General features: G+C 69.2%; 218 protein-coding genes, 4 tRNA genes and 1 pseudogene (2 of these 223 cut by a window edge). 158 read left to right on the forward strand and 65 right to left on the reverse strand.

Going from position 1 to position 229,378, the window contains the following annotated elements; all coding sequences use genetic code 11:
• The 17 genes from KBO27_RS02465 to KBO27_RS02545 all read left to right on the forward strand — a co-directional run.
• Positions 1–463, forward strand: partial view of a geranylgeranyl reductase family protein gene (locus KBO27_RS02465; protein WP_210968336.1) — the end only. 836 nt of this gene lie to the left of the window's left edge; only the last 463 of its 1,299 coding nucleotides appear in the window; its start codon lies beyond the left edge, outside the window; it ends in the stop codon at positions 461–463.
• Positions 464–656: 193 nt separating this feature from the next.
• Entirely contained in the window at positions 657–1,022 is a 366-nt protein-coding gene (locus KBO27_RS02470) for an NADH-quinone oxidoreductase subunit A (protein ID WP_210968337.1), read from the forward strand.
• Positions 1,023–1,107: 85 nt separating this feature from the next.
• A complete protein-coding gene (locus tag KBO27_RS02475) occupies positions 1,108–1,779 on the forward strand; it encodes a NuoB/complex I 20 kDa subunit family protein (protein ID WP_132671790.1) in 672 nt (223 codons plus the stop codon).
• Between the two features lie 5 nt (positions 1,780–1,784).
• Positions 1,785–2,546, forward strand: coding sequence for an NADH-quinone oxidoreductase subunit C (locus KBO27_RS02480; protein ID WP_210968338.1), 762 nt, complete (start codon positions 1,785–1,787; stop codon positions 2,544–2,546).
• 19 nt (positions 2,547–2,565) lie between these two features.
• Entirely contained in the window at positions 2,566–3,894 is a 1,329-nt protein-coding gene (locus KBO27_RS02485) for an NADH-quinone oxidoreductase subunit D (RefSeq protein ID WP_210968339.1), read from the forward strand.
• On the forward strand, positions 3,891–4,646 hold the full coding sequence (gene nuoE / locus KBO27_RS02490; protein ID WP_210968340.1) for an NADH-quinone oxidoreductase subunit NuoE: 756 nt from the start codon (positions 3,891–3,893) through the stop codon (positions 4,644–4,646). The genes KBO27_RS02485 and nuoE overlap by 4 nt, the downstream gene beginning before the upstream one ends.
• An 8-nt stretch (positions 4,647–4,654) precedes the next feature.
• The gene (gene nuoF / locus KBO27_RS02495) at positions 4,655–5,968 is read left to right on the forward strand and encodes an NADH-quinone oxidoreductase subunit NuoF (protein ID WP_210968341.1); all 1,314 of its coding nucleotides are present in this window, start codon (positions 4,655–4,657) and stop codon (positions 5,966–5,968) included.
• Entirely contained in the window at positions 5,965–8,493 is a 2,529-nt protein-coding gene (locus KBO27_RS02500; RefSeq protein ID WP_210968342.1) for an NADH-quinone oxidoreductase subunit G, read from the forward strand. Before nuoF ends, KBO27_RS02500 begins: the two co-directional genes overlap by 4 nt.
• On the forward strand, positions 8,490–9,797 hold the full coding sequence (gene nuoH, locus KBO27_RS02505) for an NADH-quinone oxidoreductase subunit NuoH (RefSeq protein ID WP_210968343.1): 1,308 nt from the start codon (positions 8,490–8,492) through the stop codon (positions 9,795–9,797). Before KBO27_RS02500 ends, nuoH begins: the two co-directional genes overlap by 4 nt.
• Positions 9,784–10,350, forward strand: a complete 567-nt coding sequence (nuoI, locus tag KBO27_RS02510; protein ID WP_210968344.1) for an NADH-quinone oxidoreductase subunit NuoI — start codon at positions 9,784–9,786, stop codon at positions 10,348–10,350. Before nuoH ends, nuoI begins: the two co-directional genes overlap by 14 nt.
• Positions 10,347–11,300, forward strand: a complete 954-nt coding sequence (locus KBO27_RS02515) for an NADH-quinone oxidoreductase subunit J (RefSeq protein ID WP_210968345.1) — start codon at positions 10,347–10,349, stop codon at positions 11,298–11,300. The genes nuoI and KBO27_RS02515 overlap by 4 nt, the downstream gene beginning before the upstream one ends.
• Positions 11,297–11,596 (forward strand): NADH-quinone oxidoreductase subunit NuoK, encoded by a 300-nt coding sequence (nuoK, locus tag KBO27_RS02520; protein WP_093414272.1) that lies wholly within the window; start codon positions 11,297–11,299, stop codon positions 11,594–11,596. The genes KBO27_RS02515 and nuoK overlap by 4 nt, the downstream gene beginning before the upstream one ends.
• Positions 11,597–11,619: 23 nt before the next feature.
• Positions 11,620–13,602: an NADH-quinone oxidoreductase subunit L gene (nuoL, locus tag KBO27_RS02525; RefSeq protein WP_210968346.1), complete on the forward strand. Its 1,983-nt coding sequence runs from the start codon at positions 11,620–11,622 to the stop codon at positions 13,600–13,602.
• 64 nt (positions 13,603–13,666) lie between these two features.
• Positions 13,667–15,244: an NADH-quinone oxidoreductase subunit M gene (locus KBO27_RS02530; RefSeq protein ID WP_210968347.1), complete on the forward strand. Its 1,578-nt coding sequence runs from the start codon at positions 13,667–13,669 to the stop codon at positions 15,242–15,244.
• Positions 15,245–15,270: 26 nt separating this feature from the next.
• On the forward strand, positions 15,271–16,812 hold the full coding sequence (gene nuoN, locus KBO27_RS02535; RefSeq protein WP_210968625.1) for an NADH-quinone oxidoreductase subunit NuoN: 1,542 nt from the start codon (positions 15,271–15,273) through the stop codon (positions 16,810–16,812).
• A gap of 47 nt (positions 16,813–16,859) precedes the next feature.
• Entirely contained in the window at positions 16,860–17,888 is a 1,029-nt protein-coding gene (locus KBO27_RS02540; RefSeq protein ID WP_307870204.1) for a polyprenyl synthetase family protein, read from the forward strand.
• 135 nt (positions 17,889–18,023) lie between these two features.
• Positions 18,024–19,166 (forward strand): sunset domain-containing protein, encoded by a 1,143-nt coding sequence (locus KBO27_RS02545; RefSeq protein WP_210968348.1) that lies wholly within the window; start codon positions 18,024–18,026, stop codon positions 19,164–19,166.
• Positions 19,167–19,182: 16 nt separating this feature from the next.
• Here KBO27_RS02545 and KBO27_RS02550 read toward each other — a convergent pair whose 3' ends face one another.
• On the reverse strand, positions 19,183–19,626 hold the full coding sequence (locus KBO27_RS02550) for an Lrp/AsnC family transcriptional regulator (RefSeq protein WP_210968349.1): 444 nt from the start codon (positions 19,624–19,626) through the stop codon (positions 19,183–19,185).
• 74 nt (positions 19,627–19,700) lie between these two features.
• Between KBO27_RS02550 and ddaH the strand changes: the two genes are divergently transcribed.
• Positions 19,701–20,555 (forward strand): dimethylargininase, encoded by an 855-nt coding sequence (ddaH, locus tag KBO27_RS02555; RefSeq protein WP_210968350.1) that lies wholly within the window; start codon positions 19,701–19,703, stop codon positions 20,553–20,555.
• Positions 20,556–20,604: 49 nt separating this feature from the next.
• On the opposite strand, the gene KBO27_RS02560 is transcribed toward ddaH, so the two are convergent.
• Positions 20,605–21,513, reverse strand: a complete 909-nt coding sequence (locus KBO27_RS02560; RefSeq protein ID WP_210968351.1) for a YceI family protein — start codon at positions 21,511–21,513, stop codon at positions 20,605–20,607.
• 199 nt (positions 21,514–21,712) lie between these two features.
• On the opposite strand from KBO27_RS02560, the gene htpX reads away from it, so the two are divergent.
• Positions 21,713–22,588 (forward strand): zinc metalloprotease HtpX, encoded by an 876-nt coding sequence (gene htpX / locus KBO27_RS02565; RefSeq protein ID WP_210968352.1) that lies wholly within the window; start codon positions 21,713–21,715, stop codon positions 22,586–22,588.
• On the opposite strand, the gene rfbA is transcribed toward htpX, so the two are convergent.
• The 3 genes from rfbA to KBO27_RS33375 form a co-directional block, all read right to left on the reverse strand.
• Positions 22,585–23,460, reverse strand: a complete 876-nt coding sequence (gene rfbA, locus KBO27_RS02570) for a glucose-1-phosphate thymidylyltransferase RfbA (RefSeq protein ID WP_210968353.1) — start codon at positions 23,458–23,460, stop codon at positions 22,585–22,587. The genes htpX and rfbA overlap by 4 nt on opposite strands.
• 240 nt (positions 23,461–23,700) lie before the next feature.
• Positions 23,701–24,192 carry a YajQ family cyclic di-GMP-binding protein gene (locus tag KBO27_RS02575; RefSeq protein WP_210968354.1) on the reverse strand — a complete coding sequence of 164 codons (492 nt, stop codon included), beginning with the start codon at positions 24,190–24,192 and terminating at the stop codon, positions 23,701–23,703.
• A 47-nt stretch (positions 24,193–24,239) separates the two neighbouring features.
• Positions 24,240–24,632, reverse strand: a complete 393-nt coding sequence (locus KBO27_RS33375) for a VOC family protein (RefSeq protein ID WP_372448813.1) — start codon at positions 24,630–24,632, stop codon at positions 24,240–24,242.
• 166 nt (positions 24,633–24,798) lie between these two features.
• Here KBO27_RS33375 and KBO27_RS33380 point away from each other — a divergent pair, with 166 nt between their 5' ends.
• Positions 24,799–24,981 (forward strand): hypothetical protein, encoded by a 183-nt coding sequence (locus tag KBO27_RS33380; RefSeq protein WP_246536103.1) that lies wholly within the window; start codon positions 24,799–24,801, stop codon positions 24,979–24,981.
• Positions 24,982–25,518: 537 nt separating this feature from the next.
• Here KBO27_RS33380 and KBO27_RS02585 read toward each other — a convergent pair.
• From KBO27_RS02585 to KBO27_RS02600, 4 genes are all read right to left on the reverse strand, one after another.
• Positions 25,519–26,145, reverse strand: a complete 627-nt coding sequence (locus KBO27_RS02585; protein WP_210968355.1) for a maleylpyruvate isomerase family mycothiol-dependent enzyme — start codon at positions 26,143–26,145, stop codon at positions 25,519–25,521.
• Positions 26,146–26,537: 392 nt separating this feature from the next.
• Positions 26,538–27,053 carry a hypothetical protein gene (locus KBO27_RS02590; protein ID WP_210968356.1) on the reverse strand — a complete coding sequence of 172 codons (516 nt, stop codon included), beginning with the start codon at positions 27,051–27,053 and terminating at the stop codon, positions 26,538–26,540.
• Between the two features lie 234 nt (positions 27,054–27,287).
• Positions 27,288–27,369 (reverse strand) — tRNA-Tyr (locus KBO27_RS02595).
• 73 nt (positions 27,370–27,442) lie between these two features.
• Positions 27,443–27,751, reverse strand: coding sequence for a hypothetical protein (locus KBO27_RS02600; protein ID WP_307870205.1), 309 nt, complete (start codon positions 27,749–27,751; stop codon positions 27,443–27,445).
• A gap of 73 nt (positions 27,752–27,824) precedes the next feature.
• Between KBO27_RS02600 and KBO27_RS02605 the strand changes: the two genes are divergently transcribed.
• The 13 genes from KBO27_RS02605 (at position 27,825) to rplA (ending at position 36,682) form a co-directional block, all read left to right on the forward strand.
• A complete protein-coding gene (locus KBO27_RS02605; RefSeq protein ID WP_210968358.1) occupies positions 27,825–28,079 on the forward strand; it encodes a hypothetical protein in 255 nt (84 codons plus the stop codon).
• Positions 28,080–28,130: 51 nt separating this feature from the next.
• Positions 28,131–29,108: an alpha/beta fold hydrolase gene (locus KBO27_RS02610; RefSeq protein WP_307870206.1), complete on the forward strand. Its 978-nt coding sequence runs from the start codon at positions 28,131–28,133 to the stop codon at positions 29,106–29,108.
• 312 nt (positions 29,109–29,420) lie between these two features.
• Positions 29,421–32,048 carry a putative bifunctional diguanylate cyclase/phosphodiesterase gene (locus KBO27_RS02615; protein ID WP_210968360.1) on the forward strand — a complete coding sequence of 876 codons (2,628 nt, stop codon included), beginning with the start codon at positions 29,421–29,423 and terminating at the stop codon, positions 32,046–32,048.
• A gap of 132 nt (positions 32,049–32,180) precedes the next feature.
• A tRNA-Thr gene (locus KBO27_RS02620) sits at positions 32,181–32,253 on the forward strand.
• A 102-nt stretch (positions 32,254–32,355) separates the two neighbouring features.
• Positions 32,356–32,431, forward strand: a tRNA-Met gene (locus KBO27_RS02625).
• Positions 32,432–32,495: 64 nt separating this feature from the next.
• Entirely contained in the window at positions 32,496–32,660 is a 165-nt protein-coding gene (gene rpmG, locus KBO27_RS02630; RefSeq protein ID WP_132621563.1) for a 50S ribosomal protein L33, read from the forward strand.
• 142 nt (positions 32,661–32,802) lie between these two features.
• The gene (locus tag KBO27_RS02635; protein WP_210968361.1) at positions 32,803–33,252 is read left to right on the forward strand and encodes a MaoC family dehydratase N-terminal domain-containing protein; all 450 of its coding nucleotides are present in this window, start codon (positions 32,803–32,805) and stop codon (positions 33,250–33,252) included.
• Positions 33,249–33,668 (forward strand): MaoC family dehydratase, encoded by a 420-nt coding sequence (locus KBO27_RS02640; protein WP_210968362.1) that lies wholly within the window; start codon positions 33,249–33,251, stop codon positions 33,666–33,668. Before KBO27_RS02635 ends, KBO27_RS02640 begins: the two co-directional genes overlap by 4 nt.
• A gap of 177 nt (positions 33,669–33,845) precedes the next feature.
• Positions 33,846–33,918, forward strand: a tRNA-Trp gene (locus KBO27_RS02645).
• Between the two features lie 30 nt (positions 33,919–33,948).
• Positions 33,949–34,323 carry a preprotein translocase subunit SecE gene (secE, locus tag KBO27_RS02650; protein WP_210968363.1) on the forward strand — a complete coding sequence of 125 codons (375 nt, stop codon included), beginning with the start codon at positions 33,949–33,951 and terminating at the stop codon, positions 34,321–34,323.
• Between the two features lie 79 nt (positions 34,324–34,402).
• A complete protein-coding gene (gene nusG, locus KBO27_RS02655; protein WP_210968364.1) occupies positions 34,403–35,290 on the forward strand; it encodes a transcription termination/antitermination protein NusG in 888 nt (295 codons plus the stop codon).
• 154 nt (positions 35,291–35,444) lie between these two features.
• Complete coding sequence (gene rplK / locus KBO27_RS02660) at positions 35,445–35,879, forward strand: 50S ribosomal protein L11 (protein ID WP_132621571.1); 435 nt, start codon at positions 35,445–35,447, stop codon at positions 35,877–35,879.
• Between the two features lie 95 nt (positions 35,880–35,974).
• On the forward strand, positions 35,975–36,682 hold the full coding sequence (rplA, locus tag KBO27_RS02665) for a 50S ribosomal protein L1 (protein WP_210968365.1): 708 nt from the start codon (positions 35,975–35,977) through the stop codon (positions 36,680–36,682).
• A 208-nt stretch (positions 36,683–36,890) separates the two neighbouring features.
• On the opposite strand, the gene KBO27_RS02670 is transcribed toward rplA, so the two are convergent.
• Positions 36,891–37,649, reverse strand: coding sequence for a hypothetical protein (locus KBO27_RS02670; protein WP_210968366.1), 759 nt, complete (start codon positions 37,647–37,649; stop codon positions 36,891–36,893).
• Between the two features lie 294 nt (positions 37,650–37,943).
• Between KBO27_RS02670 and rplJ the strand changes: the two genes are divergently transcribed.
• From rplJ to KBO27_RS02735, 13 genes are all read left to right on the forward strand, one after another.
• Positions 37,944–38,459 (forward strand): 50S ribosomal protein L10, encoded by a 516-nt coding sequence (gene rplJ / locus KBO27_RS02675; protein ID WP_210968367.1) that lies wholly within the window; start codon positions 37,944–37,946, stop codon positions 38,457–38,459.
• A gap of 133 nt (positions 38,460–38,592) precedes the next feature.
• The gene (gene rplL / locus KBO27_RS02680; RefSeq protein ID WP_132673914.1) at positions 38,593–38,979 is read left to right on the forward strand and encodes a 50S ribosomal protein L7/L12; all 387 of its coding nucleotides are present in this window, start codon (positions 38,593–38,595) and stop codon (positions 38,977–38,979) included.
• A gap of 383 nt (positions 38,980–39,362) precedes the next feature.
• Complete coding sequence (locus KBO27_RS02685) at positions 39,363–40,619, forward strand: ABC transporter ATP-binding protein (RefSeq protein ID WP_210968368.1); 1,257 nt, start codon at positions 39,363–39,365, stop codon at positions 40,617–40,619.
• Positions 40,616–41,404 (forward strand): MlaE family ABC transporter permease, encoded by a 789-nt coding sequence (locus KBO27_RS02690; RefSeq protein WP_132673916.1) that lies wholly within the window; start codon positions 40,616–40,618, stop codon positions 41,402–41,404. Before KBO27_RS02685 ends, KBO27_RS02690 begins: the two co-directional genes overlap by 4 nt.
• A 22-nt stretch (positions 41,405–41,426) precedes the next feature.
• Positions 41,427–42,266: an MlaE family ABC transporter permease gene (locus KBO27_RS02695; protein ID WP_132673917.1), complete on the forward strand. Its 840-nt coding sequence runs from the start codon at positions 41,427–41,429 to the stop codon at positions 42,264–42,266.
• On the forward strand, positions 42,263–43,606 hold the full coding sequence (locus tag KBO27_RS02700; RefSeq protein WP_210968369.1) for an MCE family protein: 1,344 nt from the start codon (positions 42,263–42,265) through the stop codon (positions 43,604–43,606). The genes KBO27_RS02695 and KBO27_RS02700 overlap by 4 nt, the downstream gene beginning before the upstream one ends.
• The gene (locus tag KBO27_RS02705; RefSeq protein ID WP_210968370.1) at positions 43,603–44,664 is read left to right on the forward strand and encodes an MCE family protein; all 1,062 of its coding nucleotides are present in this window, start codon (positions 43,603–43,605) and stop codon (positions 44,662–44,664) included. Before KBO27_RS02700 ends, KBO27_RS02705 begins: the two co-directional genes overlap by 4 nt.
• On the forward strand, positions 44,661–45,641 hold the full coding sequence (locus KBO27_RS02710; RefSeq protein WP_210968371.1) for an MCE family protein: 981 nt from the start codon (positions 44,661–44,663) through the stop codon (positions 45,639–45,641). The genes KBO27_RS02705 and KBO27_RS02710 overlap by 4 nt, the downstream gene beginning before the upstream one ends.
• On the forward strand, positions 45,638–46,831 hold the full coding sequence (locus KBO27_RS02715; RefSeq protein WP_210968372.1) for an MCE family protein: 1,194 nt from the start codon (positions 45,638–45,640) through the stop codon (positions 46,829–46,831). Before KBO27_RS02710 ends, KBO27_RS02715 begins: the two co-directional genes overlap by 4 nt.
• A 23-nt stretch (positions 46,832–46,854) precedes the next feature.
• Positions 46,855–48,027 carry an MCE family protein gene (locus tag KBO27_RS02720; protein WP_307870207.1) on the forward strand — a complete coding sequence of 391 codons (1,173 nt, stop codon included), beginning with the start codon at positions 46,855–46,857 and terminating at the stop codon, positions 48,025–48,027.
• Positions 48,027–49,130 carry an MlaD family protein gene (locus KBO27_RS02725; protein WP_210968374.1) on the forward strand — a complete coding sequence of 368 codons (1,104 nt, stop codon included), beginning with the start codon at positions 48,027–48,029 and terminating at the stop codon, positions 49,128–49,130. Before KBO27_RS02720 ends, KBO27_RS02725 begins: the two co-directional genes overlap by 1 nt.
• Positions 49,131–49,142: 12 nt before the next feature.
• Positions 49,143–49,661 carry an Rv1363c family protein gene (locus KBO27_RS02730; protein ID WP_307870208.1) on the forward strand — a complete coding sequence of 173 codons (519 nt, stop codon included), beginning with the start codon at positions 49,143–49,145 and terminating at the stop codon, positions 49,659–49,661.
• Between the two features lie 37 nt (positions 49,662–49,698).
• Positions 49,699–50,547 carry a hypothetical protein gene (locus tag KBO27_RS02735; protein WP_210968375.1) on the forward strand — a complete coding sequence of 283 codons (849 nt, stop codon included), beginning with the start codon at positions 49,699–49,701 and terminating at the stop codon, positions 50,545–50,547.
• A gap of 70 nt (positions 50,548–50,617) precedes the next feature.
• Here the strand turns inward: KBO27_RS02735 and KBO27_RS02740 are convergent, their stop codons facing one another.
• Complete coding sequence (locus tag KBO27_RS02740) at positions 50,618–53,881, reverse strand: CHAT domain-containing protein (RefSeq protein ID WP_210968376.1); 3,264 nt, start codon at positions 53,879–53,881, stop codon at positions 50,618–50,620.
• A gap of 1,102 nt (positions 53,882–54,983) precedes the next feature.
• On the opposite strand from KBO27_RS02740, the gene rpoB reads away from it, so the two are divergent.
• On the forward strand, positions 54,984–58,478 hold the full coding sequence (gene rpoB, locus KBO27_RS02745) for a DNA-directed RNA polymerase subunit beta (protein WP_210968377.1): 3,495 nt from the start codon (positions 54,984–54,986) through the stop codon (positions 58,476–58,478).
• A 116-nt stretch (positions 58,479–58,594) separates the two neighbouring features.
• Positions 58,595–62,506, forward strand: coding sequence for a DNA-directed RNA polymerase subunit beta' (locus KBO27_RS02750; protein ID WP_210968378.1), 3,912 nt, complete (start codon positions 58,595–58,597; stop codon positions 62,504–62,506).
• Positions 62,507–62,606: 100 nt separating this feature from the next.
• On the opposite strand, the gene KBO27_RS34095 is transcribed toward KBO27_RS02750, so the two are convergent.
• The 3 genes from KBO27_RS34095 to pdxR all read right to left on the reverse strand — a co-directional run bounded on the left by KBO27_RS34095 (position 62,607) and on the right by pdxR (position 64,794).
• Complete coding sequence (locus KBO27_RS34095) at positions 62,607–62,729, reverse strand: hypothetical protein (protein ID WP_281420601.1); 123 nt, start codon at positions 62,727–62,729, stop codon at positions 62,607–62,609.
• A 155-nt stretch (positions 62,730–62,884) separates the two neighbouring features.
• Positions 62,885–63,325: a DUF6319 family protein gene (locus KBO27_RS02755; RefSeq protein WP_210968379.1), complete on the reverse strand. Its 441-nt coding sequence runs from the start codon at positions 63,323–63,325 to the stop codon at positions 62,885–62,887.
• Between the two features lie 104 nt (positions 63,326–63,429).
• Positions 63,430–64,794: a MocR-like pyridoxine biosynthesis transcription factor PdxR gene (gene pdxR / locus KBO27_RS02760; RefSeq protein WP_307870209.1), complete on the reverse strand. Its 1,365-nt coding sequence runs from the start codon at positions 64,792–64,794 to the stop codon at positions 63,430–63,432.
• A gap of 167 nt (positions 64,795–64,961) precedes the next feature.
• Between pdxR and KBO27_RS02765 the strand changes: the two genes are divergently transcribed.
• From KBO27_RS02765 to map, 39 genes are all read left to right on the forward strand, one after another.
• Positions 64,962–65,495, forward strand: coding sequence for a YbaB/EbfC family nucleoid-associated protein (locus KBO27_RS02765; protein ID WP_210968381.1), 534 nt, complete (start codon positions 64,962–64,964; stop codon positions 65,493–65,495).
• Positions 65,496–65,509: 14 nt separating this feature from the next.
• Positions 65,510–65,818: an ESX-1 secretion-associated protein gene (locus KBO27_RS02770; RefSeq protein WP_210968382.1), complete on the forward strand. Its 309-nt coding sequence runs from the start codon at positions 65,510–65,512 to the stop codon at positions 65,816–65,818.
• Between the two features lie 173 nt (positions 65,819–65,991).
• Positions 65,992–70,680: a DUF8616 domain-containing protein gene (locus tag KBO27_RS34940; protein ID WP_503454121.1), complete on the forward strand. Its 4,689-nt coding sequence runs from the start codon at positions 65,992–65,994 to the stop codon at positions 70,678–70,680.
• A gap of 3 nt (positions 70,681–70,683) precedes the next feature.
• Positions 70,684–71,922, forward strand: a complete 1,239-nt coding sequence (locus tag KBO27_RS02785; protein WP_210968385.1) for an ADP-ribosylglycohydrolase family protein — start codon at positions 70,684–70,686, stop codon at positions 71,920–71,922.
• A gap of 114 nt (positions 71,923–72,036) precedes the next feature.
• The gene (locus tag KBO27_RS02790; protein ID WP_210968386.1) at positions 72,037–74,097 is read left to right on the forward strand and encodes an ADP-ribosylglycohydrolase family protein; all 2,061 of its coding nucleotides are present in this window, start codon (positions 72,037–72,039) and stop codon (positions 74,095–74,097) included.
• A gap of 36 nt (positions 74,098–74,133) precedes the next feature.
• Positions 74,134–76,761 carry an ADP-ribosylglycohydrolase family protein gene (locus tag KBO27_RS02795; protein WP_210968387.1) on the forward strand — a complete coding sequence of 876 codons (2,628 nt, stop codon included), beginning with the start codon at positions 74,134–74,136 and terminating at the stop codon, positions 76,759–76,761.
• A gap of 17 nt (positions 76,762–76,778) precedes the next feature.
• The gene (locus KBO27_RS02800; RefSeq protein WP_210968388.1) at positions 76,779–80,672 is read left to right on the forward strand and encodes an ADP-ribosylglycohydrolase family protein; all 3,894 of its coding nucleotides are present in this window, start codon (positions 76,779–76,781) and stop codon (positions 80,670–80,672) included.
• Positions 80,669–82,105 (forward strand): TNT domain-containing protein, encoded by a 1,437-nt coding sequence (locus KBO27_RS02805; protein ID WP_210968389.1) that lies wholly within the window; start codon positions 80,669–80,671, stop codon positions 82,103–82,105. Before KBO27_RS02800 ends, KBO27_RS02805 begins: the two co-directional genes overlap by 4 nt.
• A gap of 505 nt (positions 82,106–82,610) precedes the next feature.
• The gene (rpsL, locus tag KBO27_RS02810; protein WP_009948619.1) at positions 82,611–82,985 is read left to right on the forward strand and encodes a 30S ribosomal protein S12; all 375 of its coding nucleotides are present in this window, start codon (positions 82,611–82,613) and stop codon (positions 82,983–82,985) included.
• Entirely contained in the window at positions 82,985–83,455 is a 471-nt protein-coding gene (rpsG, locus tag KBO27_RS02815; protein WP_132673935.1) for a 30S ribosomal protein S7, read from the forward strand. Before rpsL ends, rpsG begins: the two co-directional genes overlap by 1 nt.
• Before the next feature lie 96 nt (positions 83,456–83,551).
• Positions 83,552–85,654: an elongation factor G gene (gene fusA / locus KBO27_RS02820; protein WP_210968390.1), complete on the forward strand. Its 2,103-nt coding sequence runs from the start codon at positions 83,552–83,554 to the stop codon at positions 85,652–85,654.
• Positions 85,655–85,854: 200 nt separating this feature from the next.
• Positions 85,855–87,048, forward strand: coding sequence for an elongation factor Tu (tuf, locus tag KBO27_RS02825; protein ID WP_210968391.1), 1,194 nt, complete (start codon positions 85,855–85,857; stop codon positions 87,046–87,048).
• 545 nt (positions 87,049–87,593) lie between these two features.
• Entirely contained in the window at positions 87,594–87,899 is a 306-nt protein-coding gene (rpsJ, locus tag KBO27_RS02830; RefSeq protein ID WP_009948626.1) for a 30S ribosomal protein S10, read from the forward strand.
• A 35-nt stretch (positions 87,900–87,934) separates the two neighbouring features.
• Positions 87,935–88,585, forward strand: a complete 651-nt coding sequence (gene rplC, locus KBO27_RS02835) for a 50S ribosomal protein L3 (protein ID WP_210968392.1) — start codon at positions 87,935–87,937, stop codon at positions 88,583–88,585.
• Positions 88,585–89,268 (forward strand): 50S ribosomal protein L4, encoded by a 684-nt coding sequence (gene rplD, locus KBO27_RS02840; RefSeq protein WP_132624358.1) that lies wholly within the window; start codon positions 88,585–88,587, stop codon positions 89,266–89,268. The genes rplC and rplD overlap by 1 nt, the downstream gene beginning before the upstream one ends.
• The gene (gene rplW, locus KBO27_RS02845) at positions 89,265–89,564 is read left to right on the forward strand and encodes a 50S ribosomal protein L23 (protein ID WP_132682567.1); all 300 of its coding nucleotides are present in this window, start codon (positions 89,265–89,267) and stop codon (positions 89,562–89,564) included. Before rplD ends, rplW begins: the two co-directional genes overlap by 4 nt.
• A gap of 31 nt (positions 89,565–89,595) precedes the next feature.
• A complete protein-coding gene (gene rplB / locus KBO27_RS02850; protein WP_132673939.1) occupies positions 89,596–90,429 on the forward strand; it encodes a 50S ribosomal protein L2 in 834 nt (277 codons plus the stop codon).
• A gap of 18 nt (positions 90,430–90,447) precedes the next feature.
• A complete protein-coding gene (gene rpsS, locus KBO27_RS02855; protein WP_093414191.1) occupies positions 90,448–90,729 on the forward strand; it encodes a 30S ribosomal protein S19 in 282 nt (93 codons plus the stop codon).
• Between the two features lie 42 nt (positions 90,730–90,771).
• On the forward strand, positions 90,772–91,185 hold the full coding sequence (gene rplV / locus KBO27_RS02860; protein ID WP_132624362.1) for a 50S ribosomal protein L22: 414 nt from the start codon (positions 90,772–90,774) through the stop codon (positions 91,183–91,185).
• On the forward strand, positions 91,185–92,033 hold the full coding sequence (gene rpsC / locus KBO27_RS02865; RefSeq protein WP_132624364.1) for a 30S ribosomal protein S3: 849 nt from the start codon (positions 91,185–91,187) through the stop codon (positions 92,031–92,033). The genes rplV and rpsC overlap by 1 nt, the downstream gene beginning before the upstream one ends.
• 3 nt (positions 92,034–92,036) lie before the next feature.
• Positions 92,037–92,456, forward strand: coding sequence for a 50S ribosomal protein L16 (rplP, locus tag KBO27_RS02870; protein ID WP_132624366.1), 420 nt, complete (start codon positions 92,037–92,039; stop codon positions 92,454–92,456).
• The gene (rpmC, locus tag KBO27_RS02875) at positions 92,456–92,698 is read left to right on the forward strand and encodes a 50S ribosomal protein L29 (protein ID WP_132624368.1); all 243 of its coding nucleotides are present in this window, start codon (positions 92,456–92,458) and stop codon (positions 92,696–92,698) included. The genes rplP and rpmC overlap by 1 nt, the downstream gene beginning before the upstream one ends.
• Positions 92,695–92,970: a 30S ribosomal protein S17 gene (gene rpsQ / locus KBO27_RS02880; RefSeq protein ID WP_132624370.1), complete on the forward strand. Its 276-nt coding sequence runs from the start codon at positions 92,695–92,697 to the stop codon at positions 92,968–92,970. The genes rpmC and rpsQ overlap by 4 nt, the downstream gene beginning before the upstream one ends.
• 148 nt (positions 92,971–93,118) lie before the next feature.
• Positions 93,119–93,487, forward strand: coding sequence for a 50S ribosomal protein L14 (rplN, locus tag KBO27_RS02885; protein WP_010315405.1), 369 nt, complete (start codon positions 93,119–93,121; stop codon positions 93,485–93,487).
• 2 nt (positions 93,488–93,489) lie between these two features.
• On the forward strand, positions 93,490–93,804 hold the full coding sequence (gene rplX, locus KBO27_RS02890) for a 50S ribosomal protein L24 (RefSeq protein WP_132673941.1): 315 nt from the start codon (positions 93,490–93,492) through the stop codon (positions 93,802–93,804).
• 2 nt (positions 93,805–93,806) lie between these two features.
• Positions 93,807–94,370 carry a 50S ribosomal protein L5 gene (rplE, locus tag KBO27_RS02895; protein WP_132673942.1) on the forward strand — a complete coding sequence of 188 codons (564 nt, stop codon included), beginning with the start codon at positions 93,807–93,809 and terminating at the stop codon, positions 94,368–94,370.
• A gap of 3 nt (positions 94,371–94,373) precedes the next feature.
• Positions 94,374–94,559 (forward strand): type Z 30S ribosomal protein S14, encoded by a 186-nt coding sequence (locus KBO27_RS02900; RefSeq protein WP_132624378.1) that lies wholly within the window; start codon positions 94,374–94,376, stop codon positions 94,557–94,559.
• A gap of 243 nt (positions 94,560–94,802) precedes the next feature.
• Entirely contained in the window at positions 94,803–95,201 is a 399-nt protein-coding gene (gene rpsH, locus KBO27_RS02905) for a 30S ribosomal protein S8 (RefSeq protein WP_132682570.1), read from the forward strand.
• 16 nt (positions 95,202–95,217) lie between these two features.
• On the forward strand, positions 95,218–95,757 hold the full coding sequence (rplF, locus tag KBO27_RS02910; RefSeq protein ID WP_132673943.1) for a 50S ribosomal protein L6: 540 nt from the start codon (positions 95,218–95,220) through the stop codon (positions 95,755–95,757).
• 2 nt (positions 95,758–95,759) lie between these two features.
• Positions 95,760–96,158 carry a 50S ribosomal protein L18 gene (gene rplR, locus KBO27_RS02915; protein WP_210968393.1) on the forward strand — a complete coding sequence of 133 codons (399 nt, stop codon included), beginning with the start codon at positions 95,760–95,762 and terminating at the stop codon, positions 96,156–96,158.
• A gap of 35 nt (positions 96,159–96,193) precedes the next feature.
• The gene (rpsE, locus tag KBO27_RS02920; protein WP_210968394.1) at positions 96,194–96,808 is read left to right on the forward strand and encodes a 30S ribosomal protein S5; all 615 of its coding nucleotides are present in this window, start codon (positions 96,194–96,196) and stop codon (positions 96,806–96,808) included.
• A gap of 5 nt (positions 96,809–96,813) precedes the next feature.
• A complete protein-coding gene (gene rpmD / locus KBO27_RS02925; protein WP_132624388.1) occupies positions 96,814–96,996 on the forward strand; it encodes a 50S ribosomal protein L30 in 183 nt (60 codons plus the stop codon).
• A 1-nt stretch (position 96,997) separates the two neighbouring features.
• Complete coding sequence (rplO, locus tag KBO27_RS02930) at positions 96,998–97,447, forward strand: 50S ribosomal protein L15 (protein WP_132624390.1); 450 nt, start codon at positions 96,998–97,000, stop codon at positions 97,445–97,447.
• 327 nt (positions 97,448–97,774) lie between these two features.
• Complete coding sequence (locus KBO27_RS02935) at positions 97,775–98,266, forward strand: hypothetical protein (RefSeq protein ID WP_210968395.1); 492 nt, start codon at positions 97,775–97,777, stop codon at positions 98,264–98,266.
• A gap of 12 nt (positions 98,267–98,278) precedes the next feature.
• Positions 98,279–98,932, forward strand: a complete 654-nt coding sequence (locus KBO27_RS02940; RefSeq protein WP_210968396.1) for a hypothetical protein — start codon at positions 98,279–98,281, stop codon at positions 98,930–98,932.
• A gap of 272 nt (positions 98,933–99,204) precedes the next feature.
• Positions 99,205–99,804, forward strand: a complete 600-nt coding sequence (locus KBO27_RS02945; RefSeq protein WP_210968397.1) for a hypothetical protein — start codon at positions 99,205–99,207, stop codon at positions 99,802–99,804.
• Positions 99,805–100,090: 286 nt separating this feature from the next.
• The gene (gene secY, locus KBO27_RS02950; protein WP_210968398.1) at positions 100,091–101,404 is read left to right on the forward strand and encodes a preprotein translocase subunit SecY; all 1,314 of its coding nucleotides are present in this window, start codon (positions 100,091–100,093) and stop codon (positions 101,402–101,404) included.
• Positions 101,405–101,598: 194 nt separating this feature from the next.
• Positions 101,599–102,153, forward strand: a complete 555-nt coding sequence (locus tag KBO27_RS02955) for an adenylate kinase (protein WP_210968399.1) — start codon at positions 101,599–101,601, stop codon at positions 102,151–102,153.
• 97 nt (positions 102,154–102,250) lie between these two features.
• The gene (gene map, locus KBO27_RS02960; protein WP_210968400.1) at positions 102,251–103,045 is read left to right on the forward strand and encodes a type I methionyl aminopeptidase; all 795 of its coding nucleotides are present in this window, start codon (positions 102,251–102,253) and stop codon (positions 103,043–103,045) included.
• Between the two features lie 4 nt (positions 103,046–103,049).
• Here the strand turns inward: map and KBO27_RS02965 are convergent, their stop codons facing one another.
• On the reverse strand, positions 103,050–103,646 hold the full coding sequence (locus KBO27_RS02965) for a class I SAM-dependent methyltransferase (protein WP_307870210.1): 597 nt from the start codon (positions 103,644–103,646) through the stop codon (positions 103,050–103,052).
• A 116-nt stretch (positions 103,647–103,762) separates the two neighbouring features.
• Positions 103,763–104,401 (reverse strand): class I SAM-dependent methyltransferase, encoded by a 639-nt coding sequence (locus KBO27_RS02970; RefSeq protein WP_307870211.1) that lies wholly within the window; start codon positions 104,399–104,401, stop codon positions 103,763–103,765.
• Positions 104,402–104,771: 370 nt separating this feature from the next.
• Between KBO27_RS02970 and infA the strand changes: the two genes are divergently transcribed.
• From infA to truA, 8 genes are all read left to right on the forward strand, one after another.
• Positions 104,772–104,993, forward strand: coding sequence for a translation initiation factor IF-1 (infA, locus tag KBO27_RS02975; protein WP_009948665.1), 222 nt, complete (start codon positions 104,772–104,774; stop codon positions 104,991–104,993).
• A 53-nt stretch (positions 104,994–105,046) separates the two neighbouring features.
• On the forward strand, positions 105,047–105,160 hold the full coding sequence (rpmJ, locus tag KBO27_RS02980; RefSeq protein ID WP_010315372.1) for a 50S ribosomal protein L36: 114 nt from the start codon (positions 105,047–105,049) through the stop codon (positions 105,158–105,160).
• Between the two features lie 165 nt (positions 105,161–105,325).
• Complete coding sequence (gene rpsM, locus KBO27_RS02985) at positions 105,326–105,706, forward strand: 30S ribosomal protein S13 (protein ID WP_093414155.1); 381 nt, start codon at positions 105,326–105,328, stop codon at positions 105,704–105,706.
• A 25-nt stretch (positions 105,707–105,731) separates the two neighbouring features.
• Positions 105,732–106,136, forward strand: coding sequence for a 30S ribosomal protein S11 (gene rpsK / locus KBO27_RS02990; RefSeq protein WP_093414154.1), 405 nt, complete (start codon positions 105,732–105,734; stop codon positions 106,134–106,136).
• Between the two features lie 27 nt (positions 106,137–106,163).
• Positions 106,164–106,769, forward strand: coding sequence for a 30S ribosomal protein S4 (gene rpsD, locus KBO27_RS02995; protein WP_132624414.1), 606 nt, complete (start codon positions 106,164–106,166; stop codon positions 106,767–106,769).
• A gap of 151 nt (positions 106,770–106,920) precedes the next feature.
• Entirely contained in the window at positions 106,921–108,003 is a 1,083-nt protein-coding gene (locus tag KBO27_RS03000) for a DNA-directed RNA polymerase subunit alpha (protein ID WP_132624416.1), read from the forward strand.
• Between the two features lie 50 nt (positions 108,004–108,053).
• The gene (gene rplQ, locus KBO27_RS03005) at positions 108,054–108,575 is read left to right on the forward strand and encodes a 50S ribosomal protein L17 (protein ID WP_210968401.1); all 522 of its coding nucleotides are present in this window, start codon (positions 108,054–108,056) and stop codon (positions 108,573–108,575) included.
• A gap of 17 nt (positions 108,576–108,592) precedes the next feature.
• Entirely contained in the window at positions 108,593–109,474 is an 882-nt protein-coding gene (gene truA / locus KBO27_RS03010) for a tRNA pseudouridine(38-40) synthase TruA (protein WP_132673952.1), read from the forward strand.
• 96 nt (positions 109,475–109,570) lie between these two features.
• Here the strand turns inward: truA and KBO27_RS03015 are convergent, their stop codons facing one another.
• The 3 genes from KBO27_RS03015 to eccE form a co-directional block, all read right to left on the reverse strand.
• Entirely contained in the window at positions 109,571–110,461 is an 891-nt protein-coding gene (locus KBO27_RS03015) for an endonuclease domain-containing protein (protein WP_210968402.1), read from the reverse strand.
• Positions 110,462–110,712: 251 nt separating this feature from the next.
• Complete coding sequence (locus tag KBO27_RS03020; protein ID WP_132673954.1) at positions 110,713–111,444, reverse strand: hypothetical protein; 732 nt, start codon at positions 111,442–111,444, stop codon at positions 110,713–110,715.
• Positions 111,441–112,754 (reverse strand): type VII secretion protein EccE, encoded by a 1,314-nt coding sequence (gene eccE / locus KBO27_RS03025; RefSeq protein ID WP_210968403.1) that lies wholly within the window; start codon positions 112,752–112,754, stop codon positions 111,441–111,443. Before eccE ends, KBO27_RS03020 begins: the two co-directional genes overlap by 4 nt.
• A gap of 164 nt (positions 112,755–112,918) precedes the next feature.
• Here eccE and eccB point away from each other — a divergent pair, with 164 nt between their 5' ends.
• The 3 genes from eccB (at position 112,919) to KBO27_RS03040 (ending at position 116,094) form a co-directional block, all read left to right on the forward strand.
• Positions 112,919–114,490, forward strand: a complete 1,572-nt coding sequence (eccB, locus tag KBO27_RS03030) for a type VII secretion protein EccB (protein WP_210968404.1) — start codon at positions 112,919–112,921, stop codon at positions 114,488–114,490.
• A gap of 162 nt (positions 114,491–114,652) precedes the next feature.
• On the forward strand, positions 114,653–114,964 hold the full coding sequence (locus KBO27_RS03035; protein WP_210968405.1) for a DUF2563 family protein: 312 nt from the start codon (positions 114,653–114,655) through the stop codon (positions 114,962–114,964).
• 2 nt (positions 114,965–114,966) lie between these two features.
• Positions 114,967–116,094 carry a WXG100 family type VII secretion target gene (locus KBO27_RS03040; protein ID WP_210968406.1) on the forward strand — a complete coding sequence of 376 codons (1,128 nt, stop codon included), beginning with the start codon at positions 114,967–114,969 and terminating at the stop codon, positions 116,092–116,094.
• A 242-nt stretch (positions 116,095–116,336) separates the two neighbouring features.
• Here KBO27_RS03040 and mycP read toward each other — a convergent pair whose 3' ends face one another.
• Both mycP and eccD read right to left on the reverse strand, forming a co-directional pair.
• Positions 116,337–117,725, reverse strand: coding sequence for a type VII secretion-associated serine protease mycosin (mycP, locus tag KBO27_RS03045; protein WP_210968407.1), 1,389 nt, complete (start codon positions 117,723–117,725; stop codon positions 116,337–116,339).
• A gap of 14 nt (positions 117,726–117,739) precedes the next feature.
• Positions 117,740–119,182, reverse strand: coding sequence for a type VII secretion integral membrane protein EccD (eccD, locus tag KBO27_RS03050; protein WP_210968408.1), 1,443 nt, complete (start codon positions 119,180–119,182; stop codon positions 117,740–117,742).
• 311 nt (positions 119,183–119,493) lie between these two features.
• Here eccD and eccCa point away from each other — a divergent pair, with 311 nt between their 5' ends.
• Both eccCa and KBO27_RS03060 read left to right on the forward strand, forming a co-directional pair.
• Positions 119,494–123,579, forward strand: a complete 4,086-nt coding sequence (eccCa, locus tag KBO27_RS03055) for a type VII secretion protein EccCa (RefSeq protein ID WP_210968409.1) — start codon at positions 119,494–119,496, stop codon at positions 123,577–123,579.
• A gap of 148 nt (positions 123,580–123,727) precedes the next feature.
• A complete protein-coding gene (locus tag KBO27_RS03060; RefSeq protein ID WP_210968410.1) occupies positions 123,728–123,868 on the forward strand; it encodes a hypothetical protein in 141 nt (46 codons plus the stop codon).
• 22 nt (positions 123,869–123,890) lie between these two features.
• Here the strand turns inward: KBO27_RS03060 and KBO27_RS03065 are convergent, their stop codons facing one another.
• Positions 123,891–124,109 carry an HC3 family zinc finger protein gene (locus tag KBO27_RS03065; protein ID WP_210968411.1) on the reverse strand — a complete coding sequence of 73 codons (219 nt, stop codon included), beginning with the start codon at positions 124,107–124,109 and terminating at the stop codon, positions 123,891–123,893.
• Positions 124,110–124,222: 113 nt separating this feature from the next.
• On the opposite strand from KBO27_RS03065, the gene KBO27_RS03070 reads away from it, so the two are divergent.
• The 20 genes from KBO27_RS03070 to KBO27_RS03160 all read left to right on the forward strand — a co-directional run bounded on the left by KBO27_RS03070 (position 124,223) and on the right by KBO27_RS03160 (position 139,548).
• Positions 124,223–125,065 carry a helix-turn-helix domain-containing protein gene (locus KBO27_RS03070; protein WP_210968412.1) on the forward strand — a complete coding sequence of 281 codons (843 nt, stop codon included), beginning with the start codon at positions 124,223–124,225 and terminating at the stop codon, positions 125,063–125,065.
• Entirely contained in the window at positions 125,062–125,247 is a 186-nt protein-coding gene (locus KBO27_RS03075) for a DUF397 domain-containing protein (protein WP_210968413.1), read from the forward strand. The genes KBO27_RS03070 and KBO27_RS03075 overlap by 4 nt, the downstream gene beginning before the upstream one ends.
• A 138-nt stretch (positions 125,248–125,385) precedes the next feature.
• A complete protein-coding gene (locus KBO27_RS03080) occupies positions 125,386–125,781 on the forward strand; it encodes a hypothetical protein (RefSeq protein WP_246536108.1) in 396 nt (131 codons plus the stop codon).
• A 13-nt stretch (positions 125,782–125,794) separates the two neighbouring features.
• Positions 125,795–126,325 (forward strand): DUF3558 family protein, encoded by a 531-nt coding sequence (locus tag KBO27_RS03085; protein ID WP_210968414.1) that lies wholly within the window; start codon positions 125,795–125,797, stop codon positions 126,323–126,325.
• Between the two features lie 21 nt (positions 126,326–126,346).
• Positions 126,347–127,696: a hypothetical protein gene (locus tag KBO27_RS03090; RefSeq protein WP_246536109.1), complete on the forward strand. Its 1,350-nt coding sequence runs from the start codon at positions 126,347–126,349 to the stop codon at positions 127,694–127,696.
• A gap of 33 nt (positions 127,697–127,729) precedes the next feature.
• Complete coding sequence (locus KBO27_RS03095) at positions 127,730–128,545, forward strand: ESX secretion-associated protein EspG (protein ID WP_210968415.1); 816 nt, start codon at positions 127,730–127,732, stop codon at positions 128,543–128,545.
• Positions 128,546–129,042: 497 nt separating this feature from the next.
• Positions 129,043–130,845 (forward strand): type VII secretion-associated protein, encoded by a 1,803-nt coding sequence (locus KBO27_RS03100; RefSeq protein WP_210968416.1) that lies wholly within the window; start codon positions 129,043–129,045, stop codon positions 130,843–130,845.
• 208 nt (positions 130,846–131,053) lie between these two features.
• Positions 131,054–131,365, forward strand: a complete 312-nt coding sequence (locus tag KBO27_RS03105; protein WP_132624448.1) for a WXG100 family type VII secretion target — start codon at positions 131,054–131,056, stop codon at positions 131,363–131,365.
• A 64-nt stretch (positions 131,366–131,429) separates the two neighbouring features.
• Complete coding sequence (locus tag KBO27_RS03110; RefSeq protein ID WP_210968417.1) at positions 131,430–131,720, forward strand: WXG100 family type VII secretion target; 291 nt, start codon at positions 131,430–131,432, stop codon at positions 131,718–131,720.
• Between the two features lie 415 nt (positions 131,721–132,135).
• Positions 132,136–132,582: a 50S ribosomal protein L13 gene (rplM, locus tag KBO27_RS03115; protein ID WP_132624452.1), complete on the forward strand. Its 447-nt coding sequence runs from the start codon at positions 132,136–132,138 to the stop codon at positions 132,580–132,582.
• Between the two features lie 8 nt (positions 132,583–132,590).
• Positions 132,591–133,088, forward strand: coding sequence for a 30S ribosomal protein S9 (gene rpsI, locus KBO27_RS03120; protein WP_210968633.1), 498 nt, complete (start codon positions 132,591–132,593; stop codon positions 133,086–133,088).
• A gap of 238 nt (positions 133,089–133,326) precedes the next feature.
• On the forward strand, positions 133,327–134,661 hold the full coding sequence (gene glmM / locus KBO27_RS03125; protein ID WP_210968418.1) for a phosphoglucosamine mutase: 1,335 nt from the start codon (positions 133,327–133,329) through the stop codon (positions 134,659–134,661).
• A 51-nt stretch (positions 134,662–134,712) separates the two neighbouring features.
• Positions 134,713–134,874, forward strand: a complete 162-nt coding sequence (locus KBO27_RS03130; RefSeq protein ID WP_210968419.1) for a hypothetical protein — start codon at positions 134,713–134,715, stop codon at positions 134,872–134,874.
• 7 nt (positions 134,875–134,881) lie between these two features.
• Positions 134,882–135,004 carry a hypothetical protein gene (locus tag KBO27_RS34100; RefSeq protein WP_281420603.1) on the forward strand — a complete coding sequence of 41 codons (123 nt, stop codon included), beginning with the start codon at positions 134,882–134,884 and terminating at the stop codon, positions 135,002–135,004.
• A gap of 71 nt (positions 135,005–135,075) precedes the next feature.
• Complete coding sequence (locus KBO27_RS03135) at positions 135,076–135,291, forward strand: hypothetical protein (RefSeq protein WP_210968420.1); 216 nt, start codon at positions 135,076–135,078, stop codon at positions 135,289–135,291.
• A gap of 40 nt (positions 135,292–135,331) precedes the next feature.
• Entirely contained in the window at positions 135,332–135,544 is a 213-nt protein-coding gene (locus KBO27_RS03140) for a hypothetical protein (RefSeq protein WP_210968421.1), read from the forward strand.
• A 65-nt stretch (positions 135,545–135,609) separates the two neighbouring features.
• Entirely contained in the window at positions 135,610–135,879 is a 270-nt protein-coding gene (locus KBO27_RS03145; protein ID WP_210968422.1) for a hypothetical protein, read from the forward strand.
• A 255-nt stretch (positions 135,880–136,134) separates the two neighbouring features.
• Entirely contained in the window at positions 136,135–136,341 is a 207-nt protein-coding gene (locus KBO27_RS03150; RefSeq protein WP_210968423.1) for a hypothetical protein, read from the forward strand.
• Entirely contained in the window at positions 136,341–138,914 is a 2,574-nt protein-coding gene (locus KBO27_RS03155) for a hypothetical protein (protein ID WP_210968424.1), read from the forward strand. Before KBO27_RS03150 ends, KBO27_RS03155 begins: the two co-directional genes overlap by 1 nt.
• A 31-nt stretch (positions 138,915–138,945) precedes the next feature.
• On the forward strand, positions 138,946–139,548 hold the full coding sequence (locus tag KBO27_RS03160) for a hypothetical protein (RefSeq protein ID WP_210968425.1): 603 nt from the start codon (positions 138,946–138,948) through the stop codon (positions 139,546–139,548).
• Positions 139,549–139,591: 43 nt separating this feature from the next.
• On the opposite strand, the gene KBO27_RS03165 is transcribed toward KBO27_RS03160, so the two are convergent.
• A complete protein-coding gene (locus KBO27_RS03165) occupies positions 139,592–140,353 on the reverse strand; it encodes a hypothetical protein (RefSeq protein ID WP_210968426.1) in 762 nt (253 codons plus the stop codon).
• Between the two features lie 85 nt (positions 140,354–140,438).
• Complete coding sequence (locus tag KBO27_RS03170; protein ID WP_210968427.1) at positions 140,439–141,272, reverse strand: dienelactone hydrolase family protein; 834 nt, start codon at positions 141,270–141,272, stop codon at positions 140,439–140,441.
• A gap of 177 nt (positions 141,273–141,449) precedes the next feature.
• Between KBO27_RS03170 and glmS the strand changes: the two genes are divergently transcribed.
• The 6 genes from glmS (at position 141,450) to KBO27_RS03200 (ending at position 148,540) form a co-directional block, all read left to right on the forward strand.
• Positions 141,450–143,312 (forward strand): glutamine--fructose-6-phosphate transaminase (isomerizing), encoded by a 1,863-nt coding sequence (gene glmS / locus KBO27_RS03175; RefSeq protein WP_210968634.1) that lies wholly within the window; start codon positions 141,450–141,452, stop codon positions 143,310–143,312.
• A gap of 42 nt (positions 143,313–143,354) precedes the next feature.
• Positions 143,355–144,878, forward strand: a complete 1,524-nt coding sequence (locus tag KBO27_RS03180) for an NAD(P)H-hydrate dehydratase (protein WP_210968635.1) — start codon at positions 143,355–143,357, stop codon at positions 144,876–144,878.
• A gap of 204 nt (positions 144,879–145,082) precedes the next feature.
• The gene (gene alr, locus KBO27_RS03185) at positions 145,083–146,234 is read left to right on the forward strand and encodes an alanine racemase (protein ID WP_210968428.1); all 1,152 of its coding nucleotides are present in this window, start codon (positions 145,083–145,085) and stop codon (positions 146,232–146,234) included.
• A gap of 127 nt (positions 146,235–146,361) precedes the next feature.
• Positions 146,362–147,456, forward strand: coding sequence for an alpha/beta fold hydrolase (locus KBO27_RS03190; RefSeq protein ID WP_210968429.1), 1,095 nt, complete (start codon positions 146,362–146,364; stop codon positions 147,454–147,456).
• A complete protein-coding gene (gene tsaE, locus KBO27_RS03195; protein WP_246536111.1) occupies positions 147,453–147,926 on the forward strand; it encodes a tRNA (adenosine(37)-N6)-threonylcarbamoyltransferase complex ATPase subunit type 1 TsaE in 474 nt (157 codons plus the stop codon). Before KBO27_RS03190 ends, tsaE begins: the two co-directional genes overlap by 4 nt.
• Positions 147,923–148,540, forward strand: a complete 618-nt coding sequence (locus KBO27_RS03200; protein ID WP_210968430.1) for a DedA family protein — start codon at positions 147,923–147,925, stop codon at positions 148,538–148,540. The genes tsaE and KBO27_RS03200 overlap by 4 nt, the downstream gene beginning before the upstream one ends.
• A 60-nt stretch (positions 148,541–148,600) precedes the next feature.
• On the opposite strand, the gene KBO27_RS03205 is transcribed toward KBO27_RS03200, so the two are convergent.
• Positions 148,601–149,374 carry an IclR family transcriptional regulator gene (locus KBO27_RS03205; protein WP_132682618.1) on the reverse strand — a complete coding sequence of 258 codons (774 nt, stop codon included), beginning with the start codon at positions 149,372–149,374 and terminating at the stop codon, positions 148,601–148,603.
• A gap of 227 nt (positions 149,375–149,601) precedes the next feature.
• On the opposite strand from KBO27_RS03205, the gene aceB reads away from it, so the two are divergent.
• From aceB to KBO27_RS03230, 5 genes are all read left to right on the forward strand, one after another.
• A complete protein-coding gene (gene aceB / locus KBO27_RS03210) occupies positions 149,602–151,188 on the forward strand; it encodes a malate synthase A (RefSeq protein WP_210968431.1) in 1,587 nt (528 codons plus the stop codon).
• A gap of 124 nt (positions 151,189–151,312) precedes the next feature.
• Positions 151,313–152,497: a DUF6986 family protein gene (locus KBO27_RS03215; protein WP_443705977.1), complete on the forward strand. Its 1,185-nt coding sequence runs from the start codon at positions 151,313–151,315 to the stop codon at positions 152,495–152,497.
• A 332-nt stretch (positions 152,498–152,829) separates the two neighbouring features.
• On the forward strand, positions 152,830–153,531 hold the full coding sequence (locus KBO27_RS03220) for a PP2C family protein-serine/threonine phosphatase (protein WP_210968433.1): 702 nt from the start codon (positions 152,830–152,832) through the stop codon (positions 153,529–153,531).
• Positions 153,532–153,770: 239 nt separating this feature from the next.
• On the forward strand, positions 153,771–154,874 hold the full coding sequence (locus tag KBO27_RS03225; protein WP_210968434.1) for an alcohol dehydrogenase catalytic domain-containing protein: 1,104 nt from the start codon (positions 153,771–153,773) through the stop codon (positions 154,872–154,874).
• A gap of 83 nt (positions 154,875–154,957) precedes the next feature.
• On the forward strand, positions 154,958–155,275 hold the full coding sequence (locus tag KBO27_RS03230) for a hypothetical protein (RefSeq protein WP_132676981.1): 318 nt from the start codon (positions 154,958–154,960) through the stop codon (positions 155,273–155,275).
• Between the two features lie 86 nt (positions 155,276–155,361).
• On the opposite strand, the gene KBO27_RS03235 is transcribed toward KBO27_RS03230, so the two are convergent.
• From KBO27_RS03235 to KBO27_RS03275, 9 genes are all read right to left on the reverse strand, one after another.
• Positions 155,362–156,276, reverse strand: coding sequence for a serine/threonine-protein kinase (locus KBO27_RS03235; protein ID WP_210968435.1), 915 nt, complete (start codon positions 156,274–156,276; stop codon positions 155,362–155,364).
• An 8-nt stretch (positions 156,277–156,284) separates the two neighbouring features.
• Positions 156,285–156,503 (reverse strand): hypothetical protein, encoded by a 219-nt coding sequence (locus KBO27_RS03240; RefSeq protein ID WP_210968436.1) that lies wholly within the window; start codon positions 156,501–156,503, stop codon positions 156,285–156,287.
• 263 nt (positions 156,504–156,766) lie between these two features.
• Positions 156,767–157,822: a S8 family serine peptidase gene (locus KBO27_RS03245; RefSeq protein ID WP_210968437.1), complete on the reverse strand. Its 1,056-nt coding sequence runs from the start codon at positions 157,820–157,822 to the stop codon at positions 156,767–156,769.
• Between the two features lie 173 nt (positions 157,823–157,995).
• A complete protein-coding gene (locus KBO27_RS03250) occupies positions 157,996–159,327 on the reverse strand; it encodes a nucleobase:cation symporter-2 family protein (protein WP_210968438.1) in 1,332 nt (443 codons plus the stop codon).
• A 250-nt stretch (positions 159,328–159,577) separates the two neighbouring features.
• On the reverse strand, positions 159,578–160,468 hold the full coding sequence (gene pucL / locus KBO27_RS03255; protein WP_210968439.1) for a factor-independent urate hydroxylase: 891 nt from the start codon (positions 160,466–160,468) through the stop codon (positions 159,578–159,580).
• A gap of 3 nt (positions 160,469–160,471) precedes the next feature.
• Positions 160,472–160,816 carry a hydroxyisourate hydrolase gene (uraH, locus tag KBO27_RS03260; RefSeq protein WP_210968440.1) on the reverse strand — a complete coding sequence of 115 codons (345 nt, stop codon included), beginning with the start codon at positions 160,814–160,816 and terminating at the stop codon, positions 160,472–160,474.
• Positions 160,813–161,313: a 2-oxo-4-hydroxy-4-carboxy-5-ureidoimidazoline decarboxylase gene (uraD, locus tag KBO27_RS03265; RefSeq protein ID WP_210968441.1), complete on the reverse strand. Its 501-nt coding sequence runs from the start codon at positions 161,311–161,313 to the stop codon at positions 160,813–160,815. Before uraD ends, uraH begins: the two co-directional genes overlap by 4 nt.
• A 171-nt stretch (positions 161,314–161,484) precedes the next feature.
• On the reverse strand, positions 161,485–161,847 hold the full coding sequence (locus tag KBO27_RS03270; protein WP_210968442.1) for a helix-turn-helix domain-containing protein: 363 nt from the start codon (positions 161,845–161,847) through the stop codon (positions 161,485–161,487).
• A gap of 10 nt (positions 161,848–161,857) precedes the next feature.
• Positions 161,858–162,106, reverse strand: a complete 249-nt coding sequence (locus KBO27_RS03275; protein WP_210968443.1) for a thiamine-binding protein — start codon at positions 162,104–162,106, stop codon at positions 161,858–161,860.
• Between the two features lie 64 nt (positions 162,107–162,170).
• Here KBO27_RS03275 and KBO27_RS03280 point away from each other — a divergent pair, with 64 nt between their 5' ends.
• Together KBO27_RS03280 and KBO27_RS03285 are read left to right on the forward strand one after the other, a co-directional pair.
• Complete coding sequence (locus KBO27_RS03280) at positions 162,171–162,971, forward strand: hydroxypyruvate isomerase family protein (protein WP_210968444.1); 801 nt, start codon at positions 162,171–162,173, stop codon at positions 162,969–162,971.
• A 17-nt stretch (positions 162,972–162,988) separates the two neighbouring features.
• Positions 162,989–164,110, forward strand: a complete 1,122-nt coding sequence (locus KBO27_RS03285; RefSeq protein WP_210968445.1) for a glycerate kinase — start codon at positions 162,989–162,991, stop codon at positions 164,108–164,110.
• 136 nt (positions 164,111–164,246) lie between these two features.
• Here KBO27_RS03285 and KBO27_RS03290 read toward each other — a convergent pair whose 3' ends face one another.
• From KBO27_RS03290 to KBO27_RS03305, 4 genes are all read right to left on the reverse strand, one after another.
• The gene (locus KBO27_RS03290; protein ID WP_210968446.1) at positions 164,247–164,741 is read right to left on the reverse strand and encodes a copper resistance CopC family protein; all 495 of its coding nucleotides are present in this window, start codon (positions 164,739–164,741) and stop codon (positions 164,247–164,249) included.
• Entirely contained in the window at positions 164,726–165,298 is a 573-nt protein-coding gene (locus KBO27_RS03295; protein ID WP_210968447.1) for a superoxide dismutase family protein, read from the reverse strand. Before KBO27_RS03295 ends, KBO27_RS03290 begins: the two co-directional genes overlap by 16 nt.
• Positions 165,299–165,376: 78 nt before the next feature.
• A complete protein-coding gene (locus KBO27_RS03300) occupies positions 165,377–165,832 on the reverse strand; it encodes a (2Fe-2S)-binding protein (protein ID WP_132676955.1) in 456 nt (151 codons plus the stop codon).
• Positions 165,833–165,875: 43 nt separating this feature from the next.
• Positions 165,876–168,098: a xanthine dehydrogenase family protein molybdopterin-binding subunit gene (locus KBO27_RS03305; RefSeq protein ID WP_210968448.1), complete on the reverse strand. Its 2,223-nt coding sequence runs from the start codon at positions 168,096–168,098 to the stop codon at positions 165,876–165,878.
• A 792-nt stretch (positions 168,099–168,890) separates the two neighbouring features.
• Between KBO27_RS03305 and KBO27_RS03310 the strand changes: the two genes are divergently transcribed.
• From KBO27_RS03310 to tsaD, 7 genes are all read left to right on the forward strand, one after another.
• On the forward strand, positions 168,891–171,602 hold the full coding sequence (locus KBO27_RS03310; protein WP_210968449.1) for a nitrate- and nitrite sensing domain-containing protein: 2,712 nt from the start codon (positions 168,891–168,893) through the stop codon (positions 171,600–171,602).
• Entirely contained in the window at positions 171,599–172,015 is a 417-nt protein-coding gene (locus KBO27_RS03315) for a roadblock/LC7 domain-containing protein (RefSeq protein WP_132682647.1), read from the forward strand. Before KBO27_RS03310 ends, KBO27_RS03315 begins: the two co-directional genes overlap by 4 nt.
• 5 nt (positions 172,016–172,020) lie before the next feature.
• Positions 172,021–172,392, forward strand: coding sequence for a DUF742 domain-containing protein (locus KBO27_RS03320; protein WP_132677025.1), 372 nt, complete (start codon positions 172,021–172,023; stop codon positions 172,390–172,392).
• The gene (locus KBO27_RS03325) at positions 172,373–172,972 is read left to right on the forward strand and encodes a GTP-binding protein (RefSeq protein ID WP_132676949.1); all 600 of its coding nucleotides are present in this window, start codon (positions 172,373–172,375) and stop codon (positions 172,970–172,972) included. The genes KBO27_RS03320 and KBO27_RS03325 overlap by 20 nt, the downstream gene beginning before the upstream one ends.
• Before the next feature lie 137 nt (positions 172,973–173,109).
• A complete protein-coding gene (tsaB, locus tag KBO27_RS03330; RefSeq protein WP_210968450.1) occupies positions 173,110–173,748 on the forward strand; it encodes a tRNA (adenosine(37)-N6)-threonylcarbamoyltransferase complex dimerization subunit type 1 TsaB in 639 nt (212 codons plus the stop codon).
• On the forward strand, positions 173,745–174,224 hold the full coding sequence (gene rimI, locus KBO27_RS03335; RefSeq protein WP_210968451.1) for a ribosomal protein S18-alanine N-acetyltransferase: 480 nt from the start codon (positions 173,745–173,747) through the stop codon (positions 174,222–174,224). Before tsaB ends, rimI begins: the two co-directional genes overlap by 4 nt.
• A 20-nt stretch (positions 174,225–174,244) precedes the next feature.
• Complete coding sequence (gene tsaD, locus KBO27_RS03340) at positions 174,245–175,297, forward strand: tRNA (adenosine(37)-N6)-threonylcarbamoyltransferase complex transferase subunit TsaD (RefSeq protein ID WP_210968452.1); 1,053 nt, start codon at positions 174,245–174,247, stop codon at positions 175,295–175,297.
• A gap of 3 nt (positions 175,298–175,300) precedes the next feature.
• Here the strand turns inward: tsaD and KBO27_RS03345 are convergent, their stop codons facing one another.
• Both KBO27_RS03345 and KBO27_RS03350 read right to left on the reverse strand, forming a co-directional pair.
• Positions 175,301–175,864, reverse strand: coding sequence for a SanA/YdcF family protein (locus tag KBO27_RS03345; protein ID WP_210968453.1), 564 nt, complete (start codon positions 175,862–175,864; stop codon positions 175,301–175,303).
• 236 nt (positions 175,865–176,100) lie between these two features.
• Positions 176,101–177,675 carry an alkaline phosphatase D family protein gene (locus tag KBO27_RS03350; RefSeq protein WP_210968454.1) on the reverse strand — a complete coding sequence of 525 codons (1,575 nt, stop codon included), beginning with the start codon at positions 177,673–177,675 and terminating at the stop codon, positions 176,101–176,103.
• Between the two features lie 722 nt (positions 177,676–178,397).
• On the opposite strand from KBO27_RS03350, the gene groES reads away from it, so the two are divergent.
• Positions 178,398–178,688: a co-chaperone GroES gene (gene groES, locus KBO27_RS03355; protein ID WP_093414065.1), complete on the forward strand. Its 291-nt coding sequence runs from the start codon at positions 178,398–178,400 to the stop codon at positions 178,686–178,688.
• Positions 178,689–178,808: 120 nt separating this feature from the next.
• The gene (groL, locus tag KBO27_RS03360; RefSeq protein WP_210968455.1) at positions 178,809–180,431 is read left to right on the forward strand and encodes a chaperonin GroEL; all 1,623 of its coding nucleotides are present in this window, start codon (positions 178,809–178,811) and stop codon (positions 180,429–180,431) included.
• A 192-nt stretch (positions 180,432–180,623) separates the two neighbouring features.
• Here the strand turns inward: groL and KBO27_RS03365 are convergent, their stop codons facing one another.
• On the reverse strand, positions 180,624–180,929 hold the full coding sequence (locus KBO27_RS03365) for a WhiB family transcriptional regulator (protein ID WP_132622826.1): 306 nt from the start codon (positions 180,927–180,929) through the stop codon (positions 180,624–180,626).
• 283 nt (positions 180,930–181,212) lie between these two features.
• Between KBO27_RS03365 and KBO27_RS03370 the strand changes: the two genes are divergently transcribed.
• Positions 181,213–182,256, forward strand: coding sequence for a MerR family transcriptional regulator (locus KBO27_RS03370; protein ID WP_307870212.1), 1,044 nt, complete (start codon positions 181,213–181,215; stop codon positions 182,254–182,256).
• A 296-nt stretch (positions 182,257–182,552) separates the two neighbouring features.
• Positions 182,553–183,150: pseudogene (locus KBO27_RS03375) on the forward strand (response regulator transcription factor).
• Positions 183,151–183,335: 185 nt separating this feature from the next.
• Here the strand turns inward: KBO27_RS03375 and KBO27_RS34105 are convergent.
• Positions 183,336–183,467: a hypothetical protein gene (locus KBO27_RS34105; RefSeq protein ID WP_281420605.1), complete on the reverse strand. Its 132-nt coding sequence runs from the start codon at positions 183,465–183,467 to the stop codon at positions 183,336–183,338.
• Positions 183,468–183,647: 180 nt separating this feature from the next.
• Between KBO27_RS34105 and KBO27_RS03380 the strand changes: the two genes are divergently transcribed.
• The gene (locus KBO27_RS03380) at positions 183,648–184,220 is read left to right on the forward strand and encodes a sigma-70 family RNA polymerase sigma factor (protein ID WP_093414059.1); all 573 of its coding nucleotides are present in this window, start codon (positions 183,648–183,650) and stop codon (positions 184,218–184,220) included.
• Positions 184,221–185,288, forward strand: a complete 1,068-nt coding sequence (locus KBO27_RS03385; RefSeq protein WP_210968457.1) for an anti-sigma-D factor RsdA — start codon at positions 184,221–184,223, stop codon at positions 185,286–185,288.
• A 246-nt stretch (positions 185,289–185,534) separates the two neighbouring features.
• Here the strand turns inward: KBO27_RS03385 and KBO27_RS03390 are convergent, their stop codons facing one another.
• Positions 185,535–185,906, reverse strand: coding sequence for a DUF5319 domain-containing protein (locus tag KBO27_RS03390; RefSeq protein ID WP_132682682.1), 372 nt, complete (start codon positions 185,904–185,906; stop codon positions 185,535–185,537).
• 287 nt (positions 185,907–186,193) lie between these two features.
• On the opposite strand from KBO27_RS03390, the gene guaB reads away from it, so the two are divergent.
• The 4 genes from guaB to guaA all read left to right on the forward strand — a co-directional run bounded on the left by guaB (position 186,194) and on the right by guaA (position 192,770).
• Positions 186,194–187,705, forward strand: coding sequence for an IMP dehydrogenase (guaB, locus tag KBO27_RS03395; RefSeq protein ID WP_132676931.1), 1,512 nt, complete (start codon positions 186,194–186,196; stop codon positions 187,703–187,705).
• 314 nt (positions 187,706–188,019) lie between these two features.
• Positions 188,020–189,150 (forward strand): GuaB3 family IMP dehydrogenase-related protein, encoded by a 1,131-nt coding sequence (locus tag KBO27_RS03400; RefSeq protein ID WP_210968458.1) that lies wholly within the window; start codon positions 188,020–188,022, stop codon positions 189,148–189,150.
• A gap of 82 nt (positions 189,151–189,232) precedes the next feature.
• On the forward strand, positions 189,233–190,933 hold the full coding sequence (locus tag KBO27_RS03405) for a GMC family oxidoreductase N-terminal domain-containing protein (RefSeq protein ID WP_210968459.1): 1,701 nt from the start codon (positions 189,233–189,235) through the stop codon (positions 190,931–190,933).
• A 250-nt stretch (positions 190,934–191,183) separates the two neighbouring features.
• Entirely contained in the window at positions 191,184–192,770 is a 1,587-nt protein-coding gene (gene guaA / locus KBO27_RS03410) for a glutamine-hydrolyzing GMP synthase (RefSeq protein ID WP_372448815.1), read from the forward strand.
• A 264-nt stretch (positions 192,771–193,034) separates the two neighbouring features.
• Here guaA and KBO27_RS03415 read toward each other — a convergent pair whose 3' ends face one another.
• The 3 genes from KBO27_RS03415 to KBO27_RS03425 all read right to left on the reverse strand — a co-directional run bounded on the left by KBO27_RS03415 (position 193,035) and on the right by KBO27_RS03425 (position 195,528).
• The gene (locus KBO27_RS03415; protein ID WP_210968461.1) at positions 193,035–193,949 is read right to left on the reverse strand and encodes a glycoside hydrolase family 16 protein; all 915 of its coding nucleotides are present in this window, start codon (positions 193,947–193,949) and stop codon (positions 193,035–193,037) included.
• Between the two features lie 195 nt (positions 193,950–194,144).
• Positions 194,145–194,333: a hypothetical protein gene (locus tag KBO27_RS03420; RefSeq protein ID WP_132679761.1), complete on the reverse strand. Its 189-nt coding sequence runs from the start codon at positions 194,331–194,333 to the stop codon at positions 194,145–194,147.
• Complete coding sequence (locus KBO27_RS03425) at positions 194,326–195,528, reverse strand: PspC domain-containing protein (RefSeq protein WP_210968462.1); 1,203 nt, start codon at positions 195,526–195,528, stop codon at positions 194,326–194,328. The genes KBO27_RS03420 and KBO27_RS03425 overlap by 8 nt, the downstream gene beginning before the upstream one ends.
• 122 nt (positions 195,529–195,650) lie before the next feature.
• On the opposite strand from KBO27_RS03425, the gene KBO27_RS03430 reads away from it, so the two are divergent.
• Both KBO27_RS03430 and KBO27_RS03435 read left to right on the forward strand, forming a co-directional pair.
• Positions 195,651–196,976 (forward strand): ATP-binding protein, encoded by a 1,326-nt coding sequence (locus tag KBO27_RS03430; RefSeq protein ID WP_307870213.1) that lies wholly within the window; start codon positions 195,651–195,653, stop codon positions 196,974–196,976.
• 40 nt (positions 196,977–197,016) lie between these two features.
• The gene (locus tag KBO27_RS03435) at positions 197,017–197,703 is read left to right on the forward strand and encodes a response regulator (RefSeq protein ID WP_210968463.1); all 687 of its coding nucleotides are present in this window, start codon (positions 197,017–197,019) and stop codon (positions 197,701–197,703) included.
• A 232-nt stretch (positions 197,704–197,935) separates the two neighbouring features.
• Here the strand turns inward: KBO27_RS03435 and KBO27_RS03440 are convergent, their stop codons facing one another.
• Entirely contained in the window at positions 197,936–198,892 is a 957-nt protein-coding gene (locus KBO27_RS03440; protein ID WP_210968464.1) for a DMT family transporter, read from the reverse strand.
• 111 nt (positions 198,893–199,003) lie between these two features.
• Between KBO27_RS03440 and KBO27_RS03445 the strand changes: the two genes are divergently transcribed.
• On the forward strand, positions 199,004–199,897 hold the full coding sequence (locus tag KBO27_RS03445) for a LysR family transcriptional regulator (protein WP_210968465.1): 894 nt from the start codon (positions 199,004–199,006) through the stop codon (positions 199,895–199,897).
• Here the strand turns inward: KBO27_RS03445 and KBO27_RS03450 are convergent, their stop codons facing one another.
• From KBO27_RS03450 to KBO27_RS03470, 5 genes are all read right to left on the reverse strand, one after another.
• Entirely contained in the window at positions 199,898–201,445 is a 1,548-nt protein-coding gene (locus tag KBO27_RS03450) for a serine/threonine-protein kinase (RefSeq protein WP_210968466.1), read from the reverse strand.
• 246 nt (positions 201,446–201,691) lie between these two features.
• Complete coding sequence (locus KBO27_RS03455; RefSeq protein ID WP_210968467.1) at positions 201,692–203,092, reverse strand: serine/threonine-protein kinase; 1,401 nt, start codon at positions 203,090–203,092, stop codon at positions 201,692–201,694.
• Positions 203,093–203,517: 425 nt separating this feature from the next.
• Positions 203,518–204,249, reverse strand: a complete 732-nt coding sequence (locus KBO27_RS03460; protein ID WP_210968468.1) for a hypothetical protein — start codon at positions 204,247–204,249, stop codon at positions 203,518–203,520.
• Positions 204,250–204,358: 109 nt separating this feature from the next.
• Positions 204,359–205,348, reverse strand: a complete 990-nt coding sequence (locus KBO27_RS03465; RefSeq protein WP_210968469.1) for a hypothetical protein — start codon at positions 205,346–205,348, stop codon at positions 204,359–204,361.
• A gap of 366 nt (positions 205,349–205,714) precedes the next feature.
• The gene (locus KBO27_RS03470) at positions 205,715–206,035 is read right to left on the reverse strand and encodes a hypothetical protein (protein ID WP_372448816.1); all 321 of its coding nucleotides are present in this window, start codon (positions 206,033–206,035) and stop codon (positions 205,715–205,717) included.
• A 125-nt stretch (positions 206,036–206,160) separates the two neighbouring features.
• Here KBO27_RS03470 and KBO27_RS03475 point away from each other — a divergent pair, with 125 nt between their 5' ends.
• The gene (locus tag KBO27_RS03475) at positions 206,161–206,922 is read left to right on the forward strand and encodes a 3-hydroxybutyrate dehydrogenase (RefSeq protein ID WP_210968470.1); all 762 of its coding nucleotides are present in this window, start codon (positions 206,161–206,163) and stop codon (positions 206,920–206,922) included.
• 48 nt (positions 206,923–206,970) lie between these two features.
• Positions 206,971–208,287, forward strand: a complete 1,317-nt coding sequence (locus KBO27_RS03480) for an MFS transporter (protein ID WP_210968471.1) — start codon at positions 206,971–206,973, stop codon at positions 208,285–208,287.
• A gap of 49 nt (positions 208,288–208,336) precedes the next feature.
• On the opposite strand, the gene KBO27_RS03485 is transcribed toward KBO27_RS03480, so the two are convergent.
• Positions 208,337–208,642 carry a chorismate mutase gene (locus tag KBO27_RS03485; RefSeq protein WP_210968472.1) on the reverse strand — a complete coding sequence of 102 codons (306 nt, stop codon included), beginning with the start codon at positions 208,640–208,642 and terminating at the stop codon, positions 208,337–208,339.
• Positions 208,643–208,958: 316 nt separating this feature from the next.
• On the opposite strand from KBO27_RS03485, the gene KBO27_RS03490 reads away from it, so the two are divergent.
• On the forward strand, positions 208,959–211,424 hold the full coding sequence (locus KBO27_RS03490; RefSeq protein ID WP_210968473.1) for a UvrD-helicase domain-containing protein: 2,466 nt from the start codon (positions 208,959–208,961) through the stop codon (positions 211,422–211,424).
• Positions 211,425–211,580: 156 nt separating this feature from the next.
• Here KBO27_RS03490 and KBO27_RS03495 read toward each other — a convergent pair whose 3' ends face one another.
• From KBO27_RS03495 to paaA, 10 genes are all read right to left on the reverse strand, one after another.
• Complete coding sequence (locus tag KBO27_RS03495) at positions 211,581–212,015, reverse strand: nucleotide triphosphate diphosphatase NUDT15 (RefSeq protein ID WP_210968474.1); 435 nt, start codon at positions 212,013–212,015, stop codon at positions 211,581–211,583.
• A gap of 63 nt (positions 212,016–212,078) precedes the next feature.
• A complete protein-coding gene (gene kynU, locus KBO27_RS03500; RefSeq protein WP_210968475.1) occupies positions 212,079–213,320 on the reverse strand; it encodes a kynureninase in 1,242 nt (413 codons plus the stop codon).
• Positions 213,320–214,135, reverse strand: a complete 816-nt coding sequence (locus KBO27_RS03505; protein ID WP_210968476.1) for an alpha/beta fold hydrolase — start codon at positions 214,133–214,135, stop codon at positions 213,320–213,322. Before KBO27_RS03505 ends, kynU begins: the two co-directional genes overlap by 1 nt.
• A complete protein-coding gene (locus tag KBO27_RS03510; protein WP_210968477.1) occupies positions 214,125–214,973 on the reverse strand; it encodes a tryptophan 2,3-dioxygenase in 849 nt (282 codons plus the stop codon). The genes KBO27_RS03505 and KBO27_RS03510 overlap by 11 nt, the downstream gene beginning before the upstream one ends.
• Positions 214,974–215,050: 77 nt before the next feature.
• Positions 215,051–215,821 (reverse strand): SDR family oxidoreductase, encoded by a 771-nt coding sequence (locus KBO27_RS03515; protein WP_210968478.1) that lies wholly within the window; start codon positions 215,819–215,821, stop codon positions 215,051–215,053.
• Between the two features lie 10 nt (positions 215,822–215,831).
• A complete protein-coding gene (locus KBO27_RS03520) occupies positions 215,832–216,875 on the reverse strand; it encodes a 2Fe-2S iron-sulfur cluster-binding protein (protein ID WP_210968479.1) in 1,044 nt (347 codons plus the stop codon).
• Between the two features lie 10 nt (positions 216,876–216,885).
• Positions 216,886–217,569 (reverse strand): PaaD-like zinc ribbon domain-containing protein, encoded by a 684-nt coding sequence (locus KBO27_RS03525; protein ID WP_210968480.1) that lies wholly within the window; start codon positions 217,567–217,569, stop codon positions 216,886–216,888.
• Positions 217,566–218,351: a 1,2-phenylacetyl-CoA epoxidase subunit PaaC gene (paaC, locus tag KBO27_RS03530; RefSeq protein WP_210968481.1), complete on the reverse strand. Its 786-nt coding sequence runs from the start codon at positions 218,349–218,351 to the stop codon at positions 217,566–217,568. The genes KBO27_RS03525 and paaC overlap by 4 nt, the downstream gene beginning before the upstream one ends.
• Positions 218,344–218,631, reverse strand: a complete 288-nt coding sequence (gene paaB, locus KBO27_RS03535) for a 1,2-phenylacetyl-CoA epoxidase subunit PaaB (protein WP_210968482.1) — start codon at positions 218,629–218,631, stop codon at positions 218,344–218,346. The genes paaC and paaB overlap by 8 nt, the downstream gene beginning before the upstream one ends.
• Positions 218,628–219,647, reverse strand: a complete 1,020-nt coding sequence (paaA, locus tag KBO27_RS03540) for a 1,2-phenylacetyl-CoA epoxidase subunit PaaA (RefSeq protein WP_246536112.1) — start codon at positions 219,645–219,647, stop codon at positions 218,628–218,630. Before paaA ends, paaB begins: the two co-directional genes overlap by 4 nt.
• A 205-nt stretch (positions 219,648–219,852) precedes the next feature.
• On the opposite strand from paaA, the gene KBO27_RS03545 reads away from it, so the two are divergent.
• Together KBO27_RS03545 and KBO27_RS03550 are read left to right on the forward strand one after the other, a co-directional pair.
• Complete coding sequence (locus tag KBO27_RS03545; protein WP_210968483.1) at positions 219,853–220,095, forward strand: acyl carrier protein; 243 nt, start codon at positions 219,853–219,855, stop codon at positions 220,093–220,095.
• The gene (locus KBO27_RS03550; RefSeq protein WP_210968484.1) at positions 220,095–221,567 is read left to right on the forward strand and encodes a class I adenylate-forming enzyme family protein; all 1,473 of its coding nucleotides are present in this window, start codon (positions 220,095–220,097) and stop codon (positions 221,565–221,567) included. Before KBO27_RS03545 ends, KBO27_RS03550 begins: the two co-directional genes overlap by 1 nt.
• A gap of 54 nt (positions 221,568–221,621) precedes the next feature.
• Here KBO27_RS03550 and KBO27_RS03555 read toward each other — a convergent pair whose 3' ends face one another.
• Together KBO27_RS03555 and KBO27_RS03560 are read right to left on the reverse strand one after the other, a co-directional pair.
• Complete coding sequence (locus KBO27_RS03555) at positions 221,622–225,359, reverse strand: type I polyketide synthase (RefSeq protein WP_210968485.1); 3,738 nt, start codon at positions 225,357–225,359, stop codon at positions 221,622–221,624.
• A protein-coding gene (locus KBO27_RS03560; RefSeq protein WP_210968486.1) for a non-ribosomal peptide synthetase crosses the window boundary here: on the reverse strand, positions 225,352–229,378 show its 3' end. The gene runs 4,547 nt beyond the window's last position; 4,027 of the gene's 8,574 nt are visible here — the last part of the coding sequence; the start codon falls outside the window, past its right edge — the gene reads right to left on this strand; it ends in the stop codon at positions 225,352–225,354. The genes KBO27_RS03555 and KBO27_RS03560 overlap by 8 nt, the downstream gene beginning before the upstream one ends.

Genomic DNA, 229,378 nt, shown 5'->3' on the forward strand with positions numbered 1-229,378 from the left:
GGAGGACAACGCCACCGGCAAGATCGGCGGCGCCGCGCTGCCCATGGGCTTCAACCGCACCCCGCACTACCGCGACGGCCTGCTGCTGGTCGGCGACGCGGGCGGCATGGTCAACCCGTTCAACGGCGAGGGCATCGCCTACGCGATGCAGTCGGCCCGGCTGGCGGCCGAGTGCGCGGTGCACGCGATGGCGCGACCGACCGCGTTCTCCCGGGAGCAGGCCCTGAGCCGGTACCCGACGGCGGTGCAGCAGGAGCTGGGCGGCTACTTCCGGCTCGGCAATATCTTCAGCAAGTTGATTGGCAATCCCACGGTCATGCGGATGGCCACCAAGCACGGCCTGCCGCGACAGACGTTGATGCGTTTCGTGTTGAAGCTGCTGGCAAATCTCTACGACGAGAAGGGTGGGGACGCCATGGATCGTGTGATCAGCACCACTACTCGCGTCACCCCTAGCGCGTGACCCTGAGTGTCTGGTCAGATGTCCCGGTAACCGTGAGAGAAGTCATAAAGTTAGGTGCGCCTCACTACGGAGCCGAATCGGGCGACCGCATAGAGTGCGCACCGGAGGCCTGAGGCGTGACCTGCGTCTCGGCGGGGACTGACGATGTGTGTCCCGGGCCACGAAACCCGGAACCGGTTGGAGGGGAGCAAAGGTGCTCGACCCGTACATCCCGTTGGTGCTGTTGTTCGCGCTGGCGCTGGGATTCGCGGTCTTCTCGGTCGCGATCGCGCCACTCGTCGGTCCCCGCCGCTACAACAAGGCGAAGCTCGACGCCTACGAGTGCGGGATCGAGCCCTCGCCGCAGCCCGTCATCGGCGGCGGCCGGATGCCCATCGCCTACTACCTGACCGCGATGTTGTTCATCCTCTTCGACATCGAGATGGTCTTCCTCTACCCGTTCGCGGTCTCGGCCGACGCCCTGGGGATGTTCGGCGTCGTCGAGATCGTGCTGTTCATAGCGACCGTCGGCTTCGCCTACATCTACGTCTGGCGGAGAGGCGGACTGGACTGGAACTAACCGGAGCGCTTTGCCCGGTCACCCGCCGGGCGCCTGAGACGAACTGCAGGGACTAGCCGCAAGGACGCGGGAAGGAGTGCCGGCGATGGGGCTCGAAGAGCAGCTGCCCAACGGCATCCTGTTGGCCAACGTGGAGAAGCTCGTCAACTGGACCCGGAAGACGTCGATGTGGCCGGCGACGTTCGGGCTGGCTTGCTGCGCCATCGAGATGATGACCGTTGGCGGTTCCCGCTACGACATCTCGCGGTTCGGCATGGAGCGCTTCTCCGCCACCCCGAGACAGGCCGATCTGATGATCGTGGCCGGTCGGGTGACCAACAAGATGGCCCCGGTGTTGCGCCAGATCTACGACCAGATGCCCGAGCCGCGCTGGGTGCTGGCGATGGGCGTGTGCGCCTCCACCGGCGGCATGTTCAACAACTACGCGGTCGTGCAGGGCGTCGACCACGTGGTGCCGGTGGACATGTACCTGCCGGGATGCCCGCCGCGCCCGGAGATGCTGCTCGACGCGATCCTCAAGCTGCACGCCAAGATCATGGACGAGCCGATCAACGCCAAGCGCGCGCAGGAGAAGCTCGAACGCGGCGACCGCACCCCGATGATCCCGTCCTCGGTCCGGTACGCGCCGAAGAACGCCTCGCAGCGCAAGCGCGCCGAGCGGCAGCAGGCCGCGCAGCGACGCGAGATGGGCGGAACGGACGAGCTCGGCGCCTTCGAGAGCGCGCCCGAGCGCCCGGAACTCAAGTCGGGTAGGTGAATTCGATGGCGGACAAGGAAACCACCCCGGCCCCGGGCGAACCCGGTTCGAGCGCCGAGCGCGCCGCGGGCCTGGCGCCCACGGGGGCCGAACCGGCCCGCGCCGGAGCACCGACGGCCGGCCGCGAGCGGCAGGGCATGTTCGGCGTGCGCGGCACCGGTGACACCTCGGGCTTCGGCGGGCTGCGCCTGCCGGCCTACGTGCCACCGGCCGGCGAGCGCCCCTACGGCGGCTGGTTCGACGAGGTCGCCGACGCGCTCTTCGAGGCGCTGCGCGCCAAGGGGCTTCCGGAGGACACCGTGCAGCAGGTGACCGTCGACCGCGGCGAGATCACCTTCTACCTGCGCCGCGACAACCTCCTCGAGGTCTGCCGCATCCTGCGCGACGACCCGGCGCTGCGCTTCGAGCTGTGCAGCTCGGTGTCCGGTGTGGACTACGGGCCGGACGCGCCGCAGCGGCTGCACTCGGTCTACCACCTGACGTCGATGACCTACCGGCGCCGCATCCGGCTGGAGGTCGCCGTGGACGTGGAGGACCCGCACCTCCCGTCCGTCGTGTCGGTCTACCCCACCGCCGACTTCCAGGAGCGCGAAGCCTGGGACATGTTCGGCCTGGTCTACGACGGACACCCGGCGCTGACCCGGATCCTGATGCCCGACGACTGGGACGGTCACCCGCAGCGCAAGGACTACCCGCTCGGCGGAATCCCGGTGGAGTACAAGGGCGCCGAGATCCCGCCGCCGGACCAGCGCAGGGCCTACTCGTGATCGCGGAGAGGTGTGGGCAATGACCACCGAATCACTCACCGGCGCGTACCCCGCCGAGTCGAGAGACACCACCGAGGGCCGCATCTTCACCGTCACCGGCGGCGACTGGGACGAGTTCCTGGACGAAACCGGCGGCGAGGAGCGGGTTGTCATCAACCTGGGCCCGCAACACCCGTCCACGCACGGCGTTCTGCGGCTGGTGCTGGAGCTCGAGGGCGAGACGGTCACCAAGGCCCGCTCGGTCATCGGGTACCTGCACACCGGCATCGAGAAGAACACCGAGTACCGGACGTGGACCCAGGGCGTCACCTTCGTGACGCGCATGGACTACCTGGCGCCGCTGTTCACCGAGACCGCCTACTGCCTGGGCATCGAGAAGCTGCTGGGTATCGAGGCGCCGCAGCGCGCCCAGACGATCCGCGTGATGCTGATGGAGCTCAACCGGATCTCCTCGCACCTGGTCTTCCTGGCCACCGGTGCGATGGAGCTGGGCGCGACCACCGGCATGACCTACGGCTTCCGCGAGCGCGAAGAGGTCCTGCACCTGCTGGAGTTCCTGACCGGTCTGCGGATGAACCACGCGTTCATCCGGCCCGGCGGCGTCGCGCAGGACATGCCGGAGGGCTGGCAGGACAAGGTGCGCGAGTTCATCAAGGTCATGGACACCCGCCTGCCGGACTACGACAAGCTGTTCAGCGGTCAGCCGATCTGGAAGCAGCGGTTGAAGGACGTCGGCTACCTGCCGCTGGACGGCGCGCTGCAGCTGGGCGTGACCGGACCGCTGCTGCGGGCCGCGGGACTGCCCTGGGACCTGCGCAAGGTCGAACCGTACTGCGGTTACGAGGAATACGACTTCGAAGTGCCCACCAGCAACGACGGTGACTGCTACGCGCGGTACCTGCTGCGGGTGCAGGAGATGCACGAGTCGTTGAAGATCATCAGGCAGTGCGTGGACAAGATGGAGTCCGGCCCGCACATGGTGGAGGACGCCAAGATCGCCTGGCCGTCGAAGCTGAGCATCGGCGCCGACGGCATGGGCAACTCCCTGGAGCACGTCCGCAAGATCATGGGCCAGTCCATGGAGTCGCTGATCCACCACTTCAAGCTGGTGACCGAGGGCTTCGACGTCCCGCCGGGCCAGGCGTACGCGCCGGTCGAGTCGCCGCGCGGCGAGCTGGGCGTCCACCTGGTCTCCGACGGAGGCACCCGGCCGATGCGGGTGCACGTGCGCGAGCCCAGTTTCGTGAATCTGCAGGCGATGCCGGCGATGGCCGAGGGCGGGCTGGTGGCCGACGTGATCGCGGCCGTCGCCTCCATCGACCCGGTGATGGGCGGGGTGGATCGATGACCGAGCAGTTCGAGTTCACCACCACCGAGGAGCAGACCGGCGCGGTCGACACCTCGGTGTTCGGCGAGGACACCAGTGCCGAGGCGAAGCAGATCATCGCCCGGTACCCGGAGTCGCGATCGGCACTGCTGCCGATGCTGCACCTCGTGCAGTCGGTGCAGGGGCACGTCAGCCCGGCGGGGATCAAGTTCTGCGCCGAGGAGCTGGCGCTGTCGGTCGCCGAGGTCAGCGCCGTGGCGACCTTCTACACCATGTACAAGCGCAAGCCGTGCGGTCAGCACCTGGTCAGCGTGTGCACCAACACGATGTGCGCGGTGCTGGGCGGCGACGCGATCTACAAGGCGCTGGGCGAGCACCTGGACGTCGGGCACGAGGGCACGGCCGGGGAACCCGGTACCGAGGGCTCGATCACCTTGGAGCACGCCGAATGCCTCGCGGCCTGTGACCTCGGGCCGGTGCTGCAGGTCAACTACGAGTACTACGACAACCAGACGCCCGAGCAGGCGCTGGAGCTGGTCAAGGCGCTGCAGCGCGGCGAGAAGCCCGCGCCGACGCGCGGACCGGCGCTGTCGGACTTCCGGGGCGCCGAGCGCCAGCTGGCCGGGTTCTTCGACGACCTCGACGAGACCGTGACCGGACCCTCGCAGGCGACCGAGACCAACCGCGGCGCCGCGCTGGCCCAGGAACGCGGCTGGACGGCGCCGAGCATGCCCGATGACGCGGAACTCCCGCCGCTGCCGGAGAAGAAGTGAGGGTGGCCATGACCGAAGCGAGCACCAGCCCGGTGACCCCGGTGCTGACCAAGCGGTGGCTGTCGCCGAACTCCTGGACGCTGCACACCTACGAGCAGCTGGAGGGCTACACCGCCCTGCGCAAGGCGCTGCGCGCCCACCCGGACCAGCTGATCGAGCTGGTCAAGGCCTCAGGGCTGCGCGGTCGCGGCGGCGCGGGCTTCCCGGCGGGCGTGAAGTGGAGCTTCATGCCCAAGGACCCGGTCAAGCCGCACTACCTGGTCATCAACGCCGACGAGGGCGAACCGGGGACCTGCAAGGACATCCCGCTGATGATGGCCGATCCGCACTCGCTGATCGAGGGCTGCATCATCGCCAGCTACGCGATGCGGGCCAACCACTGCATGATCTACGTGCGCGGTGAGGCCCTGCACCCGATGCGGCGGCTCCACCACGCGGTCCGCGAGGCCTACGCCGCCGGGTACCTGGGCAAGAACATCCTCGACTCCGGCTTCGACCTGGACATCGTCGTGCACGCCGGGGCGGGCGCCTACATCTGCGGTGAGGAGACCGCGCTGCTGGACTCCCTGGAGGGCAAGCGCGGTCAGCCGCGGCTCAAGCCCCCGTTCCCCGCGGCGGCAGGGCTCTACGCCTGCCCGACGACGGTGAACAACGTGGAGACCATCGCGTCGGTGCCGTTCATCGTCAACGGCGGTTCGGACTGGTTCCGGACCATGGGCAGCGAGAAGTCGCCGGGGCCGAAGATCTACTCGATCTCCGGGCACGTCGAGAACCCGGGCCAGTACGAGGCGCCGATGGGCACCACGCTGCGGCAGCTGCTGGAGCTCGCGGGCGGCATGAAGGACGGCGTCCCGCTGAAGTTCTGGACCCCGGGCGGGTCCTCGACGCCGCTGTTCACCGCCGATCACCTCGACGTCCCGCTGGACTTCGAGGGCGCGGCCGAGGCCGGATCGATGCTGGGCACCACGGCCGTCCAGGTGTTCAACGAGACGGTGTCGGTGCCGTGGGCCGTGATGAAGTGGACGCAGTTCTACGAGCACGAGTCCTGCGGCAAGTGCACCCCCTGCCGGGAGGGCACCTACTGGCTCGCGCAGGTGCTGGAGCGGATGGTCGACGGGCACGGCACCGAGGAGGACATCGACACCCTCCTGGACGTCTGCGACAACATCTTCGGCCGCTCGTTCTGCGCCCTCGGCGACGGCGCGGTCAGCCCGATCACCAGCGGTATCAAGTACTTCCGCGAGGAGTTCCTCGCGCTCTGCTCGAAGAATTCGGGCGGAAACGACAAGTCCGCCGCGGAACTGGTAGGAGCGGCCCGATGACCCTGGCACCCGAATCCGAAGCGCGCCCGGTCCCGGAGGGCTACGTCCGGCTCACCATCGACGGCATCGAGGTCGAGGCGCCCAAGGGCGAGCTGCTGATCCGGACCGCCGAGCGGATGGGCATCACCATCCCGCGGTTCTGCGACCACCCGCTGCTGGACCCCGCGGGTGCCTGCCGGCAGTGCCTGGTCGAGGTCGAGATGAACGGCCGGGCGATGCCGAAACCGCAGGCGTCCTGCACCATGACGGTCGCCGACGGGATGGTCGTCAAGACGCAGAACTCCTCGCCGGTGGCCGACAAGGCGCAGCAGGGCGTGATGGAGCTCCTGCTCATCAACCACCCGCTGGACTGCCCGGTCTGCGACAAGGGCGGCGAGTGCCCGCTGCAGAACCAGGCGCTCAAGCACGGCCGCGCGGAGTCCCGCTTCCACGACACCAAGCGGACCTTCGCCAAGCCGGTGCCGATCTCCTCGCAGGTCCTGCTGGACCGCGAGCGCTGCGTGCTCTGCCAGCGCTGCACCCGGTTCTCCAAGCAGATCGCCGGTGACCCGTTCATCGAGCTGCTGGAACGCGGTGCGCTGCAGCAGATCGGCATCGGCGAGCAGCAGCCGTTCCAGTCCTACTTCTCCGGCAACACCATCCAGATCTGTCCGGTCGGCGCGCTGACCAGCGCCGCCTACCGGTTCCGGTCGCGGCCGTTCGACCTGGTCTCCACCCCCGGGCAGTGCGAGCACTGCGCGTCGGGCTGCGCGACCCGGAACGACTGGCGGCGCGGCAAGGTGATGCGTCGGCTGGCCGGGGACGACCCGGAGGTCAACGAGGAGTGGATCTGCGACAAGGGCCGCTTCGCGTTCCGCTACGCCAACGCCGCTGACCGCATCACCCGGCCGCAGATCCGGGAGAACGGGCAGCTGCGCGAGGCGTCCTGGACCGAGGCGCTGCAGGCCGCCGCCGAGGGCCTGACCGCCGCGCGCGACGCGGGCGGGGTCGGGGTGCTGCCCGGCGGCCGGTTGACCGTCGAGGACGCCTACGCCTACTCGAAGTTCGCGCGGGTCGCGCTGCGCACCAACGACATCGACCACCGCGCCCGGCCGCACTCCACCGAGGAGCTGCGGTTCCTGGAGTCCACCGTGGTCGGGGTGACGCCGGAGAACGGTGTCACCTACGCCGATCTGGAGTCGGCTCCGGCGGTGCTGTGCGTGGCGTTCGAGCCGGAGGAGGAGTCGCCGATCGTCTTCCTGCGGCTGCGCAAGGCCGCGCGGGCGGGCAAGACGCAGGTCTTCCACGTCGCCCCGCGCACCTCGCCGGGCGTGGAGAAGACCACGGTCATCACCCACGCCGGAGGCCCGGTGCGAACCGGTTCGCTCGTGCAGTGCGTGCCCGGTGGCGAGGCCGCCGCGCTGGAGTCGCTGCCGTCCGATGTGGACGAAGCGATCCGGCAGCAGGGCGCGGTGCTCATCGTCGGCGAACGCGCCGCCGAGGTGCCCGGCCTGCTGTCCGAGGTGCTGCGCACCGCCCAGCGCACGGGAGCCAGGGTCGCCTGGATCCCCCGCCGCGCGGGCGAACGCGGCGCCATCGAGGCCGGTGCGCTGCCGACACTGCTGCCCGGCGCGCGTCCCGTCGTCGACGACCACGCCCGCTCCGACGTGGAGCGGACCTGGGGCATGGCACCCGGTTCGCTGCCCGCCGCCGCGGGGCGCGACGCCACCGAGATCCTCACCGCAGCCGCCTCCGGGGAGCTCTCCGGCCTGGTGGTCGGCGGCGTCGACCCGGATGACCTGCCCGACCCGGAGCTGGCCCGCAAGGCCCTGACCGGTGCCGGTTTCGTGGTCAGCCTGGAACTCCGCCCCAGCGCGGTGACCGAGCAGGCCGACGTGGTGCTGCCGATCGCGCCCAGCGCGGAGAAGAGCGGCAGCTACCTCAACTGGGAGGGCCGCCGCCGCGAGTTCACCACCACCATCGACGGCACCGGCGCGCTGCCGGACTGCCGGGTGCTGGACACCCTCGCGGTCGAGATGGACGCCGACCTGTTCACCCAGAGCCCGGCCGCCGCGAGCGCCGAGCTCGACCGCCTCGGCACCCACACCGGCGGACGCACCGCAGGACCTGACGAGGCCGTCGCGCACGCACCACGCCCCGGCCCCGGCCAGGCCGTGCTGGCGACCTGGCGGCAGCTGCTGGACAACGGTTCGCTGCAGGACGAGGAGCCGAGCCTGGCGGGCACCGCCCGCAACCGGGTCGCGATCGTCTCGCCGGAGACCGCCAAGCGCGTCGAGATCAGTTCCGGACAACGGCTGGAGGTCCGCACCGAGCAGGGCAAGATCGTGCTGCCGGTCGAGATCGCCGACATGCCCGACGACGTCGTGTGGGTGCCCACCGACTCCGGGAAGGCCCGCGTGCACAAGGTCCTCGGCGTCGGGCACGGAGCGCTCGTCGACATCGCGCCGAGCAGCGCGAGCCCGGAGAGCAACGGGCACTCGCTGAACGGCACTTCCCCGGCCCACCACAACGGGGGGAACGCATGACCAGAACAGCCGAACTCCTCGCGGACGACCCGATCTGGCTGATCCTGCTCAAGGTCGTGGCGATCTTCGTCTTCCTGGTGCTGATGACGCTGCTGACGATCTGGGCGGAACGCCGGGTCATCGGCCGCATGCAGCACCGGCCCGGCCCGAACCGAGCGGGACCGTTCGGCATCCTCCAGTCGCTGGCCGACGGCTTGAAGCTGGCCTTCAAGGAGGACATCCGCCCGGTCATGGCCGACAAGTGGGTGTACTTCCTGGCCCCGGTCATCTCCGCGACACCCGCGCTGGTGTCGTTCGCGGTGATGCCGATCGGCCCCGAGGTCACCATCTTCGGCGAGCGCACCGCGCTCCAGCTGGTGGACCTGCCGGTGGGCCTGCTGGTCGTCCTGGCCTGCGCCTCGATCGGCGTCTACGGCATCGTGCTCGCCGGCTGGGCCTCCGGTTCCCCGTACCCGCTGCTGGGTTCGCTGCGGTCGGCGGCGCAGGTGATCTCCTACGAGATCGCGATGGGCCTGTCGTTCGTCGCGGTCATCATGTACGCGGGCACGCTGTCGACCTCCGGCATCGTCGCAGCGCAGGAGAACGGCTGGTTCTTCGCGCTGCTGCCGGTGAGCTTCCTGGTCTACGTGGTGTCGATGGTCGGTGAGACCAACCGCGCCCCGTTCGACCTCCCCGAGGCCGAGTCCGAGCTGGTCGGTGGTTTCCACACCGAGTACTCGTCGCTGAAGTTCGCGCTGTTCTTCCTCGCCGAGTACATCAACATGGTCACCGTCTCCGCGCTGGCGACGACGCTGTTCCTCGGCGGCTGGCACGCGCCGTGGCCGCTGTCGCTGATCGGCGACGGGGTCCTCAACACCGGTTGGTGGCCGGTGCTGTGGTTCCTCGGCAAGACGATCGCGTTCCTGTTCTTCTTCGTGTGGCTGCGCGGCACGCTTCCCCGCCTGCGCTACGACCAGTTCATGGACCTCGGCTGGAAGCTGCTGGTCCCGGTCAGCCTGGTGTGGATCATGGCGGTGACCGTCATCCGGGCGCTGCGCAACTCCGAGACCGTCAGCACCCAGCAGTTCATGATCGGCGGCGCGGTCGTGGTGGTGATCCTGGTCGCGGCCACGTTCCTCATCCCGGACCGCAAGCCCGAGAAGGACTCCGACGAGGTTCCGCTCGCGGGTAGCGGGTTCCCTGTGCCGCCGATCGACCTGGAAGTCCCCAAGACCCCGCCGCGACGCACCTCGGTGCGCTCCGGCACCGGTGCCGGCGAGCTCGCGGGTCCGGAAGGCGAGGAGGCACCCCATGGGAATGTTTGATCCGATCAAGGGATTCGGCGTCACCTTCTCGACGATGTTCAAGAAGGTCGTGACCGAGGAGTACCCCGAGGTCAAGAAGGTCGCCGCGCCCCGGTTCCACGGCCGCCACCAGCTCAACCGGCATCCGGACGGGCTGGAGAAGTGCGTGGGCTGCGAGCTGTGCGCCTGGGCGTGCCCGGCCGACGCGATCTTCGTCGAGGGCGGCGACAACACCGACGAGGCCCGCTTCTCGCCCGGTGAGCGCTACGGCATGGACTACCAGATCAACTACCTGCGCTGCATCGGCTGCGGGTTGTGCATCGAGGCGTGCCCGACGCGGGCGCTGACGATGACCAACGAGTACGAGACCGCGGACGACAACCGCCAGGACCTGATCTACACCAAGGCCGACATGCTGGCGCCGCTGCTGCCCGGCATGGAGCAGCCGCCGCACCCGATGCGCCTCGGCGAGAACGAGCAGGACTACTACGTCAACGGTCCCGAGCTCGCCAAGCAGCGAGGGGTTCCGGAGGGATCGACGGTGGAATCCGGTCCGGAGGTTGATGCGCGATGAGCACCGGAATCGTGCTGGCACAGGCCGGCGAGGTGGTCGGCACCGGGGAGACGGTGCTGTTCTGGGTCCTCGGTCCGCTGTCGCTGCTGGGCGCGCTCGGCATGGTCTTCGCCCGCAACGCGGTGCACTCCGCGCTGTGGCTGGTGCTGACGATGCTGAGCCTGGGCGTGCTCTACATGGGTCAGAGCGCGCAGTTCCTGGGCTTCACCCAGATCATCGTCTACACCGGCGCGATCATGATGCTGTTCCTGTTCGTGCTGATGATGGTCGGCCGCGACTCCTCGGACTCGGTGGTGGAAGTCCTGCGCGGGCAACGCCTCTGGGCCGGTCTCGGCGGCGTCGGTCTGGCAGCGCTGCTGGTCTCGGGCCTCGCCCGGTCGCTGGCCTCGGTGCAGGCGGCACCGCCGCTGGACCCCTGGCAGCCCGCCGGTGGTGGAGCGGGCGGCCTCGGCCGGCTGATCTTCACCGACTACCTCTTCCCGTTCGAGCTGACCTCCGCGCTGCTGATCACCGCAGCGGTCGGGGCCATGGTGCTGGCCTACGGCGGCAAGGGCCGCGGCCCGCGCCTGAGCCAGCGGGAGCGCGCCAACGCGCGGTTCCGCGGCGAGCGCCCGTCGCCGCTACCCGGTCCCGGCGTGTACGCCACGGCCAACTCGGTCGCGGTGCCCGCGCTGCTGCCGGACGGTTCGGTCGCGCCGGAGTCGCTGTCGGAGCTGCTGGAGAACCTGCCCGCCGAACGGCTCGACGACGAGCGCCGCGCGGTCGCCGGTGACGAGCCCGAACCCGACGCGCACGCGCTGACCGAAGAGCCGGAGCCGCCCGAGCAGACCGGTTCCGGCAAGTCCGGTGAACCGGTCATCGACGCGGGTCCCGAGATCCCGGCGCCGGACAACGGCAACGGTCGTCCGGACCAGCGGGCCGGTCACGCCACCGAGGAGGTTCACCAGTGACCCCCACGTACTACCTGCTGCTGTCCGCGCTGCTGTTCTCGATCGGCGCGGTCGGAGTCCTGGTGCGGCGCAACGCCATCGTGGTCTTCATGTGCGTCGAGCTGATGCTCAACGCGGTCAACCTGACGCTGGTCACCTTCGCCCGCATCGAGGGGACGGTGCACGGGCAGGTCATGGCGTTCTTCGTGATGGTCGTCGCGGCCGCCGAAGTGGTGGTCGGCCTGGCCATCATCATGTCGATCTTCCGGACGCGTCGCTCGGCCTCGGTCGATGACGCCAACCTGCTCAAGTACTGAGAGGGCGCGTGGTGACGGCAAAGATGCTTGAAACCGCAGCGGGGGTCGCCGAGGCGACCGGGCCCGCGCAGTCCTACGCCTGGCTGCTGGTCGCGTTCCCGCTGGTGGGTGCCGCGATCCTGCTGATCGCGGGACGCCGTGCCAACGGCTGGGGACACCTGCTGGGGTCGGCCACGGTGATCGCCTCGTTCGCCTACGGGCTGTGGCTGTTCACCTCCGTCGCCGGCAGTCCGGAAGGCGAGCAGGTCCGCGATCTGCACCTGTTCTCCTGGATCCCGGTCAACGCGCTGCAGGTCGACTTCGGACTCCGGCTGGACCCGCTGTCGATGGTGTTCCTGCTGCTGATCACGGGCGTGGGATCGCTGATCCACCTGTACTCGATCGGCTACATGAGCCACGACCAGCAGGGGCGCACCGGTTCGGCCAACACCGAGCGCCGCCGGTTCTTCGCCTACCTGAACCTGTTCGTCGCCTCGATGCTGATCCTGGTGCTGGGCAACAGCTTCGTGACCCTCTACCTCGGCTGGGAGGGCGTCGGCCTGGCGTCGTACCTGCTGATCGGGTTCTGGCAGGGCCGTCCTTCGGCCGCCGCGGCGGCGACCAAGGCGTTCGTGATGAACCGGGTCGGCGACGTCGGCCTGGCGCTGGCGATCTTCCTGCTGTTCGCCAACCTCGGCACCACGCAGTACGCGGAGGTCTTCGCCCGCGCCGGTGAGCTCTCGCCGGGCGTGCTGCTGGCCATCACGCTCCTGCTGCTGCTCGGCGCCTGCGGCAAGTCCGGCCAGGTCCCGCTGCAGGCGTGGTTGCCGGACGCCATGGAGGGCCCGACCCCGGTGTCGGCGCTGATCCACGCCGCGACGATGGTCACCGCGGGCGTCTACCTGGTGGCCCGCTCCAACCCGCTGTTCTCGCTCTCGCCGGGCGGGCAGCTGGCCGTCACCATCGTCGGCGCCGTGACGCTGCTGGTCGGATGCGTCATCGGCTGCGCCTACGACGACATCAAGAAGGTGCTGGCGTACTCCACGGTCAGCCAGATCGGCTACATGATGCTGGCGGTCGGGCTCGGCCCGGCCGGGTACGCGCTGGGCATCATGCACCTGCTCACGCACGGCTTCTTCAAGGCCGGGCTGTTCCTCGGTGCCGGTTCGGTCATGCACGGCATGAACGACGAGGTCGACATGCGCAAGTTCGGCGGCCTCGCGCGGTACATGCCGATCACCTTCGGCACGTTCGGACTCGGCTACCTCGCGCTGATCGGGTTCCCGTTCCTGTCCGGCTTCTACTCCAAGGACGCCATCATCGAGGCGGCGTTCGGCCAGGAGGGCTGGCGCGGCTGGATCTTCGGCGGTGCCGCGATGCTGGGCGCGGGCATCACCGCGTTCTACATGACGCGGCTGGTGCTGATGACGTTCTTCGGCGAGAAGCGCTGGAAGGACCTGAAGGCGAGCAACGGCCAGGACTTCCACCCGCACGAGTCGCCGGCGATCATGACCGCGCCGATGATCGTGCTGGCCATCGGTTCGATCGGGGCCGGCATGTTCCTGGCGGGCGGCGACCGGCTGGTGACGTTCCTGTCGCCGTCGCTGGGCGAGCTGCAGGAAGCCCACCACACCGCGATCCCGCACGCGATGATCCCCGTGCTGACGGTGGCCATCTCCGCGCTGGGAGCGGTGATCGCGTGGTTTGTCGTCGGCCGCAAGCCGGTTCCGGTCGAGCGCCCGGCGAAGGTCTCGCCGGTGGTGCGCGCGGCTCGCGCCGACCTCGGCGGCAACGCGTTCAACGACCTCCTCGCGGTGCGCCCGACCTTCGGCCTGACCAAGGGATTGCTCGCGGTCGACCGCAAGGGCGTCGACGGCACGGTTTCCGGCATCGCCGCGCTGCTGACCTTCAGCTCGGGCCGGATGCGCCGCTGGCAGACCGGTTTCGTCCGGTCCTACGCGCTGTCCATGCTCTTCGGCGGTGTCGTGGTGATCGCCGCCCTGATGGCAGTGGGGATCCCGACATGACGACCTCGCACGGACCCGTTCTGCCCAGTCCTGTTCGGCACAGTGAGCTCCGGGAGGAGATCCGATGACCCTGCTGCTCGCCCTGGTGCTGCTGCCGATCGTCGGGTCGGTGGTGGTGGCGCTGCTGCGCGGCAACGCCGGCGCGGCGAAGTGGACCGCGCTGGGGTTCTCCCTCGCCGAGCTCGTGATCGCCGTGGCCGCGTGGTTCGCCTACGACCCGGCCGGCCCGCGGATGCAGCTGACCAGCTCGATCCCGTGGATCCCGTCGTTCGACATCAACTTCTCGCTCGGCGTGGACGGCATCGCGCTGGTGATGGTCCTGGTCATCGCCGTGCTGATGCCGCTGGTGCTGGGCTACAGCTGGGGCGAGAAGCTGCCCGAGGGCCGCACGCACGGCGGGTTCTTCTCGCTGCTGCTGCTCGAGCAGGCGCTGACCGTGGCGGTCTTCGCCGCCACCGACGTGTTCCTGTTCTACGTGCTCTTCGAGATCATGCTGATCCCGATGTACTTCCTCATCGGCGGCTACGGCGGTGAGAACCGCAGCTACGCGGCGGTGAAGTTCTTCCTCTACTCGTTCCTCGGCGGCCTGATCATGCTGGCCTCGGCCATCGGCGCGTACAGCTACAGCGCGCAGGTCACCGGCGAGGGCACCTTCGACTGGGCCAAGCTCGTCCCGATCCTGTCGGACGCCCCGCTGAACGTGCAGATCTGGCTGTTCCTGGGCTTCTTCGCGGCGTTCGCGATCAAGGCCCCGCTGATCCCGTTCCACACCTGGCTGCCGGACGCCGCGCAGCAGGCGCCGATCGGCGTCGCGGTGATCGTGGTCGGCGTGCTGGACAAGGTCGGCACCTTCGGCTTCCTGCGCTACAGCCTGCCGCTGACGCCGCAGGCGTCGCAGCAGCTGGCTCCGCTGGTGCTGGTGCTCGCGGTGATCGGGGTGCTCTACGGCTCGCTGCAGGCGTTCGGGCAGACCGATCTCAAGCGGTTCATCGCCTACGTCTCGATCGCGCACTTCGGGTTCATCGCGCTGGGCATCTTCGCGTTCACCTCGCAGGCGCACGTCGGCGCGGTGTCGTACATGATCAACCACAGCATCGCCACGGGCATGCTGATCCTGGTGATCGGCATGATCATCGTGCGCGGCGGGTCGACCCGCATCGCCGACTACGGCGGCATGGCGAAGGTGACCCCGCTGCTGGCGGGCACGCTGCTGATCGCGGGTCTGAGCACCCTGTCGCTGCCGGGGACCAACTCCTTCGTCAGCGAATTCCTCGTGCTGGTCGGGTCTTTCCCGACCCGCCCGGTGTACACGACGCTGGCCACGATCGGCATGGTGCTGGCCGCGGTCTACGTGCTGTGGCTGTACCAGCGCACGATGCAGGGCCCGGTGCGCGGCGACGCGCTGCTGGGCACCGCGACCGGGCCGGGGGCGGTGACCGACCCGAACCGCGAAGGCGCGCACCGGCTCCGGCTGGCCGACCTGGGCGCCCGGGAGATCGCCGTGCTGGCCCCGCTGGTCGTGCTGATCATCGGGCTCGGCGTGTACCCGAAGCCGGTGCTGGACGTGATCAACCCGTCGGTCGCGGCAACCATGAGCGAGGTCGGCGTCACCGACCCCGTGACCTCGCAGGGAGGTAACTGACAGTGGTCAAGGGATTCCCGAGCCAGCTGGGTTCCGTCGAGATTCCGCCGATCGACTACGCGGCGATCGCGCCGGTGCTGGTGATCCTCGGTGCCGCCTGCCTGGCGATCCTGGTCGAGGCGTTCCTGCCCCGCCACCAGCGCTGGTCGGTGCAGGTCGGGCTCAGCCTGGCGTCGATCGTCATCGCCGGTGTCGCGCTGGCCGCGTTCGCGCGGTCCGCCGGGACCGGTGTGACCACGCTGTCCGACTCGCTGGCCATCGACCCGCCGACGCTGTTCCTGTGGGGCACGCTGCTGGCGCTCGGACTCGGTTCGGTGCTGCTGATCGCGGACCGCTCGGTCGAGCCGGGCGGCGCGTTCGTGGCGGAGGCGATCCCGGCCGAGGGCCCGGGGACGATGAGCCGCGCCGCCGCATCGGCGTCCGGGATGCGCACCGAGGTCTTCCCGCTGGCCCTGTTCTCGCTGGGCGGGATGATGGTGTTCTGCGCAGCCAACGACCTGCTGACGATGTTCATCGCGCTGGAAGTGCTGAGCCTGCCGCTGTACCTGATGTGCGGGCTGGCCAAGCGCCGCCGGTTGCTGTCGCAGGAAGCGGCCGTGAAGTACTTCCTGCTGGGCGCGTTCGCCTCGGCGTTCTTCCTCTACGGCCTCGCGCTGCTCTACGGCTACGCGGGCTCGGTGAAGCTGCAGGCGATCGCCGACGCCACCGCCGGCTCGGAGCGCTCCGACACCCTGCTGTTCGCCGGTCTCGGCCTGCTGCTGGTGGGTCTGCTGTTCAAGGCGTCGGTGGGTCCGTTCCACACCTGGACCCCGGACGTCTACCAGGGCGCCCCGACCGCGGTCACCGGTTTCATGGCCGCCTGCACGAAGGTCGCGGCCTTCGGCGGCATCCTGCGCGTGCTGCAGGTCGCCTTCGAGGCGTCCAGCTGGGAGTGGCGCGGCGTGGTCTGGACGATCGCCGTGGTCTCGATGGTCATCGGCGTGGTGCTGGGCCTGACCCAGCGCGACATCAAGCGGATGATCGCCTACTCCTCGGTGGCCCACGCCGGGTTCATGCTGCTGGGCGCGCTCGCGCTGTCCGACCGCGGTTTGGCGGCGACGCTGTTCTACCTGCTCGCCTACGGGTTCACCACGATCGCCGTGTTCGGTGTGATCAGCCTCGTACGCCGGTCCGACGGTGAGGCAACTCACCTTTCGGACTGGGCGGGTCTGGCGAAGCGTTCACCCCTGGTCGCCTGGGTGTTCACCTTCCTGCTGCTCGCCCTCGCCGGCATCCCGATGACCAGCGGTTTCGTCGGAAAGTTCGTGGTCTTCGAGGCCGCCCTGACCGACGGCATGGCACCGTTGGTGGTGGTGGCCCTGGTGGCGAGTGCGGTTGCGGCCTTCTTCTACCTTCGTGTCATCGTGCTGATGCACTTCCAAGAACCGGCTGCTGACGGCCCCACCGTGAGCGTGCCGGGTGCGTTCACGACGGCGGCGATCACGCTGGGCGTGGTCGTGACGTTGTTGCTGGGCGTGCTGCCGACGTTGGCTCTGGACTGGGCGAACGTCGGGGGATTCGTGTCGTAGAGTGCTCGCCCGTAGGGCGATCGTGGGGGAGCGAAGGCGACGGTGACGTGAGCAGGCCAGCGGATGACCCGATCAGTGAACTGAGCGCAGCCGGGTTGGGTGGTTTCCAGATCACCGACGTGGAGCTGGCCGACTCGGTCAAGCAGGGCATGGCACGCGTCGAGCAGCTGCTGCACGACGAGGTGCGAAGCGACCTCGACTTCGCCACGCGCACCTCGCTGCACCTGGTGGACGCGGGCGGGAAGCGCTTCCGCCCGCTGTTCGTCCTGCTCGCCGCTCAGTTCGGCGACCCCACGACCGACGAGGTGGTCAAGTCCGGCGCGGTGGTGGAGATGATCCACCTCGCGACGCTCTACCACGACGACGTGATGGACGAGGCCACCATGCGGCGGGGCGCGACCAGCGCCAACGCCCGCTGGGACAACTCCGTCGCGATCCTGACCGGCGACTTCTTGTTCGCCAAGGCCTCCCAGCTGATCGCCGACCTCGGCGCCGAGGCGGTCCGCCGGATGGCGGCCACCTTCGAGGCGCTGGTCACCGGGCAGATGCGGGAGACCGAAGGGGTCGGCGAGGGCGATGACGCCGTCGACTTCTACCTCAAGGTGATCTACGAGAAGACCGGTTCGCTGATCGCGACCGCCGGCCGGTTCGGCGCCTGGTTCTCCGGTGCCGACGAAGCGACCATCGAGTCGCTGGAGCGCATCGGCAAGCTGATCGGCACCGGGTTCCAGATCTCCGACGACATCATCGACATCGCCTCGCCGTCGAAGGAGTCCGGCAAAACCCCGGGCACCGACCTGCGCGAGGGCGTCAAGACGCTGCCGATGCTCTACGCGCTGGCCGACGAGAACTGCCCGGCCCGGCTGCGCGAGCTGCTGGACCGTCCGCTGTCCTCCGACGCCGAGGTCGCCGAGGCCCTGGAGCTGCTGCGCGAGTCGCGGGGTCTGGAGCGGACTCGCGGCACGCTGCAGGAGTTCGCCGACGACGCCCGCAAGGAACTCGCCTCGCTGCCCGACGTGCCGGCCAGGGAGGCGCTGTCCTCCCTAGTCGACTACGTGGTCGCCCGCACCTGGTGATGTGCCGCGGTCTGTCTTGAACTCGCCGTCTGAGTCACGAGCGCGTCAAAGAGGTTCCGGGCGGCGTCGCACGCGTGGTAGGAACCCGGGTGTGACCGGCGGAGCTGCTGGAGCCCCGGAGGAGGGACATCTCTCGTGATCACCTGGCTGTTCACCCAGGTGTGGCTGTGGAGCCTCGCCGCTTTCCTGTTGGGCGCGCTCATCACCTGGGCGTTGTTCGTCCGGCCGTTGCGGCGCAGGCTCAAGGCCGAGCTGGCCAGGCCGCGCTACGCCGAACCCGTCTACGACGAGCCGGTCTACGACGAGCCCGTTGACGAGACCTACGAGGACGAGCCGGTCACCGAGCACCGGTCGCTGGACCTGCTCGAGCAGCGCCCGCCTCAGTGGGAGTCCCCCGAGGAGCAGCAGCTCGAGGAATGGGACCGCCGGCCGCGCCCGTGGGTCGCGGCGGAGGCGACGCTCCGCTCCGCTCCGGCGGAGACGCAGCGGCTGCCGGAGCCGGAACCCGAGCCGGAGGCGCCGTCCGGGGACAACACCTGGTTCCGCAACCCCGAGGTGGAGGAGCCCAGGGCCGAGTCGCGCCCGTCGCAGTTCCCGCCGGGAGCCGACGACGAGGAGTCCGATCAGCTCTCGGGTCAGCTCCGCTCGCTGTTCGAGCCGGAATCCAGCGGTGACGCCGCCGAGCCGTACACGCCGCCGGTCGGTGCCGACGCCACGCAGGTCATCCCGGCCGTCCCGCCCGAGCAGCCGCAGGTCGGCAGCGCGAACGGCGATGCTGCCGAGGCCACGCCGCTGCCGAAGCGCACTCCGCAGCCTCGCTCCGACGCGCCCGCGCCGTCCGATCCGCCGAACATCCCGGACTCGTTGCGGCAGCGCGTCGAGAACGGCGAACCGCTCGCGCGCGGTGACGAGGGCGCGGAAGCCCCGGAGATCAAGCTGGTCGACAACCCCGACGACTCCGCTCCGCTTCCCCGCCGGACCCCGGGCGCAGGCCCTCACCCGGGTCGCGACGCCAAGTGGGAGAAGCCCTCGGAGCCCCCTCAGGCCCAGGAACCCGTCCCGGACCGCCCGGAACCCCGCCGCGCAGGGGCCGAGGTCCCTCGTCCCAAGCCCGCCCAGGCCCCGGCCTCGGCGGGCCCGATGATCAAGGGTCATTCGGCGTCCCGGAAGTACCACACCCCGGACTCCCCGCAGTACGACCAGATCAGCGCGGACGTCTGGTTCCGCACGCCCTCCGACGCCGAGATCGCCGGCTTCGAGGCCTGGAACCGCGCCTGATCGCACGCCGCTGAGGTCAGTCGGCCTGCGGCTGGCGTTCGAGCAGGCGCGAGAGGACGACGGTGGAGACCGTGCGGGAGACGAAGTCGACCTCGCGGAGCCGCTCCATCGCCTCCTCCAGGTGGTGGATGTCGGCAGCGCGCAGGTGCACGATGGCGTCCGCCTGCCCGGAGACCGTGTAGGCGGCGATGACCTCCGGCAGCGGTTCCAGCCCGGTCCTGATCCGGTGCGCGGGGACGTTGCCGTGGCAGTGGACCTCCACGAACGCCTCCGTCCCCCAGCCCAGCGCCTCGGGGTCGACCACCGCGGTGAACCCCTGCAGAACGCCCTGGTCGAGCAGCTTGTCGACCCGTCGCTTCACCGCTGGTGCGGACAGTCCCACGTCTGAACCGATCTCCGCGTAGCTCGCGCGAGCGTCGGCGACCAGGTGCGAAATGATTCGTTGGTCCAAGGCGTCCATGCGCAATATTCTGCCGCAAACGACGAACGGAGCGGCGTTGATGGTAGGTATCCGTAGCGCTTAGATTTCGATTCATGACGGCAACAGCGGCGCGACCCGCCGAAACGCTCGCGGCCAAGCAGGCCACCACCCGCCACTTCCTCATGTGCCCGCCCGCGTACTTCACCGTCGAGTACGTGATCAACCCGTGGATGAACCCGGACGAACCGGTGGACGCGGCGCTGGCGATGGCGCAGTGGGAAGAGCTGAAGAACACCTACGTGCGGCTCGGGCACACCGTGGACACCATCGAGCCGCAGCCCGGCCTGCCCGACATGGTCTTCGCCGCGAACTCCGGCACGGTGATCGAGGGCCGCGTGCTCGGCTCGAAGTTCCGGGCGCCGGAGCGAGCCGCGGAGGCCGAGCACTTCCGCCGCTGGTTCGTCACCCGCGGCCACCGCGACCTGGTGATGCCGACGCGGATCAACGAGGCGGAGGGCGACTTCGCCTGGACCGGTGAGGTGCTGCTGGCCGGAACCGGGTTCCGCACCGACCCCGCGGCGCACGCCGAGGCGCAGGAGGCCCTGGGCGTTCCGGTCGTCTCGCTCAACCTGGTCGACGAGCGCTACTACCACCTGGACACGGCCCTGTTCGTGCTGGACAAGGGCCCGAACGCGCAGATCGCCTACTACCCGGGCGCCTTCTCGGAGGGCTCGCGCCGGGTGTTGGCGCGGATGTTCCCGGACGCGGTGATCGCCGACGAGGCCGACGCCTCCTGCCTGGGTCTCAACGGCGTCTCCGACGGACACCACGTGGTGCTGCCGTTCGAGGCGACGGGCCTGGCCGCGCAGCTGGAGGAGCGCGGCTACGAGGTGATCGGGCTGGACATGTCCGAGCTCCGCAAGTCCGGCGGCGGCCCCAAGTGCTGCACCATGGAACTGCACGCCTGACCTGGGAGAACGGCTGCGCGAGGCGATCGCGCAGCCGTTCTCCGCTTCGTCACACCATGACGGCCTGAACGCCCAGCTCGATGCTGACCGTCGGGCCGACCACCGCGATGCCCTTGGCGAGCGTGGCCTGCCAGTTCACCGAGTAGTCCTCGCGGCGCAGGGTCGCGGTGGCGTCGCAGGCGACCCGCAGGTCGCCGTCGAACCCGGGACCCTGGAACTTGCGCTGCCCCAGGTAGACCGTGGCCAGTTCCACCGGGCTGGTGGTGCCGCGCAGGGTGAGAGCGCCGCTGACCTTCCAGCGGTCCGCGCGCACGTGGGTGAGCCGGTTGCTGCGGAAGTGCAGCTGCGGGTGCGACTCGACGTCGAGGAAGTCCGCCGACCTGAGGTGGTCGTCGCGCATCTTCACGCCGGTGTCGATGGAGGCGGCCTCCATGACGACCTCGATCCGGGAGTCCTCGAACCGGGGCGCCACGTCGATCACGCCGTCGAACCGCCGGAACTCCCCGTGGATCTTGGACATCCCGATGTGCTGGGCCACGAACCGGATCTCGGTGTGGTACGGGTCGAACCGGTAGCGGCCGGGCTGCGGCAGCTGCAGCGAGTCGTCCGGCTCCACTCCGATGCTGCCCAGCGGGGAGTGCTGGTTGACCTGCACCTGGATCCGGGCGCTGTAGCGGCGGTAGCCGCCTGCGGTGAGGGAGAGCTTGTGGGTGCCGGGGGCGACGGCGAGGGCGAAGCCGCCGTAGGAGTCGGTCTTGGTCTCACCGATGACCTGGTTGAGCCGGTCGACGATGGTGACGGTCACTTCGGGGAGGAGCGAGCCGCGCTCGTCGTGCACCTGCCCGCTCACCAGACCGCTGTCCAGCGGCGTGGGGTGCAGGGAGAATCCGGCGCGGGGGGAGCGCGCCGGAGTGCCGGGGCTGGCCGACAACCGTCGGCGCAGCTTGGCGAGGACCATTGAGAATCCCTTCTGAGCATCCTCCGCACGAGGGGGGAACCGGAGGATTAATTTCTGCTTTCAACGACTGTGGGTTTCACCCTAGATCGACTAACGAGTTCACCCGATCGGAGGGTGAAGTTGTATTCCGCACATTCGTTCAGCGGAACCACTCGTCGACGCCAAGCGTTTTCCAGTTGAATCACGGGCGGAGGCAGAGGTGCGCAGTCATTTCAACGGTCTGAAAACCGCGGTGCTGCTCGGCGGGATGAGCGCGCTGGTGCTGCTGGTCGGTGCGATCTTCGGACGGGCCGGACTGGTCATCGCGCTGGTCGTGGCGCTGGGCATGAACGGGTTCGCCTACTTCAACTCGGCGAAGCTGTCCTTGCGGTCGATGCACGCCAGGCCGGTCTCGGAGGCCGAGCAGCCGGCGATGTACCGGATCGTGCGCGAGCTGGCGACTTCGGCGCGGCAGCCGATGCCCTCGCTGTACATCAGCCCGACCCGCGCCCCGAACGCGTTCGCGACCGGCCGCAACCCGCGCAACGCCGCGGTGTGCTGCACGACCGGCATCCTGGAGCTGCTCGACGAGCGCGAGCTGCGCGCGGTGCTCGGCCACGAGCTCTCGCACGTCTACAACCGCGACATCCTGATCTCCAGCGTCGCCGGAGCGCTGGCCAGCGTCGTGACGTTCCTGGCGAACTTCGGGATGTTCTTCGGCATGTTCGGCGGCAGCGACGAGGACCGCCCGAACCCGTTCGCGATGCTGCTGGTGGCCCTGCTGGGGCCGATCGCGGCGGCCGTGGTGCAGATGGCGGTCAGCCGCTCCCGCGAGTACCAGGCCGACGCCTCGGGCGCTCAGCTCACCGGTGACCCGCTGGCCCTGGCCTCGGCCCTGCGCAAGCTGCAGCTGGGCACGCAGGCGGCGCCGCTGGCCCCGGAACCGCAGCTGGTATCGCAGTCGCACCTCATGATCGCCAACCCGTTCCGCCCGGGCGAGCGCTTGACCAGGTTCTTCTCGACGCATCCGCCGATGGACGAGCGCATCGCGCGGCTGGAGGGCATGGCGGGCAGGCAGCTGCCCCCGATCCACTAGGCACCCGCCTTGCGGGCGACCTCCATCACGTACTCGCCGTACCCGGACTTGGCCTGCTTGGCGCCGAGCTCGTAGCAGGCCTCGGCCGAGATGAAGCCCATCTTGAGCGCGATCTCCTCCAGGCAGGCGATCCGCACCCCGGTGCGGTGCTCGAGCACCTGCACGAACTGCCCGGCCTCCAGCAGCGAGTCGTGCGTCCCGGTGTCCAGCCACGCGAAGCCGCGGCCGAGCTCGGTCAGGTGCGCGCGGCCTTCTCGCAGGTAGGCGAGGTTGACGTCGGTGATCTCCAGCTCGCCTCGCGCCGACGGGGAGAGCCCCTTGGCGATGTCGACGACGGCGTTGTCGTAGAAGTACAGCCCGGTGATCGCCATGTTCGACCTGGGTTCGGTGGGCTTCTCCACGATCGACAGCAGCTTGCCGTCCGCGTCGACCTCGCCGACGCCGTACCGCTGCGGATCCCGCACGGGATACCCGAACAGGGTGCATCCGCGCAGGTCACGAGCGCAGTTGCGGAGGATGCCGGAGAAGCCCTGGCCGTAGAAGATGTTGTCGCCGAGCACCAGCGCGACGGGCTCGTCGGAGACGAAGTCGGCCCCGATGACGAAGGCTTCCGCGAGCCCGTTGGGCTCCGGCTGCTCGGCGTAGGAGATGTCCAGCCCGAACTGCGATCCGTCACCCAGTAAGCGCTTGAAGAGCGGCAGGTCGGACGGGGTGGAGATCAGCAGGACCTCCCGGATGCCCGCGAGCATCAGCACCGAGATCGGGTAGTAGATCATCGGCTTGTCGTAGACCGGGAGAAGCTGCTTCGACACGGCTTGGGTGAGCGGGTGCAACCGAGTCCCGCTGCCTCCGGCCAGCACGATCCCCTTCACACAGCACCTTCCCGATCAGCCGGCGCGGCGTACCCGCCCCGAACTCGACGACGAGCGTATCCGGGACAGGCCCGAAACCGACATCCGCGCAGCTCCGAGGCGGGTTCTCGCCAGGGCGGGGCTGTCGTGGTCCGAACCGGCCCGGCACGGGGGCATCGATCGTGGACGGTTCGGACCAGAACCGCCTGAGACCGGCCCCGACCCCGCGCTGGGCCGGGCCCAGCGCGGACGAGGTGGGGATTACCGGTAGTTCTCGAACTGCAGCGCCACGTCGAAGTCGGAGGACTTCAGCAGCGAGATGACGGCCTGCAGGTCGTCCTTCTTCTTGCCGGACACGCGCAGCGCGTCGCCCTGGATCTGCGCCTGGACGCCCTTGGGCGCCTCGTCGCGGACCTTCTTGGAGATCTTCTTCGCGATCTCCTGCGAGATGCCCTGCACGATCTTGCCGGTGACCTTGTAGATCTGGCCGGAGCTCGCCGGTTCGCCCATGTCCAGGGCCTTCAGCGAAATGTTCCGCTTGATCAGCTTCTCCTTGAAGACCTCGATCGCGGCCTTGCAACGCTCCTCGGTCTCCGACTCCAGGACGACGGCGTCCTCACCGGACCAGGAGATCTTGGTCCCGGTGCCGCGGAAGTCGAACCGGTTGGCGAGCTCCTTGGCCGCCTGGTTCAGCGCGTTGTCCACCTCCTGGTGATCCACCTTGCTGACCACGTCGAAGGACGGGTTTGCCACCTTGACTACCTCCCGGTTGAGCCGCTGTTCAGGTCTGCCAAGACACGCTACCGGGGTCCGAGGAGATCCCACCTGTTACCCGCGACGTCGCGGAACACGACCACCCGGCCGTAGGGCTCGCTGCGGGGTTCGCCCAGGAACTCCACCCCGGCCTCGACCATCTGCCGGTACTGCGCGTCGAAGTCGTCGACCTGCAGGAAGAAACCCACCCGACCCCCGGTCTGGTTCCCCACGGCCGCCACCTGCTGCTCCCCGTCCGCCTCGGCCAGCAGGAGGCCCGTCCCCGCCTCCGGCGGCCGCACCACCACCCACCGCTTCTCCCGCCCGTCGTTGGTCAACGAGGGCGAGTCCTCCACCAGTTCGAACCCCAGCACCCCCACGAAGAACGCGATAGCCCGGTCGTACTCCTCCACCACAAGAGAAACCAAAGAGATCCGCACCAACCCATCCTCCCCAACAACAGGCCCCGTGGGACTGGCAGACCTGCCAACCGCCCGCCCAGCCCTCGGGGAATGCCGGAATACCGCAGTAATCAGACCCCCGAATACGGCCGTATTCCGGTACCTGATTACTGCGGTGTTCCGGGCGCTGGCCTCTCCTGCAGTGGTGGCGGGACCCGACGAACCGGTGGACGGCCGGTCCCCAGCCGAAGCGGAGGTCGAGCACTTGGCCCACCTGGAATCGGCAGCCCTCCGCCAGGGCGCTTCCGTGAGCGCATCCGAGCTGGAACACCTGCCGCACGACATCGAGTTCGGCAACCGCCTCCTGCTGCACCTCAACACCGGCTGAAGATCGCCCCGAGCTACGGCCCGTACGGATTCACGCGCGTCAGCAACCAGAACGCGCCGAGCTCACGGGTGGTGAGGGCGCGGGTCGCGGTGGCCGTCCGACTCGGGCGCGGCAGCCGGGCTCTGCGTCTCCCGGGCCGACCGCGCGGTCTGCGCACACGTACTTCGCGGCGATGCGCCGGACCGTTCGATCAGCGTCTGAAGACGCTCTCATCGCCAATTCAGCCTTGAATCATGCCCGCTCGCGAGTCTGTTCCTGCCGCTAAGTGGAGTAGCTCAATGTTGGGAGAACCTGTGAATCGAATGCCAGGCCAGGCATTGACCCTAGCCCTGCTGTCGGCAGGGGCGAGCCTGATCGTCGGTGATCTACTGTGCACCCCCCGCAGCTGGTCAGGCTGGTATCAGCTTGGGATCGGACTGCTGTTGTGGAGCCTGATGTCCGTGAACCATCGTCTCGACCAGACGACGCTCGCTACCTCACGAGACATGTCGTAGCGCGCGCAGTGCCCGTTCCGGACGGTGTGGCCGGCGCGGATTGTCAGATCGCGGCGGCTAGCGCGTCGACTCCCGGTCCGTCGAGGTGGTCCAATGCCACCCGCCGCCCGGAAATGGCCAGGAGAAGTGGCAGCACGGGACCTCTCACCTCCGGACCATCACCGCACGACACGTCGGCGTCCGTTGCCGTCAACCGTGCGCGGGCCACGAGTTCCTTGGCGCCGCCGAAGAAGGCCGGGGTGCGAGCCTGCAGGCGCAGCGATCTGACGACGGCCTCCTTCGGGTAGGAACGGGTGAGCCCCAGAGGTCGGCGAATGTCCTCGCCGTGCACGACCTGTTCGACAAGCCGGCTGTCGACGGGCCCGGGCGGGGTCGACCTCCGCGATGCCACCTGACGAAGCCGCTCCAGCGTCTCCTGCGGTGAGGCACCGCGCTCACGTTCGACACCGCGGGCGTTCTGGCGGTGGAAGTCGAATCGCGCCCGAGCGAGGTTGACCACGAAACCGAGCCGCGTCGTCCGGGCTGAGCTGACCAGATGGGCGGCTACGTCGTGCACGCTCCAGTCCTCGCACAGCGACGCCTCGTCCCACCGTTCGTCGTCGAGGTTCTCGAGGTCGTCGATCAGCGCCGCACGCTCCGCGTGCACGATCGACCAGGAATCATCGCCCACGATGTCCTCCTTCGGTGGCAGGCGTCTCCGCTGGATGCAGACTCGCGGTAACGGCGGAACTCATCGCACGAGCTGCTTCCTCGGCTTCTGGTACGTACCAGAAGCCAAGTTCGAGCGGCGCAGTCCAGACGGACACAGCCCGGACGCCGTGCGCCGATGAAGGAAGGGCAAGCTGCGCCGCACCCGAAGACCGGTTCTACGAAGGAATCCTGCCGACCACGCCCGCCGCCCCGCTGCACCCCAACGCAGCAGGAATGGCCGCCTTCGGCAACGCCGTCGCCCAGGAGTCCAGCCAGTCATGAGTCGGACCGCATGAAATGTCCCCCTGACCAGCTGGTCAGGGGGACTCTTCAGAGCTGCGGCACGCGCGTCAGCAACGAGAAGCGTCGAGATCACGGTTCGCGAGGGTTGTCCGTTCGAGGCGCGGCAGCAGGGCTCTGCGCCTCCCGGGCGGATCGCGCGGCCTGGGCGAAGTCGTACCCGCAGCCCTTGCACTCCATCTGCCCCCGTTTGACCGAGCGACCGCATGCCGGGCAATCGCGAGTCCTGGGCTTGGTGATCAGCCACAGGATGCCGAGGATGACATCGGCAGCGACCCACAATCCGATGATGAGCCCGACGCCGATGGCCGTGCCGACGTTTGCCGCGGTGTCGGTCGGATCCGGTCGGTTGGCGATTCCCGTGATGATCCAGATGAGGAAGATCGCGTTGATGACGAGGATGAACCACGTGAAGAAGCGGAATCGGGGGAATCGCATGGCAAACCCCTCCTGGAGGAGCTCTTCGATCGGCGTGTGTGAAGTGCTTTCGGCTACCTGCGATCGCAACCCCTGACCTGCGCGCGCAGCGCTGACAAAGGTCAGGAACCAGCCGTTTAAGCCCGTGCTCCGAGAGATGCCGGGACCCAACCCCAGGGAATTCCCATCGATGGGGCCACTCCCAACGCTATTCGAACGCCCGATGGCTACTAGAGGCGAACTACCCGTCCACAAAGGGATTCCAAGAATGATCGCGGTCCCGAACCCGCACGATGCGGCGGCGACTTACGTCCAGACAGCGTCCAGAAACCGCCGCGCGGAGCCGATGATCCCCACAAGCGAGAACGGCCCCTGACCTGCTGGTCAGGGGCCGTTCTCGGTGGGTGCCGGGTGGAGGATTCGAACCTCCGAAGGCAATGCCGGCTGATTTACAGTCAGCTCCCTTTGGCCGCTCGGGCAACCCGGCGTGCTCGCCAGCGTGCTGGCTTGCGAGAAAAGCATACAGACCAGCCGTCGCGGTTCCTCAGCGGGGGTGCGCGTCAGGCTTCTTCTGGGCGGAAGACCAGGTCGTCGGCCTTGGTCTCGCCCGCGCGCAGGATGTCGCGGGACTCGTCGTCGAGGGTGGCGGGGAAGTCCGGGCCCGCTGCCTTGATCAGGACCATGAGGCGTTTCGCCAGGCCGCGGGCCTGGGTGAGGCGGATCTGGTCGGCCGTCAGCAGCTGGCGGGACTCGTCTAGCATCTTGCGGTAGCGGTGGTTGAGGTCCGCGCGGGAGTCGAGGAGTTCCAGGGCTCGCGTGAGATCCGCGAGTTCCGACGTTGCGACCTGGACGAAGTACGGATCGAGCACGCGCACGACCCTACTGGTGGCGGATCGACGTCGGCGGTGCTGCTCAGCGGCTTCGCCGGGTTAGCGTGGTGGCATGGCCATCGACCGCGCGGCACGCGCGAAGCGGCGCGAGGAGTTGCGGGCCGCCGCGCCCGCACCCGTACCGCAGCGCTCCAGCGCGGGGAGCGCGGCGATGGAGGTCGAAGGGCTGTTCAACGTGGGGGTCAAGCACCAGCTCGACCACCTCGCCTGGGTCGAGGTGGCGAAGGAGGACGAGCGGGAATCCGGTGCCGGTCCGCTCGACCTGGACTCCAACGTGGTGCGGCTCAAGCCCGCGGATTCCGCCTAGGCCGGCCCACGGCTGATGCGCGCGGTCGGCCCGACTCCGTATGTTCGAAGTGTGCCCTCGAGCGCTCCATCCACCCCAGGGTCCGCCGCCGACGTCGGCCCCGGCTACCGCGACCACCTGCACTGGCAGCGTTACCAGGCGTTCTTCCCCGGCGCGCTGCGCCTGAGCGCCGACAACGCACCCGACGAGCAGTGGTGGCAGTGGCGCGGGCTGAAGGTGCACGTGGACCGCGTCGAGCGCGCCGGCGCTCCCGCCAAGGTCATCGCGCTGCACGGCGTCGGCACCTACGGGCGGATGCTCGCCCCCTACGGCAGGTTGCCCGCGCTGGCCGACCTCGACTACATCGCCCCCGACCTGCCCGGATTCGGCCTGACCGGGACACCGCTGCTCGGCGCGACCTACTCGGACTGGCTGAACTGCGCGCGCGACCTGGTGGAGCGCGAGAAGGCGCGCGATTCGCGTCCCGTCGTGCTGCTGGGCGTGAGCACCGGGGGCCGGCTCGCCTACGACGTCGCGGCGAGCACCGAGGTCGACGGCGTCATCGCCACGTGCCTGGCCGACCCGTGCCGCGACGAGGTCCGACGGGTGCTGGCCGCGCGACCCGAGATGGCGCGCTGGGCCGGTCTGCTCTCGCTCGTGCGCGAACCGCTGTCGGCGGTGCGGGTGCCCGTGCACTGGCTGGTCAACATCGCCGCGGTGTCCAACCAGACCCAGTACGCCAACCTCGCCTGGGCCGACGAGCTGGCCGGTGGTGGTTGGATCTCGCTGCGCTTCGCCCGCAGCTGCCTGGCCACCGCACCGGTCTCACCGCCCGAGCGCTTCAGCGGAACTCCGCTGCTGCTCGCGCACCCCGATGAGGACCGCTGGACGCCGCCCCTGCTGTCGGAGGAGTTCTTCGGCCGCATCGCCGGGCCGACCCGCACGACCGCGCTGCGCGGGTCCGGTCACCTGCCCGTCGAGGAGTCCGGGCTGGCCGACCTGGACCGTGCTGTGCGTGACTTCCTGGACGAGTTCGATCTACAAGGATGACTTCTTGTGGTCAGACCGAATACGTACCGTTACCTCTCTCTGGTGTTGTTGCGGTGATCCTCACAAAGTTGTGAGTAAGCCGCGAGAAGCCCAAGGGCTTCTTGCGCTCCACCGTGCTCGGCGAAATACCCGCAGGTCAGAGTGGCCTTGAAAGAAAGCGCTGCCGCGCCACCCGCCGGTTGAACTCATCTGATGCGTGCATCCGGAGTGTGCCGGGAGGGCCATTCGACCCTGGCCATCCGTGCTCTCGTGCGTCACGATCGGCGGACGGACATATGTGGTACGGCCGTATCGCCAGCGGGAGGAGCGTGGATGATCGAGCGTCACCGCTCCCTCGGTCCGCATTCCGGTCTGGAACCATCCAGACCACCGGTCAGAGCCGAAGTCGATCCGGTGCGCCGCCGGATGTTCGGGACCTTCTCCTTCGTGGTGCTCGCCGCGGGCGTGGGGGTCTCCCTGCTCACCGCGGGCGGCCTCGAGTCGCGCTACACCCCTGAACTGCTGTTCATCGGTCCGCTGCTGGCCGTCGGGTTCCTGCTCGCCGAGCAGCTGACCATCGACGTCGACGTCAAGCGCGTCGGCTGGACCATCTCCTTCACCGAGATCCCGCTGCTGCTCGGCCTGCTCACCGCGCCGTTCGAAGTGGTGCTCGCGGCGAACCTGCTGGCCGGGCTCGGCGCCCAGGTGGGCAGGCGCGCGGCCACCCACGTCGTCTACAACGCCGGTGTGCTGTGCCTGGAGATCGCGGTGCCGTTCGCGGTCGCCAACCTGGTCAACCAGGCCCTCATCGGCGTCGCACCCGACTGGTTCGGTCCCGTCGTCGGCACGCTGACCTCGCCGCTGATCAGCTGCGGGTTCGCGCTGGCCGCGCTGACCGTGCTGGGCGGTGCGATGAAGGTCGCCGCGGGTGCGCGGCTGGCCGCGCGCACGCTGGCGGTCGGCCTGCTCAACACCTCCGTGGGCCTCATCGGGTACGAGGTCGCCATCGGCACGCCGTGGGGCTGGCTGCTGGTCGGGCTCGTCGCCGTCGCCGTGATCGGTCTCTACCGCGCCTACTCCGACCTGCTGCGCGAGCAGCGCGACCTGGAAGCGCTCAGCGACGTCAGCCTCAGCGTGGCCCGCTCCGGGCAGGGCGCGCAGACCTCGCCCGACCCCGTCGGCGAGCAGGCCGTGCCGGTCGGCGAGTGGGAACCCGTCGCCGAGCGGATCCGCGAGCAGCTCAACGCCACCAGGGTCGTGCTGCGGCTGCGACTGGACCCGCGCGGCGAGGTCACCACGCTGGTCGCCGGTGAGGTCATGCCGGACGCCGCGGTCCAGGCGGCGCCGGACGCGCTGCGCGACGATCCGCTGCTGCAACTCCCCGGCAGCCACGTGCGGTCCTTCCGGACCCTCGAAGCGCCGGAGGAGGTCCGCCGCGCGCTGCGGCAGCGCGGCGCCTACGAGGCGCTCGTGGTCCCGCTCCGGGGCGCCAGCCAGCTGCTCGGCGCCGTGGAGGTCCACGACCGGGTCAGCCGCTGGCGCGGGTTCGGCCGCGCCGACGTGCGACTCCTGCACACCCTGGCCAGCCACCTGGCCACCGCGATGGACAACCGCAGGCTGCTGGCCAGGCTGCGGCACGACGCCTACCACGATCCGCTGACCGGGCTGCTCAACCGCACCGGCTTCCGCGAGATCTCCGGGGACGAGCTCCGCGCCGGCCGCGCCGCCGTCGTGCTGCGGGTCGACCTGGACCTGCTCACCACGGTCAGCGAAGCCCTCGGCTACACCTGGGGCGACCGGATGGTGGTCGCCGCCGGGCAGCGGATGCGCGAAGCCCTCGGTGACGCACCGCTGGCGCGCCTGGAGGCCAACTCCTTCGCCGTGCTGCTGCTCGACCACACCGAGGAGCAGGCGCACCAGGTGGCGCTGCGGCTGTGCGACGTGATCGCCATGTCCTACCCGCTGGACCGGATAGTGGTGGAGGCCGCCGGCGTCGCCGGTTACGCCTCCTCGGCGCCCGCCGACGGCGAAGCCGAGACCGACGTCGACACGCTGCTCCAGCACGCCGATGTGGCGGTACGGGCCGCGCGCAACGGCGAGGACGGTGTGCGCTGCTACGCCCCTGCCATGGGCCAGGTGTTCCTGCGCCGCTTCCAGCTGGTCACGCAGTTCCGGCAGGCGCTGGACACCGGTCAGGTCGAGGTGCACTACCAGCCGAAGGTGGCGCTGCCGGAACGTCAGGTCGTCGGCGCCGAGGCCCTGGTGCGCTGGTCGCACCCCGAGTACGGGCGGCTGGATCCGGACGAGTTCGTGCCGCTGGTGGAGGCCACCGGGCTGGTCGACGCTCTCACCGCGTTCGTCCTGGAGTGCGCGCTGGTCAAGATCCGGCAGTGGCTGGACCGCGGGTTGCGGATGTCGGTGGCGGTGAACCTGTCGGTGCGCAACCTCGCCGACGAGACCTTCCCGGAGAGGGTCGCCGAGGCGCTCGAACGCCACGACATCCCGCCCGAGCTGCTCACCCTGGAGCTGACCGAGTCCAGCGTGATGGCCGACAAGGAGCGGTCGTTGCCGGTCCTGCGGAGGCTGCACGCGATGGGCGTGGTGCTCGCGGTGGACGACTTCGGCACCGGCTACTCGTCGCTGGCCTACCTGCGGCAGCTGCCGGTGGACGAGGTCAAGATCGACAAGAGCTTCGTGCTGGGCATGGGAACCGATCTCAGCGACCTCGCGGTGGTCCGCACGATCGTCGAGCTCGGCCACTCCCTGGACCTCGCCGTGGTCGCCGAGGGCGTCGAGGACGACGCCGCGCGCGATCAGCTGGTGGGCATGGGCTGCGACGTGGCCCAGGGCTACCTGATCTCCCGCCCGCTGTCCGAGGAGCGCTTCGAGGCGTGGCTGCAGGCCCGCACCAAGCGCGATCGGGGCAGCCGCGAGGAGACCGTGCTCACACTCCTGCACTGATGTCCGAATTCGCCCGATCCGGTGGGGTGTGCCGCGAAAAGACGGCCATGACCTGCGTTTTCGCAAAAAGGCACCCCCCTGTTCCGGGGGGTCCCGCAGGTGTGTAAAGTTCTAATCGCTCCGCAAGGGCACGCCCCAATAGCTCAGTCGGCAGAGCGTCGCCATGGTAAGGCGAAGGTCTACGGTTCGATTCCGTATTGGGGCTCGAAAGGCAGCCGCGGTGCTCGGTAAACTGGGTGCTGTGGCTGTTTTGCGTGGGATATCCTGCGTCGCTTGAGGCAACCGGTGCACACCGCGGCCTCGGCATGGCGGTGTAGCTCAGTCGGTAGAGCAAGCGGCTCATAATCGCTGTGTCGCCGGTTCAAGTCCGGCCACCGCTACCAGTCACGGGTTCGCAAGGATCTCTCCAGCGAACCGATCCGTTACGACCGAGAGAAAGGCACCCCCGTGGCCGCCACCGACGTTCGACCCAAGATCACGCTGGCGTGCGAGGAGTGCAAGAACCGCAACTACATCACCAACAAGAACCGGCGCAACAACCCGGACCGCTTGGAGATGAAGAAGTTCTGCATGAACTGCGGCACGCACAAGCTCCACAAGGAGACCCGCTGACCCCAGCGGTTCCTTCGGAACGCCTTCGAGAGCCCGTCCCCGGTTGATCCGGGGGCGGGCTCTTCTCGTCTCCCGGGGTGCGGGCCGCGCGGAAGGTCAAAGCGGGTCCGCCGGTGCGGATCAGACCTAGTAGCCTTCCCGCGTGCCGCTCGACCAGTCATTCATCGGACGTGAATACCCGCCCACCGAGCCCTACGAGGTGGGCCGGGAGAAGATCCGCGAGTTCGCCCGCGCGATCAAGGACGACTCCCCGCTGCACCACGACGTCGAGGCCGCCAAGTCCGCCGGCTACCCGGACGTGATCGCGCCGCCGACCTTCGCGGTGATCCTCTCGATGGCCGCGCAGGACCAGATCGTCGAGGACGACCAGCTCGGCCTGGACTACAGCCGGGTGGTGCACGGCCAGCAGGACTTCGTCCACCACCGGCCGATCCGCGCCGGTGACCGCCTGCTGACGGTCGCGCACGTCGACGACATCAAGACCCGCGCGGGCAACGACTTCCTGACCGTCCGCGCGGAGATCACCACCACCGACGGGGAGCAGGTCTGCACCGCCACGTCGATGTTGGTCGTGAGGGGGCCTGAGGCGTGAAGCTGTCGGAGATCAACGTCGGGGACGAGCTGCCGCCGCTGAGCGTGCCGCTGGAGCGGTCCGATCTGGTCCGCTACGCGGGCGCCTCGGGCGACTTCAACCCCATCCACTGGAACGAGCGGTTCGCCAAGGAGGTCGGCCTCCCGGACGTGATCGCCCACGGGATGCTGACCATGGCGCTGGCCGGACGGGTGGTGAGCAGCTGGACGGGCGACCCGGGCGCGATCGTGCGCTACAGCGTGCGCTTCACCCGGCCGGTGGTCGTCCCGGACGACGGCAGCGGCGCCGTGGTGGAGCTCGGCGGCAAGGTCGCGAAGATCAACGACGATGGCACGATCAAGGTCAACATCACCGCGAAGTCCGCCGATCAGGGCGTGCTGGGCGGCGCTTCGGCCACGGTCCGCATCCCCGCGTGACGCACTGCGCTCACCAGCGGCGAAGTCGTCTTCTCGCCAACACGGGGGGTGCCGTTGGAGAAGCGTTCTCCACGTGCCGTACACTTTCGAACCTGGGATGCCTGAGCACCTTGAAACCGCAGTTTCAGGGCTGGTGAAGGGCGTCCCGACTTTGCGGTCGGGCTTCACAGGCCGCAGAGGGGTGTAGCTCAATTGGCAGAGCAGCGGTCTCCAAAACCGCAGGTTGCAGGTTCAAGTCCTGTCACCCCTGCGTCGATGCGACGGTGAGCGGAGGATGGTCGTGAGCGAGGACCGCGAGCAGGGCCAGGACGGAGCGCGCGAGGGCGCACGTCCGTCCAGCGCCGCGGCGCGGCGCGAACGTCGTGCCTCCGCCCGTTCCCAGTCGGGCTCCGGTCCGGCGGGCACAACTGAGTCGAAGGGTCGGCCCACTCCCTCGCGGGATGGCCGGCAGGGTCGGGTTTCGCTGTTCCGGAAGATCGGACGCTTCCTGCGCGAGGTCGTCGCCGAGCTGCGCAAGGTCATCTGGCCGACACGCAAGGCGCTGATGACCTACACGCTTGTGGTGCTGGTGTTCGTCAGCATCATGGTGGCGTTCGTCGCGGGCGTGGACGTGCTCTTCGCGAAGGGCGTGGGCTGGCTGTTCGGCACTGGCTGAACCTCCGGGCCCGCCTAAGTGGTGCCGGCGGCGAAACAACGACCCGGCACGCAACGCACGAGAGGAAGCGAGACCGACTGTGACCTCGCACGAGGAGACCTCCAAGGAAGCCACCGGCCTCACCGACGAGCAGGTGCAGCCCGAGGCTGCCGAAGCCGGGGCCGTGTCCGTCGAGGCTGAAGCGGCCGGCGCAGTCGATTCCTCGGAAACCGACTCCGCCGAAGAGGCCGACGACACCGCGACCGACGACACCGAGGCCGCTGACGGTGAGGAGACCGCGTCCGAGGACGCGGAAGCCGACGAGACCGACGCCGACGAAGCCGACGCTGAAGAGGCGGAAGCCGAAGAGGTGGACCCGGTCGAGGAGCTGCGCGCCGCGCTGCGCCGCGCGCCCGGCGACTGGTACGTGATCCACTCCTACGCCGGTTACGAGAACAAGGTCAAGACCAACCTCGAGACCCGTGCTCAGACGCTCGACGTCGAGGACTACATCTTCCAGGTCGAGGTGCCGACCGAAGAGGTCACCGAGATCAAGAACGGCCAGCGTAAGATGGTGCAGCGCAAGGTGCTGCCCGGCTACATCCTGGTTCGGATGGATCTCAACGACCAGTCGTGGAGCGCCGTGCGCAACACGCCGGGTGTGACCGGATTCGTCGGTGCGACCTCCAAGCCTTCGCCGCTGACCATTGACGACGTGCTGAAGTTCCTCGCGCCGCAGGTCGAGGAGAAGAAGCCGGAAGCGGGCAAGAAGGCCGGTGCGGGTCAGACCGCCGCCGCGACCAAGACCGCGGTCGAGGTCGACTTCGAGGTCGGCGAGTCCGTCACCGTGATGGACGGCCCGTTCGCGACGCTGCCGGCCACCATCAACGAGGTCAACGCCGACGCCCAGAAGCTCAAGGTGCTGGTGTCGATCTTCGGCCGCGAGACCCCGGTCGAGCTCTCGTTCGACCAGGTCTCCAAGCTCTGACCGCTCTCCCGTCTGCGGGAGCGCGGCGGGCTGCGCGTGGATCTGGCAGGACCCGCGCAGCAGGGGCGATTCCACCGTCTCGTGGTCTCGCCAGATTCGGTGCCGCCTTCCGGCGGGATCGAGCAACCGGATAGCGAAGACACAGGAAGCAAACATGCCGCCCAAGAAGAAGAAGCTGGCAGGGATCATCAAGCTGCAGATCCAGGCCGGCCAAGCCAACCCGGCTCCGCCGGTCGGTCCGGCGCTGGGTCAGCACGGCGTCAACATCATGGAGTTCTGCAAGGCGTACAACGCGGCCACCGAGGCTCAGCGTGGCAACGTCGTGCCGGTTGAGATTTCCGTGTACGAAGACCGGTCCTTCGACTTCAAGCTGAAGACCCCGCCGGCCGCGAAGCTGCTGCTCAAGGCCGCTGGTGTGCAGAAGGGCTCCGGCGAGCCGCACAAGTCCAAGGTCGGCAAGGTCTCCATGGAGCAGGTCAAGGAGATCGCGCAGACCAAGATGGAAGACCTCAACGCCAACGACATCGACCAGGCCGCGAAGATCATCGCCGGTACTGCTCGCTCGATGGGCCTGACGGTCGAAGCCTGAGCCGCTGCCGGTTCCACCGGCGCGCACGGGTAGTGGGAGGGCTCATGCGCAGCCCGACCAACCACAACTGATCCAACCTGACTTTTAGGACAGAAATGGCACAGCGCAGCAAGGCATACCAGCAGGCGGCCGAGCTCGTCGACCGGGAGCGTCTCTACACCCCGTCGGAAGCCGCCGAGCTGGCGAAGAAGACCACCAAGGTCAAGTACGACGCCACCGTCGAGGTCGCTCTGCGGCTGGGCGTCGACCCCCGCAAGGCAGACCAGATGGTCCGCGGCACCGTGAACCTGCCGCACGGCACTGGTAAGACTGCCCGCGTCATCGTGTTCGCCACCGGCGACAAGGCCGCTGAGGCCGAGGCCGCCGGCGCGGACGCGGTTGGTTCCGAGGACCTGATCGAGCGCATTCAGGGCGGCTGGCTCGATTTCGACGCGGCGATCGCCACCCCGGACCAGATGGCCAAGGTCGGAAAGATCGCTCGGGTTCTCGGCCCGCGCGGCCTGATGCCGAACCCGAAGACCGGCACCGTCACCCCGAACGTCACCAAGGCGGTCGCGGACATCAAGGGCGGTAAGATCAACTTCCGCGTCGACAAGCAGGCCAACCTGCACTTCATCATCGGCAAGGCGTCGTTCGACACCGAGAAGCTGGTGGAGAACTACGCGGCGGCGCTGGACGAGATCCTGCGCGCCAAGCCGTCGGCGTCGAAGGGCCGGTACCTGAAGAAGGTCACCTTCACGACCACGATGGGCCCGGGCATCCCGGTGGACCCGACCGTCACGCGCGCGTCGGCTTCCGCCTGACCCGATATCCCTTCGAAAGAGGGCGAGCGCTCCACGAGCGCTCGCCCTCTTTCGCATTCCACGACGATTCTTGTCACACCTTCATGATCGATATCCCATTTGCCCGGACGGTTCTGAGCAAAACCGATCCGCTTCGGCGAAATGGTGACGGGGAGTGCCGAGGCCATCACTCCGGAACGGCGATGGTGGCCGTTCCGGAATTGCGCGGTCAGGGGCAGGCGGAACTGGTCAGGGCGTAAGCGGAGATGGTCCAACCGCCTTGTGGGGTGCGCGTGAGTTTGAAAGTCCCGAGGCCCGGACCGCCGCTGACTCGGATCCGGCAACCCGGTACTTGGGCTTCCGGTCCTGCTTCCACGATGGCGTCGTGGGCGAATTTCGGATTCGCGTAGGCGTTGAGGTCGGTGATCCGGCCGTGCACCGCGCGGGCCGCGCCCGCGCAGTCGGGGGCGCCGTAGGCGGCGGCGAAGTCGGCCTTGCCCTGGTCGTCGAACAGCGCGCACGCCTGCTCCGGCGGTTCGGCCCGCAGGTAGTTGAAGACGCTGCGAATGGCCTGCTGCGGGTTCTGCGCGGTCATCGGCACCGTGTCGACCGGTGCGCTGCCTCCTGAGCCGTTGCCGCCCGAGCCGTCGCTGCCGCCGAAGTAGTGGTTGTAGGCCAGGTTCAGCAGGAGCAGCGCGACGAGGACGTAGAGGATCCGCCGCACCCACTTGTGGCGGAGCAGGCCGAGAGCCTTCTTCCACCAGGGCTTCTCGGGCGCAGGGGTGGCCGTGCCGCCGCCCTGGGAAGCCTGCCACTCCTTGAACCGCTTGAACTCCAGGAACTCCTGGTATTCCGGGTCGTCGGCCGCCTTCGCGGCGTCGCCGCGCGGAGCCGGTTCCGGGGGCCGTTCGTACTCGGCGACGTCGACGACTTCGGCGTCGACGATCTCGGGCAGGTTGTCGGAGCGCGGTTCCCGCTGATCAGCCACGCACACATGATGCCGGGCGTCGGGGGGCCGGTGGAAGCGCCCGTCCCGGGTCGAGTACTCTTGTTGAGGTTCCACCCAAGACCGCTGGTCTTCCTCCCGGCTCGGCAACGAGCGGGACGGAACGAAGGTCCCGTGAGATGCGGGCGGCCCGCGCAGGAGGGACGAGGCTGGTCACGCGTGCCTTGTCGCGCGCGCACCGATTTTCACGCCCCGTGCTGCCCTGCGCCGGGGCGTTTTGTCGTCTCAGGACCGACTGGATGGGTCAGCCACAGTCGGAAACAGAGAGGAGGCGACATGGCGAAGTCCGACAAGGTCGATGCGGTCAGCGAGATCTCGGAGAAGTTCAACAACTCCACCGCTGCCGTTGTGACCGAGTACCGCGGGCTCTCGATGGCTCAGCTGTCTGAGCTGCGCCGCGCGCTCGGTTCGAACGTGAGCTACCGTGTCGCGAAGAACACGCTGGTCAAGCGTGCCGCCGAGCAGTCGGGCGTCGAGGGTCTCGACGACCTGTTCGTCGGCCCGACCGCGATCGCCTTCGTCGAGGGCGAGCCGGTCGACGCAGCCAAGGCGATCAAGGAATTCGCCAAGGGCAACCAGAACCTGGTGGTCAAGGGCGGGTACATGGACGGCCGCGCGCTGTCCGTGTCCGAGGTCGACAGCATCGCCGACCTCGACTCGCGCGAAGTCACGCTGGGCAAGCTGGCCGGTGCCATGAAGGCCAAGATGAGCCAGACCGCAGCGCTGTTCGTCGCACCTGCTTCGCAGGTCGCTCGCATGGCCGCCGCCCTTCAGGAGAAGAAGGGCGAGTAAGACTCTCCGCAGTCCGCAGTGGACGGTGCGTGAGAGCGCGCCGCCGATGCGGGCCCGCGGACCGTCTTTCGCGCGACAACCCCCCACCGGGATGCCGACGGCATCCGGGCTTTGAGCAGAAAGGAACGCCGACATGGCGAAGCTGAGCAACGACGAGCTGCTGGACGTCTTCAAGGAGATGACCCTCCTGGAGCTGTCGGAGTTCGTGAAGCAGTTCGAGGAGACCTTCGACGTCACCGCCGCCGCCCCGGCCGCGGTCGCCGTTGCCCCGGCCGCCGGTGGCGAAGCCGCCGCCGCTGAGGAGCAGGACGAGTTCGACGTCGTCCTCGAGGGCGCCGGCGACAAGAAGATCCAGGTCATTAAGGTCGTCCGCGAGATCGTCTCCGGCCTGGGCCTGAAGGAGGCCAAGGAGCTCGTCGAGGGCACCCCGAAGGCCATCCTGGAGAAGGTCGACAAGGAGAAGGCCGAAGAGGCCAAGGGCAAGCTGGAAGAAGCCGGCGCCTCCGTCTCCGTCAAGTGACTCTTCGCCTGTCTTGGGTCCCCGGCTCGTCGGTGCGGGCTGTTCAGGTGGCCCCACGGCTCGCGGCTCCGCCGCATGCGGCCGGGTTCCCAAACAGGTTCTAGAGCCCTTGCTGGGTCTCTGACTCACGGTAAGAGAACGGGCACTCGCTGTTGCGGGTGCCCGTTCTCTTTTCCTTTGCGCGGAAACAAGGGCCTTTTTTCGGACGAATCCGAGATGGCTCCTTGATTTGTAGTGAACTCATGAGTAACCCTGCTGCGTCGAGCTCGTTGCATAGGTGTGACGCCAACTACCTTCGTTAGGCGCGTCACGTGTGCAAGGGTGCTTCTTCGGGGATGGATTGCCTCCCCGAAATCGGTGTAATCGAGGACGCGGAGGTTCCGATGGGCGTCGAGGTGGTTGTCGACGGGCTCTCGAAGTCCTTCGGCCCGCAGACCATCTGGCGGGACGTCTCGCTGAATCTGCCCCAGGGCGAGATCAGCGTGCTGCTCGGGCCTTCCGGCACCGGTAAGTCGGTGTTCCTGAAGTCGCTGGTGGGTCTGCTCAAGCCGGACGAGGGCAAGGTCGTCATCAACGGGACGGACATCTGCACTTGCTCGGAAAAGGATCTCTACGAGGTCCGGAAGCTTTTCGGCGTGCTGTTCCAGGACGGCGCGCTGTTCGGTTCGATGAACCTCTACGACAACATCGCGTTCCCGCTCCGCGAGCACACGCGCAAGAGCGAGTCCGAGATCCGCAACGTCGTGCTCGAGAAGATGGAGATGGTCGGTCTCATCGGCGCGGAGGACAAGCTCCCCGGTGAGATCTCGGGCGGCATGAAGAAGCGCGCCGGCCTGGCCCGCGCCCTCGTGCTCGACCCGGAGATCCTCCTGTTCGACGAGCCCGACTCCGGTCTGGACCCCGTCCGGACCGCGGTGCAGAACCAGCTGATCGTCGACCTCAACGCGCAGATCGACGCGACGTTCCTGATCGTCACCCACGACATCAACACCGCGCGGACCGTGCCGGACAACATCGGCATGCTCTACCGCCGCAACCTGGTGATGTTCGGCCCGCGCGAGGTGCTGCTGACCTCCGACGAGCCCGTGGTGGTGCAGTTCCTCAACGGCCGCCCCGACGGTCCTATCGGCATGAGCGAGGAGAAGGACACCGCGCTGGTGGAGGCGGAGCTGGCCAAGCACGGCCGGCCCCAGGTGCCGCCGATGATGCCGCAGCTGGAGGTCAGCCCCGGACTGCCGGACCGCACCGCGGTGCACCGCCGCAAGGACCGCGTGCTGCGCCAGCTGCGCTCGCTGAACCCCTCCGCGCAGGAGGAGATCCTCAAGAGCCTGACGCCGGACGAGCTGGCCCTGTACGGGTTCTCCTCGCCGGCGACCGGTTCCTGGCCGCAGCAGCAGGCCGCCTCGCAGGCTCCCGCTCCGCAGGCGCCGCCGCAGCAGTTCCCGCCGCAGCAACCCGCTCAGGCCGCCCCCGCGCAGCCGCAGCAGCCCGCTCCTTCCCAGCCCCAGCAGCAGATGCGGCCCTCGCCGCACCCGCGCCGGCCGGAGGAGGAGCCGGCCTGGCCCGGTGGACTGCAGGCCGAGGAGGAGACGGCGGGTTCTCGTCGTCGTTGGTTCGGCCGCAAGCGAGGTGAGCAGTGAGCGCGTCCCGGGCGCAGTTCCCCGGTGCCGGTGGGCTGCGCCAGACGGGGCGGCTGTTCGCGCTGGGGATGGACATCGTGCGGGCAATGCCCTCGCGACCGTTCCAGATCCGCGAGTTCATCCAGCAGTGCTGGTTCATCGCCAGCGTCACGATCCTGCCGACGGCGCTGGTCTCGATTCCCTTCGGCGCGGTCATCGCGCTCCAGCTGGGTTCGCTGACCAGGCAGATCGGTGCGCAGTCGTTCACCGGTGCCGCCAGCGTGCTGGCGATCATCCAGCAGGCCAGCCCGATCGTGACGGCGCTGCTGATCGCCGGTGCCGGCGGTTCGGCGATCTGCGCCGACCTGGGATCGCGCAAGATCCGCGACGAGATCGACGCGATGGAGGTGCTGGGCGTCTCGCCGATCCAGCGCCTCGTGGTGCCCCGGGTACTGGCCGCGATGCTGGTCGCCGTGCTGCTCAACGGCATGGTCAGCGTCGTCGGCGTGGTCGGCGGCTACACCTTCAACGTGATCATGCAGGACGGTACGCCGGGCGCGTACATGGCCAGCTTCAACGCGCTGGCGCAGCTGCCGGACCTGTGGATCAGCGAGCTCAAGGCCCTGATCTTCGGCTTCTTGGCAGGCGTGGTGGCCGCCTTCCGGGGTTTGAACCCGCCACCAGGCCCGAAGGGCGTCGGGGACGCCGTGAACCAGTCGGTGGTGATCACCTTCCTGCTGCTGTTCGCGGTGAACTTCATCCTCACGACGCTGTACATGCAGCTGGTCCCGCCGAAGGGAATGTGATGGCCGCCAGGGGAATGGGAACATGGTGACGATCTCGCAGCGCGCCAAGCGCGCGGCCCGACGGCCGGTGGAGATGCTGGACGACCTGGGCGACCAGATGTCGTTCTACATCCGATCGCTGGCATGGATCCCGCGGGCGATCCCGCGCTACGCCAAGGAAACGCTGCGCCTGCTGGCCGAGGTCAGCTTCGGCAGCGGCGCTCTGGCGGTCATCGGCGGCACGGTCGGCGTGATGATCGGTCTGACGCTGTTCACCGGAACGGTCGTCGGCCTGCAGGGCTTCGCGGCCCTCGACCAGCTGGGCACCTCCGCTTTCGCCGGCTTCATCTCGGCCTACTTCAACACGCGCGAGATCGCGCCGCTGGTGGCCGGCCTGGCCCTGTCGGCGACGGTCGGTTCCGGGTTCACCGCCCAACTCGGCGCGATGCGGATCTCCGACGAGATCGACGCGCTCGAGGTCATGGGCGTGCCGAGCCTGCCCTACCTGGTGACCACCCGCGTGATGGCCGGCTTCGTCGCCGTCATCCCGCTGTACGTGCTGGGCCTGCTGACGTCCTACGTCGCGGCCCGGGGCGTCACGGTCTACCTCTACGGCCAGTCGGCGGGCACCTACGACCACTACTTCAACCTGTTCCTGCCTCCCGAGGACGTGCTGTGGTCCTTCGGGAAGGTCCTGATCTTCAGCGTGGTGGTGATCATGACGCACTGCTACTACGGATACCGCGCCAGCGGCGGCCCCGCCGGGGTCGGCGTCGCGGTGGGACGCGCGGTGCGGACCGCGATCGTGACCACCGCCCTGCTGGACTTCTTCCTCAGCCTCGCGATCTGGGGCACCACGACGACCGTTCGGATCACCGGATGAGCGCGGGCGGAGCGGTCACCAAGGTCAAGCGCAGGATCATGGGTCTGGCGCTGCTGATGAGCATGGTCATGTTCGTCGTGCTGTGCCTGGCGTTCTACAACAAGGCGTTCACGGCGTCCTCGGACGTCATCCTCAAGGCGGCCTCGACGGGCAACCAGCTGCTGCCGGACTCCGACGTCAAGGTGCGCGGCATGATCGTGGGCCGGGTCGTCGAGGTCAAGTCCGACGGCAAGGGCGCCGAGCTGCACCTGGCGCTGCAACCGGACATGGCCGAGAAGATCCCGGCCAACGTCTCCGCGCAGCTGCTGCCGCGCACCCTGTTCGGCGAGCGCTACGTGTCGCTGGACCTGCCGGACAAGCCCTCGTCGAAGACGTTGGCCTCCGGCGGCGTGATCGAGCAGGACCGCACCCGCGCGGGCCTGGAGCTGGAAACCGTGCTGGCGGACACCATGCCGGTGCTGCAGGCGGTCAACCCCGACGACCTGTCGGCCACGCTCAACGCGCTGGACCAGGCGCTGTCGGGCCGCGGTGAGCAGGTCGGCGAAACGCTGTCCCAGCTCAACACCTACCTGGACGGGCTCAACCCGTCGGTTCCGGACCTGCGGGACAACCTGCGGGAGCTGGTGGGCGTCGCCCAGACCTACGAGCAGGCCGCGCCGGACATCATCTCCGCGCTGGACAACTTCTCCACCACGGCGCGAACCCTGGTGGACCAGAAGCAGAACCTGCAGAAGATGACCGGGCAGCTCACCACCACCTCCGGTGACCTGACGACGTTCCTCGACGCCAACGGCCAGAACATCATCCAGCTCGCGGACGCCCAGCGCCCGACGCTCGACGTGCTGGCGAAGTACTCGCCGTCCTACCCGTGCTTCCTCGGCGAGATGGAGGAGTACGTCCCGCGCATCCGCAAGGCGTTCGGCGAGGGCACCAACGAACCCGGCCTGCACGTGACGCTGGAAGTCGCCCCGCACCGCGGCAAGTACCGCCCGAACCAGGACGAACCGGAGTTCGCCGACAAGCGCGGACCGCGTTGCTACAACTTCATGGAGCACCTGGACCCGATGCCGGAGTACCCGCCGGACGGCCCGTTCAAGGACGGTTCGGTTCCCCCGCCCGCATCGCGCCCGGCCAACGGCGGCCTGAACCCGCCGGCGGGCAGCACTCCCCAGTCGGCGCCGGCGGGCACCGCGGCCCAGTGGGTCAACTCGCCGGCTGAGCGCGACATGGTCGCCACCGTGCTGGCTCCTGCTCTGGGCCGTCCCTCCTCGGAGGTTCCCGGCTGGGGCAGCCTGCTGGTCGGGCCGGTCCTGCGAGGTGCGGAGGTGAGCTACCGATGAACGGGATCAGCATTCGCGGACCACTGGTCAAGTTCCTGGTCTTCGTGGTGATCACCTCGTTGGCGACCGGCCTGCTGATCATGACGATCGCCAACCAGGACCTGCGCTCGGCGAGCTCCTACACCGCGCGGTTCACCGACGTCACCGCCCTCAACGAGGGCGACGAGGTGCGCATCTCCGGTGTGAAGGTCGGTGAGGTCGAGAACATCGAGCTCGTCGACAACAAGGTCGCCGAGGTCAAGTTCAACGTCGCCGACCGGCGGCTGCCGTCCTCGGTGACCGCGACGATCAAGTACCGGAACCTGGTGGGGCAGCGCTACATCGCGCTGGAGCAGGGCGCCACGCCCACCTCCGGCTCGGGCGGCGCCTCCGGTCGCACCGTCCAAGGTGGATACCTGCCGGTGGGCGGCACGATCCCGCTGGAGCGCACCAAGCCGGCGCTGGACCTGACCGTGCTGCTGGGCGGCTTCAAGCCGCTGTTCCAGGCGCTGTCGCCGGAGGACGTCAACAAGCTGTCGTACCAGATCATCCAGGTGCTGCAGGGCGAGGGCGGCACGGTGGAGAGCCTGCTGTCGCACACGGCTTCGCTGACGACCACCATCGCCTCGCGCGACCAGGTGATCGGCGAGGTCATCAACAACCTCAACGGCGTGCTGGACACCGTGAACACGCGTGACCAGCGGCTCTCCGAGCTGGTCGGCCAGCTGCGGCAGGTGGTGTCCGGACTCGCCGAGGACCGCGACTCCATCGGCAGCGCGATCACCGCGATGGACGGGCTGACCAACACCACCGCCGGGCTCCTGCAGGACGCCAGGCCCGGGTTGCAGCAGGACATCGCCGGCCTCGGCGAGGTGTCGAAGAACCTCAACGAGCACGAGCAGCTGGTGGACCGGGTGCTGCGCAACATGCCGAACAAGCTGGAGAGCTTGAGCCGGACCGCCTCGCACGGGTCGTGGTTCAACTTCTTCCTGTGCAAGACCTCCGGCAACGTCGGCGTCGGCGACATCAACCTGCCGCTGCCGCTGATGCCGGTGACCCAGCCGAGGTGCCAGCCATGACTTCCTTCTCCCAGCGCGACCCCCTCAAGATCGGTGTCGCCGGCATCCTGGTGCTGGTGCTCGCGTTCCTGCTGGTGGCCAACTACGAGCGGCTGCCGCTGATCAGCGGCACCACCTACACGGCGCAGTTCACCGAGGCCGCGGGACTGCGCGAGGACAACGAGGTCCGGGTCGCCGGGGTCAAGGTCGGCACCGTCTCCGACGTCGAGCTCGAAGGCGACCACGTGCTGGTCAGCTTCCGGGTCTCCGGCACCGAGCTCGGTGACCGCACCACCGCGGCGATCAAGGTCAAGACCCTGCTCGGCCAGAAGTACCTGGCGCTGGACCCGCAGGGGTCCAAGGAGCTCGACAACGACCAGCCGATCCCGCTGAACCGGACCATGTCGCCCTACGACGTCATCGAGGCGTTCAGCGACCTGTCCAAGAACGTCGACCAGATCGACACGGGGCAGCTGGCGAAGAGCTTCGAGACGCTGTCGAGCACGTTCAAGGACACCCCGGGCGAGGTCAGCGGGGCCCTCAACGGGCTCTCGCAGCTCTCCAAGACCATCTCCTCGCGCGACGAGCAGATCGAGCACCTGCTGAACAACACCACGCAGGTCTCCCAGCAGCTCGCCGACCGCAACGAGGACTTCGAGAAGCTGCTCTCCGACGGCAACCTGCTGCTGCAGGAGCTGCGGGCCCGCCGCGACTCGATCTCGTCGCTGCTGACCGGGACCCAGGAGCTGTCGCAGCAGCTGACCGGGCTGGTCGACGACAACCAGGCGCAGCTCGGGCCGACGCTGCAACAGCTGGACAAGGTGACCAAGATGCTGCAGCGCAACCAGCAGAACCTGGACCGGAGCCTGAACACGTTCGCGCCGTTCACCAGGTTGTTCTCCAACGTCCTCGGCAACGGGCGCTGGTTCGACACCTACATCTGCGGCATGCTGCCGCCCGCCGTGGGGCCGATCAACCAGGAGGGTTGCAAGCAATGACGAACGCACCCTCGAAGAGCTCGAACCTGGCCAAGGTCCTCACCATCGGGATCGTCGTCGTGCTGCTCGGCGCGGTCGGCGGCTGGTGGCTGTTCTACGGCGCGGCGGAGCGCAAGGTCACCGCCTACTTCGACGCCGCGGTCGGCCTGTACCCGGGCGGTGACGTGCGCGTCCTCGGCGTCCCGATCGGCACCATCGACGAGGTGACGCCGCAGGGCAAGCAGGTCAAGGTCACGCTGAGCGTGGACCGCGACACCGCGATCCCGGCCAACGCGAGCCTGGTCGCGGTCTCTCCCAGCATCGTCTCCGACCGGTACGTGCAGTTCGCCCCGGTCTACAAGGGAGGCCCGAAGCTGGGCGACGACGCGGTGATCCCCGCCGAGCGCACCGCGACGCCCGTCGAGCTGGACAACATCTACCGCAGCCTCAACGACCTGACCAAGGCGCTGGGGCCCGACGGGGCCAACAAGAACGGCGCGCTGACCGACCTGCTCAACACCGGTGCCGCCAACCTGGAGGGCAACGGCAAGGCACTGTCGGAAACGCTGCGCAACCTCGGCGAGGCCGGGACGACGCTGTCGGGCAACAGCGAAGAGCTGTTCAAGACGGTCGACAACCTGCAGCGCTTCACCGGGATGCTGGCCGAGAACGACGGCCAGATGCGCCGGTTCAACACGCAGATGCAAGAGGTCAGCAGCAACCTCGCCGGAGAGCGCAACGACATGAGCGCGGCCCTGGCCGAGCTCTCCGTCGCGCTGGGCAAGGTGGAGTCCTTCGTGCGGGACAACCGCTCCCAAGTGCAGTCCAACGTCAGCCAGCTCCACGACGTGGCCGCCGTGCTGGTCAAGCAGAAGGCAGCGCTCAACGAGTCGCTGACCACCGCGCCGCTGGCGATGAGCAACTTGAACAACTCCTACAACGGCGCTTCCGGAACGCTGGACCAGCGCGCGATGTTCAACGAGCTCAACCAGCCGCCGCTGGTGGCGGTGTGCAAGCTGCTCGACCAGTCCACGCCGCAGCAGGTTCCGCTCGAGGTCAGCAGCGCCTGCGACGCCCTGCGCCCGGTGCTGGCCGGCGGCGAGAAGCTGCCGACGCTGGCCGAAACGGTCAACTCGGTGCAGAACGGCAAGCTGCCGCCGTTGCCGCTGCCGCTGACCAACGGACTTCAGCCCGCTGGAGGTGGCCGGTGATGCGGTCCGGTTTGACTCGTCTGGTGCGATCCGTCTTCACCCGCTCCTCGGCCGTCAAGGTCGGCGCGGTCGCGACGGTCGGCCTGCTGGCGCTGTCGGGTTGTTCCTCCCGCGGCGTCTACGACATGCCGCTGCCGGGCGGCGCCGACGTCGGCAGCCGCCCCTACGACGTGAAGGTCCGCTTCGCCGACGTGCTGGACCTGGTGCCCAACGCGGGCGTCCGGGTCAACGACGTCGCGGTCGGCCGGGTCTCCAACATCGCCCTCGCACCGGGGACGTGGGAGGCCGAGGTGACCGTCACCGTCAACGGCGACGTGAAGCTGCCGGCCAACGCCATCGCCCGGCTGCGCCAGTCCAGCCTGCTCGGTGAGAAGTACGTCGAGCTGGCCGCTCCGCCGCAGGCGGCCTCCGGGCGGCTGACCGACGGCGCGACCATCGGGCTCAACCGCTCCAACCGCAACCCCGAGGTGGAAGAGGTCCTCGGCGCGCTGTCGCTGCTGCTCAACGGTGGTGGTGTCGCGCAGCTGCAGGACATCACCAAGGAGCTCAACAAGGCGATGAGCGGCCGCGAGTCCGACATCCGCGGCCTGCTGAACAACCTCGACGAGCTCGTCTCCGGGCTCGACGCGCAGCGCAACGACATCGTGCGCGCGCTCGACAGCATCAACCGGCTCTCGGCCAAGCTCAACGAGCAGCGCGGCAGCATCGACACCGCGCTGCGCGACCTCGGCCCCGGGCTGCAGGTGCTCAACGAGCAGCGCGGGCAGCTGGTGACCATGCTGCAGTCGCTGGACCGGCTCTCGGGCGTGGCCACCAACGTCGTCGACAAGTCGCACGACGACCTGGTGCACGACCTCAACCAGCTCGCACCGACGCTGCACCAGCTCGCCGCAGCCGGTGACTCGCTGCCGAAGTCGCTGGAAACCCTGGTCACCTTCCCGTTCCCGGACAACGCGGTGGACGGCATCGGGGGCAGCGACTACAACAACCTGTACCTCAAGGTCGACCTGAACCTGAGCACGATCGTGGAGAACCTCGGGCGCTCCCGCCAGCCGCTGCTGCCGGCGCCCGACGGACTCCCGCTGCCGCTGAACGGACAGACGCAGCAGCCCCAGCAACCCGCACCGCCCCAGCCGAAGCCGGAAGAGGAATCCGGTGGCGGACTGCTGGGCAGGCTGTTCGGAGGTGGCAACTGATGCTCACCCGTCGAGCCCGATTCCAGATCATCGGCTTCGTGCTGATCGCGCTGATCGGTTGCAGCTACGCAGGTTTCAAGTACGCGGGCCTGGACCGGCTGTTCGGCAACCGCGGCTACGAGGTCGCGCTCAACCTGGCCAGCACCGGTGGTGTCTTCAAGAACGCGGAGGTCACCTACCGGGGCGTGCCGATCGGCCGGGTCGGCGAGCTCAAGCTCACCGACGACGGCGTCCAGGTCCCGCTGGACATCGAGGAGAACGCCCCGGCGATCCCGTCCGACGTGGAGGCCGTGGTCACCAACCGGTCCGCGGTCGGTGAGCAGTACGTGGACCTGCGTCCCAAGAAGAACGGTGGCCCGTACCTCGAGGAGGGTTCGGTCATCGCCGAATCCCGCACCACGACGCCGCTCCCGGTGCAGGACCTGATGATGAACCTGGACTCGTTCGCCAACTCGGTGCCGCAGGACTCGCTGCGCACCGTCGTCAGCGAGCTGGGAACCGCGTTCCGCGACAACGGCGGTCACCTGCAGACGATCCTGGACACCTCGCGGGAGTTCACCACGCAGGCGCAGAACCACCTGCCGCAGACGGTGCAGCTGCTGGAGGACGGCAAGACCGTCCTGGCGACGCAGAACGACCAGGGCTCGGCGATCAAGTCCTTCAGCAAGGACCTGAACCTGCTGTCGCAGTCGCTGGAACGCTCCGACGGCGACCTGCGCGGCGTCATCCAGAAGGCGCCGCCCGCCGCGGTGCAGCTGTCCGGCCTGATCAAGGACAACCCCCGGCTCGGGCCGCTGCTGGCGAACCTGACCACGACCTCGAGGCTGCTGTCGGCGCACACCGACGGCATGGAGCAGCTGTTCATCAGCTACCCGGCTCAGGTCGCGGTCTCCAACACCGTCGTCCCCGGGGATGGCACCGCTCACTTCGGACTGGTCCTCAACCTGTTCGATCCGATGCCGTGTACCAAGGGGTACGAGGGAACACCGGAGCGGACCGGTACCGACATGTCGCCGGCACCGCTCAACAAGGACGCGCACTGCGCGGAGCCTCCGGGCAGTCCGACCTCAGTGCGCGGCGCGCAGAACGCACCCGGGCAGTAAGAGAGGCAACACGTGACCGTTCAAGCCGACACCGCTCGCCGGCGGCCCAAGCTGTCGCTGGTGCTGTTCGTGGTGAGCCTGGTGTGCGCCCTGGTCCTCGGGGTGCTGTGGGTGCTGGCCATCAACAACTCCTCGGTGGCCTACGCCGGGACGCGTGACGAGGCGCTGCAGCAGGGTCAAGAAGCGATCGTCAACTTCAACACCCTGGACCACAAGGACATCGACCGCGGTCTGCAGCGGTGGGAGGACAACTCCACCGGTGCGCTGCGGGACGAGGTCCGCAAGGGGCGCAAGGACTACGCCACCCGGATCCAGCAGGCCAAGAGCAGCACCACCGCTCGCGTGCTGGACGCGGGCATCGTCGAGCTCGACGAGAACGCGGGCAAGGCCCGGATGATCGCGGTCGTGCAGATCACGGTCACCGTGGAGGGCCAGGCCCCGGCCAACAAGCAGGATCGCTACCAGGCAGAACTCACGCGTGAGGGCGACGTCTGGAAGATCAGCGGACTGGGCACCGTCCCGGTCGGCTGAACGGCGAGACCCGACAGCGATTCGAGGAGTACAGCCAGTGCCTACCAACCGCCGTTCCGGCACGAACCGGCAGCCAGCGGCCCGCCGGCCGAAGGTGGCCGGCCTGCGCAAGCGCCCCACTTCGCCCGCCTCCTCCGAGGCGACGGCGAAGACTGAGGAAGAGGACCAGGTCAACGGCACTGCGGTGACCGAGCAGCCGGAGGCCGCCGAGCCCGAGGCTGCTGAAGCTGCGACCGCTGAGCCGGAGACCCCTGAGTCTGCGACCGCCGACTCTCCGGCCGCCGAGCCGTCGTCCGCGCAGGAGTCGCCCGCCGCCGAGCCGGAGAAGACCGAGACCGAGGACGCCGAGCCCGAGAGCGCGAAGTCCGACGTCGCGGAGTCCGGCGACGCCGGCAAGCCCTGGGTGCTGTGGGGCGTGACGGCGCTGCTGTTCGCGCTGGCGATCTTCTTCGGCGTCTCGACCTACACGACCTACAACACCGGACCCGCCGCGAACGAGGCGTTGACCTCGGCGGGGGCGACCAGCGAGGTCAACGGCCAGGTCAGCGACGGCATCGAGAAGCTCTTCTCCTACGACTTCAACGACACGGCCAAGACCGAGAACGCCGCCAAGGACCTCCTGGTCGGCCCTGCCGTGCAGAAGTACGACGAGCTGTTCGCCCTGGTCAAGCAGCAGGCGCCGCAGCAGCAGCTGATCGTCACCACCACGGTGAAGAACAGCGCGGTGACCCGCCTGGAAGGCGACCGGGCCGAGGTCCTCGTCTTCGTCGACCAGCACGCGATGCGCGCCAACACCGGCGAGTCCAACATCGGCCCCGCTCAGCTCTCGGTCAGCGCCGAGAAGCAGGGCGACAAGTGGAAGATCACCCAGCTCACGCTGCGCTGATCCCGGCCATCACACGACGAGGGCGGTTCTGGACTGACCAGAACCGCCCTCGTCGTTCGTCACCGCTTCCTCAGGGCCCGACGTGGATGTGGGCGCTCCAGGTCGCGTGGTCGTTCGGACGCGCGTTGCGGAGCTCCCGGGCCGCGTTGTGCAGCGCGTAGGCGGCCCCGTCGGTGCCGTACCCGTTCTGCCCGAACACCTCCGAGTAGAAGTCCGCGTGCGCCTCGATCGCGCTGTTCACGTCGACCTCCCACAGGGTGCCGATGACGTGCGTGAACCCGGCGAACCCCAGCGCCGAGGCCAGCGACAGCGCAGCCGCGCACGGCTGGTCGGCGGCGGTCGCGACCTGACCCAGGTAGCAGAACTCCGCCTTGTCCAGTGCGACCTGACCCAGCTCGACCAGGCCCAGCGGCCGCTGACCGTCGCGGTCCAGCAGCATCCCGGCGGCGGGCTGGGCGGGGAACTGCGAGCTCGGCTCGCAGATGTGCACCCACGGGTAGTTCGGCAGCATCCGCAGCACGTCGGTGGCGCTGGCGCTCTCGGTGGAGATGATCTCCGCGCTCGGCCAGTGCTGGGCCAGCACCTGGTTCTGCGGCGGCAGCTCGCGCGAGACCTGCTCGGCGGAACCGGCCGCCACCAGCGCCTCGCCCTCCGGCACGGGCCGGGTGCGGGCGCGCAGCAGGCAGCCGAGCGTCGGCGTGTGCGACGAGACGACGCGGTCCAGCGCCGAGGCGCCGGCGTGCGCCGTCGCGGAGTGCAGCGGCAGGTAGGCCGACGCGCCGAAAGCGCTCCACCAGACCCGGGGCCAGCGCGCACCCGCGCCCGGGGTGTTGAGGTATCCCATCCGGTCCAGCACCGGGCGCACCAGCCGCACCCACGTCCAGTCCAGCACCTCGGCCATCGACGCGTGATCGTCCTGCTGCGCGGCGGTCAGCAGCGCGAGGGCCTGCTCGCCCGCCTTCTCCGGGGTGGCGTGCGGGATCGGCACGGTCAGCACGCGGCCGCCGAAGATCACCAGCACGTCCGAGCGGTACCGGCTGAGGTTGACGATCGCCACCGACCCGTCACCGCCGACCCCGCTGAGCTCGGAGAACGGCTGGACCCGCAGGTGCGTCGGCTGGACCTCGCGGACCTCGTCGATCAGCACCGCCCAGGCCTCGGCCAGCCGCATCCGGTCGTCGGCGTCGCCCAGGTCGGGGTCCTCGGCCGGGCGGTCCAGCAACCGCCGCAGCCGCACGATCTCGTCGGCGAGGTCCGGGTGCTCGCGGTGCAGCGAACCGAGCTCGCCGCCGCTGGGCAGGAAGTCCGCCAGGATCGCCGACCTGCCGTGCTCGATGAGCTCCACGGCCTTGTCCGGCTCACCGGCCTCGATGGCGCTGGCCGCCGCATCGGCCACGATCGAGGCCCAGCGCTGCTGCGCGCTCGGCGAGGCCACGACCCGCTTGCCGCGGGTCATCAGCGGCAGCAGCTCGACGGCGGTGGTGAACGACTCCAGCGCCTCCGACCAGCGCTGCTCCTGAGCGCTGATGCGTCCGGCGAGCGCGGCCGCCCGAAGCCGCTGCTCGGCGGGCGCGTTGGTCTGGGTGGCGGCCTCGGTGAGCACCTTGCGCGCCCAGCGGTGGTACCGGCGGCGACCGGTGCGCTGGTGCAGCGCCTGCAGCGCCCGGCCGAGCTGGATGGACACCGCAGCCCGCCCGGGAGTGGTGTCCGGCATGCCGATGAGCGCCTGGTCGAACAGCTCGATCGCGGTCTCGACGTCCTGCGCGCGCCCGGCCCGCTGGAACCGGTGCGCAAGCACCGCGCCCAGCTGCACCCACGCGATGTGCTGGGTCTGGATGTCCGAGGACTTCGCCGCCTCGCGGGCCAGTTCGCCCGCGCGGTCCAGGTCGTCGCGGTTCTCGACGTGCTCGTAGCGCACCAGCAGGCTCGTGTTGAGCGCGGTGATCATCCGCGCGCGCTGGGAGGGAGCGGCGGCTTCGACCGACGCTTCGCCCGCGGTGACCGCGGTGTCCAGCGCCTTGGCCTCGCCACCGTGCATGAAGTGCCTGCGCAGCAGGATCGCGTAGCCGCCCAGCGCGAGCGCGCGGTGGGTGTCCTCGGTGGCCAGCGCCCGCACGGCGGGTGTGATCGGTCGCAGCACCCGGCGCAGCTGGCCGGCCTCGCCGGTGGCGTCGACGTGCTCGGCGGTGGCGGCGGACAGCTGCCAGACGACCATGCCCAGCTGCGGGTTCCCGCCTTCGAGGACGCCGAGGACGCCGATCAGCTCGTTGATCGCGGAGTTGAGGTCGGTGAGGTCGCCGTTGCGCTGGAAGCGCAGCCGCAACGCCTCGGCGTACCGGCACAGGCCGCCGCGGCGGGCGTCGCCGTCGGGCAGCGCACCCGATCCGGCGGACAGGTGCTTGATCGCCTCGTCGAGGTCGTCCTGGTCGCCGTTGCGCTGGTAGCGGCGCATCAGCGCGGCGCCGAGGTTGATCAGCAACTCGGAGGTGGTGGCGTCGCTGGCCGGGGAGATCCGCGCGGCTTCCCGGAACACCGAGATGGACTCCTCGTCGGACTCGGCCGAGTCCGCGAGCTGGGCGTGCAGCTTGAGCGCGTTGGCCAGCCGCAGCAGCACCATCGGGCGCCGCTGGTCGCGCTTGGGCGTCTTCTCGACGGCTTCGCGCGCGACCTGCGCGCTGTCGGCCGCGAACTGGGCCTGACCCGTCTTGCCCGCGAGGTCGGTCAGGGCCAGCGCGAGGTTGCAGTAGTAGAGGATGCGGTCGCGGTCGCCGGAGTGCGCTGAGTTCGTCGCCGCGCGGTAGTAGCCGATGGCGTCTTCGAGGTCGGCGAGCTCGCGGCTGCGCACGTAGGTCAGCTGGGCGGCGCTGCCGAGGTTGTTGAGCACGCCGGCTCGGGCGGGGTCGTCCTCGCGCAGCACGCCCGCGGTGGTGCGGAAGACCTCGGTGACCCACTGGAGGTTGCTGAAGTCGAGCGTGGTGACGATCTGGTTCATCGCCGCGACGGCGTCGGCGTAGCGCTGCTCGGCGCTGCGGCGCTCGGTCCCCCCTGGTTTGGCGCCGACCGCGCTGTGCCCGCCCGTGGCGGGTCCGCCGCTGCCGGGTCCGCCGCCGAAGCCGGGGTTGGTCCCGAATCCGGGGTTGGTCCCGGTGCCCGGGTTGGTGCCGGTGTGCGGGCCGCCGGGTCGTGCGTCGGGGCCGTCCGCGGTGGGTTCACCGTCGTCCTCCGGCGCGAACCAACTGGATTGAGGGGGTTGAGGGCCGCTCTGGTCCTTGCCTCCGGTCCAACGCTGCAGCCCGCGGAACCGCTCGCTCGCGCGGCTTGCATCGTCTGTCATCGGTCGTTTCTCCTGTGGCCTGCCGGGCACCGGTCGGGGAAGCCGGTGGTCGTCTCACGTTACCGGCGGAGGTATTTGTCGAGTAGCCCATGTGTTACTAGGTGGGATCGCCACAGAGGTGACGCGTCCCCCCGTTGGATGTAATTGCTGAGCTTCGGTTGGTGAAACTACTAGCTCTGCGCGACGGCATCAGCCCCATAGGGGAAGGTTTGCGGCATCTTGGGGTCTCGATGTGGTCAAGCCGTGTCGATGGTCGCCCGGAGTCGATGTGGAGCCTCGGAGCGTTACGACGTTCGGGTGGCAGCCGTCCAGGTCACGCCGCATGCCGCCACTCACAGTAGTTGTTCATGAACGGGCGTTTCCAGATTTCCCGATCCCGCGAGTGGTCTCGGGTGGTCCCGCTAAATGGTCTGGGCCAATCTTTCCAAGATCGCGAAAGCGGGTCCTTCGAAATTCGCGCTCGAGTTCTGGGGTGATTCCGCTCGGGGTGCGTGCGAAATGGGGCTCATGGGGCCCGTGGGAATTGTGTGGCGTGCGTCGCGGAAGGGGTAGACGGACTGAGGATGACCACTTTCAGGTGGAGATAACCCGTGTCGAGGTGGTCCCGGGCGGTCTCGCGGTGACGGCGGGCGGGCCGGAGGTGTGTTCCGGGCCCCTCCTCTGTGGCCCCAAGGGGGTTTCTGAAGGCTTGTCAAGAGCCGATCGGAGGGGGTTCGCCGAGGGCGTGAAGGAACTGCCTCATGTGCTGATCAAAAGGCCCTGACCAGGTTAAAAGCACCCCTCGGCGGTCACGCGAGGTGATCGTGTTTTCCGCCACGAGAGTGATCGATCGGTGATCTCTTGACTGAAAGGGCGCGCGGGTTCACTCTGGTCCTCAACGCGGGGCTGGGCCGCCATCGGTGGGCCCCCTCGACAGCTGGCGTCCTTCCGGCTAGACTGCTACTTTGCGCTGCCCTCCTATTGGTCTGCCCGCACTGGACCGTAGGATGGTCGGCGCCATTGCACCCTTGACAGCTGTGCTAGTGATCTGCGCGCTTGCCTGACGCGCGCTTTTCGCCGTGAGCATGGCTGTAGCCAGTTCAGAGTCCCGGAAGGACGCATCTTGGCAGTCTCCCGCGCGACCAAGGTCTCTGCAGCTTCCAACTACACGTCGGGGATCCCTGGGGCACCCAAGCGGGTCTCGTTCGCGAACATCCGCGAACCGCTGAACGTGCCGAACCTGCTAGACCTGCAGATCCAGTCCTTCGAATGGCTTGTCGGTAACGAGGCCTGGTTCCAGCGCCGGGTCGACGCCGGCGAGGACAATCCGGTTGGTGGTCTTGAGGAGGTCCTCAGCGAGATCTCCCCGATCGAGGACTTCTCCGGATCGATGTCGCTGTCTTTCTCCGATCCGCGCTTCGACGAGGTCAAGGCCTCCGTCGGGGAGTGCACGGACAAGGACATGACCTACGCGGCGCCCCTGTTCGTCACCGCTGAATTCACCAACCACTCGACTGGCGAGATCAAGAGCCAGACGGTGTTCATGGGTGACTTCCCGATGATGACCGACAAGGGCACCTTCATCATCAACGGAACCGAGCGGGTCGTGGTCTCCCAGCTCGTGCGTTCCCCCGGTGTCTACTTCGACCAGTCGGTCGACAAGACCACTGACAAGGACGTCTTCAGCGTCAAGATCATCCCGAGCCGCGGTGCGTGGCTCGAGTTCGACGTCGACAAGCGCGACACCGTCGGTGTCCGCATCGACCGCAAGCGCCGTCAGCCGGTCACCGTGCTGCTCAAGGCGCTGGGCTGGTCCACCGAGGCCATCCGCGAGCGCTTCGGTCACTCCGAGACGCTGATGGCGACCCTGGAGAAGGACCACACCGGCGGCACCGACGAGGCGCTGCTGGACATCTACCGCAAGCTGCGCCCGGGCGAGCCGCCGACCAAGGAGAGCGCGCAGACCCTCCTGGAGAACCTGTTCTTCAAGGAGAAGCGCTACGACCTGGCTCGCGTCGGCCGCTACAAGGTCAACAAGAAGATCGGTCTCTCGCAGTCCTACGAGACCGGCGTGCTGACCGAAGAGGACATCGTCACCACGATCGAGTACCTCGTCCGCCTGCACGCAGGCGAGGTCGAGATGCCCGCTCGTGGTGAGGACGCCGGCGACAACATCCCGGTCGAGGTCGACGACATCGACCACTTCGGCAACCGCCGCCTGCGCACCGTCGGCGAACTGATCCAGAACCAGGTCCGCGTCGGCCTGTCGCGCATGGAGCGGGTCGTCCGCGAGCGGATGACCACCCAGGACGTCGAGGCGATCACGCCGCAGACCCTGATCAACATCCGCCCGATCACGGCGGCGATCCGGGAGTTCTTCGGCACCTCGCAGCTCTCGCAGTTCATGGACCAGACCAACCCGATCGCGGGTCTGACGCACAAGCGTCGTCTCTCCGCGCTCGGCCCGGGCGGTCTGTCCCGTGAGCGCGCGGGCATGGAAGTCCGAGACGTGCACCCCTCGCACTACGGCCGCATGTGTCCGATCGAGACGCCGGAAGGCCCGAACATCGGTCTGATCGGCTCGCTGGCCACGTTCGCGCGGGTCAACCCGTTCGGCTTCATCGAGACGCCGTACCGCAAGGTCGTCGACGGCCGGGTCACCGACCAGATCGACTACCTGACGGCCGACGAAGAGGACCGCTACGTCAAGGCCCAGGCCAACGCGGTGATCGACGACGACGGCAACTTCGTCGACGAGCGCGTCCTGGGTCGACGCAAGGGCGGTGAGGTCGAGCTGCTCGCCCCCACCGAGATCGACTACATGGACGTCTCGCCGCGGCAGATGGTCTCCGCCGCGACCGCGATGATCCCGTTCCTGGAGCACGACGACGCCAACCGCGCCCTGATGGGTGCGAACATGCAGCGTCAGGCGGTGCCGCTGCTGCGCAGCGAGTCCCCGCTGGTCGGCACCGGCATGGAGCTGCGCGCCGCGGTCGACGCCGGTGACGTGATCACCGCTGACAAGGCCGGTGTGGTCGAGGAGCTGACCGCCGACTTCGTCACGATCATGGCCGACGACGGCACCCGCCGCTCGTACCGGATGGAGAAGTTCTCCCGGTCCAACCACGGCACCTGCATCAACCAGAAGCCGATCGTCAACGAGGGCGACCGGATCGAGGCCGGGCAGGTCATCGCGGACGGACCGTGCACCGAGAACGGCGAGATGGCCCTGGGCAAGAACTTGCTCGTGGCGATCATGCCGTGGGAGGGGCACAACTACGAGGACGCGATCATCCTGAGCCAGCGCCTGGTGCAGGACGACGTGCTCACCTCGATCCACATCGAGGAGCACGAGGTCGACGCCCGCGACACCAAGCTCGGTGCCGAGGAGATCACCCGGGACATCCCGAACGTCTCCGACGACGTGCTGGCCGACCTCGACGAGCGCGGCATCATCCGCATCGGTGCCGAGGTCCAGGGCGGCGACATCCTGGTCGGCAAGGTCACGCCGAAGGGCGAGACCGAGCTGACCCCGGAGGAGCGGCTGCTGCGCGCCATCTTCGGCGAGAAGGCCCGCGAGGTCCGCGACACCTCCCTGAAGGTGCCGCACGGCGAGACCGGCAAGGTCATCGGCGTCCGCGTGTTCAACCGCGAGGACGACGACGAGCTGCCCCCGGGCGTCAACCAGCTGGTGCGGGTCTACGTCGCGCAGAAGCGCAAGATCCAGGACGGCGACAAGCTCGCCGGCCGCCACGGCAACAAGGGCGTCATCGGCAAGATCCTGCCCGCCGAGGACATGCCGTTCCTGTCCGACGGCACCCCGGTCGACATCATCCTGAACACCCACGGTGTTCCGCGACGGATGAACATCGGCCAGGTGCTGGAGACGCACCTCGGCTGGATCGCCTCGCGCGGTTGGACGATCGACCCCGATGCCGAGTGGGCCAAGCGCCTGCCGGAGGAGCTGCTCGACGTCGAGCCCGGTACCAACACCGCCAGCCCCGTCTTCGACGGTGTGCGGGAGGAGGAGATCACCGGTCTGCTCGGCTCGACCAAGCCGAACCGCGACGGCGACCGGATGGTCGGCGGAGACGGCAAGGCCCAGCTGTTCGACGGCCGCAGCGGTGAGCCGTACCCGTACCCGACCGCGGTCGGCTACATGTACATCCTCAAGCTGTCGCACCTGGTGGACGACAAGATCCACGCCCGTTCCACCGGCCCGTACTCGATGATCACCCAGCAGCCGCTGGGTGGTAAGGCGCAGTTCGGTGGTCAGCGCTTCGGTGAGATGGAGTGCTGGGCCATGCAGGCCTACGGTGCCGCGTACACGCTGCAGGAACTGCTGACGATCAAGTCCGACGACGTGGTGGGCCGCGTCAAGGTCTACGAAGCGATCGTCAAGGGCGAGAACATCCCCGAGCCGGGTATTCCGGAGTCGTTCAAGGTGCTGCTGAAGGAGCTTCAGTCGCTGTGCCTGAACGTCGAGGTGCTCTCCAGCGACGGTGCCGCGATCGAGATGCGCGACACCGAGGACGAGGACTTGGAGCGTGCCGCTGCCAACCTCGGCATCAACCTGTCCCGCAACGAGAACCCGTCGGTCGACGACATCGCGCACTGACCCTCGCCGCCGGCCCGCGGGCCTAGTCCCGCGGGCCGGCGACCGACCCAACCTGGCACTTGCTTCAACCGGTGGCACCGGGAGAGGCACCATTCGACCAAGGGAGAAGACCCGACGTGCTTGACGTCAACTTCTTCGATGAACTCCGCATCGGCCTCGCCACGGCCGACGACATCCGCCAGTGGTCGTACGGCGAGGTCAAGAAGCCCGAGACCATCAACTACCGAACCCTGAAGCCGGAGAAGGACGGGCTCTTCTGCGAGAAGATCTTCGGTCCGACCCGGGACTGGGAGTGCTACTGCGGTAAGTACAAGCGGGTCCGCTTCAAGGGCATCATCTGCGAGCGCTGCGGCGTCGAGGTCACCCGCGCCAAGGTGCGTCGTGAGCGGATGGGCCACATCGAGCTGGCCGCCGCGGTCACCCACATCTGGTACTTCAAGGGCGTTCCGTCGCGGCTGGGCTACCTGCTCGACCTGGCCCCGAAGGATCTCGAGAAGATCATCTACTTCGCGGCCTACGTGATCACCGGTGTGAACACCGAGCTGCGTCACAACGACCTGTCGACGCTCGAGAGCGAGATCAGCGTCGAGCGCAAGCGGACCGCTGACCAGCGCGACGCCGACCTGGAGGCCCGGGCCCAGAAGCTCGAGACCGACCTGGCCGCGCTCGAGGCCGAGGGTGCCAAGAGCGACCAGCGCCGCAAGGTCAAGGAAGGCGCCGAGCGCGAGATGAAGCAGCTGCGCGACCGCGCGCAGCGCGAGCTCGACAAGCTCGACGAGATCTGGGACACCTTCACCAAGCTGGAGCCCCGTCAGCTCATCGCCGACGAGGTCCTCTACCGCGAGCTCTACGACCGGTACGGCGAGTACTTCACCGGTGGCATGGGCGCGGAGGCGATCCAGAGCCTGCTGTCGAACTTCGACATCGGTGCCGAGGCCGAGTCGCTGCGCGAGACCATCCGCAGCGGCAAGGGCCAGAAGAAGCTGCGCGCCCTCAAGCGGCTCAAGGTCGTGGCGGCCTTCCAGGCCACCGGCAACGACCCGAGCGGCATGGTGCTCAACTGCGTGCCGGTCATCCCGCCGGACCTGCGTCCGATGGTGCAGCTCGACGGTGGTCGCTTCGCGACCTCCGACCTCAACGACCTGTACCGCCGCGTGATCAACCGCAACAACCGCCTCAAGCGACTGATCGACCTCGGCGCCCCCGAGATCATCGTCAACAACGAGAAGCGGATGCTGCAGGAGTCCGTGGACGCGCTGTTCGACAACGGCCGTCGCGGACGTCCGGTCACCGGCCCGGGCAACCGGCCGCTGAAGTCGCTGTCCGACCTGCTCAAGGGCAAGCAGGGTCGTTTCCGCCAGAACCTGCTGGGCAAGCGAGTCGACTACTCGGGCCGTTCGGTCATCGTCGTCGGCCCGCAGCTGAAGCTGCACCAGTGCGGTCTGCCGAAGGAAATGGCCGTCGAGCTGTTCAAGCCCTTCGTCATGAAGCGGCTGGTCGACCTCAACCACGCGCAGAACATCAAGTCCGCCAAGCGGATGGTGGAGCGCCAGCGCCCGCAGGTGTGGGACGTGCTGGAAGAGGTCATCGCCGAGCACCCCGTGCTGCTCAACCGTGCTCCCACGCTGCACCGCCTCGGCATCCAGGCCTTCGAGCCGCAGCTGGTGGAGGGCAAGGCCATCCAGCTGCACCCGCTGGTCTGCGAGGCGTTCAACGCGGACTTCGACGGTGACCAGATGGCGGTCCACCTGCCGCTGTCGGCCGAGGCCCAGGCCGAGGCCCGGGTCCTGATGCTGTCCAGCAACAACATCCTGTCGCCGGCCTCCGGTCGGCCGCTGGCGATGCCGCGTCTGGACATGGTCACGGGCCTGTACCACCTGACCCGCCTGGTCGAGGGCGCCAAGGGTGAAGGTCTGGCGTTCTCGTCGGTCGGCGAGGCGATCATGTCCTTCGACCGCGGTGTGCTGGACCTGCAGGCCAAGGTCAAGATCCGCCTGCGGGACCTGGTCCCGAACGCGCAGCAGATGCCGGAGGGCTGGGAGCCGGGTCAGGCGTGGATCGCCGAGACCACGCTGGGCCGCGTTTGGTTCAACGAGCTGCTGCCGGAGGACTACCCGTTCGTCGACGACCTGCTGCCGAAGAAGAAGCAGGCCGCGATCGTCAACGACCTCGCCGAGCGGTACCCGATGGTCACCGTCGCCCAGACGCTGGACAAGCTGAAGGACGCCGGTTTCCACTGGGCCACCCGTTCCGGTGTGACCGTGTCGATCACCGACGTGGTCGTGCCGCCGAACAAGACCGAGATCCTCGACGGCTACGAGGCCAAGGCCGACCAGGTCGAGAAGCGGTACCGCCGTGGTGCGCTGTCCTACCAGGAGCGCAACGCGGAGCTGGTCAAGGTCTGGACCGCGGCCAAGGACGAGGTCGCCGAGGCCATGGAGACCAACTTCCCCGAGGACAACTCGATCAGCACGATCGTGAAGTCCGGGGCGGCCGGTAACATGACCCAGGTCGTTCAGCTGGCCGGTATGCGTGGTCTGGTGTCGAACCCCAAGGGTGAGTACATCCCGCGCCCGATCAAGGCGAACTTCCGCGAGGGCCTGTCCGTGCTGGAGTACTTCATCTCCAACCACGGTGCTCGCAAGGGTCTGGCCGACACGGCGCTGCGTACGGCCGACTCGGGTTACCTGACCCGTCGTCTGGTCGACGTCTCGCAGGACGTCATCGTCCGCGAGACCGACTGCAGCACCGAGCGCGGCGTCAAGATGCCGATCGCGGAGCTGCTGCCGGACGGCAAGCTGCTGCGCGACCAGCACGTCGAGACCAGCGTCTACGCCCGCACGACCGCCGAGGACGTCACCGACGCCGACGGCAACATCGTGCTGGCTCGCGGGTCCGACCTGGGCGACCCGGCGATCGAGAAGCTGCTCGCCGCGAAGATCACGAAGGTCAAGGTCCGCAGCGTCCTGACCTGTGAGTCCGCGGTCGGCGTCTGCTCGGTCTGCTACGGCCGTTCGATGGCCACCGGCAAGCTGGTCGACGTCGGCGAGGCCGTCGGCATCGTCGCCGCCCAGTCCATCGGTGAGCCCGGCACGCAGCTGACGATGCGCACCTTCCACCAGGGCGGTGTCGCAGGTGACGACATCACCACCGGTCTGCCGCGTGTGCAGGAGCTGTTCGAGGCCCGGGTCCCGAAGGGCAAGGCCCCGATCGCCGACACCTCCGGCCGCATCCGGCTGGAGGACAACGACCGCTACTGGAAGATCACGATCATTCCGGACGACGGCGGCGAGGAGATCGTCTACGACAAGCTGTCCAAGCGTCAGCGGCTCGCGGCGATCTCGGTGGACGGCACCGAGCGGCAGGTCTCCGACGGCGACCACGTCGAGGTCGGTCAGCAGCTGCTCGAAGGTGCGGTCGACCCGCACGAGGTGCTGCGCGTGATGGGCCCGCGCGAGGCCCAGCTGCACCTGGTGAACGAGGTGCAGGAGGTGTACCGGTCGCAGGGTGTGGGCATCCACGACAAGCACGTCGAGGTCATCGTCCGCCAGATGCTGCGCCGGGTCATCATCATCGACTCGGGTGCCACCGAGTTCCTGCCCGGTTCGCCGGTCGAGCGCTCGCAGTTCGAGGCGGAGAACCGCCGCGTCGTCGCCGAAGGCGGGGACCCGGCTTCCGGCCGTCCGGTGCTGATGGGCATCACCAAGGCGTCGCTGGCCACCGAGTCGTGGCTGTCGGCGGCTTCCTTCCAGGAGACGACCCGCATCCTCACCAACGCCGCTATCGAGGGCGCGAGTGACAAGCTGGTCGGCCTGAAGGAGAACGTGATCATCGGTAAGTTGATCCCGGCCGGTACGGGCATCAACCGGTACCGCAACATCCAGGTGCAGCCGACCGAGGAGGCACGGGCCGCGGCCTACGCGATCCCGTCCTACGACGACAGCTACTACACCCCGGATGTGTTCGGCGCCGGCACCGGTGCGGCCGTCCCGCTGGACGACTACGACTTCGGCCGCGACTACCGCTGAAGTCCGAAGTAACCAGGCGCCCCCTGCCCGACTCCTCCGGGCAGGGGGCGCTTTCTTCGCTTCAACCGATGTTCGTCGTGGGTGTTGTTGCGCGCTATTACTAGCGCTGAGTGTCGTCCGCGGCGGTGTCCGCGGGCGAGGACTGCGCGTCGTAGTGGTCGGCGAGGGCTTCCGCCTCGATCTTGGGCATGGGGAGCGTCTGTTCAGCGGGGGCTGGACTCATGCGACGGAAGTTAGTGCAGATCCATGGTCAAGCGGAACCGCTGTTGATCATTTCGTTGACTTTCGAGCATGAAAAAGCCCCTGCTGGGCAGGGGCTTTTTCATGTCCAGGGGGCCATGCCTGGGAGGGGACCACGGCGCCCCGGGAGTCCTCGGGTCAGCCTTCGAGCTCGGCGAGGGCCTTGCGGACTCGCTCGACCTCGGCTTCGAGCTCGGCGAGCTTGGCCTCGTGCTGCTGGCGGGCTTCGTTGATGACGCCCTCGATTGTCTCGGAGATCTCCGGGTTGAGCTCGGCGGCGGCCTTGGACACGGCGGCGGCCGCGACCGGCAGGGCCTGCACGACGCGCTTGCCCTGGTGCAGCAGGTCGGCCTGCCACTCGCCGTCGGCGGTGCCGGTGACGGTGAGCGTGAGCTCGACGGTGCGGGTCTTCTTCGCGGTGCTCTTGCGGGTCTGGCGCTTCTTGGGCGCCTCAGCCTCGGAGGTCTCGGTGGCCGCCGGAGCCGGGGTTTCGGACGAGGGGGCCTCGGTCGCGACAGCGGAGGGCGCCGTGCTGTCCGCGCCGGTGGTCTCGGCCGGAGTGGTCTGCTCTTCGGTCAACTCTGTGCTCCTGTTTATCGCGGGAGGGGACACCCAGAATAGAACAGGTGTTCCCCTGCTGTTGCAGTGGACACGCCGACGACGCGCAGTGTCGCCTGATCGGGTCACCGTTCGAGGACGGTGACCAGGGCTTGCAGTGCGGGACGGAACGCGCGGTCGGAGGGCGCCGCGTACCCGACGATCACGCCGGGTGGGTGCGATCCGGGGCTGAGCCAGTGCGGCCCCAGCACCTGGAGCTCCACCGACCGCCGCCGCGCCCTGTCGAGGACTTCGAGTTCCGTGGGTCCTTCCGGATCCAGCTGCAAGGTCACGTGCAGTCCCGCCGAGATCCCGGCCGGGTGGGGCCGGTGGTTCGCACGCATCCCGCGCAGCGCTTCACCGAGCTGCTCGCGGCGCTGACGGTAGGTGGCGCGCGATCGGCGGACGTGCTGATCGTAGGCCCCCGACAAGATCAACTCCGCCATGGCCAGCTGTTCGAACAGCGGCGCGTGCAATCCGCTGTGCCGCTTGAGCTCCCGGACCGGTCCCACCAGCCGCGACGGCAGCGCCAACCAGGCCAAACGCAGCGCGGGCGCCAGGGTCTTGCTCGCCGTCCCGGCGTAGACGACGTTGTCCGGCGCCATCCCCTGCAGCGATCCCATCGGCTGCCGGTCGAAGCGGAACTCGCCGTCGTAGTCGTCGTCGATGACCAGCAGGTCCTCGTCCTTGGCGCGCCGCGCCAGCTCCGCCCGCCGCGCGGAGCTCATGCTCACGCCGAGCGGGAACTGGTGCGCCGGGGTGACCACCACCGCTCGGCTGCGCAGCAGCGACACGTCGAGGCCCTCGCCGTCGACCGGGATGCCGTGCACCGACATCCCGAACCCGGCGGGGATGTCCCACAGGTGCGGCGCCGACGGGTCCTCGAAGTCGACCGAGGACTCGCCTTGATCGGCAAGGGCATTGCTGAGCAGCGACAACGCCTGCGTGTAGCCGTTGCAGACGATGATGTTGGCCGGTGTGGTGGCCACCGCCCGCTCGCGCGCGAGGTAGCCGGCGAGCGCCTCGCGCAGCCGCGGATGCCCCTGCGGATCGCCGTAGTCGAGGTCGTCGGTGGGCACGTCGCGCAGCGCGCGGCGGCTGGCCGCCAGCCAGTCCCGGCGCGGGAACGAGCTCAGGTTCGGGCGTCCCGAGCGGAAGTCCCAGCGCGCGACGTCCGGTTGCGCGGGCTCGGGTGCGTCGGGCTGAGCGGGGGTCGCGAGCAGTTCGGCGACGACGGTGGGAGCGCCCTGCCGGGCCACCAGGAACCCCTCGGCGACGAGCTGGTCGTAGGCGCGGGTGACGGTGCCGCGCGCGATCCCGAGCTCCTGGGCGAGCGACCGCGTCGAGGGCACCCGGCTGCCGGCCGCCAGCGACCCGTCCCGGACGGCGGACCTGAGGGCCTCGGTCAGCTGCCTGCTGTCCGGGTGAACCAGCCCAGCGAACCATCCCACCGTCACGGTCCAGACCTTAGTACCCGGAGCAGCGCTCGGTCCGCGCAGCGGTGCCCGCCGGCCCGTCGTGATTATCGCCTCGGTGGGAAAAATCCGATCGGCCCTGCCGGTGCGCGATCGGTTGATAACGTGCTCAGCCGCTGGACAGTTGATCGACGGGGAGTGTCGTGGCGGAGGATTTCGGCAGGGACATCGGTGCCGCCGAACGGATGGTTCGCGAGTGGCAGGACCGGGCGGCGGAGAAGGCCGAGAAGTTCAACCGCCTGCAGCAGCAGGTCGAGCAGATCTCGGTGACCGAATCCTCCCGCGATGGCGCGATTCGGGTGACCGTGGCGTCCACCGGGATGCTGCAGGACCTGCAGCTCGCCGACAACGCCAACAACCGGCCGATGCCCAGGCTCGGCGCGGAGATCATGCGGCTGGTGCAGCAGGCGCAGGCCAAGATCCCCGGCCAGATGCAGGAGGCCGTCGAAGGCACGGTCGGCCTCGCCGACTCGGCCGCGCAGCACGTGCTCGACCAGGCCCGCAAGCACTTCCCGGAGCCCCCGCCCGAGGAGGAGCCGCCGCGCGGCACCCGCTCGAACGAGATCCGCCCGGCCGTCGAGGACGACTACCAGCCGCCGCAGCGACGGCAGTCGCCCGGCCGCCGCAGGCCCGACGACTTCGACGACGACTTCGGCAACGGCTCCTTCCTGCGCTGACCTGGGGACTTCACATGCCTGACGAGATGAACGTCGCCATCGAGAACCTGCGCACCCACGCGTCCAAAGTGGATGGTGTGGTGGATCAGCTGAGCACGGCCGTCGACGCCTCGCAGCAGGTTTCGCTGAACAACGACGCTTACGGCATCCTGTGCCGCCCCTTCGCGTGGATGATCGACCCGGTCGAGCAGAACGGCGTCGACGCGCTGCGCGAGGCCGTGACGTCGATGCAGAAGATCGCCGACGACGTCCGCGCCACCGCCGAGGACTACCAGCAGGTCGACGACTCCAACAGCGCGCTGATCCGCGGAGTGCAGCCGTGACGAACCCGCTCGTCGAGAAGCAGCCGGAGAGCAACGACGGCTTCATCACCCAGGGCAGCGGTGACGCGGGCTGGGCGAGCGGCATCGGCATCGCCGAGTCCGTCAACGACGTCTCCAGCCTCAACGAGGGTTCGAGCTGGGTCGAGTCCGGCCTCGCTTACGGCGGCCTCGCGATGGAGGGCATCAGCCTCGCCGTCGACCCCATCGGCACCCTGCTCTCCTACGGGTTGTCCTGGCTGATCGAGCACGTCCAGCCGCTCAAGGAAGCCCTCGACTGGTTCGCCGGGGACCCCGACGGCGTCGCCGCCTACGGCAAGACCTGGGAGAACGTCTCCAAGGCCGTCGAGCAGGCCGCGAGTCAGTACAAGGACGCCGTCAAGGCCGACACCGAGAGCTGGACCGGTGCCGCCGGCGACGCCTACCGCAAGACCGCCGCCGAGAAGGGCGAAGCCCTCGACGGAGCGGCGAAGCTCGCGGGCACCATCAGCTCGGTCGTGACGATCATGGGCGAGGTCGTCTCGTTCGTCCGCGAGTTCGTCCGCGACCTGGTCGCCGACTGCATCTCGCGCCTGATCACCTACGCGCTGGAAGCCCTGCTGCCGCCGATCGCCTCGCTGGCCTGGGTGATCCCGCAGGCGATCGCGTTCATCTCCAAGACGGTCACCAAGATCGCCGACATCGTCGGCAAGCTGACCAGGACGATCAGCAACGTCTCCCCGAAGCTCGCCAAGCTCGCCGAGGTCTTCGGCGACATCATGAAAACCCTCGGCGACAAGGGAAAGGCCGGTGCTGGGGCGATCGGCAAGGTCGCCGAGAAGCTCGACGTCGCCGAACGGCTGGCGGAGAAGACCTGGAAGAAGGTCGACGACACCTTCGGCACCGACGTCGTCGGCCGCCACAACGCCCGCTCCGGCGGCCCCGACGCGCCAGGCGGCTCAGACTCCGGAGACGGTGACGGCGGCGGTTCGTCGTCGGATTCGCGCTCGTCACAAGGGTCTTCGTCGGACGCCGGCTCGCCGCGTGGATCTTCGTCCGAGCCGAATGGTTCGAGCTCCGACGGTTCCGATTCGGATTCCGGCGGGACCGCCTCGTCGAGCAACTCCTCCGGTTCCCCGGATGCGTCCACGCCGAATGTCCGCGAGTCGAGCGCTGCGGATTCCCGTTCCAACGGGAGTGATTCGGGCTCGGACACGTCCGCGCGTCAGAGCTCCTCCGAATCGGGAACGGGCGGTCGTGACTCGGGACCGCACGATTCGGCTCAGGATTCGAGTCCGAACTCCGCCCGCGAATCCGGTTCTCCGGATTCGGCCCCGCGCTCCGACGAGCCGAACGCGCGAAGCTCGGAAGCCCCAAGCGGGGCCAGAACAGACGTTGGTACACCGTCCACCCCGCACTCCGAGCCCCAGGTCGGGACGAGGGCCGATGCCGATACGCCATCCGCTCCGCGTTCCGACAACCCGACCAGTTCCTCCCCATCCGGGACGCAGGACTCGTCGAGAACCCACTCGCCCGAGACCCCGAGTCGCCCGGCCAGCACTTCCTCGGCATATGCGGACGCCCCGGTCCGCACCCCGGAAGCCCCGGCAGCGTCCCCGAACACTCCGACACCCCGACCGGATCACCCGAACAGCGCTGGCTCGGCGGGCGCACCTACGCCGCACGCCGCGAGCTCGAATGCCCCTTCGGCCTCCCGCCCGGGCAGTTCGCGTGCGGGAGGCCCTGGCTGGACCGGAACCCGGGGTGCGCCAGGTGCCGCACGCTCGTTCAACGGAGGGGGACCCGATCCTGTCCGGAGGCCGGCGACACCGGCCTCCCACGCCGATAAGCCACGCTCGTGGGATGCGGGGCCGCGCCAGGCAGCACCACCGAACTCGACACCACATCAGAAGCCGGATGATGGCCACTCGACAACGGAGTCGATGGCTCGTGAACGCGAGCCGCAGGACCCGTACCAGCACCGCTGGAACGGCCCCACGACGAAGCGCCCGGAGATCTCCGACGAGCTGCGTGAGAAGCTCGGTGCCCACTACGGGTCGATCAAACCCAGTCCCGCAGGCCTGAACATGATCCCGCGCGGTGGGCCTTTCGGGACACCGGCGAATCGCGTTCCTCGGGCGCACATCGACCCGAACCGGTTCACGGTGGAGGTTCACGGAAGCCCGAACGGCGTTCGCGTGGGCAACAAGGATCTCGACGCCAAGGAACTTGCCGAGATCATCAGGGGCTCTGCCGGATACCGCGAGGGTGCACCGGTCCGCCTGGTTTCCTGCCAAACAGGCGCGGATATGCCGGACGGTTCCAAGAACTTCGCCCAGCGGCTCTCCGAAGAGCTGGGTGTGGAGGTCCTTGCCCCGAACACCGACTCGTGGGTCGACAACTACGGCAACGTCTACGCCTCCGAGTCCCGAGCGGAGTTCGGCCCGAACGAGTCCGGGGCACCCGAGCCCAAGTTCGACTCGCCGGGACAGTGGAACAGTTTCCGTCCCGATGGCAGCAAGGCGACTCACGATCTCCCGACACCACCCGGCCATTACCCCAATTGGACTCGGGACGGTGTTCTCGCAGACGCCGCCCATCGCCGAGGCATCGAACAACCCGGTCACGGCAACGGTCCGCCGCCACAACATCCCCAACAACCCTGGCAAGGCCACCACCAACCTGGCCAGCAATACCCGCACCAGGGGGCACCGCAGCAGGACTATCAGCAGCCCCCGACTCAGCCTGCCCAGCACCAGGGCAACCCGCAGCAGGGGTACAACCAGCCTGCGCCCCAGCAGAACTTCGGTCATCCCGCGCCGCAGCACGGCTATCCGCAGCCTGCACCCCAGCAGAACTCCGCTCCTCAGGGCTATCAGCAGCCTCCGTGGCAGCAGAGCCCCCAGCAGCACGGCTATGGCCCGTCGGCACCGCAGCAGAGCCACCACCCGCAGCCCGCACCGCAGCAATGGCAGCCGAACCAACAGCCGGTGATGCCGCAGGGACCCCACCAGCCTCCGCAGGCAGGCCACCAACGACCACCGCAGCATCCGGCGCCGAATCCGCAGTGGGGATGGCACCAGCCAGCACCACCGGCGGCCTCGCACCCGCAGCAGGGTTTCCCCCAGAACCCGCACACTTCCCCGCAGCAAGGCGTTCAGCGTCCTGCCCAGCAACCTCAGCAACCGCCGATGTCCCAGCGCCCGGTTCAGCCTGGACCTGCGCAGGGCATGCCTCACCAGGGGCAACGTCCACAGCAGCCTCCGCAGCAGGGCGCTCCGGCTCATCGGTCCCAGCCAGACACCGGTCGTCCGGTGTCGCAGCCCGCGCAGCCACCGCGGAGTGCTCCGCCGCAGCAAAGCCACGCTGGTCAGCCGGGTCCCCATCAGCCGCAGGGGACGCAGCCGCATTCCGGTCAGGGTGCCTACCGGCCGAGTGCGCCCGCACAGCCACCGGCGGCGCCACCGCGAACGCACGCCGCTCCGGATCCGCAACCAGGGCCGCGGCCGGAGACGTCTCAGCCACGTGTCCAGAAACCTGAGCCTGCGCCGCAGCCGAAGCCTGAGCCTGCGCCTGTTCAGTCGCAGGGCCCGGACATGTCGCATGACGCGCGATCCGCGCACGCTGCCGAGACTCCGCGTGCACCACGGAGTCTGGCCGACTTCGATCCGGTCAGTCCTGACACGCGGACGGCGCGCGAAACTCCTTCGGCGGACGGGGGACACAGGGAGGCGGTCTTCAACGACTTTGCCCCCTCCCGCCCCGACCCCGGCCCCACCCCGGACACGCCGACGGACACCTCGTGGCGGTCGGACTTCGACCCCGAGCCCCCGAAGGAGAATTCTCCCGAGCCGGTGGACTCGAGCAACGGTCCGGACTCGTCTGTCTCACGGGATTCCGACCAGTCGCAGTCGAGCCCGCAGCTCAGCTCTCGCGAGGGTTGGGAGAGCCTCGGCATCACCGCGACGCACACCGAGCGCCATCACTCAGGCGACGGAACTCCGGACACCGCACCGGACAGTCGGCCCAAGAGTCTCGCGGACTTCGACGACCCGGGCGATCTGGACGGGCCTGAGAAGCCCTCCAAGATCCAGGACATGCTGGCCGGCTCCGGCCACCAGGCCGATGGCGCTGAAACCGGCACCCCGGGCCTGGACACGCATGCCCCGGATCCGCTGGTTCGGGACCCGCACCCGAACGACCTCCCGGACCAGTACGAGGCGAGCCCCGAGAAGCCCAACCCACTCGATGAGGTCGGCGAGCAGAGCACTTCGTTCCGGGCCACGGATGAGGATCGCGAGGTCTACCGGGAACGCATCGAGAAGAGCCGGTTGCGCGACATGACGTTCGCGGAGGCCGTTGCCGATGTACGGGCCAAGTATCCGGAGATGGATCATCTTCCTGACGTCGAAGCGGTGGGTCTTCGACGTTATGTGGGCGAGGACGCGGTCACTATGAACCGGGCCTTGCGCACCGTTGACGATGAGGATCTTCCTTACCTGGCGGAAGAGATCAAGGTCCTGCGCAGTGCTCTCAACCAGATGCCGGACTATTCTGGACCGACCGCATACCGCAACATCGGCGTCGAACCGGGCGAGCTGGACGCATTGCTGGAGCGGTACAAGCCGGGTGAAACGGTTGTTGAGAACGGATTCACCAGTGCGAGCAAGGACGCGCCTCTCGACGAATTCGGCAAGGCAGACGGCAAGCAGAGAGTCCAGTTCATCATCGACGAGCCTCGTTCAGCCAAGGACCTCGAATTCATGAACCCCGGTGAGAGGGAAATCCTCTGGCCGGACGGCAACCGGTTCGAGGTGTCGAAGCAGTACTTCGACCCTGAGTCGGGCGAGTGGAAGATTCACCTGATCGACCGTGGACGGGAGTGAGCGATGGGCCAGCACAAGCGGCCGAGCGCAGCGCTGACTGCGAAGTACGCCGAACTTCTCACTCTTGATGAGCGAGCGGTCGTGGAAACGCGCGGCCGGTTGGGCGCGAGGCAGGACAACGAGTGGCGCGACGGCAAGCGCGCCGCCCGGTACTGGGACGCGCAACGCGTGCGGAGGGTCTTCGGGCGCAGCAGTGATGAATTCTGCGGAGAACAGCGCTACGACAAGACCATCAAGGACGTCTCCGCGTTCCACGGGTTCGGAACGCACTTTCCGACTGCTGCCTTGGAATCCGTGCTCGCGGACATGGTTGTGCACGGACGACTGAGCTCGTCGGCTCAGATGATGCTGTTCAGCTTCGACGCGGTGGTGCGTACGGAGACGGCCTTGCGCCAGACCAAGAGGCTGACCCCGCGCGTGATCAGCCTCCTGGGACTCGTGCGATGGCTGCACACGCAAGGCGTCCCGTGGGAGAAGGCCGTACCGGCGGAGCTTCGCGGAGAGATCCCCGAACCGACCGGGTGGTTGATCAAGGTCCCCGAGCTGTTCGATCGTCGCGATCCCGACCCGGTGTGCATCGAGGCACTATCCGCGTTCGGAGAGAAGAACGTGTCCGGGTGGTTCTCGAAGCCGATCAACAGCGCGAGGACGCCGTCGGTCCTGCCCAGGGCGATCGCTCTGTCCGCGTGGTCGGAGATCCCGGAGCGTGTCTTCGAGCAGGCGGTTGCGAACGCCCTGCTCACGCATGGTCACCCGGACGCTTTTCTCAGTGCCGGTGCCTATGCGGTTCTGGTCAACACGCTGCTGGTCGGGGGCACCTTGGGCGACGGCATCGAGGTCGTCGCCGGTGAACTCGCCAAGTGGCCGGGCTCGAACGTCGAACGTCTGCTTCGTTCCTGCGAGCTGACCGGACCACCGCCCACGCGCAATGAGCTGTCCGCCTTGGTGGAGGACGGGGCGGCTCCGAATGCCCTCGCCCTCGCCCTGGTGGTCGCAGCGCGCGACGGCGATTTCGAGTCCTCGGTGCGGCGCGTTTCTGAGGTCATGCCCGTAGCAGCGCCCTTGGTCGGCGGATTTCATGGTGCTCGGAACGGGGAGCGAGGATTGCCGAGCGAGTGGGTCAACCGGTTGGAGCTTCGCGACGTGGTCGATCGACTGGTGCACGACGTCGCCGCCGTCCAGGTCGGCTTGCCTGAACGGGTCTGGACACCGGAATGGGTGGGACCCTACCCAGGGTTCTGAGTGGGGGATTGGGACATGAACGAGGACCTTGCTGACCAGGGTGAGTTGACCCCGAACGAGTTGCGAACCCTTCAGGCGTGGAGGGACATCAAGGCTCTGCCGAGCCTGCTTCCGATGTCGTGGTTCGAGGAAGTCGACATCCAGATCGGGCTGGTCTACGGCGGAGACCGGAACGAGCCGCTGGCCTGGCCGCGGCAGCAGTACCAGGTTCTCGGAAGAGTCTTGGGGATGCTCGTGGGTGGTGCTCTGGGGGATTCGCTCGGAGCCACCGCTGAATCGGAAGGAATCGCGAACCCCGGTGGCCTGCTGGAGGCGATGAGGGAACGCTCGTGGCAGGCGCCGAACTCGGCGACGCTGGTGGCCGGCGTTCAGATCGCCATCGCCGCCTATTCCGATCACCGTTCGGGAACCGACCTCGACGCCGCGCTGGTGCAACGCGCTCGCGAAGTTGATTTCGGCGGTGTGCTCGGAAGTCTCGCTGCATCGGTTCCCGCGGCTCTGGTGAGCATCAACTCCCCTGATGAGGACGCCTACCGGCGAGCTGCGGGCCTGGCCGAGCTGCTCACCGATGAGCCGGAGGAACTGGCCAGCGCTGGTGTTTTCGCAGTTGCGCTCGTGCGTGCTCTCAACGGGCACAAGCTCGGGTTGGAACAACTCTCGAGGGTGTTGCTGGAGCAGACCGACAGCCCGGAGCTGGGGCGCAGGCTGAACCGGCTCGCGGCAGCGGGAGAGGGCTTCCACGAGTCGGCGGTGCTCACCGAACTCGGCAACGGGATCTCAGGGCCGGAGGTGCTTTCCCGCGCGCTCTGCCTCGCGGCCCGCAAGACTGGTGGGTGGGCCGAGGTGATCCATGCTTTCGCAGGAGAGAGCCGATCCCGGAACGCGCAGGTTTCCGGCCTGCTCAGCGGCGCCCGGAGCGGTGCTGAGGCTTTCCCGTTGCTGTGGCGACGAAAGCTCGAACCCGCACGCCGTTTGGAGTCCATGGCTGAGGCGTTCATGTCAGCCTTCGGTCCCGACGACGTGCGCCTCACGACGGAAACGCACGGCGAACCACCCCGGACGCAACAAGCTGCGGAAATCCGGAAGCTGGACGCTCATGAGCGGTTCCTCGGTTCGATGCTCGGCGGCGCGATGGGCGATGCGCTCGGGTTCGCGATCGAGTTCAACGACATCGACATGATCCGGCGGCATCACGGGCCGGATGGGGTCACTGGGCCTGTGCTTCGGGATGGTGAGGCTCAGGTCTCCGATGACACGCAGATGATGCTGTTCACGCTCGAAGGTCTGGTTCGGGCGCACGTCGCTCGGCGGATGGAGCCTCGGGACAACGATCCGGTTCCTGAGGTGCAGCACGCGTATCAGCGCTGGTACCACACGCAGGGCCCGGCCTGGATGAACGCGGGCGGCCCGTACGCGCAGCATCTTCAGCGGCCTGACGGGTGGCTGATCACGAACTGGGCGCTGTTCGCGAGCCGGGCTCCGGGCAGCACCTGCATGTCGGCGTTGGCGAACTTCGCGCAGACCGGGACCTTCGCCACTCCGCAGCACCGGATCAATGACTCCAAGGGCTGTGGAGGGGTCATGCGGGCCGCGCCGGTGGCGGTGTGGTCGAACGATCCGAGCGAGGTTTTTCTCGTGGCGGTCCGGACCGCGGCTTTGACTCACAGCCATCCGAGCGGGTTCTTGTCGGCCGGCGTGCTGGCGGTGATCGTGCACCAAATCATCCGCGAGGTTCCGCTGCGTGAGGCTGTGCGGATGGCGCGGGACCTGCTGACCCGCTGGCCGCAGCACGAAGAGCAGTTGCACGTCCTCGACCGCGCCGTGGCGCTCGCCGAGCGCGGCGCCGTCACTCCTGAGGAGTTGAAGGCGGAGCTGGGCCAGGGCTGGGTCGGTGAGGAAGCGCTCGCCATCGGTCTTTACGCGGTGCTGGCCACCGACAACCTGCGGGATGCCCTGCTGCTGTCGGTGAACCACTCCGGCGACTCGGACTCCACGGGAATCGTCTGCGGCAACATCGGCGGCGCCCTCTACGGCACCCGAGCCATCCCGGCCGAGTGGCTGCAACACCTGGAGCTGCGAGAGATCATCGAGACGATCTCCAACGACGCCCTCGCGGAGTTCAGTCCCGGCCCGCCGACGGACCAGTCCTGGACACAGCGCTATCCCGCTTGGTGAGCAGTGTGCGTACTGGGGACGGCAAAGGGGAACGCGATGGCTGACGCAGTTGATAGGGGCGGCGAATCCGCCCGGAAAGTCCTGGTCAGCCCGCAGGAGGAGCGTTTCCTCCGGTATTGGCGGGACTTCTGGTGGAATGGGCGCCAGCTGGACTACCGCGGCAGGGGGACCTTCTATCGGATCACCGAAAGTGCCCTCGGTGAGGAATCGATGGTGCGGTGGCGGGGACGGCAAGTTGCCGCGCCGGAGGAGCTGGTCGGAGATGTGGCGGGGCCTGCTGCGGCGGAACAGCTCGTTCTAGGTGAACTGCGAGCTTTTCTGCAGGATCGGCACCGGCACCAGGTTGAGGACGCCGAATTCTTCGAGACTCGGTACGAGACCACCGAGTACGAGGTGCATCGGAAGCTCGTCGCTGACCCGCAGAAGCCGTTCCCGAACTGGTGGTACAGGTCCTCCATCGCTCTCACCAGGATGTTCTTCGGCGGTGCGGTTGGTGATGCTTACGGGCAGGCGGTTGAAGATCTCCCGGTGGCTGAGGTCGTTCGCGATCTGGCAGATGGCTCGGTGAGGTCCCGGGCTCTGGGAGAGACGACCGGGTGCACGCGGCGAGCACTTCTCTTCGCGGAGGCCATGGTGTGCGGACACGTTGCGTTGAGGCGGTCCGAGCCCGTTGATGTGGATCGTCTGATCGACGACACCTATCGGCGGTGCTTGCAGGTCGAGAAGATGGGTTCTGGAGCGACCGGTGGCTGGTTGCTCGCCGATCCGCGGATGCGGGGAAGCTCTGGCTGGGACCGGCAAACGCTGAACGCACTTGTCGTCCGAGAGAATGGCGGGTCGGCTGCGGACCGCGCTTCGGCGTCGAGAATGCTCGTTCATGCCGCGCCACTGGCGCTGTTCTGGGATCGCCACTACAACCCGCGCAACGAGAGCGCTTACGAGAAACTGCTTGCCTTCGGCTTCGGAGTGGCTGGGCAAGTGGTCACCTCGTCTGAAGACCAGTGGGCCATGGCTGCTGTTCCGTTGTTGGTACGTCGTTTGCCGAACGAGCAGACGGTTCTGCGCGCGTTTTCCGTCGTGGAGTTCGAGATGCGACGCCTTCCCGGCGGCGAACGCGGCGTCGAGATGATCAAGGCGTTGCGACAGCTGGCCGAGGACAAGGTCCGGCCCGAATCCGCTGTGCAGCAGTTGGCCGCCGAGTTCGGTGCGGAAAGCGCTCTGGGTGTGCTCGCGATCGCCGGTTACGCCGCTGAGCACGGTCGACGCACGAGTTTCGATGAAGGTATCGCGGTTTCCGTCCTTCACGGAGGTGACCGCCTCGCGTCAGCGAATTTGTGCGGTCAGCTCCTGGGAACGAACCTGGGGCCGGCTGCCATCCCTCGCCAGTGGATCGAGCAGCTGGACATTCGTGACCTTGTTGCAGAGCTGGCAGCGGATGTTCTCCAGGAAGTCGGACCGGACTCGCCGGAGACCGAAAAGTGGTCCGAGCGCTATTCACTCGCTGGCGTCCAGAGAACTGAGGATTCGGAGCGCAATGTGGCCATACCGAACCAGTCGCACGTGACGCACCCGCCGCTCGACCCGCATGAGCGGTTCCGGGGGGCGATGTTGGCTGGCGCGGTTGGGGATGGGCTTGGGTATGCGATTGAGTTCAAGGACATTGGGGTGCTTCGGGAGGAGTTCGGGCCGGGTGGGGTTTCCGGGCCTGTGCTTCGTGGCGGGGTGGCTCGGGGTTCTGATGACACGCAGATGATGCTGTTCACGCTCGAGGGGCTGATCCGGGCGCATGTGGCGGGGCGGATGGAGCCTCGGGACAACGATCCCGTTCCTGAGGTGCAGCACGCGTATCAGCGCTGGTATCACACGCAGGGGCGGGATTGGTTGAGTGCCGGTGGGCCTTATGCGCAGCGGATTCGGCGGCCTGACGGGTGGTTGATCACCAATCCGGGGTTGTTCGACTCGCGGGCTCCCGGGAACACCTGCCTGACGGCGTTGTCGAACTTCGCGCAGACCGGGGTTTCGGCGACTCCGCAGCATCGGATCAACGATTCCAAGGGCTGCGGTGGGGTGATGCGGGCCGCGCCGGTGGCGGTGTGGTCGAACGATCCCGCCGAGGTGTTCTACGCCGCCGTGGGGACCGCCGCTCTCACGCACAGCCATCCCAGCGGATTCCTGTCCGCCGGGGTGCTGGCCGTGATCGTGCACCAGCTGATCCGCGAGGTGTCGCTGCCGGATTCCGTGCGGCTGGCGCGGGAGTTGCTGACCCGGTGGCCGGAGCACGAGGAGCAGCTGCGGGTGCTGGACAAGGCCGTCGCGCTGGCCGGGGAGGGACCCGTGTCTCCCGAGGACATCGCGCGGGAACTCGGCGGCGGTTGGGTCGGTGAAGAGGCGCTGGCGATCGGCCTCTACGCCGTGCTGGCCACCGACGACCTGCGCGAGGCACTGCTTATTTCGGTGAACCACTCGGGGGACTCCGACTCCACCGGGATGGTGTGCGGCAACATTGGCGGGGCGCTCTACGGGACTCGGGCCATTCCGCCGGAGTGGCTGGAGACCCTCGAACTGCGCGGACTGGTCGAAACCGTGGCCGAGGACGCGCTGGCGGAGTTCAGCCCGGGACCACCGACGGACCCGGGGTGGGCACAGCGCTACCCCGCCTGGTGAGCAACGAGGAGAAGGCGATGACCGACCCGCAACGACAGCTGAGCTGGGCCGATCGTTTCCGAGGTGCGCTGCTCGGCGGCGCCGTGGGCGATGCCCTCGGCGCCGGGGTCCGGCACACCTCGACCGCCGAGATACAGCAGTGGTTCGGTCCGCGCGGCGTCGTCGACTACCTCCCCGTCTACGGGAGGCGCGGCGCCGTCACCGACCTGACGCAGCTCACCGTGTTCACCCTCGAAGGCCTGCTGCGCGCCAAGGCCGAGGGCTGCACCGGCTTACCCACCGAGTTCGTCTTCGCGAACCACCTGCGCTGGCTGCACACCCAGGGCGTGCCGTGGGAGTACGCGATGTCGGCGTTCGCGGCGACCGAACCCGCGCCCACCAGCTGGCTGCTGGAACGCCGCGAGCTGTACTCCACCCGCAACCCGGCCGGCAACGCGCTCGGACTGCTCGGGCGGATGGCGGCGCGGTCGCCGCTGGGACCCGACGGTCGTCTGCACCCGCCGGTCGACGTCGACGGTTCCGCCGACTACCCGGTGCTGGCAGCCCCGGCGATGGTGTGGTCCAACGTGCCCGAAGGCGTGTACGCGGCGGGCGCGGGCATCGCGAACCTCTTCACCTCCGGCGCCAACTCCGTCGCCGCGGCCGGTGTGCACGCCGACGTGCTGGCGCAGCTCATCCGCGGCATCTCGCTGTGGGACGCCGTCACCAGCTCCGATCAGCGCAGGCTCAACGCCGCCTACCGGGTGGCCGGGGTTCCCGCCGACGTGCGGCGGACCGTGCACGCGGCCATGTTCACCGGTCAGCGCGGCGGAACCCCCGGCCCGCTGGACATCGACATCGAGTTCGACGTCGTCGACAAGCCCGGTGAGCTCGGCATCGCGCTCGCCGCGGTCGGCAGCACCCGCACCTTCGCCGACGCCGTGCAGGTCGCGGTGAACAACTCCGCTGACAGCGCCGTCACGGGTGCGCTCGCCGGGCAGCTCGCCGGTGCGCTGCACGGTCCCGCCGCGATTCCCGCGCAGTGGCTGGACGACCTCGAACTCCGGCAGGTCATCGAGACCCTGTGCGGCGATGCGACCGAGGCTTTCGCGCCGCCGCCACCGCCGCAGTGGGCGCAGCGCTACACGCGCGGACCTCAGCAGACGGGACCCCGCCAGATCCCCGCCGGGCCGGCGAAGACCGTCGAGGGCTCCGCCGAGCAGACGATGGTGATGCCGGCGATCACGGCAGACACACCGCCGCCGTCCGCCCAGCCCGCCTCGCCGCCGGTCGCGCCGGAGCCGCCGGTCGCTCAGCGGCCCGTCGCGCCGCAGCCCCCGGAACCGCAGGCCCCCGCGCCCGAACCGGTCGTCCAGCCGGAACCGCCTGCGCGGGAGGAGATTCCGCGGTTCGAGGCGCGGAGCACCGGCCAGATCGGCGCCCCGACGTTCCCGGCCTCCGCGCCCGCTCCCGAACCCGAGCGGGAAACCGAGACCACCGCGGTCTTCGCGGCCATCGGCGCCGAGCCGGAACCGGATCGGACCCCCGTCGACCTCGAACCGCGTCCCCGCACGCCCATCGACCTCGACCCCGGCGAAGCCGACGAGCCCGAACCGGAGATCGCCGAACCCGCGCCGATCCCCGAAACGCCCGTGGTCGACCTCGAACCCGAGCCCGAGTCGGAGACCGAAACGACGCAGGTCGTCGAGGCCGTGTCGGACTCCGGTGAGCCCACCGGCTCCACCGTCGTGGACGTGAGCGGCATCGGTTCGCCCTTCGACCTGATCGCCGTGCCCACGCGCGACGACAACGAGCCCGAGCCGGACGCCCGCTTCACCCGCGACTCCGATCCCGAACTCCGCTTCGCCGACGCCGAGCCGGAACCGTCGCCGATCGACCTGAGACCGGACCCCGACGTGATCCCCGATGTGGTCCCGGCTCTCGCGAAGATCTCGTCGATCCAGCCGGAACCCGAACCGGTCGAGGAAGAAGCCGACGAGGTCGCCGAGGAAACGGACGAGGTGACCGCCGAGCCGGAGGACTCCGAAGCCGAGGCCGACGAGCCGGAAGTTTTCGAAGCCGAGGTCATCGAGCCGGAAGGAACCGAATCCGAGTTCGCAGAGTCGGACGACACCGATGCCGCGCTCGCCGAGCCGGAGGACACCGAGGCTGACGACAGCGCGCCGGAGGACCTCGAGACCGAAGTCGCCGACGTTGAGGACGAGGCGGCGGAAGAACCGCAGGAAGTCGAACCGCGCGAAACCGAGCGGGACGAAGCCGAGCTGCACGAACTCGCGCAGGACGAAACCGAGTCGGACGAGGCCGAGCGGGACGAGGTCGCCTTCACCGAGGAGCCGGAGGAAGTCGAGCCGACCGCCCTCGTCGAGGAGCGGGAGGAGGACGCCGCTCGCACCCTCGTCGAGGAACCGGCAGAGGATGTTGCCTTTGACCTCGACGAACCCGAAGAGGCCGTCGCTCCCGCCGCTGAGGACACCGCCGCAAGCGCGGAGAACACCGCCGAAGACACCACCCCAGACGCCGAGGACACCGACGACGACCCCGAGGACACCGCGGTCGATGCCGCCGAGGACGTCCCCGCCGAGCCGGAACCGCAGGTCGTCGAGGCCCTTCCGATCTCGGTCGGCCGTCGCGTGCACGGCAAGACCGAGGGACCGGGCGATGCCGCCCCGTCGCTGACCGAGCGGGTCCTGGGCTGCTTCCTCGGAGGCGCTCTCGGCGACGCGCTGGGCGCGGACCTGGAGTTCATCACCGCCGCGCAGATCACCGAGCGCTTCGGCGCCAGCGGTCCCAGCGGCCTGCGCGAGGCGTACGGCGTGCACGGAGCGATCACCGACGACACGCAGATGACGCTGTTCACCGCGGAGGGCCTGATCCGGGGCAGCGTCGCCGCGCGCACCCTCGGCGCCGCGGACCCGCTGCCCGAGGTGCAGCTGGCCTACCAGCGCTGGCTGCACACCCAGGGCGTCGAGTGGGACGCGGCGGCCGGCGAGTTCTTCGCCGACCACCCGGTGCCGGACGGCTGGTTGGTCGAGGTCCCGGGGCTGTTCCACACCCGCGCCCCGGGCAAGACCATCTTCCGGGCGCTGACCGCCTTCGGCGACGGCCACCGGGCCGGGTCGCTGACCGAGACGATCAACGACTCCAAGGGTTGCGGTGGCGCGATGCGCGCGGCGCCGGTCGCGCTGACCTCGACCGATCCGGCCGAGGTGTTCGAGCTCGCGACGCGCACCGCCGCGCTCACCCACAGCCACCCGGCCGGGTACCACTCCGCGGGGGCGCTGGCGGTGATCGTGCAGCAGGCGCTGCTGGGCCGCAGCCTCGACGACGGCGTGTGGCTGGCCCTGCAGGTGCTGGAGACCTGGGACGACCACGAGGAGACCACCGCCGCGATCAAGGCCGCCGTGGACCTGGCGGCCGAGGGCGTGCCGACGCCGGAGCGCGTCGCCGAGGTCCTCGGCGGTGGCTGGGTCGGCGAGCAGGCCGTGGCGATCGCGGTGTGCGCGGCGCTGGTGGCCGGTGAGGACGTGGAGCTGGCGCTGAAGATCGCCGTGCACCACGACGGGGACAGCGACTCCACCGGCGCGATCTGCGGCAACATCGTCGGCGCGCTGCAGGGCGTGGGTGCGCTGCCGCTGGACTGGCTGGCCGAGCTGGAGCTGCGCGACGTCATCGAGCAGATGGCGCTGGACTGCGTCGCCGAGTTCGGCCGCGGCGGCTTCCAGCCCGGCCGCGCCGCCATCGACCCGCCGTCCGATCAGGACTGGAACGAGCGCTACCCGGTTCGGCCGCAGTGGTCGGCCGAACCGGCGACAGTCGGTGCCGACGCCGGGGGTTTCCCGTCGCCGAAGCCCGCACCTCGCCGCCGCCTCGACGGGGTGGCGAGCACCGAAACCGTTGAGGGGGACAGTTGATCAACGTCAGGCAGGGTGACCCGTTCCCGGTGCACCCGCCGTTCCCGGCGCCGGCCGCGTTCGGCGCGTTCCCGGACCGCACCGCGCAGGTGGCGGAACTGCTGCAGGCGCTGCGGGCGGCGGTGGGGTCCGCCGAGGTCCGCTGCACCGCGCTGGGGACCCGGTTCGAGACCGACGCGAGCGATGAGGTCTTCGAGCTGCTGCGCCGCATCCGCGACGTCGGCTACCGCCCGGAGACCGGTGCCTGGACCTCCGCGGTGTTCTCCGGAGGGGAGCTGCACACCTCCCACACCGAGCCGCAGTGGCAGAACCCGCCCGAGGACGGCCGCGCTCACCTGGACGAACTGCGGTTCTACCCGCGCCGCAACCCCGAGCAGTGGCTGCTGGCCCCGGCCTGGGACCACTTCGTCGACGCCGTCACCTACCCGGACGGGGCGACCGGCCCGCTGCGGATGCTGCCGGTGTTCGACGGCCGGGACGCGCAGGGCAGGCCGCAGGTGTTCCGGCCGGCGGTGCCGTGGATCGAGAAGCGCGAGGTGTTCAGCTACCTCAACGGCGGCGAGATCGTGCTGTCGGCGATGTCCACCGACGCCGACGAGCTCGACCCGGCGCGCGGCTCCGAGGTGCCCAAGCAGTTCCACACCGACGGCGTGTGGGTGTGGCCGCAGGCGATGGCCTACTACCTCGAAGAGCACGACATCGCCCCGCCGCCGGAGTTCCTCGACCACATCCGCCGCGCTCGCTACCAGGCGCCGACGACGGTCGCCGACGTGAAGTCGGCCGAGGCCAAGTCGCTGATCCTGGCCACCGACCCGGCCTCGATGCTGGCCCACCGCCCGGAGGACGCGTTCGTGGCGGTCGGCGCGCACCTGGCGGCGCAGGGCGTGAGCAGCCGGTTCTACAGCTTCGACGAGCCGGTCGGCGGCGGCTGGAGCATGCGGCCCGAGCCGGACGGCTGGTGGGCGGTGGAGGCCCACGACGACCGGCCGAACCCCAAGCACCGCTTCCCCGACCCGTGGACGGCGGGGTTCTTCCTGATCGGCGCGATGACGGTCGAGCGCGACCGCTACCTCCGGGAGCCGGACGAGGCGCTGCTGGACTTCGAGTGCCCGTGGCCGGAGATGGCCGACGAGCCGCCGCTGTCGTCCTACGACCAGAAGTTCGTGGTCCAGCTGCAGCCCGGTGACGAGATCGACCGCTTCGGCGAACCGGTCGGCAACACCGCGTTCGTCGCGGGCACCACGATCCCGCAGCGCAGCATGCCGCCGGGCCGCCAGCCGGGGCAGTACCGCCGCTACCGGGTGGTGAAGGCGTTCGACGCCATCACCGGCGTCGCCAAGCCCGAGCACGGACAGGTCGGCGGCGGGACCGCCTACGTCCTGCCCAACTCGCTGAAGGTCCTGACCGAAGAGGGCTGGCTGGCCGAGGCCTGAGCCGTCTCCGAGAACGGGGTGTCCGCGCGGACACCCCGTTCTCGGTTGGCGGGAGGGGCTTGTCACACGGGGTAGAATCCTGTGAGAAGTCGATGAGAGCTCGCACCTCATCTGTGGCGCGGAGCCCGCGCCGGGTGATCGAGCAGGTCAAGGGGACCCCCGTTTTGACCCTCTGAGAACGGGGCGGGTATCTTTGTTTATCGGACCCGACGCCAATCGGGTCGATCCGCATGCCCGTGCATGACGTGGCCGCCCGAGTGGAGGGCCGCGGCAGCGCCGAGGATGTGTGGAACTCTTCCGAAAACCCTCTGGGGTCTACCTCGGTTTCGGCCGGAACGGGCGCTGTGAGGGCCGAGGAGCGGGCGACACGCCCGACCTCGTGTGCGGGGGAGTCCCGAAACACAGTGCCTGACAGGTGCTCGACGCCCAGGGCACGCCGAAGCTCGAACGAGCGGCTGCTTGGTCGAGTACCTAAAAGACGCGAACGCTGACAGAAAGCCGGTCCATGCCCACCATCCAGCAGCTGGTCCGTAAGGGCCGCCAGGACAAGGTCGCCAAGACCAAGACCGCGGCGCTCAAGGGGAGCCCGCAGCGGCGTGGCGTGTGCACCCGCGTGTACACGACCACCCCGAAGAAGCCCAACTCGGCCCTGCGCAAGGTCGCTCGTGTCAAGCTGACCAGCGGCATCGAGGTCACGGCCTACATCCCGGGTGAGGGCCACAACCTGCAGGAGCACTCGATCGTGCTCGTTCGTGGCGGCCGTGTGAAGGACCTGCCCGGCGTGCGCTACAAGATCATCCGTGGTTCCGCTGACACCCAGGGTGTGAAGAACCGCAAGCAGGCTCGCAGCCGCTACGGCGCGAAGAAGGAGAAGAGCTGATGCCCCGCAAGGGTCCGGCCCCGAAGCGGCCGCTGCACGCTGATCCCGTGTACGGCTCGCCGCTGGTCACGCAGCTGGTGAACAAGATCCTCGTGGACGGCAAGCGTTCGCTGGCCGAGAAGATCGTGTACGCGGCCCTGGAAGGCTGCCGGGAGAAGACCGGCACCGACCCGGTCGTCACGCTCAAGCGTGCCCTGGACAACGTCAAGCCGACCCTGGAGGTCCGCAGCCGCCGCGTCGGTGGCGCGACCTACCAGGTGCCGATCGAGGTGCGGGCCGGCCGGTCCACCACCCTCGCTCTGCGCTGGCTGACCACCTACTCGCGGCAGCGTCGCGAGAAGACCATGGTCGAGCGCCTCATGAACGAGCTGCTGGACGCGAGCAACGGCCTCGGCGCGAGCGTCAAGAAGCGCGAAGACACTCACAAGATGGCGGAGTCCAACAAGGCCTTCGCGCACTACCGCTGGTGACATCTGGTGGGTCTTGCCCGCCAGCCGAACCGATTCGACAGCTTTGCACCTGTCACCGCGACTTGCACCTGCTGTTAGGGAACGGGGAAGAATCTCGTGGCACGCGACGTGCTGACTGACCTGACCAAGGTCCGCAACATCGGCATCATGGCCCACATCGATGCGGGCAAGACCACCACCACCGAGCGGGTCCTGTACTACACCGGGATCACGCACAAGCTCGGCGAGACGCACGACGGTGCTTCTCAGATGGACTGGATGGAGGAGGAGCAGAAGCGGGGTATCACCATTACCTCGGCTGCTACCACCACGTTCTGGGGCGACACCCAGATCAACATCATCGACACCCCCGGCCACGTCGACTTCACCGTCGAGGTCGAGCGCTCGCTGCGCGTCCTCGACGGCGCGGTCGCGGTGTTCGACGGCAAGGAAGGTGTCGAGCCCCAGTCCGAGCAGGTCTGGCGCCAGGCGGACAAGTACGACGTCCCCCGCATCTGCTTCGTCAACAAGATGGACAAGCTGGGCGCGGACTTCTACTACACCGTGAGCACGATCGAGGACCGGCTGCACGCCAAGCCGCTGGTCCTGCAGCTGCCGATCGGTGTGGAGTCCGAGTTCGAGGGCGTCGTCGACCTGGTTCAGATGAAGGCCCTGACCTGGCGTGGTGAGGTGTCCAAGGGCACCGACTACGAGATCGAGGACATCCCGGCGGATCTGGCCGACAAGGCCGCCGAGTACCGGGAGAAGCTCGTCGAGGCCGTCGCCGAGACCGATGAGGCCCTCATGGAGGCCTACTTCAGCGGCGAAGAGCTGACCCAGGAGCAGATCAAGGACGGCATCCGCAAGATCACCGTCGAGCGCACCGCGTTCCCGGTCATCTGCGGCACCGCGTTCAAGAACAAGGGCGTTCAGCCCATGCTCGACGCGGTCGTCGACTACCTGCCCTCGCCGCTGGACGTCCCCGCCGTGCAGGGCACCCTGCCGGACGGTGAGACCCCCGCGGAGCGCAAGCCGAGCACCCAGGAGCCGTTCGCCGCGCTGGTCTCCAAGATCGCGGTGCACCCCTTCTTCGGCAAGCTGACCTACATCCGGGTCTACTCCGGCAAGGTCGCCTCCGGTGCCCAGGTCATCAACTCGACCAAGGGCCGCAAGGAGCGCATCGGGAAGATGTTCCAGATGCACTCCAACAAGGAGAACCCGGTCGATGAGATCCAGGCGGGTCACATCTACGCGGTGATCGGTCTCAAGGAGACCACCACCGGTGACACCCTGTGCGACTCCGCGAACCCCATCGTCCTCGAGTCGATGACGTTCCCGGCGCCGGTCATCGAGGTGGCCATCGAGCCCAAGACGAAGGCTGACCAGGAGAAGCTCTCCACGGCGATCCAGAAGCTCGCCGAGGAGGACCCGACGTTCCAGGTCAAGCTGGACGACGAGACCGGTCAGACGATCATCAAGGGCATGGGTGAGCTGCACCTCGAGGTGCTGGTCAACCGCATGAAGAGCGACTTCAAGGTCGAGGCGAACATCGGTAAGCCGCAGGTGGCCTACCGCGAGACGATTCGCAAGTCGATCGAGAAGTACGAGTACACGCACAAGAAGCAGACCGGTGGTTCCGGTCAGTTCGCGCGCGTGATCATCAAGCTCGACCCGATCGAGCAGACGTCCGACAGCGCGACCTACGAGTTCGACAACAAGGTCACCGGCGGTCGGATCCCGCGGGAGTACATCCCGTCGGTTGACCAGGGTGCGCAGGACGCCATGCAGTACGGCGTGCTGGCCGGCTACCCGCTGGTCGGCGTGAAGGTGACCTTGCTCGATGGCCAGTACCACGAGGTCGACTCGTCGGAAATGGCCTTCAAGGTCGCCGGTTCGATGGCACTCAAGGAGGCGGCCGCCAAGGCTTCTCCGGCGCTGCTCGAACCGATGATGGCGGTCGAGGTGACCACGCCCGAGGACTACATGGGCGATGTCATCGGAGACCTGAACTCCCGCCGTGGCCACATCCAGGCCATGGAGGAGCGCAGCGGTACCCGCGTCGTCAAGGCTCTCGTGCCGCTGTCCGAGATGTTCGGGTACGTCGGCGACCTGCGGTCCAAGACCCAGGGTCGTGCCAACTACTCGATGGTGTTCGACTCCTACGCCGAGGTTCCGGCCGGTGTGGCTAAGGAGATCATCGCCAAGGCAACGGGCGAGTGACCCGCTGGTCGGCCTCGGGTGACCGGGGCCGGCCAAGAGGCGACGCCTCGCGAAGGCGACCGGGGAGCAATCCCCTCCAGACGGCGGCGAGCGGTCAGCGACCACTTCGGAAGCGATCCGCTCGTCACCTACCCGACAGGACTCCGCCTGGCACAACAAGTCGTACGGCGGAAAGTTAACAAGTCCAGGAGGACAATCCAGTGGCGAAGGCGAAGTTCGAGAGGGACAAGCCGCACGTCAACATCGGGACCATCGGTCACGTTGACCACGGCAAGACCACGCTCACCGCAGCCATCACCAAGGTTCTGCACGACAAGTACCCGGAGCTGAACCCCTTCACGCCGTTCGACGAGATCGACAAGGCGCCGGAGGAAAAAGAGCGCGGTATCACGATTCAGATCGCGCACGTGGAGTACCAGACGGAGAAGCGTCACTACGCTCACGTCGACGCTCCGGGTCACGCTGACTACGTGAAGAACATGATCACCGGTGCCGCCCAGATGGACGGCGCGATCCTGGTGGTCGCCGCGACCGACGGCCCGATGCCGCAGACCCGCGAGCACGTGCTGCTGGCTCGCCAGGTCGGCGTGCCCTACATCCTGGTCGCGCTGAACAAGTCCGACATGGTCGACGACGAGGAGATCCTCGAGCTCGTCGAGATGGAGGTCCGCGAGCTGCTGTCGTCCCAGGAGTTCCCGGGCGACGACGTGCCGGTGGTCCGCGTTTCCGCGCTGAAGGCGCTGGAAGGCGACGCCGAGTGGGCCGACAAGATCGTCGAGCTGATGACCGCCGTCGACGAGAACGTTCCGGACCCGGTGCGTGACACCGACAAGGCGTTCCTGATGCCGGTCGAGGACGTCTTCTCGATCACCGGCCGCGGCACCGTCATCACCGGCCGCATCGAGCGCGGCATCATCAAGGTGAACGAGGAGGTGGAACTGGTCGGCATCAAGGAGAAGCCGCTCAAGACCACCGTCACCGGTGTCGAGATGTTCCGCAAGCTCCTCGACGAGGGCCAGGCGGGCGACAACGTCGGTCTGCTGATTCGCGGCATCAAGCGCGAAGAGGTCGAGCGCGGCATGGTCGTCGTGAAGCCGGGCACCACCACCCCGCACACCGAGTTCGAGGCGCAGGTCTACATCCTGTCCAAGGACGAGGGTGGCCGTCACACGCCGTTCTTCAACAACTACCGTCCGCAGTTCTACTTCCGGACGACGGACGTCACCGGCGTTGTGACCCTGCCCGAGGGCACCGAGATGGTCATGCCGGGCGACAACACCGAGATGTCGGTCCAGCTGATCCAGCCCATCGCGATGGACGAGGGTCTGCGCTTCGCGATCCGCGAGGGTGGCCGCACCGTCGGCGCCGGTCGCGTCACCAAGATCACCAAGTGACGTGACGAGGGCCCGCTTCCCTCGCGGGAGGCGGGTCCTCTCTTGTTTTGCGGTGACCTCGGTCCCGTAAAACGACCCCCGATTTTGGGTGGTGCAGAGGATGTGCCATCCTGTATGGGTTGCTCGTTCAGGGCGGCCGGAATTTCAGACTCGCGGATCGACGTGATCGGTCCTGGTAGTCGCGACGAAGCTCCGGCCGCCCTGGCGCGAGGGCCTCGCGCCCTTGTTCGGTGTTCGGCTCCGTTCTCTTTCGGAATCCGATCCCCCGGCCGCTTTCGGTCGGCCGAGCAGGGCACAAGAAGGTGTACGGGCTTTCGGGCCCACCCCATCGGCGACGTTCGAGGGGACCGGTATGCGACAGCTGGGCGACACGCCCGACCGCGTGTACCGGGCACCAACACACTTGAACAGGGGCGGACTGAGAGCTGTGACGGCTCCCGGTATCGGGGACGACACCACGCTGAGGGCCGTGAGGGGCACCGATGGGTGCGCCCTGCACCCATGTACCTGACCGCGGCACGAGACTAGAGGAACGGCAAGCCACCATGGCGGGACAGAAGATCCGCATCCGGCTCAAGGCCTACGACCACGAGGCGATCGACGCGTCCGCACGCAAGATCGTCGAGACCGTGACGCGCACCGGCGCTCGGGTCGTGGGGCCAGTGCCGCTGCCCACTGAGAAGAACGTCTACTGCGTCATCCGCTCCCCGCACAAGTACAAGGACTCGCGGGAGCACTTCGAGATGCGTACGCACAAGCGGCTCATCGACATCCTCGAACCGACGCCGAAGACGGTCGACGCGTTGATGCGCATCGACCTGCCGGCCAGCGTCGACGTGAACATCCAGTAAGGCACGGCGACGAGGTAGCGGAGAGAACGAGACCAATGTCTGACAGGCAGATCAAGGGGATTCTGGGCACGAAGCTCGGCATGACCCAGGTCTTCGACGACCAGAACCGGGTCATCCCGGTGACCGTCGTGCAGGCCGGGCCGAACGTGATCACCCAGATCCGGACCCCCGAGAAGGACGGCTACTCGGCCGTGCAGCTGGCGTTCGGCGCCATCGACCCCCGCCGGGTGAACAAGCCGCGTGGCGGCCACTTCACCAAGGCCGGTGTCACCCCGCGCCGCCACGTCGTGGAGCTGCGCACCGCGGATGCCGGTGAGTACGAGCTCGGCCAGGAGATCAGCGCGGACCTCTTCGAGGCCGGCGCGGTGGTCGACGTGGTCGGCACCAGCAAGGGCAAGGGCTTCGCGGGCACCATCAAGCGGCACGGTTTCCACCGTCAGCCGATGAGCCACGGTGCTCAGGCGGTGCACCGCAAGCCGGGTTCCATCGGCGGCTGCGCGACCCCCGGTCGCGTCTTCAAGGGCATGCGCATGGCGGGGCGGATGGGTACCAACCGCGTCACCACGCAGAACCTGAAGGTGCACAAGGTCGAGGGCGACAACGGCCTGCTGCTGATCAAGGGCGCCGTGCCCGGTCCCAAGGGCGGCCTGGTGCTGGTTAAGAGCCCCGCGAAGGGTGGTGCGTGATGAGCTTGACGCTCGACGTCCGTACCCCGGACGGCAAGACCGACGGCACCGTCGAGCTGCCGGCCGAGATTTTCGACGCGCAGGCCAACGTGGCGCTGATGCACCAGGTCGTCGTGGCCCAGCTGGCCGCGGCTCGCCAGGGCACGCACGCCACGAAGACCCGCGGTCAGGTCTCCGGCGGCGGCAAGAAGCCGTACCGGCAGAAGGGCACCGGTAACGCCCGTCAGGGCTCCATCCGCGCCCCTCAGTTCGCCGGCGGTGGCACCGTCCACGGCCCGCAGCCGCGGGATTACACCCAGCGGACCCCGAAGAAGATGGTGAAGGCCGCCCTGCGCGGTGCCCTCTCCGACCGGGTTCGCGCCGGCCAGCTGCACGTGGTCACCGGCGTTGTCGGCGGCGAGCAGCCGTCCACCAAGTCGGCCAAGACCGCGCTGCGGAACTGGACCGAAGCCAAGAAGGTTCTGGTCGTGCTCGACCGCCACGAGGAGCAGAACTCGTGGCTGAGCCTGCGGAACCTGCAGAACGTGCACCTGATCGACCCGGGTCAGCTGAACACCTACGACGTGCTCAACAGCGACGACGTTGTGTTCACCAAGGCCGCCTACGACCGTTTCGTCGCAGGCCCGGCCAAGGGCCGGTCGGTCAAGGCCGCCGCTTCTTCCGCTGAGGAGGCAGAGCAGTGAGCGCCGACCCCCGGGACATCATCCTGAAGCCGGTGATCTCCGAGAAGAGCTACGGACTGCTGGAGCAGTCGCAGTACACCTTCTTGGTGGACCCGCGCTCGAACAAGACCGAAATCAAGATCGCCATTGAGCAGATCTTCGACGTCAAGGTCGCCAGCGTCAACACGATCAACCGCGACGGCAAGCGCAAGCGCACCCGCACCGGGTTCGGCAAGCGCAAGGACACCAAGCGGGCCATCGTCACCCTGACGCCGGAGAGCAAGGCGATCGAGATCTTCGGCGGTCCGGCCGCCTGACGGTGCTGATTAGGACGAGGTTGCTTTAGAAATGGGCATTCGCAAGTACAAGCCGACGACGCCTGGCCGTCGTGGCTCGAGCGTGTCCGACTTCGCCGAGATCACCCGGACGGAGCCGGAGAAGTCGTTGATCGTCCCGCTGAATCGCAAGGCGGGTCGCAACGCTCAGGGCAAGATCACCACGCGGCACAAGGGTGGCGGTCACAAGCGGGCCTACCGCCTGATCGACTTCCGCCGCAACGACAAGGACGGTGTGCCGGCCAAGGTCGCGCACATCGAGTACGACCCGAACCGCAGCGCTCGGATCGCGCTCCTGCACTACGCCGACGGCGAGAAGCGGTACATCATCGCGCCGAACGGTGTGAAGCAGGGCGACCCGATCGAGAGCGGCGCTCGGGCCGACATCAAGCCGGGTAACAACCTGCCGCTGCGCAACATCCCCACCGGTACCGTGATCCACGCGATCGAGCTCCGCCCCGGTCAGGGCGCGAAGATCGCTCGCTCGGCCGGTGCCCGGGTGCAGCTGGTGGCCAAGGACGGTCCGTACGCCCAGCTGCGGATGCCTTCGGGCGAGATCCGCAACGTGGACGCGCGCTGCCGTGCCACCGTCGGCGAGGTCGGCAACTCGGAGCACGCCAACATCAACTGGGGCAAGGCCGGCCGCATGCGGTGGAAGGGCAAGCGCCCGACCGTCCGCGGTGTCGTCATGAACCCGGTGGACCACCCGCACGGTGGTGGTGAGGGCAAGACCTCCGGTGGTCGCCACCCGGTCAACCCGAACGGTAAGCCGGAGGGTCGTACCCGTCTCCGCAAGCCGAGTGACAAGCTCATCGTCCGCCGCCGGCGTACCGGCAAGAAGCGCTGAGCAGGGAGGTAAGCAAACATGCCACGCAGCCTGAAGAAGGGCCCGTTCGTGGACGACCACCTGCTCAAGAAGGTGGACGCGCTTAACGAGTCGGGCAAGAAGACCGTGATCAAGACCTGGTCCCGTCGGTCGACGATCATCCCGGACATGCTGGGCCACACCTTCGCGGTGCACGACGGTCGCAAGCACGTCCCGGTGTTCGTCACCGAGGCGATGGTGGGGCACAAGCTGGGCGAATTCGCCCCGACCCGCACTTTCAAGGGCCACGTCAAGGATGACCGGAAGTCGCGCCGCCGCTGAGCGGGTCTGTGACACGAACGAGTAAGAGCAAGGGGTAGCAGGATGACAGCCCGTTCCGACTCCACTGCCGCGGAAGCCCCGCGGGCAGTGGCGCGGGCCCGGTTCGTCCGCGTGTCGCCGATGAAGGCGCGGCGCGTGGTCGAGCTCATCAAGGGCCGGAGCGCCAGCGATGCCCTGGCTGTGCTTCAGTTCGCGCCGCAGACCGCCAGCGGTCCGGTGTCGAAGGTGCTCGCCAGTGCGATCGCCAACGCGGAGAACAACCTTTCCCTCGATCCCGAGACGCTGGTCGTGAACCACGCGTACGTGGACGAGGGTCCGACGTTGAAGCGGTTCCGGCCGCGCGCGCAGGGTCGTGCGTACCGGATCCGGAAGCGGACCAGCCACATCACGGTCGAGGTCGAATCTCGGCCCGCGGTGACCAAGTCCCGAAAGAGCCAGAAGGGGAGTGCCCGGTAGTGGGTCAGAAGATCAACCCGCACGGCTTCCGACTCGGCATCACCACGGACTGGAAGTCTCGCTGGTACGCCGACAAGCAGTACTCGGAGTACGTCGCGGAAGACGTCAAGATCCGCCGGCAGCTGTCTCGCGGGATGGAGCGCGCTGGGATCTCGAAGGTGGAGATCGAGCGCACCCGTGAGCGCGTCCGCGTGGACATTCACACCGCCCGGCCGGGCATCGTCATCGGCCGTCGCGGTGCCGAGGCGGACCGCATCCGCGGTGCGCTGGAGAAGCTGACCGGCAAGCAGGTTCAGCTCAACATCCTCGAGGTCAAGAACCCCGAGGCGGACGCCCAGCTGGTCGCACAGGGTGTGGCCGAGCAGCTGTCCAACCGCGTGTCCTTCCGTCGCGCGATGCGCAAGGCCATTCAGTCGGCCATGCGCTCGTCGCAGGTCAAGGGCATCCGGGTGCAGTGCGGCGGACGTCTGGGTGGCGCGGAGATGTCGCGCTCGGAGTTCTACCGCGAGGGTCGCGTCCCGCTGCACACGCTGCGCGCGGACATCGACTACGGCTTCTTCGAGGCCCGCACCACCTTCGGGCGCATCGGCGTCAAGGTGTGGATCTACAAGGGCGAGCTGGTCGGTGGCCTGAAGCAGAAGCAGCAGGAGTCCGAGGTCCGTCCGCCGCGCGGCGGTGGCAACGACCGCAACGAGCGTGGTGGCCGCGGTGACCGCGGTGGCCGTCGTCGTGGCGGTGCGGACCGCGGTGAGCGCGGTGCAGCTGACAAGTCCGCCAAGGCCGAGACCAAGGCCGCGGAGGGCGAGCAGCCGCAGGCTGCGCCGGCTGAAGAGAAGACGGAGGGCTGAGACGTGCTCGTCCCACGCAGGGTGAAGTGGCGCAAGAGCCACGCGCCGAAGCGTAAGGGCTTCGCCAAGGGTGGCACCCGGATCAGTTTCGGCGAGTACGGCATTCAGGCGATCGAGCACGGCTACGTGACCAACCGGCAGATCGAGTCGGCGCGTATCGCGATCACCCGGCACGTCAAGCGTGGCGGCAAGGTGTGGATCAACATCTTCCCGGACCGCCCGCTGACCAAGAAGCCGGCCGAAACCCGTCAGGGTTCCGGTAAGGGTTCGCCGGAGTCCTGGGTCGCCAACGTCAAGCCCGGACGCATCATGTTCGAGCTGACCTTCCCGAACGAGAAGACGGCGGTCGAGGCGTTGACTCGTGCGGCGCACAAGCTCCCGATGAAGTGCAAGATCGTGTCCCGCGAGGGTGGTGACTTCTGATGGCAGCGGGTGTCACCGCATCCGAGCTCCGCGAGCTGGACAACGAGGAGCTCGTGCAGCGGCTGAAGGAATCGAAGGAAGAGCTGTTCAACCTCCGGTTCCAGATGGCCACTGGTCAGCTGCAGAACAACCGGCGGCTGCGCGTCGTCCGACAGGACATCGCCCGGATCTACACCATCATGCGCGAGCGCGAACTGGGCCTGACGGTTAACCCCGAAGGCGCTGAGGAGGGCGCGGCATGAGTGAGAAAGGACAGGGCGTGGAGCGCAACAGCCGCAAGGTGCGCGAGGGCTACGTCGTCTCGGACAAGATGGACAAGACGATCGTGGTCTCCCTGGAAGACCGCAAGAAGCACGCCCTCTACGGCAAGGTCATGCGTCAGACCACCAAGGTCAAGGCGCACGACGAGGCCAACTCGGCCGGCGTCGGTGACCGGGTGCTGCTGATGGAGACCCGGCCGCTCAGCGCCAGCAAGCGCTGGCGCTTGGTCGAGGTCGTCGAGAAGGCCAAGTAACGAACACCAGTGAACCGGCCGGTCGCCGGCAAGATCAGCGGCCGGCCGTTTCGCTTGTGGTAGTTGACCGCGCGTGTCAGGTCGGCAATTTGGCACGCCAGAGTGTGTCCGGGCACAAGGTTCGGGCACTTAGGGTCAGGAGTCATACGTGATCCAGCAGGAGTCGCGACTTCGCGTCGCCGACAACACCGGGGCCAAGGAGATCCTTACGATCCGTGTCCTCGGTGGGTCGGGCCGACGCTACGCGGGCCTCGGGGACATCATCGTGGCGACCGTCAAGGAAGCCATCCCCGGTGCCGGAGTCAAGAAGGGCGATGTGGTCAAGGCCGTCATCGTCCGCCAGAAGAAGGAAAAGCGTCGCGCGGATGGTTCCTACATCCGGTTCGACGAGAACGCCGCCGTCCTGGTGAAGCCGGGCGGCGAGCCGCGAGGCACCCGCATCTTCGGGCCGGTGGCCCGAGAACTGCGCGACAAGAAGTTCATGAAGATCATCTCGCTCGCGCCGGAGGTGTTGTGATCATGAAGATCAAGAAGGGCGACACGGTCGTCGTCATCTCCGGTAAGGACAAGGGCGCCAAGGGCAAGGTCATCCAGGCCATGCCGGCGGAGCAGCGGGTCCTGGTCGAGGGTGTCAACCGGATCAAGAAGCACACCAAGGTCTCCCGGACCGAGCGTGGCGCGCAGTCCGGCGGCATCGTCACCCAGGAAGCCCCGATCCACGTGAGCAACGTGATGGTCGTGGACTCGGACGGCAAGCCGACCCGCGTCGGTCACCGCATCGACGAGGACGGCAAGAAGGTTCGCGTCTCGCGCCGCAACGGTAAGGACATCTGATCATGACTACTGCTGAGAAGATCGTCCCCCGGCTCAAGACCCGGTACCGCGAGGAGATCCGCCAGGCCCTGAACGAGGAGTTCAACTACTCCAACGTGATGCAGGTGCCGGGCGCGGTCAAGGTCGTGGTCAACATGGGTGTTGGCGACGCCGCGCGGGACAGCAAGCTGATCGAGGGCGCGGTTCGCGACCTCACCTCCATCACCGGCCAGAAGCCCGAGATCCGTCGGGCCCGCAAGTCCATCGCGCAGTTCAAGCTGCGCGAGGGCCAGCCGATCGGCGCGCGGGTGACCCTGCGCGGCGACCGCATGTGGGAGTTCCTGGACCGCCTGGTCACCATCGCGCTGCCGCGCATCCGTGACTTCCGCGGTCTCTCGCCGAAGCAGTTCGACGGCAGGGGCAACTACACGTTCGGCCTCAACGAGCAGTCGATGTTCCACGAGATCAACCCGGACAACATCGACCGCCCGCGGGGTATGGACATCACCGTCGTTACCACTGCCACCAACGATGACGAGGGCCGGGCGCTGCTGAAGCACCTGGGCTTCCCGTTCAAGGAGAACTGAGCGATGGCGAAGAAGGCGCTGGTTATCAAGGCGGCCCAGAAGCCGAAGTTCAAGGTTCGCGGCTACACCCGCTGCCAGAAGTGCGGGCGTCCGCGCTCCGTGTTCCGCAAGTTCGGTCTGTGCCGCGTTTGCTTCCGCGAGATGGCGCACGCGGGCGAGCTGCCCGGCGTGAGCAAGTCTTCCTGGTGAGCACCCGCCTGCTTCGGGGTCCCGGTTGCCCGGTCTGATCCGGCGACCCTTACCCTGAAGCAGGCGCTACCAGGGCTGATGCCCACGCTCCGCACGCGAGCCGTGCTTGCGCACGACTGAACAGGGCCCCGTCACCGTGGCGGGAGACCCCGAACTTCGTCCAGGCCAGAGTCCAGACGCCCGCCCTCCGGGTGGGTCGCGGTCCGGGCTCATCGGAACCAGACGAGAAAGGTTGAGCAGGTCATGACGATGACCGATCCGATCGCAGACATGCTGACGCGTCTGCGCAACGGAAACTCGGCATACCACGACGAGGTCGTGATGCCGCACTCCAAGCTGAAGGCGAACATCGCCGAGATCCTCAAGCGGGAGGGCTACGTCGCCGGCTCCCGCGTCGAGGACGGGGAGACTCACCAGAACCTCGTCGTCGAGCTGAAGTACGGCCCGAACCGCGAGCGGAGCATCGCGGGCCTGCGCCGGGTCTCCAAGCCCGGTCTGCGGGTCTACGCCAAGTCCACGAACCTGCCCAAGGTTCTCGGTGGTCTGGGCGTCGCCATCATCTCGACCTCCGGCGGTCTCGTGACCGACCGGCAGGCCATGAAGAAGGGCGTGGGCGGGGAAGTCCTCGCCTACGTCTGGTAAGGGAGGAGGAGCGGCTATGTCGCGCATCGGAAAGCTGCCGATCACCGTCCCCTCCGGCGTCGAGGTGAACATCGACGGCCAGGCGGTGACCGTGAAGGGCCCCAAGGGCGAGCTTGCTCACCAGGTCCGCGAGCCGATCGTCGTCGAGAAGGACGAGGACGGCGCGGTGCTGGTCAAGCGCCCCAACGACGAGCGGGAGAGCCGGTCGCTGCACGGGCTGACCCGGACTCTCGTCAACAACATGGTGATCGGCGTCAGCCAGGGATACCAGAAGGACCTGGAGATCATGGGCGTCGGTTACCGAGTGCTGCAGAAGGGATCGAACCTCGAGTTCTCCCTCGGCTACAGCCACCCCATCGTGATCGAGCCGCCGGACGGCATTCAGTTCGCGGTCGACGGCCCGACCAAGCTTTCGGTCAAGGGCATCGACAAGCAGCTGGTCGGCGAGATCGCGGCTCGTATCCGCAAGCTGCGCAAGCCCGACCCGTACAAGGGCAAGGGTGTCCGGTACGCGGGTGAGACCATCCGCCGCAAGGTCGGAAAGACGGGTAAGTGACCATGAGCGAGACAGCTACCAAGCGCAAGCCGGTTGGCAAGGACATCTCGACCAAGCGTCGGCTCTCCCGCGCCAAGCGTCACACGCGCCTCCGGAAGAAGATCCTGGGCACCGCCGAGCGCCCGCGTCTGGTCGTCACTCGGTCGCTGCGCAACATCACCGCGCAGGTCATCGACGACACCAAGGGCCACACCGTTGCGTCGGCCACGAGCCTGGAGTCCGAGCTCCGCGGCTTCGAGGGTGACAAGAAGGCCGTGGCCACCAAGGTCGGCGAGCTCGTCGCCGCCCGTGCCAAGGACGCCGGTGTCGAGAAGGTCGTGTTCGACCGCGGCGGCAACGCCTACCACGGTCGCGTGGCCGCTCTGGCCGACGCCGCCCGTGACGGCGGACTGGAGTTCTGACAAGTGCGTAAGAACGAGACTGGAAGGGACGCCTGATGCCTGGACGCACTCGGCGTGAAGGCGGCGGGGAGTCCGGCGGCAAGGACCGCCGGGACCGCCGCGACGGCGGCCGTGGCGGGGCGGCCCAAGAGAAGACCCCGCAGTTCGAACGTGTCGTGACCATCAACCGCGTCGCGAAGGTCGTCAAGGGTGGTCGGCGCTTCAGCTTCACCGCGCTGGTCGTCGTCGGCGACGGCGACGGCATGGTCGGTGTCGGCTACGGCAAGGCCAAGGAAGTTCCCGCGGCCATCGCCAAGGGCGTCGAGGAGGCGAAGAAGAACTTCTTCCGCGTCCCGCGCCTGGGCGGCACCATCACGCACCCGGTGCAGGGCGAGGACGCCGCGGGCGTCGTGCTGCTGCGTCCGGCCAGCGCCGGTACCGGTGTCATCGCCGGCGGCCCGGTGCGCGCGGTGCTGGAGTGCGCCGGTATCCACGACGTGCTGAGCAAGTCGCTGGGCTCGGACAACCCGATCAACATCGTGCACGCCACGGTGGACGCCCTCAAGCAGCTGCAGCGTCCGGAGGAGGTCGCGGCTCGCCGTGGCCTGCCGCTGGAAGATGTCGCTCCGGCGTTCATGATGCGTGCTCGTGCCGCCGGGACGGGGGTCTGATCGTCATGGCACAGCTCAAGATCACTCAGGTGCGCGGGCTGGTCGGCTCGAAGCAGAACCAGCGCGACACCATGCGCAGCCTCGGCCTGCGCAAGATCCGTCAGTCCGTGGTTCGCCCGGACGACTCGAACGTGCGCGGCATGGTCAATGCCGTCCGTCACCTGGTGACGGTCGAGGAGGTCGACTGACATGGTCATCAAACTGCACGACCTGCGTCCGGCCCCTGGCGCCAAGCGCGACAAGATCCGCGTCGGCCGCGGTGAGGGCTCCAAGGGCAAGACCGCCGGCCGCGGTACCAAGGGCACCAAGGCCCGCAAGACCGTCTCCCCTCGTTTCGAGGGTGGGCAGATGCCGATCCACATGCGGCTCCCGAAGCTCAAGGGCTTCAAGAACCGCTTCCGCACCGAGTACCAGGGTGTGAACCTCGGCAAGCTGGCCCAGGCGTTCCCCGAGGGTGGCACCGTCGGTTTCGACGAGCTCGTCGCCAAGGGCCTGGTCAAGAAGAACGAGCTGGTGAAGATCCTCGGCGACGGGGACCTGGAGGGCGTCAAGCTGGACGTCACCGCTCACGCCTTCACCGGCAGCGCTCAGGAGAAGATCACCGCCGCCGGCGGCTCGGTCACCAAGCTCGAGCGCTGATCTAGTTCTGTAGAAGACCCGCCATCCAACCGGGATGGCGGGTCTTTTATTTTCTGGTGATTCCCACGTATTCACGGACGCGATACCGTGTGCATCTGGGGAATCACCCTTGGCAGTTCACTTAGCCAGATCGCGATTCCCGCACGGCGACACGTCGGAATCCCCGCGCAGCTCTTCAGCCGAACAAGATCCACCGAAGAGTTTCAAGCGAAGGTGGGTTCGCGCAGCTGCTCTTCGACGGTGTTGGCCCCGTCACAGGACTCCCTAGCTTTATCGACGCCGTTTCACCCGGACGGCGCTGATGAATCGAGGGAGGAGCGACGGCATATGCGACCACGACAGGTGGGACGGCGTGCCGTCCTGGTGATCGTCGCGGTGTTGGCCGCGGTTGTCCCGGGAGCAGCGGTGGCCCAGGCCGGTGGGCCGGTGGCCCCGAAACCGGATTCGCACTGCAGCTATCACTTCAGCACCGGCGAGACCCTGTGCTTCGCGACGTTGGCCGAGGCCACCGCGCAGTCGAGGGACGCGCGTGGGGACGTCATCCAGGCGACGTTGTTCGCCGACCCCAACTACGGCGGCGGGAGCTTCACCGTCTACGGCTCCGGCATGTGCGAGAAGGACGGTGTCGTCAACTTCCAGATCAACCTGCCCGACGACTGGAAGAACGTCGTCTCCTCGGTTCAGCCGTGGGGCGGTTGCTGGATCTGGCTTTACCCGGAGCCCGATCTGGGCGGCGAGCGCGACGGGCCGTTCAAGGAGAACACGCCCGACGTCGGTTCGATGCTGAACGACCGCACCCAGTCCGTCGGTCTGAGCTGAGGGGAATTCGCCATGCGAGCACGAACGATTCGCACCCTGGTGGCGTCGGCGAGCGCGTTCGGCGCGCTGATCGTGCCCGTCACCGCGAGCGCGACCGCTGAGGACGCGGGTGTCATCAACGCCCGGGGCGTCAACGCCGCCGAGGACCCGACCGTCCGCGAGCTGCTGGAGAAGTGCGACAACGGCACCGACAGCTGCGTGTTCCACCCGGCCGGCGAGCCGGAGTACTTCACCGCGGACTCCAAGCAGGTCGGCGACCCGGTCTACAACTGCACCCCGGACGACCAGCGCCACAGCGTCACCTGGTCGGACACCACGTCGCAGAGCAACAGCGTCGGTTTGTCGATGACCACCGAGGCCGGCTTCGGCAAGGTCTTCGCCGTCACCTACGAGCAGACCTTCCAGCACACCTGGGAGGAGTCGCACACCGAGTCGCAGTCGACGTTCGTCGACACCGGTTCGCACCAGGTGGGCTGGGTCGAGCGGGCCGCCCAGATGCAGAAGGTGCGCGGCACCTACGAGCTGCACTTCGAGGACAAGTTCCACGACCACTACATCTGGTACGTCAACGACTTCGAGGCGACCGGTCCCGCTCAGGACTCGTCGACCGCGGTCAGCCAGCACTCCCGGGACATGACCCAGGAAGAAGTCGACGCCTGCCCGTGACCGCCCACCAGGCCTGACAGGAACCCCCCGGTGTTCAGGCCCCCGATCACGGCGGTAACCCGTCCCCCGAAAACGGCTGAAGTCCGGTCCCGGACCACGGCCGAAGCCCGGTCCCACCGAATACGGCCGTAATCGGGTTCCTGAATACGGCCGTATTCAGGAACCCGATTACGGCGGTAATCCGGGTTCAGGCCGGGGTCGGGACGGGACGGGTGCGGGTCTCGGGGGTGGGGGTTGTTCGGTTGGTCTTCAAGTTGATCGAGAGGAACTCGATGATGAAGCGCATCGCGATGAGCTGCGCAGCGGCGATCGGGGCGGCTCTGCTGCTGGCCCCGCCCGCCACGGCGGCCGATGAGCCCACGGTTCGCGAGCTGCTGGAGAAGTGCGACAACGGCACCGACAGCTGCGTGTTCCACCCCCAAGGCGAGGTGGAGTACTACCAGAACAGTTCGGAGGCGGTCGGCGCGCCGGTGTTCAACTGCACCGACAAGGAGCAGATGATGAACGTCGCCTGGTCCGACAGCACCGCGGAGAGCAACAGCGTGGGGCTGTCGATGAGCACCAGCTTCGGCGAGGTGTTCAAGGTGACCTTCAAGGCCACCTACGGTCACGAGTGGCGGTCCGAGCACACCGAGTCGCAGACGACTTTCATCACCGTGCGTCCCGGTGAGGTCGGGCAGGTCTACCACGGCCCGAAGATGCAGAAGGCCAAGGGAACCTACGAGCTGCACTTCGAGGACAAGTTCTACGACCACTACATCTGGTACGTCAACGACTTCGAGGCCAGCGGCCCGGCCGACGACCAGGGCGGAACGGTCACCCAGTCCACCCGGGCGATGACCGAGGAAGAAAAGCAGGCGAACTGCGGTTGACCCCGACGTGATCGTCGATCTTCGACAACACCGCAGGTCAAGCTGGGAATAACGGCAACCGCGCCTGGGAGGGCGCGGTTGCCGCTGCTTGGCGGCGATGTTGCGAAACGTTGATCGTCGTGAGGGTTCGGTCGCTGTCCGTATCCACCTCGCGGCCTGCTAAAGTCGCGCGGTAGTGCCGTGGGTTACCACGGCCTTGTCCATGGAGTTTCCCGCCGTGCCGGCTGGCGAAGCCGGCCGCTTGTTTTCCGGCCGGTTCCGACCGGTTCGCGTACAGGAGGTTCGCGTGCTCGGCGCCTTCCGCTCGGCTCTGGCAACGCCGGACCTGCGCCGCAAGATCCTGTTCACGCTGGGAATGGTGGTGCTGTACCGCCTCGGTGCGACGATTCCGTCGCCCGGTGTGTCGTACCCCAACATCCAGCAGTGCATCGAGCAGATTCAGGGCAGCGGCGCTCAGAGTGTCTACTCTCTTCTCACCCTCTTCAGCGGCGGTGCGCTGCTGCAGCTGTCGGTGCTGTCGCTGGGCATCATGCCCTACATCACGGCGAGCATCATCATCCAGCTGCTGCAGGTGGTCATCCCTCGCTTCGAGCAGCTGAAGAAGGAAGGCCAGTCCGGCCAGGCCAAGCTCACCCAGTACACCCGGTACCTCACGATCGCCCTGGCGGTCCTGCAGGGCACCGGCATCGTCGCGCTCGCGGTGCGCGGGCAGCTGTTCCAGGGCTGCTCGGTCTCGCCGATCCCGGACGACTCGGTCCTGAACCTGATCACCATCGTGGTCGTCATGACCGCCGGTGCGGCCGTCCTGATGTGGATGGGCGAGCTGATCACCGAGCGCGGCATCGGCAACGGCATGTCGCTGCTGATCTTCGTCTCGATCGCCTCGCGGATCCCCGCCGAGGGCGGCAACATCCTGAACTCGCACGGCGGCCTGGTCTTCGCCATGGTCTGCCTGTTCGCGGTCGCGATCATCGCCACCGTGGTGTTCATCGAGCAGGCGCAGCGCCGGATCCCGGTGCAGTACGCCAAGCGCATGATCGGCCGCAGGATGTACGGCGGCACGTCCACGTACCTGCCGCTGAAGGTGAACCAGGCGGGTGTCATCCCGGTCATCTTCGGTTCGTCGCTGCTGTACCTGCCGCAGCTGATCGGTCAGCTGGCGGGCAACCAGGACAGCTGGTGGGCGCGCTTCCTGCAGACCTACATCGTCGATCCGGCCAGCTGGGTGCACATCCTGCTGTACATGCTGCTGATCATCTTCTTCGCCTACTTCTACGTGTCGATCACGTTCAACCCGGAAGAGCGGGCGGACGACATGAAGAAGTTCGGCGGGTTCATCCCCGGTATCCGCCCCGGTCGCCCGACCGCGGAGTACCTGAGCTTCGTGCTCTCCCGCATCACGCTGCCCGGCTCGCTGTACCTGGGCATCGTGGCGATCCTGCCGATGTTCTTCCTGGGCCTGACCGGTGGTCAGGGCCAGAACCAGAACTTCCCGTTCGGCGGCACCGCGGTGCTGATCATGGTCAACGTGGGTCTGGACACCGTGAAGCAGATCGAGAGCCAGCTCACGCAGCGCAAGTACGAGGGTTTCCTCAGGTAAGGTGGAGCGTCCGGGCGTGTGCTGCACACGCCCGGACCAGCGTGCTTGCCCTTGCGCGGACTTCCGCATGGGCGTGTTCGCCCGCCCCTCGTCAATGCGTAGGGTGGTTGGGATCGCAGCGCCGTCGGTACGGGGCGGTGCCGCGTAGCTCGTCAGCAGTTGGCGCGCGATGGTGAGGATTCGGAGGCAGACCCTTGGTGCGATTGGTTCTCGTCGGCCCGCCTGGTGCCGGTAAGGGTACCCAGGCGGCTGTGCTCAGCGAGAAGCTCGGTGTGCCGCACATCTCCACCGGAGATCTGTTCCGCGCGAACATCGGCAACTCCACGCCGCTCGGCCAGAAGGCCAAGAGCTACATGGACGCCGGTGAACTGGTGCCGGACGAGGTCACCAACGAGATGGTGCGCGACCGCCTCGGCGACGAGGACGCGGCCCAGGGCTTCCTGCTCGACGGCTACCCGCGCAACACCGCTCAGGCCGAGGTGCTCAGCGGCATCCTCGGCGAGAAGGACCTCGCGCTGACCGCGGTCGTGCAGTTCGACGTCCCGGAGGAGGAGCTGGTCAAGCGCATGCTGGCGCGTGGCCGCTCGGACGACACCGAGGACGTCATCCGCCGCCGGCTCGCGGTGTACCACGAGGAGACCGAACCGATCCTGGGCTACTACCGGGACAAGGTCATCAAGATCGACGCCATGGGCTCGATCGAGGAGATCACCGGCCGCGCGCTGGAAGCGCTGCGCAGCCACCAGTGAGCGTTCGCGCGGCCGGTCACCGATGGTGGCCGGCCGTCGCATTTCCCTCGCCGGGCGCGAACCGGCGTCGTCCAGCAATACTTCGAAGGTGAGTGCCTTGTTGCGTCGGGGTAAGGGCATCGAGCTCAAGTCGCGCGGTGAGATCGAGGCGATGCGGGCCGCTGGCCTGGTCGTAGCGCGTGCGCTGGCGGCCGTCCGGGAGAAGGCCGTGCCGGGTGCGAGCACCGGCGAGCTGGACGCCGTCGCCGAGCAGGTCATCCGCGACGCCGGTGCGGTGCCCTCGTTCAAGGGCTACCACGGCTTCCCCGGTTCGATCTGCGCTTCGCTGAACGAGAAGGTCGTGCACGGCATCCCGTCGGTGCGCGAGGTGCTCTCCGAGGGAGATCTGCTGTCGGTCGACTGCGGCGCGATCCTCGACGGCTGGCACGGCGACTCCGCCGTCACGCTGGCCATCGGTGAGATCAGCGACGCCGACCGCGCGCTGTCGGCCGCGACCGAGGCGTCCATGTGGGCGGGCATCGAGAAGGTGCGCGCCGGCAACCGCCTCACCGACATCTCGCACGCCGTGGAGACCGCTGCGCTGTCGGCGGCTGCGGCCGACGGCCACGACTACGGCATCATCGCCGAGTACGGCGGCCACGGCATCGGCACCCAGATGCACATGGAGCCGTTCCTGCCGAACCTCGGCAAGCCGGGCCGCGGCCCGAAGCTGCGGGTGGGCATGGCGCTGGCGGTCGAGCCGATGCTGACCGGCGGCACCGCCGAGACCGAGGAGCTCGACGACGCCTGGACCGTCGTCACCGCTGACGGCTCCCGTGCGGCCCACTGGGAGCACACGGTCGCCATCACCGAAGACGGTCCCTGGGTCCTCACGGCCCCGGAAGAGGCCTGAGCCCTCAGCCCTTGGGGCGGCGGCAGGCGTAGACGCGCGCCGGCGGCACGTTGCGCCAGACGGCGCTGCGGGGGAACACCTCGTCAAAGGTGTCGTCGAGCGCGCCGATGAACTCCTTGGTCTGCGCCCGCCACAGCGTCGTCAGGTAGGTGACGGTGGTGAACACCCCGCCCGGGGTCATCACCGCGGCGGCCTCGTGCAGCAGCTCGCGCTGCTTGTCGCCGGGCAGCAGCGTCCACGGGATCGAGCTGATCACCGCGTCCACCCTGTCCACGCCCGCGTCGGCGAGGAGTTTGCGCAGGTCGGAGGCGTCCCCGTGGATCACCTCCAGCCACGGCTTGGTGCGGTTGAGGTAGCGGACCAGCTGCGGATCGATCTCCACCGCCAGATGTCGCGACCCGGGTGCGACGCGCTCCCGGATGGGGTCGCTGAGCGCCCCGGTGCCGGGGCCGAGCTCCAGCACCGTGCTGGGGCCGTGGCTGGGCACGACGTCGGCGACCGCGCGGGCCACGTGCTCCGAGGTCGGCAGCACCGCGCCGACCTTCGACGGGTTCTGGACGGCGCGGCCCAAGAACATCAGGTACTCGCGTGACTTGCTCACGGCTCTCCTGCCCTCCCCGGGTTTGATGCCGCCCGACCGTAACCGGTCCGCAATCGGACCTCCACGTCGACCGAAACTCGGCCTTTCGCCTGGGAAGTACCCGGTTGTCGGAATCCTCAGACCAGGGGACGGCGGCAGATGTAGTGCAGGATGGGCGGGAAGTTGCGCCACGTGGTGTGGGTGAGGACCTCGTCGAAGGTCTCGTGCAGCCGCTCGCGGAACCGGCGCGCGTTGCGGGTGCGCTCGGCGGGGACGTAGGTCAGGGCCGTGAACGCGCCGTTGGGCGTGAGGACCTTGGCAGCCTGCTCGAGTATGTGGCCCTGGGCCTCGTCGTCCAGCAGCGACCACGGGATGCTGCTGACGACCGCGTCGACCCGGTCGATCCGGTGTTCGGCGAGCACCGACACCAGGTCGCCGGCGTCGCCGTGCACGACCTCCAGCCACGGCTTGTGCTCGCGCAGGTGCGCGACCATGTCGGCGCCGAGCTCGATGCCCAGGTGGCGGGCTCCCGCGGGCAGGCGGGCGTGGATGCCGTCGGACAGCGATCCGGTCCCGGGGCCGAGCTCGACCACGACGGGGCTGCCGGTGCTGGGCACGACCTGCGCGACGGTGGCCGCCACGGCGGCCGAGGTGGGTGTGGCGGCGCCGACCATGTGCGGGTTGCGGACCGCGGTGCTGAAGAAGGTCCGGTATTCGGCGAGCTTGCCGGTCAACGCCTGCACCGGGCTGCCGGTGGGCTGCTGCTGCGCTGTCACGCTGCTCCTCGGGTGTTTCCGGGGTGGGCGCGCCTCGACACCGGTGTCGAGGGTTCGAGTATGTGGTCGAAAGTAGTGAGGGCCCGAAGATCGGCGCAAGCCGCCGGTGGCGGCGGATGCGGTGTGAGCAGCCCCGATGTGTGGTGCTCATCGGGCTGCGCGTACGATGGACTATCGGCGCACGAGTGGCGCCGGTTCGTTGTGCCCGGAGTGTCCGTCCGCGCGACTCTGCTCAAGAGTATCCGGATCGGGTGGTCATCGGTATTTCGAATCGGATCCCGCGTGTGTCGGTCATGCGTGCCGGGGCCTCCGGCTCGTGTGGCAGGGGCTTTCGCCCCGCAAACCGTCACCGTCACGAAACGCGGAGGACATGGGCAAGAAGGACGGGGCCATTGAGGTCGAGGGTCGGGTGATCGAGCCGCTTCCCAACGCGATGTTCCGTGTCGAGTTGGAGAACGGCCACAAGGTCCTCGCACACATCAGTGGCAAGATGCGCCAGCACTACATTCGAATCCTCCCCGAGGATCGGGTTGTGGTGGAGCTCTCGCCTTACGACCTCTCCCGTGGGCGCATCGTCTACCGCTACAAGTGACCTCCACGGTGTCCGGGGAGACCTGGACACGCGTCCAACAGGAGAGCACGACCGTGAAGGTCCAGCCGAGTGTGAAGCGCATCTGCGACAAGTGCCAGGTCATTCGTCGTCACGGACGAGTCCTGGTGATCTGCGACAACGCCCGACACAAGCAGCGTCAGGGCTGACCGCAGACCACTGAGGTCGCAGCAAGCGAAACAGAGAAGAACTCCCACGACCTGTCGGCTCGCGAGTTGAGCCGGCTGACCCCCGGACCAGGCCGGGGCTCCGCACATCCCGTGCGGGGGCGGCGTGGGAGCAGACCTGGACTGACATAAGGAGAAGGAGCCGACATGGCACGGCTCGTTGGCGTCGACCTCCCGCGCGAAAAGCGCATGGAGATCGCGCTTACCTACATCTTCGGGATCGGCAAGACCCGGGCCAAGGAGATCCTCTCCGGCACCGGCGTCTCGGCCGACGCGAAGCCGCGTGACCTCGACGACGAGCAGCTGACCAAGCTGCGCGACTTCATCGAGGAGAACTACCGGGTCGAGGGTGACCTCCGCCGCGAGGTCCAGGCCGACATCCGCCGGAAGATCGAGATCGGCTGCTACGAGGGTGTGCGCCACCGTCGTCACCTGCCCCTCAACGGGCAGCGGACGAAGACCAACGCGCGTACCCGCAAGGGGCCGAAGAAGACGGTCGCCGGCAAGAAGAAGGCCGGGAAGAAGTAAGCCTCGCTAGGAGAAAGCTAAAGCTATGCCACCCAAGGCTCGCGCTGGCGCCGTCAAGAAGGTGCGGCGCAAGGAAAAGAAGAACGTTGCCCACGGGCAGGCTCACATCAAGAGCACGTTCAACAACACGATCGTTTCGATCACCGACCCCACCGGTGCGGTGATCAGCTGGGCCTCGGCCGGCCACGTCGGGTTCAAGGGCTCTCGCAAGTCCACCCCGTTCGCCGCGCAGATGGCCGCCGAGAACGCGGCCCGCAAGGCCGCCGAGCACGGCATGAAGAAGGTCGACGTCTTCGTCAAGGGTCCGGGTTCGGGCCGGGAGACGGCGATCCGCTCGCTGCAGGCCGCAGGCCTCGAGGTGGGCACCATCCAGGACGTGACCCCGCAGCCGCACAACGGCTGCCGCCCGCCGAAGCGTCGTCGGGTCTGAGCCGCGGGAAAGGAGTAAGGATCACCAATGGCTCGTTACACCGGTCCCGCGACCCGCAAGTCCCGTCGTCTCAAGGTTGACCTTGTCGGCGGAGACCAGGCATTCGAGCGTCGCCCGTACCCGCCGGGGCAGCACGGTCGCGCGCGCATCAAGGAAACCGAGTACCTGCTGCAGCTCCAGGAGAAGCAGAAGGCCCGGTTCACCTACGGCGTGCTCGAGCGTCAGTTCCGCGCGTACTACGAGGAAGCCAACCGCCGCCCGGGCAAGACGGGTGAGAACCTCCTGCAGCTGCTGGAGAGCCGGCTGGACAACGTCGTGTACCGCGCCGGTCTGGCTCGCACCCGCCGCATGGCGCGTCAGCTCGTCAGCCACGGTCACTTCCTGGTCAACGGCAAGAAGGTGAACGTCCCCAGCTTCCAGGTTTCGAAGTGGGACATCATCGACGTCAAGCCGAAGGCCCTGGGCACCACGCCGTTCCTGATCGCCAAGGAAACCCTCGGCGAGCGCCCGGTTCCGGCCTGGCTCCAGGTCGTGCCCTCGAACCTGCGCATCCTGGTGCACCAGCGCCCGGAGCGCGCGCAGATCGACACCCCGGTCACCGAGCAGCTCATCGTCGAGCTCTACTCGAAGTGACGCGTCCCGCCGGCGGCCTTCCACGAGGCGGCCGCCGGCGGTCCGCAACCAGCGGTGGCGGTGCAGGAATCCGTCGCCGGCCCGCGATCTTTCGCGGGCATGCCGTTCCATCGGCGTCAAATAGCGGGCGCCGTGAGGAAAGGAATACGAAGTGCTCATCTCCCAGCGACCCACACTGTCCGAAGAGGCCGTGTCGGAGACCCGTTCCCGGTTCGTCATCGAGCCGCTGGAGCCGGGCTTCGGTTACACCCTGGGCAACTCGCTGCGTCGTACGCTGCTCTCCTCCATCCCGGGGGCGGCGGTCACCAGCCTGCGCATCGACGGTGTGCTGCACGAGTTCACCACGATTCCGGGTGTGAAGGAGGACGTCACCGACGTCATCCTGAACATCAAGGAGCTCGTCGTCTCCTCCGAGGAGGACGAGCCCGTCACCATGTACCTGCGCAAGCAGGGCCCGGGTGAGGTCACCGCCGCGGACATCGTCCCGCCGGCCGGTGTCACCGTGCACAACCCCGAGCTGCACATCGCCACGCTGAACGCGAAGGGCAAGCTGGAGATCGAGCTCGTCGTCGAGCGTGGTCGTGGCTACGTCCCCGCGATGCAGAACAAGCAGACCGGCGCTGAGATCGGCCGCATCCCGGTCGACTCGATCTACTCGCCGGTTCTGAAGGTGACCTACAAGGTCGAGGCCACTCGTGTCGAGCAGCGCACCGACTTCGACAAGCTGATCCTCGACGTCGAGAGCAAGCCGTCCATCACGCCCCGCGATGCGGTGGCGTCGGCCGGACGCACTCTCGTCGAGCTGTTCGGGCTCGCCCGCGAGCTCAACGTCGATGCCGAGGGCATCGAGATCGGCCCGTCGCCGGCGGAGGCCGACACCATCGCGGCCTACGCGATGCCGATCGAGGACCTGGACCTGACGGTTCGCTCTTACAACTGCCTCAAGCGGGAGGGCATCCACACCGTCGGCGAGCTGGTTTCGCGCAGCGAGGCCGACCTGCTGGACATTCGCAACTTCGGTGCGAAGTCCATCGACGAGGTCAAGATGAAGCTGGCCGGTCTGGGCTTGGCCCTCAAGGACAGCCCGCCCGGGTTCGACCCGTCCGCAGCTGCGGCCGAGTACCCCGCGGAGAGCTGGACCGCCGAGGACGAGGTCATCGTCGGCTCGGCGGGTCCCGTCGAGGACAACGGCTACGACGACGGTCAGGACTACGCGGAGACAGAGCAGCTGTAGCTGTGTTGCGCGTCCGGGGTTCACCGGCGCGCCCTCGAGAGGAGCAACCGATGCCCACCCCGACCAAGGGTCCGCGTCTCGGCGGGTCCCCGTCGCACGAGCGGCTCATCCTGGCCAACCTGGCCACCTCGCTGTTCGAGCACGGTCGGATCACCACCACCGAGGCGAAGGCGAAGCGGCTGCGGCCGATCGCCGAGCGGCTCATCACCAAGGCCAAGAAGGGCGACCTGCACAACCGTCGCGAGGTCATGAAGACCATCCGCGACAAGGACGTCGTGCACAAGCTCTTCGCCGAGATCGGCCCGTTCTTCGCCGACCGCAACGGCGGTTACACCCGCATCATCAAGACGATGCCGCGCAAGGGTGACAACGCGAAGATGGCCGTGATCGCGCTGGTTGCGGAGAAGACCGCGACCGCCGAGGCCGAGGCCGCCCGCGGCACCAAGTTCGCCGCTGACGAGCCGAAGGCCGAGGAGCCCAAGGCCGAAGAGACCGTGGAAACCACCGAGTCCGCTGAGGCCCAGGTGGAGACCACTGAGGACACCGCCGCCGAGAAGAAGGACGAGTCCTGATTCTGGCCGGTGATGCTGTGAGCGAGCCCGCTGTTCCCGCTGGGGATGGCGGGCTCGTTCGCGTGCGCCTCGACCTGTCCTACGACGGCACGGACTTCAAGGGCTGGGCCAAGCAGCCGGGCCTGCGCACCGTGCAGGGGCTGGTGGAGGACGCGCTCGCCAAGCAGCCCCCGGGGCGCGAGGTGCCCAAGTCCGTCGTGGTCGCCGGTCGCACCGACACCGGTGTGCACGCGACGGGTCAGGTGCTGCACTTCGACGTCGTCCCGCTGGATCCCGAGGCGCCCGGTCGCCTGGCGGTCGATTCGAGCGGGATCCCGGACCTGACGCGCATGGTCCACCGGTGGAACCGGATCCTCCCGCCGGACGTGCGGGTTCTCGGCGCCCAGGTGGTCCCTCCGGAGTTCGACGCCCGCTTCTCGGCGCTGCGGCGCCACTACCGCTACCAGGTCTCAGACGCCCCGTGGGGCGCCGATCCGCTGCGGCGCAAGGACACCCTGGCCTGGAACCGCCCGCTGGACGTGGACGCGCTGAACGAGGCGTCCCGAGAACTCCTGGGCCTCAACGACTTCGCGGCCTACTGCAAGCCCCGGGAAGGGGCGACGACGATCCGCGAGCTCCAGCGCTTCACCTGGAACCGCGTGGAGGACAACCTCATCGTCGCCGACGTCTCGGCCGACGCCTTCTGCCACTCCATGGTCCGCAGCCTCGTCGGCACCCTCCTGATGACCGGCGACGGCCGCCGCGCGGAGTCCCACCCGGCGGACCTCCTGGCGGCCCAGACCCGCACCACGGCGGTCGCCCCACCCCACGGCCTCACCCTCCGCGCGATCGACTACCCCGCGAACTCAGAACTCGCGGCGCGGAAGCACCAAACCCGAGCGACCAGAACCCTCCCCTGAGCCGGTGCTCCCAGCTCCCCGCCGAATTTCGCGAGAATTTCGACCCCAAACTTTCAAGGTCGAATTTCGCGCGAAATTCGACCTCGCACCTCACTTCTACAGCCCGAGAGCGTTCTTGACCGCGCTGGCGACGGCTTTGGGGGTCCCGTAGAGGTCGTCCCGGGTGACGACGATGACGGTCCAGCCGCACTCGCGGAGTCGTTGCCGCCGTGCCTCGTCCTTCGCGCGCTGCTCTGCTCGGGCATGCCAGTTCCCGTCGTACTCGACGGCGACCTTCTCCCTCTCGAAGGCGAGGTCGAGGCGCGCGACGAAGTTCCCCTCCAGGTCGAAGACCTCGAACTGCGGGATCGGGTTCAGCCCGGCGTGCACGAGATCCACGCGGAGCATGGATTCTGGGATCGACTCGGCGCGCGCGTCCACCAGCGCCAACGACCGCAGCGCCTTGCGGTAACCGTAGTAGTGCCGTTGGGCGATGAAGTTCTGCAGCGATGTCTCATCGACGAGGCCGGCGCGCAGCATGGCATCGCAGTTGGCCACGCCGAAGCGAACCGAGTTCCTCGCGAGCACGTCGAATCCCGCGCGGGTCATCCGAGCCAGGTTGATGCCGTGCCAGGGCACGTATTCGTCGTCCTTGCTCTTGCGGGCCCACGCGCGGATGCCGAACCGCCGATTCATGTACTTGTGATCGCTGACGAGCACTTCGACATCGTCGTTGGGGCCCGCGAGGTCGACTCCGAGCAGGGTTGCTGCGGAACGTCCTGTGATCACGGCGTCCTCGGGCAGCGCCATCGCCGCAGCGAGGCATCGAAGTTCATGGGTGATCAACGCTTCGCGGAGGGTGTAGATCCCTTGCGACACCCGGGTGTAGCACTGGGCCAGCTTGTCATCGGAGATGCCGCGAGCCTGTGCTTCAGCACGGGTGAAAAGCGGCGGACGCCGGGGATCGAAGTCAGCAGAGGCGAAGTCCATGAGAAACAGAGTGTGCATGATAAGCACGGTCTGTCATGCAAAATCCGACATCTGTGGACAAAACAGCTGCCTGTGGACTACTCAAGGTGACCGGGAGGGTGAGGTTCTCGAATTTCGCGAGAATTTCGACCCCGAACTTTGGAGGTCGAATTTCGCGCGAAATTCGGATCGGGCACTGGGGGTTCGGCTCGGAACCTGGGAGTGGAGAGCGCGGAGCCCCCGGGAGCGAGGTGCTTCCGGGGGCTCCTTGGTGGTTCAGGGGGAGGAGGTCAGTCGCCTCGGCGGATGGGGCCGAGGATCTCCTTCTCCTTCTGGTTGGTCACCAGGCGGATCATCGTCCAGGTCATGTTGCCCAGCGCGATGAGCTGGTCGTCCTGCAGCTGCGTGAGCGGCTGCACCTGGTGGTTGCGCAGGCTCCAGATGCGCTGGGCGAGCTGGGCCTGGTTGAGCGGCAGGCGCTGCAGCAGGACCAGGTCCGCGGTGTTGGCCGCGGTGCCGCTGCTGACCTGCGGGTGCAGGTACGGCAGCACGTACATGGTCGTCTGCCACGGCGCGCGCGGCGGGAACAGCTCCTGCGGAACGGCGCCGCCGTCGTGGATGACCAGCAGCGGGGTGTCCTCGGAGGACCGCGGCAGGTCGAACGGGGCGAGCCGGCGGATCTGCACCAGCGGAACGGGCTTGCCGTCCGGGGTTTCACCGGCGGCGCGCTCCAGCATCTTCCACGCGGCGGGACGTCCGGTCGCGACGATCACCCACGCGCCGGTCGCCATGGCCCGCAGCGCGAGCTGGCGGGCCAGGTAGAGACCGCCGACGGTGACCATGCGGGTCGGCATCGAGCGCAGGATCGACGCCGCCTGGGCCTCGCCCTGCGGGTCGGATCCGATGATCACGCCGCCGCGGTCGCCGGACGGGCTGATGGCGTCCAGCGTCTCCGGTGTGACGAGGAACTCCGGTGCGACGCCCTGGCTTCCGGGAACGTCGATCGTCCTGCTTCGGCTCATGCCGCACCTCCGAGCGGCAGCGTCGCTGCGTAACCGGCCAGCTGCGAACCGCGCAGCGGCGTGAGGGTCAACCCGAGTCGGTTGCTGATCGCCTTCAGCCGCGCGTCGGCGGTGTCCAGCTCGGCGGGGGTGCGGGCCGAGACCCGCACCAGACCGCGCAGCCCGACCTCGTTCTCCTCACCGACCGGCGAGACCGACAGGGCGATGCTGGTGGACAGCGCCCGGATGCCGGTGAGCGCGTTGAGGCTGTCGTTCATCTGGTTCGGCCACGAGGTGATGGCGTAGCTGGAGTGGCCGACGCCACCCGCGGTGACGCCGTCCCAGCGCTCCTTGAGGCCCACGGGCCGCTGCGAACCGAGCACGCTGTGCAGCTCGGCGGAGGAGATGCCCGCCTGCAGCAGCTCGTCGGGGTCCAGCGGGCGGGCCGGAATTCCGCGCTGCTCCAAGGAGGAACGCACGCGGGACAGGGCGCCGATCAGCGCGCGCTGGGCGCCGAGCACGCCGCCGCCGCGCTCGCCGATGGCCTTCGCGCACCGCTGCGGGTCGAGCCGCACGGCGATCCAGGTGGTGCGGCGGGCCGCGGCGGGAAGCCGGCCCAGCACCTCCAGGTAGGAGTTCAGCGCCGGGGAGTTCGACGGCAGGGCCGCGCTTCCCGGGTAGCAGTGCCAGATGACCTGGATCGCGTCGAGCACCACCCCGCGGTCCTCGAGGCACGGCACGAGAACGCCCAGCGGCAGGTTCGGCGCGTTGTCCACGGGGTTGAGCAGCGAGGGGGTCGGCTCGACCATCAGCACCGCGGTCCACTTGCCGTTGTGCCAGGACATTCCGACCGGGTTCCGGTCGTGGTCCTGGGTGCGGGCGATCACGAGGTCTTCGACGACCAAGCGCAGCAGGGCGACCCGGTGGTTCTCGTCCGGGCCGATGATGCCGTCGCCGTCCTTGTCCTCAGCGGGTTCGGCGATGTCGACGTTCGCCGGCTGCGAGGCGCGGGTGTGGTTGCGGCTGCGGTATTCGAGCACCAGCCCGAACCACTGCGTGAACCAGCGGCCACGACGCCGAAGCAGCGCGATGATCAAGGCCAGCAAGGCGATTCCGCCCGCGATGGACCACATGACGGGGTCTCGCGGGTTGATCAAGAAGACGCCGGCGCCGATCCCCAGGCCGACTTCGATGAGCACGATGTTGGCCGCCGGGATGCCGGCGAGCGTCACGCCGTTGATCCGCCGACGGCGCGCGCGAATCCGGGCGCGGGTCGGGTTGACGGCCCCGGGAGCCTTCGGCTGGGCCGGATGTTGTGTGGGCACGGACATCCGTTCGGTCTCTCCCCCTCGCAGGTAGGTGCGGCGGACGCGTTCGTCGGAGTTGAGCCGCGTGCAGAGAATACTGACGGAGTCCGCCGAACCGCACCCATTCGGTATATCTCAGCGACTATCCTGCGAAACCGTACCTCGGACGGGAGAGCTGTAGGCGAAGAATGGCATCAACACCCACAACGAAGTCACAGGTTCAGGCCTATCGGTTCGTGCTTCGCCGCATGGAGTCGGCGCTGGTGCGGAAAGACGCGGTGATGCTCCACGATCCGATGGGCTCGCACAAGCGGGCCACGGTCGCGGGTGCGGTGCTGGCGGCCGTCGGCGTAGTCGGGTTCCTCGTCTGGGGCCTGTTCGGCGGCAAGGGCACGGTTCCCGAACCGGGGAACATCGTCGTCGCAAAGGAGAGCGGCAGCGTTTTCGTCGTCACGTCTGACGACAAGGCGCAGAAGCGGCTGATCCCGATGCTCAACATGGCATCGGCGAAGCTTCTGGTGATGCAGCAGGGCGGCAAGCAGGGCAGCGGTGCGGTGCCGACGACCACGGTCAAGGAAGCGGCGCTGGCGGACTTCCCGCGCGGCCCGCTGACCGGCATGGTCAACGCCCCGACCTACGTGCCGAGCGCGGACAACCCGGCGGAACCGTCGTGGGCGATCTGCGATGTCGGCCAGGTGCAGGGCAATCTGAGCTCCTCGCGCGTGGAAGCGGCCACGAAGGTCGAGACGACCGTCATCGGCGGTGACGGCAACCACGGCATCGAGCTGGACCCGAAGCAGTCGCTGTTCGTCAAGGACCAGAGCTCGGGCGAGGAGTACCTCGTCTACCGGGCCCATCGGGAGAACCAGCCCAACACGCACGCGGTGAAGTCGAAGATCGCTAAGAGCGAGACCGTCGTCCGCGACGTCTTCGGCCTCAACGGCGTGACCCCGCGCACGATCAGCACCAACACGCTCAACGCGATCCCGAGCGTCCCGGAGCTGTCGGTCCCGGAGATCGACGGTGAGGGCACGCCCGCCTCGTACCTGAACCGCTACAAGGTCGGTGACGTGGTCAAGCGCAGCGTTCCCGGTGAGCGGGAGCAGTTCTTCGTGCTGCTGCAGGACGGAAAGCAGGAGCTGAGCGCCGAAGGTGCGGCCGCCGTGCTGCACGCGGGCAAGGTCTCCAGCCGGGAGATCCCGAACGTCACCGGCGCCATCACCGACGCCAAGCCGACGGACAACCCGCTCAACCTCGACTACTTCCCGACGTCGGTGCCGAAGCCGGTGTCCTTCCAGCAGGCCGACACGTCCTGCCTGAGCTGGAAGAACGTCGGTGGCTCGCAGATGATCACGGTCACGCTGAACAAGGGCACCCCGGCGGTCAAGCCGGCGGTGAAGCTGGCCCAGTTCGACGGTTCGGGCCCGCAGGTCGACTACTACTACGGCGCGGCGGGCAAGGCGGCCGTCGTGCGCGGCACGTCCAACGAGGCCGGTGCCGAGAGCGGCCCGATCTTCCTGGTCTCCGACCAGGGCGTGCAGTACGGCGTCAAGGACCTCGCCACCGCGCAGGGGCTGGGCGTCGCCAAGAGCGCCGGTGACATCAAGGCGGGTCCGTCGTGGCTGATGCGGAGCCTTCCGCGCGGCGACTTCCTCGACCCGGCCGCCGCCAGCGTCACCTACGACTCGGTCCCGGTCCTGCCGGGCGGCGTGAACCGCCCCGCCCCGAAGCCGCAGGCCGGAGGAGCCGCCGGAGGCTGATTCGCGCGGGTGAGGTGGGGAGTTTCAGCGGAAACGCCTCGCCTCGCCCGGGAACCGAACCGCCGGTGTCGAACGTCCGAGGGAACGAGCGAACCGCCCGCAGCCACGGTGAGCTGCGGGCGGTTCGTCTTGGTAGCGAGATCCGATCTGGGAGGTGGGCGGATGTCGGGGATCAGGATCGACATCGAGTGGCTGTCGACCCACGCGCGGCAGGTGAAGGAAGCCGGTGAGGACATCACCACCGGCCGGGCGAAGCTGGCGGAGGCGGAGCTCACCGGTGCGTCGTTCGGCGAGATCGGCCGGGAGTCCGGTGCGCCCGAGGCGTACCAGCAGCTGTGCGAGCAGCTGCTGGACCGGCACTGCAAGGCCGCCGAGACGCTGACCAGCGCGGGCGACGAGCTGCGCGAGGTGGTCGACCACCACTCCGTCGGCGACGACGACAGCGCTGTTGACCTGCGCAGACAGGAGGCCTGACGATGTCGACCGAGCACCAGCACTACCTCGCGGGCATCGCCGAGGAGCTCGACGTCCCGTACTTCTCGCCCACCGCCGTCGACGAACTCGTGGGCAGGCCGGCGGATTTCCGCGCGGCGGCCCAGGTGTGGCGCGAGGCCGCCGAGGTCGTCGAGCAGTCCACCGGTGACGTCGACGGCGAGCTGGGCGGGATCGACACGGCCTGGCAGGGCGCGGACGCGGAGGCGTTCGTCGCGCACGTCCGCGACGCCGGGCTGGCGGGCAAGGACCTCGCCGATGCGATGACGGGACTCGCCGACGCCCTGGAGCACACCGCGGAGGGCGTCGGTGCGCAGGAACGACGCCTGAACGAGCTGGTCGCCAGGACCGCCGACGACGTCAGGGCCGCCATGACCGCCGCTGACGCCGAGCGCGCCCGCGAGCACCTGGCCGACCTCGCCGAACCCGCCCGCGAGCTCCTGGAGTCCATCGCGGACTACTACATGGCCTTCACCCGGCTCTGCGACGACATGGCCGGAGTCGCGACCCGCGAGCCCGGCCGCTGGGAGGCTCAGGCCCCGGCCGAGGTCTCCGCTGGAACCCCGGCCGCCCCGGGGGCTTCCGACGCCGCGGGAACTCCGGAATCCGCGGGGACCGCGCAGCCCGCCGCGACGACTGCGGCGTCGGCGGAGTCCGAAGAGGACCAGCCCGGTGCCGGTGCCGCTGCGGGCGGCATCGCCGCAGGCGCGGCCGTGGGCGCGGCCGGCGTGGGCATGGGCATGATGCCGATGGGCATGATGGGCGGAATGATGGGGCAGCGGGGCGGCGGCAACCAGGAGCGCCAGAACTCCTCCCGCCTCAAGTCCAACCCGGATGACCTCTTCGGCTCCCAACCCGACGCGCCCCCGGCGGTCTTCGGCGAGCCGGCGAAGTCCCAGCAGCCCCAAGCGGATCTCAAGTCCCAGGCGGCTCAGAAGCCCCAGGAGCCGCAGGCGACCCCGGGCAAGCTGGACCTGCCCTCGACCCTGCAACCGGCACCGCCGAAGCCCTCGATCGACGAGGTCCTGGCGCCCAAGGCGGAAGCCAAGCCGAAGCCGGAAGCGGGAACCGCGGGCGTCGGCGACGCTCCGCCCCCGAAACCCCGAGGCTGATCCGATCCAGCGCTCGCGAGGGCAACGGGCGGTTCTGGTCCGAACTGACCAGGCAAAACGGTCATCGATCATGAACGGTTCGGACCAGAACCGCCCGCTGCCGAGACACCTTCACCGAGATTTGGGGGTGTTGTCATGTTTGGGCGAGATGTACGTTGTTGAACGCGCGGTGTGGATGTGAGAAAGGGCCGTCTCCCAGGGGAGACGGCCCTTTCTCGGTTCTGCGAAGCGGAGGTTTCGCCTCAGCGGTTCTGGCGGGCTCGGGCGCGGACGCTGCGGACCGCGTTGGTGAGGAACGCCGTGAAGACGATGCCCGCGATCCCCGCTCCCGCACCGCCGATGGCGACGATGATGGCCGGGAAGTCCTTCTGCTGCAGGGCGTCCGCCGCGAGGTGCGTCGGCTTCTTCGGCGGCGCCTGCTTGCCGTGCTCGGCCGGGACCACGTCCTGCAGCGCGGCCATCGGGTCGATCATGCCGTAGCCGACGATGTCGTTGCGCCCGTTGACGCCGCCCGGGTGCAGCGCGGTGGTCTTGATCCGCTCCATGACCTGGGCCGCCGACATCGTGGGGAACTTCTGCTTGATCAGCAGGGCCAGTCCGGACACGTACGGAGCCGCGAAGCTCGTGCCCTGGATCGGGGCCATCTTCCCCTGCTCGCCCTCGGAGATCTGGCTGACCAGACCATCACCGCCGTTGCCGGGGTCGAGCGCGATCAGGTTCTCGCCGGGAGCCGCCACGTCGACCCAGGGACCCGGGACGGTGAACTCCGACGGCGCTCCCTGCTGGTTCAGCGAGGCCACGGTGAGCACCTCGTCGTCGAACCACGCGGGCAGCACGGCCGTCGACGGACTGCCGGGGGAGTTCTTCTGGCAGTTCCCGCCGACGTTGCCCGCGGCGGCGACGATCACGATGTCCTGGTTGTAGGCGTTCTTGACGGCGTTGTGCAACATCTGGTTGCCGTAGTCGTCGTACCTGCTGGCCTGCGCGATCGGCTGGCACGAGGACTGCGAGATGTTGATGACCTTCGCGCCCCGCGAGGCCGCGAGGTTGATCGCCTGCGCCATGGTCTCGGTGGTGCCGACCGTGGCGTTGGTCTGGTCGTCGACGAAGAGGTTGGACGTCTGCCGGATCGACAGGATCGTCGAGTCCGGAGCCACACCGACGTAACCGGTTTCACCGGTCGGGTCGGGATCGGCGGAGATGACGCCGGCCACGATCGTCCCGTGCCCGTCGCAGTCCTGCGTGCCCCGGCCGTCGGAGGTGATCGACGTGCCGCCGGGCACGACCGCGCCCAGCCGCGGGTGGTTGTTCACCCCGGTGTCGATCACGGCCACCATCTCGTTGGCCCCGGTGTATCCCAGCTCGTGCGCCCGCTCGTAGCCGAGGACCAGCTGGCTCCAGGGCTTCTCGGGGATCGTGCTGCCGGGACTGCCGTTCATGCAGCCCTGCTTCTGCGGGAAGTTCTGCGGCTTGAGCGACGTCCCGGTCTGCTGGCTGGGGTCCAGCCGCGGCGGTCCCACCTGCTGCGCGAGGGCCGGGGCCATCGGTCCGCTGAGCCCGAGGACGCCCACCGCGGCGCACAGCGCGAGTCCGCGCCGTGCGCCGCGAGAGCGGGGGTGCTTGAAGCCCATGTGCGAGGTCCCTCTTAGAAGTTCAGGTTCAGGTCGCGGATGGCCATGTAGAGGTCCATCGCGGCCAGCGCCAGCGGGAGCACCAGGGCGATGAGGACGGCTTCGAGGATGTCGACCATCCGGCGCTGCACCGGCGAGAACCGGCGGTTCGGGAACACCACGCCGAAGATCACCGCGAGACCGCCCAGGATCAGCAGCGGCGGGAACACGGCCGCCACGAACACCGGGTTGTCGGCGACCTGCACCAGCAGTCCGACGGCGATGCCGGCCGAGGCCAGCAGGCCGTTGAACAGCAGCGCCAGCGCCTGGCTGCCGTTGGCGTAGTTGCGGCCGCGCAGCAGCAGGACCGCGGCGACGACCACGGCGAACGCCGAGCCCCAGATGGGGTTGGTCGCGGCGGCGACCATGGCGCCGACGGCCGCGACGACACCGCAACCGATGATCAGACCGGTCATGTACTGGTGGGCCAGCCCGGTCTGCTTCTCGATCATCCGGTAGTCGGGGAACCCGGAGTCCTCCTTGAGGTCCTCCGCGCTGCCCGGGACGTGCGGCAGCGGCAGCTTCGACAGCTGGATGGTGATGCGCGGCAGCAGGGAGATCCCGGCCAGCGCCACGGCACCGGCGCCGGCGGCGACGCTGGAAGCGCTGACCTGTGTGAAGATCGTCGCGACGGCGAAGGCGATGGTGCCGAAAGCACCGGCAGTGGCCGCTGCGATGAACGTCACGATGCCCGCGCCGATCACCATGATCGAGATCGAGGCGAAGATGAACGCCAGCGCGCTGCCCAGCAGCAACCGCGGTTCCAGCGTGTTTCCGGGAACCATGTTGAAGCCGGCCACGAACGCCATCGGCAGACCACCGGCACCGGCGATCACGGTTCCGGTCGTGGAGGCCGCGTAGGCGCGGGTGACCATCGAGCCGATGCCGGTCGCGAAGATCGCGATGACCATCGCGGTCACGGCCGCGGCCAGCTGGAACACGACCGCGGTCGTGCCCTGGATGGTGGTCGGGTGCAGCATCCCGGCGGGACCTGCGAGTCCGAGAGCGGCGGCTGCGGCGATGAGACCCAGTGCGCCGGCGGCGTGACCGACCTTCGCGGAGGTCTCCTTGGTCCACGGCCGGTAGCTGCCCGGTTCGGCCTCCGCGAGCGCGTCGACCACGTCGTCGTAGAGCGGCGGCGGCGGGTCGTCCGACCGGCGGCGCAGTTGCAGGATGTCGCCGTCGACAACTCCCTGCGAGGACAGCGACTGACTCGGATCGAGGGCCGCGCTCTCACCGAGCTTGGCCAGCACCCAGCCGCCGTGCCGCGAACCGCCGTCCGGGGTCATCTCGCGGGCCATATCCAGCAGCATCGGCAGCAGGTCCGCCACCGATACGTCTGAAGGCAGCGCCAGGTCGATACGAGTTGTAGGCGCCACCACCGTCACGCGGCTGAACACCGTGGTCCCGGTCGCCACTTGGGCCCCCTACTCCCTGAAGTTGATTGCCTTGCATTCGTTTGTCGAGGGCTCGATCCAACCAAGGCCGGGTTTTCTTGTCGAAACCCACCCGCCCGATCGGAGAGCGCCCCTAGTATGGCCACACCGACCGTCCACGGGTGACGGGTTTGGCGGAACTCGTGTCAACTACTTGGTATCTGGTTGGTCACGCTGAGCCGCACCCCGTTATCCAGAGCTGCGCGGCAGTGAACAATGCTGGCTGCGAGTTCGACGAGCACCGGAGGTCTTCTGGTGTTTTCAGGCACGTCTGAGAAAGGTTGTTGCGTCCGGTGAGCACGCTGCAGTTCAAGCGAACGCCACGCCTGGCCGCTCCCAGGCCACCGGGCGGGGAGGTGCACCTCGAACCACCGCCGGAGATTCCGCGGACCATCCCGGGAAACATCGTTCAGAAGGTCCTGCCGGGCCTGATGATCGTGGCATCGCTGGGAATGATGGCCTTCATGTTCACGCGGGCCCAGAACAACCCGATGATGATGATGATGCCGATGATGATGCTCATCTCAACGTTCGGGATGATGGCCGGCGGCGGCCGGGACGGCAGTCAGAAGAAGGCCGAGATGGACGAGGACCGCAAGGACTACCTGCGGTACCTCGGTCAGATGCGCGACCGCGCCCGCGAGGCGGCGGACGAGCAGCGCTTGGCCCGCGAGTGGGTGCACCCCGATCCGCAGACCCTGTGGTCGCTGGCGGCCGGCAGCCGCCGGATGTGGGAGCGCCGCCCCAACGACAACGACTTCTGCCAGGTCCGCGTCGGCCGCGGTTCGCAGCGGCTGGAGACCCGTCTGGTCCCGCCGCAGACCGGCCCCGTCGACGAGCTGGAGCCGATCACCACGCTGGCGCTGCGCCGCTTCGTGCGCGCGCACTCCCTGGTGCAGGACCTGCCGATCGCGACGTCGCTGCGCGGTTTCGCCGCGGTGGGCCTGCAAGGCGACAAGGAGCAGGTGCGCGGTCTCGCTCGCGCGATGATCTGCCAGCTGGCCACCTTCCACACGCCCGAGGACGTCATCATCGCGGTCGCCAGCTCCGGCCAGGCGCGACGCGAGTGGGAGTGGGTGAAGTGGCTGCCGCACGCGCAGCACCCCACCGAGACCGACGGCATCGGCCAGATGCGGCTGATGGCGGGTTCGCTGGCCACGGTCGAGAGCATGCTCTCCGAGCAGCTGGCCGACCGCCCGCGCTTCCAGCGCAACGCGGCTCCGCCGGACGGTCAGCCGCACGTGGTGATCCTGATCGACGACGCCGAGATCAGCCGCGAGGAAGCCCTCTACGTCGAGGGCGGCCTGGCGGGCGTCACGATGATCGACCTGTCCGACCTGCTGGGTCCGCTCACGGCTCGCCGCGGCATGCGGATGGTCGTGGAGGAGGACCGCATCGGTGCCCGCGGCGGGTCCGGTGTGGAGTGGTTCGGCAAGCCGGACACGCTGACCGAGGAAGAGGCGACGTCGCTGTCCCGCCAGCTGGCCCCGTACCGGGTCACCGGCGGTCCCGCCGTCGACACCGACTCGGGCAGCTACGAGCCGCTGACCACGCCGCTGAACTACATCGAGCAGCTGGGTCTGGCCGGTGACGTGGTCACCTTCGACCTCAACGAGGCGTGGCGCCCGCGTCCCACCGACGACCTCTACAAGGTCGCGATCGGTCCTGGTGAGCAGGGCGAGATCGTGCACCTGGACATCAAGGAGACCGCCTCGGGCGGTATGGGTCCGCACGGTCTGTGCATCGGTGCGACCGGTTCCGGTAAGTCGGAGTTCCTGCGCACGATCGTGCTGGGCCTGATGGCCACGCACTCCTCGCAGATGCTCAACTTCGTGCTGGTCGACTTCAAGGGTGGCGCGACGTTCAACGGGTTCGACACCCCGCACGTGTCGGCGTCGATCTCCAACCTGGAGGGCGACGGCTCGCTGATCGACCGGATGCAGGACGCGCTGGCCGGTGAGATGAACCGCCGCCAGGAGGTCCTGAACAAGGCGGGCGCGAAGAACGTCTGGGACTACCGGAAGATGGCCGAGGCGGGCGACGAGCACGCGCAGGAGCCGCTGCCGGCGCTGTTCGTGGTCATCGACGAGTTCTCCGAACTCCTCTCGCAGCAGCCGGAGTTCGCCGAGCTGTTCGTGATGATCGGTCGACTGGGTCGTTCGCTGCAGGTCCACCTGCTGCTGGCGTCGCAGCGGCTGGAAGAGGGCAAGCTGCGCGGTCTGGACTCGCACCTGTCCTACCGGATCGGTCTGAAAACGTTCAACGCCGCGGAATCCCGTGCGGCGATCGGTGTTCCGGACGCCGCCGACCTGCCGGCCACCGGTGGTCACGGTTACCTCAAGCACCCCAACGGCATGGACCGCTTCCGCGCGGCCTACGTCTCCGGCCACCTGCACCAGACCAGCGGTCGTCGCCCGACGATGCTGGGCGGGGCCTCGCCGGTCACCGGCGAGAAGATGCCGCGCTACTTCATCCCGGACTTCATCGAGAAGCCCCCGGAACCGGAGACGTCGGACGAGCCGGAGGTCAAGGAAGAGGCCCAGGAGCCGGAGTACACCGACTTCCAGATCATCGTCCACAAGTTCAAGGAGCTGGCCGCGCCACCGGCGCACCAGGTCTGGCTGCCGCCGCTGGACGCTCCGGCCACGTTGGACACCCTGCTGCCGCCGCTGCAGTCCACCGACGACCGCGGCTACACCGCCGCCGGGTACTCGGGCAGCTCCCGGCTGCAGATCCCGATCGGCATCATCGACGTTCCCTACCACCAGCGTCAGGACGCGATGACCCTGGACCTGTCGGGTCAGGGTGGTCACGGTGCTGTGGTCGGCGGTGTGGGTTCGGGCAAGTCGAACACGATCCGGACGATCATCGCGTCGGCGGCGCTGACGCACACGCCGCAGGAGATGCAGTTCTACTGCGTGGACCTCGGTGGTGGTTCGCTGACGACGCTGCGGGGTCTGCCGCACGTGGGTGGTTACGGTTCGCGTCGTGACCCGGACACGGTGCGTCGTTCGATCGCCGAGCTCAAGGCGGTGCTGGCCGAGCGCGAGGGCCGGTTCCAGCAGCACGGCGTCGAGGGCATGAACGACTACCGCAACCGCAAGCGTCGTGGTGAGTTCGACGACGACCCCTACGGTGACCTGTTCCTGGTGATCGACGGGTGGCGGGCGTTCCGCGAGGAGTTCGAGACCCTCGAGCAGGACGTGCTGAACCTGGCGTCCAACGGTTTGGCCTTCGGTGTGCACGTGTTCATCACGGCCACCCGGTGGGCGGAGATCCGGCCGGCGATGAAGGACCTGATCCAGACGCGCATCGAGCTGCGGCTGGGTGACCCGAGCGAGTCGGAGATCGACCGCAAGGCGGCGGTGAAGGTGCCGCAGGGCCGTCCGGGTCGCGGGATGCACGAGTCGAAGCTGCACTTCCTGACGGCGTTGCCGCGTGTGGACAGCGAGAAGATCGGTGATCGGATCGCGGTCGAGGGGCAGGCCGCCGAGGACGAGCGGCGTCCGGCCCGGATGGGCTGGGAGCTCTACAACGACGACGTCTCCGAGGGCGTGGCCGACCTGGTCAACCGGGTCAAGAGCTCCTGGAAGGGCCGTCCGGCTCCGCAGGTGCGCCTGCTGCCGGAGCTGCTGCCCTACCAGCAGCTGCCGCGTCCGGAGCAGCAGCCGAACCCGAAGCTGGTGCCGATCGGCATCAACGAGGACGGCCTGCACCCGGTCTACCTGGACTTCCGCGCCGAGCCGAACTTCTACGCCTTCGGCGAGCGGGAATCGGGCAAGACCGCGCTGCTCAAGACGATCGTGCGGGGCATCACCGAGCGCTACACCCCCAAGGAAGCGCTGATCCTGCTGGTGGACTACCGGCGCTCGATGCTGGGCTTCCTCAACTCCCACCTGCTGGAGTACTCGGTCGGCGCCGATCAGCTCAAGGGCAACGTCAAGGACGTCTGCGCCTCGCTGAAGAAGCGCCTGCCCGGACCGGACGTCACGCAGGAACAGCTGCGCGACCGCTCCTGGTGGAAGGGCCCGGAACTGTTCGTCGTCGTCGACGACTACGAACTGGTCGCACCGCAGGGCAACAACCCGCTGGCCCCGCTGGCGGAGTTCATCCCGCAGGCAGCCGACGTGGGTCTGCACGTCATCCTGGCCCGCAACTCCGGCGGCGCGGGACGCGCGTTGTACGAACCGCTGATCGGCAAGATGCGCGAAACGTCGGCCCCCGGCCTGGCGATGAGCGCGAACAAGGACGACGGACAGCTGGTCGCCAACATCAAGTCCCGCCAGCTGCCCCCGGGCCGAGGCACCCTCGTCAGCCGCACCCTGCGCGGCGGCCCGCAGATGATCCAAACAGCCATGATCACCGAACAACAGCAGTGATCACACGCTGAAAAAGCCTCCCCTCGAACCCGATTCGAGGGGAGGCTTTTTGGGTGATCGCTGAGTTTTACATCGCTCACCTCCACTCGGCAGGCATGGCTCGCGATTTTCACGTCCAGGGCAAGACCGGCCAGCTCCGAGGATGAAGATGACCCAACGCAAGAAACTGTTGCTAATACTCGCTGCGATCATCATCCTGTTGGTGCTGGTCGGCCTGGGCCTCTGGTTTACGTGGCTCTCGTTCGACTACGACATGCGCCACCCACAGGAATCAGGGTGGATGGACTGACATCGCGACCTCGGTCATCGCTTCAGTTGCGTGGGTTGTCGGTGAGGTGCTTCCAGCAGTCCATGCAGGTGGGTTCGAGGATCCAGGCGATCTCGTTGAGGTCGTGGAGCTTCGCGGCCTCGACCTCGGCTCCGCAGTAGGCGGTCGCGGTCTCCTCGGGGTCGAGCTTGGTCGCGGCGACCGGGAAGGCGTGCCGCTTCCCGGGAACGGGCCGCCACACGTAGGTCAGGTATTCAGGCATCGGAACTCCCCAGTGAGTTGATTGCGGGCAAGTTTGCACGGAGTGGGGCAAACTGATCAATTACACGAAAGAGGGAGGTCAGCAAGGCTGTTCGTCGCTCGTAAGCTGATCCCATGGCCGACACACCCAGGGCGCGCACGTTGGCGAAGGAACTTCGAGCGGCCCGAGCCGCGACCGGGATGACCGCGCGAGAGCTCGCCCGCGCCTTGGGCTGGTCCGAGGCGAAGGTCAGCCGGATCGAGACCGCGCGTCGCGGAATTCTCGTCGACAACGTCAAGGCGATGCTCGAAGTCCTGAAGGTCAACGGCAAGGATCGCGACCGGCTGATCAAGATGGCAGCTGCTGTCCGCGAGCCCGCCTGGTGGGAAGTCGGCCGTGACCTGCCCGAACAGCTTTCGGCACTCATCGACGCCGAGTCCCGCGCGAAGCGCATCACGGACGTCACCCTCAACGTCCTGCCCGGACTGCTGCAGACCAGGGCCTACACCCGCTCGATCGTGGCGAGCGTCGATCTCGCGGAGGATGAGATCGACGAGCGCGTCGGGATTCGCCAGATGAGACAAGGCATCCTGAGTCGCCGGAACCCGGTTGAACTGCGTACTTTTATTGACGAAACAGCGCTGATCCGGCCGATCGGTGGTGCGCGGGTCATGGCTCAGCAGTTGCACCAGATCGTCACGGCGACCGAGGAGCCCAACATCAGCGCGCGGGTGCTGCCGGTGTCGATGGGCGTCCACGCCGGGTTGAGCGGAACCTTCGTGCTGTTCGAGTTCGGTCGGGCACGTCCGGTGGTCTACCTGGAAGCCCGCAGCTCAGGTGCGTTCATCGACGAACCCGACGACGTTCAACCTTTCCTCGACTCCGTCAAACTCCTCGAAGCTCAGGCATCGGATTCCGAAGGCTCCCGCGAGATACTGAACGCCTACGCGCGGCAGTACGAACGGGAGACGGAATGACATCCGGGTTAGGGAACTGGCGGAAGTCCAGCAAGAGCGCGGTCGAGGGCAATTGCGTCGAGGTCGCGGTGGCTCCGGAGGTCGTCGGGGTCCGGGACTCGAAGGACCGGGACGGTGATGTCCTGGTGTTCCCCCAGCAGAGGTGGGCCGACTTCCTCGCGGGACTACGCCGTTCTCGTTGATCGCTTGGGCTGATCGGCTGTTGTGTGAGCTACCTCCCGTGAATCCCGCCCCACGGCAGGTCACCGACTTGTACCCTCTGCGTTCGTGATCGCTCGGTTGAGTGACGTTCATGATCACGAACGTGGAGGGGGCTCTCGATGACCACCGGGATGGAAGGCTTAGCCGCCGGCGCTTCTGCGCTGGAAGGCCAGTCAGCCGGACTCCGTGCCGCCGTGGACAACGGCCAACTCGTCATGAACCACGAGAGCGCGGAGGCAGTCGCCAAGGTCTACGACGACAAGGCCGACGACCTTCGGCAACAGCGATCCCGCGCCGAGCGGCTTTTCCTCAGCGAGTCGTTTGGTGATTGCTTCATCGGGCGCCAGCTTGAGCAGAAGTTCGCAGACAAGCTTCGTGCGCCGGACACTGGTCTCCAAGCGATCCTGTTCAAGATGGAGCAGATCCTGCGCGACATGGCGCAGGCATACCGGGATTCGTCTCGCGAAATGCAGAACACCGACGAAGAACACTCCCGGCGCGTAGGACGCGTCTGATCTGATGGTGGGTATGCGTAAAACACGAATTGGTGCCGTGCTGCTTGCAGGGGTCGCGGTGACTGTTGGTGGCTGCGGCTCCGCTGGCGGAGGCGCGCAGCAAGGGGCGCCAGAGCCAGCGCCGAACGTGCTGGCATCGGTGGACCCGTGCCAGGTGTTCGGGGAACAGGATCTGCAAGCTTTCGGTGTGAACGCGCCTGGGGAGCCTCTGGACCAGGGCGTTGGTGAGAAGGCGTGCGAGTTCAGTGGCGACGCCCTTGATCTGTCCGTCGTGAAGGGCGAGCAGAGCTCCCTCGCTTACTGGGAAAGCCGTCGTTCGAACATGGCTGTCTTCGAGACGAACAAGGTCGGGCAGCGCGACGGCGCAAAGATGATCTCAACTGCCTCGGCCGGGAACGGGGTATGCAGCCAGGCCATCTTTGTTGGGCAGGGTTCTGTGTCCATCCAGGTGACCACGTCCTCGGCGAGCTACCAGAACGACGAAGCCACCTGTGCCAAGGCTATGGAGATCGCGCAGGCCGCCGAAACGAAGTTGCCGAAGTAGGAACTGTCGAGGGGGAACGACATGGGGAACGGGTTCACCGAGTTCGTCGGCGGCGTCGCGTCGTCCGCCGGTGATGTGTTCGTCGGCGCTGTCGGTGGCGAGACCTCGGCGCAGGAGGAAGCTCGGCTGGCGCGCGAGGCTGCAGCCAAGGACGGGCGCCACGACCTCAAGGCGCTCAACCGGCAGCAGCAGAACCTCCAACTCGATGGCCACGACCCCGCGTCGATCACCCAGCAGGACAATTGGAAGAACTGGGACCAGGCGCGGCTCGCCAGCCAGCTCAAGCCGTCGCTGAATCCCGAGGAGATCGCAAAATTCGGTCGGGCGTGGGAGAAGATCGGCGGCGACATCGCCGAGATCTTCGGTGACCTCGACCAGAGGGCTCGCGACGCCGCTGGTGACGGGATGCGCGGTCAGGCGGCTGAGGCCGGGTTCAACGCGTCGAAGCCGCTGCAGGAATGGGGTCGTGCCTTCGGCGACTCGGTGCGCGGAACGGGCCTGAAGATCCAGGAGGCCGGGGTCGCCGCCGAGCAGACCAAGGCGTCCCTGCAGCCGCCCGCCGGGTACGACACGACTCGCGGTGTGATCGCGACCGCGATGGGACCCACCGGCGGTCTCTTGGACGGCGCTGCGCAGATGCGCGAGCAGCAGGAAGCCGATCAGCAGGCTCGCCAGGTCGCGGAGAACGTCTACGGCAAGGGCTACCAGGCCGTCGACACGAGCACTCCGACGTTCCCGCCGCCGGTGAACCCGCTGGCTCCGCCGCCGCCTCCGCCTGGTTCTGGTGACCCCGGTGGTTCGGTTCCCGGCGGGTCCGGTTCCGGTTCGGGGTCCGGTGGCGGTGGCTACTCCGGCTCTTCGGTCGGCGGTGGGTCCGCCGGGGGTTCCTCGGGTGGTTCGTCTCCTGCTCAGAGCAGTTCGCAGTGGGCCTCGCCGACGCCGACCGGTCCTGGTGCCGGTGGCGGCACGCCGCCCGGGATGAATCCCGGTCCGGGCGGGCCGTCGGCCGGGTTCGTCGGCGGGATGCCGCCGGGAGCCGGAGCGGGCGCCGGCGGTCGTGGTGCCGGTGGCATGGGCGGTGCTCGCGGTGCGGGCGCCGGCATGGGTGCCGGCGGCAAGGCCGGTGGCGGCATGGGCGCTGGTGGCCGGGCCGGGATGGGCGGTCTCGGCGCGGGTGCCGGAGCGGGCGCTGCGGGTGCGGGTGCCGCTGGTCGTGGTGCCGCGGGTGCGCCCGGAGCCGGTGCCGGTGCGGGTCAGCGCGGCGAAGGTTCCGAGGACAACGAGCACGAGCGTCCCTCGTGGCTCGAAGAGCAGGAAGACATCTGGATGGACGACATGCCGAAGACCGCGCCTCCCGTTTTCGGTGAGTGACGAGCGGTTTCGGCGTAGCTGGGGGAGGAAAGCGTGTCCGAGCGTTGGCTGCTGCCACCGCTGTGGTTCGACCTGTGCTGGGAGATCGGCGGGTTCGACGAGTACCCGTTCCCGATCTCCGTTCGCTCGCACGGCGAGACGCTCGAAGAGCGTGCCGTGCTGCGCCAGCGCAGCCTTCCTGAGCTGCAGAAAGCCGGTCTGCTCGGGCAGAACGGCCTGACCCAGCGCTTCGCCGAAGTCCTCGGGCAGCTGGCGAAACCGGGCTTGTGGATCGAAGGGCTCTGGATGCCCGACGACACCGCCGAATCCCCGTTCAGGCTGCTGTCGGTGGCCACCGAGCAGGGCGCGCTGCTGCTCGTCCAGCAGTCCGGCGACACCGAGAACTACGGCGGTGACCTGCGGATCTCGGTCCTGCCGCGAACCTCGGTGGGCTCCGCCGCGGTGCAGGGCATGCCGCCCGCGCCGGTCGGCATACGTCCCCGCCTGGCGGTCCCGTCGGGCGACCTGGCCGCGCAGAAGCCGTCGGACGACTTCGAGAACATCGATCACATGCAGTCCGCGGGACCGCGCAAGGCACCGGCCGCCGAGACCCTCCGCGCCTTCGTCGAGGCCGAGCACCACCGCGACGGCCAGTTCACGGCCAACCTCCGCGACCGCCTGGGCCGAACCCACCGCTCAGCGGTCCTCAAGTGGTTCGACGCCCCAGAACCCGACGGCCGCTACGGCCTGACCCAACAGCAACGCCCAGGCGTGGGCCCGGAGATCGTCCTAGCAGGCCTGGGCGCCCCGGAACTCACGGCAGCCCTCGAGAACCGAGTAGCAGAAGTCCGAACCCGAGCCAAGAACTAACCACCCCCGAACCCACCCCTCCCAACACCGGTTCCCCACGATCCCCAGATTTCAGTGGAACCCAGCCACCGGATTTCAGTGGAAATCAGGGACCAGGTTTCAGTGGAACTCGGGCACCGGGGTTCAGGGACCGGGTTTCAGTGGAAATCGGGGACGGGGTTTCAGTGGAAATCGGGGTCCTGATTTCCACTGAAATCCGAGACTTCACTCGCTCAGGTGGTGTGTCGGGACGTTGGAACACCCGGTGTTGGTGGTGGACGCGGTTGTTGGAGTGCGGGGGCGGAGTGCAGGTGCGTCAGGTCCGGTCGGGCCTGCGTTCGCAGGTGCGGTGGGTCGTCTCCGACCGCGGCGATCACCCAACGTCGTCGGCTGATTGCGGGAGGATGTTGGTGCGGGGGTGGCGGGTGGCTCTAGGGTGCTCCCCCGGGGGGACGGTGCCGCCGGTACGGCGGGCCGGATGACGACGTCGCCGCCGACGAGCGCTTCGGCGACGGTGAATGGAGTTCTGGGTGTCCCTGCACGTCTCGATCGACTTCGGCACATCGAGCACATGCACGGTGGTCTCGGTCGGTGGTGCCGAGCCACAGGTGGTCGTCATCGACGGGCAGCCGTTGGTGCCCTCCGCGGTGTTCGCCGCCGCCGACGGCACGCTGTTCGTCGGCCACGAAGCCGAACGCCAGGCCGCGGTCGATCCCGCTCGCTTCGAACCGCACCCCAAACGTCGCATCGACGAGGGTGAGCTGCTGCTCGGCAGCACCGTGCTCAAGGTCGGCGACGTCATCAGGGCCGTGCTGCACCGCGCGGTCGGCGAGGCCCGCCGCTTCGCGGGCGGAGCCGCCGTCGACCTCCTCGTCCTGACCCACCCCGCCGACTGGGGTTCCGTGCGCGCCGCCGAGCTCCGGCAGGCCGCCGCCGGCCTGGGCAAGGAGATCGTCCTGGTGCCCGAACCGGTCGCTGCGGCCGTCTTCCACTCGGCGGGCAACGGCCTGCCCGACGGAGGCGCGCTGGCGGTCCTCGACCTCGGCGGCGGCACCGTCGACGCCTCCGTGGTGCGCAAGCAGGGCGCGTCCTTCCAGGTCCTGGCCACCAAGGGCGAACCGAACTTCGGCGGCGCGGACATCGACCAGCTGCTGCTGGAGCACGTCGGCAAGCTCGTCGGCACCGCTGATCCGGACGCGTGGCGCAAGCTCGTCGAGGGCCGCGAGATGCCCGATCGGCGGCGTCGCCGCGTGCTGCGGCAGGACGTGCGCGGCGCCAAGGAGACGCTGTCCCGCCACGCCTACACCGACGTCCCCATGCCGCCGCCGTTCGCCGACGCCCACGTCACCCGCGCCGACCTCGAGAAGCTCATCGCCGCACCGCTGGCGAAGGCCGCCGAGCTGGTGCCGGCGACGCTGCGCGACGGGCAGGTCCAGCGCAACCAGCTCGCCGGGGTGTTCCTCGTCGGTGGTTCCAGCCGGATCCCGATGGTGGCGCGGCTGATCCACGAGCGCACCGGTGTCGTCCCGGCGACCCTCGACCAGCCCGAAACCGTGGTCGCCCGAGGCGCTTTGCGCGCCGTCCGGCTCGATCCCGGGCGCAGCGGCGGCCTCGCTCCGACCGGAGCCTGGGCGGGCGGCACGACCGTCCGCGACTACCCGCTGCCGGGGCACCAGCCCACCCGGGGTGAGGCGCCGAGCCGCCCCAGACCGGCGGTCATGACCGGCGACGAGCCGACGCGCCCGGTGACCAAACCGCCGAAGCTCAAGCGCAAGCGGAAGGCCCCGTGGCTGGTCGGCGCCGGGGTCGTGGCGCTGGTCGCGGCGGCCGGAGCGGCGGCGCTGCTGCTCACCGGCAACCGGCCGCAGGCCGATCCGCTCGTGCCCGCGCAGCAGATGGCCGCCTACGACTACCACTTCGCCTACCCCGGCGACTGGCGTCCGTCCGGCGGCGATTCGACGAAGTTCCAGACGCTGGTCGCACCCGGCGACGGACCGCAGGGATCGCTGGTCGCCGTCGAGGAGGGGCGGCTGACCTTCGACACCGACGGCGACCGCAATCGGGCGGTGCAGCTGTTGCGCGGCGAGTACGAGAAAAGCGTTGCGGCGGGCGAGAAGTTCTCGCTGTTCACGCCGTCCACCAGCTTCGCCGGCCGGGACGTCGTGTACTACCGGGAAACGCTGCCGGAGGCGACCGTCGAGTGGTACACGCTGTACAAAGGTCAATTCAAAGTGAGCGTGGGCTGCAAGTACGGACCGCAGGGCAAGGACGACGTCGTTCGCGCTTGCGAACAGGTCGTGGGTTCGCTCGGGATCGGCTGATGCATTTGCGAACGGACTCCGTTCGGCCGAGCCGTCTTTGAGGTTTTCGCAACCGCAAAACCTGTGTTGACCTGCTGGTTCCCGTTTTTGCGTTTACAACAGCAACGGCTTGCGGAGAAATCCAGGACAACGGGGAACCGGACGTGGCAATGTCTGCGTCGCAGGTTCATCAGAGCTTGATACCGAGTTTGAAGGGGGTCATCCAGAGATGGCTGGAATTGGTGCGGACACCGAGGCGATCCAGCAGGCGTCGGTTGACATCGACGAGGCGCGCAACGCGGTCGAGCAGGCGCTGCAGCAGCTGCAGGGCCAGCTCGAGGGCCCGGTGCAGAACTGGAAGGGTGCCGCCGCCGACGTCTTCCGCAAGCTGATGGAGCAGTACGAGCAGAGCGGCAAGACGATCATCCAGAAGCTGGACGAGCTGGGGCAGAACGTGCAGTCCTCGGGTCAGGACTACGCGCAGGTCCAGGAGGAGCAGGCGCAGGAGATCTCCAAGATCACCAGCATGCTCGACGGCTGATTTCGCTTCCGCTTTTTCGCAGATTCCACATTTCTTGATCTAGACGCATTCGAGGGGACAGGTAATGAGCGAGATCAACGTCAACTTCGCGGAGCTGCAGCAGGCTTCCGACGACCTGCAGGCCGCTGCCCAGAAGATCCAGGGTGAGCTGGACGACCTGGAGGGCAAGATCCAGAAGCTCGTCTCCACCTGGGAGGGCGAGGCCGTGGCCGCGTACCAGGAGGCTCAGCAGTCCTGGGACCAGGAGGCCGCCAAGATGCAGGAGACGGCCGCCAAGATGGGCATGGCCGTGGGCGCGGCCAACGAGTCCTTCCAGGCCGGCGAGAAGAAGAACGCCGGCCGCTTCGGTGGCTGAGCTCACCTCGCGCTGATTTCCGCGTTGATGGCTCCGGTGTTTTCGCCGGGGCCATCAGCGCGTCCGGCGGATGATCTCCGTTTGCGGAGGTCCGATCGGCTTTGCCGGGGTCCCCGCCGGGCACCAGCGGGCATTGCTATGCTGGTTTCGGCGATCTGCCAGGTCAGAACCTCGAATTAGCAACCGAGGACCCGTTTTGACCGGGCCAGAAGCCACCAAGTACCCTCATTCTTTGTTGTGCGGTGCGCGGCTGCAGTTCGCGCCAGCGGAACGGACTCGCGAAAGCGGGTCACGGTCCCGGCGGCGGTACTGGCGGACGTGCCGGTTCCACGAGAAGACCTCGTGCGAACTGTCCGGCGTGATCGAGACGGGCTCCGCACTGAGATTCCGACGCGAACGACGACGAGGTAGACCCGTGCGCACGTACAGCCCGAAGCCCGGCGAGGTGACCCGCGCCTGGCATGTGATCGACGCCGAGGATGTGGTGCTCGGCCGGTTGGCAACTCAGGCCGCGACGCTGCTGCGCGGCAAGCACAAGCCCACCTACGCGCCGCACGTCGACACCGGTGACTTCGTCGTCATCATCAACGCCGAGAAGGTGGCCCTCACCGGTAACAAGCGCGAGCAGGCGTTCCACTACCGGCACTCCGGGTACCCGGGTGGTCTGCGCAAGCAGTCCTTCGGCCAGGTGCTCGACTCGCACCCCGAGCGGCTGCTGGAGAAGGCGATCAAGGGCATGCTCCCCAAGAACAAGCTCGGCCGGGCCATGGGCAAGAAGCTCAAGGTCTACGCCGGTCCGGAGCACCCGCACCAGGCCCAGAACCCGCAGGCGTTCGAGATTAAGGCGAAGGTCGAGAAGTGACTGACGAACTGCAGCAGGAAGAGGCAGTGACCGCTGCCGCGGAGGAGACGGTCGAGGCCGTCGCCGCTGACGAGACCGCCGAAGAGACCCCGGCTCCCGCCCCCGTTCCGGTTCCGACCGGTGGCGCGGTTCAGACCGTCGGTCGCCGCAAGGAAGCCGTGGTCCGCGTCCGGCTGGTGCCGGGCAACGGCGGCTTCAAGCTCAACGGCAAGTCCCTCGAGGACTACTTCCCGAACAAGGTCCACCAGCAGCTCATCAAGGAGCCGCTGGTCACCGTCGAGCGCGTCGAGAGCTTCGACGTCCTCGCGACCCTGAGCGGTGGCGGCCCGTCGGGCCAGGCCGGTGCGCTGCGCATGGCGATCGCCCGCGCGCTGACCGCCTTCGACTCGGAGGACCGCCCGGCGCTGAAGAAGGCCGGCATGCTCACCCGTGACTCGCGGGAGAAGGAGCGCAAGAAGTACGGCCTCAAGAAGGCCCGCAAGGCGCCGCAGTACAGCAAGCGCTGACGCGAACCCCAGCATTACCTGCGGGAGCAGGTTCGCCCCACTCGGGCGAACCTGCTCCCGCAGTCGTTTCAGGGGTCTTGGGCGGCCGCGCCCGGAACTGACCGGGCGAAAGCGACTTCGATCATGGGCGTTCGGGCCGCGAGCGTCCCCCGCGCGCGGGGGACGCTGTGGAGTGCCGGATGACCGGTTGTGCGACGCTTGACCAACCGGTCGCAGACACGAGGAGGACTTGCTGCTGATGGCTCGGTTGTTCGGCACCGACGGTGTGCGCGGTTTGGCCAACGGCGATCTCACGCCGGAACTGGCGATGTCGGTGAGCTCGGCCGCCGCGCGCGTGCTCTACGACCGGGACGACTCCCGGCGCCGGGTGGCGCTGGTCGGTCGCGACCCGCGGGCCAGCGGCGAGATGCTCGAAGCGGCCGTCGTGGCCGGTCTGACCTCGGCGGGCGCCGACGTCCTGCGCATCGGAGTCCTGCCGACCCCGGCGGTGGCCTACCTGGTCAAGGAGCTGGGCGCCGATCTCGGTGTGATGATCTCCGCCTCGCACAACCCGATGCCCGACAACGGCATCAAGTTGTTCAGCGCGGGCGGCAACAAGCTCCCGGACGCGATCGAGGACGAGATCGAGGCCCGCCTCCACGAGCACGTCGAGCGTCCCACGGGCGTGCACGTCGGTCGTGTCCGCGACGTCCCGGACGCTCTGCGCCGCTACACCGACCACCTGCTGATCGCGGCGCCGTCCCGGCTCGACGGCATCAAGATGGTCGTCGACTGCGCCAACGGCGCCGCCTCCGAAGCGGCCCCCGACGCCTACCGCCGCGCCGGTGCGGAGGTCGTGGCCATCAACGCCGAGCCCGACGGCCTCAACATCAACGACGGCGTCGGCTCCACCCACCTCGACGTGCTGCAGGCCGCGGTGCTCGAGCACGGCGCCGACCTGGGCATCGCCCACGACGGCGACGCCGACCGCTGCCTGGCGGTGGACGCCGCGGGCGACGTCGTCGACGGCGACCAGATCATGGCGATCCTCGCGGTCGCGATGTGCGAATCCGGCGAGCTGGCGGACAACACGCTGGTCGCGACGGTCATGAGCAACCTCGGTCTGCACCTGGCGATGCGCGAGCAGGGCGTGTCCCTGCGCACCACGGCCGTCGGCGACCGCTACGTGCTGGAGGAGCTGCGCTCGGGCGGTTACTCGCTGGGCGGCGAGCAGTCCGGTCACGTCGTGCTGCCCGGCCACGCCACCACCGGTGACGGCCTGCTGACGGCGCTGCGCCTGATGGGCCGCGTCTCGGCGACCGGCACCCCGCTGGCCACGCTGACGAAGGTCATGCGCCGCCTGCCGCAGGTCCTGGTGAACGTCCGCGTCGCCGACAAGGCCGCGGCCGTGGTCGCCCCCGAGGTGACCGCCGCGGTCGCCGACGCGGAGGTCGAGCTGGGCGAGACCGGCCGGGTCCTGCTCCGCCAATCCGGCACCGAACAGCTGGTCAGGGTCATGGTCGAGGCGTCCAGCGAGCAGAACGCGCAGGACATCGCGGACAGACTGGCAAAGATTGTTTCCGCTATTCGGTGATCTTTGTGATGTGAGTCTCCACAGGGCCTCGATCTGTGAGACCCTGCTCACATGGGTGCCATCGTCGTCGCCATAGTTGTCGGTCTCATCGCCGTCGGACTCGTTGTCGGGATCATCGCGCTGGGCGCGCTGATGCTCGGAGCTCTCAAGGCTGTCAACGCAGCCCACGAGAGCCGTTCCTGGTACGTCAACCGACGCCATCACAAGGTGTGAGATTCCGATGCGCCTCCTCGGCGACCTCTGGACGATCCTGATCGTCCCGCTCGTCTGCATGCTCCTGGGTGCGCTGATCTTCGCGGTCATCCTCGCGCAGGGCTGGGGCCTGCACACGCTCGTGCACTGAGCGCCGTCCCGTCCGCCGCCCGCGTTCGGTAGGTTCGCGGTGCAAACACGGCTGGACGGAGGCGGAGCGCGATGGTTCTGACGATGACGTTGTTCGGGCTCGTCCTCGGTGGTGGGCTGGGCTTCCTCGTCGGATTCCTGGTGTTCCGCGACAAGGGGCAGACCGGTCACGCGCAGTTCGCCCAGCCCCAGCAGTGGCAGGCGACTCCGCCCCAGCAGTGGCAGCAGGCGCCGCCGCAGCTCCCCCCTCAGCAGGGCTACGGCCAGCCGCCCCGTCCGCCCCAGTGACTTGCGCGGTCGTCAGCGTCGTCGCCACCGGAGGAAAGCCTTGCTCTCAGCCGTCATCTTCCTGCCCGTCGGATTCGGGATCGGGTTCCTCATCGCGTTCCTGATCTTCCGCAAGCGGCCGGTTCAGCAGGGCTACCCGCAGCAGCCGCGGCCCTGGGGCCAGCAGCAGTGGCAGCAACAGCCGCCGCAGCAGTGGGGCCAGGCGCCGCAGTACCCGCCGCAGCAGGGCTACGGGCAGTACCCGCAGCGGTGATGGGAGAGGGGGCCGCCTGCTGATTCGCGGTCGGCGAGCGGCAGCGACCTGGCATGATGCGGCACATGTGGCGCCCGATCATTGGAATCCTCCTCCTGCTGCTGATCGTCGGCGCGATCGCGCTCGTGATCGTGCTGGTCAAGAGGAAGAACAAGCAGCACCCACCGCCCTACGGCCACCCGCAGCAATGGGGTCGGCAGTACCCGCAGCCTCCTCAGCAGTGGGGGCAGATGCCGCAACAGGCGTGGGGCCAGGCGCCGCCGCAGCAGTGGCAGCAGCAGCCTCCCCAGCAGCAGTACCCGCCGCAGCAGGGCTACGGCCGGCCGCCCCAGTGACCCCTTCGCGGATGCAAGTACCTGGTCCGTTCCGGCCTCTCAGCGGCTCAATCCTGCAAAGATGAGGAACCAGACAGTCTTGGTTCGCGTCGGAACCTGTGCTTGAGCGCCGCATGAGCGACGGCTGGTTCCTTTGATGGAGGGGGAAGGGTGACCGGGTTCGGGGCAAACGCCGGTGAGTTCTCATCGGCAGGTGGAAGCATTCGCGCTGCGGCGGATCCTGTCCGCGATCAGCACAGCAAGAACATCGCCGACATGGGGATGGGGCAGGCCGACTTCGGCAAGGCCCATGGCGAGAACTTCCAGCCCTACGACCAGGCGATGAAGAAGATCTCCAAGTGCGTCGCGAGTCTCGCCGACGGCATGGACGACTTCGCCGGAAAGCTGGAGAAGACGGGCTCCGGCTACACCTGGTCCGACGCCGACGCGGCCAGCACCGTCGGAAAGTCCGGGGGTAACTGATGGGCGACGACTCCAAGAACCCGAGCTGGGAAGAAATCAAGAAGGTCCTTGACGACCCAAACGTTTCTGATGACAAGAAGCGCGAACTCGCCAGTACCTACGCGGCTGAAGACGACGCAGCCTTGTTCGGGATCCGTGATGAGGTCGAGCCCTATCTTGCGAAGTATGACGATGGGTATTGGTCGACTCAGGGCGACTGGTGGGTTGGTGATCCTGATAAGGAACTCCAGGACGTCTACAACGATGCCAAGAAGGACGCGGACGCTGCTTCGAAGAAGGAGCAGCAGCACGACCAGGCCGTCAAGGACGGCAAGGGCAAGCTCGAGGACGTCAAGCGCAAGTCCGAGAACGGCGAAAACGGTGGTGCGGGCGCTAAGTCCGGTGACGAGCTGCTCGATGCGGGCAAGCCGGGGCTGAGGTTCTTCGATACCTGGGTCCCGCTCTACGAGAAGATCCAGAACGACTACAACGACAAGAGCAAAGTGCTCAAAGTCGACAAGATCCACGAGCGGTACGACGAGCAGCGCCAGCTGAACTTCGACAAGTTCGCCAAGAACATCGAAGATTTGAAGAGCGCTGAAAAAGGCATGCGTGAGTCCGTGCAGACCATGTCCGACAAGCTGGGCGGCTTGTGGAAGAGCTGGACGGGCGGCGCCTCAGACGCTTCGCAGGAGTTCTTCTCGTCGAAGTTCACGCCGACCGCGCAAGAACGTGTGATCCAGAAGGTCAGCGACGCTGCCTCGATGACGCAGGACACCGTGAAGTCCGTGTCGTCGATCATTCGGGACAAGGCCACCGCTGCGCTGGAGCTCGACAAGTTCTCCGAGCGCATCGGCGAGAAGGCCGAGCAGGACTGGGACACCACAATCTCGGTGGCCAACGGAACGGACGACGACACCACGCTGCGCAAGGCGTGTTCCATCTGGGGCATCGAGATCGAACAAGGGTGCGATGGCGACCTCGATGAGCAGGTGAAGCGCAAGATCGAGGACGAGTGCCGAAAGGTGGTTCGCGAGACCTTCGCCAAGTCCGTCGAGGATTCTTCCCAGCAGTTCGTGAAGATGTGCGACGACACCAAGAAGAACATCAACGACGCGTGGAAGAAGCTCAACGACGAGTTGGGCAAGGCCGAGGAGAACCCCTTCCAGAACCCGGGGCCGGCCGACAAGGGCGGTGACCAGAAACCCGGTGGTCAGCAGCAGCCTGGTGGCCAGCAAGGCGCTGGTGGCGCCGGCAGTGGCGGCGGGGCCGGTGCTGGAGCCGGCGGTGGCGCTGGTGCGGGTGCAGGCGCCGGCGGGAGTGCAGGCGCTGGTGGGGGTGCCGGAGCCGGTGGCGGCGCGATGCCTCCCACTCCGGAGATGCCCAAGCCTCCGGAAATGCCGGAGATGCCGCAGGTTCCGGGCATGCCGGGCCAGGGCGGACCGGGCGGGCCCGAGGGAGAGAAGGTCACGCTCGGCGAGGGCCAGAACGCCGTGACCGTCCAGGAGCCGGGCGCGGACGGCAAGACCCAGGTCCAGCTGACCGGGCCGGACGGCCAGCCCAAGACGTACGCGGTCGACTTCGGGCAAGGCCAGCCAGGTCAGATGCCCGGCCAGCCAGGAGCGGCGCCCGGCGGTGTGCAGGCGATGCCCGCTCCCGCGCCGGGGGCACCCGCTCCGGGTGGCCCGCAGCCGATTCCTGTCCAGGCGGGACCGGACGGACGCGCCGTCATCCACGAGGGCGATCGCACCATCACGCTGGAGCAGGGGCCCGGCGGTGAGATGAAGGTCAGCGTCGACAACGGCGGGGGTCAGCCCCCGCTGAACCAGACGATCGACTTCGGTGACGAGCCGCAGCCGCCGAACCTCGGTGCGCCAGGTGCTCCGGCAGGCGGCGGGATCATCGGTGGTCCGTACCCGGCCGAGCCGCCGCAACCCGGAGTCCCGCCGGTGGAGCCGGGTGTTCCCCCGGCCGAGCCCGTCGCTCCGGCCGCTGCCGCGCCACCACCCGCGCCCGATCTCGCGGGGCCCGGTGCGGCAGGTGGTTTCACGACGATGCCTGCGCCGGACACCAGCGGTTTCACCACCATGCCTGCGGCGAACACGACCGCTGAGCCGGTTCCGGGCTCCCCGGCCGCGACCACCGCGCAGGCCGCGGGTGTCGCTTCGTCGGCGCCTTCCGGCGATGGCGTGCAGAACTCCTTCGGGAGCATGGCGGGTGACCTCTTCGGTGGTGCCCCGGACGCGGCGTCTCCCGCGCACTCGGGTTCCAGCGGTCTTTCCTCGCTGGGCGGCGGCGATCCAGCCGGAGGTGCGGCACAAGGCGCGGGTTCGACGGGGCTTTCCTCGCTCGGCGGTGATCCAGGTGCGGGTTCTCAGTCAGGTGGCTCGCAGAGCGGTCAGGGCGGTTCCTCCGCGATGGGCGGCGGAATGATGGGCGGCATGATGGGTGGTGGTCAGGGTGGCCAGCAGGGCGGCGACCAGGAGCGCACCAATGCCAGCCCGTGGCGGACCGAGGGCCAGCTCTTCGACGACGGGGTGGACGCGTCGAACGTGCGCTTCCGCTCGGTGCTGGGTGAGGACCGGGACAAGTGAGCCCGGTGGATACCGGTGAAGGGGTGCAGCGGTGACCGCGATCAGTGAGAACGCCAAGGCGTTCCGCAACGCGATGGAGGGCTTGGCACGGGAGAACTCGGCGAGCGTCCGCGCCGTCGAGCAGAACTGGGCCGATACCGCGAAGGCGGCGGACAAGTCCGCGCAGGAGACCACGGAGAAGGGCCAGAAGCTTCTGGCCCGCATCCGCGAGCGGGCCGAAAACCTCCGCCGCGCAGACGAGAAGTCGGGCGTGCAAGAGATAGCCATCGGTGAAGAGCCCGAGGCCGAAGACCCGGACCCGGAGGTCGAGCGCTTCTCGCAGCGGCTGTACGCGGCGCAGAAGAGCAAGGCGGAAGAAGCGGCTGCGACGACAGCGCAGTCAGCGGAAGCCCCAGCCCAGCAAGGCAATTTCGGGGCGCAGCAGGGGAACTACGGCCAAGGGGCCACACAGCCCCCTGCGCCGCCGGACAACGGGTGGAACGTGCAAGCAGGCCGTTTTGGCCGGCGGAACGAGCAGCAGCCGGCCCCGCCGCCTGCTGCGCCGAAACCGCCTGCTCCCCCCAAGCCCGCCCCGCGACGGCAGCCCGCGTTCGACGACGACGATGACTACGAGAACCAGAGCTGGTTGCGCTGACCGCGTTTTCGGGCCGTGATCCGCTGGATCACGGCCCGAATCGTCACTGCTGCGGGTAGCCGCCAGGGGGTTGCTGCGGGTATCCCGGTTGTTGGTGGACGCCCTGCGTCGGATAGTTCGGTTGTTGCGGAGCCCCTGGGGCCGGAAAGCCCACCGCAGTGGCAGGCTTGGCCGCCTTGGGCTTCAGTGCGGCCTTGACGGGCGGTAGCAGTGCGATGACGAGCACGATGAGGGCCAAGACGAGCACCGTCACGTACTCGACGTCTGCGGCTCCGGTGGTAGAGCCACGGTTCGCTTCGGCGTGCAGTGCGGTGGCGACGCGGAAACCCATCATGATCACACCGAGACCACCACTGATCATGCCCGCCAGGGGCGCTAGCGAGTGGCGGAGGAAGAACAACAAGGCGCTGACAGCGATGCCAAGAGCGGTCAGGAATCCGACCACGCTCGTGACCCAGTACAGAGCATCGTTGATCCCAGCGTTCGTCTCGCCGGTGATTCCGCCCATCATGCCGATGGCGTTGTCGATGTAGCCGAACGCGAAGATCAACGAGATCAGTGCTGCGACAGCGCTGACGGCCCCGGCGACGAATGCGGCTTTGGGCGAGCCACCACGTTGCGGCTGTTGTGGATAGCCCTGCTGCGGGTAGGGCTGCTGTGGATAACCCTGTGGATACCCGGCCTGCGGCTGCGGATGGGCGGGTTGCTGGGGGTAAGCCTGCGGCTGTGGATAGCCCTGCTGGGGGTATCCCGGCTGCTGGCCAGGCTGCTGGGGCTGGCCGTACGGGGGCTGCGGGGGCGTCATGGTGCCTGATTGTCGCGCACCCTCTGACCGCTGTGGGCGAGATCCGCACCGAGAGCTCGCCGCGGCGGGCGGGTTCCGGGCAGGTCTACGCGGCGAGTTTTCCGTGGGTGTTGACCTGGTCGATGGTGGCGCCCTTGATGTTCTCGTTGAGCAGGAGGTCGCCTCGGCGGTCGTTGGCGAGGGCGCGGAGGAAGAACGCCGTGAGCAGGCCCTTGGCGATGCGCTGGGTGTGGTACTCCGGTTTGCCGTGCAGCAGGAGCTGGGTCCAGTGCACACCTTCGGTGAACCCCAGGTGGGTGGCCTTCTTGATGGTGCGCATCTGCACCGGTCCGCCCCAGGCGCGCGAGATCGGTTCGGCGTTGGCCACCGGGGGCGTCAGCAGGTCTTCGCCCGCGGCGAGGTGCAGCGCGGGGGATTTGACCTTCGCGGCCGCGTCGAGGGCCGACGGGAGGGTCTCGGCCGCGGCCAGCGTCGCCACCGCCTTGATGCGCGGGTCTTCGGCCGCGGCCAGGACCGCGCAGCCGCCGCCCATGGCGTGACCCGCCGCGCCGAGCTTGTTCGGGTCGACGCTGATCCGGCCGTCGCCGAGCCGGACCCCGGCGGCGATGTCCAGCGCGGTGCGCATGTCCTCGGCGTAGAGCCGGTGGGAGGCCAGCGGGCCGCGGTGGGTCGCCGGGGAGACCACGACGATCCCCCAGCTGGCCAGGTGCCTCATCAGGGCCAGGTAGCGGCGCGGCGGCTGCAGCAAGCCGTGCCCGAACACGACCGCCGGCAGGTTCGTCCCCGTGCGCGGGGTGCAGACGATGCCGGGCAGGCCGACCAGGGCCAGGTCGCCGTGCAGCACGTCGTGCGGGCCACGACGGGACAGCTCGACGAACGCGTGCTTCGCGGAGGGCAGCTTCTTGGCTTTGCGCGCCATGGTCGACAACGGTAGCGGATCTACGCCGACGCGCGCGTTGTGAGCTCGCAGCCGTGATCCAATCGCTCCGCGGCCCCGGATGAGTGGATCTCGGCGGCTCCGGGAGCCCGCCGGAGCGATGTGGGTCACCCGGGCTCCGTCATGTTCTGCTCGGTCGGAATGGCTACCCTGACTCGCGTGTGCGGCATCGTGGGTTACGTAGGACATCGCCAGGCGCTGGAAGTCGTGCTGGGCGGACTTCGGCGACTTGAGTACCGGGGTTACGACTCGGCAGGCGTGGCGCTGCTCGACGGTGAGGGCGGCCTCGCGGTGGAGCGGGCGGCCGGAGCGCTGTCGAACCTGGAGAAGAAGCTCGCCGAGAGCGACGGCTCCCGGTTCGAGGGCAACGGCGGCATGGGACACACCCGGTGGGCGACCCACGGTGCGCCCACCGACCGCAACGCCCACCCGCACCGGGACTCCGCCGGCCGCGTCGCGGTGGTGCACAACGGCATCATCGAGAACTTCGCCGCGCTGCGGGCCGAGCTGGAGGCCGACGGCGTCGAGATGGCCAGCGAGACCGACACCGAGACCGCCGCGCACCTGGTGTCCGCCGCCTACGCGGCAGGACCCACCGCCGGTGACCTCACCGCCAGCACCTGCGCCGTGGCGCGACGCCTCGAAGGCGCGTTCACGCTGGTCGTGACGCACGCCGACGAGCCGGGCACGATCGTCGCCGCGCGCCGCTCCTCGCCGCTGGTGGTGGGCGTCGGCGAGGGCGAGCACTTCGTGGCCTCCGACGTGGCCGCGTTCATCGAGCACACCCGCGACGCGGTGGAGCTCGGCCAGGACCAGGTCGTCACCATCACCCGCGACGGCTACCGGGTCAGCGACTTCGACAACACCGAGGTCGAGGCCAAGCCGTTCCGCGTGGACTGGGACCTCTCGGCCGCCGAGAAGGGCGGCCACGACTACTTCATGCTCAAGGAGATCGAGGAGCAGCCGGAGGCGCTCGCCGACACCTTGCGCGGGCACTTCGCGAACGGCCAGATCGTCCTCGACGAGCAGCGGCTCACCGAGCAGGACCTGCGCGACATCACGAAGGTGTTCATCGTCGCCTGCGGCACCGCCTACCACTCGGGCCTGCTGGCCAAGTACGCCATCGAGCACTGGTGCCGCATCCCGGTCGAGGTCGAGCTGGCCAGCGAGTTCCGCTACCGCGACCCGGTCCTGGGCCGCGACACCCTGGTGGTGGCGATCTCGCAGTCCGGTGAGACCGCCGACACCCTGGAGGCCGTGCGGCACGCGCGGACCCAGCGGGCGCGGGTGCTGGCCATCTGCAACACCAACGGCGCGCAGATCCCGCGCGAGTCCGACGCGGTGCTCTACACCCACGCGGGCCCGGAGATCGGCGTGGCCGCCACCAAGACCTTCCTCGCGCAGATCGCGGCGAACTACCTGGTCGGGCTGGCCCTGGCACAGGCTCGCGGCACCAAGTACTCCGACGAGGTGGCGCGCGAGTTCGACGAGCTCGCCGCGATGCCCGAGGCCGTGCGCGAGACGCTGTCCACCGTCGACCAGGTCCGCAAGCTCGGTCAGGAGCTGGCGGACTCGAAGGCGGTGCTGTTCCTCGGCCGCCACGTCGGCTACCCGGTGGCCTTGGAGGGCGCGCTCAAGCTCAAGGAGCTCGCCTACATGCACGCCGAGGGCTTCGCGGCCGGCGAGCTCAAGCACGGCCCGATCGCGCTGATCGAGGACAAGCTCCCGGTCGTGATCGTGATGCCGTCGCCGACCGGCCGGGCGCTGCTGCACGCCAAGATGGTGTCCAACATCCGCGAGATCCAGGCGCGCGGCGCCCGCACGATCGTCATCGCGGAGGAGGGCGACGAGGAGATCAAGCCCTTCGCCGACGAGCTCATCACCATCCCGGCCGTGCCGACGCTGCTGCAGCCGCTGGTGTCCACGATCCCGCTCCAGGTCCTGGCGGCGGAGATCGCGCGCGCCCGCGGTTACGACGTCGACAAGCCGCGCAACCTCGCCAAGTCCGTCACCGTCGAATGACACCATCCGGGAACGGTTGACCGTTCGGCGAGAGGGCTCGTGATGCAGGGCGTGTGGACTCCTGACCAGATCCGGGGTGCCGAGCAGCGGTTGTTCGCGCGGACTCCCGAGCCCGCCGTGATGCGCCGGGCCGCCCACGCGGTCGCGGGGCAGTGCGCCCGGATGCTGGCCGACCAGACCGGTGGCGTCGCCGGTCGGCGGGTCGCGTTGCTGGTCGGGGCCGGGAACAACGGCGGCGACGCCCTGTGGGCGGGCGCGTTCCTGCGTCGGCGCGGGGTCGGGGTGACGGCCGTGCTCCTGGCACCGGACACGACCCACGAGGCCGGGCTCGCGGGGCTCCGTCGCGCGGGAGGCCGGGCGGTCGCCGCCGAGGGCGCGAACGCCGACACCTCCGGGATCGGGGCCGAGGCCGCCGACGCGCTGGAGCGGGCGGACCTGGTCATCGACGGGATCGTGGGCCTCTCGGCGCGCGGGCCGTTGCGCCCCACCGCCGCCGAGCTGGTGCGGCGGGTGCTGGTGCCGATCGTGTCCGTGGACCTGCCCAGCGGTGTCGATCCGGTGAGCGGAGCCGTGGAAGGGCCTGCGGTGTCGGCGGATCTGACCGTGACCTTCGGCGGGCTCAAGCCCTGCCACGTGCTCGGGGCCGGGGCGGTGCGCTCCGGCGAGGTCACCGTCGCCGGCATCGGCATCACCGAGGAGCTGCCCGAACCGGAGATCGCGCTGCTCGACGCCGCCGAGGTCGGCGAGGAGTGGCCGATCCCCGGACCGGCGGACGACAAGTACAGCACCGGGGTGGTCGGCATCGCCGCCGGTTCGGCGACCTACCCGGGCGCCGCGGTGCTCGCGACCGGCGCCGCCGTGCAGGCCACCGCGGGGATGGTGCGCTACGCCGGTCCCGCCGCGGACGAGGTGCGCACCCGCTGGCCGGAGGTCGTGGGCACCGGCTCGGTCGGGGACGCCGGTCGGGTGCAGGCGTGGGCGGTCGGACCGGGCATCGGGCTCGGTGCGAGCGGTCGTGACGTGCTGCGCTTCGTCCTGGAGTCCGGGCGCCCGGTGTGCGCCGACGCCGACTCGATCACGATCCTGGCCGATGACGAGACCATGTGGGACGCCCGCGATCCCGACGCTCCGCTCGTGCTGACCCCGCACGCCGGGGAGTTCGCGCGGCTGGCCGGTGAAGGTCCTGGCGTCGACCGGGTCTCGGCCGCCCGCGAGGTCGCCGCCCGCTACGACGCGTTCCTGCTGCTCAAGGGCAACACGACGGTCATCGCCGCACCTGATGGGCGGGTCGTGGTCAACGACGCCCGCCAGGCGTGGCCCGCCACGGCGGGTTCCGGGGACGTGCTCACCGGGCTGATCGGAGCCCTGCTCGCGGCCGGTGTCGAGCCGCTGCGGGCGTGCGGTCTCGCCACCCACGTTCACTCGTTGGCGGCCGAGCTCGCCGCGCACGGCGCCACCGGTGACGGACCTCGCTCCGAGGCGGGAGCGCCCATCGGCGCCTCATCGCTGCTGGCCGCGGTTCCGCACGCCATCCGCGCGGTCCGGGACGCCGCTCTGCCCTCCTGACACGAGGCGCCCGTTCGAATTTCGCGCGAAATTCGAACGCTGAACTTCGGACTCGAATTTCGCGCGAAATTCGAACGTTTTCCACCCGATGGTGGGAAGTCGCGTGGGCGTTTCCGGTCGCCTGCGTCTCGTTAGTGCGTTGAGCTGCGCAAAGGCGATGTGGGGCGAAGGGTGGGATGCCGGATGTGGGACCATGGGCCAGCCATGAGTGACCAGCACGCGTACCGCGCCGACCTGCGGATCGATGTCGACGCGATCCGCCACAACGTTCGGGTGCTGGCGGGTCGTGCCGAAGCCTCCGGTGCTCGGACGATGGTGATCGTGAAGTCCGACGGCTACGGTCACGGCGCGCTCACCGTCGGCAGGGCGGCTCTGCAGGCCGGGGCCGACCGGCTCGGCGTCGCCGCGATCTCCGAAGCGCTCCAGCTGCGCGAGGGCGGGATCACCGCGCCGGTGCTGTGCTGGTTGTTCACCGAGGCCGACGAGTTCGGCCCCGCCATCGCCGCCGACATCGAGCTGTCCGCGTCGTCGCAGGCCACGCTGGCCCGCATCGTCGCAGCGGCCGCCGCGCAGGACCGCGTCGCGCGGGTCCACCTCAAGATCGACACCGGGCTGGCGCGCAGCGGGTGCCCGGCCGAGCTGTGGCCCGCGCTGGTCGAGGCCGCCGCGAAGGCCGAGGCCGACGGGCACGTCAGCGTCGAGGCCGTGTGGTCGCACCTGGCCTGCGCCGACGAGCCCGGTCACCCGTCCATCGACATGCAGGCCGAGCGCTTCCACCGCGCCTACGAGCAGGCTCGGGCGGCCGGGCTCGACCCGATCCGGCACCTGGCCAACTCCGCCGCCGTGCTGACCCGGCCCGACCTGCACTTCGAGCTGGTCCGCCCGGGCATCGCCGCCTACGGCCTCGACCCGGTCCCGCAGGCCGGTGACCACGACCTGCGCCCGGCCATGACCTTCCGCTCCTCGGTGTCGCTGACCAAGCGGGTTCCCGCGGGCGAGAGCGTGTCCTACGGGCACTCGTGGACGGCCGGGGCGCCCACCAACCTGGCGCTGGTCCCGGTCGGCTACGCCGACGGCGTGCCGCGCAGCCTGTCCGGCCGCATGGAGGTGTGGCTGGCGGGCAGGCGGCGGCCTGTGCGCGGCCGGGTGTGCATGGACCAGCTGGTGGTGGACTGCGGCGACGACGAGGTCTCCGAAGGTGACGAGGTCATCGTCTTCGGCGCGGGCGACCGGGGAGAGCCGACCGCCGCGGAGTGGGCCGACGAGCTCGGCACGATCCACTACGAGATCGTCACCGGGATGTACCGGCCGCGGGTGACCAGAACGGTCGTGGACTCCGAACTGGAGGTGTCATGACCGAAATGAGTCGTTTCGCCCAGATCAGCGCCCGGGAAGTGGGGCGCAGCACACAGAGCGCTGTGCAATCGGGGCCGCGTTCTGTAACGATCTTCACGTTCCGCCGCCGGAGCCGAGTGGAGGCGACGTGAAACCGGTGTGGCAGGCATTGGCCTGGACGAGCGGGGTGATCGGGGCAGCGGTCACCGGCGCCGCCGTGGGTGTGGCCGCGCACAGCACGCGTGCTGCGGTGCAGCGCAAGGGTGAGGACGCCTTCGTGGAAGAACCTCTTGGCAGGCTCCGCCCCGACCGGCACTCCACCGTCGCCGCCGACGACGGCGTCCCGCTGTCGGTGCAGGAGATCGGTCCCGCCGCGGGCGGCGATCCCGCGCTGACCGTGGTGTTCGTGCACGGCTTCGCGCTGGATTCCCGCTGCTGGCACTTCCAGCGCCGCGATCTGCCCGACCTGCTCGGGCCCAAGGTGCGGCTGGTGCTGTTCGACCACCGCAGCCACGGCCGTTCCGGCCACTCCAGCAAGAAGAACAGCACCATCGACCAGCTCGGCCGCGACCTCGACGCCGTCCTGCGCGCCGCCGCCCCGCGCGGCCCGATCGCGCTGGTCGGCCACTCGATGGGCGGCATGACGATCATGGCGCTGGCCGAGCAGAATCCCCGGTTGTTCGCCGACCGGGTTCGCGCGGTGGCGTTCGTGGGCACCTCCGCCGGTCAGCTCGGCGAAGCGGGACTGCCGCGCACCTGGCTGTCGCGCGCCAACCCCGTCCCGCGCGGACTCGCGCTGCTGTCCGAGCTCAACCCGGGCCTGGTCGAGCGCACTCGCAAGATGGGCGACCGGCTGGCGTGGAGCATCATCCGCGCGCTGTCCTTCGGGGACCGCAAGGTGTCCCCGGCGGTGGTGGACCTGATGGCCGAGATGATCGGCGCCACCACGGTGGAGGTCGTCACCGACTTCCTCGAAACGATCAGCCTGCACGACCGCAAGACGGCCCTCGCGGCGCTCAACACCTGCGAGGTGCTGGTGCTCAGCGGCGATCTCGACAAGCTCACGCCGTTCACCCCGCACGCCGAGGTGCTCGCCGGCGAGCTGCCGGACGCGACGCTGGTGAAGGTCGAAGGCGCCGGGCATCCGGTGATGCTCGAACGCCCCGAGCTGGTCACCGACGAGATCGTGGCGATGCTGCGGCGCGCCACCGGGATGAAGTTCAAGAAGGGGACCGGGAGTTGAACGCCGCGCTGAGAACCGTGGAACTGCCGCAGGAATCCGACACCCTGGAGTTCGGCCGCCGTCTCGGCGCCGCGCTGCGGGCGGGCGACCTGCTGCTCCTCGACGGGCCGCTGGGCGCCGGCAAGACCGTGCTGACCCGCGGCGTCGCGGCGGGCATGGGGGTGACGGGCAGGATCACCTCGCCGACGTTCGTCATCGCCCGCGTGCACCGGCCCGACGGCGACGGTCCCGCGCTGGTGCACGTCGACGCCTACCGGCTGGGCGGGCTCGACGAGATCGACGACCTCGACCTGGACACCGACCTCACCGACGCGGCCGTGGTCGTGGAGTGGGGCGAGGGCTTGGCCGACCAGCTCTCCGACACCCACCTGATGGTGCGGCTGCGGCGTCGCGAGGACGACGTCCGCGAGCTCACCCTGGAGCCGCACGGCGAGGGCTGGACGGAGCGGCTGGGCGAGCTCACCGGGTGACGGAATTCCTGGCCGGGTTCCCCGGTCTGCTCGCGCTCGCGATCGCCGCGGCCGTGCTGTTCGCCGAATCCGGTTTGCTCATCGGGGTTTTCCTGCCCGGATCGGGGACGGTGCTGGCGCTGGGCTGGCTCGCCGGGCAGGGCGCACTGCCCGTCTGGGTGGCGGCGCTGACCGCGTCGCTGGCCACCATCGCCGGCTGCCAGCACGGCTTCTTCCGCGGAGCTCATCCCGGTGCGCTGAACCGGCGCCTGGTCGACCGGGTCGGCGAGCAGCGCGTGAAGCGCATCGAGTCCGCGATGGACGGACGCGCCGAACCGACCACCGCGATCTCCCAGTGCTTCGCCGTGGTCCGGACCCTCGTCCCGCGGCTCGCGGGCCGCTCCGGCATGCCCCACCTGCGCTTCACGGCCTGCAACGTCCCCGTGGGCGCGCTCTGGGGCATCGGTCTCACCCTCCTCGGCGCCTTCTCCGGTGAGGCGTACACCCGGATCCACACCGCGGTGGGGCTCCTCGGTCTTCCTCTCGTGGCCGTCGCCGCGGTCGTCCTCGGCCTGGTCTGGTGGTTCCGCCGTCGCCGCGATTTCAGTGGAAATCAGGGGTCCGATCTCCACTGAAATCCGAAGCACCCCTCGATGAGGTGACTCGGCGTCGGTGCGTCCGGGAGGAGGACCGGGTCAGGCGGTGGCGCTGAGCTCGGTGGAGAGGTCCTTGGCGAGGCGTTGCATGAGCGGGATGACCTCGTCGGTGGTGATCCTGGTCATGCGGCCCTCCGGACCCGAGATGGAGATGCCCGCGCCCGCCGGGGCGCCCGGGACCGCCACCGCGTAGCAGCGGACGCCGACCTCCTGCTCGCCGTCGTCGATGGCGTAGCCCTGCTTGCGGATGCGGTCGAGCTCCTCGTGCATCGCCTCGACCTCGGTGATGGTCCGCTCGGTCTGCGGGTTCATCGCCGTGCGGGACAGCAGCTGGGTGACCTCGTCGCTGGGCATCGTGGCCATGACGGCCTTGCCGACGGCCGTGGCGTGGGCGTCGACCCGGCGCCCGACCTCGGTGAACATCCGCATCGAGTGCGGCGAGGGCACCTGGGCGACGTAGACGATCTGCGCGCCGTCGAGCACGGCCATGTTCGCCGACTCGCCGGTGACCTCGGTCAGCTCCGCCAGGTACGGCCGCGCCCAGGAGCCCAGCGCGCGGCTGGCGGTCTCGCCGAACCGGATCAGCCGCGGTCCCAGCGCGTACCGCCGCGAGGGCTGCTGCCGGGCATAACCGCTGTTCACCAGGGTCCTGATGATGCGGTGGATGGTGGGCAGCGGCAGTCCGGAGCGCTCCGCGAGTTCGGACAGCGCGACCTCACCGCCGGCATCGGCCATCAGTTCCAGGAGCTCGAAGGTGCGCTCGACCGACTGCACCCCGCCGCCCTGGTTCGCCCGCCGTGGGCCAGTGGTCATCGCAGAACTCCCTCTCCCGGATCCAGTCGAAGTCTAGTTCGTGGTGCGTGCGCCAGCTCATGTTGCTTTCGACGCTATGTGGAAACTAACATCCACGATGCAGAATTTCATGAGGATGTTCTTCGCTTGTGACGAACCTGCTCGCGGGTGCGCGCCGGCTCGTCACGCGGCAAGGTGAGCCATCAGCCACCGTCTGAAATCCGGCAGCAGAAAGAGGTGGACGATTCATGTCCGAAACGGCAGGGGTGAAGGTCCTCGGCGGCGCCGTCGAGCGCGGCGATGAGATCCTCACCGCCGAGGCGCTGCAGTTCGTGGCCGGCTTGCAGCGCGCTTTCGGCGCGCGGCGCGATGAGCTGCTCGAACGTCGCAAGCAGCGTCGCGCGGAGGCCGCTGAGAAGGGTCGCCTGGACTTCCTCGAGGAGACCAAGCACGTCCGCGAGGGTGACTGGCAGGTCGCCGCGCCGCCGGCCGACATCGCCGACCGCCGCGTGGAGATCACCGGCCCGACCGACCGCAAGATGGCCATCAACGCGCTGAACTCCGGCGCCAAGATCTGGCTGGCCGACCTCGAAGACGCCAACACCCCGCACTGGGACAACGTCGTCTCCGGTCAGGTCAACCTCTACGACCTCGTCCGCAAGCAGATCGAGCTGCACGTCCCGGGCGGCAAGTCCTACACCCTGCGCGACGACGTCACCCACGCGGTGCCGCTGGTGCGCCCGCGCGGCTGGCACTTCGACGAGAAGCACATCGAGGTCGACGGCAAGCCGGTCGTGGCCGCGCTGGTCGATTTCGGCCTGCACTTCTTCCACAACGCCCGTGAGCTCATCAACCGCGGCAGCGGCCCGTACTTCTACCTGCCGAAGATGGAGAGCCACCTCGAAGCGCGGCTGTGGAACGAGGTGTTCACCCACGCGCAGAAGGAGCTGGGCATCCCGCACGGCTCGGTGCGCGCCACGGTGCTGATCGAGACCTACCCGGCCGCGTTCGAGATGGAGGAGATCCTCTACGAGCTGCGCGACCACTCCGCGGGCCTCAACGCCGGTCGTTGGGACTACCTGTTCAGCGTCATCAAGACCTTCCGCGACTCCGACAAGTACATCCTGCCGGACCGCAACGCGGTGACCATGACCGCGCCGTTCATGCGCGCCTACACCGAGCTGCTGGTGAGCACCTGCCACAAGCGCGGTGCCTTCGCCATCGGCGGCATGGCCGCGTTCATCCCGACCAAGGACGACTCCAACGCCGCGGCGATGGAGAAGGTCCACGCGGACAAGAAGCGCGAGGCCGGCGACGGTTTCGACGGTTCGTGGGTCGCGCACCCGGGCCTGGTGCCGATCTGCTTCGAGGAGTTCGACGCGGTCCTCGGCGACAAGCCGAACCAGATCGAGCGCACGCGCGAGGACGTCAGCATCACCGCCGACCAGCTGCTCGCGGTCTCGGAGACCCCCGGTGACAAGACCATCGAGGGCCTGCGCGGCGCGGTGGACGTCGGTGTTCGCTACATCGTGTCCTGGCTCGGCGGCAACGGCGCGGCGGCGATCCACAACCTGATGGAGGACGCTGCGACCGCCGAGATCTCGCGTTCGCAGATCTGGCAGTGGCTGCACAACAACGTGCAGCTGGCCGGCGGCCAGACGGTGACCCTGGAGCTGGTGCGGGAGATCCTGGCCGACACGGAGAAGGCGCTGCGCGCGGAGGCCGGTTTCCCGACCGAGAACCTCTCCAGCGCGGTGGAGCTGTTCGAGCAGGTGGCGGTGGCCGACGACTTCGTCGACTTCCTGACGCTGCCCGCTTACGAGCAGATCGACTGATTCGTCATCGCGGGGGTGCCGGAGAACTCCGGTGCCCCCGCTTTGGTCTATTGGGAGGGTGCAAGTGGCTGAAACCTCGTTGGACTCCGCTGAGGTCGCTCGACGACTGGCGCGTTTATCCACTGTGGACGATCACATGGCGCGGACCTACCCCGGCGCCAGATCCGACCTGCAACCGGTGCACACCTGCTACGTGCCCGCGGACCGGGTGGACGCGACCGTGCTGCGGTCCTGGTCCGACCAGGCGCTGGCGGTGCTCGACGAGCACGCGGCCACTCCGTCCCGGCTGGCCGAGATCCTGGGTCTGAGCCAGGAGATCGCCGAGGCCGTGCACCCCAGGGTGCGGGCGAAGCTGGCCGGTTCTGCGGTGCAGGACCTGCGGATCGACTTCGAGGACGGCTACCGCGCCGGTGCCGAGGACGCCGACGCCGTGCGCACCGCCGGTGTCGTGGCCGACTGGCTGCGCGACGGGGTGGCACCGGCGAACTTCGGACTCCGCGTGAAGTCCTACGACACGCCTGAGCTGCGCGAACGCTCGGTGCGCACGCTCGACCTCTTCCTGACCGCGCTGCTGGCCCGGACCGGCGGAGTCCCGGACGGGTTCGTGCTGACCTTCCCGAAGGTCGTCGACGTCGCGCAGGTCGAGGTGTTCGTGGAGATCCTGGGCCTGCTGGAGCAGCGGTTCGGGCTCGGCGAAGGCGCGCTGCGCTTCGAGATCCAGGTGGAGACCACGCAGTCCATCGTGGACTCCGAGGGCCGGTTCGCGCTGCCGCGCTTCCTGCGCGCCGGGGCGGGACGGGTCACCGGGCTGCACTTCGGCACCTACGACTACACCGCGTCCTGCGGTCTCACCGCCGCCCACCAGCACCTCGCGCACCGCGCCTGCGACTACGCGCGGCACGCCATGCAGGTGGCCGCTGCGGGCACCGGGGTGTTCCTCTCCGACGGCTCCACCAACGTGCTGCCGGTGGGCGACCAGGTCGTCAAGGGTTGGCAGACCCACTACGAGCTGGTGCGGCGCTCGCTGGCGCACGGCTTCTACCAGGGCTGGGACCTGCACCCGGCGCAGCTGGTGACCCGCTACGCGGCGGTCTTCGCCGCCTTCCGCGACTCGGCACCCGCCGAAGCGGCGCGTCTCGCGGCCTACACCGGCACCGGCTCCGCCGAGGTCCTCGACGAACCGGCCACCGCCCGCGCGTTGGCGGCCTCGTTCGTCCGGGCGCTCGACAACGGCGCCACCGACGCCGATGAGGTCAAGGTCCTCACCGGCCTCGCGGAAACCGATCTCCGGGCCCTCGGGCGCCTGTGATCTGCGCTCCCGGCGCGGCGCTGCGCGTCGCGCCGGGAGTTCCGCGGTGGGCGCGGGCGGGTGTGGTCCGAACCGTCCACGATCGACCTCCGGTCGGTTCGGACCAAAACTGCCCGACTCGCGGAGCGATCTGCCCCACCGAACGGCCCGGGCGTTGTTGACTGCGTCGACGACTTCGTGAACTACTTCGCCGATCCCCGCGTTGACATCGGGAGAACGCCGGGACCGCGAGCTCGCGGAGTCCTCGGAGGAGCGTCGGAAAGCCCTGGCCGACGCCCGTGCGGCCTTTCGCCGACACCACGCCAGGGGACCTTCCGAGGAAGGGAACCGCTGTGACCAGCACTCTGCTGTCCGGTTCCGCGACGCACGTCGGCGGCCGGGACAACAACCAGGACTCCATGCTCGTCGCCGAAGGGCTGTTCGCCGTCGCCGACGGCATCGGGGGATTCGTCAAGGGCGACGTCGCCAGCAGGCTCGCACTCGACACCCTGGAGAGCACCTACGCCGCCGACCGCACGGTCGCCGGGCTGCTCGGCGCGGCCCGCGCGGCGAACGAGGCCGTGTGGCTGAGAGCCAACGCCGACGGGACGTCGATGGGCACCACCCTGGTGGCCGTGGCCATGACCACCGACGCGGGTGCTGTCGCGGTCAACATCGGCGATTCGCGGCTGTACCGGTTGCGCGGCGGGGAGCTCGCGCAGCTCACCGACGACCACACCGTGCTCGCCGAGCTGCTGCGCAGCCGCGAGGTCAGCGACGACGACGCGCGCAACCACCCGCACCGGCACGTGCTGACCCGGGCCGTCGGCGTCGGCCCCGAGGTCGAGATCGACCACGCCGAGCTGTCCGCCGAATCCGACGACCGCCTGCTGCTGTGCACCGACGGCCTGTTCAACGCCCTGGAGGACGACGACATCCGGCAGCTGCTGGGCGCCGACGCCGACCCGCAGCGGATCTGCGACCTGCTGGTGGAAGCCGCCCTCGCCGCCGACGCCGACGACAACGTCACCGCCCTGGTCCTCGACGTCCGCTGAGAGCTGTTGGGAATCGCTTTGCGTGGCGGTGCGGGTGGCGGAACCTGAGCGCCTCCGTGGTCTCCGTGCGCCGCTCCTGATGTATGCCAATACACGGCGTCCCGGCGTACTCGCCACGAAGGCGCTCAGAACCCGCGGCGGTGCCAGTGCCTTGGGTGGTGGAAGAGAATGCGGCTCCGCCGCATGCTGAAACAGCTTCGGGGGTTGCTCCAACGGGTTCGGTGTGTGGGGATGGGGGCATGGAGATCCGGGGTGCGGTGCTGCAGGAGTGCGGTCGTTCGGGGCCGTGGGAGATGACGAAACCGCTTGCGGTGACCGAGGTCGAGCTCGACGAGCCCGGTCCGGGCGAACTGCTGGTGCGGATGGAGGCGGCCGGGGTCTGCCACTCCGATCTGTCCGTTGTGGACGGGAACAGGGTGCGGCCGGTCCCGATGCTGCTGGGGCACGAGGCGTGCGGCCGCGTCGAGCGCGTCGGCCCCGGCGTGACCGATGTTTCCGCCGGTCAGCGGGTCGTGCTGTTCTTCGTGCCGCGCTGCGAGGAGTGCGAGGCGTGCCAAGCGCGCGGCAAGCGGCTGTGCACGCCCGGGTGGGCGGCCAACGGCGCTGGAACCCTGCTGTCCGGTGAGCGCCGGCTGAGCTGGGACGGACGCGAAGTGCACCACCACTGCGGCGTTTCCGGATTCGCCACGCACGCCGTGGTCGACCGCCACTCGCTGGTCCCGGTGCCCGACGACGTGCCGCCGGACATCGGTGCGCTGCTCGGCTGCGCCGTGCTCACCGGCGGTGGGGCGGTGAAGAACGCCGCCGCGCTGCAACCCGGCGAGGACGTGACGGTCGTCGGCATCGGCGGGGTCGGGATGGCCGCGGTGCTGGTCGCCAAGGCCCTCGGCGCGGGCAGCATCACCGTCGTCGACCCCCTCCAGAGCAAGCGCGAACGCGGTCTGGAACTGGGCGCGACCAAGGCGCTCACGCCGGACGAGGCCGTCGACGGCGGGAGCCGCAGCGCCGTGGTGATCGACGCCAGCGGGAACGCCCGGGCGTTCGAGACCGCCGTGCAGGTGACCGCACCCGCCGGGCGGACGGTGTCGGTCGGTCTGCCCTCGCCCGACGCGCGGGCCGGCATCTCGCCGCTGGCGCTCGTCAGCGAGACCCGCACGATCATCGGCTCGTTCCTGGGAACCGGCCTGCCGCAGCAGGACATCCCGGAGTACGCCGAGCTCTGGCGGGCGGGGAAGCTGCCCGTCGACGAGCTGGTCTCCGGCAGCGTCGGCCTCGACGGCATCAACCACGCCATGGATGAGCTCGCCTCCGGCCGGGCCATGCGCCAGATCATCCGCTTCTGATCCAGGCGCGTTCGGGCGAAGCGTCCATCACCGGTCGCGCGGCCACGGCACACTGTGCTCCAACGTCGTGGAGAGGACCGGGGATGGAACAGGACGCGCTCGACAAGCTCAAGGACCAGCTGGGCGATCACCAGATCTTCGGTGAGCCCGTCAGCCAGGGCGACACCACGCTCGTTCCCGTCGGCGAGGTGCAGCTCGGCGGGGGCTGGGGCGGACGTCGCGACGACACCGGAGGCGGCGGTGGAGTGCGCGCGCGGGCGATCGGCGCGTTCTCCCTCGCCGCCGACGGGACGGTCTCCTGGCATCCGGCGGTGAACGTCAACCGGATCGTCTGGGGAGGCCAGCTGGCCCTCGCGACAGCCGTCGTGGCCTGCGCCATCGCCTTCCGCCGCCGCCGCTGAACTGGGCTAAGAGCCCACGAAGCCGCTGACGAACCCGCGGCGGTGCGAGCTGAGTCCCACACCTGAAACTGCGGCTCCGCCGCCTCCTAGGCGCCGATCGAGCGGGGGTCCATGCCGGACCAGGCGACGAGCTTGGCGGAGACGTCGGCGATGGTCGGCCGGGACTTGGGATCCGGTGTGAGGCACTCGTCCACGGTGCGCGAGAGCGCCGCGGGCAGCCGGCGGTGGGTGCGCAGCGGTGCTGCCCGCTCGTCGCGCTGCGGGTAGTGGCGGCTGCCGCCCTCGGTGCGCTCGCGGTGCGAGGCCGACGCCCACGGCGTGGTGCCCGACAGCGCCTCGTACAGCGTCACTCCGAGCCCCCAGACGTCGGCGGCGGGCGACATGCGCTCGCCCCTGGCCTGTTCCGGCGAGAGGTAGTCGAACGTGCCCGCCGAGCTCTTCTCGCCGATCCGGCACACCAGGCTCAGGTCCAGCAGCACCGCGCGGCCACCGATCTCGACCACGTTGGACGGTTTCACGTCCAGGTGCACCCAACCGTGCCCGTGCAGGTAGTGCAGCGCCGAGCACAGCTGGATGCCGAGCACCGCTGCGTCGACCGGGCGGAGCCTGCCCAGCTCGGCGATCAGGTAGCTGAGGGTGTGACCGGGCAGCGTTTCGGTGATCAACGCCGGACGTTCGGGTTCGGCGGTGCGCACGATCTCGTAGCCGCGCAGCAGGTGCGGGTGGGTGAGCTGGGTCAGCAGCACGCCCTCGTTGCGGAGCCAGGCGATCGCGCGTTCGTCGGTGGCGCGCTCGGGTCGGATCGTCTTGGCGATGCAGCGGCAGGACCGCTGCTCGCTCCACACGTCGTAGACGTCGAGGCGGCTACCGCGCCTCAGGTGGTCGACGATCCGGTAGCCGGAGGCGAGGGTGTCGCCGGGCGCCAGCGGCGCTCCGGGCGGTCCCCAGCTCTGCTCCGGTTCGCCGGAGTAGTAGGACGGGGTCAACGAATCGGTCAACACCGCTGCGATCAGCTGTGACTGCGGTGCCGGCGGCGGTGGTCGTCGCTGCTGTCGCGGCGACGTCGGTGATCGCTGCTGTCGTGCCGGCGGCGGCGGTGGTCGTCGCTGCTGTCCCGACGGCGTCGGTGGTCGCTGCTGCCGCGGTGCCGGCGGTGGTGGTCGCTGCTGCCGCGCGAATGGTGTTGCTTGGCCGGGGACACCATCTGGAACAGCTTGGAAAGGTCCACTGCGCACTCCCGAAAGTCAGATGATCATTCGGGCCACCGCGGGGGCGGCCCATCAGACCATTGTTCCGTAGATCGAGTGGCCGATGCGACCGGTTTCGGATGAAAAGGGCTTCACGCAGCGAATGAAGAACCGCGGCTGATAATGGCGAACGCCATCACCAGCCGCGGTTCGAGGGAACTCCAGCCCGCACCGGACTGGGACGGGGCCGGAAAACCGCAGTAGTCGGGACCCCGAATACTGCGGTAATCCGCGTCCTCCGGCCTCAGCCCTGGGACGCGACGGCGGCCGCGGCGTCGACGACGCCGTAGCCGTACACCGGGTTGTAGACCCCGCGGAGACCGGCGATCGGGGTGCGCGCGGTGGAGATCAGCGCGTCCTCGATGCCGGCGGCGTCACGTCCTTGCGCGCCCAGCAGCGCGGCGACCCCGGCGACCTGCGGAGCGGCCATCGACGTCCCGGCGAGGGCGTCGTAGTCGGCCTGACCGCACTCCGGCTTGCCCGTCCCGCGCGGGACGCTGGACCACACGTCGCCGTCGCACTCGCCCAGCGACGAACCGCCCGGGGCGGACACCGCGCGCAGGTTGAGCTTGACGCCGAGGTTGGAGTACACGGCGTGCATCTCGTTGGCGTCGGTCGCCGCGACGCACAGCGCGCCCACCTCCCAGGACGGGGTGTCGCACAGTGGCGCGGTCTCGTTGCCCGCCGAGGCCACCACGACGACGCCCTTCTCGCGGGCGTAGGCGATGGCCTCCTTGGTGGCCGCCTGCAGGCCCAGCAGGGTCAGGACCTGGATGCCGGGCTGGGCGCCGAGGCTCAGGTTGATGACGTTCGCACCGTGGTCGGCGGCGTAGCGAACACCCGCCCCGATCTCCTCGAACGTGCCCGAGCCGTTCTCCAGCGCCTTGATGGGCATGATCTTGGCGTCCGGCGCGACGCCGGCGATGCCGACGCCGTTGCCCGCGGCGGCCGCCGCGATCCCGGCGACGTGCGTGCCGTGGACGTCGGATTCCTGGCCGACGCCGTCGGCACCGGTCCAGTCACCGTTGCCGCACGGCCCCGGTGCTCCGCCGCAGGAGAAGGTGGCGCCGGGGACGAGTTTGCCGCTGAACTCGGGATGTCCGAGGTCAACGCCGGTGTCCACGACGGCGATGGTCTGCCCGGCGCCGGTGCTGCCGGCCCAGGCTTCCGGCGCGTGCAGTTGCTGCAAGCCCCACTGCTTGTCGATCAGCGGGTCACCGGCGGCTGCGCCGGCGCTCGCTTGCGTTGCCACCAGCGATAAGCCGACCAGGCTCGCGGTGACCAGGGTCCGCATGCGCATTGCGACTCCCATTGGGTTGGCTCGGCATTTGGCGGATCAACGAGCCGGTCGGCGAATAGTTTCACTCGCAACCGTGATTCAGCCGTTCACCGGGCCAAGTTCCTTCGGCTGGAGCAATGCGGAAGGTGATCATTCCAATTAGGTGAGTTCGAAAGGCGCCCGCCTCGCCGCATTCACGACATCTGCGGTTCGCGCCGCTTGCTGAACAGCAGGTTCAGCAGCAGAGCCGCGATGCAACCGGTGCTGATCCCGGAGTCGAGGACGGTGCGCATCGCCTCGGGGAAGTGGTCGTAGAACGCGGGCGCCACGACCGGGATCAGCCCGATGCCGAGGGCTCCGGCGACGATCAGCGCGTTGTGCGGGTCGCCGAGCCCGGCCTTGCTCAGGGTGCGGATGCCGCTGGTGGCCACCGATCCGAACAGCACCAGCGCGGCGCCGCCGAGGACCGGCTGCGGCACCAGCGAGACCACGGCGCCCGCGACCGGGAACAGGCCCAGCAGCACCAGCACGCCGCCGCCGGTGGCGACCACGAACCGGCTGCGCACGCCGGTCAGCGCGACCAGGCCGATGTTCTGCGCGAACGCGCTGCAGGTGAATCCGCCGAAGATCGCGGAGAGGGCGCTGCCCGCCCCGTCGGCCCGAAGGCCCGCGGCGATGGTCTTCTCGTCGGCGGGCCGGTCGACGATCTCGCCGAGCGCGATCATGTCGGCGGTGCTCTCCATCATCGCCACCAGCATCACGATGCAGATGGACAGCGTGGCGGTGAGGCTGAACGTCGGCGTCCCGAGCTCGAAGGGCACCGGGAGGTTGAACAGCGGCGCCGATTCGAAGGTCGAGGTGTCGACCAGGCCCATCGGCCAGGCGATGAGGCTGCCCACGAGCAGGCCGATGAGCAGCGCGATCCGGTTCAGGAAGCCGGTCAGGAAGCGGTTGAACAGCAGCACCAGCACGAAGGTGACCGCGCCCAGCAGGACCTTCTGCGGTGCCGCGTAGTCGGGGGCTTCGCTGTCCTGCCCGGCGATCCACTTGATCGCCACGGGCATCAGCGACAGCCCGATCAGGGTGATCACGGTGCCGTTGACCACCGGCGGGAAGAACCGCACCAGCCGGGAGAAGTACGGCGCGGCGATGAACGCCAGCACTCCGGCGATGAGCACCGAGCCGTAGACCACCGACAGCGGGTTCTGCGATCCGCTCTGCTGGGCGACGATGGCGAGGATCGGCGCCACGGACCCGAACGTCACACCGTTGACGAACGGCATCCGGGCGCCGATCTTCCACACCCCCAGCGCCTGCAAGGCGGTGGCCAGGCCTGCGGTGAACAGGCTCGCGCCGATCAGCAACGTCATCTGCAGCGGTGGCAGCCCGATGGCCTCGCCGACGATCAGCGGTGGTGCCACGACTCCGGCGTACATCGCCGCGACGTGCTGGATTCCGAAGGCGATCATCCGGGTGGGCGGTAGCACCTCGTCGCACGGGTGCGTGGTGCTGTCGGTTGTGGCCATGTTCTTCGCTCCCAAACCCGCAGGGCTACGTCGTCACGTCACTATCGGCACGAGTTGTTCTTTCCCGGTTTTCGTTGTGTTGCAACGCTATTGCGGACCGCAGTGCACTTTTTGGGTACGGCGGACCGGGCGTCCCACCAGGAACGCCTCGAACTTCAGGGGATTTCGTCGGATGAAGAGCGGGTGCGGGCCGTGAGCAGCGCTCGCGGCCCGCACCGCTGCGCGAGACCAGCCGGTCTGCGGGGAGTTCTCAGAACTCCGCGGTGCTGTACCACGCCATCGGCGCGTCCTCGACGTCGTCGCGGCGGACAACGCCCTCGATGAGGCCGTAGGGGCGGTCGGCGGCGAAGAAGACCTCGTTGTCGTTCTCCAGCCCGAAGGGGGAGAGGTCGACGAGGAAGTGGTGCTTGTTCGGCAGCGAGAGCCGGACCTCGGCCAGCTCCGGGTGCGCCTCCAGCGCGGCCTTGCCCATCTCGTAGAGGCTCTGCTGCAGGGCGAGGCTGTGCGTGGTGGCGAAGGCCTCCAGCATCGTGGCGCGCACGGACTCGAAGCTCTTGGCCCAGTCCACGTCGGTGTGCAGGTAGCGCCAGCGGGCGGTGACCGCGGTGGCCAGGATCCGGTCGTTGGTCTCGGGCAACGTCGTGTACCGGTCCTTCGGGTAGCCCCAGAACTCCGAGCCGGTCGACTTGAGCACCACCAGGTCCTTCAGGCCCGAGACCACGTGCGCCTGGTCGCCGTCGATGGTGACCGCGGTCGTGCGCTTCTCGTCGCTGGCCCGGGAGAACGAGTGGTCGTGACCGGTGCCCTCGACGGGGATCCGCTGCCAGCCGTACTCGTCGATGAGGACCCGCGCGCCGTTGATGCCCTCGGCGGAGGACACGAAGTGCCGGCCCAGCCGCAGCGCGAAGTCCTCGATCTCACCGATCGGCTGCTGCTTGGCGAAGGCGTAGACGGTGTTCTTCTGCGTGTCGGTGGGCAGCACCTTGGCGTTGTCGCCGGACAGGTGCACCTCGTCGAGGTCGCCGCGCAGCGAGGTGCTGACGTTGAGGTCCTTGATGGAGTGGCGCGGCGTCGAGCGGTCCACGGTGACGATGCGGACCTCGGCCTTGCCGTACTGGTTCGGGCCCATGGAGATGCCCATGATTCAGCTCCCTCGATAGGTGGAGTAGGCGAACGGGCTCAGCAGCAGTGGAACGTGGTGGTGCTGCTCGGGATCGGTGATCCGGAAGGTGATGGACACCTCCGGGTAGAACGCGGCGGTGCCTCGCTGGTCGAAGTACTCGCCGGTGTCGAAGGTCAGCCGGTAATCGCCCGCGTCGAGGCGGTCGGGTCCGAGGTCGCGGCAGCGGCCGTCGGCGTCGGTCCGGCCGGTCGCCGACGGAGCTCCGCCCGGCAGGGGTTTCCCGTCGGCGGTCTCCAGCCGGACGGCGACGCTCGCGGCGGGCTTGCCCTGGGCGGCGTCGAGGACGTGGGTGGTCACAGCGCTCATGGTTCGATCACTTTCGCCAGCCGCAGCGCGGCGATCTTGCGGAGTTCGGAGTCGACGATGCGCAGCTCGTCGTCGGGCTTGTTGTCCAGCCGCGAGCGCAGGATCTCCAGGAGCTCCTCGCCGCTGCGACCGCTGGCGCAGACCAGGTAGACGTGCCCGAAGCGGCGTTCGTACTCCACGTTGGCGGCCCGCAGCTCCTCGGCGAGGTCGTCGCTGACGCCGGCCTGCTCGCGGCGGGAGAACTCGGCGCCGCGGCCGGTGTCGGCGGGTCGTTCGCCGATGCGGGGGTGGGCGGCGAGGGCCTGGAAGATCTCGGCGTCGGTGAGGTCCGGGGCGGCGTTCGCGGCGGTCCGCTGCACGGCCTCGGCGTCGGCGAAGGGGCGCGCATCGGCGATGTCGGCCGCCCATCGGGTGATGTCCAGGCAGTTGAGCAGCCTGTCGATGAGTTCGGCCCTAGGTGATTCGTTGAGCCGTCGCACACCGGTGGTGGTAGCCATGCGCTTCTCCGCTGAAGTGGTTCACATGCCGGTTCGATCGTGCCGAGAGAACTCGGTGACCGCAGGTCCGGTCCGGTGCGCAAAAAGCTACGACCACCCCGACGGGGTGTCAACAGTTTGTTGAAAAAGCCAGGTCAGCTATGCCCTGGGGGATGAGCTGCAGGCGTCGGGTCAGCCCCGCGCCTGGTCGCGGTTGAGGTAGTTGTACACCGTGAAGCGGCTGACCCCGAGGGCCTTGGCGACGGTCTCGACCGACTTGCGCATGCTGAACGCGCCGCGCTCCTCCAGCAGCCGGACGGCCTTCTGCTTCTCCGGGCGGGGCAGGTCGGGCAGCTTCGCGCCCAGCTCGGTCTCCACCTCGCGGATCAGGCGGTCCAGGGCGCTGGTGAGCTCCTGGCCCGGCACGCGCACGGCGACCGCCGGAGAACCTTCCCAGTTGAGCACGATGTCACCCGGTTCCCGCTGGTCCACGGGCACGGCTGTGGCCCCGATGTGGTCCAGCAACGGGGCGATCGCGTTGGCCAGCGGATGCATCGTGACCAGCCTAGACCCGGTCGTCCTCGGCGGTGACCTGCAGGGTGATGCGGTTCGCCCCCGCCGCCAGCGCCTTGTCCAGCACCTCCGCCAGCGCGGGCAGCAGCTGATCGCGGTCACCGCTGATCGCCGTGCCCAGCGGGCCGAAGTCCGGATCCAGGCCCGCCGCCAGCAGGCAGTCCCGGGCCGCCAGCGCGTGCGCCGGTGGATCCCCTTCGCCTTCGAACGGTTCCGTGGTGAACTCTGCGCGCAGCATCATCGGACCGACCTCCCTGACCGAGACGGTAGCGTCCGCGTGCAACCACGACCCAGACGGGAAGCCGATGAAGACCGACCGATTCGACGTCAATCTGTCGATCCTGTTCACCGAGCTGGATCTGCTGGAACGACCCGCCGCCGCCAAGGCCGCGGGGTTCGACCGGGTGGAGTTCTGGTGGCCGTTCGAGACCGCCGTGCCCGCCGAAGCCGACGTGGAGAAGTTCATCCGGGCCATCGACGACGCCGGTGTGTCGCTGGTAGGACTGAACTTCTACGGCGGCGACCTGGCCGCGGGTGAGCGAGGAGTGCTGTCCGATCCGGACCGGGCCGGGCAGTTCGCGGCCAACATCGACGTGCTCTGCGAGATCGGCGAGCGCCTCGGTTGCCGCGCGTTCAACGCGCTCTACGGCAACCGCATCGACGGCGTGGACCCGCGCGCCCAGGACGAGGCCGCCACCGAGAGCCTGGTGCGCGCCGCCCGCGGCGTCGCCCGGATCGGCGGTACCGTTCTCATCGAGCCGGTCAGCGGGATCCCGAGCTATCCGCTGCGGACCGCCGCCGACGGGCTCGCCGTCGTCGACCGGGTGCGCGAGGCCGGCGAGGTGGACGCCGTCCACCTGCTGCTCGACCTGTACCACCTGGTCACCAACGGCGACGATCCGAACTCGGTGCTCGACCGGCGCCCAGAAGCGATCGGGCACGTGCAGATCGCCGACTCGCCGGGACGCGGGGAACCCGGCACCGGATCGATCGACTTCGCGCACTACTTCAGCCGGCTCGACGAGGTCGGCTACACCGGCCACATCGGACTCGAATACAAACCCAGCGGCGCCAGTACCGAATCCTTCGGCTGGATCGCGAGCTGAACCAAGGAGGCGTCACGTTGCCCGGTCCCGTCCTCATCGCACCGGACAAGTTCAAAGGCACCCTCACGGCGCCGGAAGTGGCCGAGGCGGTCGCCGCCGGGTTGCGCCAGGCGCGGCCCGACGTGGAGCTGCGGCTCGCCCCCGTCGCCGACGGCGGTGACGGCACCGTGGACGCGGCGCTGGCCGCCGGGTACGCCCGGATGACCGTGCCGGTCAGCGGCCCCACCGGGTACCCGGTGGACACCGAGATCGCCTACGACGGGGAGACCGCCGTCGTCGAACTCGCCTCCGCCTCCGGCCTCGCGCTGCTCGACCCCGACGACCTCGACGCCCTCGGAGCCTCCAGCGACGGGACCGGCGAGGCGCTGCTGGCGGCGCTGAGCACCGGCGCACAGCGGATCGTGCTCGGCGTCGGCGGCAGCGCCTGCACCGACGGCGGTGCCGGGCTGCTCACCGTCCTCGGCGCGAGGATCCTGGACGCGAACGGGAATCCGGTCGCGCCCGGCGGCGGTCCGCTGGCGGGCGTCGGCGAGATCGACCTGTCCGGGCTGGACCCCAGGATCGGTGAGGTCGATCTGATCCTCGCGTCCGATGTGAACAACCCGCTCACCGGACCGAACGGCGCCGCCCACGTCTACGGGCCGCAGAAGGGCGCGAACCCCGAGCAGGTGGAGCTCCTCGACGCCGCTCTGGCCCGGTACGCGCAGGCCATGAAGGCCGCGGGCGGACGCGACGTCGCCGAGCAGCCCGGCGCGGGCGCGGCGGGCGGAGTCGGCTTCGCCGCTCTGGCGGCGCTGGGCGCGACGATGCGGCCCGGCGTGGACGTCGTCCTCGACCTCGTCGGCTTCCACGACCGGCTCGACGGCGCGGGACTGGTCATCACCGGCGAAGGCGCGCTGGATGAGCAGACCCTGCACGGCAAGGCCCCGGCCGGGGTCGCGGCTCGCGCCATCGAAGCGGGAATCCCGGTCATCGCCATCGCGGGCCGCTGCGAGCTCACCCAGGAGCGGCTGGCGGAGGCGGGGATCGACGCCGCCTACGCCCTCCTCGACGTCGAGCCGGACCCGCAGCGCTGCATGGCCGACCCGGCCCCCATCCTCACGACCCTCGCCGCAACGCTGGCCGAGAACCACCTCTGAGCAGCGGCTTTCGAGGTCGGATTCGAATTTCGCGCGAAATTCGAACGCGAAACCTCGGCCTCGAATTTCGCGCGAAATTCGAAAACGGCCCCCTTCCAGGTGAACCCAGGAGGGGGCCGTTCTCGTCGTTCTGGTGCTACTCGGACTCCGACCGGCGCGGGATCAGGGCGATCACCACGATCAGCAGCACGACGATCACCGCGCCACCGCCGATGCTCAGCCAGAGCATGTAGCTGCCGCCGCCGGACTCGCCCGGCGGAGCCGGGGCGACGTTGAGGTAGAAGCCGCCCTCGGTGGTGTGGCCGTCGTCGAAGACGGTCCGGTACTTCACCGTGTGCAGACCGGGTTTCAGCGCTTCGATGTGGACGGTCACGTGGTTGCCGTCGACGTCCGCCTCACCCGAGACGTGATCGGATCCCGCGGGATCCTTCACCTCGATCTTCGGCGGCTTCGACTCGTCCAGGGCCCCTGCGAAATCCATCTCGATGCGGTCCACACCGGCCTGGGCGGTTTCACCCGGGCCGGGGGAAGCGGAGTTGAGCCCGCTGTGCGCGAACGCGGTGCCCGCGCCCAGCAGGACCAGTAGCGCGCTCAGGACCGCACCGACGGTGGTTCTCAGAGGTCGGCGCATGCGATTCGGTTGTCGGTGAACTCGGCCGGGTGGACCACGAGCGACTTGGCGGCCTCGGCCGGCTTGTCGTTCTCGGCGGTCATGAAACCGCGGCCGGTGGCGTCAGCGGTGAACGCCAGGTGGATCTCGTTCGGCGGCATCTCCGACCCGGCGGGGTCGAACTTGAAGTGCTCACCGCCGGCCTCCTCCGCGCACGGCTTGGCGTGCACGTGGGCCATGTACTTGCCGTTCGGCGCCAGACCGGTCATCTCCAGCGTGACCGTCGTGCCGCCCGGGTGGATCGCCATCCACGCGGTGCCCGCGGCCTGGTCGGTGCCCGGCGCACGAGTGGGCAGCAGCGTGAACGGGTTGGTGCGCAGCTGCGCGCCCTGCACGTCCTTGGCCGGAGTGGCGTTGGCGTCGCCCATGTTCATCTGCATGCCGCCGCCGGCCTGCTCGCCGCCGCCGTGCTGCATGTGCATGCTGTGGTCCTGGCCCTCGGAAGAACCACCGCCGCACGCGGAAAGAGCCGCGCAGGCGAAGACGATCCCGGCGGCGAAAGACTTGCGAAGTGTCATGCCCTCATCAACTTCTCTTCGTGAACTGTTCCTGTGCTCGTGGCCGGGCGGAGGGATTCCCCGCCCGGCCACGCAGGATCACATGTTCTCGGCGGCCTGCTTGATGGCCTGGCGGATCCGGCCGTAGGTGCCGCAGCGGCAGACGTTCTCGATCTTGTCGATGTCCGCGTCGGTCGGCTCGCTGGTCTCGTTGATCAGCGCGACGGCCTGCATGATCTGGCCGGGCTGGCAGAAGCCGCACTGCGCGACGTCCCGGTCCAACCACGCCTGCTGCACCGGGTGCAGCTCGTCGTCGTCGGCCAGGCCCTCGATCGTGGTGATCTCGGTGCCGTCGGCGTCCTCGGCCTTGACCATGCAGGTCTGGACGGCCTCGTCGTCCTGCAGGCAGGTGCAGGCGCGGCAGACGCCGACACCGCAGCCGTACTTGGGACCGGTGATGCGCAGCTCGTCGCGCAGCACCCACAGCAGGGGCATCTCCGCGGGGACGTCGACCTCGACGTCCTTGCCGTTGACGGTGAACTCGTACTTGGGCATGTCGCTCGGGGACTCCTTAGCGGAAGATCTCTTCAGGCCGGAATCAGTAGTTGACCGGGAAGCTGCGCGGCTTGGTGCCGGTCGCGCGGGCGTAGGCGGTGGCGATCGCACCCGCGCACACCGGCACGCCCAGCTCGCCCACACCGCCCGGCTCGTCGGTGGTGGCCGGCATGACGTGGATCTGCAGGTCGGTGGGGGTGTGACGCTGACGCGCCCAGAGGAAGTCCCCGTAGCTGCCCTCGCGCACCGCACCGTTGTCGATGTGGATGCCCGCCTGCAGCACCGTGGAGATCGCGTCGGTCAGGCCGCCCATCATCTGAGCCTCGATGCCGCGCGGGTTCAGCGGAACGCCCGCGTCGACGGCGATCACGGCCTTGGTGACCCGCGGCTTCTTCGGGTCCGTGGCGTTGATCTCGACCAGGCAGGCCGCGACCGACTTGAACTCCTCGTGCATCGAGATGCCCTGGGCGTGGCCCTTGGGCATCGAGCGGCCCCACTTGCCGTCCTTCATGACCTTCTGCAGCACGGCCTTCGCGCGGTCGGTCTTGGCGTTCTCCAACCGGAAGTTCGCCGCGTCGGAACCGGCCTTCTCCGCGATCTGGTCGACGACCAGGTCCTCCGCGGTGCGGAAGGTCGCCGAGTGCACCGACCGCCAGCTGCCGGTGTGCACGCCCTCCAGCGGGTAGTCGTTCAGCGAGATGGTGGTCGCGCCGAACTCGTAGGGCACCGACTGGGTCAGGTTGAAGTACAGCTGCGCGGCCGGGAGCTTGCCGATCCCGGACTGCACGGCGGTCGAGGTGATCAGGTCACCGATGCCGTGGTTGAAGTCGGTCGAGACGCTGGCCATCTTGTGCGCCCAGGACCGCACCTTGCCGCTGCGGAACGACGCCTTGACGCGGTGGTGCGAGGCGGGGCGCATCCGGCCGTGGCGGGTGTCGTCGTTGCGGGTCCACATCAGCTTGACCGGCTTGCCGATGGCCTTGGAGACCTCGGCGGCCTCGACCGCGGCGTCGTGGAACAGGTGCCGGCCGAAGGAACCGCCGGCGCGGGTGACGTGCACCTTGACGTCGAGCACGCCGACGGCCGCGGCGACGTCCTTCTGCGCGACCTGCGGGGACTGGGCGGGAACCCAGATCTCGGCGCTGTTGTCCTTGACGTCGGCGATCGCGTAGTTGACCTCCATCGGCGCGTGGCTGACGAAGGCGAAGTCGAAGCTCTCGTCGATCTCGTCGCCGTCGCTGTCGGAGATCCCGTCGTCGAGGCTGCCGGTCATCCCGGCCAGCTTCTCCTGGATGTCCGCCGACGACATGTCGGCGATGGGGCCCTGCTTCCAGGTGACGTCGAGCTTCTTGGCCAGCTCCATGGCCTGCCAGGTGTACTCGGCGCACACGGCGACACCGGTGGAGATCTCAGCGGTGCCCTTGAACCCGGCGACGTTGCGGATGGCGGAGTCGTCGTAGGACTCGACCTCGCCGTCCAGGGTCGGCGGGCGGACCACGACGGCCACCACGGAACCCGGGATCTTCAGGTCCGAGACGAAGTGGGCCTTGCCGGTGACGATGGCGGTGGCGTCGGAGCGGGTGTGCCCCTTGCCGAGGACCTTGAACTCGTCCGGGCTCTTCGGCGTGGCGGGCACCGAGGGGACGACCACCTTGGCGGCGTCCTTGGCCAGCTCGGCGAAGGTGGCCTTGCGGCCGCCCGGGCCGACCACGCCGGTGCCCTGGGTGGTCAGCCCGCCGGCGGACACGCTCCACTTCTTGGCGGCGGCGGTGAGCAGCCGGGAGCGCGCGGTGGCGGCCATCTGGCGCAGCGGCTTCCAGAACGTGCGCACCGACGACGAAGCCGCGGTGAACTGGTTGAACATCAGCTCGGGGCGGGCGTCGGAGAGCTCGACCACGACGTCCTGGGTGCGCGCGCCGAGCTCCTCGGCCAGCATCATCACCACGGCGGTGTTGATGCCCTGCCCGGATTCGAGGCGCGGCAGCTCGAAGCGGACCTTGTTGTCCGCGGTGAACTCCAGCTTCATCAGCGCCATGGTCGGCGCGCTGGCGATCTCCATGAGGTCGCCGAAGTCCATGAGCCCGGAGACGGGGGGAAGCGGCAGCTGACCGGCGACCTGCCCGGGTGCGGCGGCGGCTTCACCTTCCATCACGAACTTGCCGGCGACGGTCAGCATCGGGGCCGCCGCGACGTAGGTGAGGAAGCGTCGGCGTCGCGTGCCGGGCGCCGGAGCGGCTTCCTCGTGAGCGGTGGCGGGGTGAACCATCCAAACTCCTCTCGCGCGCCAGCACTCAAATGGCCGACCGGGGACCATTCACCGAGCGGAAAAGACGTGCCGACGTACTCAAACAGGCCAAGGCAGGACTTGTCCGACTTCAGGTCCGTCGCTAACCCCGCGCGATGCCGACGGGTGTGCACCGCGTCATCGAAAATTCATTTCAGGTCGCCAGGAGTAATCGAATTGCGACATTTGGCCGCGAGCGTCACTTCCAGTGACCAGAAGCTATTCGAAGATGACTTTCCGGGGTTGTGTTGACTTCCTCTGGGGTCGGGGGAAATGGTGCTTGAAAAGTCGGTGTGGCCGGTTTTCACCTGCCAACGTCGCGAGAGCCTACCTGACGGTAAAGTAGGGTCTGAATCACCCTTTTGGCAGCGTTTCGATTAGGCCGAACAGAGTAATCCTGCGTAGGTCCGGACCAGTTCTGGCCGGGCGGCCAACCAATCGGAACCGGTTCAGGGCAGGCGGTCTCGATGTTGCAGTTCTGAACCAGTTCGCCGCGTGATGGGATAAGTGGCAATGCAATTCAGCATTGCCGAGCGCGTCTGCTAATCTTCCCGCGCATACTGCCCGACCAGCGTATATAACAATTGTGTCGATAGGTCCCAATAGCGCGTTGACCATGCATGACTGCGGTCCTAGGCTGCGTCGTCATCTGATGCGCCGGTGGGTCCGAAATTTTTCGGCGCACCCGCAGGCCCGGCCGTTTCGGGGTACGCAGGGTCGGCGTGGGTTCTTCTTGCTGCGGCCAACCAACGGAGAAGGTTTGAGACGAGGTCCATGTCAACGCTGAAAAGCTCCTTCGCCTCCGGCACGATCAAGGCGCGCCTGATGGCCATCGCACTCGTCCCGAGTGTCGCGGCCCTGCTCGTCGGCGTGGGCTTGTCCGGGTACCTGATCTTTCACGGCCTGAGCGTGCAGAACTACGTCGGCAGACTCGCCGACGCCAAGGACCCCTCGGCCAGATTCGTCGCCAACCTGCAGGACGAGCGCCAGCTGACCCTCGTCTACCTCAGCAACCGCAACGAGCGCCGCAACCTCGACGAGGTCCGCAAGAAGTTCGACGCCTCGCTGGCTGAGATGGACGGCGTCGCGGAGGAGTTCGCCGACTCGGTGCCGAGCGAGGCGCGGAGCAACTTCGACGAGTTCCGCTCGCAGCTGGGCACCGTCAAGGAGGTGCGCAAGCAGGTCGACGGCGGACCGGCCGAGATGGACGCGGTCTACAAGTTCTACAACGGCCTGTTCGACGCCTACAACATGAGCCTGCGGACCTACGTCCGGTACGCGCCGGACGCTCAGGTCTCCTACGAGAGCTCGGTGTCCGCCGACCTCATGGACGCGGCCGACGCCATGGCCCGAGGCCACGCGCTCGCGCTGGGCCGCACCTCGGTCGGCATGACGCCCGCGCAGTACCACGAGTACGCGCACCAGATCGGCGCCTTCCACGACAACCTGAACTCGCTGACGCCGCGAATGACGCCGGTCGAGGAGCAGACCTACAAGGACCTCCAGAAGGGCTCCGCCTGGACCCGCGTCGACGCGGTGCAGGACGCCATGGAGATCGCCGGTGCCCAGGCCGCGGCCGGCCAGGTCATCAAGGTCCCGGTCAGCACCACCGACTGGATCAGCTCCACGCACGACCTGGCGCGCGAGCTCAACGCCCTGTCGACCTCGCACTACCAGTACGCGCTGGTCCTCGGTGGCACGGTCGCCGGCGAGACGCTGCTGACCTCGGCGATCACCGGCGCGATCATCGTGCTCATCGTCCTGATCGTCTTCCTGATCGCCCTGCGGCTGGCGAACCTGCTGGTGCGACGGCTCAACAAGCTGCGCAGCGAGACGCTGGCGCTGGCCGAGCGGGAGATGCCGTCGGTCGTGGCGCGGCTGCGCAACGGCAAGCAGGTCGACGTCGAGCGCGAGGTCTCCTGGCTGCGCTTCGGCAGCGACGAGATCGGTGAGGTCGCCAACGCCTTCAACGAGGCGCAGCGCACCGCGATCCGCGCGACCGTTGCCGAGGCCGAGACCCGGCAGGGTGTCCGCTCGGTGTTCCTCAACATCGCCCACCGCAGCCAGGTCATGGTCCACCGCCAGCTGCAGGTGCTCGACAAGGCCGAGCGCAAGCTGGAGGACCCGGACCAGCTGGAGCTGCTGTTCCAGCTCGACCACCTCGCGACCCAGTCCCGCCGCAACGCCGAGAACCTGATCATCCTCGGTGGTCAGCGCCCCGGCCGGCAGTGGCGCAACCCGGTCCTGCTGCACGACGTCGTGCAGGGCGCGGTCGCCGAGACCGAGCTCTACGCCCGCGTCGAGATCCAGCAGCTGCCGGAGATCTCGGTGCAGGGCCGCGCGGTCGCCGACCTCGTGCACCTGCTCGCCGAGCTGGTGGACAACGCGACCTCGTTCTCGCCGCCGGAATCGCACGTCGAGGTCCGCGGCAACGTGGTCGGCAAGGGCATCATCGTCGAGATCGAGGACCAGGGCATCGGCCTGGAAGCCGAGAAGCTCGACGAGCTCAACCAGCTGCTGGCCAGCCCGCCCGACTTCTCGGTGATGGCGCTGTCCGAAGAGGCCCGGATGGGTCTGTTCGTGGTCGCGCAGCTGGCGGGCAGGCACGGCATCAAGGTCACCCTGCGCGACTCCGCCTACGGCGGGATCCGGGCCGTGGCGCTGATCCCGAACCACATCGTCGCCGAGCGCGGTCCGCAGACCGAGCGCCAGGAGCGCGTCGAGCAGAGCGGTTCGCAGCCCGCGGTTCCGGCCGCCGAGCCGGAGACCCGGCCGAAGATCCCGCGCAAGCGCTGGATGGAGGGCCGGCTCGACCCGGACGTCATTCCGGACCCGATCGGGCCCGACAGCCCGATCACCCCGCACAACCCGGTCGGCCACGAGGCGGCCACGCAACGTTGGACCCACCCGGGTGCCAACGGATCCGGGCCGGCCACCGGTGAGATCGGTGCGCCGCAGCAGAACCCGGCCGAGCAGCGTCGCCCCGCCGCGCCGCCGCGCCAGCCGGAGCCGCCGCGCCAGCCCGAGCCCCGGGTCAACGAACAGCAGCGTCCGGCGATGGGACGGCGGATCGCGCCGGAGCCTCCGGCGAACATGCCGGGGCTGTCGTCGAACATGCCCAACGCGTCTGGTGAAATCCTCCCGACGGAGGTCGTTGCGAACGGAACCAACGGCTCTGGTCCGCCGAAGAGCGGTACCACGGCCGGGGTTTCGGTGGACACGTCGGTTTCGAGCTCGGCCGACAAGCCGCCGCTCCCGCAGCGCCGGCGCGGTCAGAAGGCCAATCTCGCGGCGCCGCTCCGCGCCCAGATCGACCAGAACCAGAAGCCTGAATCCGCGCCGCAGCAGCCCGCTCCCAGCAGCGGTCCGCCGCGGACGCCCGACAGGTTCCGCAACAGCATGAACGCCTTCCAGACAGGCACCAAGCGAGCGCGCACCAACGACGTGAACAACGACGGTGCGCGGCCAGGAGGAAACGAGGCATGACGCTGAAGGCTTATAGCAAGGAAGTTGACTGGCTGCTCAACGATCTCGTGCAGCGGCTGGCCGGCGCGGACAAGGCCGCGTTGCTGTCCTCCGACGGCCTGCTGCTGGGCAAGACGCCGCAGCTCGGCCAAGCCGACGCGGAGCACCTGGCGGCGGTGGCCTCCGGTTTCCAGAGCCTGTCGAAGGGTGCGGCGCTGCAGTTCGACGGCGGTGAGGTCTACCAGACCGTCGTGGAGATGGCGAACTGCTTCCTGATGGTCACCGCGGCCAGCGAGGGTGCCTGCCTCGCGCTGATCGCCGCCGCGGACGCCGACCTCGGCATGATCGCCTTCGAGGCGAACCGAATGGTGACCAGGGTGGGCAACTACCTGAGCTCCGCGCCCCGTGCCGCCGGTTCTCCCCTTGATGTGTGAGCGCCATGTCAGGTGGGCGAGGGTGGTTCGACGAGGATGCGGGACCGGTGGTGCGTCCGTACGCCCTGACCAAGGGGCGTACGCGGGCCACGAGCTACGAGCTCGACCTGATCACGCTCGTCGTGGCGCGCCAACCGCTGCCGCCGAACGCGCGTGCGCTGTCACCCAACTACCAGCGGGTGCTGCAGGGATGCGGGTATCCGGTCTCGGTCGCCGAGGTCGCCGCACGAGCGGACTTGCCGCTGGGCGTGGTGAAGATTCTGATCAGTGACTTGATCGAGCGGGACTACGTGGTCTTCGGACCGGACTCGTCGCCGACGACCGGACCGAGCCTCGACATGATGCAGAAGGTGCTGGATGGGATCCGCAAACTCTGAACAAGCCAGCCTCAACGCGGTCGCCGCGAAGATCCTCATCGCGGGCGGGTTCGGTGTCGGCAAGACGACCCTGGTGGGGTCGGTCAGCGAGATCGTGCCCCTGCGGACCGAGGAGACGCTGACCGAGGCGAGCGCCGGGGTCGACGACCTGACGGGCGTGGAGCGCAAGACCACCACCACGGTGGCCTTCGACTTCGGCCGCATCACCATCAGTTCGGACCTGATCCTGTACCTGTTCGGGACCCCGGGCCAGGAGCGCTTCTGGTTCATGTGGAACGAACTGGCCAACGGGGCGCTCGGGGCGATCGTGCTGGCCGACACCCGGCGACTGGACACCTGCTTCGCGGCGATCGACTACTTCGAGGGCCGCGGGCTGCCGTTCATCATCGGTGTGAACTGCTTCAACGGCACCCAGATCTACGATCCGGAAGAGGTCCGGCGCGCGCTGGACATCGATGAGAACGTGCCGATCATGCTCTGCGACGCGCGGCAGCGGGACTCCAACAAGCAGCTGCTGACGACCCTGATGGAGCACGTCATGGCCGTCACCCGCGCCAAGCAGCAGCACGCGATGCGCTGATCGTCCCCACGCGCGGCGGCCCCCGGCACGAGCCGGGGGCCGCCGCGCATCCGGGGTGTGGTCGGAGGCACCGCGTGCGGTGGTGCCCGCTGACCCGATGGACGTCCGTGACCAGCGCTGACGTACGCTGGATAGCTGTGCTCGTCATTGCGCTGGACACCTCGACGCCCGCGGTCACGGCGGGGCTGGTCGACCTCGACGAAGGCAGCCCGCGGGTTCTCGCCGAGCGCGTCACGATCAACCCGCGCGCGCACGGCGAACTGCTGATGCCGCAACTGGTCGACGTCATGGAGGAGGCCGGTCGCGGCTTCGCCGACGTCGACGCGATCGTCGCCGGGATCGGACCGGGGCCCTTCACCGGCCTGCGGGTCGGCCTGGCCACCGCCGCCGCCCTCGGCCAGGCGTGCGACGTCCCGGTGCACCCGGTGTGCAGCCTGGACGCCATCGCCGCCGCCGCTGAGGTGACCGGTCCGCTGCTGGTCGCCACCGACGCGCGCCGCAAGGAGACCTACTGGGCCGTCTACGACGGCGCGACCCGCGTCGACGGCCCGCACGTCGCGTGCCCCGCCGACGTCCCCACCAGCGGCTGCGCGGTGGCGGCGGGGGAGCTGGCCGAGGCCGTCGGCCTCGACGCCGTCGAACCGCGGTTCCCCACCCCCGCCGGTCTGGTGGCCGCCGCCGCGCTCGACGCCGACCCCGAGCCGCTGGTGCCGCTGTACCTGCGGCGACCGGACGCCGAGGAGCCCGGGAAGCGGAAGTCGGTGCTCACCCGGTGAGCGAGTCGGTCACCGAGGTCGAGGTCCTCAAGCTGCGGCGGGCCGACCTGCGCCGCTGCGCGCAGCTGGAGCAGGTGCTCTTCGGCGGCGACGACCCGTGGTCGAAGTCGGCGTTCTCCTCCGAGCTGGACCAGGGCCACTACTACCTCGGCGCCTACCTCGACGAACGGCTGATCGGCTACGCGGGCCTGGCGGTCAACGGCCGCCCGCCGCACGCGGAGGCCGAGGTGCACACCATCGGCGTCGACCCCGAGCACCAGGGGCGCGGCGTCGGCAAGGCCCTGCTGCGCGCGCTGCTGACGCGCGCCGACGAGCACCGGGCGACGACGTTCCTGGAGGTGCGCACCGACAACGAGCCGGCGATCGCGATGTACCGCGCCCACGGCTTCGAGATCGTCGGCCTGCGCCCGCGGTACTACCAGCCCTCGGGGGCCGATGCCCACACCATGCGACGCGAAGCCGTGGAGGCGTCATGAGCCGTGACACTGGAGGCGTCATGAGCGAGCGGATCGTTCTGGGGATCGAGAGTTCCTGCGATGAGACGGGAGTCGGCCTGGTCCGGCTCTCCGCCGACGGCCGCGTGGAGCTGCTGGCCGACGCGGTGGCGTCCAGTGTGGACGAGCACGCGCGCTTCGGCGGCGTGGTCCCGGAGATCGCCAGCCGCGCGCACCTGGCCGCCATGGCGCCGACGATGCGCCGCGCGCTGGACGAATCGGGCCTTTCTCTGTCCGATGTGGACGCGATCGCCGTCACGGCCGGACCCGGTCTGGCCGGAGCGCTGATGGTCGGCGTCGCCTCCGCGAAGGCGTACGCGACCGCGCTGAACGTGCCGCTGTTCGGCGTGAACCACCTGGGCGGGCACGTCGCCGTGGACACCCTGGAGCACGGTCCGCTGCCGGAGCGCTGCCTGGCCCTGCTGGTCTCCGGCGGGCACAGCCAGTTGCTGCTGGTGGAGGGCGTCGGGGAGAAGATCACCGAGGTCGGCACGACCATCGACGACGCCGCCGGTGAGGCCTACGACAAGGTCGCCCGCATCCTCGACCTGCCCTACCCGGGCGGCCCGCCGATCGACCAGCAGGCCAAGCTCGGCGACCCGAAGGCCATCGCGTTCCCGCGCGGGCTCACCGGTCCGCGCGACGCGAAGTACGACTTCTCCTTCTCCGGCCTGAAGACCGCGGTCGCCCGCTGGGTGGAGACCGAGCAGCGCGCGGGCCGGGACATCCCGATCCCGGACGTGTGCGCCTCGTTCCAGGAGGCCGTCGCCGACGTGCTCACCGCCAAGGCGGTCCGCGCGGCGCGGGACCACGACATCGACACCCTGGTGATCTCCGGTGGGGTGGCGGCGAATTCGCGGCTGTCGGAGCTGGCGCGCGAGCGCTGCGCGGCGGCCGGGATCACGCTGCGCGTGCCGCGTCCCCGGCTGTGCACCGACAACGGCGCGATGATCGCGGCGCTGGGCGCGCACGTGCTGCACTCCGGCGCCAAGCCGTCGCCGCTGGACATGCCGGCGAACCCGGGCCTGCCGGTGCACACGATCGTCGTGCAGTAGGGATCAGCGCGGCAGCCAGAAGGCCTTGACGGTCGCGAGGACCTCGCGGCGGGTCGCCCGCGCGTTGACGCGCCGGAGCCCGTCGGCCGCGGCGTCGTGCCCGACGCCGTAGGCGTCGATCCCGAGCCGCCGCGCCAGCGCGATCGATCGCCGCAGGTGGAAGCGGGTGGTCACCACGATCAGCGAATCGTGCTCGCGGGCCGCCGTCCGGCACGAGGAGTAGGTGTCCACACCGGACTCGTCGAGCACCACGGCCTCGTCCGGGAGCCCGCGCGCCTGGAGGTAGCGCCGCATCACGACCGGCTCGCTGTGCCCGCGCGACTCCGGCGACCCGCTGACGATGATCCGCCGGACCTTCCCGGCCCGGAGCAGCTCCCGCGCGACGTCCAACCGCCCCTGGAGGATCCGGCTGGGAACCCCGTCCCACCTGACTCCGGCGCCCAGGACCAGGGCGACGTCCGACTCGGGCACGTCGCCCACATCGCGAACCCGGCCGACGCTCCGTCCCCAGGCCCACGCGAACGGGGCGACCAGACTCCCCGCCGCCACCACGACAACCACCCACACCCAACGCACCCCGTCAGTCTGCCACCGCCCCCGGCAGGCTGAACGGCAGGATTTCAGTGGAGATCCGGAACCGGACTTCAGTGGAAATCAGACCCCCGACTTCCGCTGAAATCGTGCGGATCAGCCGGTGGCAGGCACGAGGCACCACCCGATCGAGGACCCGAGCGGGAGGTGGGAGATGCCGGGAGGGGCATCGCGCTCGGGTTCGATCGGGTGGTGGGAGCTCGCGGCCGGGGTCAGGCGGGGTTGAGGGCGGGGTTGCCGTCTTCGACCACGAAGGTCTTCGCGGTCGTCGCCGGGGCGTCCTTCTCGGACACCGTCGCCACGGTCCGGTAGTCGGCCGTGAGCTGGGACTCGGTGAACGTCGTCCGGACGTAGCCCCGGCGGTTCGCGTAGTACTTCACGTGCGGGTTCTCGGCCAGGACCTCGTCGTTGGTGTCGTCGCTGCCGTCGCCGCCGCTGGTGATCGACGTCGTCACCAGCTCGGTGCCGACCGCGGGGGAGTCCGGGTCGTCGTGAGTGCGCTTGATCTCCGCCGCCCAGTGCCGGTGGACGTCACCGGTGAGCACGACCCCGTTGCGGACCGCGCTGTCGGCCATGGCGTCGGCGATGCGGTCGCGGTTGGCGACGTAGCCGTCCCAGGCGTCCATGTTGTAGCCCTCTTCGGAACCCGGGGTCAGGTCGATCTTGGAGAAGAACACCTGCTGCCCCAGCACGTCCCAGCGGGCCGAGGTGCTGTTGAACCCGTCGACGAGCCACTTCTCCTGCTCGGCGCCGGTCAGCGAGCGGTTCGGGTCCTCGCGGTCGTCGCAACCGGGCTGGACGCCGTCGCCGCAGGCCTGGTCGCTGCGGTACTGCCGGGTGTCGAGCATGTGGAAGTTCACCAGCGACCCCCACGAGAGTCGGCGGTACAGCTGGAGATCGATCCCGCTCGGCTTGGAAGTCGAACGCAGCGGCATGTTCTCGTAGTACGCCTGGAACGCGGCCTCGCGGCGGTCGAGGAAACCGTCGTCGGGCTTCTCCGGGGTCTCGTCGGCCCAGTTGTTCTCGGTCTCGTGGTCGTCCCAGACCACGACCCACGGCGCCGTGGCGTGCGCGAGCTGCAGATCCGGGTCGGTCTTGTACTGCGCGTGCCGCTGCCGGTAGTTGGCGAGCGTGCGGGTCTCCGGCCCGAGGACCTTCCGGACGTCGTCGTCGGCCGCGGCGTACTCGTACTGGTAGTCGCCGAGGTGCAGGATCAGGTGCGGTTCGTCCTCGGCCATCCGCTTGTAGGCGGTGAAGTAGCCCTCGCCGTAGTGGGCGCACGAGGCGAAGCACATGGTCAGCTCGCCGAGCGATCCCGCCGCCGGGGCGGTCCGGGTGCGGCCGACCGGTGAGATCGCGTCCTGGGCCTTGAACCGGTAGAAGTACTCGGCGCCCGGCTGGAGGCCCTCCAGCTCGACGTGGACGCTGTGCCCGAGCTCCGGAGCGGCCTGCGCCTCACCGGACTGCACGACGTCGCTGAACTTCTCGTCGGTCGCGACCTCCCACTGCACCGGCACGACCTTCTCGGGCATCCCGCCCAGGCCGTCGTCGTTGGTGGGTTCGGGTGCGAGCCGGGTCCACAGCACCACGCCGTCGGGCAGCGGGTCGCCGGAGGCGACGCCGAGGGTGAAGGGATCGGCCAGCTTGCGCACACCTGCGCCGGGCATCGCCAGCGCGTTGGCGACGGCCGAGCCACCCAGCGCGGTCGCGCCGAAGGCGGCGGCGCCGCCCAGCAGCACGGCGCGCCGGGTGAGCCGGCCGGATAACGGAACGTGGGAATCGGACATCTCAAGCCCTCCAGGTCTTCCTTCGGACGGATCCGGAGATCGACGGTGATCGCCTGGCGAAGGCGGAAACTACCGACATGCCTGGAGGGTTTGGTGAATTGTCGGCAAAATCAGGCGACCGCAGCAGTGCGGTCTGGTCTGAGCGGAGGCGTCGCTTACTTCGGACGCCAGCTGGATCGGGTCGGGGGGCCGGACGGACCAGGCGGGCGAGCGGGTCGGGGACGTCGCTCCCACGGCCGGTTCGCGGGCTTGGAGAGGGCTGGCATGCCGTGCAACCTAGGCCACCGGACACCGCAGGTGTGAACCACCTGGAGGCATTGGTGAGATTCCCCGCATGCCGATCTACCAGCGATGATCACTGTCCGCACAGCACAGGTCACGACGTTGCAGGTGGGCTGGGGTGCGGTGATCGACACCGCGTGCCACCACTTTCGGTGATGCCACCGCCCCGTTGGGTGAAAGAGGTTCGAAACGGCGATCGCGGAGGGCTCGGTGCGGGTTGAATGAACCCCGCTCGCCGCGAGGTCCGAGCGGTGCCGTTGAATGCGCGAAGTCGCGTTCCGGCGTTCGGGTGAGCGGGTGGTTGTTGAGCGCTGGCACTCTCCTAGGTAGAGTGCTAGCAGCACGGCGCCACCGCGCCCCGGCACCCGCGACGACGGGGAGCGACGGAGCCGTCATTCCCAGCCAACGCTTCGAAGGCCCCAGAAGGTGGAGGTCACACCGTGGCGAGCATCAAGCCGCTTGAGGACAAGATCGTGGTCCAGGCGAGCGAAGCCGAGACGACGACTGCGTCTGGCATCGTGATCCCGGACACCGCCAAGGAAAAGCCCCAGGAGGGCAAGGTCCTGGCAGTCGGCCCGGGTCGCATCGACGACAAGGGCAACCGCATCCCCGTGGATGTGAAGGAAGGCGACGTCGTCATCTACTCGAAGTACGGCGGCACCGAGGTCAAGTACAACGGCGAGGAGTACCTGATCCTCTCCGCCCGCGACGTGCTGGCCGTCGTCAACTGACGCCAGATCATCGTGCGCCCACCCAGCGTGGGCACAGCCGCCCCGGCGGTCCCGACCGCGGGACCGCCGGGGCGGCTGCATGTTCGGGATCAGGCACTCATCTGAAGGGCTGTAGCAAAAATGGCTAAGCAGATCACCTTCGACGAGCAGGCGCGCCGTGCGCTGGAAAGCGGCGTCAACCAGCTCGCCGACGCGGTGAAGGTCACGCTCGGGCCGCGAGGCCGGCACGTCGTGCTGGACAAGCAGTTCGGCGGACCGCAGATCACCAACGACGGCGTCACCATCGCTCGCGAGATCGAGCTCGAGGACCCGTTCGAGAACCTGGGCGCCCAGCTCGCCAAGAACGTCGCGACCAAGACCAACGACGTCGCCGGTGACGGAACCACCACCGCGACCGTGCTGGCCCAGTCGCTGGTCCGCGAGGGCCTGCGCAACCTGGCCGCGGGCGCGAACCCGGCGTCGCTGAACAAGGGCGTCACCCTGGCCGCCGAGGCCGTGGTCGAGGCGCTGAAGGCCAAGGCCACCCCGGTCAAGGGCCGTGACAACATCGCCCAGATCGCCACCGTGTCCTCGCGTGACGAGGCCATCGGCGACCTGATCGGCGAGGCCATGGAGAAGGTCGGCGAGGACGGCGTCATCAGCATCGAGGAGTCCTCGACGCTGGCCACCGAGCTGGACCTCACCGAGGGCGTGCAGTTCGACAAGGGCTTCGTCTCGCCGCACTTCGTCACCGACGCCGAGCGCCAGGAAGCCGTCCTGGAGGACGCGCAGATCCTGCTGCACCGGGAGAAGATCTCCAACATCCAGGAGCTGCTGCCCCTGTTGGAGAAGGTCGTGCAGGACGGCAAGCCGCTGCTGATCGTGGCCGAGGACGTCGAGGGCGAGGCGCTGTCGACCCTGGCCGTCAACGCCGTGCGCAAGACCCTCAAGGTCGTCGCGGTCAAGGCCCCGTTCTTCGGTGACCGCCGCAAGGCGTTCATGGACGACCTGGCCATCGTCACCGGTGCGCAGGTTATCGCGCCCGAGCTGGGTCTGAAGCTCTCCGAGGCCGGTCCCGAGGTGCTGGGTGCGGCCCGCCGGGTCACCGTCACCAAGGACGAGACCACGCTGGTCGACGGTCGCGGTTCCGCCGCGGACGTCTCCGAGCGCGCCGCTCAGCTCCGCAAGGAGATCGAGGCGACCGACTCCGACTGGGACCGCGAGAAGCTGCAGGAGCGGCTGGCCAAGCTGGCCGGCGGCGTCGCGGTGATCAAGGTCGGCGCGGCCACCGAGACCGAGCTCAAGGAGCGCAAGTCCCGGATCGAGGACGCCGTCGCGGCGTCCAAGGCCGCCGCCGAGGAGGGCAGCGTGCCCGGTGGTGGGTCCGCGCTGATCCACGCCGCCAAGTCGCTGGAGAACAACCTCGGCCTGACCGGTGACGAGGCGACCGGCGTGCAGCTGGTCCGCCGCGCGCTGGAGGCTCCGCTGTTCTGGATCGCCTCCAACGCCGGGCAGGAGGGCGCCGTCGTGGTGTCCAAGGTCCGCGACCTCAACTGGGGCTCCGGCTACAACGCCGCCACCGGCGAGTACGGCGACCTGGTGCAGGCCGGCATCGTCGACCCGCTGAAGGTGACCCGCTCCGCGGTCGCCAACGCGGCCTCCATCGCCCGCATGGTGCTCACCACCGAGAGCGCCGTCGTGGACAAGCCGGAGGAGACCGAGGAAGCGGCCGGCCACGGGCACGGCCACGGCCACGGTCACTGACCAGAAGGCACTCCGGCGGACGAGCGGCTGAGCCGCTCGCTCGACGCCAAAGATCGGGGCGGTACCCATGCCTGGGTACCGCCCCGATCTCTTTTTCCGCTTCCGCCGGGAGCGAATGACGCCCCTCGTGCCATTCGTTCCCGGCCCACCTGACCTGCGGCGCTTCCCCCACCGCCGGTCATGGTCCTGGGGTCAGCCGGCCGCTACCGCCAGCTGGTGGCGCTTGCGCGCCTTGATGATCACTTCCCGTTCTGACTCGGACAGTCCTCCCCAGATGCCGTACGGCTCCTGGACCGCCAATGCGTGAGTGCGGCATTGGGCTAGCACAGGGCAGTGCTGGCACACCTCCTTCGCCTTCGCCTCACGCCTCGCTCGTGCCGGACCTCGCTCTCCGTCCGGATGAAAGAAGTACGCGCTGTCCATCCCCCTGCACGAGCCCCGTATCTGCCAATCCCAGATATCGGCGTTCGGTCCTGGAAGACGTCGAGTGTCTGCCATTGCGACAACCACCTCCCACCGGTGGATCCCCTCCCTTGCTACGACGGGACCGCCGCAGCCTCGCATGATCCGACCGTAGAACCGAGTCAAAACTTGTTCAACCCCTTTCGCGCCAAAAGCTGTTCATCATTGGTGTGATCCTTGGAAATGGGGTGATCGAAGTCCGACCGGCTTGCTCTCGGCGGGCGAGAACCGGAATATGTGCCGGGTGACGACGCGGCCTGAACCAATTGCGGGGGTGCACACCCCCGACCCGCTCGGCGATTCACCGGCTGGTGATGGAGTGGGCGCGTCGGAGACGTCAGCGCAGGAGCCGGAGGGGATCGGTCTGGACGACGAGCCGAGGCTCAGCGTCGCCGCGGTCGCACGCAGGCTCGGCGTCGCGCCCGCCACGCTGCGCACCTGGGACCGCCGGTACGGCTTGGGCCCCAGCGACCACACCAGCGGCAGGCACCGCCGCTACGGGCCGGACGACATCGCTCGCCTGGAACAGATGCAGCGCGCGCTGCTGCGCGGCGCTTCGCCGATGGAGGTCGCCCGCTACGCGCGCACGGTCGCCGCACCGCCCCCGCAGCGCCGCCCGGACGGTTCCTCACCGGAGCGGACCGAGGCCGAGGACGGGCCGGTGCTGCTGTCCGGCGTGCTCGACGGCGCCGATGACGAACTCGCCCTGGCCGGGGCCAACACCGGCGGCCGGGGGCTCAAGCTCTCGGGTGCCGGGCCGCGAACCCGCGGGCTGGGCCGCGCGGCGCTGGCGCTGGACTCGTGGTCGGTGCAGCAGCTGCTGATCGAGTCGATGGACGGCGACGGCGTGGTCCGGACCTGGCAGGAGATGTTGCAGCCGGTGCTGCGCGCGGTCAGCGAGCGCAGGCAGCGCTCCGGGACCGGTGTCGAAGTGCTCCAGCTGCTCCACGACTGCGCGTCGACCGCGCTGCGCTCGGTCATCGCGCGGGCCCCGAAGCCGGAGAACCCGCGGCCGGTGGTGCTCGCGCCGGTCCCCGGCGAGAACCAGGAGCTCGAACTCGTGGCGCTGGCCGCCGCGCTGGCGGCGAACCGGGTCGGGCACCGGCTGTTCGGCGCCGCCCTGCCGCGCGAGGGCCTCGCCGCCGCCGTGAAGCGCTCCGCGCCGGCCGCGGTGGTGCTGTGGGCGGATCAGCCGTACTACGCGGCTCCGCGCGTCCTCGACGACATCCCGATCACCCGGCAGCGGGCCCGTGCGTTCGTCGCCGGGGCGGGTTGGTCGGCCGAGGCGCTGCCCGGCCACGTGGAGCTGCTCGGGTCGCTCGAGACCGCCGTGTCCCGGGTTTCCGCTACCGTCCTGGGCTGAGTTGAGTACGATGTGACCCAAATCACAGAACCATTTGCGGGGTCGATCTCGATGTTCGTTCGGACGGGCGAAGTGATCGTCACATTCGCAGCGATCGGGTGAACGTCGCAGGTATGACGCGGGGTCGCGTCCTCTCGGGGGGTAACGACCGGGGCCTGCTCCGTTCCAGTGAATGTCCCTCACGTGTGTCCGCGGCCCGAATTCTGGAGGGATTAAGCACCGGATCGTGTCAAGGTTTCGCCTCATGCGTCCGATAGGGGATGTGGAACGTCACTCGCCTGCAGGAAGGAGTTCCCGTGACGACGGTCTTGATCTGCGATGACCGACGTAGCGTCCGGGAAGGGCTCACTCGTGTGATGTCAGCTGTCCCCGGAGTGAGCCGGATCGATTGCGTCGCACATGGCGACGAGCTGTTGGCCCGTTTCTCGCGGCAGGCCGTGGACGTCGTGCTGGTGGGAACCCAGCGCGCCGTGCCCAACGGCGTCGAGGCCACGCGCCGGCTCGTCTCCGCGCATCCCCAAGCCAACGTGATCGTCTTCGGCGCCCCCGACGACGCGGCGAGCATCGCCGCGGCCATCGCCGGTGGTGCCCGCGGTTACCTCCGCTGGGACGCGTCCCCGGCCCGAACTCGTCGCGGCGCTGGCCCACACGCTGGCAAGCACCTCGGTGCCCGCACCGCGGCAACCGTCCGACCCCGGCGTGCAGCTCACGGAGCGCGAGCTCCAGGTGCTGCGCGGCATGAGCCAGGGCAAGAGCAACGGCCAGATCGGCCGCGAGCTCTACCTCTCCGAAGACACGGTCAAGACCCACGCGCGCCGGCTGTTCCGCAAGCTCGGCGTCCGCGACCGCGCTCAAGCGGTGGCGCACGGGTTCCGCCGCGGTCTCGTCGCCTGAGCTGGTGACCAGGTGGCACCGGCACGGAGTTGGGGGACGCCGGTGACCGCCGGACGAGAGTGCCTTCCGGTGAGCTGACGCTTCGGGAGTGGCTGTGGCTCGCATCGCACTCGTGCCCGCCGTGTTTCACGGCGACGCAGGGGATTCCGTGATGTGAGCCATAGCCGCCTCCGGTCGGCCCGGCTTCAGGTGCAGGCGGCGAGAACCTTCTCCACTCGGCCGTCGCCGCCGCCGAGCACCTTCACCGAGACGATGTGAAGATCGTCTCCGACCGCTGTCCCACGCACCACGACGATGTCGGTGGCCTGGACAAACACCGCCGTCCACGGCTTCTGGTAGATGTGGATGGGTGACGACGACGGCCCCCGACCCCCGGTCCCTGTTCTGCGAACGCCTCCAGCCCGGTACGGTGACCACGGCGCGGCGTGCGGTGCACGCGAAACACGCCGGGCAAATCCGAATCGCTTGAACGCGTAACACCAGGGCTGCTGTCTGCGATGACCAATGTGGGGGACGGGCTGGACGCTCTTGTAAGCGCCGCCGTCGACGGCGATCGTCAGTCGATTGAGCGCTTGCTGGCCGAAATCCGTCCTTTGGTGGTGCGGTACTGCCGCGCCAGGGTCGGACGAAACGAGAGGTCGTTCGCGTCAGCGGACGACGTCGCCCAGGAAGTGTGCTTGGCGGTGCTCACCGCGCTGCCCACGTACAAGGACCAGGGTCGTCCGTTCTTGGCGTTCGTGTACGGCATCGCCGCGCACAAGGTGGCTGATGCGCACCGTGCGTCAGCTCGCAACCGTTCAGAACCGGTCGCGGACATGCCGGACACCCCGGAGTCCGAGGCCGGTCCAGAGCAGCGGGCGATGCAGGGTGAGCTCTCGGGCAGGATGGCGCAGTTGCTCCAAATCCTCCCGGCCAAGCAGCGGGAAATCCTGCTGCTCCGGGTGGTAGTCGGGCTGTCGGCGGAGGAAACCGCCGAAGCGGTCGGCTCGACACCGGGCGCTGTGCGCGTAGCACAACATCGCGCACTGGCCCGGTTGCGGAAGACGCTGTCCGCGGAGGAGGTGGTCTGAATGGCTGAGCGGAAAGGGCCCGATGGGGAGCTGGGAGGCGAACCCGTCGAGGAATCCGCCCTGGAGCAGGACCGTTCGACCCATGCAGACGAGCGGGACCTAGCTCCTGCTGAGGGATCCGCAGGCGAGGGAACGGAACTGAGCGACAACCACCGGGACTCCGGCTCAGACGAGTCCGAGACCTCCCGCGAAGAGGCCGGCGCCGAGGTGCTGACCTTCCGTCCGCGCGGTGACGCGGACGAGGAGCTCACCGACCTCGACGACTTCAGCGACGAACCGATCGACCTGGCCGCGCTGCAGGAGGACGACGCCCTCCTCGACGCGCTGGGCGGAACCAACCCCGACGTGCCCGCGACGGCCGACGGCGGCCCCAGCCTGGAACAGCTGCTGGTGGCGTGGCGTCAGGACGTCGACTCGGCCCCGATCGGTGACCTGGTGGACACCGACACCGCCGTTGCGGCGATCGCCGAGGCCGGCCGGCCGCGCAGCTTCCTGCGCCGCAGGCACCTCGTCCCGGTGGCCACCGCGGCAGCGGTTCTGATGATCACCTTCACCGGCGTCGGCGTGGCCGCCCGGGACGCGCAGCCCGGCGACATGCTGTGGGGCGTGGCCCAGGTGCTCTACACCGATCACACGCGCGCGGTTCAGGCAGCCGCCTCGGCTCGCACGGATCTCGACACGGCCGAGAGCGAGGTCGAGCGGGGCAACCGGATGGCCGCCGAGGAGGCGCTGCGGTCGGCCAACCAGCACCTGGCCGACGTGGACAAGGAGCACGGTCTGTCCGAGCTCCGGGCCGCGCACGAGTCGCTGACCATGCGCATCGGTCAGGGCGAGAACGACTCCTCGCAGTCCTCGACGCCGACGACGACGCTGCCGCCGACGACTCAGCCGTCCCCGTCGCAGCCGTTGCCGCCGCCCCCGGGCGTGCCGCCGACCGACAGCACCACCCCGCCGTCGAGCACCACCGGTCCGACCTCGCCGACCACGTCGCCGAGCGAGACCAGCAGTTCGGAGAGCTCGTCCGGCGGATGGTTCTGGCCCAACCAACCCCAGACATCAACTCCCTGAGGTAGCGAATAAGGGGTTCCCGATCGAACGCGGGAACCCCTTTTGCACGTCAGGCAAGCACCGAAGGTGCTTTCTCTTTGCCCCACCCTCGCAACCTGCACCGCCGGGGGTTCTTCAGCGGCTTCGTGGCGAGCACGCCGCGACGCCGTGTATTGGACATACATCAGGAGTGGCGCGCGGAGTCCACGGAGCCGCTCAGGTTCCCCTACCCGCACCGCCAAGCAAGATGAGTCTGGAATCAGAAGCTCAGAGAGCGCTTTCGCTCTCGGTCATTCCGTCTGCGTAGCCTCGGCAGTACTCCCAGGTGACGTACTGCCCTGGGTCCGGGTCGAAGGCCGGTTCGTGGGGGCGCATGCGGCCGTCGTGCAGGAGCTGGGAAAGGCTGGAGCGCAGCAGCTCCCAGTCGTGGTAGTGGCACTCCCCGCAGTCCGCGCAGTCGACCACGATGCCCCGGACGCCCCTGGGCTCCAGGAGTGCCTGGTAGACGGCCAGGTCGGTCAGGTCGGCGAGCAGCTCGGCGCGCTCCTCGTCGCCGAGCGGCGGACCGTCCTCGGCGTCGTGGTCACCGAGTGCCATGCTCGGATCTTCCGGATCACCCGCGAACGGGTCTGGTGGCATCGGATCGTGCGGCACGGCCCGCACGGTACCGGGCGCATCGCCTGCGCGGGGCTCTCGGGGCGGGTTTCACACGCCTGCCACCACTGCCCGTGGTCTGGCGCACCCCTGCCGGGACGGGGCAACCGCGCCCTGACCTGTGGTCTCTATCATCTGGGGAATCCTCTATCCGGACACCGCGTTGCTATTCAGCACAGCTGATGCGCAGGACGCGATCGCCGTGGTAATCCCAGCAAGCCGCACCTTGAAGGTTTGTGGGCCATATCGTGAAGGAAGGCACATCCCTCGCCATGACCAGCGAACTCTCCGCTCCCGGCCTCCCCGATAAGTTCGCGACGCTGGGTCTGACCTTCGATGACGTGCTCCTGCTGCCCGACGAGTCGGACGTCATCCCGAGCGCGGTGGACACCTCGACCCAGCTCTCCCGCAACGTTCGCCTCCGCGTCCCGCTGCTGTCCGCCGCGATGGACACCGTGACCGAGGCCCGGATGGCGATCGCGATGGCCCGCCAGGGCGGCGTCGGCATCCTGCAGCGCAACCTCTCCGTCGAGGAGCAGGCGTCCCAGGTCGAGGTCGTCAAGCGCTCCGAGGCGGGCATGGTGACCGACCCGGTGACCTGTTCGCCGGAGGACACCCTCGCCGAGGTCGACGCGCTGTGCGCCCGGTTCCGGATCTCCGGTGTCCCGGTGACCGACCCCGACGGCACGCTGGTCGGCATCATCACCAACCGCGACATGCGCTTCGAGGTCGACTACACGCGCAAGGTGCGCGAGGTCATGACCACCGCGCCGCTGATCACCGCGCAGGTCGGCGTCACCGCTGACGCGGCGCTCGGCCTGCTGCGCCGCAACAAGATCGAGAAGCTGCCGATCGTCGACGGCGCGGGCAAGCTGCGCGGCCTGATCACCGTCAAGGACTTCGTCAAGACCGAGCAGTACCCGAGCGCCACCAAGGACCCCGACGGCCGGCTGCTGTGCGGCGCCGCCGTCGGCGTCGGCGCGGACTCGCACGAGCGCGCGATGGCCCTGGTCGACGCGGGCGTGGACGTGCTGATCGTCGACACCGCTCACGGCCACTCCCGCGCCGTGCTGGACACCGTCTCGACGCTGAAGAAGGAACTGGGCAACTCCGTCGACGTCATCGGCGGCAACGTGGCCTCCCGCGCGGGCGCGCAGGCGCTCGTGGACGCGGGTGCGGACGCGGTCAAGGTCGGCGTCGGCCCGGGCTCGATCTGCACCACCCGCGTGGTCGCCGGTGTCGGCGTCCCGCAGATCAGCGCGATCTACGAAGCCAGCGTCGCCTGCAAGCCGGCCGGTGTGCCGATCATCGGCGACGGGGGCATCCAGTACTCCGGTGACATCGGCAAGGCCATCGCCGCCGGTGCCAGCTCGGTCATGCTGGGCAGCCTGCTCGCCGGCACCGCCGAGTCGCCCGGCGACCTGGTGCTGGTCAACGGCAAGCAGTTCAAGGTCTACCGGGGCATGGGTTCGCTGGGCGCGATGCAGTCGCGCGGCCAGGCCAAGTCCTACTCCAAGGACCGCTACTTCCAGGACGACGTGCTCTCCGAGGACAAGCTGGTCCCGGAGGGCATCGAGGGCCGGGTCCCGTTCCGCGGGCCGCTGTCCCAGGTCGTCGACCAGCTCGTGGGCGGTCTGCGCTCCGGCATGGGCTACACGGGTTCCACCACGATCCCGGAGCTCCAGGAGGCCAAGCTGGTGCGGATCACCGCGGCGGGCCTGAAGGAGTCGCACCCGCACGACATCACCATGACCGTCGAGGCCCCCAACTACACCACTCGCTGAGTTTTCTCGGGAACTCCGTGGCCGCTCTGCTCAGCGGTGCGGGTAGCAGAACCTGAGCGGCTCTCTGGACTGCGGGTGCCACTCCTGATGTATGTCCAATACACGGCGGAGTGGCCGTCCTCGCCAGAGAGCCGCTGGCGAACCTGCGGCGGTGCCGGTTGCTCGGGTGGGGAACTGAGGAAGCGGCTTCGCCGCTTGCCTGACGGTGTGAGTTCGGCCGTGCGCTGAGTGTGATCGTGGGACCCGGGCAGCGGGAGTTCCGGGCTTGCGGAGAGAATGTTTCGCTGGACATCCGCTGCTAGGAGGGACACACGGTGCGCGATCAGGTTGAGATCGGCATGGGCCGGACCGCCATGCGCGGCTACGACTTGGACGACGTCGAGATCGTGCCCTCGCGGCGCACCCGATCGTCCAAGGACGTGTCGCTGGCCTGGCAGATCGATGCCTACCGCTTCGACATCCCGGCGATCACGCATCCGACCGACGCGGTCGTCTCGCCCGCCTCGGCGGTGCGCATGGGCGAGCTCGGTGGTCTGGGCGTGCTCAACGCCGAGGGCCTGTGGGCCCGCCACACCGATGTCGAGGACAAGATCGCCGACGTGGTCCGCCTCGCCGAGGAGAGCAGCGACCTGGAGGCGCCGATCGCGCGGCTGCAGGAGCTGCACGCCGCGCCGATCCGGCTGGACCTGCTCAGCGAGGCCCTCAGGCAGGTCAAGGACTCCGGTGTCACGGTCGCCGCTCGGGTCAGCCCGCAGCACGCCGAGGAGCTGACCCCCGACCTGCTGGCCGCCGGCGTCGAGATGCTGTTCGTGCAGGGCACGATCATCTCCGCCGAGCACGTGGCCCGCGACGGCGAGCCGCTGAACCTCAAGCGCTTCATCAACGAGCTGGACGTGCCGGTGGTGGCCGGTGGCGTCGGCGACTACCGGACCGCGATGCACCTGATGCGCACCGGTGCCGCCGGTGTGATCGTCGGATTCGGCCAGTCCCGCGCGGCCACGACCACGCAGGTGCTGGGCATCGGCGTGCCGATGGCGACCGCGGTCGCCGACGCCGCCGCGGCCCGCCGCGACTACCTGGACGAGACCGGCGGTCGCTACGTGCACGTCATCGCCGACGGCGCGCTGTCCTACTCCGGTGACATCGCCAAGGCCATCGCCTGCGGTGCCGACGCGGTGATGCTGGGCGAGGCGCTCAGCGAGTCCACCGAATCGCCCGCCCAGGGCTACTACTGGACCTCCGCCGCCGCGCACCCGAACCTGCCGCGCAGCGAGATCGTCGGCTTCGCCGGGACCGACGCGGATCTGGAGAAGATGCTGTTCGGTCCGAGCAGCGACCCGTACGGAACGCTGAACCTCATGGGCGGTCTGCGCCGCGCCATGGCCAAGACGGGCTACCGCGACCTCAAGGAGTTCCAGAAGGTCGGCCTGATGCTGCGCGGGTGAGGTGTTCTCGGCCCGAACCGCACCTCCCACACCCCGGAACAGGTCTAGCTACTGATCAGTAGGTTCCTTTAGTCTGTCGCGCATGGCACAACGTGGTGATGGCGGTACCGATTTCGACGTGGTGGTGATCGGTTCGGGCTTCGGCGGCAGCGTTGCCGCTCTGCGCCTGACCGAGAAGGGCTACCGGGTCGCGGTGCTCGAAGCGGGTCGCCGGTTCTCCGACGAGGAGCTGCCGAAGACCTCCTGGGACCTGCGCAAGTTCCTGTGGGCCCCGCAGCTGGGCTGCTTCGGCGTGCAGCGGATCCACATGCTCCGCGACGTGCTCATCCTCGCCGGTGCCGGCGTCGGCGGCGGATCGCTGAACTACGCCAACACGCTATACCGGCCGCTCAAGCCCTTCTACCAGGACTCGCAGTGGGCGCACATCACCGACTGGGAGTCGGAGCTGGCGCCCTACTACGACCAGGCCACCAAGATGCTCGGCGTGGTCGAGCAGCCGTCGGAAACCCCGCACGACGTGGTGATGAAGCAGGTCGCCGCGGACATGGGCGTGGCCGACACCTTCCACGCGACCCCGGTCGGCGTGTACTTCAACGAACCCGGCCGCACCGACGGCGACCCCTACTTCGGCGGGGCGGGCCCGGCGCGCACCGGCTGCACCGAGTGCGGCGCCTGCATGACCGGCTGCCGGGTCGGGGCGAAGAACACGCTGGTCAAGAACTACCTGCACCTCGCGGAGCGGGCCGGAGCGGAGATCTTCCCGCTCACCACGGTCAACCGGCTCGGCAAGGGCGCCGACGGGCGCTGGCGGATCGCCACCTCCCGCACCGGCGCGAAGCTCAACCGCAGGCCGAAGATCTTCAGCGCCGACCAGGTCGTGGTCGCCGCCGGCACCTGGGGCACCCAGAACCTGCTGCACGGCAGCGTCGACAGCGGTGACCTGCCGCGGCTGTCCAAGCGGCTGGGCAAGCTGACCCGCACCAACTCCGAGGCGATCATCGGCTCGCAGGTGAGCCAGGTCGACCCGGACCGCGACTTCTCCACCGGTGTTGCGATCACCTCCTCGTTCCACCCCGACGAGGACACCCACATCGAGCCGGTCCGCTACACCAAGGGCGCCAACGCGATGGGGCTGCTGCAGATCCCCGCGACCAAGGGCGGCAACGGCTCGCGGTGGAAGCAGCTGGGGAGGTTCCTGCGCGAGAACCCGCTGCTGTCGCTGCGGATGCTCTCGGTGCGCAAGTGGAGCCAGCGCACCGTGATCCTGCTGGTCATGCAGAGCCTCGACAACTCGCTGACCACCAGCGTGAAGCGGATGTTCGGCAAGCGGTTCCTGACCTCCGAGCAGGGTCACGGCGCGCCGAACCCGAGCTACATCCCGGCGGGGGAGCGCGCCAACGACCTGGTCGCCGACAAGATCGGCGGCATCGCGGGCGGCACCTGGGGCGAGATGTTCGACATCCCGCTGACCGCGCACTTCCTGGGCGGCTGCGCGATCGGCGACAGCCCGGAAACCGGCGTCATCGACCCGTACCACCGCGCGTGGTCCTACCCGACGCTGTCGATCGTGGACGGCTCGGCGGTCAGCGCGAACCTCGGCGTGAACCCGTCGCTGACGATCACCGCCCAGGCCGAGCGCGCTTTCTCCCTGTGGCCGAACAAGGGCGAGCCCGACACCCGCCCGGACCAGTCCCAGGGCTACCGGAAGATCGCCCCGGTCGAACCCAAGTCCCCGGCCGTCCCGCCGTCGGCCCCCGCAGCCCTCCGCCTCCCGATCATCTGACCTCACCCCACAACCGCCCGATTTCAGTGGAAATCGGAGTTCTGGTTTCAGTGGAAGTCGGGGGCCTGGTTTTCCACTGAGATCGGGTGGCCTGGGGCGGGGTGCGGGCGACGCCGGAGGTGGCGGGGGTGTCGTTGTTCCGCGGTGCGTGGCGGGGAGGGCGCAAACCCTGGGTCGATGCGGTTGTGGCCTTCGTTACCTGCGACAATGACCGGACCGCACTGCGATGGCCAAGGAGGTCGGCGACCACGTGTCCGGTTCCGCAAGCAACAGCGCCAACGGGCCTGTTCTCGTTGTCGACTACGGCGCCCAGTACGCCCAGCTGATCGCTCGGCGCGTGCGCGAGGCGCAGGTCTACTCCGAGGTCGTGCCGCACGACACCCCGGTGTCCGAGATCGCCGCCCGCAATCCTGCGGCGATCGTCCTCTCCGGCGGCCCCTCCAGCGTCTACGCCGACGGTGCGCCGCAGGTGGATCCCGAGCTGTTCAACGCCGGGATCCCGGTGTTCGGCATCTGCTACGGATTCCAGGCGATGACCGCCGCGCTCGGCGGCACCGTCGAGCACACCGGCACCCGCGAGTACGGCCGCACCGAGGTCGAGATCAGCGGTGACGGCGGTCGGCTGCACAACGAACTGCCCGGCCACCACCCGGTGTGGATGAGCCACGGCGACTCGGTCAGCAAGGCCCCCGAGGGCTTCCAGGTCACCGCGGGCACCAAGGACACCCCGGTCGCCGCGTACGAGAGCGTCGAGCGCCGGCTGGCGGGCGTGCAGTACCACCCCGAGGTCGTGCACTCCCCGCACGGCCAGGAGGTCCTGCGCCGCTTCCTGCACGAGATCGCCGGTATCCGCCCGCAGTGGACGACCTCGTCCATCGTCGACGACACCGTCGCCGCGATCCGCGAGCAGGTCGGCGACCGCCGCGCGATCTGCGGCCTGTCCGGCGGCGTGGACTCCGCCGTCGCCGCCGCGCTCGTCCAGCGCGCCATCGGTGACCAGCTGACCTGCGTGTTCGTCGACCACGGCCTGCTGCGCTCGGGCGAGCGGGCGCAGGTCGAGCGGGACTTCGTCGCCGCCACCGGCGTCCGGCTGGTGACCATCGACGCCGTCGACCGGTTCATGGGCGCGCTCGCCGGGGTCACCGACCCCGAGGAGAAGCGCAAGATCATCGGTCGCGAGTTCATCCGCGTCTTCGAGCAGGCCGCCCGCGACCTGCAGGCCGAAGCCGGTGCCGAGGGCGACCACATCGACTTCCTGGTGCAGGGCACCCTCTACCCGGACGTCGTGGAGTCCGGCGGCGGTTCCGGCGCGGCCAACATCAAGAGCCACCACAACGTCGGCGGGCTCCCCGAAGACCTGCAGTTCTCGCTGGTCGAGCCGCTGCGCGCGCTGTTCAAGGACGAGGTCCGCCGGGTCGGCCTGGAACTCGGCCTGCCCGAGACCATCGTGCACCGGCAGCCGTTCCCCGGCCCCGGCCTGGGCATCCGCATTATCGGCGAGGTCACCCCGGGTCGGCTGGAGACGCTGCGCGCCGCCGACGCCATCGCCCGCGAGGAGCTCACCGCCGCCGGCCTGGACCGCGACATCTGGCAGTGCCCGGTGGTGCTGCTGGCCGACGTCCGCTCCGTCGGCGTGCAGGGTGACGGCCGCACCTACGGCCACCCGGTCGTGCTGCGGCCGGTGTCCAGCGAGGACGCGATGACCGCGGACTGGACCCGGCTGCCCTACGACGTCCTGGAGCAGATCTCCACCCGCATCACCAACGAGGTCTCCGACGTCAACCGGGTGACCCTGGACGTCACGTCCAAGCCCCCGGGCACCATCGAGTGGGAATGAGCTGAAAAGGTCCCTCTGACCAGATCAGAGGGACCTTTTTCGCGCAGCCCTGGGTTTTCGATCAGGCGCATGCGGCGGAGCCGCGAGGCGTGATGACCACCCTCGCAGCTCGCACCGCCGCGGGTTCTGACACGTCTTCTCGGGAGGACAGCCGTAGCGCCGTGTATTGGGCATACATCAGTCTCGGATCCCGGAGCCAGAAGGCGTGTCAGGTTCCGCTACCCGCACCGCCTAGCAAGATGAGTGGTGAATCCACTCCCTGCCTCACTGCTCGACCTTGACCCAGTCGACGAGGTAGCGGGCCGTGCCTGCCTTGACCTTGTCGACGCTCTCCTGGGGGAGGCCCGGGTAGGGCTCGGTGACGCCGTTGACGCCCTGCGGGTACTGGCCGCCGAGGGCGAAGTTCAGGATCATGAACTGCGGGTCGTCGAAGACCCAGGTCCAGCCGTTGGCGTCGAACTCGGCCTTGGTGACCTGGTAGGTCTGGGTGTCGTCGAGGAAGAAGGTGAAGCCCTCCGGCGTCCAGTCCACCCGGTAGGTGTGCCAGTCGGCCGGGTCCTTGCCCTCGAAGTTCTGCTGGTGGGTGATCGGCGTGTTGCCGTTGTACTCGGGGCCGTGCATGGCCGAGCTCGTCCACGGCTCGCCGACGTGCTCCATCACGTCGACCTCGCCGCACGCCGGCCACGGCTTGCCCTCGTTGATGCTGGTGCCCAGCGACCAGAAGGCGGGCCACAGACCGGAAGCCGTGGCGTTCTCCGGCAGCTTGATGCGCGCGGAGTAGCTGCCGTAGGTGAACTCGTACTTGTCCTCGGTCTTCACCCGGCCCGACACGAAGTCGTAGGTGCCGCCGTCGGGCGCCTGGAAGCCCTGCTTGAAGCGCGGGTGCAGCACCAAGGCGCCGTTCTGGGCACCGGTGCCACCGTCGTGGTCGATGTAGATCGTCTCAGGCGAGTCGACGTACGCCTGCTGCTCGTTGTTGACGGTGCCGAAGTTCTCGCCCGTCACCTCGACCTGCCACTTCGAGCGGTCGAGCTCGCTACCGGAGAAGTCGTCGAAGAAGACCTCGGCGCGCGGCTTGACGTCCTTCGGCGCCTCGCCCGGGTTCGCCGCGGCGGCGGCCGGGAGCGAGGCGAACAGGGCGAGCACGGCACCGCCGGCGAGCACGCGGTTCCTGGTCATGGCAGCTCCTTGCGGGGATTGTGGGGAGCAACGCTGTTCGGATCGATCAAGACCGCAGTATCAGCAGACCGGAACCGCACCCGGGTGGGGTTGGCGAGTTTTGGAAGAGTACAGATCGGCGTTCGGAGCAGGAACGGGAAAAATTCCCGGGGAAGTTCACCGTCGGCCGCGAAAAACGCGGCACAACTGGGAATCTCAGTCGCTTCGCTTGCGCAGCGAGATGACCAGCAGCACGACCCCCACGAGCACCGCGGCGCCGGCCAGGATCCACTGCAGCTGGCTCTCCAGGTCGAGCGCGACGGCGGCGGCGATGATCGCCGAGATGGTGCCCGCGATCAGCAGGATCGGGTCGGGTCCGTCGTAGGGCTTGCTCTCGTCAGTCACGGATGACCTCCACGTTTCCGGTGCCCGCCGTCGCGGTGAGCACGATTTCGCCGCCGCCGGGCCCGTCCGGGCCCTGGTCGGTGATCGACTGGCGCAGGTCCCGGCCGTTGGCGTACCGGTTCAGGCAGTCGACCTCGCCCACGTCGGCCCGGCACTCGGCCCGGACGTCCACAGTGGAGGGAACGCGGATCTGGACGTGACCCGCGCCCACGTGGGCGCCGGTGCGCACGACCTGGCCGCTGCTGATCTGCAGCTGGGACAGGTCGAGGTCGATCGTTCCGGCCGAGCGCTCGTAGCTCGGCAACACCCCCGAGATTGAAGCGGGGGCGAACCGCACGTCGCCGACGCTGAAGTCCTCGACGTCCACGTCGCTGATCCGGCCCTGGTGCACCACCGAGGCGAGCAGCGCGATCATCGTCAGCGGCACGGCGATCACGATCGGCCAGCGGCCCACGCGCAGGAACGCGCCGATCACCATCGCCGCGCCCAGCAGCCCGAGCGCGGTCGCCAGCACGAAGTAGGCCGGCGCGCCCAGCGACGCGATGACCGTCGTGCACACGAACGTGACCAGCAGCGCGGCCGGGTTGTACCAGCGGAAGCGTCGGTGCTCGGGTTCCGGCGGTTCGGGCTCGTGCGGTTCCGGGAGGTCCCACGCGAACGGCGCGGCACCCAGCGGGTCCCACGCGGGAGGGGTCTGCTGCTGCGGCGCCACTCCCGGGTAGACCCAGGTGTTCTCGCCGGTCGGCGTGGCCTGCGGCGGTGGGTTCTCGGTCCCGGTGACCTGGCGGTCGCCCTGGTTGCGGTGCAGGAAGTACAGCGCGATCGGACCCGCGGCCAGCCCCAGCACCGCCATCGAGTTGATCATCCACAGCATCCCGGGGAACAGCAGGACCACCAGCACGGCCGCGATCCAGGTCCGGGTGGGTTCGCGGCTCGGCGTCGTCTGGCCGGGCAGCGGCGCGGCCTCCTTCGGGAACAGCAGCCAGCCCAGCATGTACAGGACGATGCCGGCGCCGCCGTAGCAGGTCAGCACCACGAAGGAGACGCGCACGAGGATCGGGTCGACGCCGTAGCGCCGCCCGATCGCCGCCGACACGCCCGCCGCCTTGCTCCCGGCGGTCGGACGGACGGGCCGGGTGGCCCAGAAGTCGCGCACGGTGGCCTCGACACCACCGGCTTGCTGCGTGCTGTTCATACCGACCACTATCCGATCCGGCGCGGTTCGCGGGTATCGGGGACGCCCCTGAGTGCGACCCGGAACCCGCCCGTTTCCGGGTTTGTCAGGGCAGTCCCTGATGCCCGGCGGCCCTCGACCGTGTGACCATCGATGACGTGATGGCCCCCGACGAGAAGACTCCGCGCGCTCAGCACAAGGTGAACCCGGTGCGGACCGACCGGCTGAACGTGGTGAGTTCCTCCGCCGACGAGGTGCACCCCGCTCACCCGCCGCTGCGCCGGACCCGCGACGGGCGGCTGCTGGCCGGGGTGAGCGCGGGCGTGGCCGAGCACCTGGGGGTCCGGGTGCTGTGGGTGCGGATGACCTTCGCGATCCTCTCGGCCCTGGGCGGTGCCGGGATCCTCGCTTACGCGCTGCTGTGGGCGTTCGTCCCGCAGGGCGGTGGCTCGCGCCCGGCGACGAGGCAGGAGTGGCAGCAGGGCTTCGGGATCGTGCTGCTCGGCGTCGGTGCGCTGGTCGCCTTCGGCGCCGTGCTGTCGATGCCGGCCTGGCTGACCGTTCCGCTGGTCGTCGCCCTGGTGGGCGCGGCCGTCGTGTGGCGGGAAGCCGACGACTCGCAGCGCCGCCGCTGGCGGCAGGGAGCCCGCTCCGGGGTCGCGGGCGCCCTCCTGGGATCGGGCGCACGCAGCGCCTGGATCCGCGTCCTGTCCGGCGCGGTGCTGGTGGTGCTCGGCATGGCGCTGCTGGTGGGCAGCACGACCTCGCTGGACGCGCTGCCGACCGGGCTGCTCGCCTCCGGCGCCACGCTGGTCGGCGTCGCCGTGCTCACCGTGCCCTGGTGGGTGCGCCTGGTGCGCGACCTCAACGTGGAGCGGGCCAACCGCATCCGCTCCCAGGAGCGCGCCGAGATCGCCGCGCACCTGCACGATTCGGTGTTGCAGACGCTCGCGCTGATCCAGAAGCAGGCCGATTCCGAGCGCGAGGTCCGCAGGCTCGCCCGGGGGCAGGAGCGCGAGCTGCGCGGCTGGCTCTACGGCCCGGACGGGTACGGAGCCGAGACCGAGGTGGCGAGCAAGGGGACATTCGCCGCCGAGGTGGCCCGGATCTGCGGTGAGGTGGAGGACCACTTCGCGATCACCGTTCAGCAGGTCGTCGTCGGGGACTGCGAGGTCGACGACCGGCTCACCGCCCAGCTCAACGCGGCCCGGGAAGCGCTGGTCAACGCGGCCAAGCACGCCGGGGTCAGCGAGGTCAGCGCCTACGCGGAGGTCGAGCCGGAACTGGTGTCGGTGTTCGTGCGCGACCGCGGTGCCGGGTTCGACCCGGACGCCGTTCCCGACGACCGGCACGGTCTGGCCGATTCGATCCGCGGCCGCGTGCAGCGGCACGGCGGGAAGGTCACGGTGCGCACCTCGCCCGGTCAGGGCACCGAGGTGGCCATGGAAATGCCCAGGTCGGCGGCGTGAAGCGTAGTCTGCCAGGGGAAACGACGTTGCGGAGGATGTTGTGACCGGTGAAGCCACCGAGGAGTCCGGCCCGGTCCGGGTGTTCCTCGTCGACGACCACGCGCTGTTCCGCGCCGGGGTGCGCGCCGAGCTCGCCGCCGCCGACGCCGTCGAGGTGGTCGGCGAAGCGGGCTCGGTCGCCGAGGCCGTGGCCGGCATCGGCCACTACCGGCCCGAGGTGGTGCTGCTCGACGTCCACATGCCCGACGGCGGCGGTGCCGAAGTCCTCCGGCAGGTCCGCGCCCGGTCCGGCGACGACAAGAGCGAGATCGTCTTCCTGGCCCTGTCGGTCTCCGACGCGGCCGAGGACGTCATAGCGGTCATCCGGGGCGGCGCCCGCGGTTACGTCACCAAGACCATCTCCGGGCACGAGCTGGTGGACGCGATCTCCCGGGTCAAGGCCGGGGACGCGGTGTTCTCGCCGCGCCTGGCCGGTTTCGTCCTCGACGCCTTCTCCGAGGGCCCGAACGCGGCACCCGTCGGTGACCCGGAGCTGGACCTGCTCACCCGGCGGGAGCGGGAGGTCCTGCGGCTGCTGGCGCGCGGCTACGCCTACAAGGAGATCGCGTCCGAGCTGTTCATCTCGGTCAAGACCGTGGAAACCCACGTCTCCAGCGTCCTGCGCAAGACCCAGCTCTCCAACCGCTACGAACTCTCCCGCTGGGCCTCGGACCGGCGTCTGGTCTGAGCTCGTCGTGCTCCTCGCGCAGCTTCCGCACGGTCTCGCAGCACTCCAATTTCGCGCGAAATTCGAATCCCCCCACACCCGGGCGTGTCTTCGCAGTTCAGGGCTCCGGCCATTCGAATTTCGCGCGAAATTCGAGGGCGGAAGTTCGGGGTCGAATTTCGCGCGAAATTCGAAAGCTGTGACGGAGCCCGGGACGTCGCGTGACGTCCCGGGTGCTGGGCTGGAGGGCTTGTCACTTCATCGGGTGGTTCGTGGCCAGGTCTGCGTAGAGGTGGGAGGCTCGGTTGATGGCCGTCCAGAGGCGGGTGGCGATCGAGGGGCCTGAGCTCTTGCGGTGGGTCAGCGCGACGCCGAGCAGGACCACGGCCATGCCGAGCAGGACGCGGAACGGGAGCTGCTCGCCGAGCAGGAGCCAGCCGAGTAGCACCGAGAAGATCGGCATGATGTAGGTGACGGTGGACGCCGTGGTGGCTCCTTCGTCGCCGATCAGCCGGTAGTTCAGCGCGAAGCCGATGCCCGTGCCGACGACGCCGAGCGCGAGGACCGCCAGCAGCGCCACCGGATCCCAGTGCACCATCCGCAGCCCGTCGATCGGCAGCGCGAGCAGCGAGAACCCGATCGCGGCGGTGAGCTGCATGGTCGCCAGGGCCAGCGGCGGTACGCCCCGCCCGGTGATGAACCGTCCTGTGTAGACGAATCCGATGCCGTAGCTCGCCGACGCGGCGACGCACGCGAGCACGCCCCAGCCGAGCATCGCGCCGCCCTGCCAGGGGGCGAAGATGACCAGCACGCCGAGGAATCCGATCAGCAGCCCGGCGGCGCGACGCGGTGGCAGCGCCTCACGCCCGGCCAGCAGCCCGAACAGCACCGTCCACAGCGGAGTGGTCGCGTTGAGGACGCCGGCCAGTCCGGACTCGACGCTCTGCTCGCCGACGGCCAGCAGCACCCACGGCAGCGCGTTGGCGAACACGGCGGCGACGGCGATGTGCCGCCACAGGTTCCGGTCGCCCGGGATGCGCAGGCCGCGCACCGCGCAGATGGCCAGCAGGGTCAGCGCGCCCAGCACGATGCGGCCCAGCGCGATCTGCGTCGGTGACAGGGCTTCGAGGCCGAGCTTGATCAGCAGGAAGCTCGCTCCCCAGAAGAGCGCGAGCGCGCCCAGTCGCAGATAGCTGGTCGGGTTGTTCATCGCTGCTCCCCAGTGCCGTCGAGTTGCTGAGACCAGCTTGCAAAAGCCGAGGCGTAAGGACAAGCGAATTAATCTCAACGAACCGTTAAGGAATGCTGTAGAATCGGCGGCATGCTCGACGTCAGGCGGATGCAGGTCCTGCGCGCGGTGGTCACCAGCGGTTCGGTGAGCGCCGCCGCGTCCAACCTCGGGTTCACCCCTTCGGCCATCAGCCAGCAGCTGTCCACGCTGGAGAAGGAGGCCGGGACCCCGCTGCTGGAGAAGGCCGGCCGCGGCCTGCGCCCCACCCCGGCGGGCACGCTGCTGGCGGAGCGGGCGGGGCAGATCTCCGAGGTGCTCAACGAGACCGAGGTCGAGCTCGCCGACATCCGCGCGGGCCGGACCGGGCTGCTGCGCGTGCGGTTCTTCACCACCGCGGCCGTCGGCCTGATCCCGCAGGCGGTCGCCAAGTTCCGCGCCGAGCACCCCGAGGTGCAGCTGGACCTGCAGCTGCAGGAGGAGGGCCTGCTCGACGACGTCGTCGCCGGCGAGGCGGACCTGGCGGTCATCGTGCTCGGCGACGCGGTGCCGCAGCGGCACGGCGTGCGGCTGGTGCACCTGGCCGACGACCCGTACCGCGTGGTGCTGCCCCGCTCCCACCCGCAGGTCGAGCAGGACAGCGTCGACATGGCGAAGATGGCCGACGACTCCTGGATCAACAGCGCGGTGACCAGCGGCGGGATCTGCTCGCGGCTGCTCCTCGACGCCTACGCCAGCGCCGGCTTCACCCCGCGCGTCGCGCTGGAGACCGACAGCACCTACTCCGCGCAGAGCTTCGTCGCGGCGGGCCTGGGCGTCGCCCTGGTGCCGCAGCTGGGGCTGAACGTGGTGCACCCGGACGTGGAGATCCGCCCGGTCACCAACCCGGAGCCCGTCCGCCGCCTCCACGTCGCCGTCCGCGAAGCCGTCGCCGACCTGCCCGCTGCGCGGTCCCTGATCGACTGCCTGACCGAGATCGCGGTCTGATCAGCTCCGGTTGTCGGTGTTGATCAGGGCGTCGCCGTCGGTGTTGGCGACCATGCCCAGGACGTGCATCTCCGTGCTCTTCTTGCCGTCCTTGGTGAACTGCAGGGTGACCACGACGTTGGCGCCGGACTGCACCGGTTCACCGATGATCTTGACGTCGTCGATCTGCTTCCAGAACGCCTGGTAGCGCTCCTTGCCCTGCGACTGGAGGCTCGGCCCGAGCAGCTCCCAGGCCTCGTCGAGGTCCTTGGGCACCAGCTTGTAGTACTTCTTGACCGTGGAGACCAGCTCTTCCTTGGTCACCTGCTTGTTGGTGCTCGTCGCGCTCGACGTCGGGGCGTGACTGCTCGTCGGTGCCGACGACTTCGTGGTCGTCGGCGTGGCCGAGCTCGTCGGCGCGGGCGGCGCGGCCGGCGGCGGCACGGGGGCGGACGACGGGGCGCCCTGGTTCTGCGAGCCGGAGCCGAAGGCGTTCGCGGCGAGCACGCCCACCAGGATCGCCACCACGATCGCCACGATCCACAGCGCGACCTGCTTGCCACCGCGACGCGGCGGAGCGGCGGCGGCCACCGGACCGGCGGCACCCACGCGGGTGGGCGGGTTCGCGCCGCCGCCCATGCCGCCCTGGTACGCCATCGTCGGACCGGCACCGTGCTGGGCCGGTGCGGGAGCCTGCTGCTGGCGCTGCCAGCCCGCACCGGCGCCCGGAGCCGCGTTGGGCACCGGGCGTCCGTCGAGCACGGCCTGCAGCAGGTCGCGGGTGTGCGCCATCGTCGGCCGGTCAACCGGGTCCGGGCACAGCATCTGCATCAGCACCGGGGTCATCGGCCCGGCCTGGCGCGGCGGCTCGAACTGGCCGCGCGCGACCCGGTGCAGCAGGCTGATCGCGTTCTCGTCGGTGCCGAACGGCGGGCCGCCCTCGATCGCCGCGTACAGCGTCGAACCCAGCGAGAACACGTCCGACGCGGGCGCCGGGTCGCGGCCCAGCGCGACCTCCGGGGCCAGGTAAGCGGGGGTGCCGGCGAGGATGCCGCTCTTGGTGACCGCGACGTCGCCGATGGCGCGCGAGATGCCGAAGTCGGTGATCTTGGCGAGGTCGTTCTCGCCGAGCAGGATGTTGCCCGGCTTGAGGTCTCGGTGGACGATGCCGGCCATGTGCGCGGCGGCGAGCGCCCCGGCCACCTGGACGGCGATGCGGGCCACCCGCATCGGCGGCTGCACGCCCTGCTCGTCGATGACCGCGGCCAGGCTCGTCGAGGGCAGGTACTCCATGACCAGCACCGGCTGGCCCTCGTCCTCGGCCACGTCGAACACCACGATGGCGTTCTGGTGCTGGAGCCGGGCGGCGATGCGGCCCTCGCGCATCGACCGCTGACGTGCTTCCTCGGTTTCTTCGGGGGTGTAACCGGGCTGCAGCAGCAGTTGCTTGACGGCGATCGTGCGGTGGAGGCGCTCGTCCACGGCCTTCCACACCACGCCCATGGCGCCGCTACCGATCTTTTGCTGCAAGCGGTACCGGCCCGCGATCAAACGACCTTCGGCGCTCACCGGTGTCTCCTGGTACTGGCTCGCCCGACGGGGCTCGCCTGTCTAAGGACTGCCTGATTTTTCGTTTGCACTGAGGACGGAACGACTCCCCGCTGCCGGCTTCACCCGACGGTGTCACGCCCGCAACCACGTTACTGGGCCACGCCTTCCAGGCGGCACCCCGGGGCCGAAATGCGCCCGCGGCCGGGGCGCTCACCTGTCGATGAGCACTCCGGCCGCGGGACGTTGACCTGGATCGGGTCTACCTCACTGCGTGGTGACGCTGCCGCTCGGGCTCGTGCTGGTCCGGGTCGGCCGCTGCGAGGTCGGCGCGTCGTCGCTCGACGTCGGCTCGCTGGGAGTGGACGTCGGTTCCTCGGCGGAGGTGGGCGCCTCCTCGGACGAGCTCTGCGTCTCCCGCGTGGAGGTGCGGGTCTGCTTGGTGCTCGTCTCCTCCTCGGTGGTGGTCTCCGGCGGCGGGGGCGGGGCCTGCGGGGCCTCCGTCTGCTGGTTGGCCGGCCGCTGCGGCGGCGGTTCCGGACCGCGCAGCGCCGAGGTGACCAGCACCGCGATCACCGCGACCGCGACCAGCGCGATCGCCGAGATGATCACCGGGCGCTTGCTGCGCCGGGGCTCCTCGTAGGCGGCCGAGTCAGCACGCGTGTCGGCGCCCATGTAGGACGTGGCGTCCTCGTAGGGCCGCTCGGAGTACGGGTCGTCCTCGTAATAGGCGACCGTGGTGCCCGCCGCGGCGCCCGAGCCCATCACGCTCGTCGCGTTGTCCGGGGCCTCCGGTGCCAGGGCGGGCGGGATCGGCGCGGCCATCGTGGGGATGGAGTTCACCGAACCGCCGTCGGCCACGGCCTGCAGCATCTCGCGGGACTGCGCCATGTCCGGCCGGTCCTGCACGCGGGCGGCCATCATCGCCATCAGCGGCTGGGCCATCGGGCCCGCCTGCTGCGGCGGCTCGATCTTGCCCGCGGCCACGGCGTGCAGCAGCGCCAGCGTGTTCTCGTTGAGGCCGAACGGCGGGTGGCCCTCGATGGCGGCGTAGAGCGTGGCTCCGAGGGAGAACACGTCCGAGGCCGGGGTCGGCTCCTGGCCCATCGCCACGTCCGGCGACAGGTAGGCGGGCGTCCCGGCGAGCATGCCGGTCTTGGTGACCTGCACGTCGCCCTGGGCCCGCGAGATGCCGAAGTCGGTGATCTTCACCTGGCCGTTGTCGCCGAGCAGGATGTTGCCCGGCTTGATGTCGCGGTGCACCACACCCGCGGCGTGCGCGGCACCGAGAGCCGACGCGACCTCCGCACCGATCCGCGCGACCTCGCGCGGCGGCAGCGGGCCGTGGTCGGACATCATCGCTGCCAGGCTCGTCGACGGCAGGTACTCCATGACGAGGACCGGTTGCCCCTCGTCCTCGGCCACGTCGTACACCGAGATCGCGTTCGAGTGCTGGAGCCGGGCCGCGATCCGGCCCTCTCGCATTGCCCGTTGCCGCGCTTCCTCGGCTTCTCCCGGATCAAGACCGGGCTGCAACAGCAACTGCTTGACCGCAACGGTGCGGTGCAGGCGCTCGTCAACACACTCCCACACCACGCCCATCGCGCCACTGCCGATGCGTCGCTGCACCCGGTAGCGTCCGGCGACCAGGCGACCTTCGTCGCTCACCGACGTCTCCCCGTACTGCTATCGATGCCCAGCGGCGGCCGCACCCCGGGAATCCCGGACGTTGCCCCACCGAACACCGGCGGATTAGGCGGACCGGCTTTGGCCCCCCACAAGTACACGTTCAAAGCACGACTCGGGTTGCTACCGAACCGCGATACGGCAGCCTAGCCGACGCCGTGAGGGCGTAGGTCCGAAGTCGAAAAGATCGGTAGGACCGGTTTCGAGGCTACGCCGCCCGGGCCGGAAGCCGCGGTGATCCGGGCCCTTCTCACAGGCGTTTTCGCTGGTGATCCGGTTCCGGGCCGCCGGGCGCTCCGGGTTCGTGACCCTCAGCACCTACCGGCTCACGCCACGGTACCGGCGGTGGCGGTCCTGACGGGACCGGGTCGGCGGGGGTGCGGGTCGTTGCCGCATTGTTGTGCTCCTCAGCCCGGCTGGACCTGCCGTGCGCTGCGCAACTCGGCGGAGACGATGCGCGGCAGCGGGCCCGGGGAGACGTGCAGGTGCTGGTCCAGCCGTACCGTGCGCCCGCCCGGGTAGGTCGCCTCCACCCGGGCGCTCACCGAACCGTCCCGCTCCAGCCGCAGCTCGGTGAGCCGCACGGTGTCGACTGCGCTCCACGCCCGGGTGAGCTCCGTCGACTGCCCGAGCTCGGGGGCGAGCAGTTCGCCGATCCGGTCCGGGGAGTCCTGCGCGCGACCGTAGAAGTCCTCGACGAGGCCCAGGGTGGTGCTCGCGCTGCCCGCTGCGGGGTTGGCCAGGTGGGCGTCGCCCGGTTCGGTGGCGGAGGCGTTGCCGGCGCTCTCCGCGGCCGCGGAGTACCCGCCGTTGCCGCCGAAGGGCCAGGTCGCTTCGAGCACCAGGTCGGGACGCAGCGCGGGGAGTCCGCTGATCGCGGCTGCGGAGTGGGTGGGGCGGGGGAGCTGCGCGGGCTTGGCCATGATCAGCGCGGCGGCCCCGGCGGCGGAGATCAGCAGCAGCACGCCGAGCGCGGTGAGCACGACCAGCCCGCCCTGCCGGTTGCCGGTGGGTGCGGCGTCGGAGCCCGCGAGCTCGTCGGCCAGGCCGGCCTGCTCGGGGGTCTGCGGGCCGCGCCGGATCAGCTCGGCGACCGTGACGGTGTCGTCGAAGGTCGTGCGCTCTCTGGCGTGCTCCACGGCGTGAAGAGGTACCCGCCTTCCGCTCGAATGGGAAGGTTTTTCAGATAGATCACCGGAAGGGGTGGCCCCGAAGATCACGAACGGAGCAGTGGATCACGGTCCGTGCTCAGGAGATCCGCTCGTCCGACGAGATCATCGGGGTCTCGGCCATCTCGTAGCGCAGCACGCGGCGCTCCACGCGCTCCGAGCCGTCGGGCAAGGTCAGCCGCACGGTGTGCGCGGTGCTCGTCGGCGTCACGTAGACCTGCAGCACCTCGACCCGCGTCGCGTAGGAGTAGCGGGCCGCGAAGGACTCGTAGCCCTCGGCGCGCAGCGGACCGGTGGTCATCGCGTACGCGCCGGGCAGGTCGCCGCTGGAGATCGCGCCGTAGTACTGCTCGCTGGTGCGCTGCATCCCCTCGGTGTCGGTCAGCTGCAGCAGCTGCGGCGCCTCGGTGGTGGGCGGCCTGCTCGATCCGGGAGGCGTTCCCGTGCCGGGTGCTCCGGTGCCGGGCGTGCCGGACTCCTCGTCGCCGCCGGGCTCGTCACCGGCGGGTTCGCCGGGCGCGGTCGGCTCGGACGTCCCGGTCGGCAGCACCCCTGCCGCCAGCTGGTTCGGTCGGCCCGGCGACGTGGCGGTGCTGCTCGCGACCGACGGCCGCGTCGGGTCACCGGTCAGGAAGTAGGGGTCGCGGGTCAGCGGTGGGTACGCGCCGCCGCGCGGCATGCTCGGCAGCTCCAGGCCCTCGATGCGGGTCGTGTGGTTGGACACCAGCGTCGTGGCGAACACCAGACCGCCCAGCGCGGCTACCGACGAGGCGATCGCGAACCACGCCGCGCGGCGCCAGCTCGGAGGCGGGGTGACCGAGGCGGGCACCATGCCGAGGTCGAACTTGTGCAGCCCGCCCACGGGCGCGGTGTCGGTCAGCGGATCGATCACCACGCGGGGTGCGGACTCCTCGGGTCCGGTCCGCTGCGGTGGGATCTGCGCCCAGGCGGCGCTGGTGTCGGTCCTGCGGTGCCGGCCCGGGGTCGGGTTCTGCTCCGCGGACGGTGTGGGTGCCGGCGGCGGCCAATCGAGTCGGCCGCTCCAGCCGATGGTTCTGCCGCTGTGCATCGGAGGTCTCGACTTTCTGCAACCCGCAAGTGGTTCACGGCGAGCTTCGCGTCGGAGAGATCGGTACTCCGAACGGCGCTCTTGATGCACCGAACGGGTGATATCACCGTGCGACCACTCGAACGAACGTCACCGAAAGGCGGACCGAAGATGCGGAGGCGGCCACGAACTGTGCGACTGCGCGCCAGCGGCGCAGCCGCGAGGCGTTGAGACCACCTTCGCAACCCGCACCGCCGCGGGTTCTGAGACGTCGTCTGGCGAGGACGCCGCGTATTGGCATGCATCAGGAGTGGCGCCCGGAGTCCGGGCGGCGTCTCAGGTTCCGCTACCCGCACCGCAGAGCAAAGCGAGTTCAGGCGTGAATGGTCAGAAGTCTCCCTTGCGGAAGCGGCTCTGCGTGCTCTGCAGCGCCTTGAGCGAGCCGACGCCGCCGCCGAGGCCGAGCAGAGTCGCGAAGACGTCCGCGCCCACGGACTCACCGTTGCTGATCAGCAGTGCCAGCAGCGTCACGCCCAGGCCGACGCCGGCGATCGGGTAGCGCTTCTTGGCGAAGTCGGCAGCCGGCTGCCCACCCGGACGCTTCTTCGCAGCAGAGGTCAGCATCGCCAGATAGCCGGCGTGCCCCGCAGCCGCGATCACCGCGGCGAGCGTCACCAGGAGTGCGACCAGACCGATAACCATGCCCATGGCACCAGTCTGCTCCTTGACGAGGCCTGTCCGATATGGGGGATCCCCCTGATTTGCCGATCGGTTCGAAAAGGTTGTGAATCACCTCTGGTTCGAGATCGTCGTCACGCCTAGGTTCTGTCGCTATGAGCGAGCGAACGGGTCTCGATCTGAACGGCAAGCGGGTCCTGGTCACCGGGGCCGCGAGCGGCATCGGAGCCGCTCTCACCAGGCGATTCGTCGCGGCGGGAGCCGAGGTGATCGCCGCTGACAAGGCCGCCGACGCCGTCACCGCGCTCGCCGACGAGCTGGGCGCGACGGCCCGGGTGGTCGATCTCGACGATCCCGGCAACGCCGACGACCTCGGCGAAGGCGCCGACGTCGTGGTCAACAACGCCGGGTTCCAGCACGTCGCGCCGGTGCAGGGGTTCCCGCCGGAGGTCTTCGCCGCGATCCTGCGCGTGATGGTCGAGTCGCCGTTCCGCATCGTGCGGTCCGCGCTGCCGGGCATGTACCAGCGCGGCTGGGGCCGGGTCATCAACATCTCGTCGGTGCACGGGCTGCGCGCCTCGCCGTTCAAGAGCGCCTACGTCACCGCCAAGCACGCGATCGAGGGCCTGTCCAAGACGATCGCGCTGGAGGGCGCTCCGCACGGCGTCACCTCCAACTGCCTGTGCCCGGGGTTCGTGCGCACGCCGCTGGTGGAGCGCCAGGTCGCCGAGCAGGCCCGACTGCACCGGGTGCCCGAGGCGCAGGTCACCGAGGACGTGCTGCTGGCCCGCACCCCGGTGAAGCGGCTGGTCGAACCCGACGAGGTCGCCGAGTTCGCGGCCTGGCTGTGCGGGCCGGGCACCACGTCGATCACCGGAGCATCGCTGTCCATGGACGGCGGCTGGACGGCGAACTGACCAGGCAAGTCCCGAGGTGAACACCGGCCCGTCAAGGAGGACGCAGCCATGACCACCGAGTCCGCTCCCAGCAGATCGTCGACCACCCGCGTGGTGGTGGCGAGCCTCGTCGGCACCACCGTCGAGTGGTACGACTTCTTCCTCTACGGATCAGCCGCCGCGCTGGTGTTCAACAAGCTGTTCTTCCCGGCCGGCGATCCGCTGATGGGCACCCTGCTCGCGTTCATCACCTACGCGGTCGGCTTCATCGCCCGGCCCCTGGGAGGCCTGGTCTTCGGCCACTACGGCGACCGGATCGGCAGGAAGAAGCTGCTGGTCCTCAGCCTGGTGATGATGGGTGCCGCGACGTTCGCGATCGGCCTGCTGCCCACCTACCAGTCGGTGGGCGTGCTGGCTCCGCTGCTGCTCACCGCGCTGCGGTTGGTCCAGGGCTTCGCGATCGGCGGCGAGTGGGGCGGTGCGGTGCTCATCGTCTCCGAGCACGGCTCCAGCGAGCGCCGCGGCTTCTGGGCGTCGTGGCCGCAGGCCGGGGTGCCGTTGGGCAACGTCTTCGGCACGGCGGTGCTGGCGGTGCTGGCGGCGGTGCAGTCCGACGAGGCGTTCCTGGCCTGGGGCTGGCGGGTCGCGTTCCTGCTCTCCGGCGTGTTGGTGCTGATCGGGCTGTGGGTGCGGCTGGCCGTCGCCGAGTCGCCGGTGTTCTTGGAGGCGCAGCGCAAGGCGGAGGAGAGCGGCGCCGAGCAGAAGCCGCCGATCCTGGAGGTGCTGCGCCGCTACCGCAGCGAGGTGCTCACGGCGATGGGCGCCCGGTTCGCCGAGAACGTCGTCTACTACGTGCTGACCTCGTTCGTGCTCACCTACGTGGCCACGTTCCTGGACCTGCCGCGCGGGGTCGCGCTCAACGCGGCGCTGATCGCCTCGGTGCTGCACTTCATCAGCATCCCGATCTGGGGCGCGCTGTCCGACCGGTTCGGCAGGCGGCCGATCTACCTGCTGGGCACGGTCGGCACGGGCGTGTGGGCGTTCTTCTTCTTCACGATGCTCGACACCAAGTCGTTCTGGGTGATCACCTTCGCGACCACCGTCGGCCTGGTGTTCCACGGCGCGATGTACGGGCCGCAGGCGGCGTTCTTCGCGGAGCTGTTCGGCACCCGGGTCCGCTACTCGGGCGCGTCGATCGGCTACCAGCTGGCGTCGATCGTGGCGGGTTCGCTGGCGCCGATCATCGCGACGGCGCTGCTGGCCGCGTTCGACTCCTCGCTGCCGATCTCGATCTACGTGGCGCTGTGCTGCGTGGTCACCCTGGTCGCGGTGTTCCGTGCACCGGAGACCCGGGAGCGCGACCTCGCCGCCGACCACGCCGTGTGACGCCGACCGCGGGCGCCTCCGACCAGGCCGGAGGCGCCCGCGGCGCACGTCAGGAGTGGCCCAGCCGGCCCCGGCCGAGGCGGAGCAGGATCATGGCGATCTCGCGTCCCTCCGGGCCGAGCTCGCGGTAGCGGGCGAGCACGTCCATCTCGCGGTTGTAGACGATGCGCGGGCCGCCCGCGGCCATGCGGGCCTGCCCCACCTGCTGGGAGACCTCGGCCCGGCGCTTGATCAGGCGCAGGATCTCGGCGTCGAGGTGGTCGATCTCTTCGCGGAAGTTGCTGATGGCCTCTGCAGCCCGTTCAGTCGAGGGCTTCTCGGACTGCGGTTGGTCACCGTCCACAGTGGCGTTCATCGGACGTAATCCTCCGGATCCGGCCCCGTTCCCGTCCCGGAACGCGAAACGCCCCGAGTCCGAGGACCCCGGGGCGTCGTAGTGGTTTTCGAGCTCACGCAGCTACGGGCGCCGGAGTCCCGGGCTCGTAGAAAAACTCGTACTGCTGCGTCTGCACACCACCAGTCTGCCACAACCCCCGACCCCGATCCACTGCCTGGGCACCCCGTCCCACCTGCTGGACGCTTTCACCCGGACAGGTGGTGGAGGTCTTGATCGTGTTGCGCGATCGGGAGATTCGGGTTCTGTCCGGGGGGTTCGGTAACGTGGTTCGACGATGAGCACCCCTCTCGATCTCGAATGGCAGGGCGACGAGCCCGTGCAGTCCTCCGCTTCGCGCGGCCGGTCCGGACCCGACCCGGAGGCGCTGCTCGCTGGGCTCAACCCGCAGCAGCGCGATGCCGTGACGCACACCGGCTCGCCGCTGCTGGTGGTGGCCGGCGCCGGATCGGGCAAGACCCGGGTGCTGACCAACCGCATCGCCCACCTGCTGGCCAGCGGTGCGCACCCCGGCCAGATCATGGCCATCACCTTCACCAACAAGGCCGCGGCCGAGATGAAGGAGCGCGTCGCCGACCTGGTCGGTCGCCGGGCCAACGTGATGTGGGTGTCGACGTTCCACTCGATGTGCGTGCGGGTGCTGCGCCGCGAGGCCAAGACGCTCGGCATGTCGTCGAACTTCTCGATCTACGACTCCGACGACTCCAAGCGGCTGATCACCATGATCGCCCGTGAGCAGGACCTGGACTCCAAGCGCTACCCGGCGCGGACGCTGTCGATCAACATCTCGAACCTGAAGAACGAGTTGATCACGCCGGAGGACGCGGCGCAGCAGGCGGGCAACGACGTGGAGCGCAAGGTCGCCCAGGTCTACGCCGCCTACCAGCGCAGGCTCGTCGAGTCCAACGCGATGGACTTCGACGACCTGATCATGCGCACGGTCGAGCTGCTGCAGCAGCACCCGGCGGTCGCCGAGTACTACCGCCGCCGCTTCCGCCACGTGCTCGTCGACGAGTACCAGGACACCAACCACGCGCAGTACGCCCTGGTCAGGGAGCTGGTCGGCACCGGTTCCACCGAGAGCGGCGTGGAACCGGCGGAGCTGTGCGTGGTCGGTGACGCCGACCAGTCGATCTACGCGTTCCGCGGCGCCACGATCCGCAACATCGAGGAGTTCGAGCGCGACTACCCGCAGGCCCGCAGCATCCTGCTGGAGCAGAACTACCGGTCCACGCAGACGATCCTGTCGGCCGCCAACGCCGTGATCCGGCGCAACCCGAACCGGCGGGACAAGCGGTTGTGGAGCGACGCGGGTGACGGCGAGCCGATCGTCGGCTACGTCGCCGACAACGAGCACGACGAGGCCGCCTTCGTCGCCGGTGAGATCGACAAGCTCGTCGACCAGGGCGAGGCCACGTTCAACGACATCGCCGTCTTCTACCGCACCAACAACCAGTCGCGCGTGTTCGAGGAGGTGTTCATCCGCCTCGGCCTGCCGTACCGGGTCGTCGGCGGTGTCCGCTTCTACGAGCGCCGCGAGGTCCGCGACGCCCTCGCCTACCTGCGGGTGCTGGACAACCCGGACGACACGGTGAGCCTGCGCCGCATCCTCAACGTGCCCAAGCGCGGCATCGGCGACCGCGCGGAGGCCGTGGTCGCGGTGCACGCCGAGCAGGAGCGGATCTCCTTCGGCACCGCCCTGCGACGGGCCGCCGCCGGTGAGGTCCCGCTGCTCAACACCCGCGCCCGCAACGCGATCTCCGGTTTCGTCGAGCTGCTCGACGAGCTGCACAAGGTCGCCGCGGACCACGACGTCGCCGAGACCCTCGACACGGTCCTGGAGCGCACCGGGTACCGGGGCGAGCTGGAGGCCAGCGACGATCCGCAGGACGCGACGCGGCTGGAGAACCTGACCGAGCTGATCACCGTCGCCCGCGAGTTCACCGAGGCCCGCGCGGGAGCGCCGCTGCCGGTCGACGCCGAGGTCTCGCCGTCGGCGGAGGCCGTGGTGTCCGGGGTGACGCCCGCGGCGGAGGACGACGCGGACGACGTCCTCGAAGACCCGCTGGCCGACGACTCGCTGGCGGCGTTCCTGGAGCGGGTCTCGCTGGTCGCCGACGCCGACTCGCTGCCGGAGACCGGCGACGGCCTGGTCACCCTCATGACCCTGCACACCGCCAAGGGCCTGGAGTTCCCGGTGGTGTTCTCCGGCGGCTGGGAGGACGGCGTCTTCCCGCACAACCGGGCGCTGGGCGATCCGACCGAGCTCGCCGAGGAGCGGCGACTGGCCTACGTCGGCATCACCCGAGCTCGCCAGCGGCTCTACCTGTCGCGCGCCATGATGCGCTCGGCGTGGGGGCAGCCGATGACGAACCCGGCATCCCGGTTCCTCACCGAGATCCCCGAGGAGCTGATGCACTGGCGCCGCATCGAGCCCGAGCGCGCCGCCCCGCAGGTCCGCAGCACCTGGGGCAGCCGAGGCGGTTTCGACCGCACCGGCGGCGACTCGGCCCAGGCCGGTCTGGCCGAGCGCGGCATGCGCAGCACCAGCATGAAGGGCTGGAAGGACACGGTCGCCCTCAAGCTCGAAGCGGGCGACAAGGTCACCCACGACAAGTACGGCCTCGGCACGGTGGTCGCCACCGACGGCGAAGGCCCTCGGGCCACGGCCACCATCGACTTCGGCACGGCCGGCACGGTCAAGCTCATGCTCATCGGGAGCGTCCCGCTCACCAAGCTCTGATCAGCCGCGGAAGGTGCTGCGGATCCGGTTCCGCAGCGGGACGGTGAAGGGCCGCGGCCCGAAGCTGCGGGCCGCCGCCTCGGTGGTCAGGCACACCGGTCGGAGTCGCGCGCCAGCGACAGCGCGGTCCCCGGAGCTGATCGACCCGGGTGTCGATCACCGCCCGTTGCCCGGGGTTTCCGGTGGGCGCCAGCCGGTTTCGACCAGGGAGCGGGCCGGGGTGAACAGCGGGGCGGGGAGGGAGTGCCAGGGGTGCCAGGTCCAGGACTCGACCTTGTCGGGTTCGAGGACCCGGGGTTCGCCGTCGGCGGTGATCAGGTGGTGCAGGGTGACGTAGTGCAGGCCCTCGTCGTCGAAGACGTCGCTGGTCCAGGAGATCGTCGTGATCCCGGTGGCGAGCAGCCCGGTCTCCTCGGCGAGCTCCCGGGCGGCGGCGTCCTCCGGCGCTTCGCCCGGGTCGACCTTGCCCCCGGGGAAGGACCACTCGCCGGCGCCGTGGGCGCCCTTCCGCCTCCCCAGCAGCACCGCTCCGTCGCGCACCACGACGGCGCTGGTCCCCACGAACGGTCCGCGAACCTCCGGAACACCCATGGCCGGGATCCTCCCCGCCACGCCGCCCATCAGGCCACCGAATTTCCGCGTTCCGCCGGCGGATCAGGTCACGGTGCCGGCTTCCTGCGGTGCGGGGTCGTAATCGCCCGCGGCGGTGATGCGGCGGAGGCGGGTGGCGGCGGTGAGGACGTCGTGGTGCGAGGTGTAGAGGGCGTTGACGCCGAAGCGGAGGATGTCCGGCGCCCGCATGTCGGCGACGACGCCCTGCGCGGCCAGGGCCTGGATGAGGCCGTAGGCGTGCGGGTGCCGCAGCGAGACCTGGCTCGCGCGGATCTCGGGTTCGGCCGGGGTGACCGCCTCGAAGCCCTCCGGTGCCAGCAGCGCGTCGGCGCAGCGGAGGAAGAAACCGGTCAGCGACAGGCTCTTGGCGCGGACCTGCGCCAGGTCGACGCCGTCGAACGCGGTCAGCGCCGCCTCCAGGGCCAGCAGCGACAGGATCGGCGGCGTGCCGATGCGGGCGCGCGCGATGCCGGGAGCGGGAACGTAGTCGGCCTGGAGGCCGAAGGGCTCGGCGTGGCCGGTCCAGCCGCTCAGCGGCGTGCGCCACGCATCGTGGTGCCGCTCGGCGGCGTACAGGAAGGCCGGGGCGCCGGGTCCGCCGGAGAGGAACTTGTAGCCGCAGCCGACAGCGAAGTCCACCCCGAGGTCGTCGAGGTGCACCGGCATCGCCCCGGCCGCGTGGCACAGGTCCCACAGCGCCATCGCGCCCACCCGGTGCGCGGCCTGGGTCAGCGCGGCCACGTCGTGGAGCTCGCCGCTGCGGAAGTCGACGGGCGAGTAGCTGATCACCGCGACCTGGTCGCCGTGCTCGTCGAGGAACTCCGGCAGGTCGGCGGGCGCGATCCGGCGGACCTGCCGCCCGTGCAGCCGGGCGACCGAGTCGGCCAGGTAGCGGTCGGTGGGGAAGTGATCCGGGTCGGTGACCAGCAGCGGGCGGTCCGGGCGCAGCTCCGCCGCCGCGCTCAGCGCGGTGAACAGCTGCACGCTGGTGGAATCACCGGCGACCGTCTGACCCGGTGCGGCGCCGATCAGCGCGCCGATGGCGTCGCCGACCCGCAGCGGGGCCTGCCACCAGTCGTGGGTGTTCCAGGAGCGGATCAGGTCGGTGCCCCACTGGCGGTGCACCACGTCCTCCAGCGCCGGCGGCACCGCGGCCGGCAGCGGGCCGAGCGAGTTCCCGTCGAGGTAGACCACGCCCTCCGGCAGCAGGAAGCGGTCCCGGACGTGCGCGAGCGGATCCGTGGCGTCGAGGTGGTCGGCGAGGTCGGTGAGTTGTTGTGTCATCACGAGCACTCTCCCGCAGCGTCGTCCCACTCGGCGCACAACCGCCGCAGCACGGCGGCGACGTCCGCGGCGGGCGGGCTGTCCGGCTCGATCGGCGTGTAGTGGCCGGTCCCGGGCAGCACCACGGTCTCCAGGTCCCGGTGCACGGCCGCGTAGTCGGCGAACTGCTCGTGCGGCACCTCCTCGTCGACCTCGCCGTGCAGCAGCACGGTGCGCACCCCCGTCGTTCCGGCCTCCGACAGCAGCGTCACCGGATCCACCAGCGGCAGCCGCTCGGTGAACTCCTCGGCGCCCATGAGCTGCACCGCGGCCCCGTCGCTGAGGTCGTCGCGGCGCGTCGCGGCCAGGTCGGTGATCGGCGCCAGCGCCAGCACCGCCGTCGGCAGCTTCGTGGAGTGCCAGCGCGATCCGGCGGGCAGCAGCCCGCGGGCCGCGCACCACAGCGCCAGGTGCCCGCCGGAGCAGTGCCCGGCCAGCACGTACGGACGCCCGGCGGGCAGCTCGTCGACGATCCGCGCCACGTCGTCGAACGTCTCCGGGTACCCGCCCGCGCCGCCGGAGCGGCGGAAACCGGGCAGCAGCACCGAGAAGCCCTGCTGCGCGAGGTAGTCGGCGAACGGGGTCAGGTGCATCCGGTCGTAGCGCCAGTAGCCGCCGTGCAGCAGCACCACCAGCGGCCCGTCACCGGGCCACTCGTCGTAGCCGTGGTGCGGGTGCTCGCCGTACTTGCTGTGCCGCGGCGCCAGCACCGGCTTGAGGCTCAGGACCCGCTTCTCCTCCTCCGCGGCGCGCGCGGAGATCTCCCTAGATGGCACCGCGGGCCTCCCACAGCTCCGGGAACACCGCGATCGCGGCGCGCTTCTCCAGGTACTTCACGCCCGCGGAGCCCGCGCTGCCGGGCTTGGCGCCCATCGCCCGGCGCACGACCATCACGTGGTCCAGCCGCCAGCGGGTGATCGCCTCGGCCACGTCGGTGAGCTGTTCGCCCAGCCGCAGCAGCGGGTGGTGCTGGGGTCCGGCGTAGATGCGCCGCCACACCTCGACGACACCGGGATCGGATTCGTAGGGCGCGGTGACGTCGCGCCAGCGGACGTGCTCGGGCACCGGGAACCCGCGCCGGTGCAGGAAGTTCAGCACCTCGTCGTACAGCGACGGCTCCTCGTAGGCCTCGCTGAGTCCCTTGTGGACATCCGGGTCGCCGGAGTGCGCGCGCAGCAGCGCCGCGGACTTCTGCCCGACGAGGAACTCCATGTGCCGGTGCATCGCGGACTGGAACCCGGAGGCCTTGCCGAAGGCGGCGCGGAAACCGTTGAACTGGACCGGGGTCAGCGCCGCGATCGGCGCCCACGACTCGTTGAGGGCCTTGAGCCCGCGGCGGCTGCGCAGCAGCGCGTCCATCGCGGTGTCGAGGTCGTCGGCGCGGAAGGCGTCGCGCGCGGCGCGCCACTCGTACACGATCAGCGTGAACCACAGCTCCATCACCTGCGTGGTGACCAGGAAGCCCATTTCGTCGGCGGCCTCGGTCAGCGGTTCCTGAAGGGTGTTGAGCAGGGTCGCGCGGACGTACTCGTCGTAGGGGCTGGCGCCCCCGAACGGCTGGGTCAGGGGGTCGTCGGTGGACAGTTCCGCGAGGGCGGAGGCGCGGTCGGTCATCACAACTCCTGGGGGACCGCCTCCGGTGTCGGAGGCAGCGGTTTGCGGGGAGCTTTCGGGCTCGGAGCGCAGCGCGGTCAGATCCGGACACCGCCACTGGCGTCGATCCACTGGCCGGTGGTCCACCCGGCGTCGCGGCCGGCCGCGCACGACACCACCGCGGCGATGTCCTCGGGCTGCCCGAGCCGGTCGAACACCGACTCCGCCGAGTAGTTCCGGCGGATCTCCGGGTTGCGCAACGTCGGGTTGATCTCGGTCTCGGTGAAGCCGGGAGCGACCGCGTTGACCGTGATGCCGCGCGGCCCGAGCTCCTTGGCCAGGGCGAGGGTGAAGGTGTCCAGGGCCCCCTTGCTCATCGTGTAGGCGATGATCGCGGGATAGGCGAAGCGGGTCGTCACCGACGAGACGTTGACGATGGCGCCGCCGTCCCGGATCCGATCCAGTCCACGTTGGACGATGAAGAACGGGGCCCGGGTGTTGATGGCGAACAGTCGGTCGTAGTCCTGCTCGGTCACGTTCGCGATGGTGCGCGGCAGGGTGATGCCGGCGTTGTTGACCAGCACGTCCAGCCCGGGTTCGGTGTCCTGGGCGGCCAGTTGGCGGTCGAACTCCGCCCACAGCGCGTCGGCGTCGCCCGGGACGCCGAGCTCGGCGTGCACCGCGAACGCGCGACCGCCGTCGGCGATGATCTCCTTCACCGTCCGCTCGGCGGCGTCGTGGTCGTGGCCGTAGTGCACGGCGACCAGGGCGCCTTCGGCGGCGAGGCGCCGGCTGACGGCCCGGCCGATGCCCCGGCTTCCGCCGGTGACCAGGGCGGTGCGGCCCTCGTGCTGCTGGGTGGTGGTCACGGTCGTCTCCTCAGGCGTCGAAGTCGAGCGCGAGCTCGTCGGTGCGAGGGCGGGCGCGGCAGGCGAGCGTGTAGCCGCCTGCCAGGTCGTCGGCGTCCAGGGCGTGCTGCGGTCCGAGCGCGACCTCACCGGAGAGGACCTTGGCCCGGCAGCTGCCGCACACGCCGTCGCGGCAGGAGTAGGGGACCTCGGGGCGGTGGCGCAGCACCGCGTCGAGCACCACCCGGTCCTGCGGGAGCATGGTCATGCTGCTGGTGCGGCCGCCGAGGGTCGCGCTGATCCGGCCGCCCCGGGACTCGGGTTCCGGCGCGGGTCCGGTCGCGGTGGAGGCGAACAGCTCGGTGCGGACGTCCTCCGGCGGAACGCCCTCCAGCGCCTCGCGCGCGGTGTCCAGCAGGCCGGGCGGACCGCACAGCGCGAACTGCGCGCCGGGCCGGACGTCCAGCAGCTCCAGCAGCCGCCGCAGCTTCGGCGGGTCGATCCGGCCGGTGCACAGCTCGCTGCCGCCGCGCTCGCGGGAGAGCACGTGCAGCACGTCGAAGCGCTGCACGAACTCGTCCTTGAGCAGCGCGATCTCGTCGGCCAGCAGCGCGTCGGCGGCGGTGCGCGCGGAGTGCACCAGCGACACCCGGCAGTCCGGGTCACCGCGCAGCGCGGCGGCGGCCATCGGCGCCAGCGGGGTGATCCCGCAGCCACCGGCGATCAGCACGTGGTGCGCGCCCCGCAGCTCCGGGAGCCCGAACTTCCCGGCGGGCGGCGACAGCTCGACCACGTCGCCCGCCGCCAGCTCGCTGCTCGCGTAGGTGCCGAAACCGCCCGGCGTGACCGGTTTGAGGACCAGCCGCAGCGCGGCCGGGTCGTCGGGAGGCGGGCACACCGAATAGCTGCGCCGCAGCTCGCCGTGCCGGACCACGACGTGCTGGCCCGGCCGGTGCGCGAACGTCGCCGCCAGCTCCGGCGGCACGTGCAGCGACAGGGCCACGGCTTCGGCGGTCAGGTGCTCGACGCGGGTGACTTCCAGCGGGTGCCAGCCCGCGGTGGTGCTCGTGCTCATGGGAGTCACCTCACGTCGCCGTGATGCACGGGAAGATCTCCCGGCACTCCGCGCAGCGCAGCATCGACTGGCAGCGCGTCGGACCGAAGGAGCTGTGCGGTCGGGTGTCCTGCGAGCCGCAGTGCGGGCACGGCGTCCCCAGCCCCAACCCGACCGAGGTCGGCCCCCCGAACGCCCCGGTTTCCACTGAAGTCCGGTCCCCGATTTCCACTGAAGTCCGGTCCCCGGTTTCCACTGAAGTCCGGGACCGGGTTTCCACTGAAGTCCGGTCTCGGACTCCCGCTGAAGTCCCGGGTCGGGTTTCCGCTGAAGTCGGGGATCCGATTTCCACTGAAATCCGGGACCGGGTTTCAGTGGAATTCCGGTCGACGGGTGGGGCGATGCCGTGGGCGGCGAGTTTTTCGCGTCCGGTCGGGGTGATCAGGTCGGGTGTCCAGGCGGGGGTGAGCTCGTGCCGCACGCGGCCGTCCGAGTGGCCGCAGTCGCGCAGCACCTCCTCGATGGCCTCGGTGATGGCCGGGATCGCCGGGCAGCCCAGGAAGGTCGGCGTGAACCCGACCTCCACGCACCCGTCGCCCGCGGTGTCCGCGGAGCGGATCACCCCGAGCTCGCCGAGGGTGATCATCGGCAGTTCGGGGTCGGGCAGCGCTTCGACCCGGGCCCGCACCCGGTCGACGTCCTCGCGCGCGGTCACCACGTGCCTCCCGGGAACTGGCGGTGCACCGACTGCATCTCGGCGACCAGCGGGCCGAACGCCTCGGTGTGCAGACCGGCCCGGCCGCCGGTGGCGTGCCAGTCCGGTGCGGGCTCGGTGAGCTCGGCGCGGGCGAGCACGTCGGCGACGCCCTCGTGCCAGGCCACGCGCACCTCGTCCGGGCGCGGGTGCAGCCCGGCGTCGACCAGCCGCTCCACCACCGGGTCCGACTCGAAGAGCTCGGCCGCGTGGGGCCAGATCCGGTCCAGCCCGGACTGCATCCGGCGCGCGCTCTCGGCGGTGCCGAGGCCGAGCCGCAGCGTCCAGTCGGAGGCGTGCCTGCGGTGGGAGCCGACCTCCGCGGCCGCCCGCGCGGCGAACGCGGCCAGCTCGGCGTCACCGCACCCGGCCAACCGCTCGTAGAACGGGACCGCGTAGTGGGAGAACACCAGGTGCCGGGCGATGGTCACCGCGAAGTCGCCGTTGGGCAGCTCCACCAGCAGCGCGTTGCGGAACTCCCGCTCCGTGCGGCCGAACGCCAGGTCGTCCTCGTCGCGACCGCTGCCCTCCAGCGCACCGCTGCGGGACAGCAGGACCCGGGCGTGGCCGATGAGGTCGAGGGCGATGTTGGACAGCGCCAGGTCCTCCTCGATCATCGGCGCGCGGGTGATCCACTGGCACAGCTGCTGCCCGAGCACCAGCGCGTCGTCGCCGAGCCGCAGCGCCAGCTCGGCGAGGTCGGCGTCCCGCGGCCGGGTCGTCGTGGTCACCGGCTCACGCATCGCCGCTCTCCTCGGCCGTCATCGGGTACTGCTCGGGATACCGGTAGGGCTTGTGGCGGGCGTTGCTGAAGAACGCGTCGTGCTCGTCGGGCGAGGAGGCGTGCACCGACGCCGAGGCCACCACCCACAGGGACAGCGGGTCGCCTCGCCGCGTGTAGAGGTCTCGGGCGCGCGTGAGCGCCATGTCCGGGTCGGCCGCGCGCACCGATCCGACGTGCTGGTGCGCCAAACCCCGTCGCGGACGCAGGAAGACCTCCCACGAGGGGGCTCCGCCGGTCATGCCACGGCCTCCGGGGTCTCGCGGGCGGCGTAGGCGGCGGCCGCTTCCCGCACCCACGCGCCGTCGGAGTGCGCGGCGACGCGGTGGGCGATCCGCTGCCGTGCCGAGTGCGTGTCGTCGCCCAGCGCGTCCCGGTACACCTCCCAGGTGATCGGGGTGAAGTCGTAGTGCCCGCGCTCGGCGTTCCAGCGCAGGTTCGGGTCCGGCAGCTCCAGGCCCAGCGAGGCGGCCTGCGGCACCACCTGGTCGACGAACCGCTGCCGCAGCTCGTCGTTGGTGTGCCGCTTGATGCCCCACGCCATCGCCCGCCGGGAGACCACCGCGCCCATCGCCGCGGTGCGCTCGTCGGCGCCCCCGGCGACCGTGTCGGGCGGGCCGAACATCAGCGCCACCGCGGGCAGCCACCAGCGGTTCACCGCGTCCTGGGCCATCTCGCGCTGCTCGGGAGTCCCGGAGCACAAGGCGCGCAGCTGGTCGTAGCCCTGCCGCACGTGGAACGTCTCCTCCTGGCAGACCCGCCGCATCGCCCGCGCGTACGGCCCGTACGAGGTGTGGCACAGCGGCGCCTGGTTGAGCACCGCCGCGCCGTCGGTGAGCCACGCGATCGCCCCGGTGTCGGCCCAGGTCAGCGCCGGGTGGTTGAAGGTCGCGGCGAACCGCTGCCTGCCGTTGTGCAGCGCGTCGAGCAGCTCGTCGCGGTCGGTGCCCAGCGTCTCGGCGGCCGAGTACAGGTACATGCCGTGGCCGGCCTCGTCCTGGACCTTGGCCAGCAGCACGGATTTGCGGTGCAGCGACGGCGCGCGGGTCAGCCACGCGCCCTCCGGCTGCATCCCGATGATCTCGGAGTGGGCGTGCTGGGCGATCTGCCGCAGCACCATCCGGCGGTAGCCGTCCGGCACCCAGTCGCGCGGCTCCACCGCGGAGCCGTCGCGCAGCAGCGCCTCGAAGCGCTCGTTGAGCTCGTCCTCGGACCGCGGCGCGCTCATGGCTTCCCGCCCGCACCGGTCTGCTCGCATCGCCTGCGCACCCCGCATCACTCCCTCAAGCGATCACCCGACGGCCGGTGCCGCGGGATTCCACCGGAGAAGAAGAGTGCCGAGGAGGCGCCGACTATCCCGCCCGCCCGCGTGAACAACGTCACCGGGATCGCGGGGAGTGAGAGCGCCCGCGCGCGCCTCTTGTGGGACGACACACCGTTGTCGAACAGCGAAAGAGGTTGCCATGAGCACCATCCGGACGTTGCTGGTCGAACTCACCGGCACCGCCGAGTTCGCCGATTCCGTCGGCGACGACGTTGACCTCGCCGCCAGCGGCATCGACTCCGGCGACCTCGTGCGCCTCGTGCTGCTCGTCGAACAGCGCACGGGCGTCGAGATCACCGCCGAGGACGTGGAGCAGCTGCGCACCATCGCCGACTACGAGCGCTTCGTCGCCGAGCGCGCGGCCACCACCGGCGGTGCTTGATGTGGCTGACGCAGCTGGCGGAGCGCAACCGCCAGTGCTTCCCGGACCGCACCGCGCTCGTCGACGAGCACCGCAGCACCACCTGGGCGCAGTTCCACGACCGCACCGCCGAGCTGGCCCGCGGGCTGGTCGAGCTGGGCGTGCAGCGCGGGGATCGGGTGGTGGTGCTGTCCCAGGACCGCATCGAGGTGCTGGAGAGCTACTTCGCGATCGCGCGCATCGGCGCGCTGTTCGTGCCGCTCAACCACAGCGTCGCCGCCCCGGAAGCAGCCGAGATGATCGAGCGCGTCGGCGCGGTCGCGATGCTCGGCGAGTCCGAGCTGCTGGACCGGCACACCGAGCTGCCGTCGGTGCGCGTCCGGATCGCCTTCGACAAGCCGGAGTTCGCCGAGCTCGGCAGCACCGCTGAGCCGGTCGAGCTGCCCGAGGTGCTCGACACCGACCCGGTGGCCGTGCTGCACACCTCGGCCACCACGGGCCGCGCGAAGGGCGTGACCGTCGACGGCGGCTCGTTCCGCGCCATCGCCCTCGGGTGGCTGGTGCAGGCGCGGCCGACCGACGACATCGTGCTGGTCAACTGCTGCCCGCTCTACCACGGCAGCATGGTCGTCTCGCTGACCTACATGGCGGCGGGCGCGACGCTGGTGCTGATGCCCGGGTTCACGCCGCAGCGCGCCCTGGCCGCGGTCGAGGAGCACCGCGCCACGCACATGTGGCTGGTCCCGCAGATGCTGCGGTTCATGTTCCAGGCGAAGGCGGCCGAGACCGCGGACCTCTCCTCGCTGCGGGAGATCCTCTACGGCGCGGCGCCCATGCCGATCGACGTCTACACCGACGCGGTGCGCCGGCTCGGGTGCGGGTTCCGCCAGGTGTACGGCATGACCGAGGTCGGCGGCCCGTTCGTGACCCTCGGCCCCGACGAGCACCCCGAACCCGGCGACGCCACCGTCCGCATCCCCTGCGGCCGGGTCATCCCGGGCATGTCCGCGCGTGCCGTGGACAAGCGGGGCGCGGAGCTCCCGCCGGGCGAGATCGGCGAGATCGTGGTGCGCGGTCCCGGTGTCATGCAGGGCTACTGGAACGACCCGGAGGCCACCCGCGAGGTCACCCTGGACGGCTGGATCGTCACCGGCGACCTCGGATTCCTCGACGAGCACGGCCGGATCCACCTGGTCGACCGCAGCAAGGACGTGATCATCCGGGCGGGCCAGAACGTCTACCCGTCGGAGGTCGAGCGGGTGCTGATGGACCACCCGGCGGTCCGGGACGCCGCGGTCGTGGGCGTGCCGGACGACGACTACGGCGAGGTCCCGCTGGCCCACGTCGTCGCCGAGGACGTCACCGCGGCGGAACTCCTGGGCCATCTCAAGGAGAACCTCGCGCCCTACAAGCGCCCCCGCCGCATCGAGTTCACCGATGCCATCCCGCGCAACCCGGCAGGCAAGATCTTGAAGAAGCAGCTCCGCGGCTGAGCGGACGAGAACCAGCGCCCGGTGGGAGTTCCCGCCGGGCGCTCGTCTTTCGCATCACCGCAGGAAGGGCTTGGTGAGGGCTTCGGCGACCTCGGCGATCGGGGTGGGTTCGGTCATCTCGTAGTGGTTGCAGTCGATCGGGTGGTCGTGGAGGGTGCCGGTGACGTGACGGCGCCAGTGGGCCGCCTTGTCGGGGGCGAGGGCGAAGTCGTCGGTCTCGCCGGGCACGTCCGCGGTGGCGGTGAAGAACAGGGCGTCGCCGTCGAAGGTGCCCGGGGCGAACTGCGGGGCGATGCGCAGGCTGTTGCGCATCACGGTGGCGATCGAGGTCGCCTCCTCCCGCGTCACCGGCAGCGGTGAGTCCGCGGCGGACAGCTCGCCGATCCGGTCCAGCACGGCCGCCACGTCCGGCTCCCCGTCGGCGACCGGCAGACCGGCCACGCGGCTGAGCAGGCCCGCCACCTGGCGCTCGATCCCCTCCGGCGTGTAGGGCAAGCCCTCCGGCAGCGGGGCGTCGAGCATGGCCAGCAGCTCGACCTCCTCGCCGTCGGCTTGCAGCGCGCAGGCCATCGCGTGCGCCACGAACCCGCCGTAGGACCAGCCCAGCAGCCGGTACGGGCCGTGCGGCTGGACCTCCCGGACCAGGTCCACGTAGGACCGCGTCATCTCCGCGGCGTCGGCGGCCGGCGGCCGGGTGCCGTCGAGGCCGAACGCCTGGATGCCGTGGACCGGCTGCTCGGCGCCCAGGTGCGGCAGCAGCCCGGTGTAGCGCCACGCGACACCCGCGCCCGGGTGCACGCAGAACAACGGCGTTTCCCCACCTTCGGCCCGCAGCGGCAGCAGGGGCCGCAGCCCGCCGCCGGAGCTCGGACCGTCGGCTGCCAGCGCTCCGGCGATCGTGGGCGCGGCCAGCAGCGCCGCCGCGGGCACGTCCAGCAGCCCGGCCTGCCGCAGCCGTCCGGCCAGCAGCACCGCGCGCATGGAGTCGCCGCCGAGGTCGAAGAGGTTGTCGTCCAACCCGATCCCGCCGATGCCCAGCGCCTCCTGCCACACCTCGGCCACCGCCCGCTCGCGATCCGTGCTCGGCGCGCGGTGCGGAGTGGTCAGGTGGGGGCGCGGGGTGAGCTCGGGCTCGGCCGGTTCCGCCCGTTGCGGGGAGTCGGTGCGGGCGCCGGGGGCGTCGATCCAGTGCCGGTGCCGCTCGAAGGCGTAGCCGGGCAGCCGCACGCGCCGCGGATCTCCCGCCACCTCGGGCAACGCCGATTCGACGCCCGCGCTCCAGAGCCGTCCCAGCGCGTCGGAGAGCACCGGACCGTCGGGACGCTCCGCCTTGGCGTGCCGCATCGTGGTGACCGCGCGCGCGTCCGGGAACCGCGCCTGGGCGAGCTTGGTGAGGCTGTCGCCGGGACCGATCTCCACCAGGACCGGCTGATCCCCGTCGCACAGCGCCGCGATGCCGTCGGCGAAGCGGACCGTGCGGCGGAAGTGGTCGATCCAATGCTGCACGTCGGTGACCTCGTCGCCGGCCCAGGTGCCGGTGACGTTGGTGACGTACGGGATCCGCGGCGGGCGCAGCGTCAACGTGCGCAGGTGACCGGCGAAGGTGTCCACCACCGGGTCGAGCACGTGCGAGTGCGCGGCGCCGGCTACCCGCAGCCGCCGGAACGGCAGCTCCCGGCGGGTCAGCTCGTCCTCCAACCGCGCCACGGCGTCCACCTGCCCGGCGACCGCGCAGGCGTCCGGGCCGTTGATCGCGGCCAGCGACAGCCGGTCGTCCAGCAGCGGCCGCACCACCTCGGCCGAGGCGGCCACCCCGACCGTCGCGCCGCCGGAGGAGACGATCAGCCGCATCCGCTCGGCCACCACCGGCAGCATCTCGGCCAGGTCCAGCGTCCCGGCCAGGCAGGCCGCGGTGTACTCGCCGAGCGAGTGCCCGATCAGCGCGTCCGGCACCACCCCGGCCTCGATCAGCGTGGTGGCCAGCGCGTACTCGGTGACCACCAGGGCCAGCAGCGCCTCCGGGCTGCCCGGCTCGGCGTGCTCGAACAGCGCGGTGCGGATGTCCTCGCCGGTCACCGGGCGCAGGATCGCCGCGCAGCGGTCGATCGCGTCCCGGTAGACGTCGTCGTCGCGGTAGAGCTCGGCGCCCATGCCGACGTACTGGGTGCCGCCGCCGGGCAGCAGGAACGCGACCCTCGGCGGTTCCTCGCCGACCGCGGGACCGGCCGGGCCGGTGGCCCGCAGCGCGGCGACGGCCTCCTCGGCGTTGGAGGCGCTGATCGCGAGCCGGTGCGGCCACGCGGGGCGGTCGACGCGCAGCGAGTGCGCCACGTCGTCGAGCCGCAGGTCCGGGTGGTTCTCCAGGTGCCGCGCCAACGCCTCGGCCTGGCCGCGGGCGGCCCCGGCGGTGCGCGCCGACAGCGGCAGCACCTGGCGTCGGCCTTCCTCCGCCGCGCGCGGGACGTCGGGCTGCGGCGGTGCTTCTTCGAGGATCACGTGCGCGTTGGTGCCGCCGATGCCGAAGGCGCTGACCGCCGCGCGCCGGGGGTGCTCGGCTGCCGGCCAGGGCTCCAGCGCGGTCGGCACCCGGAACGGGCCGGAGGCGAAGTCGATCAGCGGGTTGGGCTCGTCGAAGTGCAGGTTCGGGGGGATCTCCCGGTGCTCCAGGGCGAGCACGGCCTTGATGAGCCCGGCGATCCCGGCGGCGGCGCCCAGGTGCCCGATGTTGGTCTTGACCGAGCCCAGCGCGCAGAACCCGGTCTCGGCGGTGGACTCCCGGAACGCGTCGGTGAGCGCGGAGACCTCGATGGGATCGCCGATGCGGGTCGCGGTGCCGTGCGACTCGACGAGTCCGATGGTGTCCGCGCCGACGTCGGCCTGGGCTTGGGCGGCGAGGATGACCTCGGTCTGCCCGGCGGTGCTGGGCGCGGTGAAGCCGACCTTGCGGCGCCCGTCGTTGTTGATGGCGGTGCCGCGGATGACCGCGCGGATGCGGTCGCCGTCCTCCAGCGCGTCCTCCAGCCGCTTGAGCACGACCACGCCCACCCCGTCACCGGAGGAGGTGCCCGACGCGTCGGCGGCGAACGCGCGGCAGTGACCGTCGGGCGAGAACGGCCCGTCGGGGACGTGCCGGTAGCCCAGCAGCGCCGACGGGTTCAGCGACACCGCACCGGCCAGGGCCGTGTCGCAGCGGAATTCGAGCAGGTCCTGGCAGGCGGTGTGGAGGGCGACCAGCGCGGTGGAGCAGGCCGTCTGCATCGACACGCTCGGCCCGGTCAGCCCGAGCTCGTAGGAGATCCGGGTCGCGAGCGTGCCCAGCGAGTTCGCGGTGGCCGAGTGCACCAGCTCCACGCTGCCAGGCTGACCGGCGAAGCGCGGGTGCACGTGCGCGGGGTAGTAGCGGCTGTCGCCCGCCCCCGCGTACACGCCGGTGGTGGACGCCGCGGCCGAGTCCGGGTGGCCCGCGTCCTCGAGCGCGTGGTGGGCGGTCTCCAGCAGCAGCCGCTGCTGCGGGTCGACGACGGCGGCCTCCGCGGGGCTGTAGCCGAAGAACCCCGAGTCGAACCGGTCCATGCCGTCCACCGTGGACGCCATCCGGACCAGCGCCGGGTCGTCCAGGTCGCGCGGATCACCGCCCGCCGCCAGGAACTCCTCATCGCTGATGGCGCGCACGGACTCCCGCCCGGCGGCGAGGTTCGCCCAGAACTCGTCCACATCGGACGCCCCGGGGAGGCGGGCCGCCATGCCGATCACGGCGACGGCCGGGACCTCCTCCGGCGTGGTGTCATCCATTCCCGCGGTCCTTCCGCTCCCGGCGGCGGGCGCTGCGCGCGTCCCGCTGCCGCTGTGCACGTTGCTTGGCCCGGTCCAGGCCGCTCGGCCCGGCCTGCTGGTCGGGTTCGGGCGCGGCGGCCGCGGTGCCCCGCTCGGCCAGGTGCTTGGCCAGCGCCCGCACCGTGGGGTGGGCGAACAGGTCGACCACGCCGAGCTCGCAGCCGAGCGCCTTGTTGATCGCGGTCTGCGCGGTGACCAGCAGCAGCGAGTTGCCGCCGAGGTCGAAGAAGTTCTCGTCGCGACCCACCACGTCGCGCCCGAGCACGCCGCTCCAGATCCCGGCGAGTTCGCCCTCCAGCCGCCGCAGGTCGTCGCCGCCGGCCTGCTCCTGCCGGGCCGACGTCCCCGCCGAGCGCAGCACCCACGTGCCCGGCTCGGCTCCGGTCGACGCGGCGGCGTGCAGCTCGCCGAGGTCCGCGCCGTCCTCCAGCCCGACCCGACCGGCCAGCCGCCGCAGCTGCCGCACGGGCGCGCGCACGTGGCTGCGCACCCACGGCGCGGTGCGGTCGGCGCCGATGAGCACGTGCGGTTCGGCGAGCCCGCGGGCGAAGTCGAACGACCGCAGCGCCATCGCCGCGTCCAGCACCCGGTAGCCGCGGACCTCGGTGAGCGCGGTGTGCTGGTAGCCGCGGCTCATGCCGCGCTCCCGCCACATGCTCCAGGCCAGGCTCTGCCCGGGCAGGCCGCTGCGCCGCCGATGCACGGCCAGGGCGTCGAGGAAGGCGTTGGCCGCCGAGTAGGCGGCGTTCATCGCGCCGCCGAAGTGGCCGTTCACCGAGGAGAACGCGATGAACGAGGTCACCGGGTGCTCGGCGGCGACCTGGTGCAGCGTCCAGGCGCCGAGCACCTTCGCCGCCAGCGCGTCCCGCCAGTCGGAGGCCGCGAGCTCCTGCACGGGTCGCTGGTCGAAGCCGCCCGCCAGGTGCAGCACCCCGGTCAGCGGCAGCCGCCACTGAGCCGCAGCACCGTCCACAGCGGACCGGACCTGCGCGGGGTCGGTGACGTCGGCGGCCGCGTAGCGCACCTCGCCGAGCTGCTGGAGCCGTTGCAGCGCCGCGATCCGGTCCGCGACGGGACCGCCCTCGTCGAGGTGCCGCTGCCAGGTGTTCTCCTCCGGCAGCGGTGTGCGGCCGAGGACCAGCAGCCGGGTGCCCGGGGTCTTGAGCAGGTGCGCGGCCAGGTCGACGCCGACGCCGCCCAAACCGCCGCTGAGCAGCTGGAAACCGTCCTGCTGCGCGGGTTCGGCCGGGTCGGGGTGCTCCGGCAGCGGGGCGAGCCTGCGCGCGTACCGCTGTCCACTTCGGACCGCGATCTCGGTGTCGGCGGGGTGCCCGGCGGCCTCGGCGAGGATCGCCTCCAGCGGGTCCTCGTCGGCGGAGACGTCGAGGTGCACGCCCCGCAGCCACGGCAGTTCCTCCCGCAGCGACTTCAGCAGCGCACCTGCCGCGGCGTGCGCGGGCGAGGGCAGCTCGTCATCGGCGACGGCCTGCGCGCCAGTGGTGACGAACAGCAGGTCCAGCGGACGCGGTCGGCCGGGCCGGTCCGCCAGCGCGCGGGCGAGGACCAGCAGCGATTCCGCGCCGCCTTCCCACGGCTGCTCGCCGGGCTCCCTCGCCGCCAGGTGCAGGACGGCGTCGGGTTCGCGCCCGTCGTCGGCCAGCGCCGCCAGCAGCGCGGCGTGGTCCTGCTCGTCGGGCCGGATCCGGTAGGTCGCCGCGTCCACGCGCTCGAACTCCGCGCCCGGGGTGACGACCGTGCACAGGCCCCCGTCGGAGCGCAGCCGCCCCGCGATGCGCTCGGCCAGGTCCGCGTCCGCACCCGCGAGCACGAGCGCGTGCCGGGCGGTTCCGGTGCGGTGGGAGGACTCGGCGCGCTGCCACACCGGCCGCAGGAACCAGTCCGGCACCGTGGCCGCCGTGCCCAGCAGCAGCTGTGACTCGCGCACCGCCGCGTCGAACTCACCGGCCTCGAAGCTCTTGCGCAGCTTCGTGCGCTGGATCTTGCCGATCTCGGTCTTCGGGATCTCCTCCGGGGCCACTGGGATCAGGAACGTCGGGCTCACCCCGATCTCGCGGGTGACCTTGCCGCCGATCTCGCGCAGCGCGGTGGCCGGGTCCTGCCCGTCGGCCAGGTGCACGAACAGCGCGAGCTCGTCGGTGCTCACCGAGGGGTCCGAGCGCACCGCGCAGGCGGCGGTGAAGCTCCGCACCACGCTGGGGAGCTCCTCGACGCACGCCTCGATCTCGTGGCTGTAGTGGTTGACGCCGTTGACGATGATGACGTCCTTGGCGCGGCCGGTGATGAACAGCTCGCCGTCGCGCAGGAACGCCAGGTCACCGGTGTCGAACCAGCCGTCGGCGGTGAACGACTCGGCGTTGGCCCTCGCGTTGTCGTGGTAGCCCTCGGTCACCGAGGTGCCGCGCACCTGCAACCGGCCCGCTTCGCCCTCGACCAGCAGGCGGTCCTGCTCGTCGACGACCCGCATGTCGAAACCGGGGTAGGGCAGGCCGCAGCTGACGAACGATTCGTCGTGGTCCGGTGCCTCGCCGGGAAGCTCGAAATCGGTGACCACGGAGCAGGTCTCGGACATGCCCCAGCCCGGGTGCATCACGTGCTGCGGCAGCCCGAACGGCCGCAGCGCGTGCAGGAACCGGCGGGCCGCGGAGGCCACCACCACCTCGCCCGCGTTCATCACCAGCCGCACCGGCGAGAGGTCCCAGTCCCGGCCGGTGAACTGCTCGGCGTGCTCGGCCAGCAGCCCGAACGCGAAGTTCGGCGCCCAGGTGACGGTGACGCGGTGCCGGTCCAGCAGCTCCGGCCAGCGCACCGGTTCCTCCAAGATCCAGGAGGTCTGCGCGTGGACCTGGCGGCAGCCGAGGTAGACGTCGCGGAGGTGGAACATCACCACGCCGGTGACGTGGTCCAGCGGGATCCAGTTCAGCGAGACGTCGTCGGGACCCAGCGCGTTCATCGCCTCGGTCGCCGCCGAGCGGGTCAGCACCGCCCGATGGGTCTGCCGCACGGCCTTGGGCAGCCCGGTGCTGCCGGAGGTCATCAGCAGCAGGAGCAGGTCGTCCGGCGCGGCCTCGTACCAGTCGCGGTCCTCCGGGCCCGCGCGCAGCTCATCGGCCGTGGCCAGCTCCAGGTCCGGCCACTGCTCGCGGGCGGCGAGGTCGCGGATCCCGGCCTCGTTGCCCGGTGAGGCCACGATCAGCGGGCGGCCCAGCATCCGCCAGATGCCGGCGAGCTTGGCCAGCGCCGCCGAACCGGTCGCGTACGAGCCGGGCACGGTCAGCGGCACCGCCACGAACCCGCCCAGGACGCAGCCCCACAGCACGGCCACGAAGTCCTCGGTGTCGTCGCACTGCAGGATCACCTGGTCGCCCGGCCGCAGACCGGCGCCGCGCAGACCCGACAGCACCCGGGAGGCCTCGACGACGAGATCGGCGTAGCGGGTGCGGGTCTCGGTGCCGTCCGGGCGGACGTGCACGATCTCGCCGTCCGGGTTCGCCGCCGCGCGGGTGAGAGCCGAGGCCCAGTCCGGCACCGACGGTTCGGGCAGGGTGCGCCCCTCGGACAGTGCCGGGACGGTGCTCGGCCGGGATGCGGGACCGGTGTCGGCGACCTGCGGGGCGCTCTCGCGCTGGATGCCGATGTGGCGGCGTTCCAGGTCGGCCGGGACGTCCTCCAGCCGCACCTCGGCGTCGCGGACCCCGGGAACGGCGGCCAGCCGCCGCTGCCACTCCTGCGCCGCCCGGTCGTCGACCGGCGAAAGCGCCTGCAGCGCAGCGGTGTCCACCGAACCGTCCGGGAGGCGGGGCAGGTCGCTGACCGCGACGACCCGGGCCGCACCGGCGAGGGCTCGCTCCACCTGGTCGACCGCGCCCGCCCGGTCCGGCACCACGTGCACCGCGAGCTCCTCGCCGGTGAGCACCACCGCGTCGCGGATGCCGGGCACCGCCAGGGCGGCGCGCTCC

This window comes from Saccharopolyspora endophytica (assembly GCF_018070075.1).
Classification (GTDB): domain Bacteria; phylum Actinomycetota; class Actinomycetes; order Mycobacteriales; family Pseudonocardiaceae; genus Saccharopolyspora; species Saccharopolyspora endophytica.

Bases quoted from the DNA above. Each gene is read 5' to 3' on its own strand.
- KBO27_RS02475 (WP_132671790.1), top strand. From the start codon at position 1,108: ATGGGGCTCGAAGAGCAGCTGCCCAACGGCATCCTGTTGGCCAACGTG.
- KBO27_RS02480 (WP_210968338.1), top strand. From the start codon at position 1,785: ATGGCGGACAAGGAAACCACCCCGGCCCCGGGCGAACCCGGTTCGAGC.
- KBO27_RS02485 (WP_210968339.1), top strand. From the start codon at position 2,566: ATGACCACCGAATCACTCACCGGCGCGTACCCCGCCGAGTCGAGAGAC.
- nuoE (WP_210968340.1), top strand. From the start codon at position 3,891: ATGACCGAGCAGTTCGAGTTCACCACCACCGAGGAGCAGACCGGCGCG.
- nuoF (WP_210968341.1), top strand. From the start codon at position 4,655: ATGACCGAAGCGAGCACCAGCCCGGTGACCCCGGTGCTGACCAAGCGG.
- KBO27_RS02500 (WP_210968342.1), top strand. From the start codon at position 5,965: ATGACCCTGGCACCCGAATCCGAAGCGCGCCCGGTCCCGGAGGGCTAC.
- nuoH (WP_210968343.1), top strand. From the start codon at position 8,490: ATGACCAGAACAGCCGAACTCCTCGCGGACGACCCGATCTGGCTGATC.
- nuoI (WP_210968344.1), top strand. From the start codon at position 9,784: ATGGGAATGTTTGATCCGATCAAGGGATTCGGCGTCACCTTCTCGACG.
- KBO27_RS02515 (WP_210968345.1), top strand. From the start codon at position 10,347: ATGAGCACCGGAATCGTGCTGGCACAGGCCGGCGAGGTGGTCGGCACC.
- nuoL (WP_210968346.1), top strand. From the start codon at position 11,620: ATGCTTGAAACCGCAGCGGGGGTCGCCGAGGCGACCGGGCCCGCGCAG.
- KBO27_RS02530 (WP_210968347.1), top strand. From the start codon at position 13,667: ATGACCCTGCTGCTCGCCCTGGTGCTGCTGCCGATCGTCGGGTCGGTG.
- KBO27_RS02550 (WP_210968349.1), bottom strand. From the start codon at position 19,626: ATGGACGCCTTGGACCAACGAATCATTTCGCACCTGGTCGCCGACGCT.
- ddaH (WP_210968350.1), top strand. From the start codon at position 19,701: ATGACGGCAACAGCGGCGCGACCCGCCGAAACGCTCGCGGCCAAGCAG.
- KBO27_RS02560 (WP_210968351.1), bottom strand. From the start codon at position 21,513: ATGGTCCTCGCCAAGCTGCGCCGACGGTTGTCGGCCAGCCCCGGCACT.
- KBO27_RS02605 (WP_210968358.1), top strand. From the start codon at position 27,825: ATGGCCATCGACCGCGCGGCACGCGCGAAGCGGCGCGAGGAGTTGCGG.
- KBO27_RS02615 (WP_210968360.1), top strand. From the start codon at position 29,421: ATGATCGAGCGTCACCGCTCCCTCGGTCCGCATTCCGGTCTGGAACCA.
- rplK (WP_132621571.1), top strand. From the start codon at position 35,445: ATGCCGCCCAAGAAGAAGAAGCTGGCAGGGATCATCAAGCTGCAGATC.
- rplA (WP_210968365.1), top strand. From the start codon at position 35,975: ATGGCACAGCGCAGCAAGGCATACCAGCAGGCGGCCGAGCTCGTCGAC.
- rplJ (WP_210968367.1), top strand. From the start codon at position 37,944: ATGGCGAAGTCCGACAAGGTCGATGCGGTCAGCGAGATCTCGGAGAAG.
- rplL (WP_132673914.1), top strand. From the start codon at position 38,593: ATGGCGAAGCTGAGCAACGACGAGCTGCTGGACGTCTTCAAGGAGATG.
- KBO27_RS02685 (WP_210968368.1), top strand. From the start codon at position 39,363: ATGGGCGTCGAGGTGGTTGTCGACGGGCTCTCGAAGTCCTTCGGCCCG.
- KBO27_RS02695 (WP_132673917.1), top strand. From the start codon at position 41,427: ATGGTGACGATCTCGCAGCGCGCCAAGCGCGCGGCCCGACGGCCGGTG.
- KBO27_RS02700 (WP_210968369.1), top strand. From the start codon at position 42,263: ATGAGCGCGGGCGGAGCGGTCACCAAGGTCAAGCGCAGGATCATGGGT.
- KBO27_RS02705 (WP_210968370.1), top strand. From the start codon at position 43,603: ATGAACGGGATCAGCATTCGCGGACCACTGGTCAAGTTCCTGGTCTTC.
- KBO27_RS02710 (WP_210968371.1), top strand. From the start codon at position 44,661: ATGACTTCCTTCTCCCAGCGCGACCCCCTCAAGATCGGTGTCGCCGGC.
- KBO27_RS02715 (WP_210968372.1), top strand. From the start codon at position 45,638: ATGACGAACGCACCCTCGAAGAGCTCGAACCTGGCCAAGGTCCTCACC.
- KBO27_RS02725 (WP_210968374.1), top strand. From the start codon at position 48,027: ATGCTCACCCGTCGAGCCCGATTCCAGATCATCGGCTTCGTGCTGATC.
- KBO27_RS02740 (WP_210968376.1), bottom strand. From the start codon at position 53,881: ATGACAGACGATGCAAGCCGCGCGAGCGAGCGGTTCCGCGGGCTGCAG.
- KBO27_RS34095 (WP_281420601.1), bottom strand. From the start codon at position 62,729: ATGAGTCCAGCCCCCGCTGAACAGACGCTCCCCATGCCCAAGATCGAG.
- KBO27_RS02770 (WP_210968382.1), top strand. From the start codon at position 65,510: ATGCCTGACGAGATGAACGTCGCCATCGAGAACCTGCGCACCCACGCG.
- KBO27_RS34940 (WP_503454121.1), top strand. From the start codon at position 65,992: ATGGAGGGCATCAGCCTCGCCGTCGACCCCATCGGCACCCTGCTCTCC.
- KBO27_RS02785 (WP_210968385.1), top strand. From the start codon at position 70,684: ATGGGCCAGCACAAGCGGCCGAGCGCAGCGCTGACTGCGAAGTACGCC.
- KBO27_RS02790 (WP_210968386.1), top strand. From the start codon at position 72,037: ATGTCGTGGTTCGAGGAAGTCGACATCCAGATCGGGCTGGTCTACGGC.
- KBO27_RS02795 (WP_210968387.1), top strand. From the start codon at position 74,134: ATGGCTGACGCAGTTGATAGGGGCGGCGAATCCGCCCGGAAAGTCCTG.
- KBO27_RS02800 (WP_210968388.1), top strand. From the start codon at position 76,779: ATGACCGACCCGCAACGACAGCTGAGCTGGGCCGATCGTTTCCGAGGT.
- rpsL (WP_009948619.1), top strand. From the start codon at position 82,611: ATGCCCACCATCCAGCAGCTGGTCCGTAAGGGCCGCCAGGACAAGGTC.
- rpsG (WP_132673935.1), top strand. From the start codon at position 82,985: ATGCCCCGCAAGGGTCCGGCCCCGAAGCGGCCGCTGCACGCTGATCCC.
- rpsJ (WP_009948626.1), top strand. From the start codon at position 87,594: ATGGCGGGACAGAAGATCCGCATCCGGCTCAAGGCCTACGACCACGAG.
- rplC (WP_210968392.1), top strand. From the start codon at position 87,935: ATGTCTGACAGGCAGATCAAGGGGATTCTGGGCACGAAGCTCGGCATG.
- rplD (WP_132624358.1), top strand. From the start codon at position 88,585: ATGAGCTTGACGCTCGACGTCCGTACCCCGGACGGCAAGACCGACGGC.
- rplB (WP_132673939.1), top strand. From the start codon at position 89,596: ATGGGCATTCGCAAGTACAAGCCGACGACGCCTGGCCGTCGTGGCTCG.
- rpsS (WP_093414191.1), top strand. From the start codon at position 90,448: ATGCCACGCAGCCTGAAGAAGGGCCCGTTCGTGGACGACCACCTGCTC.
- rplV (WP_132624362.1), top strand. From the start codon at position 90,772: ATGACAGCCCGTTCCGACTCCACTGCCGCGGAAGCCCCGCGGGCAGTG.
- rpmC (WP_132624368.1), top strand. From the start codon at position 92,456: ATGGCAGCGGGTGTCACCGCATCCGAGCTCCGCGAGCTGGACAACGAG.
- rpsQ (WP_132624370.1), top strand. From the start codon at position 92,695: ATGAGTGAGAAAGGACAGGGCGTGGAGCGCAACAGCCGCAAGGTGCGC.
- rplX (WP_132673941.1), top strand. From the start codon at position 93,490: ATGAAGATCAAGAAGGGCGACACGGTCGTCGTCATCTCCGGTAAGGAC.
- rplE (WP_132673942.1), top strand. From the start codon at position 93,807: ATGACTACTGCTGAGAAGATCGTCCCCCGGCTCAAGACCCGGTACCGC.
- KBO27_RS02900 (WP_132624378.1), top strand. From the start codon at position 94,374: ATGGCGAAGAAGGCGCTGGTTATCAAGGCGGCCCAGAAGCCGAAGTTC.
- rpsH (WP_132682570.1), top strand. From the start codon at position 94,803: ATGACGATGACCGATCCGATCGCAGACATGCTGACGCGTCTGCGCAAC.
- rplF (WP_132673943.1), top strand. From the start codon at position 95,218: ATGTCGCGCATCGGAAAGCTGCCGATCACCGTCCCCTCCGGCGTCGAG.
- rplR (WP_210968393.1), top strand. From the start codon at position 95,760: ATGAGCGAGACAGCTACCAAGCGCAAGCCGGTTGGCAAGGACATCTCG.
- rpsE (WP_210968394.1), top strand. From the start codon at position 96,194: ATGCCTGGACGCACTCGGCGTGAAGGCGGCGGGGAGTCCGGCGGCAAG.
- rpmD (WP_132624388.1), top strand. From the start codon at position 96,814: ATGGCACAGCTCAAGATCACTCAGGTGCGCGGGCTGGTCGGCTCGAAG.
- rplO (WP_132624390.1), top strand. From the start codon at position 96,998: ATGGTCATCAAACTGCACGACCTGCGTCCGGCCCCTGGCGCCAAGCGC.
- KBO27_RS02935 (WP_210968395.1), top strand. From the start codon at position 97,775: ATGCGACCACGACAGGTGGGACGGCGTGCCGTCCTGGTGATCGTCGCG.
- KBO27_RS02940 (WP_210968396.1), top strand. From the start codon at position 98,279: ATGCGAGCACGAACGATTCGCACCCTGGTGGCGTCGGCGAGCGCGTTC.
- KBO27_RS02945 (WP_210968397.1), top strand. From the start codon at position 99,205: ATGATGAAGCGCATCGCGATGAGCTGCGCAGCGGCGATCGGGGCGGCT.
- infA (WP_009948665.1), top strand. From the start codon at position 104,772: ATGGGCAAGAAGGACGGGGCCATTGAGGTCGAGGGTCGGGTGATCGAG.
- rpsM (WP_093414155.1), top strand. From the start codon at position 105,326: ATGGCACGGCTCGTTGGCGTCGACCTCCCGCGCGAAAAGCGCATGGAG.
- rpsK (WP_093414154.1), top strand. From the start codon at position 105,732: ATGCCACCCAAGGCTCGCGCTGGCGCCGTCAAGAAGGTGCGGCGCAAG.
- rpsD (WP_132624414.1), top strand. From the start codon at position 106,164: ATGGCTCGTTACACCGGTCCCGCGACCCGCAAGTCCCGTCGTCTCAAG.
- rplQ (WP_210968401.1), top strand. From the start codon at position 108,054: ATGCCCACCCCGACCAAGGGTCCGCGTCTCGGCGGGTCCCCGTCGCAC.
- KBO27_RS03015 (WP_210968402.1), bottom strand. From the start codon at position 110,461: ATGCACACTCTGTTTCTCATGGACTTCGCCTCTGCTGACTTCGATCCC.
- KBO27_RS03020 (WP_132673954.1), bottom strand. From the start codon at position 111,444: ATGAGCCGAAGCAGGACGATCGACGTTCCCGGAAGCCAGGGCGTCGCA.
- eccE (WP_210968403.1), bottom strand. From the start codon at position 112,754: ATGTCCGTGCCCACACAACATCCGGCCCAGCCGAAGGCTCCCGGGGCC.
- eccB (WP_210968404.1), top strand. From the start codon at position 112,919: ATGGCATCAACACCCACAACGAAGTCACAGGTTCAGGCCTATCGGTTC.
- KBO27_RS03035 (WP_210968405.1), top strand. From the start codon at position 114,653: ATGTCGGGGATCAGGATCGACATCGAGTGGCTGTCGACCCACGCGCGG.
- KBO27_RS03040 (WP_210968406.1), top strand. From the start codon at position 114,967: ATGTCGACCGAGCACCAGCACTACCTCGCGGGCATCGCCGAGGAGCTC.
- mycP (WP_210968407.1), bottom strand. From the start codon at position 117,725: ATGGGCTTCAAGCACCCCCGCTCTCGCGGCGCACGGCGCGGACTCGCG.
- KBO27_RS03060 (WP_210968410.1), top strand. From the start codon at position 123,728: ATGACCCAACGCAAGAAACTGTTGCTAATACTCGCTGCGATCATCATC.
- KBO27_RS03065 (WP_210968411.1), bottom strand. From the start codon at position 124,109: ATGCCTGAATACCTGACCTACGTGTGGCGGCCCGTTCCCGGGAAGCGG.
- KBO27_RS03070 (WP_210968412.1), top strand. From the start codon at position 124,223: ATGGCCGACACACCCAGGGCGCGCACGTTGGCGAAGGAACTTCGAGCG.
- KBO27_RS03075 (WP_210968413.1), top strand. From the start codon at position 125,062: ATGACATCCGGGTTAGGGAACTGGCGGAAGTCCAGCAAGAGCGCGGTC.
- KBO27_RS03080 (WP_246536108.1), top strand. From the start codon at position 125,386: ATGACCACCGGGATGGAAGGCTTAGCCGCCGGCGCTTCTGCGCTGGAA.
- KBO27_RS03085 (WP_210968414.1), top strand. From the start codon at position 125,795: ATGCGTAAAACACGAATTGGTGCCGTGCTGCTTGCAGGGGTCGCGGTG.
- KBO27_RS03090 (WP_246536109.1), top strand. From the start codon at position 126,347: ATGGGGAACGGGTTCACCGAGTTCGTCGGCGGCGTCGCGTCGTCCGCC.
- KBO27_RS03100 (WP_210968416.1), top strand. From the start codon at position 129,043: ATGGAGTTCTGGGTGTCCCTGCACGTCTCGATCGACTTCGGCACATCG.
- KBO27_RS03105 (WP_132624448.1), top strand. From the start codon at position 131,054: ATGGCTGGAATTGGTGCGGACACCGAGGCGATCCAGCAGGCGTCGGTT.
- KBO27_RS03110 (WP_210968417.1), top strand. From the start codon at position 131,430: ATGAGCGAGATCAACGTCAACTTCGCGGAGCTGCAGCAGGCTTCCGAC.
- glmM (WP_210968418.1), top strand. From the start codon at position 133,327: ATGGCTCGGTTGTTCGGCACCGACGGTGTGCGCGGTTTGGCCAACGGC.
- KBO27_RS03130 (WP_210968419.1), top strand. From the start codon at position 134,713: ATGGGTGCCATCGTCGTCGCCATAGTTGTCGGTCTCATCGCCGTCGGA.
- KBO27_RS34100 (WP_281420603.1), top strand. From the start codon at position 134,882: ATGCGCCTCCTCGGCGACCTCTGGACGATCCTGATCGTCCCGCTCGTC.
- KBO27_RS03135 (WP_210968420.1), top strand. From the start codon at position 135,076: ATGGTTCTGACGATGACGTTGTTCGGGCTCGTCCTCGGTGGTGGGCTG.
- KBO27_RS03145 (WP_210968422.1), top strand. From the start codon at position 135,610: ATGTGGCGCCCGATCATTGGAATCCTCCTCCTGCTGCTGATCGTCGGC.
- KBO27_RS03150 (WP_210968423.1), top strand. From the start codon at position 136,135: ATGGGGATGGGGCAGGCCGACTTCGGCAAGGCCCATGGCGAGAACTTC.
- KBO27_RS03155 (WP_210968424.1), top strand. From the start codon at position 136,341: ATGGGCGACGACTCCAAGAACCCGAGCTGGGAAGAAATCAAGAAGGTC.
- KBO27_RS03165 (WP_210968426.1), bottom strand. From the start codon at position 140,353: ATGACGCCCCCGCAGCCCCCGTACGGCCAGCCCCAGCAGCCTGGCCAG.
- KBO27_RS03170 (WP_210968427.1), bottom strand. From the start codon at position 141,272: ATGGCGCGCAAAGCCAAGAAGCTGCCCTCCGCGAAGCACGCGTTCGTC.
- KBO27_RS03180 (WP_210968635.1), top strand. From the start codon at position 143,355: ATGCAGGGCGTGTGGACTCCTGACCAGATCCGGGGTGCCGAGCAGCGG.
- alr (WP_210968428.1), top strand. From the start codon at position 145,083: ATGAGTGACCAGCACGCGTACCGCGCCGACCTGCGGATCGATGTCGAC.
- KBO27_RS03205 (WP_132682618.1), bottom strand. From the start codon at position 149,374: ATGACCACTGGCCCACGGCGGGCGAACCAGGGCGGCGGGGTGCAGTCG.
- aceB (WP_210968431.1), top strand. From the start codon at position 149,602: ATGTCCGAAACGGCAGGGGTGAAGGTCCTCGGCGGCGCCGTCGAGCGC.
- KBO27_RS03225 (WP_210968434.1), top strand. From the start codon at position 153,771: ATGGAGATCCGGGGTGCGGTGCTGCAGGAGTGCGGTCGTTCGGGGCCG.
- KBO27_RS03230 (WP_132676981.1), top strand. From the start codon at position 154,958: ATGGAACAGGACGCGCTCGACAAGCTCAAGGACCAGCTGGGCGATCAC.
- KBO27_RS03245 (WP_210968437.1), bottom strand. From the start codon at position 157,822: ATGCGCATGCGGACCCTGGTCACCGCGAGCCTGGTCGGCTTATCGCTG.
- KBO27_RS03250 (WP_210968438.1), bottom strand. From the start codon at position 159,327: ATGGCCACAACCGACAGCACCACGCACCCGTGCGACGAGGTGCTACCG.
- pucL (WP_210968439.1), bottom strand. From the start codon at position 160,468: ATGGGCATCTCCATGGGCCCGAACCAGTACGGCAAGGCCGAGGTCCGC.
- uraH (WP_210968440.1), bottom strand. From the start codon at position 160,816: ATGAGCGCTGTGACCACCCACGTCCTCGACGCCGCCCAGGGCAAGCCC.
- uraD (WP_210968441.1), bottom strand. From the start codon at position 161,313: ATGGCTACCACCACCGGTGTGCGACGGCTCAACGAATCACCTAGGGCC.
- KBO27_RS03270 (WP_210968442.1), bottom strand. From the start codon at position 161,847: ATGCATCCGCTGGCCAACGCGATCGCCCCGTTGCTGGACCACATCGGG.
- KBO27_RS03275 (WP_210968443.1), bottom strand. From the start codon at position 162,106: ATGATGCTGCGCGCAGAGTTCACCACGGAACCGTTCGAAGGCGAAGGG.
- KBO27_RS03280 (WP_210968444.1), top strand. From the start codon at position 162,171: ATGAAGACCGACCGATTCGACGTCAATCTGTCGATCCTGTTCACCGAG.
- KBO27_RS03290 (WP_210968446.1), bottom strand. From the start codon at position 164,741: ATGCGCCGACCTCTGAGAACCACCGTCGGTGCGGTCCTGAGCGCGCTA.
- KBO27_RS03295 (WP_210968447.1), bottom strand. From the start codon at position 165,298: ATGACACTTCGCAAGTCTTTCGCCGCCGGGATCGTCTTCGCCTGCGCG.
- KBO27_RS03300 (WP_132676955.1), bottom strand. From the start codon at position 165,832: ATGCCCAAGTACGAGTTCACCGTCAACGGCAAGGACGTCGAGGTCGAC.
- KBO27_RS03305 (WP_210968448.1), bottom strand. From the start codon at position 168,098: ATGGTTCACCCCGCCACCGCTCACGAGGAAGCCGCTCCGGCGCCCGGC.
- KBO27_RS03310 (WP_210968449.1), top strand. From the start codon at position 168,891: ATGTCAACGCTGAAAAGCTCCTTCGCCTCCGGCACGATCAAGGCGCGC.
- KBO27_RS03315 (WP_132682647.1), top strand. From the start codon at position 171,599: ATGACGCTGAAGGCTTATAGCAAGGAAGTTGACTGGCTGCTCAACGAT.
- KBO27_RS03320 (WP_132677025.1), top strand. From the start codon at position 172,021: ATGTCAGGTGGGCGAGGGTGGTTCGACGAGGATGCGGGACCGGTGGTG.
- KBO27_RS03325 (WP_132676949.1), top strand. From the start codon at position 172,373: ATGGGATCCGCAAACTCTGAACAAGCCAGCCTCAACGCGGTCGCCGCG.
- tsaD (WP_210968452.1), top strand. From the start codon at position 174,245: ATGAGCGAGCGGATCGTTCTGGGGATCGAGAGTTCCTGCGATGAGACG.
- KBO27_RS03350 (WP_210968454.1), bottom strand. From the start codon at position 177,675: ATGTCCGATTCCCACGTTCCGTTATCCGGCCGGCTCACCCGGCGCGCC.
- groL (WP_210968455.1), top strand. From the start codon at position 178,809: ATGGCTAAGCAGATCACCTTCGACGAGCAGGCGCGCCGTGCGCTGGAA.
- KBO27_RS03365 (WP_132622826.1), bottom strand. From the start codon at position 180,929: ATGGCAGACACTCGACGTCTTCCAGGACCGAACGCCGATATCTGGGAT.
- KBO27_RS03380 (WP_093414059.1), top strand. From the start codon at position 183,648: ATGACCAATGTGGGGGACGGGCTGGACGCTCTTGTAAGCGCCGCCGTC.
- KBO27_RS03385 (WP_210968457.1), top strand. From the start codon at position 184,221: ATGGCTGAGCGGAAAGGGCCCGATGGGGAGCTGGGAGGCGAACCCGTC.
- KBO27_RS03390 (WP_132682682.1), bottom strand. From the start codon at position 185,906: ATGCCACCAGACCCGTTCGCGGGTGATCCGGAAGATCCGAGCATGGCA.
- guaB (WP_132676931.1), top strand. From the start codon at position 186,194: ATGACCAGCGAACTCTCCGCTCCCGGCCTCCCCGATAAGTTCGCGACG.
- KBO27_RS03405 (WP_210968459.1), top strand. From the start codon at position 189,233: ATGGCACAACGTGGTGATGGCGGTACCGATTTCGACGTGGTGGTGATC.
- KBO27_RS03415 (WP_210968461.1), bottom strand. From the start codon at position 193,949: ATGACCAGGAACCGCGTGCTCGCCGGCGGTGCCGTGCTCGCCCTGTTC.
- KBO27_RS03425 (WP_210968462.1), bottom strand. From the start codon at position 195,528: ATGAACAGCACGCAGCAAGCCGGTGGTGTCGAGGCCACCGTGCGCGAC.
- KBO27_RS03440 (WP_210968464.1), bottom strand. From the start codon at position 198,892: ATGAACAACCCGACCAGCTATCTGCGACTGGGCGCGCTCGCGCTCTTC.
- KBO27_RS03445 (WP_210968465.1), top strand. From the start codon at position 199,004: ATGCTCGACGTCAGGCGGATGCAGGTCCTGCGCGCGGTGGTCACCAGC.
- KBO27_RS03465 (WP_210968469.1), bottom strand. From the start codon at position 205,348: ATGCACAGCGGCAGAACCATCGGCTGGAGCGGCCGACTCGATTGGCCG.
- KBO27_RS03470 (WP_372448816.1), bottom strand. From the start codon at position 206,035: ATGGGCATGGTTATCGGTCTGGTCGCACTCCTGGTGACGCTCGCCGCG.
- KBO27_RS03475 (WP_210968470.1), top strand. From the start codon at position 206,161: ATGAGCGAGCGAACGGGTCTCGATCTGAACGGCAAGCGGGTCCTGGTC.
- KBO27_RS03480 (WP_210968471.1), top strand. From the start codon at position 206,971: ATGACCACCGAGTCCGCTCCCAGCAGATCGTCGACCACCCGCGTGGTG.
- KBO27_RS03485 (WP_210968472.1), bottom strand. From the start codon at position 208,642: ATGAACGCCACTGTGGACGGTGACCAACCGCAGTCCGAGAAGCCCTCG.
- KBO27_RS03490 (WP_210968473.1), top strand. From the start codon at position 208,959: ATGAGCACCCCTCTCGATCTCGAATGGCAGGGCGACGAGCCCGTGCAG.
- KBO27_RS03495 (WP_210968474.1), bottom strand. From the start codon at position 212,015: ATGGGTGTTCCGGAGGTTCGCGGACCGTTCGTGGGGACCAGCGCCGTC.
- kynU (WP_210968475.1), bottom strand. From the start codon at position 213,320: ATGACACAACAACTCACCGACCTCGCCGACCACCTCGACGCCACGGAT.
- KBO27_RS03510 (WP_210968477.1), bottom strand. From the start codon at position 214,973: ATGACCGACCGCGCCTCCGCCCTCGCGGAACTGTCCACCGACGACCCC.
- KBO27_RS03520 (WP_210968479.1), bottom strand. From the start codon at position 216,875: ATGAGCACGAGCACCACCGCGGGCTGGCACCCGCTGGAAGTCACCCGC.
- paaC (WP_210968481.1), bottom strand. From the start codon at position 218,351: ATGCGTGAGCCGGTGACCACGACGACCCGGCCGCGGGACGCCGACCTC.
- paaB (WP_210968482.1), bottom strand. From the start codon at position 218,631: ATGACCGGCGGAGCCCCCTCGTGGGAGGTCTTCCTGCGTCCGCGACGG.
- paaA (WP_246536112.1), bottom strand. From the start codon at position 219,647: ATGCGAGCAGACCGGTGCGGGCGGGAAGCCATGAGCGCGCCGCGGTCC.
- KBO27_RS03545 (WP_210968483.1), top strand. From the start codon at position 219,853: ATGAGCACCATCCGGACGTTGCTGGTCGAACTCACCGGCACCGCCGAG.
- KBO27_RS03550 (WP_210968484.1), top strand. From the start codon at position 220,095: ATGTGGCTGACGCAGCTGGCGGAGCGCAACCGCCAGTGCTTCCCGGAC.
- KBO27_RS03555 (WP_210968485.1), bottom strand. From the start codon at position 225,359: ATGGATGACACCACGCCGGAGGAGGTCCCGGCCGTCGCCGTGATCGGC.